This is a genomic window from Novosphingobium sp. FKTRR1 (genome assembly GCF_020404405.1).
In the GTDB taxonomy this organism is placed as follows: domain Bacteria; phylum Pseudomonadota; class Alphaproteobacteria; order Sphingomonadales; family Sphingomonadaceae; genus Novosphingobium.
Window position 1 is genome coordinate 57,672 of sequence record NZ_JAIZDA010000003.1, and the last position, 230,686, is coordinate 288,357.

General features: G+C 64.0%; 202 protein-coding genes, 1 tRNA gene and 2 pseudogenes (2 of these 205 only partly in view). 111 read left to right on the forward strand and 94 right to left on the reverse strand.

The window, feature by feature from the left end; all coding sequences use genetic code 11:
- Nucleotides 1-1,480: the 3' portion of an NAD(P)/FAD-dependent oxidoreductase gene (locus tag LDN95_RS03980; RefSeq protein WP_226016347.1), read on the forward strand. It extends 137 nt beyond the left edge of the window; the window shows 1,480 of its 1,617 coding nt (coding positions 138-1,617); its start codon lies beyond the left edge, outside the window; its stop codon occupies nt 1,478-1,480.
- Nucleotides 1,481-1,522: 42 nt separating this feature from the next.
- Here LDN95_RS03980 and LDN95_RS03985 read toward each other — a convergent pair.
- Both LDN95_RS03985 and LDN95_RS03990 read right to left on the reverse strand, forming a co-directional pair.
- Nucleotides 1,523-1,597 (reverse strand) — tRNA-Gln (locus LDN95_RS03985).
- A 70-nt stretch (nt 1,598-1,667) separates the two neighbouring features.
- The gene (locus LDN95_RS03990; protein ID WP_226016348.1) at nt 1,668-2,354 is read right to left on the reverse strand and encodes an HAD-IA family hydrolase; all 687 of its coding nucleotides are present in this window, start codon (nt 2,352-2,354) and stop codon (nt 1,668-1,670) included.
- A gap of 61 nt (nt 2,355-2,415) precedes the next feature.
- Here LDN95_RS03990 and glmU point away from each other — a divergent pair, with 61 nt between their 5' ends.
- The 7 genes from glmU to LDN95_RS04025 are packed head-to-tail and all read left to right on the forward strand — an operon-like array spanning nt 2,416 to nt 7,742.
- Nucleotides 2,416-3,789 (forward strand): bifunctional UDP-N-acetylglucosamine diphosphorylase/glucosamine-1-phosphate N-acetyltransferase GlmU, encoded by a 1,374-nt coding sequence (glmU, locus tag LDN95_RS03995; RefSeq protein ID WP_226016349.1) that lies wholly within the window; start codon nt 2,416-2,418, stop codon nt 3,787-3,789.
- On the forward strand, nt 3,786-4,229 hold the full coding sequence (gene aac(6'), locus LDN95_RS04000; RefSeq protein WP_226016350.1) for an aminoglycoside 6'-N-acetyltransferase: 444 nt from the start codon (nt 3,786-3,788) through the stop codon (nt 4,227-4,229). The genes glmU and aac(6') overlap by 4 nt, the downstream gene beginning before the upstream one ends.
- Before the next feature lie 45 nt (nt 4,230-4,274).
- Nucleotides 4,275-4,721, forward strand: coding sequence for a DUF3291 domain-containing protein (locus LDN95_RS04005; protein WP_226016351.1), 447 nt, complete (start codon nt 4,275-4,277; stop codon nt 4,719-4,721).
- 50 nt (nt 4,722-4,771) lie between these two features.
- Nucleotides 4,772-5,026 (forward strand): CopG family transcriptional regulator, encoded by a 255-nt coding sequence (locus tag LDN95_RS04010; RefSeq protein WP_226016352.1) that lies wholly within the window; start codon nt 4,772-4,774, stop codon nt 5,024-5,026.
- Between the two features lie 3 nt (nt 5,027-5,029).
- Nucleotides 5,030-5,395 (forward strand): type II toxin-antitoxin system VapC family toxin, encoded by a 366-nt coding sequence (locus LDN95_RS04015; protein WP_226016353.1) that lies wholly within the window; start codon nt 5,030-5,032, stop codon nt 5,393-5,395.
- A gap of 35 nt (nt 5,396-5,430) precedes the next feature.
- Complete coding sequence (glmS, locus tag LDN95_RS04020; protein ID WP_226016354.1) at nt 5,431-7,254, forward strand: glutamine--fructose-6-phosphate transaminase (isomerizing); 1,824 nt, start codon at nt 5,431-5,433, stop codon at nt 7,252-7,254.
- On the forward strand, nt 7,251-7,742 hold the full coding sequence (locus tag LDN95_RS04025; protein ID WP_226016355.1) for a GNAT family N-acetyltransferase: 492 nt from the start codon (nt 7,251-7,253) through the stop codon (nt 7,740-7,742). The genes glmS and LDN95_RS04025 overlap by 4 nt, the downstream gene beginning before the upstream one ends.
- Before the next feature lie 55 nt (nt 7,743-7,797).
- On the opposite strand, the gene LDN95_RS04030 is transcribed toward LDN95_RS04025, so the two are convergent.
- The 9 genes from LDN95_RS04030 to LDN95_RS04070 form a co-directional block, all read right to left on the reverse strand.
- A complete protein-coding gene (locus tag LDN95_RS04030) occupies nt 7,798-9,018 on the reverse strand; it encodes a cytochrome P450 (protein ID WP_226016356.1) in 1,221 nt (406 codons plus the stop codon).
- Between the two features lie 33 nt (nt 9,019-9,051).
- Nucleotides 9,052-9,585 carry a VOC family protein gene (locus LDN95_RS04035; protein ID WP_226016357.1) on the reverse strand — a complete coding sequence of 178 codons (534 nt, stop codon included), beginning with the start codon at nt 9,583-9,585 and terminating at the stop codon, nt 9,052-9,054.
- Nucleotides 9,582-11,048, reverse strand: a complete 1,467-nt coding sequence (locus tag LDN95_RS04040) for a 2-oxo acid dehydrogenase subunit E2 (protein ID WP_226016358.1) — start codon at nt 11,046-11,048, stop codon at nt 9,582-9,584. The genes LDN95_RS04035 and LDN95_RS04040 overlap by 4 nt, the downstream gene beginning before the upstream one ends.
- A 13-nt stretch (nt 11,049-11,061) precedes the next feature.
- The gene (locus tag LDN95_RS04045; RefSeq protein ID WP_226016359.1) at nt 11,062-12,075 is read right to left on the reverse strand and encodes an alpha-ketoacid dehydrogenase subunit beta; all 1,014 of its coding nucleotides are present in this window, start codon (nt 12,073-12,075) and stop codon (nt 11,062-11,064) included.
- A gap of 14 nt (nt 12,076-12,089) precedes the next feature.
- Nucleotides 12,090-13,064: a thiamine pyrophosphate-dependent dehydrogenase E1 component subunit alpha gene (locus LDN95_RS04050; RefSeq protein ID WP_226016360.1), complete on the reverse strand. Its 975-nt coding sequence runs from the start codon at nt 13,062-13,064 to the stop codon at nt 12,090-12,092.
- A gap of 37 nt (nt 13,065-13,101) precedes the next feature.
- Nucleotides 13,102-14,316, reverse strand: a complete 1,215-nt coding sequence (locus LDN95_RS04055; RefSeq protein WP_226016361.1) for an acyl-CoA dehydrogenase family protein — start codon at nt 14,314-14,316, stop codon at nt 13,102-13,104.
- A gap of 12 nt (nt 14,317-14,328) precedes the next feature.
- Nucleotides 14,329-15,480: a thiolase family protein gene (locus LDN95_RS04060; protein WP_226016362.1), complete on the reverse strand. Its 1,152-nt coding sequence runs from the start codon at nt 15,478-15,480 to the stop codon at nt 14,329-14,331.
- Nucleotides 15,477-15,881, reverse strand: a complete 405-nt coding sequence (locus tag LDN95_RS04065) for a Zn-ribbon domain-containing OB-fold protein (RefSeq protein ID WP_226016363.1) — start codon at nt 15,879-15,881, stop codon at nt 15,477-15,479. Before LDN95_RS04065 ends, LDN95_RS04060 begins: the two co-directional genes overlap by 4 nt.
- Before the next feature lie 214 nt (nt 15,882-16,095).
- On the reverse strand, nt 16,096-16,911 hold the full coding sequence (locus tag LDN95_RS04070) for a LuxR C-terminal-related transcriptional regulator (protein ID WP_226016364.1): 816 nt from the start codon (nt 16,909-16,911) through the stop codon (nt 16,096-16,098).
- A 169-nt stretch (nt 16,912-17,080) separates the two neighbouring features.
- Between LDN95_RS04070 and LDN95_RS04075 the strand changes: the two genes are divergently transcribed.
- Nucleotides 17,081-18,187, forward strand: coding sequence for an acyl-CoA dehydrogenase family protein (locus LDN95_RS04075; RefSeq protein WP_226016365.1), 1,107 nt, complete (start codon nt 17,081-17,083; stop codon nt 18,185-18,187).
- 99 nt (nt 18,188-18,286) lie between these two features.
- Here the strand turns inward: LDN95_RS04075 and LDN95_RS04080 are convergent, their stop codons facing one another.
- Together LDN95_RS04080 and LDN95_RS04085 are read right to left on the reverse strand one after the other, a co-directional pair.
- The gene (locus LDN95_RS04080; protein ID WP_226016366.1) at nt 18,287-19,066 is read right to left on the reverse strand and encodes a ThuA domain-containing protein; all 780 of its coding nucleotides are present in this window, start codon (nt 19,064-19,066) and stop codon (nt 18,287-18,289) included.
- Complete coding sequence (locus LDN95_RS04085; RefSeq protein ID WP_226016367.1) at nt 19,063-20,508, reverse strand: SRPBCC family protein; 1,446 nt, start codon at nt 20,506-20,508, stop codon at nt 19,063-19,065. The genes LDN95_RS04080 and LDN95_RS04085 overlap by 4 nt, the downstream gene beginning before the upstream one ends.
- Before the next feature lie 147 nt (nt 20,509-20,655).
- Here LDN95_RS04085 and LDN95_RS04090 point away from each other — a divergent pair, with 147 nt between their 5' ends.
- The 4 genes from LDN95_RS04090 to LDN95_RS04105 all read left to right on the forward strand — a co-directional run bounded on the left by LDN95_RS04090 (nt 20,656) and on the right by LDN95_RS04105 (nt 23,755).
- A complete protein-coding gene (locus LDN95_RS04090; RefSeq protein ID WP_226016368.1) occupies nt 20,656-21,435 on the forward strand; it encodes an SDR family NAD(P)-dependent oxidoreductase in 780 nt (259 codons plus the stop codon).
- On the forward strand, nt 21,432-22,250 hold the full coding sequence (locus tag LDN95_RS04095) for an SDR family NAD(P)-dependent oxidoreductase (RefSeq protein ID WP_226016369.1): 819 nt from the start codon (nt 21,432-21,434) through the stop codon (nt 22,248-22,250). Before LDN95_RS04090 ends, LDN95_RS04095 begins: the two co-directional genes overlap by 4 nt.
- Nucleotides 22,247-23,026, forward strand: a complete 780-nt coding sequence (locus LDN95_RS04100; RefSeq protein ID WP_226016370.1) for an SDR family NAD(P)-dependent oxidoreductase — start codon at nt 22,247-22,249, stop codon at nt 23,024-23,026. Before LDN95_RS04095 ends, LDN95_RS04100 begins: the two co-directional genes overlap by 4 nt.
- 75 nt (nt 23,027-23,101) lie before the next feature.
- Nucleotides 23,102-23,755 (forward strand): glutathione S-transferase family protein, encoded by a 654-nt coding sequence (locus tag LDN95_RS04105; protein WP_226016371.1) that lies wholly within the window; start codon nt 23,102-23,104, stop codon nt 23,753-23,755.
- On the opposite strand, the gene LDN95_RS04110 is transcribed toward LDN95_RS04105, so the two are convergent.
- The 3 genes from LDN95_RS04110 to LDN95_RS04120 are packed head-to-tail and all read right to left on the reverse strand — an operon-like array spanning nt 23,745 to nt 26,329.
- Nucleotides 23,745-24,533: an SDR family NAD(P)-dependent oxidoreductase gene (locus LDN95_RS04110; RefSeq protein WP_226016372.1), complete on the reverse strand. Its 789-nt coding sequence runs from the start codon at nt 24,531-24,533 to the stop codon at nt 23,745-23,747. The two genes, LDN95_RS04105 and LDN95_RS04110, sit on opposite strands and share 11 nt — an antisense overlap.
- Before the next feature lie 24 nt (nt 24,534-24,557).
- A complete protein-coding gene (locus tag LDN95_RS04115) occupies nt 24,558-24,998 on the reverse strand; it encodes a nuclear transport factor 2 family protein (protein ID WP_226016373.1) in 441 nt (146 codons plus the stop codon).
- Nucleotides 24,995-26,329 (reverse strand): SRPBCC family protein, encoded by a 1,335-nt coding sequence (locus LDN95_RS04120; protein WP_226016374.1) that lies wholly within the window; start codon nt 26,327-26,329, stop codon nt 24,995-24,997. The genes LDN95_RS04115 and LDN95_RS04120 overlap by 4 nt, the downstream gene beginning before the upstream one ends.
- A 245-nt stretch (nt 26,330-26,574) precedes the next feature.
- Here LDN95_RS04120 and LDN95_RS04125 point away from each other — a divergent pair, with 245 nt between their 5' ends.
- From LDN95_RS04125 to LDN95_RS04140, 4 genes are all read left to right on the forward strand, one after another.
- Nucleotides 26,575-27,249 (forward strand): TetR/AcrR family transcriptional regulator, encoded by a 675-nt coding sequence (locus LDN95_RS04125; RefSeq protein WP_226016375.1) that lies wholly within the window; start codon nt 26,575-26,577, stop codon nt 27,247-27,249.
- 71 nt (nt 27,250-27,320) lie between these two features.
- Nucleotides 27,321-28,001, forward strand: a complete 681-nt coding sequence (locus tag LDN95_RS04130; protein ID WP_226016376.1) for an SDR family NAD(P)-dependent oxidoreductase — start codon at nt 27,321-27,323, stop codon at nt 27,999-28,001.
- A gap of 299 nt (nt 28,002-28,300) precedes the next feature.
- A complete protein-coding gene (locus tag LDN95_RS04135) occupies nt 28,301-28,507 on the forward strand; it encodes a cold-shock protein (protein ID WP_226016377.1) in 207 nt (68 codons plus the stop codon).
- 76 nt (nt 28,508-28,583) lie between these two features.
- Entirely contained in the window at nt 28,584-28,844 is a 261-nt protein-coding gene (locus LDN95_RS04140) for a hypothetical protein (protein WP_226016378.1), read from the forward strand.
- 109 nt (nt 28,845-28,953) lie between these two features.
- Here LDN95_RS04140 and LDN95_RS04145 read toward each other — a convergent pair whose 3' ends face one another.
- The 4 genes from LDN95_RS04145 to LDN95_RS04160 form a co-directional block, all read right to left on the reverse strand.
- Nucleotides 28,954-29,121 (reverse strand): hypothetical protein, encoded by a 168-nt coding sequence (locus LDN95_RS04145; protein WP_226016379.1) that lies wholly within the window; start codon nt 29,119-29,121, stop codon nt 28,954-28,956.
- A 49-nt stretch (nt 29,122-29,170) separates the two neighbouring features.
- Nucleotides 29,171-29,440 (reverse strand): translation initiation factor IF-1, encoded by a 270-nt coding sequence (gene infA / locus LDN95_RS04150; protein WP_226016380.1) that lies wholly within the window; start codon nt 29,438-29,440, stop codon nt 29,171-29,173.
- Nucleotides 29,441-29,641: 201 nt separating this feature from the next.
- Nucleotides 29,642-30,040 carry an EthD domain-containing protein gene (locus LDN95_RS04155; protein WP_226016381.1) on the reverse strand — a complete coding sequence of 133 codons (399 nt, stop codon included), beginning with the start codon at nt 30,038-30,040 and terminating at the stop codon, nt 29,642-29,644.
- 17 nt (nt 30,041-30,057) lie between these two features.
- Nucleotides 30,058-31,236 carry an aromatic ring-hydroxylating dioxygenase subunit alpha gene (locus LDN95_RS04160; protein ID WP_226016382.1) on the reverse strand — a complete coding sequence of 393 codons (1,179 nt, stop codon included), beginning with the start codon at nt 31,234-31,236 and terminating at the stop codon, nt 30,058-30,060.
- Nucleotides 31,237-31,408: 172 nt separating this feature from the next.
- Between LDN95_RS04160 and LDN95_RS04165 the strand changes: the two genes are divergently transcribed.
- The 3 genes from LDN95_RS04165 to LDN95_RS04175 all read left to right on the forward strand — a co-directional run bounded on the left by LDN95_RS04165 (nt 31,409) and on the right by LDN95_RS04175 (nt 34,282).
- On the forward strand, nt 31,409-33,043 hold the full coding sequence (locus LDN95_RS04165; RefSeq protein WP_226016383.1) for an AMP-binding protein: 1,635 nt from the start codon (nt 31,409-31,411) through the stop codon (nt 33,041-33,043).
- Nucleotides 33,044-33,242: 199 nt separating this feature from the next.
- Complete coding sequence (locus tag LDN95_RS04170; RefSeq protein WP_226016384.1) at nt 33,243-33,467, forward strand: hypothetical protein; 225 nt, start codon at nt 33,243-33,245, stop codon at nt 33,465-33,467.
- A 155-nt stretch (nt 33,468-33,622) separates the two neighbouring features.
- Nucleotides 33,623-34,282: a hypothetical protein gene (locus LDN95_RS04175; RefSeq protein ID WP_226016385.1), complete on the forward strand. Its 660-nt coding sequence runs from the start codon at nt 33,623-33,625 to the stop codon at nt 34,280-34,282.
- Nucleotides 34,283-34,292: 10 nt separating this feature from the next.
- Here the strand turns inward: LDN95_RS04175 and LDN95_RS04180 are convergent, their stop codons facing one another.
- The 3 genes from LDN95_RS04180 to LDN95_RS04190 form a co-directional block, all read right to left on the reverse strand.
- Entirely contained in the window at nt 34,293-35,198 is a 906-nt protein-coding gene (locus LDN95_RS04180; protein ID WP_226016386.1) for a homocysteine S-methyltransferase family protein, read from the reverse strand.
- A gap of 4 nt (nt 35,199-35,202) precedes the next feature.
- Nucleotides 35,203-36,975: a gamma-glutamyltransferase gene (gene ggt, locus LDN95_RS04185; RefSeq protein WP_226016387.1), complete on the reverse strand. Its 1,773-nt coding sequence runs from the start codon at nt 36,973-36,975 to the stop codon at nt 35,203-35,205.
- 98 nt (nt 36,976-37,073) lie between these two features.
- Complete coding sequence (locus tag LDN95_RS04190; protein ID WP_226016388.1) at nt 37,074-37,877, reverse strand: SDR family oxidoreductase; 804 nt, start codon at nt 37,875-37,877, stop codon at nt 37,074-37,076.
- Nucleotides 37,878-38,029: 152 nt separating this feature from the next.
- On the opposite strand from LDN95_RS04190, the gene LDN95_RS04195 reads away from it, so the two are divergent.
- Together LDN95_RS04195 and LDN95_RS04200 are read left to right on the forward strand one after the other, a co-directional pair.
- The gene (locus tag LDN95_RS04195) at nt 38,030-38,791 is read left to right on the forward strand and encodes an SDR family NAD(P)-dependent oxidoreductase (protein WP_226016389.1); all 762 of its coding nucleotides are present in this window, start codon (nt 38,030-38,032) and stop codon (nt 38,789-38,791) included.
- A gap of 33 nt (nt 38,792-38,824) precedes the next feature.
- Nucleotides 38,825-39,352, forward strand: a complete 528-nt coding sequence (locus LDN95_RS04200) for a VOC family protein (RefSeq protein ID WP_226016390.1) — start codon at nt 38,825-38,827, stop codon at nt 39,350-39,352.
- 39 nt (nt 39,353-39,391) lie between these two features.
- On the opposite strand, the gene LDN95_RS04205 is transcribed toward LDN95_RS04200, so the two are convergent.
- Both LDN95_RS04205 and LDN95_RS04210 read right to left on the reverse strand, forming a co-directional pair.
- Entirely contained in the window at nt 39,392-40,120 is a 729-nt protein-coding gene (locus tag LDN95_RS04205) for an SDR family NAD(P)-dependent oxidoreductase (RefSeq protein WP_226016391.1), read from the reverse strand.
- On the reverse strand, nt 40,110-41,132 hold the full coding sequence (locus LDN95_RS04210; protein WP_226016392.1) for an NADP-dependent oxidoreductase: 1,023 nt from the start codon (nt 41,130-41,132) through the stop codon (nt 40,110-40,112). Before LDN95_RS04210 ends, LDN95_RS04205 begins: the two co-directional genes overlap by 11 nt.
- Nucleotides 41,133-41,288: 156 nt before the next feature.
- Between LDN95_RS04210 and LDN95_RS04215 the strand changes: the two genes are divergently transcribed.
- Nucleotides 41,289-43,619 (forward strand): TonB-dependent receptor, encoded by a 2,331-nt coding sequence (locus LDN95_RS04215; RefSeq protein WP_226016393.1) that lies wholly within the window; start codon nt 41,289-41,291, stop codon nt 43,617-43,619.
- An 83-nt stretch (nt 43,620-43,702) separates the two neighbouring features.
- Nucleotides 43,703-44,467, forward strand: a complete 765-nt coding sequence (locus LDN95_RS04220) for an SDR family NAD(P)-dependent oxidoreductase (RefSeq protein WP_226016394.1) — start codon at nt 43,703-43,705, stop codon at nt 44,465-44,467.
- Nucleotides 44,468-44,525: 58 nt separating this feature from the next.
- Here LDN95_RS04220 and LDN95_RS04225 read toward each other — a convergent pair whose 3' ends face one another.
- The 7 genes from LDN95_RS04225 to LDN95_RS04255 form a co-directional block, all read right to left on the reverse strand.
- Nucleotides 44,526-45,332, reverse strand: a complete 807-nt coding sequence (locus LDN95_RS04225; RefSeq protein WP_226016395.1) for a ThuA domain-containing protein — start codon at nt 45,330-45,332, stop codon at nt 44,526-44,528.
- Between the two features lies 1 nt (nt 45,333).
- A complete protein-coding gene (locus LDN95_RS04230; protein WP_226016396.1) occupies nt 45,334-46,347 on the reverse strand; it encodes an NADP-dependent oxidoreductase in 1,014 nt (337 codons plus the stop codon).
- A 7-nt stretch (nt 46,348-46,354) separates the two neighbouring features.
- The gene (locus tag LDN95_RS04235; protein ID WP_226016397.1) at nt 46,355-46,783 is read right to left on the reverse strand and encodes a nuclear transport factor 2 family protein; all 429 of its coding nucleotides are present in this window, start codon (nt 46,781-46,783) and stop codon (nt 46,355-46,357) included.
- A gap of 79 nt (nt 46,784-46,862) precedes the next feature.
- Entirely contained in the window at nt 46,863-47,216 is a 354-nt protein-coding gene (locus LDN95_RS04240; protein ID WP_226016398.1) for a Rieske (2Fe-2S) protein, read from the reverse strand.
- 13 nt (nt 47,217-47,229) lie between these two features.
- Nucleotides 47,230-47,772, reverse strand: a complete 543-nt coding sequence (locus LDN95_RS04245; RefSeq protein WP_226016399.1) for a VOC family protein — start codon at nt 47,770-47,772, stop codon at nt 47,230-47,232.
- Nucleotides 47,772-48,515: a glucose 1-dehydrogenase gene (locus LDN95_RS04250; protein ID WP_226016400.1), complete on the reverse strand. Its 744-nt coding sequence runs from the start codon at nt 48,513-48,515 to the stop codon at nt 47,772-47,774. Before LDN95_RS04250 ends, LDN95_RS04245 begins: the two co-directional genes overlap by 1 nt.
- A gap of 21 nt (nt 48,516-48,536) precedes the next feature.
- Entirely contained in the window at nt 48,537-49,544 is a 1,008-nt protein-coding gene (locus LDN95_RS04255; protein ID WP_226016401.1) for an NADP-dependent oxidoreductase, read from the reverse strand.
- A 114-nt stretch (nt 49,545-49,658) separates the two neighbouring features.
- Between LDN95_RS04255 and LDN95_RS04260 the strand changes: the two genes are divergently transcribed.
- Together LDN95_RS04260 and LDN95_RS04265 are read left to right on the forward strand one after the other, a co-directional pair.
- Entirely contained in the window at nt 49,659-50,066 is a 408-nt protein-coding gene (locus LDN95_RS04260; protein WP_226016402.1) for a nuclear transport factor 2 family protein, read from the forward strand.
- A 209-nt stretch (nt 50,067-50,275) separates the two neighbouring features.
- A complete protein-coding gene (locus LDN95_RS04265; protein WP_226016639.1) occupies nt 50,276-52,636 on the forward strand; it encodes an EAL domain-containing protein in 2,361 nt (786 codons plus the stop codon).
- Between the two features lie 40 nt (nt 52,637-52,676).
- On the opposite strand, the gene purQ is transcribed toward LDN95_RS04265, so the two are convergent.
- Entirely contained in the window at nt 52,677-53,372 is a 696-nt protein-coding gene (gene purQ, locus LDN95_RS04270; protein ID WP_226016403.1) for a phosphoribosylformylglycinamidine synthase subunit PurQ, read from the reverse strand.
- Complete coding sequence (gene purS, locus LDN95_RS04275) at nt 53,372-53,608, reverse strand: phosphoribosylformylglycinamidine synthase subunit PurS (RefSeq protein WP_226016404.1); 237 nt, start codon at nt 53,606-53,608, stop codon at nt 53,372-53,374. Before purS ends, purQ begins: the two co-directional genes overlap by 1 nt.
- Before the next feature lie 127 nt (nt 53,609-53,735).
- On the opposite strand from purS, the gene LDN95_RS04280 reads away from it, so the two are divergent.
- Genes LDN95_RS04280 through LDN95_RS04295 form a run of 4 tightly spaced genes read left to right on the forward strand, consistent with a single transcriptional unit; the run spans nt 53,736 to nt 57,479 of the window.
- Nucleotides 53,736-54,392: a TetR/AcrR family transcriptional regulator gene (locus LDN95_RS04280; protein WP_226016405.1), complete on the forward strand. Its 657-nt coding sequence runs from the start codon at nt 53,736-53,738 to the stop codon at nt 54,390-54,392.
- Between the two features lie 2 nt (nt 54,393-54,394).
- Complete coding sequence (locus tag LDN95_RS04285; RefSeq protein WP_226016406.1) at nt 54,395-55,360, forward strand: HlyD family secretion protein; 966 nt, start codon at nt 54,395-54,397, stop codon at nt 55,358-55,360.
- Entirely contained in the window at nt 55,360-56,334 is a 975-nt protein-coding gene (locus LDN95_RS04290; protein WP_226016407.1) for an ABC transporter ATP-binding protein, read from the forward strand. The genes LDN95_RS04285 and LDN95_RS04290 overlap by 1 nt, the downstream gene beginning before the upstream one ends.
- Complete coding sequence (locus LDN95_RS04295; RefSeq protein ID WP_226016408.1) at nt 56,331-57,479, forward strand: ABC transporter permease; 1,149 nt, start codon at nt 56,331-56,333, stop codon at nt 57,477-57,479. The genes LDN95_RS04290 and LDN95_RS04295 overlap by 4 nt, the downstream gene beginning before the upstream one ends.
- A gap of 5 nt (nt 57,480-57,484) precedes the next feature.
- Here LDN95_RS04295 and LDN95_RS04300 read toward each other — a convergent pair whose 3' ends face one another.
- The 3 genes from LDN95_RS04300 to LDN95_RS04310 all read right to left on the reverse strand — a co-directional run bounded on the left by LDN95_RS04300 (nt 57,485) and on the right by LDN95_RS04310 (nt 62,808).
- Complete coding sequence (locus LDN95_RS04300; protein ID WP_226016409.1) at nt 57,485-60,352, reverse strand: pitrilysin family protein; 2,868 nt, start codon at nt 60,350-60,352, stop codon at nt 57,485-57,487.
- Between the two features lie 88 nt (nt 60,353-60,440).
- Entirely contained in the window at nt 60,441-62,354 is a 1,914-nt protein-coding gene (locus LDN95_RS04305; RefSeq protein ID WP_370631647.1) for a CocE/NonD family hydrolase, read from the reverse strand.
- A 157-nt stretch (nt 62,355-62,511) separates the two neighbouring features.
- Nucleotides 62,512-62,808, reverse strand: a complete 297-nt coding sequence (locus LDN95_RS04310) for a hypothetical protein (protein ID WP_226016411.1) — start codon at nt 62,806-62,808, stop codon at nt 62,512-62,514.
- 132 nt (nt 62,809-62,940) lie between these two features.
- Between LDN95_RS04310 and LDN95_RS04315 the strand changes: the two genes are divergently transcribed.
- Nucleotides 62,941-63,726: a YtjB family periplasmic protein gene (locus LDN95_RS04315; RefSeq protein ID WP_226016412.1), complete on the forward strand. Its 786-nt coding sequence runs from the start codon at nt 62,941-62,943 to the stop codon at nt 63,724-63,726.
- Between the two features lie 68 nt (nt 63,727-63,794).
- Here the strand turns inward: LDN95_RS04315 and purC are convergent, their stop codons facing one another.
- A complete protein-coding gene (gene purC / locus LDN95_RS04320; RefSeq protein WP_226016413.1) occupies nt 63,795-64,580 on the reverse strand; it encodes a phosphoribosylaminoimidazolesuccinocarboxamide synthase in 786 nt (261 codons plus the stop codon).
- 338 nt (nt 64,581-64,918) lie between these two features.
- Between purC and wrbA the strand changes: the two genes are divergently transcribed.
- Together wrbA and LDN95_RS04330 are read left to right on the forward strand one after the other, a co-directional pair.
- Nucleotides 64,919-65,518 (forward strand): NAD(P)H:quinone oxidoreductase, encoded by a 600-nt coding sequence (gene wrbA / locus LDN95_RS04325; RefSeq protein WP_226016414.1) that lies wholly within the window; start codon nt 64,919-64,921, stop codon nt 65,516-65,518.
- Between the two features lie 659 nt (nt 65,519-66,177).
- A complete protein-coding gene (locus LDN95_RS04330) occupies nt 66,178-66,486 on the forward strand; it encodes a hypothetical protein (protein ID WP_226016415.1) in 309 nt (102 codons plus the stop codon).
- A gap of 18 nt (nt 66,487-66,504) precedes the next feature.
- Here LDN95_RS04330 and LDN95_RS04335 read toward each other — a convergent pair.
- Nucleotides 66,505-66,584 (reverse strand): annotated as a pseudogene (locus tag LDN95_RS04335).
- Between the two features lie 171 nt (nt 66,585-66,755).
- Complete coding sequence (locus LDN95_RS04340; RefSeq protein WP_226016416.1) at nt 66,756-68,708, reverse strand: prolyl oligopeptidase family serine peptidase; 1,953 nt, start codon at nt 68,706-68,708, stop codon at nt 66,756-66,758.
- A gap of 197 nt (nt 68,709-68,905) precedes the next feature.
- On the opposite strand from LDN95_RS04340, the gene LDN95_RS04345 reads away from it, so the two are divergent.
- From LDN95_RS04345 to LDN95_RS04365, 5 genes are read left to right on the forward strand one after another with little or no spacing between them, the layout of a single operon-like run.
- A complete protein-coding gene (locus LDN95_RS04345) occupies nt 68,906-69,316 on the forward strand; it encodes a ketosteroid isomerase-related protein (protein WP_226016417.1) in 411 nt (136 codons plus the stop codon).
- Nucleotides 69,316-69,915 (forward strand): GNAT family N-acetyltransferase, encoded by a 600-nt coding sequence (locus LDN95_RS04350; protein WP_226016418.1) that lies wholly within the window; start codon nt 69,316-69,318, stop codon nt 69,913-69,915. Before LDN95_RS04345 ends, LDN95_RS04350 begins: the two co-directional genes overlap by 1 nt.
- Nucleotides 69,912-70,808, forward strand: a complete 897-nt coding sequence (locus LDN95_RS04355; RefSeq protein WP_226016419.1) for a carbon-nitrogen hydrolase family protein — start codon at nt 69,912-69,914, stop codon at nt 70,806-70,808. The genes LDN95_RS04350 and LDN95_RS04355 overlap by 4 nt, the downstream gene beginning before the upstream one ends.
- A complete protein-coding gene (locus tag LDN95_RS04360; RefSeq protein ID WP_226016420.1) occupies nt 70,805-71,752 on the forward strand; it encodes a bile acid:sodium symporter family protein in 948 nt (315 codons plus the stop codon). The genes LDN95_RS04355 and LDN95_RS04360 overlap by 4 nt, the downstream gene beginning before the upstream one ends.
- A gap of 28 nt (nt 71,753-71,780) precedes the next feature.
- Entirely contained in the window at nt 71,781-72,896 is a 1,116-nt protein-coding gene (locus LDN95_RS04365; protein ID WP_226016421.1) for a glycerophosphodiester phosphodiesterase, read from the forward strand.
- Nucleotides 72,897-72,996: 100 nt separating this feature from the next.
- On the opposite strand, the gene LDN95_RS04370 is transcribed toward LDN95_RS04365, so the two are convergent.
- A complete protein-coding gene (locus tag LDN95_RS04370; protein ID WP_226016422.1) occupies nt 72,997-73,413 on the reverse strand; it encodes an SRPBCC family protein in 417 nt (138 codons plus the stop codon).
- A 192-nt stretch (nt 73,414-73,605) separates the two neighbouring features.
- On the opposite strand from LDN95_RS04370, the gene LDN95_RS04375 reads away from it, so the two are divergent.
- Genes LDN95_RS04375 through LDN95_RS04385 form a run of 3 tightly spaced genes read left to right on the forward strand, consistent with a single transcriptional unit; the run spans nt 73,606 to nt 77,295 of the window.
- The gene (locus LDN95_RS04375) at nt 73,606-75,825 is read left to right on the forward strand and encodes an alpha-ketoacid dehydrogenase subunit alpha/beta (RefSeq protein WP_226016423.1); all 2,220 of its coding nucleotides are present in this window, start codon (nt 73,606-73,608) and stop codon (nt 75,823-75,825) included.
- On the forward strand, nt 75,818-76,834 hold the full coding sequence (locus tag LDN95_RS04380; RefSeq protein WP_226016424.1) for an ACP S-malonyltransferase: 1,017 nt from the start codon (nt 75,818-75,820) through the stop codon (nt 76,832-76,834). Before LDN95_RS04375 ends, LDN95_RS04380 begins: the two co-directional genes overlap by 8 nt.
- Nucleotides 76,831-77,295 (forward strand): low molecular weight protein-tyrosine-phosphatase, encoded by a 465-nt coding sequence (locus LDN95_RS04385; protein ID WP_226016425.1) that lies wholly within the window; start codon nt 76,831-76,833, stop codon nt 77,293-77,295. The genes LDN95_RS04380 and LDN95_RS04385 overlap by 4 nt, the downstream gene beginning before the upstream one ends.
- A gap of 6 nt (nt 77,296-77,301) precedes the next feature.
- Here LDN95_RS04385 and LDN95_RS04390 read toward each other — a convergent pair whose 3' ends face one another.
- Nucleotides 77,302-77,928, reverse strand: coding sequence for a TetR/AcrR family transcriptional regulator (locus tag LDN95_RS04390; RefSeq protein WP_226016426.1), 627 nt, complete (start codon nt 77,926-77,928; stop codon nt 77,302-77,304).
- A 94-nt stretch (nt 77,929-78,022) separates the two neighbouring features.
- Here LDN95_RS04390 and LDN95_RS04395 point away from each other — a divergent pair, with 94 nt between their 5' ends.
- From LDN95_RS04395 to LDN95_RS04415, 5 genes are all read left to right on the forward strand, one after another.
- Nucleotides 78,023-78,787 carry an SDR family NAD(P)-dependent oxidoreductase gene (locus LDN95_RS04395; RefSeq protein WP_226016427.1) on the forward strand — a complete coding sequence of 255 codons (765 nt, stop codon included), beginning with the start codon at nt 78,023-78,025 and terminating at the stop codon, nt 78,785-78,787.
- Between the two features lie 14 nt (nt 78,788-78,801).
- Entirely contained in the window at nt 78,802-79,989 is a 1,188-nt protein-coding gene (locus LDN95_RS04400) for an acyl-CoA dehydrogenase family protein (protein WP_370631648.1), read from the forward strand.
- Nucleotides 79,979-81,055 carry a phosphotransferase family protein gene (locus LDN95_RS04405; protein ID WP_226016429.1) on the forward strand — a complete coding sequence of 359 codons (1,077 nt, stop codon included), beginning with the start codon at nt 79,979-79,981 and terminating at the stop codon, nt 81,053-81,055. Before LDN95_RS04400 ends, LDN95_RS04405 begins: the two co-directional genes overlap by 11 nt.
- Entirely contained in the window at nt 81,052-81,834 is a 783-nt protein-coding gene (locus LDN95_RS04410; protein WP_226016430.1) for an enoyl-CoA hydratase/isomerase family protein, read from the forward strand. The genes LDN95_RS04405 and LDN95_RS04410 overlap by 4 nt, the downstream gene beginning before the upstream one ends.
- Before the next feature lie 102 nt (nt 81,835-81,936).
- Complete coding sequence (locus LDN95_RS04415) at nt 81,937-82,917, forward strand: nitronate monooxygenase family protein (RefSeq protein WP_226016431.1); 981 nt, start codon at nt 81,937-81,939, stop codon at nt 82,915-82,917.
- A gap of 24 nt (nt 82,918-82,941) precedes the next feature.
- Here LDN95_RS04415 and LDN95_RS04420 read toward each other — a convergent pair whose 3' ends face one another.
- Nucleotides 82,942-83,991 (reverse strand): AraC family transcriptional regulator ligand-binding domain-containing protein, encoded by a 1,050-nt coding sequence (locus LDN95_RS04420; protein WP_226016432.1) that lies wholly within the window; start codon nt 83,989-83,991, stop codon nt 82,942-82,944.
- 152 nt (nt 83,992-84,143) lie between these two features.
- Here LDN95_RS04420 and LDN95_RS04425 point away from each other — a divergent pair, with 152 nt between their 5' ends.
- Nucleotides 84,144-86,522, forward strand: coding sequence for a TonB-dependent receptor (locus LDN95_RS04425; RefSeq protein WP_226016433.1), 2,379 nt, complete (start codon nt 84,144-84,146; stop codon nt 86,520-86,522).
- A 122-nt stretch (nt 86,523-86,644) separates the two neighbouring features.
- Here LDN95_RS04425 and LDN95_RS04430 read toward each other — a convergent pair whose 3' ends face one another.
- Nucleotides 86,645-87,673 (reverse strand): substrate-binding domain-containing protein, encoded by a 1,029-nt coding sequence (locus tag LDN95_RS04430; RefSeq protein WP_226016434.1) that lies wholly within the window; start codon nt 87,671-87,673, stop codon nt 86,645-86,647.
- Between the two features lie 484 nt (nt 87,674-88,157).
- On the opposite strand from LDN95_RS04430, the gene LDN95_RS04435 reads away from it, so the two are divergent.
- From LDN95_RS04435 to LDN95_RS04465, 7 genes are all read left to right on the forward strand, one after another.
- Entirely contained in the window at nt 88,158-91,745 is a 3,588-nt protein-coding gene (locus LDN95_RS04435) for a hydantoinase B/oxoprolinase family protein (RefSeq protein WP_226016435.1), read from the forward strand.
- 95 nt (nt 91,746-91,840) lie between these two features.
- Nucleotides 91,841-92,161, forward strand: a complete 321-nt coding sequence (locus LDN95_RS04440; protein WP_226016436.1) for a hypothetical protein — start codon at nt 91,841-91,843, stop codon at nt 92,159-92,161.
- Between the two features lie 151 nt (nt 92,162-92,312).
- A complete protein-coding gene (locus LDN95_RS04445; protein ID WP_226016437.1) occupies nt 92,313-93,047 on the forward strand; it encodes a response regulator in 735 nt (244 codons plus the stop codon).
- On the forward strand, nt 93,044-94,396 hold the full coding sequence (locus tag LDN95_RS04450) for an ATP-binding protein (RefSeq protein ID WP_226016438.1): 1,353 nt from the start codon (nt 93,044-93,046) through the stop codon (nt 94,394-94,396). The genes LDN95_RS04445 and LDN95_RS04450 overlap by 4 nt, the downstream gene beginning before the upstream one ends.
- Nucleotides 94,397-94,525: 129 nt before the next feature.
- Entirely contained in the window at nt 94,526-95,215 is a 690-nt protein-coding gene (locus LDN95_RS04455; RefSeq protein ID WP_226016439.1) for a carbonic anhydrase, read from the forward strand.
- Nucleotides 95,212-96,774, forward strand: coding sequence for a SulP family inorganic anion transporter (locus LDN95_RS04460; RefSeq protein WP_226016440.1), 1,563 nt, complete (start codon nt 95,212-95,214; stop codon nt 96,772-96,774). Before LDN95_RS04455 ends, LDN95_RS04460 begins: the two co-directional genes overlap by 4 nt.
- A 309-nt stretch (nt 96,775-97,083) precedes the next feature.
- The gene (locus LDN95_RS04465; RefSeq protein WP_226016441.1) at nt 97,084-97,950 is read left to right on the forward strand and encodes a TorF family putative porin; all 867 of its coding nucleotides are present in this window, start codon (nt 97,084-97,086) and stop codon (nt 97,948-97,950) included.
- A gap of 58 nt (nt 97,951-98,008) precedes the next feature.
- Here LDN95_RS04465 and LDN95_RS04470 read toward each other — a convergent pair whose 3' ends face one another.
- Genes LDN95_RS04470 through LDN95_RS04485 form a run of 4 tightly spaced genes read right to left on the reverse strand, consistent with a single transcriptional unit; the run spans nt 98,009 to nt 105,038 of the window.
- On the reverse strand, nt 98,009-99,238 hold the full coding sequence (locus tag LDN95_RS04470) for a glycoside hydrolase family 27 protein (RefSeq protein WP_226016442.1): 1,230 nt from the start codon (nt 99,236-99,238) through the stop codon (nt 98,009-98,011).
- 33 nt (nt 99,239-99,271) lie between these two features.
- A complete protein-coding gene (locus LDN95_RS04475) occupies nt 99,272-100,054 on the reverse strand; it encodes a GDSL-type esterase/lipase family protein (RefSeq protein WP_226016443.1) in 783 nt (260 codons plus the stop codon).
- A complete protein-coding gene (locus LDN95_RS04480; RefSeq protein WP_226016444.1) occupies nt 100,051-101,562 on the reverse strand; it encodes a carboxylesterase/lipase family protein in 1,512 nt (503 codons plus the stop codon). Before LDN95_RS04480 ends, LDN95_RS04475 begins: the two co-directional genes overlap by 4 nt.
- On the reverse strand, nt 101,559-105,038 hold the full coding sequence (locus tag LDN95_RS04485; protein ID WP_226016445.1) for a LamG-like jellyroll fold domain-containing protein: 3,480 nt from the start codon (nt 105,036-105,038) through the stop codon (nt 101,559-101,561). Before LDN95_RS04485 ends, LDN95_RS04480 begins: the two co-directional genes overlap by 4 nt.
- Nucleotides 105,039-105,167: 129 nt before the next feature.
- Between LDN95_RS04485 and LDN95_RS04490 the strand changes: the two genes are divergently transcribed.
- A complete protein-coding gene (locus tag LDN95_RS04490; RefSeq protein ID WP_226016446.1) occupies nt 105,168-106,502 on the forward strand; it encodes a sugar porter family MFS transporter in 1,335 nt (444 codons plus the stop codon).
- A gap of 5 nt (nt 106,503-106,507) precedes the next feature.
- Here the strand turns inward: LDN95_RS04490 and LDN95_RS04495 are convergent, their stop codons facing one another.
- A complete protein-coding gene (locus tag LDN95_RS04495; protein WP_226016447.1) occupies nt 106,508-109,015 on the reverse strand; it encodes an exo 1,3/1,4-beta-D-glucan glucohydrolase in 2,508 nt (835 codons plus the stop codon).
- Between the two features lie 176 nt (nt 109,016-109,191).
- On the opposite strand from LDN95_RS04495, the gene LDN95_RS04500 reads away from it, so the two are divergent.
- Complete coding sequence (locus LDN95_RS04500) at nt 109,192-110,367, forward strand: ROK family transcriptional regulator (protein ID WP_226016448.1); 1,176 nt, start codon at nt 109,192-109,194, stop codon at nt 110,365-110,367.
- A gap of 16 nt (nt 110,368-110,383) precedes the next feature.
- Here the strand turns inward: LDN95_RS04500 and LDN95_RS04505 are convergent, their stop codons facing one another.
- From LDN95_RS04505 to LDN95_RS04525, 5 genes are all read right to left on the reverse strand, one after another.
- A complete protein-coding gene (locus LDN95_RS04505) occupies nt 110,384-111,286 on the reverse strand; it encodes an ROK family protein (RefSeq protein WP_226016449.1) in 903 nt (300 codons plus the stop codon).
- Between the two features lie 27 nt (nt 111,287-111,313).
- Complete coding sequence (locus tag LDN95_RS04510) at nt 111,314-112,867, reverse strand: tryptophan halogenase family protein (protein ID WP_226016450.1); 1,554 nt, start codon at nt 112,865-112,867, stop codon at nt 111,314-111,316.
- A 99-nt stretch (nt 112,868-112,966) separates the two neighbouring features.
- The gene (locus LDN95_RS04515) at nt 112,967-115,987 is read right to left on the reverse strand and encodes a TonB-dependent receptor (protein WP_226016451.1); all 3,021 of its coding nucleotides are present in this window, start codon (nt 115,985-115,987) and stop codon (nt 112,967-112,969) included.
- Between the two features lie 362 nt (nt 115,988-116,349).
- On the reverse strand, nt 116,350-117,927 hold the full coding sequence (rfaE2, locus tag LDN95_RS04520) for a D-glycero-beta-D-manno-heptose 1-phosphate adenylyltransferase (protein WP_226016452.1): 1,578 nt from the start codon (nt 117,925-117,927) through the stop codon (nt 116,350-116,352).
- Complete coding sequence (locus tag LDN95_RS04525; RefSeq protein WP_226016453.1) at nt 117,924-118,805, reverse strand: hypothetical protein; 882 nt, start codon at nt 118,803-118,805, stop codon at nt 117,924-117,926. The genes rfaE2 and LDN95_RS04525 overlap by 4 nt, the downstream gene beginning before the upstream one ends.
- A 20-nt stretch (nt 118,806-118,825) precedes the next feature.
- On the opposite strand from LDN95_RS04525, the gene LDN95_RS04530 reads away from it, so the two are divergent.
- The 4 genes and pseudogenes from LDN95_RS04530 to LDN95_RS04545 form a co-directional block, all read left to right on the forward strand.
- Entirely contained in the window at nt 118,826-119,452 is a 627-nt protein-coding gene (locus LDN95_RS04530; RefSeq protein ID WP_226016454.1) for an HAD-IIIA family hydrolase, read from the forward strand.
- Nucleotides 119,449-120,564 carry an AGE family epimerase/isomerase gene (locus tag LDN95_RS04535; RefSeq protein ID WP_226016455.1) on the forward strand — a complete coding sequence of 372 codons (1,116 nt, stop codon included), beginning with the start codon at nt 119,449-119,451 and terminating at the stop codon, nt 120,562-120,564. The genes LDN95_RS04530 and LDN95_RS04535 overlap by 4 nt, the downstream gene beginning before the upstream one ends.
- A gap of 447 nt (nt 120,565-121,011) precedes the next feature.
- Nucleotides 121,012-128,211: a hypothetical protein gene (locus LDN95_RS04540; RefSeq protein ID WP_226016456.1), complete on the forward strand. Its 7,200-nt coding sequence runs from the start codon at nt 121,012-121,014 to the stop codon at nt 128,209-128,211.
- 378 nt (nt 128,212-128,589) lie between these two features.
- A pseudogene (locus LDN95_RS04545) lies at nt 128,590-130,491 on the forward strand (sulfotransferase); the annotation flags it as partial.
- Nucleotides 130,492-130,508: 17 nt separating this feature from the next.
- On the opposite strand, the gene LDN95_RS23290 reads toward LDN95_RS04545, so the two are convergent.
- Nucleotides 130,509-130,604: a hypothetical protein gene (locus tag LDN95_RS23290; protein ID WP_226016640.1), complete on the reverse strand. Its 96-nt coding sequence runs from the start codon at nt 130,602-130,604 to the stop codon at nt 130,509-130,511.
- Nucleotides 130,605-130,817: 213 nt separating this feature from the next.
- Between LDN95_RS23290 and LDN95_RS04555 the strand changes: the two genes are divergently transcribed.
- A complete protein-coding gene (locus tag LDN95_RS04555; RefSeq protein ID WP_226016457.1) occupies nt 130,818-132,005 on the forward strand; it encodes a glycosyl transferase family 8 in 1,188 nt (395 codons plus the stop codon).
- A gap of 255 nt (nt 132,006-132,260) precedes the next feature.
- Here LDN95_RS04555 and LDN95_RS04560 read toward each other — a convergent pair whose 3' ends face one another.
- Together LDN95_RS04560 and LDN95_RS04565 are read right to left on the reverse strand one after the other, a co-directional pair.
- A complete protein-coding gene (locus tag LDN95_RS04560) occupies nt 132,261-132,980 on the reverse strand; it encodes a DUF4287 domain-containing protein (RefSeq protein ID WP_226016458.1) in 720 nt (239 codons plus the stop codon).
- Nucleotides 132,981-133,079: 99 nt separating this feature from the next.
- Entirely contained in the window at nt 133,080-133,928 is an 849-nt protein-coding gene (locus tag LDN95_RS04565; protein WP_226016459.1) for an SDR family oxidoreductase, read from the reverse strand.
- Between the two features lie 461 nt (nt 133,929-134,389).
- Between LDN95_RS04565 and LDN95_RS04570 the strand changes: the two genes are divergently transcribed.
- Both LDN95_RS04570 and LDN95_RS04575 read left to right on the forward strand, forming a co-directional pair.
- Nucleotides 134,390-135,379, forward strand: a complete 990-nt coding sequence (locus tag LDN95_RS04570) for an aldo/keto reductase (RefSeq protein WP_226016460.1) — start codon at nt 134,390-134,392, stop codon at nt 135,377-135,379.
- Nucleotides 135,380-135,411: 32 nt separating this feature from the next.
- Complete coding sequence (locus tag LDN95_RS04575; RefSeq protein WP_226016461.1) at nt 135,412-136,248, forward strand: SDR family oxidoreductase; 837 nt, start codon at nt 135,412-135,414, stop codon at nt 136,246-136,248.
- 52 nt (nt 136,249-136,300) lie between these two features.
- Here LDN95_RS04575 and LDN95_RS04580 read toward each other — a convergent pair whose 3' ends face one another.
- From LDN95_RS04580 to LDN95_RS04590, 3 genes are read right to left on the reverse strand one after another with little or no spacing between them, the layout of a single operon-like run.
- Nucleotides 136,301-137,881, reverse strand: a complete 1,581-nt coding sequence (locus LDN95_RS04580) for an AMP-binding protein (RefSeq protein WP_226016462.1) — start codon at nt 137,879-137,881, stop codon at nt 136,301-136,303.
- Nucleotides 137,878-138,030, reverse strand: a complete 153-nt coding sequence (locus LDN95_RS04585; RefSeq protein WP_226016463.1) for a hypothetical protein — start codon at nt 138,028-138,030, stop codon at nt 137,878-137,880. The genes LDN95_RS04580 and LDN95_RS04585 overlap by 4 nt, the downstream gene beginning before the upstream one ends.
- A gap of 39 nt (nt 138,031-138,069) precedes the next feature.
- Entirely contained in the window at nt 138,070-138,726 is a 657-nt protein-coding gene (locus LDN95_RS04590; RefSeq protein WP_226016464.1) for a TetR/AcrR family transcriptional regulator, read from the reverse strand.
- Between the two features lie 153 nt (nt 138,727-138,879).
- On the opposite strand from LDN95_RS04590, the gene LDN95_RS04595 reads away from it, so the two are divergent.
- The 4 genes from LDN95_RS04595 to LDN95_RS04610 are packed head-to-tail and all read left to right on the forward strand — an operon-like array spanning nt 138,880 to nt 142,625.
- The gene (locus LDN95_RS04595; protein WP_226016465.1) at nt 138,880-139,899 is read left to right on the forward strand and encodes a VOC family protein; all 1,020 of its coding nucleotides are present in this window, start codon (nt 138,880-138,882) and stop codon (nt 139,897-139,899) included.
- Nucleotides 139,896-140,735 carry a fumarylacetoacetate hydrolase family protein gene (locus LDN95_RS04600; protein ID WP_226016466.1) on the forward strand — a complete coding sequence of 280 codons (840 nt, stop codon included), beginning with the start codon at nt 139,896-139,898 and terminating at the stop codon, nt 140,733-140,735. The genes LDN95_RS04595 and LDN95_RS04600 overlap by 4 nt, the downstream gene beginning before the upstream one ends.
- Before the next feature lie 13 nt (nt 140,736-140,748).
- Entirely contained in the window at nt 140,749-142,236 is a 1,488-nt protein-coding gene (locus LDN95_RS04605) for a bifunctional 3-(3-hydroxy-phenyl)propionate/3-hydroxycinnamic acid hydroxylase (RefSeq protein ID WP_226016467.1), read from the forward strand.
- Nucleotides 142,236-142,625, forward strand: a complete 390-nt coding sequence (locus tag LDN95_RS04610; protein WP_226016468.1) for a hypothetical protein — start codon at nt 142,236-142,238, stop codon at nt 142,623-142,625. The genes LDN95_RS04605 and LDN95_RS04610 overlap by 1 nt, the downstream gene beginning before the upstream one ends.
- On the opposite strand, the gene LDN95_RS04615 is transcribed toward LDN95_RS04610, so the two are convergent.
- Together LDN95_RS04615 and LDN95_RS04620 are read right to left on the reverse strand one after the other, a co-directional pair.
- The gene (locus LDN95_RS04615; RefSeq protein ID WP_226016469.1) at nt 142,508-145,063 is read right to left on the reverse strand and encodes a DUF2309 domain-containing protein; all 2,556 of its coding nucleotides are present in this window, start codon (nt 145,061-145,063) and stop codon (nt 142,508-142,510) included. The two genes, LDN95_RS04610 and LDN95_RS04615, sit on opposite strands and share 118 nt — an antisense overlap.
- A gap of 36 nt (nt 145,064-145,099) precedes the next feature.
- Nucleotides 145,100-146,479 carry a proton-conducting transporter membrane subunit gene (locus LDN95_RS04620; RefSeq protein WP_226016470.1) on the reverse strand — a complete coding sequence of 460 codons (1,380 nt, stop codon included), beginning with the start codon at nt 146,477-146,479 and terminating at the stop codon, nt 145,100-145,102.
- 131 nt (nt 146,480-146,610) lie between these two features.
- On the opposite strand from LDN95_RS04620, the gene LDN95_RS04625 reads away from it, so the two are divergent.
- Nucleotides 146,611-147,477, forward strand: a complete 867-nt coding sequence (locus LDN95_RS04625; protein ID WP_226016471.1) for a LysR substrate-binding domain-containing protein — start codon at nt 146,611-146,613, stop codon at nt 147,475-147,477.
- A gap of 26 nt (nt 147,478-147,503) precedes the next feature.
- Here LDN95_RS04625 and LDN95_RS04630 read toward each other — a convergent pair whose 3' ends face one another.
- The 4 genes from LDN95_RS04630 to LDN95_RS04645 form a co-directional block, all read right to left on the reverse strand.
- Nucleotides 147,504-148,934: a TolC family protein gene (locus LDN95_RS04630; RefSeq protein WP_226016472.1), complete on the reverse strand. Its 1,431-nt coding sequence runs from the start codon at nt 148,932-148,934 to the stop codon at nt 147,504-147,506.
- Entirely contained in the window at nt 148,931-150,043 is a 1,113-nt protein-coding gene (locus tag LDN95_RS04635) for an HlyD family secretion protein (RefSeq protein ID WP_226016473.1), read from the reverse strand. The genes LDN95_RS04630 and LDN95_RS04635 overlap by 4 nt, the downstream gene beginning before the upstream one ends.
- Nucleotides 150,040-151,722: an ABC transporter ATP-binding protein gene (locus LDN95_RS04640; protein ID WP_226016474.1), complete on the reverse strand. Its 1,683-nt coding sequence runs from the start codon at nt 151,720-151,722 to the stop codon at nt 150,040-150,042. Before LDN95_RS04640 ends, LDN95_RS04635 begins: the two co-directional genes overlap by 4 nt.
- Nucleotides 151,723-152,152: 430 nt before the next feature.
- Nucleotides 152,153-152,914, reverse strand: coding sequence for a cytochrome b (locus LDN95_RS04645; protein WP_226016475.1), 762 nt, complete (start codon nt 152,912-152,914; stop codon nt 152,153-152,155).
- A gap of 249 nt (nt 152,915-153,163) precedes the next feature.
- Here LDN95_RS04645 and LDN95_RS04650 point away from each other — a divergent pair, with 249 nt between their 5' ends.
- The 6 genes from LDN95_RS04650 (at nt 153,164) to LDN95_RS04675 (ending at nt 160,111) form a co-directional block, all read left to right on the forward strand.
- Nucleotides 153,164-154,018 carry a fumarylacetoacetate hydrolase family protein gene (locus tag LDN95_RS04650; RefSeq protein ID WP_226016476.1) on the forward strand — a complete coding sequence of 285 codons (855 nt, stop codon included), beginning with the start codon at nt 153,164-153,166 and terminating at the stop codon, nt 154,016-154,018.
- Nucleotides 154,019-154,121: 103 nt separating this feature from the next.
- A complete protein-coding gene (locus LDN95_RS04655) occupies nt 154,122-155,537 on the forward strand; it encodes an aldehyde dehydrogenase (protein ID WP_226016477.1) in 1,416 nt (471 codons plus the stop codon).
- 131 nt (nt 155,538-155,668) lie between these two features.
- Entirely contained in the window at nt 155,669-156,655 is a 987-nt protein-coding gene (locus LDN95_RS04660; protein ID WP_226016478.1) for a fumarylacetoacetate hydrolase family protein, read from the forward strand.
- 62 nt (nt 156,656-156,717) lie between these two features.
- Nucleotides 156,718-158,043 (forward strand): histidinol dehydrogenase, encoded by a 1,326-nt coding sequence (gene hisD, locus LDN95_RS04665; RefSeq protein ID WP_226016479.1) that lies wholly within the window; start codon nt 156,718-156,720, stop codon nt 158,041-158,043.
- Nucleotides 158,040-158,804 (forward strand): SDR family oxidoreductase, encoded by a 765-nt coding sequence (locus LDN95_RS04670; protein WP_226016480.1) that lies wholly within the window; start codon nt 158,040-158,042, stop codon nt 158,802-158,804. The genes hisD and LDN95_RS04670 overlap by 4 nt, the downstream gene beginning before the upstream one ends.
- 104 nt (nt 158,805-158,908) lie before the next feature.
- A complete protein-coding gene (locus LDN95_RS04675) occupies nt 158,909-160,111 on the forward strand; it encodes an MFS transporter (protein WP_226016481.1) in 1,203 nt (400 codons plus the stop codon).
- Nucleotides 160,112-160,149: 38 nt separating this feature from the next.
- Here the strand turns inward: LDN95_RS04675 and LDN95_RS04680 are convergent, their stop codons facing one another.
- From LDN95_RS04680 to LDN95_RS04695, 4 genes are all read right to left on the reverse strand, one after another.
- On the reverse strand, nt 160,150-160,656 hold the full coding sequence (locus LDN95_RS04680; RefSeq protein WP_226016482.1) for a hypothetical protein: 507 nt from the start codon (nt 160,654-160,656) through the stop codon (nt 160,150-160,152).
- A gap of 10 nt (nt 160,657-160,666) precedes the next feature.
- Entirely contained in the window at nt 160,667-161,491 is an 825-nt protein-coding gene (locus LDN95_RS04685; protein WP_226016483.1) for an SDR family oxidoreductase, read from the reverse strand.
- Between the two features lie 69 nt (nt 161,492-161,560).
- A complete protein-coding gene (locus LDN95_RS04690; protein WP_226016484.1) occupies nt 161,561-162,511 on the reverse strand; it encodes a VOC family protein in 951 nt (316 codons plus the stop codon).
- A gap of 156 nt (nt 162,512-162,667) precedes the next feature.
- Nucleotides 162,668-163,471, reverse strand: coding sequence for a fumarylacetoacetate hydrolase family protein (locus LDN95_RS04695; protein ID WP_226016485.1), 804 nt, complete (start codon nt 163,469-163,471; stop codon nt 162,668-162,670).
- Here LDN95_RS04695 and LDN95_RS04700 point away from each other — a divergent pair, their 5' ends adjacent.
- From LDN95_RS04700 to LDN95_RS04735, 8 genes are all read left to right on the forward strand, one after another.
- Nucleotides 163,472-164,245: a DUF6152 family protein gene (locus LDN95_RS04700; RefSeq protein ID WP_226016486.1), complete on the forward strand. Its 774-nt coding sequence runs from the start codon at nt 163,472-163,474 to the stop codon at nt 164,243-164,245. It begins immediately after the preceding gene.
- Between the two features lie 14 nt (nt 164,246-164,259).
- Nucleotides 164,260-165,102 carry a hypothetical protein gene (locus LDN95_RS04705; protein WP_226016487.1) on the forward strand — a complete coding sequence of 281 codons (843 nt, stop codon included), beginning with the start codon at nt 164,260-164,262 and terminating at the stop codon, nt 165,100-165,102.
- A gap of 55 nt (nt 165,103-165,157) precedes the next feature.
- Nucleotides 165,158-165,772: a nuclear transport factor 2 family protein gene (locus LDN95_RS04710; RefSeq protein WP_226016488.1), complete on the forward strand. Its 615-nt coding sequence runs from the start codon at nt 165,158-165,160 to the stop codon at nt 165,770-165,772.
- A gap of 137 nt (nt 165,773-165,909) precedes the next feature.
- Nucleotides 165,910-166,242: a cytochrome c gene (locus LDN95_RS04715; RefSeq protein ID WP_226016641.1), complete on the forward strand. Its 333-nt coding sequence runs from the start codon at nt 165,910-165,912 to the stop codon at nt 166,240-166,242.
- Nucleotides 166,239-166,790, forward strand: coding sequence for a hypothetical protein (locus LDN95_RS04720; RefSeq protein ID WP_226016489.1), 552 nt, complete (start codon nt 166,239-166,241; stop codon nt 166,788-166,790). The genes LDN95_RS04715 and LDN95_RS04720 overlap by 4 nt, the downstream gene beginning before the upstream one ends.
- Nucleotides 166,787-168,475, forward strand: a complete 1,689-nt coding sequence (locus LDN95_RS04725) for an FAD-binding oxidoreductase (RefSeq protein WP_226016490.1) — start codon at nt 166,787-166,789, stop codon at nt 168,473-168,475. The genes LDN95_RS04720 and LDN95_RS04725 overlap by 4 nt, the downstream gene beginning before the upstream one ends.
- Nucleotides 168,472-168,939 (forward strand): DUF6152 family protein, encoded by a 468-nt coding sequence (locus tag LDN95_RS04730; protein WP_226016491.1) that lies wholly within the window; start codon nt 168,472-168,474, stop codon nt 168,937-168,939. The genes LDN95_RS04725 and LDN95_RS04730 overlap by 4 nt, the downstream gene beginning before the upstream one ends.
- Nucleotides 168,936-169,808, forward strand: coding sequence for a hypothetical protein (locus tag LDN95_RS04735; protein WP_226016492.1), 873 nt, complete (start codon nt 168,936-168,938; stop codon nt 169,806-169,808). The genes LDN95_RS04730 and LDN95_RS04735 overlap by 4 nt, the downstream gene beginning before the upstream one ends.
- 333 nt (nt 169,809-170,141) lie before the next feature.
- Here LDN95_RS04735 and LDN95_RS04740 read toward each other — a convergent pair whose 3' ends face one another.
- Complete coding sequence (locus LDN95_RS04740; protein WP_226016493.1) at nt 170,142-172,370, reverse strand: TonB-dependent receptor; 2,229 nt, start codon at nt 172,368-172,370, stop codon at nt 170,142-170,144.
- 452 nt (nt 172,371-172,822) lie between these two features.
- Here LDN95_RS04740 and LDN95_RS04745 point away from each other — a divergent pair, with 452 nt between their 5' ends.
- From LDN95_RS04745 to LDN95_RS04800, 12 genes are all read left to right on the forward strand, one after another.
- A complete protein-coding gene (locus tag LDN95_RS04745) occupies nt 172,823-174,304 on the forward strand; it encodes a bifunctional 3-(3-hydroxy-phenyl)propionate/3-hydroxycinnamic acid hydroxylase (RefSeq protein ID WP_226016494.1) in 1,482 nt (493 codons plus the stop codon).
- A 90-nt stretch (nt 174,305-174,394) separates the two neighbouring features.
- Nucleotides 174,395-175,288 carry an acetoacetate decarboxylase family protein gene (locus tag LDN95_RS04750; RefSeq protein ID WP_226016495.1) on the forward strand — a complete coding sequence of 298 codons (894 nt, stop codon included), beginning with the start codon at nt 174,395-174,397 and terminating at the stop codon, nt 175,286-175,288.
- 347 nt (nt 175,289-175,635) lie between these two features.
- On the forward strand, nt 175,636-176,301 hold the full coding sequence (locus LDN95_RS04755; RefSeq protein WP_226016496.1) for a YceI family protein: 666 nt from the start codon (nt 175,636-175,638) through the stop codon (nt 176,299-176,301).
- Nucleotides 176,302-176,348: 47 nt separating this feature from the next.
- Complete coding sequence (locus tag LDN95_RS04760; protein ID WP_226016497.1) at nt 176,349-177,707, forward strand: hypothetical protein; 1,359 nt, start codon at nt 176,349-176,351, stop codon at nt 177,705-177,707.
- A gap of 133 nt (nt 177,708-177,840) precedes the next feature.
- Complete coding sequence (locus tag LDN95_RS04765) at nt 177,841-178,248, forward strand: DUF6152 family protein (protein ID WP_226016498.1); 408 nt, start codon at nt 177,841-177,843, stop codon at nt 178,246-178,248.
- Between the two features lie 10 nt (nt 178,249-178,258).
- Nucleotides 178,259-178,987, forward strand: a complete 729-nt coding sequence (locus tag LDN95_RS04770; protein WP_226016499.1) for a hypothetical protein — start codon at nt 178,259-178,261, stop codon at nt 178,985-178,987.
- 32 nt (nt 178,988-179,019) lie between these two features.
- Nucleotides 179,020-180,027 carry a hypothetical protein gene (locus tag LDN95_RS04775; RefSeq protein ID WP_226016500.1) on the forward strand — a complete coding sequence of 336 codons (1,008 nt, stop codon included), beginning with the start codon at nt 179,020-179,022 and terminating at the stop codon, nt 180,025-180,027.
- 27 nt (nt 180,028-180,054) lie between these two features.
- Nucleotides 180,055-180,618 carry a nuclear transport factor 2 family protein gene (locus LDN95_RS04780; protein ID WP_226016501.1) on the forward strand — a complete coding sequence of 188 codons (564 nt, stop codon included), beginning with the start codon at nt 180,055-180,057 and terminating at the stop codon, nt 180,616-180,618.
- 165 nt (nt 180,619-180,783) lie between these two features.
- Nucleotides 180,784-181,272: a DUF6644 family protein gene (locus LDN95_RS04785; RefSeq protein WP_226016502.1), complete on the forward strand. Its 489-nt coding sequence runs from the start codon at nt 180,784-180,786 to the stop codon at nt 181,270-181,272.
- A gap of 63 nt (nt 181,273-181,335) precedes the next feature.
- Nucleotides 181,336-181,812, forward strand: a complete 477-nt coding sequence (locus tag LDN95_RS04790; RefSeq protein ID WP_226016503.1) for a DUF6644 family protein — start codon at nt 181,336-181,338, stop codon at nt 181,810-181,812.
- Nucleotides 181,813-182,151: 339 nt separating this feature from the next.
- Nucleotides 182,152-184,212 carry a TonB-dependent receptor gene (locus tag LDN95_RS04795; protein ID WP_370631653.1) on the forward strand — a complete coding sequence of 687 codons (2,061 nt, stop codon included), beginning with the start codon at nt 182,152-182,154 and terminating at the stop codon, nt 184,210-184,212.
- Between the two features lie 118 nt (nt 184,213-184,330).
- Nucleotides 184,331-185,035, forward strand: coding sequence for a TetR/AcrR family transcriptional regulator (locus LDN95_RS04800; RefSeq protein ID WP_226016504.1), 705 nt, complete (start codon nt 184,331-184,333; stop codon nt 185,033-185,035).
- 85 nt (nt 185,036-185,120) lie between these two features.
- On the opposite strand, the gene LDN95_RS04805 is transcribed toward LDN95_RS04800, so the two are convergent.
- From LDN95_RS04805 to LDN95_RS04815, 3 genes are read right to left on the reverse strand one after another with little or no spacing between them, the layout of a single operon-like run.
- Nucleotides 185,121-186,338, reverse strand: coding sequence for a HupE/UreJ family protein (locus tag LDN95_RS04805; RefSeq protein ID WP_226016505.1), 1,218 nt, complete (start codon nt 186,336-186,338; stop codon nt 185,121-185,123).
- Nucleotides 186,335-187,234 (reverse strand): peptidyl-prolyl cis-trans isomerase, encoded by a 900-nt coding sequence (locus tag LDN95_RS04810; RefSeq protein ID WP_226016506.1) that lies wholly within the window; start codon nt 187,232-187,234, stop codon nt 186,335-186,337. The genes LDN95_RS04805 and LDN95_RS04810 overlap by 4 nt, the downstream gene beginning before the upstream one ends.
- Nucleotides 187,231-187,986 carry a c-type cytochrome gene (locus LDN95_RS04815; protein ID WP_226016507.1) on the reverse strand — a complete coding sequence of 252 codons (756 nt, stop codon included), beginning with the start codon at nt 187,984-187,986 and terminating at the stop codon, nt 187,231-187,233. The genes LDN95_RS04810 and LDN95_RS04815 overlap by 4 nt, the downstream gene beginning before the upstream one ends.
- 193 nt (nt 187,987-188,179) lie before the next feature.
- Here LDN95_RS04815 and LDN95_RS04820 point away from each other — a divergent pair, with 193 nt between their 5' ends.
- From LDN95_RS04820 to LDN95_RS04835, 4 genes are all read left to right on the forward strand, one after another.
- Nucleotides 188,180-189,463 carry a helix-turn-helix domain-containing protein gene (locus LDN95_RS04820; RefSeq protein WP_226016508.1) on the forward strand — a complete coding sequence of 428 codons (1,284 nt, stop codon included), beginning with the start codon at nt 188,180-188,182 and terminating at the stop codon, nt 189,461-189,463.
- 400 nt (nt 189,464-189,863) lie between these two features.
- Nucleotides 189,864-191,570 (forward strand): class I adenylate-forming enzyme family protein, encoded by a 1,707-nt coding sequence (locus LDN95_RS04825; protein ID WP_226016509.1) that lies wholly within the window; start codon nt 189,864-189,866, stop codon nt 191,568-191,570.
- A gap of 1 nt (nt 191,571) precedes the next feature.
- On the forward strand, nt 191,572-192,441 hold the full coding sequence (locus LDN95_RS04830; RefSeq protein ID WP_226016510.1) for an amidohydrolase family protein: 870 nt from the start codon (nt 191,572-191,574) through the stop codon (nt 192,439-192,441).
- Nucleotides 192,442-192,463: 22 nt separating this feature from the next.
- Nucleotides 192,464-193,531 carry a Rieske 2Fe-2S domain-containing protein gene (locus LDN95_RS04835; protein ID WP_226016511.1) on the forward strand — a complete coding sequence of 356 codons (1,068 nt, stop codon included), beginning with the start codon at nt 192,464-192,466 and terminating at the stop codon, nt 193,529-193,531.
- A 42-nt stretch (nt 193,532-193,573) separates the two neighbouring features.
- Here LDN95_RS04835 and LDN95_RS04840 read toward each other — a convergent pair whose 3' ends face one another.
- Genes LDN95_RS04840 through LDN95_RS04850 form a run of 3 tightly spaced genes read right to left on the reverse strand, consistent with a single transcriptional unit; the run spans nt 193,574 to nt 195,726 of the window.
- Nucleotides 193,574-194,659 carry an NADH:flavin oxidoreductase gene (locus LDN95_RS04840; RefSeq protein WP_226016512.1) on the reverse strand — a complete coding sequence of 362 codons (1,086 nt, stop codon included), beginning with the start codon at nt 194,657-194,659 and terminating at the stop codon, nt 193,574-193,576.
- A gap of 48 nt (nt 194,660-194,707) precedes the next feature.
- Nucleotides 194,708-195,235 carry an Lrp/AsnC family transcriptional regulator gene (locus LDN95_RS04845; protein WP_226016513.1) on the reverse strand — a complete coding sequence of 176 codons (528 nt, stop codon included), beginning with the start codon at nt 195,233-195,235 and terminating at the stop codon, nt 194,708-194,710.
- The gene (locus LDN95_RS04850) at nt 195,232-195,726 is read right to left on the reverse strand and encodes an Lrp/AsnC family transcriptional regulator (RefSeq protein ID WP_226016514.1); all 495 of its coding nucleotides are present in this window, start codon (nt 195,724-195,726) and stop codon (nt 195,232-195,234) included. Before LDN95_RS04850 ends, LDN95_RS04845 begins: the two co-directional genes overlap by 4 nt.
- A gap of 284 nt (nt 195,727-196,010) precedes the next feature.
- Here LDN95_RS04850 and LDN95_RS04855 point away from each other — a divergent pair, with 284 nt between their 5' ends.
- A complete protein-coding gene (locus LDN95_RS04855) occupies nt 196,011-197,123 on the forward strand; it encodes a flavin-dependent monooxygenase (RefSeq protein WP_226016515.1) in 1,113 nt (370 codons plus the stop codon).
- A 24-nt stretch (nt 197,124-197,147) separates the two neighbouring features.
- Here the strand turns inward: LDN95_RS04855 and LDN95_RS04860 are convergent, their stop codons facing one another.
- The 5 genes from LDN95_RS04860 to LDN95_RS04880 form a co-directional block, all read right to left on the reverse strand.
- Nucleotides 197,148-197,987, reverse strand: a complete 840-nt coding sequence (locus LDN95_RS04860; protein ID WP_226016516.1) for an SDR family NAD(P)-dependent oxidoreductase — start codon at nt 197,985-197,987, stop codon at nt 197,148-197,150.
- A gap of 5 nt (nt 197,988-197,992) precedes the next feature.
- Nucleotides 197,993-198,784, reverse strand: a complete 792-nt coding sequence (locus tag LDN95_RS04865; RefSeq protein WP_226016517.1) for an SDR family NAD(P)-dependent oxidoreductase — start codon at nt 198,782-198,784, stop codon at nt 197,993-197,995.
- 142 nt (nt 198,785-198,926) lie between these two features.
- Nucleotides 198,927-199,418 carry an Lrp/AsnC family transcriptional regulator gene (locus LDN95_RS04870; RefSeq protein ID WP_226016518.1) on the reverse strand — a complete coding sequence of 164 codons (492 nt, stop codon included), beginning with the start codon at nt 199,416-199,418 and terminating at the stop codon, nt 198,927-198,929.
- Between the two features lie 5 nt (nt 199,419-199,423).
- Nucleotides 199,424-199,912, reverse strand: coding sequence for an Lrp/AsnC family transcriptional regulator (locus LDN95_RS04875; RefSeq protein WP_226016519.1), 489 nt, complete (start codon nt 199,910-199,912; stop codon nt 199,424-199,426).
- A 190-nt stretch (nt 199,913-200,102) separates the two neighbouring features.
- The gene (locus LDN95_RS04880) at nt 200,103-202,241 is read right to left on the reverse strand and encodes an NAD(P)/FAD-dependent oxidoreductase (RefSeq protein ID WP_226016520.1); all 2,139 of its coding nucleotides are present in this window, start codon (nt 202,239-202,241) and stop codon (nt 200,103-200,105) included.
- Nucleotides 202,242-202,460: 219 nt separating this feature from the next.
- Here LDN95_RS04880 and LDN95_RS04885 point away from each other — a divergent pair, with 219 nt between their 5' ends.
- Nucleotides 202,461-203,240 carry an SDR family NAD(P)-dependent oxidoreductase gene (locus LDN95_RS04885; protein ID WP_226016521.1) on the forward strand — a complete coding sequence of 260 codons (780 nt, stop codon included), beginning with the start codon at nt 202,461-202,463 and terminating at the stop codon, nt 203,238-203,240.
- 128 nt (nt 203,241-203,368) lie between these two features.
- Nucleotides 203,369-204,850, forward strand: coding sequence for an NAD(P)/FAD-dependent oxidoreductase (locus tag LDN95_RS04890; protein WP_226016522.1), 1,482 nt, complete (start codon nt 203,369-203,371; stop codon nt 204,848-204,850).
- Nucleotides 204,851-204,896: 46 nt separating this feature from the next.
- Here the strand turns inward: LDN95_RS04890 and LDN95_RS04895 are convergent, their stop codons facing one another.
- From LDN95_RS04895 to LDN95_RS04905, 3 genes are all read right to left on the reverse strand, one after another.
- Nucleotides 204,897-205,556 carry a TetR/AcrR family transcriptional regulator gene (locus LDN95_RS04895; RefSeq protein WP_226016523.1) on the reverse strand — a complete coding sequence of 220 codons (660 nt, stop codon included), beginning with the start codon at nt 205,554-205,556 and terminating at the stop codon, nt 204,897-204,899.
- A gap of 161 nt (nt 205,557-205,717) precedes the next feature.
- Complete coding sequence (locus LDN95_RS04900; protein ID WP_226016524.1) at nt 205,718-206,824, reverse strand: helix-turn-helix transcriptional regulator; 1,107 nt, start codon at nt 206,822-206,824, stop codon at nt 205,718-205,720.
- 50 nt (nt 206,825-206,874) lie between these two features.
- Nucleotides 206,875-208,041 (reverse strand): LLM class flavin-dependent oxidoreductase, encoded by a 1,167-nt coding sequence (locus tag LDN95_RS04905; protein ID WP_226016525.1) that lies wholly within the window; start codon nt 208,039-208,041, stop codon nt 206,875-206,877.
- A gap of 349 nt (nt 208,042-208,390) precedes the next feature.
- Between LDN95_RS04905 and LDN95_RS04910 the strand changes: the two genes are divergently transcribed.
- A complete protein-coding gene (locus LDN95_RS04910) occupies nt 208,391-209,341 on the forward strand; it encodes an alpha/beta hydrolase fold domain-containing protein (protein WP_226016526.1) in 951 nt (316 codons plus the stop codon).
- 21 nt (nt 209,342-209,362) lie between these two features.
- Complete coding sequence (locus LDN95_RS04915; protein WP_226016527.1) at nt 209,363-210,229, forward strand: SDR family NAD(P)-dependent oxidoreductase; 867 nt, start codon at nt 209,363-209,365, stop codon at nt 210,227-210,229.
- A 519-nt stretch (nt 210,230-210,748) separates the two neighbouring features.
- Here LDN95_RS04915 and LDN95_RS04920 read toward each other — a convergent pair.
- Genes LDN95_RS04920 through LDN95_RS04935 form a run of 4 tightly spaced genes read right to left on the reverse strand, consistent with a single transcriptional unit; the run spans nt 210,749 to nt 215,161 of the window.
- Nucleotides 210,749-211,645, reverse strand: a complete 897-nt coding sequence (locus tag LDN95_RS04920) for an NAD(P)-dependent oxidoreductase (RefSeq protein ID WP_255630610.1) — start codon at nt 211,643-211,645, stop codon at nt 210,749-210,751.
- A gap of 14 nt (nt 211,646-211,659) precedes the next feature.
- The gene (locus tag LDN95_RS04925; RefSeq protein WP_226016528.1) at nt 211,660-213,111 is read right to left on the reverse strand and encodes an aldehyde dehydrogenase family protein; all 1,452 of its coding nucleotides are present in this window, start codon (nt 213,109-213,111) and stop codon (nt 211,660-211,662) included.
- The gene (locus tag LDN95_RS04930) at nt 213,111-214,358 is read right to left on the reverse strand and encodes a CaiB/BaiF CoA-transferase family protein (protein WP_226016529.1); all 1,248 of its coding nucleotides are present in this window, start codon (nt 214,356-214,358) and stop codon (nt 213,111-213,113) included. The genes LDN95_RS04925 and LDN95_RS04930 overlap by 1 nt, the downstream gene beginning before the upstream one ends.
- Entirely contained in the window at nt 214,355-215,161 is an 807-nt protein-coding gene (locus LDN95_RS04935) for a crotonase/enoyl-CoA hydratase family protein (RefSeq protein WP_226016530.1), read from the reverse strand. Before LDN95_RS04935 ends, LDN95_RS04930 begins: the two co-directional genes overlap by 4 nt.
- A gap of 102 nt (nt 215,162-215,263) precedes the next feature.
- Here LDN95_RS04935 and LDN95_RS04940 point away from each other — a divergent pair, with 102 nt between their 5' ends.
- The 3 genes from LDN95_RS04940 (at nt 215,264) to LDN95_RS04950 (ending at nt 218,388) form a co-directional block, all read left to right on the forward strand.
- Nucleotides 215,264-216,166 carry a LysR family transcriptional regulator gene (locus LDN95_RS04940; RefSeq protein ID WP_226016531.1) on the forward strand — a complete coding sequence of 301 codons (903 nt, stop codon included), beginning with the start codon at nt 215,264-215,266 and terminating at the stop codon, nt 216,164-216,166.
- Between the two features lie 79 nt (nt 216,167-216,245).
- Complete coding sequence (locus LDN95_RS04945; RefSeq protein WP_226016532.1) at nt 216,246-217,394, forward strand: acyl-CoA dehydrogenase family protein; 1,149 nt, start codon at nt 216,246-216,248, stop codon at nt 217,392-217,394.
- Between the two features lie 22 nt (nt 217,395-217,416).
- Nucleotides 217,417-218,388, forward strand: a complete 972-nt coding sequence (locus LDN95_RS04950) for an acyl-CoA dehydrogenase (protein ID WP_226016533.1) — start codon at nt 217,417-217,419, stop codon at nt 218,386-218,388.
- Between the two features lie 67 nt (nt 218,389-218,455).
- On the opposite strand, the gene LDN95_RS04955 is transcribed toward LDN95_RS04950, so the two are convergent.
- Nucleotides 218,456-221,584 carry an alpha-L-rhamnosidase gene (locus LDN95_RS04955; protein ID WP_226016534.1) on the reverse strand — a complete coding sequence of 1,043 codons (3,129 nt, stop codon included), beginning with the start codon at nt 221,582-221,584 and terminating at the stop codon, nt 218,456-218,458.
- Nucleotides 221,585-221,638: 54 nt separating this feature from the next.
- A complete protein-coding gene (locus LDN95_RS04960; RefSeq protein ID WP_226016535.1) occupies nt 221,639-223,864 on the reverse strand; it encodes a beta-glucosidase in 2,226 nt (741 codons plus the stop codon).
- Between the two features lie 266 nt (nt 223,865-224,130).
- Here LDN95_RS04960 and LDN95_RS04965 point away from each other — a divergent pair, with 266 nt between their 5' ends.
- The 5 genes from LDN95_RS04965 to LDN95_RS04985 all read left to right on the forward strand — a co-directional run bounded on the left by LDN95_RS04965 (nt 224,131) and on the right by LDN95_RS04985 (nt 227,523).
- Nucleotides 224,131-224,688 carry a TetR/AcrR family transcriptional regulator gene (locus LDN95_RS04965; RefSeq protein WP_370631649.1) on the forward strand — a complete coding sequence of 186 codons (558 nt, stop codon included), beginning with the start codon at nt 224,131-224,133 and terminating at the stop codon, nt 224,686-224,688.
- Between the two features lie 74 nt (nt 224,689-224,762).
- The gene (locus LDN95_RS04970) at nt 224,763-225,116 is read left to right on the forward strand and encodes a hypothetical protein (protein ID WP_226016537.1); all 354 of its coding nucleotides are present in this window, start codon (nt 224,763-224,765) and stop codon (nt 225,114-225,116) included.
- A gap of 176 nt (nt 225,117-225,292) precedes the next feature.
- On the forward strand, nt 225,293-226,192 hold the full coding sequence (locus LDN95_RS04975) for an SDR family NAD(P)-dependent oxidoreductase (RefSeq protein ID WP_226016538.1): 900 nt from the start codon (nt 225,293-225,295) through the stop codon (nt 226,190-226,192).
- A gap of 65 nt (nt 226,193-226,257) precedes the next feature.
- Entirely contained in the window at nt 226,258-226,905 is a 648-nt protein-coding gene (locus LDN95_RS04980; RefSeq protein ID WP_226016539.1) for a nuclear transport factor 2 family protein, read from the forward strand.
- Nucleotides 226,906-227,016: 111 nt separating this feature from the next.
- Nucleotides 227,017-227,523, forward strand: coding sequence for a nuclear transport factor 2 family protein (locus LDN95_RS04985; RefSeq protein WP_226016540.1), 507 nt, complete (start codon nt 227,017-227,019; stop codon nt 227,521-227,523).
- Between the two features lie 59 nt (nt 227,524-227,582).
- On the opposite strand, the gene LDN95_RS04990 is transcribed toward LDN95_RS04985, so the two are convergent.
- From LDN95_RS04990 to LDN95_RS05000, 3 genes are all read right to left on the reverse strand, one after another.
- The gene (locus LDN95_RS04990) at nt 227,583-229,325 is read right to left on the reverse strand and encodes an amidohydrolase family protein (protein ID WP_226016541.1); all 1,743 of its coding nucleotides are present in this window, start codon (nt 229,323-229,325) and stop codon (nt 227,583-227,585) included.
- A complete protein-coding gene (locus LDN95_RS04995; protein WP_226016542.1) occupies nt 229,322-230,176 on the reverse strand; it encodes a Coq4 family protein in 855 nt (284 codons plus the stop codon). The genes LDN95_RS04990 and LDN95_RS04995 overlap by 4 nt, the downstream gene beginning before the upstream one ends.
- Before the next feature lie 98 nt (nt 230,177-230,274).
- Nucleotides 230,275-230,686 carry the final stretch of an alkene reductase gene (locus tag LDN95_RS05000; protein WP_226016543.1) on the reverse strand. 653 nt of this gene lie beyond the right edge of the window, so the window shows 412 of its 1,065 coding nt (coding positions 654-1,065); the start codon falls outside the window, past its right edge; its stop codon occupies nt 230,275-230,277.

Consider the following 230,686-nt stretch of genomic DNA (forward strand, 5'->3'; position numbering starts at 1 on the left):
GGAGTTTCACCCCGGTTTCCGCAACTCGACCGCCAGCTATACGGTCAGCCTGCTGCGCCCCAAGGTGATCGCCGACATGAAGCTGCATGAGCGCGGCTTTCGCATCATCGAGCGCACGATCAGCAACTTCTTCCCCTTCCCGGATACTTACCTCAAGCTGGGCGGAGGTGCAGAACGCACGCAAGAGCAGTTCGCGCGCTTTTCGCAAAAGGATGCAGCGACGTATCCCAAGTACGATGCGGCGCTTGAGAAAGTGGCGCAAGTGCTGCGCGACATCGCGTTGCAGACCCCGCCCAACGTCGGCGGCGGCGTCCGCTCGTTGCTGGCCGCTGCGCAGCAGGGCTGGCCATTGGCGAAGATGAGCGTCGAGACGCAGCGCGACTTGCTCGACATCTTCACCAAGTCGGCGCGCGACTTCCTTGATGGCTGGTTCGAAGATGATCACGTCAAGTCGGCCTTCGCGTTCGATGCGGTGGTCGGCAACTTTGCCGGAGTTTCGACGCCGGGTAGCGCTTATGTGCTGCTGCACCACGTGTTTGGCGAGGTTAACGGCAAGCTGGGCGCGTGGGGCCACTCGGTCGGCGGCATGGGCGCGATCGCCCAGGCGATGGCGGCGGCCTGCACCGAATACGGCGTCGAGATCAGTCTTGAAGCTCCGGTGGCCAAAGTGCTGGTCAACAATGGCAAGGCGCAAGGGGTTAAGCTGGAAAGCGGCGAGGAGCTTTATGCACCGATCATCGCCGCCAACGTTGGGCCTGCGCTGCTCTATCGCCAACTGGTCGATTCGAGCGATCTGGACGAGGACTTCAACCGCCGGATCAAGGGCTACAAGACTGGATCGGGCACGTTCCGCATGAACGTGGCGCTGTCTGAACTGCCCGATTTCACGGTGCTTCCGGGCAAGGACAAGGCCGAACACCACACTGCCGGAATCATCATCGCGCCGGGTCTGGACTACATGGATCAGGCCTTCATCGATGCCCAGCAGACCGGCTGGTCGAAGAAGCCGATCGTCGAGATCAAGATACCCAGCACCGTGGATGACAGCCTTGCCCCTCCCGGTGGACACGTCGCCAGCCTGTTCTGCCAGCAGTTCGCGCCCGAACTGCCCGACGGCAAGAGCTGGGACGACGCGCGCGAGGAAGTGGCCGACCTGATCATCGACACGATCACCGACCACGCCCCCAATTTCAAGAACGCGGTCATCGCCCGCCAGATCCACTCGCCGCTCGATCTTGAGCGCAAGTTCGGGTTGATCGGCGGCGACATTTTCCACGGCAACATGGGGCTGGACCAGTTGTGGGCGGCGCGGCCGGTGCTGGGCCACGGCGATTACCGGGCGCCGATCAAGGGACTCTACATGTGCGGATCGGGCACCCATCCGGGCGGCGGCGTTACCGGTGCGCCAGGCCACAATGCCGCGCACGAGATCATTCGCGACCGCTCGATCGTGTGGAAGGCGCTGCATCGCGCGCGGTGATCGGCGCAGAGGAGGCTGATACCAGCCAGTCGGAAGAACGACTGGCTGGGGCGGGAGGATTCGAACCTCCGAATGCCGGTACCAAAAACCGGTGCCTTACCACTTGGCGACGCCCCAGCGGGAAGTGGCGCGTATAGCGTCCACGGCGCGAAAGGAAAGGGGGGATCAACACCCCTTTCGGGAGTTTTCAGCCGGTAATCCCCAGCCGCGCGAGCACGGGCAGCAATTCGTCGAAGTGATCGATCACCGCATCGGCGCCCAGCTCGTCGGCGGGGCGGTCGTTGAACCCAAAGCGCACGACCACCACCGGCAGCCCCGCGGCGCGCGCCGCGCCGACATCGAAAGTGGTGTCGCCGACAAAAGCGGTGCGCCCGCCGGTCGCTCTGGCACGGGCGATCATTTCGTGCAGCATGTCTGGCTTCGGCTTGGCGCGGCCATCGCCCAGCGTGTCGCCGCCGATGATTGCGGCAAAGCGGTCTTGCACGCCCAGATCAGACAGTAGTTTGCGGGCCAGAGCCTCGCGCTTGTTGGTGGCGATCGCGGCTTTGACCCCGCGCGCGGCAAGGGCATCGAGCATTGCCTCGGCGCCCGGATAGAAGCGGGTGTGGCGGGCGATGTTCTCGGCATAGAACGCCACCAACTGCTCGTTGAGTGCGGGCAGGGCGGCTTCGTCCACCGGACCGTTGCGCGCGATTGCCTTGCGCAACATTTGCGCGCTGCCGCCGCCGACCAGCGCGGGCACCTCGGCAAGCGGAATGGTCGGCCGTCCATCCAGTTCCAGCGCGTGGTTGAGCGCATGGCCAAGGTCGAGCGCGGTGTCGAACAAGGTGCCATCGAGGTCGAATCCGACCAGCGAAAATGGAAAATCGGTCATGTTTGTGGCGAGTGCCCGGCTGTTCTGGAAACTGCAAGGAAATGCTGGCAAAGACCCTGTCATGACCCAGCACCCCCCCGCTTCCGCCGCCCCGCTTGCCGTGATCGTCCTTGCCGCGGGCAAGGGCACCCGCATGAAAAGCGACCGCCACAAGGTGTTGCATGCCATCGCCGGGCGACCGATGCTCGATCACCTGCTCGCCAGCGTCGCGCAACTTGCTCCCGAACGGCAGGTCGTCGTCGCCGGGCACGGCCGCGATCAGCTGGAAAAGGCGCTGGCCGGGCGCGCAGCCATTGCCTTGCAGGAACCGCAGCTTGGCACCGGTCATGCCGTGCAGCAGGCTGAGGCAGCGCTGGAGGGCTTTGCGGGCGATGTACTGGTGCTTTACGGCGATGTGCCCTTCGTGAAGCCGGACACCATGCGTGCGCTGCTGGAGCGGCTCCACGGCGATGATCAGCCCGCGGTGGTCGTGCTGGGCTTCGAACCGGCCGACCCGCTGCAATATGGCCGGATCGTCGCGGTTGACGGCGTGATCGCCAGGATGGTCGAATACAAGGACGCGACCGCGGCCGAGCGCGCCAGCCCGTTGTGCAATTCTGGCCTGCTGGCGGCGCGCTGCGATGACTTGTTCGCGTTACTGGCGCGAGTCGACAACGCCAATGCGCAGGGCGAGTACTACCTTCCCGATATCGTCAACATCGCCATCGCCGATGGACGCGGTGCCGCCGTAATCGTGACCGAGGATGCCGACGAAGTGGCCGGGATCAACAGTCGCGCCGAACTGGCCGAGGCCGATGCGCGCTGGCAGCACAAGCGGCGGTTGCAGGCGATGGCCGATGGCGCCACGCTGCGCGCTCCTGAAACGGTGTGGTTTGCGTGGGACACGGTGCTGGGTCGCGACGTGACGATCGAGCAGAACGTCATCTTCGGTCCAGGCGTGACCATTGCCGACAACGTCGAAATCCGCGCCTTCTGCCACATCGAGGGTGCGCGGATCGAAAGCGGGGTCACCGTTGGCCCGTTTGCCCGATTGCGCCCCGGTGCGGTGCTTGAGGAAAAGAGCCGCATCGGCAACTTCGTCGAAGTGAAGAACGCCACGCTGCACAAGGGCGCCAAGGCCAACCATCTGACGTATCTTGGCGACGCCGACATCGGTGCGGACGCCAACATCGGCGCAGGCACCATCACCTGCAACTATGACGGCTATTTCAAGTATCGCACTGTCATCGGCGAGCGGGCCTTCATCGGATCGAACTCGGCGCTGATCGCTCCGGTGCGGATCGGCGCGGATGCCATCGTCGCCGCAGGCAGCGCGGTCAGCCGCGACGTGTCGGACGGCGAGCTGCGACTGGTGCGCGGCGAGCAACTGGTCAAGCCCGGCTGGGCCGACAGCTTCCACGATGCGATGAAAAAGAAGAAGGCGGAACGCAAATGATCACGATCGCCCAGGCAACGCAGGCCCATCTTGATGGCTGGGCGGCATTGCGCGGGCAATTGTGGGACGAGGAGCCGGTTGCGGCTCATCGCGAGGAAGCTGCGGCGCAACTGGCCGACCCTGAACGCTTCCTCAATCTGGTGGCGCTGGCCGATGCGCAGGTTGTCGGCTTTGCCGAAGCGTCGATCCGGCACGAGTATGTCAACGGCTGCGATACGTCGCCGGTGGTGTTCCTTGAAGGCATTCTGGTTGCCGAGGGCTGGCGCAGGCAGGGACTTGCCAAGCGGCTGTGCGCGGCTATCGCCGACTGGGGCCGGAGCAAGGGTTGCAGCGAATTTGCTTCCGACGCATGGCACGATGACGTTGAAAGCCATGCGTTCCACACCGCTGTCGGCTTTGCCGAGACTGAGCGCGTGGTCTATTTTCGCAGCCAATTGTAACGATCGCGGCGAACCCTTCGGGCATCCCAGCAAAGGCCATCCCCCATGCCCATCGCCCAAATCAACATCGCGCGGTTTCATGGAGCGAAGGACGATCCGGCCAACGCACCCTTCTTCAATGCCATCGATCATGTGAATGCGCAGGCAGAGGCGGCCGACGGCTTCGTCTGGCGGTTGGTGGGCGAGGGCAACAACGCCACCGATATCGAGATCGTGCAGGGAGATCCCGATCTGATCGTCAACATGTCGGTATGGCGCGACGTCGAATCGCTTGAAGCCTTTGCCTATCGCCATGCCGATCACCGCGCGGTACTCGCACGGCGCAAAGAGTGGTTTCAGGACATAACCCCCTCTTTGGTGCTGTGGCCGGTGCCCGAAGGGCATGAACCGACAGTGGCGGAAGGCATGGCCAAACTTGCCGAACTCGCCGCCAATGGCCCCGGCAAGGCCGTGTTCACGTTTCGCTGGTACAGGGAAAACCGGTCGGGCTGATGGGGCGCGGCCCTTGACATGATATCATGATATGATATCAGAATATCATCATGACCAGAATTCTTGCCGATCTGCCCGATGATGACATCAAATGGCTCGATACCCGCGCTGCCGAGCAGGGGCGATCACGAGCGTCTGTGCTGCGTGATGCGGTGGCGGCTTACAAGGCGCAAGCGGTGTCATCGGGAAACAAGGACTGGATCCTGCGCGGGGCCGGGTACTGGAAAGATCGTGCCGACATTGGCGACGGGGTGGAATACCAGCAGGGCATCCGCGAGGATCGTCGCCCCTACGAAGATATCTGAGCCGTGTCCGACCCGTTCTTTGACACCAACATCCTGATCGATTGGTTGAAGGATCGTCCGCAAGCGACGGCGGAACTGTCGCGCTATAACGGGCATCGGGTCAGCCGTATCGCCTGGGCAGAAGTGCTTGCAGGAGAGCCGCTTGAAACGCGTGACCGGGTCCGTGATCTGATAGCGCCGTTCGAGGTAGTCGAGATAGATGGCCGCATCGCGGCAACCGCCGCAGACATCCGTCATCGCACCCGAATGAAGCTGCTCGATGCGTTGATTCTGGCGACCGCGCAAGTCAATGGCGCCATACTGGTAACCCGCAATACCCGCGATTATCCGGTGAACATGCCGGGCATACGCGTACCCTATACCCTGTGAACCCCAACTCCCTCTGACCAAAGGCACCCTCTCCCATGTGCGGAATCATCGGTATTGTCGGCAAGGAATCCGTGGCGGAGCGGCTGGTCGATGGCCTGCGGCGGATGGAATATCGCGGCTATGACAGCGCCGGGGTGTGCACGGTGGAAGGCGGCGAACTCGTGCGCCGTCGTGCCGAGGGCAAGCTCAACAACCTGGTCATCGAACTGGCGCGCAATCCCGCGCCGGGCAACGTCGGCATCGCGCATACCCGCTGGGCCACGCATGGCGCTCCGACGACCAACAACGCGCACCCGCACGCCACCGAGCAGGTCGCGCTGGTCCATAACGGCATCATCGAGAACTTCCGCCCCTTGCGCGAAGCGCTGACCAGGCGCGGCCGCGTGTTCGAAAGCGAGACCGACACCGAAGTCGTCGCCCATCTGGTATCCGAATATATAGAAAATGGCGAAAGCCCTGAAAATGCGGTGAAAGCCGTGTTGCCGCAACTGCGCGGTGCCTTTGCGCTGGCCATCGCGTTTCGCGAACACCCCGAATTGCTGATCGGCGCGCGACTGGGTTCGCCACTGGTTGTCGGTTATGGCGATGGTGAGACGTTCCTTGGCTCCGACGCGCTGGCACTGGCGCCGCTGACCCAGCGCGTGACTTATCTGGAAGAAGGCGACTGGGTGATCATCACCCGCGATGGCGCGCAGATATTCGACGTGGCCAACAATCCGGTCAAGCGGCCCATCGTGGCTTCGGGCGCGACGGCGGCGGCGATCGAGAAGGGCAATTACCGCCACTTCATGCTCAAGGAAATCTACGAGCAGCCGATCGTGGTGGCACAGACGCTGCGTTCGTACTTGCGCCGCTATGAACAGGTCGTCTCGTTGCCGCAGATCGATTTCGATCTTGCCAGCATCACGCGCGTGACCATCGTGGCTTGTGGTACCAGCTACTATGCCGGGATGGTGGCGAAGTACTGGTTCGAACGTTTTGCCCGCCTGCCGGTGGACATCGATGTGGCCAGCGAGTTCCGTTATCGCGATCCGGTGCTGGAAAAGGGCGGCCTAGCGCTGTTCATCTCGCAAAGCGGCGAAACCGCCGACACGCTGGCCGCGCTGCGCCACTGCAAGGCCGCTGGACAGACCATCGCTGTCGTCGTCAACGTGCCGACCAGCACGATGGCGCGCGAGGCCGACTTGCTCTTGCCGACCCACGCCGGGCCGGAAATCGGCGTCGCCTCGACCAAGGCGTTCACCTGCCAGCTTGCCGTGCTGGCGGCACTCGCCGCGCATCTGGCCGACAAGCGCGGGCTGCTGACCCGCGCCGAAGAAGCCGAGATCGTCGACCATCTGGTCGAGGCACCCGCCGCGCTCAACGCCGCGCTGGCGCATGACGACGAGATTGCCGCCATCGCTCCGCTGATCGCGCCGGCGCGCGACGTGCTGTATCTCGGGCGCGGGCCGGACTATCCGCTCGCACTGGAAGGCGCGCTGAAACTCAAGGAAATCAGCTATATCCATGCCGAGGGCTATGCCAGCGGCGAGATGAAGCACGGCCCCATCGCGCTGATCGATGAATCCGTACCGGTGATCGTGCTGGCACCGCGCGGGCCGCTGTTCGAAAAGACCGTGTCGAACATGCAGGAAGTGCGCGCACGCGGCGGCAAGGTCGTGCTGATTTCCGACGCCGAGGGCATTGCCGAAGCGGGGGAGGGGTGCCTCGCCACGATCGAAATGCCCAAGGTTCACCCGCTGATTGCGCCGCTGGTCTATGCCGTTCCGGTGCAGTTGCTCGCCTATCACGTCGCGGTTGCCAAGGGCACCGACGTCGATCAGCCGCGCAACCTTGCCAAATCGGTGACGGTCGAATGAGCGTGGCACCCGCCATCAATCTGGTCGGCATGCTGGCGCTCAACCAGGCGCATGTCTTGGAAACGTCCTCGCTCGATTACGCCGCGCTGGAAAACCTGATCGAGCAGGCGTTCCACGTTGGCACTTGCGATTCAGGCGGCATGGATGCGTTCCTGATCGCGGTCGATCAGGACGCCGATTACGATAGCCCCAATTTTCTGTGGTTTCGTCAGCGCTTTACCCGTTTCGTTTATATCGATCGGGTGATCGTGGCGGAAAGCCAGCGCCAGCGCGGCTGGGGACGCCGGTTCTACGCCGACTTGTTTGCGGCCGCCGAAGCGGCAGGACACGATGTGGTGTGCTGTGAAGTCAATCAGGTGCCGCCAAACCCCGGCTCGGACGCGTTTCACCGCGCACTGGGCTTCGAACCCGTCGGTACGGCGACATTGGCTGGCGGGGTCAAGACGGTCAGCTATCTGGTGCGCAAACTGGCCCAGTCGGACGTCTGATCTTACCCCACGACGGATTGGGACGTTCGGTCCCGCACCGTCTGCCCGCGTGTTCTCAAACGTCCCACACCAGCGGCAGGCTGGTGCATGCCCCGACATTGCCGCCGCGCATCGTTACCGGACGGGCGGGATCGAGCCGGACTTCGGGCATGTTTGCCAGCCATTCGCGCAGGAACGCGATGACTTCCAGCCGGGCCAGCCCCGCGCCGACGCAACGGTGTGCGCCTGCGCCCAGTGTCGTATGGCGGATCGGGGTCAGACCGCGCGCGAAGTCGACGGTCAGCGGGTCGGAAAAGCTGGCCGGATCAAGGTTGTGCAACACGCTCGGCAGGTAAACGATGTCGTCGGTACGGATGGTCACGCCATCGACCGCGATGTCCTCCACCGCATTGCGGCTGACGCTGACGGTGGGATAGCGGCGCATCAGTTCGTCCGCCGCCGCCGGGATCAGTTCAGGCTGGGCACGCAGGAGCGCCTGATCGTGCGGATTGCGCGCCAGGTGCAGCGCGACCATGCCGACCATCGCCACCACCGTGTCGAGCCCGCCGAACAGCAGGTTGCGACACATCCGCCGTGCTTCATCGAGCGTCCACGGTCGGTCGCCCACCGGCTCGGCCAGAATGCGGCTGAACAAGTCGGTCCCCGGATTGGCCAGCCGGGCCTCGACATAGGGCGCAAGATAGGCGTCCGCTGCATCGCGCAGTTGTTCGACGGTCATCGACCCGTCGGGGCGGGTCAATTGTGCGCCCAGCGGACGCAGCTTGGCGCGGTCCTCCACCGGTACGTCGATCAGCGTCAGGAAGATGTGCAGCGGCAGGATCTCGGCAAAATCCTGCATGAACTCGCACGATCCGCGCGGCCGCAAGGCAGCGGTCAGGTCGCGCGCCACAGCGGTGATCAGCGGGTCGAGCGCGATGATGTGTCGCGCGCCGAAGCCCTTCATGATGGCGTTGCGCGTGGCGTGGTGTTCGCGCCCATCCTGTTGCAGCGGGATGAAATCCATCACTTCGCCAAGGCCGGGTGTCACCGCCAGAACCTTGTTCGAAAGACGCGCGCTGTCGGCCCACAGCGAGCGGATCAATTCGCCCGAGGTAGCGATCCAGTGGCCGTGGTTGGCGGTGGTCCACACCAGCGCCGGTCGGCCCGTGTCGGCCCCGCCGCGCAAGGCCTCCCAGGCGGCGAAATAATCGTTTTCGACGCCGGGCAGGGCAAAGATGTCGAAATCGACGACCCGGTCAGCCGGAACATGATCCGGAATGTGAAGAACGCTGGCCATGTTTCTGTTTTTCCTCTCCCGCGCTGCTGGTGTTCAGCCCAGCTTGCGCAACGGCTCGGTGCCGTCCCAGTCTTTCGCGGCGTCCTTGATCATCTGGAAGATCGCATCGGCGCCGGTCATGTTCTGCAGCAGTTCGATCACCCCGCCCGGACCAGCGCCGGCGTCGACATAGATCACCGCGCCATCGGCCCCGACGGTGCCTTCGACCAGAATCTCTGCGCCGACAGCGGCCACCGCGGCCCGTGCTTCGGCGATGGAATCGACGAAGATGCAGACATGGTGCAACTGGTCGGTGACCGCGTATTCGCCGGTATAGATCGACGGTTCACGGTTTTCCGGGCGGATCAGTTCGATCTGCACGTCGCCCCAATAGGCGATGGCGATGCTGAAGATCGCGCCGGTGGGCACGCCCTTGTACCTGGCATCGCCCAGTGCGACGTTCTCCATCAGGTAGAACGGGCCGACACCCATCGTTTGCGTCCAGTACGTCACCGCCGCGTCGAAATCCTGCGGCAGAAAGGCGAGCTGGCCGATGGGGCCAAGGTCTTTGATCGCTTTGACGGTCACTGGAACAGTCCTTCGGGCGCTTCGATCAGGCCCTTCAAGGTTTGCAGGAAGGTGGCGCCCGCCGCGCCGTCGATGGCGCGGTGGTCGACCGACAGGGTCAGTCCGATGCGGCTTTCGAAGGCGATGTCGCCATTATCACGTTCCACCGCGACCTTGTTCACCCCGCCGACGGCAAGGATCGCGCCTTGTGGCGGGTTGATGATCGCGTCGAACTGCTCGATCCCGAACATGCCGAGGTTCGAGACGCTGAAGGTGCCGCCATCCATGTCGTCGTAGCTCAGTTTGCCGGCCTGTGCCTTGTCGATCAGCGCGCGGGTGGTGCTGGCGATCTGGGCGATATGCAGGCGGTCGGCCTGCCGCACGATCGGCGTGACCAGTCCCTTGGGGCTGGCGACGGCGATGGCCACGTCAGCGTGGGGGAAGCTATGCACCGCATCGCCATGGACCTGCACATTGACATCAGGATGCCGCACCAGTGCCAGCGCCACCGCCTTGACCAGATAGTCGTTGATCGAGGCCCCCTTGCCGCCAATAACTCCCCCAAGCACGATATTGGCGGTCTTGCGCAGCGCGATCAGTTCATCGACCCGTGCCGAGACGCGCAAGTAGAAGTGCGGGATGGTCTGCTTGGCCTCGGTCAGGCGGCGGGCCACGACCTTGCGCACTTTGTCGAAGGGCTGGACTACCGGATCGTTGGCTACTGGAACGAAGGGAGCGCCGAACACCACCGTACCCGCCTGGGCTGCGGGAGCGGGGACCAGCGCCAGCACGTCCTTCTTCGAAATGCGCCCGCGCGGTCCGGTGCCGGTCAAGCCGGTCAGGTCGATATCATGCAGCGCGGCCAGTCGCCGGGCCAGAGGCGAGGCGAAGATTGCCGCGATCTCGGCGGGCAGGGGCGCTGCACCCTTGTAGCTGGCAGCGCGGTCGGGCTGGAGCGCCTGAAACACATCCTGATAGGTGATGCGACCGCCGCGTCCCGAGCCCGAGATCGGCTCGATATCGATGCCTTCGGCTTCGGCCAGCTTCAGCGCTTCGGGGCTGATCGGGCGGTTGGTGACGATCTTCTTCGGTGCGCGAGCAGGCGTTGCCGGTGCGGCCGGGGCGGCAGCCACTGGCGCAGCGGCAGGGGCTGGCGCCGAACCCGCCTTGGCCGCTACCGACGTTTCAGCCGGTTTGAACGCGGCGATGAAGGCATCGATTTCGGCATCGGTGGCGGCCGCTTCGGCAAATACCGCCAGCAGCGCACCCACCGGATGCGCATCCTCGCCAGCGGGTACGAGCAGCCGCTTGAGCACGGCATCGTATTCCGCTTCGACCTCGTTGGTGATCTTGGCGGTTTCGATCAGGCACAGCGTTTGCCCACGAGTGAAGGCATCGCCTTCCTTGACCATCCATTCGGCGATGGTGCCCTCGGTCATTTCGATGCCCCACTTGGGCATGCAGAACGGGCGGATATCGGCCATGGCGCGCAGTTCCTTAGCGGTAGGACAGGACTTTGCGCACCGCCGCTTCGATCTTGTCGATCGAGGGGAGGTACGCCGTCTCCAGTTCGCGCGCGAACGGGATCGGGGTGTGCGGCGGATTGACGCCGAGCGGCGGCGCCTTGAGGCTGGCAAAGGCCTTTTCCGAAACCAGCGCGCAGATATCGCTGGCAAGGCTGCAACGCGGCGGCGCTTCGTCGACCACGATGAGGCGACCGGTTACTTCGACAGAATCGAGGATCGCTTCCTCGTCCAGCGGGCTCGTGGTGCGCAAGTCGATCACGTCGCAGCCGATGCCTTCGGCCGCCAACCTGTCGGCCACCGCCTCGCAGAAACCGAGCAGCAACCCGGTCGAGACGATCGTCACGTCCTGCCCTGCGCGGCTGAGGCGGGCATGGCCGAACGGGATCATGAAGTCCGGGTCGTCGGGCACTTCGCCGCTGACACCGTAGAGCGCCTTGTGCTCAAGGAAGATAACCGGGTCATCGTCGCGGATGGCGGTGCGCAAAAGGCCCTTAACGTCGGCGGGCGTCGTCGGCATCACCACCTTGAGGCCGGGCATGCCGGTCAGGATCTGGTGGACCGCCTGGCTATGCTGGGCCGCCGCATTGTAGCCCGCGCCATAGGCCATGCGGATCACTGCCGGGCAGCGGGTCTTGCCGCCGAACATGTAGCGAAACTTGGCCAGCTGGTTCCAGATCTGGTCGAGCGATACGCCGATGAAGTCGGCGAACATCAGTTCGGCCACCGGCCGCTTGCCCGACAGCGCCAGTCCTGCCGCAGCGCCGATGATGGCGCTTTCCGAGATCGGCGTGTCGATCACCCGGTCGGCGCCGAACTTCCCGAACAGGCCGGTCGAGGTCGACCAGATCCCGCCGATGGCTTCGGGGCCACCGGGGGTGCCCATGCCGCCGACCACGTCTTCACCCAGCACGACCACATTGGGGTCGCGCGCCATTTCTTCTGCGATCGTCGAGACGACGGCGTCGCGATACATCATCTTGGCCATTGTTCGCTCCCGCCTCAGTACGAAATATAGACGTCGGTCAGGACGTCCTCGGCGGTTGGCCGGGCCGCCGCCTTGGCCTTGGCCGTGGCATTCTCGATCGCGGCCAGCACCTCGGCATCGACCGCATCGATATCCTCGTGGCTCAACAGCCCGGCACCGGTCACGCTGGCGCGGAACTTCTTGATGCAGTCACGCGTCTCGCGGATGCGATCGAGTTCGCCCGGACCGCGATAGCGCTGCGGATCGCCCTCGAAGTGGCCGAAGAAGCGCTCGGTGTCGAATTCCACCGCCGCCGGCCCGTTGCCCGGCACGCGGACATAATCGAGCACTTCGCGCATGGTTTCGAAAACCGAGAAGAAATCGGTGCCATCGCCGCGCCACACCTTCATGCCGAATGCTTCGGCGCGGCTGGCGATGTCCAGTTGCGTGCCGACCGCGTAATCGAACCCGGTGTGTTCGGAGTAGTGGTTGTTCTCGAACACGAAAATGCATGATGCCTTGGTCACCACCGCCATGTTCATCGCTTCGAACGTGGTGCCCTGGTTGCAGGCGCCATCGCCCGAGAAGGTGATGGCGACGTGACCCTTGCCGTCGATCTTGCAGGCAATCCCTGCGCCGACCGCGATCGGTGCGCCCGCGCCGACGATGCCGTTGGCGCCCAGCATGCCCTGATCGAAGTCGGCAATATGCATCGAGCCGCCCTTGCCCTTGCACAGGCCTTCGCGGCTGCCCCAGATTTCGGCCATCATGCCATCGACATCGCAGCCCTTGGCAAGGCAATGGCCGTGGCCGCGATGGGTCGAGACGATCTTGTCCTCGACCGACAGATGCTCGCACACCCCTACCGCGACAGCTTCCTGCCCGCAGTACAAGTGCGTGAACCCGGCGATCTCGCCGGTCTGGATATCGACGTGCAACCGTTCCTCGAACTCGCGGATCAGTTTCATCTGGCGATAGGCGCGCAAGAGCGCCTCACGGCTCAACTGCATCCTTCATCCCACCTTGTTGTTGTTGAAAGTCATGTGTTCAAAGTCCCAGTACGGTCTTGGCGATGATCGAGGACTGCACTTCGTTGGTGCCGCCAAAGATCGTCCACGCCCGACTGTTGAGGTAGCGCGCGGTGGCCACTTGTGCGGCGCGCGAATGGACCGGCGGTGGCGCGTTGTCGCCATAGAGCGGCCGCGCCGGATCAAGCTGCAACCCGGCGGTGCCCAGCGCGTCCACTGCCAGAAGGTCGATGTCCTGCCGCAAGTTCGAGGCGAGCAGCTTGGTCAGCGAGGTTTGCGGCCCCGGCGGGCGGCCTTTGGCGACATCGGCCAGAATTTTCAGTTCGATCATTTCCAGCGCCTGCACCGACAGCTTTGCCCGTGCCACGCGGCGCTTCCAGTCGGTATCGTCGGCCAGTCTGCCGCCGCGCCCGTCCGCTTCTTCGGCGGCCAGCAGTTCGACTTGTTCCAGATCGTAGCTGAGCTTGGGCGCGTGGCACGATCCGCCGCGCTCGTTTTCAAGCAGGAACTTTGCCAGTTTCCAGCCGTCGCCCTCCTCGGCCACGCGGTCGGCGACGGGTACGACCACGTCCTCAAGGAACACCTGATTGACTTCGTGATCGCCTGCCAGTGTCAGGATCGGGCGCACCGACACGCCGGGGGCCGCCATGTCGATCAGCAGGAAGGTGATGCCCGCCTGCTTTTTCACCTCGGGATCGGTGCGCACCAGCGTGAACATGCGGTTGGCCCAGTGGGCATGCGTGGTCCAGATCTTCGAGCCGTTGACAACGTAGTGGCTGCCGTCGGCCGACAGCACCGCGCGCGTCTGCAAGCTGGCAAGGTCCGATCCGCTGCCCGGCTCGGAAAAGCCCTGACACCAATAATCCTCACCCGACAGGATGCGCGGCAGATAGCGCTGCTTCTGGTCGGGGGTGCCGAAGGTGTAGATCACCGGCGCGACCAGCTTCAGCCCCAGCACCGTCAGATTGGGGGCGCCGGCCAGCGCGCATTCCTTTTCGAAGATATAGCGCTGCACCGGGCTCCAGCCGGTGCCGCCAACTTCCTTGGGCCATTGATAGCCCAGCCAGCCGCGCGCGTTGAGCACCGCGTTCCAGTGCTGGCCGATATCGGGTTCGACGAACACCGTCGGGGACGCGGCGGCGCCGTCCTTGACCGCCTGCGGCAGGTTTTCGGCAAGGAACGCGCGCACTTCGTCGCGAAAGGCGATGTCCTGCGGGGAGAGGTCGATATCCATGGCGTATGCTGCTTATCGTTCGAGGATGGTCACGGCTGAGACGCCGGGCGCGCCGTAGACGTGGCTGTAAGCGGTCCTGGGCGCACCGGGAACTTGGCGGCTGCCCCCGTCGCCGCGTAACTGGACCACGTTTTCATAGACTTGGCGCAAGCCGGACGCGCCGATGGGTTCGCCACAGGCAAGGCATCCGCCATCGGTGTTGACCGGCAGCGTGCCGCCGATCTCGGTGCGGCCTTCGGCCAGCCAGGCTTCCTGTTCGCCGTCGGCACAAAAGCCGTTTTCGGCCATGTGCATGATTTCGGCCCCGGCTTCGGTGTCCTGCAACTGCGCCAGCGCAATGTCCTCCGGCCCGATTCCGGCCATGCGGAATGCGTCGGCAGAGGCGATGCGCGTGGCCGTGGCGGTACCGCCGCCGATATCGATCGAAGGGGCGAACACTTCGAAGCTTTTGGTCGGGCGCGTGCGCATCGTCGCCGCCTTCAGCCGGACCAGCGGTTTGCCGAGTTCGCGCGCCTTCTTCTCGCTGGCCAGGATCAGCGCGACCCCGCCTTCGGCTGGTGAGCAGAACATGAACTTGCTGTAGGGGTCCGACACCAAGGCCCCGTTCAGGATATCGTCCAGCGCAACAGGTTCGCGGCGCCACGCATGGGGGGCATGCACGGCGTTGCGGAACGCCTTTTCCGCCACGCGGCCAAGCGTGGTGCGGCTGATCCCGTGCAGGTGCATGTAGCGGGTGATCTTGGCCGCGAAGAATTGCGTGGTGATCATGAACCCGGCATCGCCGTACCAGTCGGGCAAGTTGTACTCGGCGGGCAGAGCGTTGAATGCGCCGCGCGGGTGTTTGTCGAACCCGACCGCAAGGCCGATGTCGAATTCGCCCGACTTGATCGCCATTTGCGCCGAAAACAGCGCCGATCCGCCCGCAGCGCAGCCATTGCGCACGTTGATGAACTGGACGCCGGTCAGCCCAAGCCGGTCGACCATCGTATCGGGATTGCCCGCAGCGTCCGAACTGCCATAGGCGAACTGGATATCGGGCCAGGCGATCCCGGCGTCGCCCAGCGCCTGCTGGACGGCGAACACGCCTTGCTCAAGACCGGACAGCCCATCGGTACGACCGAACGGGTGGATTCCTACGCCAACGATGCAGACGTCGCCGCTCATGCTGCCGCTCCTGTGGTTGCTGCGGGGCGGAAGGCGGGGATCTGCGCCGATGCGGCGTTGTCGGGATCGAGCGGCACAGAAGTGAGTTCCAGCGCCATTCCGATGCTGATCTGGTCGAAGGCCACGTCGGTCAACCGCGCCTCGACGATCACTTCGCCGGGCAGTTCGACATAGGCCACAGGCCAGGGGCGGAATGTGTCAGGCCCGGCATAAGGCGGGCTTTTGGGGCGATAGCGCTGGATCGTCCAACTCCACAGCCTGCCGGTTCGCGACAGCGCGACGGGTTCGTAAGCTGCGCCGGGCGGGCAGGGGAACACGATGCGCCCGCTCGTCCGTTCGCGACCGCCGATCAGACGTGGCGGCGCTTCATCGGTAAACAGCCCTTCGGCAATCGCGTGCATCTCGGCTCCCGTTTGCGGACATTCGAATTTGGATGTTTTCGAATCCCTTGCCTGCCCTTCAGGCCACAGCCGCGCCCGCTTGCCGACTCTGCAAAACGCTAGGGTTGCACGAATAATGCGCGAAAATGGCAGGAAACCGTCTGAAACGCGCACGCACCTGTCCAATCGGGCAGGGGTAGCCCCGCGCCGCCTAGCGCTGCCATGGCATGCATCGTCAGGTGTTGAGCGAGATGTAACCCAGTTGCGCTGCCTTGAACACGGTCTGGCTGCGGTTGACCGCGTTCAGCTTGGTTGAGGCGTTATGGATATGGAACCGCACCGTTGCGCGGCTGCGGCTCATGATCATGCTGATTTCCAGGTCGGTCTTGCCGATTGCCGCCCAGCGCAGGCACTCGACCTCACGCTTGGACAGGCGCGAGCCGGGCGGCAGCGCCTGCACCGAGCCCATCGCATGGACATAGCTGGCGATGAACGTGCGCGCATAGATGCCAAAGGCATCGCCGTGCTGCAGGAAGGCTGCTTCCAGATCGGTGACCGTCGGGTCGAGCGGGTTGAAACTGACCGCGCCGATCTGCCCGAACGGCAGGTGCACGGGCACCACGATCGCGGCGCGTGTCATGGCGCGGTTGTCGAAATTGGTCAGGTCGATGGCGGCCAGATAATGGTTGGGCTGGCGGGTGCGGAACCCTTGCGCATTGACCCAGAACGGCTCGCTTTCAAAACGGCACGCCGAAGTCAGCGGCGAATCGAGCGCGATCCGTGAATTGCGCCACCACACCTTTTCATCATTCCAGCCGAACACGTCACGCGCCAGAATGTTGCCATCGGCATCCACCGGGGTGCGCTTGTCGGCGATGTCGTGCGCCGGAGCGGCGCGCATGCCGAATGCCAGCGCCTGCTTGTGCAAGGCTTCTGCCGCGCGGCGAACGTCCGCCGGACAGCCGATTCGCACTTTGTCGATGGATTCGGCCGAAAGAGGGTTTGCATCCTGCACCTTCGGGTTCTCCAGCACATCCAGACCGTAAGCCATAGTGGCCTCCCATGAAGTCCGGCATCTTTCGCGCGCCGTAACGTAAGACCGGACAATACCGGCAGTCGTGCCGGGAAACAATCACCTGTATCTCTGTACAGCCTAGTCTTTTGCGCAGCGTGGAGCCTGCCGCGACGGTGATAGGGATTTACGCCAAGGGAGAGCTTGCGTGAATTTCGACCTCACCGAGGATGAGGAACTGCTCAAGGCGCTGGCCGAGCGGTTCATCGATGACCGATACGATATTGACCGTCGCCGCGCCTATCTGGCGGCTGACGAGGGTTTTTCGCGCGAAAACTGGCTGCTGCTGGGTGAATTGGGATTGCTGGCGGCGCCTCTGGCCGAGGAATACGGCGGCCTCGGGATCGATGCCACGGCCGTTGCCACGGTTTTCGAGGCATTGGGACGCGGCCTCGTGGTCGAACCGCTGATCGAGGCGACGCTGGTCGCCGCGCGCCTGTTTGCCACCACTGCGCCTGCGGCACTGGCCGATTCGTGGCTGCCAGGCCTGCTCGATGGCAGCCGCCGTGTTGCGCTGGCGCATGCCGAAGCTGGCAGCAGGGGCGGCCATCTGTGGGTGCAGACCAGCGTCACCGGCAACGGCGATGAGGTTGTAATCACCGGCCACAAGCCGCACGTCATTGCAGGTTTCGGGGCGGACGGGTTTGTCGTCAGCGCGCGCAGCACCGGCGCGCCGGGCGATCCGTCCGGGCTGGGCCTCTACTTCGTGAAAGCCGCTGCTCCGGGGCTGACGACGGCAAGTTGGCGGCTGGCCGATGGCTCGGTCGCGGCCGCGCTGACGCTCGATGCCGTGCCCGCAGTGGCGCTTGATGGCGGGTTTGGCGCGCTGACCGAGAACGAGGCGCTGGCCTCGCTCGCGCGTTCGGCCGAAGCGCTGGGCGTGATGCAGCGACTGTTCGACGATACGCTTGAATATCTGCGCACCCGCAAGCAGTTTGGCGCGGCACTCGGCACGTTTCAGGCGATCCAGCATCGCATGGCGGCGCAGTACGGTGCGCTCGAACAAGGCCGCGCCTTGCTGAACCTTGCCATCGTCAATCAGGGCAGTGCCGCGTTCGCCAAGGCGGTGCAGGGCCTGCGCGCCTTCGTCGCCCCTGCCAGCGTGGAACTGGGGCACGAGATGATCCAGTTCCACGGCGGGATGGGCGTAACTGACGAACTGCTGATCGGCCACGGCCACAAGCGCCTGCTGGTGCTGTCGCGCTGGCCAGAAGCACCCGAAGTGGCACTGGACCGCTTCGCCGGAGTGGTTTGAGCGCGATCGGGCCGCTGTCGTCGACCGAAACAGAAAGGGCCGGGGCGTGATCCCCGGCCCTTCCGTTTGGCCTGCTTGGTATTCTTGTCAGATGGCCGATCAGTCGACGGTCGGCCGTTGTTTGAGCCAGCCGATACCCCGACGCAGCAGCTCGTGGAAAACCGGCAAGTCCCAGGCGCAGCGGTCCAAGGTTGGCCACCAGTCGAGCATCGGTTGCAGGTCATAGTGCCCGCGGCAATGGCCCAGCGTGTTGTAGAGCACCGCGCCCTTGCCATGGTCCTTGATGTACAGCACCGGGTGCGTGCCGGGGGCGTCGGCAGCTTCGACGAAGCCGGTACCTTCCTCGACGCATTCGGTTTCCAGCAGCACGTGCAACTGGCCGTGGCATTCGAGATGGTACAACTCGTCGGTCGTCTCGAACGGTTCGATGCCTTGTGTCAGCGGGTGGTCGGGATCGGCCACGGTGACGGTGTAGGGCGCGATCGGGGGATGGCTGATGAACTGGCTGCCGAGCAGGTCCATCATCAACGGCGCCCAGCGCGGCGCCTCCCACAGGCCCGCGTTGGGACCATCGGCCAGCAGGCGCAGTACCGAGTTGGTGCCATGCAGCGCGTACCAGCGTCCACCCCGCTCCAGCCACGCCCGCAGCGCCTCCTGCGCCTTCAGCGAGGGCGTGACGTCGCATGTATAGGTGACGATGATGTCGGCGGCCTCGATCGCGGCGATGTTCTCGTAATCCTCGAACACACGGGTGCGGATCGCGGGATCTTCTGCCAGCAGCTTGAGCAGTTCGAGCCGGGCGAAGTCGATGTCGTGCCAAACCCCGCCACACACGAACACGCAGTTCACGCGCGGCGGATGCGTCTCCGCTTCGCTCATGCTTTGGCTCCCAGTTCGCCCGACAGGTACTTGTCGAGCGTCTGGTGGAACTGGCGGATGCGGATTTCCTGATAGTCGCCCAGATTGACCTGGCCGGTCTTGGACGCGTGCAGACCCTGCTGCACATAAGGCAGGTTTTCCATGTCCTGTTCGAACACGTGGCCCAGCACGCCGATTTCGGGAGCATCGGTCCACTTCTGGTCGTTGCCCAGCAGCTTCATCGGCACGCCGCGCGGGATCGGCTCGCCCTTCTTGACGCGGGCAAGGATGCGCACTTCCATCAGGCAGGTGTCGGGCGTCTTGCCGGGGCGCCAGCGGTAGACGATGTTGGGCATGAAACCGCCCCACGGCGCAAAGTTGGGGAACACGTTGTAGACCAGCCCATCGAGCAGTTCGGCGTCGGTGGCGTGATCGTGGTCGTACCCGGTCTGCGCGGTGTACCCGGCGCGCATGGCGGCACCAAGGGCTTCGCGCGCGGTCAGCCCTTCGGGCACGGTGACGGCAAAGGGATCGCTGGCTTCGTAGTTGTCGCCCGAACGGCCATTGTACTTGACGAACTCGTCGACAATCCATTGCTGGGTCTTGCCGTCGGGGTCGATGTGCGGGCTCATGATCCCGAACGGGACCAGATTGACATTCACGTTGTCGCCCCAGGTCCAGTAGGCGCTGTTGGCGTCGCCGGTGAAGGGCAGCAGTTGCGGGTGCGTGACGATGGTGTGCCAGGCCTCCATGAAGGCTTCGGCGGTGACTTTCCAGTTGGCGGGCACTTCCTTCGCCACCCAGATCACCGTGGTGCACTCTTCATGGCGCCAGCGTTTGAAGAATTCGGGGATGGGGGCGAGGTATTCCTCAAGGCTCGGCCCGCCAGCCTCTTCGCGCAGGAAGATGTAGCCGCCCCAGCGACCGACTTCGGCCTGCGGCAGGGTCATCTTGTCCTTGGTCAGGTGCTTGAAGTCCCACGCGCAGGGCATTCCGACAAAGCTGCCGTCCTTGTTCCACGAAAAGCCATGGAACGGGCAGGTGAAGGTGTCGGCGGTACCATCATGGTCACGCAGCTTGCGGCCACGATGCAGGCAGACGTTGTGCATCGCCTTGACCGAGCCGTCTTCCTGACGGCTGATCAGCCACGACCGGCCGGCCATCTCGAACACGGTGTAATCGCCCGGCTCGGGAATGTCCTCGTCGCGCGCGGCGAACTGCCAGACGTGCGGCCACATCTTTTCGCGCTCGGAGCGGGCGAAGTCCTCGCTGGTGTAGCGGCTGGCGGCGATCGGGTCCGATCCGCGATACTGATAGCTTTCCTCGGTCAGCATGGCAGGAGCAGGGCGCGAATCCTGCGCCAGCAGATCGGGCCAGCTGATGCCGTTGCTACGGGCCAGACCGCCTGAGATCTGCCCGCCGGAATTCGTGAGTCCGCCGTCGGTTGCGTCGAAGTCAGCCATTTGTTTTTCCTCGCCCGGATTCTAATCACTCCTGCCGGTTTTGCGCCATCGGCGCCAGTCCGTCACCTTGCGAAAAAGCATAGGTTGCGCGTCGGGGCCGACCACTTCACCACACCGTCGGGCGCCATGGCGCAGGAGAGGACATCGATGGCACGACTCGAAGGCAAAGTGGCGCTGGTCACTGGCGGAACCACCGGCATTGGCGCGGCAACCGTGCGCAGGCTGACGGCTGAGGGCGCAAAGGTGTTCTTCACCGGATCGAAGGAAGAACCTGCCGCTGCTCTGTGCGCCGAAACCGGCGCGCAGTTCCGCAAGCACCGCGTGCAGGACGCTGCCAGTTGGCCCGCGCTGATCGACGACGTGATCGCGACGTACGGTCGGCTCGACATCGCTTTCGCCAATGCCGGCACCGAAAGCGGCGATGCCAGCATCGAGGATGTCGGCATTGCGGGCTGGGACAACGTTGTCGCCATCAACCAGACCGGCGTGATGCTGACGGTGCAGAACGCCATTGCGGGCATGAAGCGCAACCCCGAAGGGCCAACCGGTTCGATCATCGTCAATTCGTCGATGAACGCCACCCGGCCCTTGGGCAACTACGTGGCCTATTCGGTGACCAAGGCGGCCGTGTGCGCGCTGGCCAAATCGGCGGCGGTCCATTGCGGACAAAAGGGTTACAAGATTCGCGTCAATGCGATCCTGCCCGGCGTGGTCGAAACCCCGCTGATCCAGCAGATCATGAACGCGCAGCCTGATCCGGTGGCTGCGCGCTCGATCTACGAAGGCATGGCTCCGCTCGGGCGCATGGCGCAGTTGGACGAGATTTCGGGGCTGGTCGCGTACCTCGCATCGGACGAGTCCGGGTTCATTTCGGGTGCCGAGATCGCGATCGACGGCGCCACTACCGCAGGGATGATGGGTGTATGAGCGATCTGGGTTCAAAGCGGCTGCAGGGCCGCGTGGCCTTCATCTCGGGCGGTTTGCGCGGCATCGGGCTCGCCTGCGCCGAGCGGTTCCTGGCCGAAGGCGCCGAAGTCGTGCTGTCCGACCTCGATGCCGCTGACAGCGAAGTGGCCAGCACGACGCTGGCCCGGCTGGGTCAGGCGGCGAGCTACATCAGCGCAAACGTGGCAAAGGAAGAGGACTGGGAACGCGCGGTCGCCACGGTCAAGGAGCGCCACGGCGCGGCGCACGTGCTGATCAACAACGCCGGGATCGACCTTACCGGCGCGGTCGAGACGTTGAGCCTTGAAGGCTGGCGGCGGATCATGTCGATCAACGTCGACGGCGTGTTCCTTGGCACCAAGCATTTCGTGCCGCTGCTGGCGGCCAGCGGCGCCGACGTAAAGGGTGGGGCCTCGATCATCAACGTCAGCTCGATCATGGGGCTGGTCGGTTACAACGAGGTGTCGGCCTACAACGCCAGCAAAGGGGCGGTGCGCCTGTTCACCAAGGGCATCGCCATCGAGTTCGCGCAGAAGAAGATGCCGATCCGCGCCAATTCGCTGCACCCCGGTTTCGTGCTGACCCCGTTGCTCAACGCCGGATTCCAGCGCTGGGTCGATGCCGGGTTTGCCGAAAAGCCGCAGGATCTGGTCGACACGATGGCCGCAACCACGCCGATCGGACGGCTGGCCGATCCGAGCGAGCTGGCTTCGGCAGCGTTCTTCCTGGCGAGCTCGGACAGCAGCTACATGACCGGTGCAGAACTGGTCATCGACGGGGGATGGACCGCACAATGACAATTGCACTCGACAACGTGGTCGCCGTTGTGACCGGCGCTGCCGGCGGCATCGGCCGCGAACTGGTCAAGGCGCTCAAGGCCGCGCACGCCACCGTCATCGCCACCGACATGGCGCCCGACGCCCAGATCGAAGGCGCGGACCTGTATTTGCAGCATGACGTGACCAGCGAAGCCGACTGGGAAGCGCTCGCCGGGATCATCCACCGCGATTACGGGCGGCTCGATGCGCTGGTCAACAATGCCGGCATCTCGATCGTCACCAAGTTCGATGAAACGCCGCTGAGCGAGTTCCATCGGGTCAACGCGGTCAATGTCGATTCGATCATCATCGGCACGCAAGTCTTGCTGCCGCTGTTGCGCGCAGGGGGGCAGGCGCGCGGTGGCGGTGCCTCGATCGTCAACTTCTCCAGCGTTGGCGGCTTGCGCGGTGCGGCCTTCAACGCGGCATATTGCACCAGCAAGGCGGCGGTGAAGATGCTGTCGAAGTGCCTTGGCGCCGAATTTGCGGCGCTGGGCTATAACATCCGCGTCAATTCGGTGCATCCGGGCGGGATCAACACCGGGATGCTGTCCTCGATCATGGACCGCTATGTCGAACTGGGCGCGGTGCCATCGCGCGAAGTGGCGATGCAGGGCATCGTCGCCAACCACCCGATCGGCCGGATGGGCCGCCCTGACGAAATGAGCGGCGGCGTGGTCTATCTGTGTAGTGACGCGGCCAGCTTCGTCACTTGCAGCGAATTCGTGATGGACGGCGGTTTCAGCCAGGTGTGATCGCGGGCAGGCAGGGCCTCTTGCCATTTGCGTGCGCGTCATTGCAGACTTCCGCCGACCAGACGGAGGGCTGCAATGACGATCACGATCACCGGCTTTGCCAGTTCGCCCGACCGAGGCAGGGGCCTTGCCCGCGACATGCGGGTGCGTTGGGCGCTGGAGGAAGTGGGTCAGGCATACGCCATGCGCCTCTTGTCCTTTGCCGAGCTGAAGCAGCCCGCGCACATCGCCCACCATCCCTTCGGGCAGATCCCGACTTACGAAGATGGGCAGGGCCTTGTGCTGTTCGAGGCGGGGGCCATCGTCCTGCACATCGCCGAAAACCACGTTGGCCTGCTGCCGGTCGATCCGCAGGCGCGCTCACGGGCAATCATGTGGATGTTCGCGGCGCTCAACACGATCGAACCGGTGCTGCTGGAGCGGGAAACCGCCATGCTGATCGAGCGCGAACGGGACTGGCACCACGAGCGCCTGCCCTTGGTCGAACAGCGTATCCGGGTGCGGCTGGGCCAGTTATCGGACCGGTTGGGGGATGCCGAATGGCTCGATGTTGAATTCAGCGCTGGCGACCTGATGATGGCCTCGGTGTTGATCCGCACGAAGTCATCGGGCCTGATGGACGCGCATGCCAACCTTGTCGCCTACGTCGCGCGGGCCGAAGCACGACCGGCCTATCAACGTGCCTTTTCCGCGCAACTGGCGATCTACGAAGCCTCGCTCAACGCGTGAGATAACCCGCTTCCACCGCAAGCGCATGGCCGGTGACATAGCTGGCGGCATCCGAACATAGCCATGCGCTGGCCTCGGCGACCTCTTCCGGCCTGCCGAAGCGCCCAAACAGGCTGAGCGCCGGGGCGAAGTCGGCCTCGCTGAACCCGGTTTCATCGAGCGCGGCGCGCAGCATCGGCGTGTCGATGGCGCCGGGCATCACTGCGTTCACCCGGATCCCTTGCGGCGCGCCTTCGATGCTGGCGGTCTTGGTCAAGCCGATCACGCCATGCTTGGCCGCGACATAGGCTGCACTGTTGGGCTGCGGGCGGACCGAACTGACCGAGCCGATGTTGACGATCGCGCCTCGGATGCCATTGGTCTGGGCCTGCGCCAGCATCTGGGCGATCTCGTACTTCATGCACAACATGACACTGCGCAAGTTGACGCTGACCACCCGGTCGAAGATGGCCATGTCCGCCTGATGGATCGGCAGGTTGTCGGGCGCGATGGCGGCGTTGTTGACCGCGCAATCAAGCTTGCCGAACGCAACGACCGTGGCGGCCACGAGTGCAGCGACTTGTGCTTCATCCGCTACGTTGCAGGTGGTTGCCTGCGCAGTACCGCCCGCGCTGCGAATGGCTTCGGCCGTTGCGGCGGCGGTATCGGCGTTAATGTCGGCAACCATCACGCTCGCCCCGCGCGCCGCCAGCAGGCGGGCGGTGGCAGCGCCCATGCCGACACCAGCGCCGGTGACAAGCGCGACTTTGCCTGAAAGGCTGACCAATCCTGCGTCCAACGTGCTTTCCTTGCGTGTTCTGCGTTACTTCACGTTGTCGAGCGAGCCAGCCAGCGGCAACAGGAAGTCCATTGTGTAGCGCGTCGCCTTCCAGCCTTCCGGCGTGCGCACCACATCGAAGTAATAGCGGCCGTTCACGGTCACGCTGTTGCCATCCTTGCCGATGCCAATGCCCTGAACATAAGCGCGGATCGAGGCAGTATCACCGCCATAGGCAGTGATCGCGAAGTTGCTGAGATAGTGTGCGTGATGCACGTTGTTGGCAAAGACGGTGGCATAAAACGCGGCAATCGCGTCGTGACCATGCAGGGGGGCAAGCCCGATGCCCGACAGGTCGAACACGGCATCGGCGGTGAACACGGCAAGGATTCCGTCGATATCGCCGATCGTGTCGACCGCGTGGGCGTAGGCGATCAGCAAGTCCTGAATCGCCAGCCGGTCCTCGACCGGGCAGGGTGCGCTCATCGGTCGGCTCCCGGCGCAACCGCGCCGACATAATCGTTGAGCAGTTCATGGAAGCGCTGCACGCGCTTTTCCTGACCGGGCAACAGGCAGCCCTTGAACCCGCGTGAATTCAGACCTTGTTGCTGGGTGGTGCCAATCGACAAGTCCTGATCGGCGACATAGCCGACCGACACGCCGTCGCCATAGACCGAATGGCGCTGGATGGCATCGAGCCGGAACGGGGCGGGGCCGACCGGGGTCTCGATCTGGTCCATGCCCTTGACCGGCGGGTAGAGGCACCAGTGCTGGAACACGCACTTTTCGGGGTCGGTCGGGTGCGGTTCGGTGCGCAGGATCTGGCACTGCTCGGGCGACATCGTCAGCGTCAGGTTGGGGAACAGCGTGCAATGGAAATAGTCGACCAGTTGCTGGTCGGTCATGTCGCTGTAGTCATAGCCACGCGCTGCGCCGTGTTCGCGCTTGGCCTTGATCACCGCTTCGCGGATGTCACCTGTCCGACCACGGTATTCGGTGGGATCAATCCCCCAGCTTTGCGCTGCTTCGTACAAGCCGGGCGGCACGTCACCGCTGACATAGTCCTTGCGCGTGGTGGCCTGATGGCCAACCATCCACATCGCGTTGTGCCCGGTGGGATACATCTCGAACAGCGTCGTCGGCAGGCCATCGTTGATGAAGGTCGCCAGCTCGGGGTGGATCGTGGGCAGGTGATAGCTCTCGTTGAAGTTGTCGCGGATGATCTTCCAGTTGAAGTTGCAGTCCGCTGACACGTTGAGCACGCGCACCCAGTTTTCCAGCTTGTAGCCGGCCAGCCGCTCGGGAAAGGGTGCCAGCCAGTCGCGCAAGGGGGCGACGTCATCGTCCATGCACCAGAACACGAACGGCCCCCAGGTGTCGCAGCGCAGCTCGGCCAACTTGACCTTGCCGCACGGATTGCCCCCGGCGAAGTCGTCGGGATCCTGCACGTGCACCAGCGTGCCGTCCGGGTCGAATTGCCATCCGTGATAGCCGCAAGTGATGCGCGGGGCCGAACCGACATCGCCCAACACCAGTCGGTTACCGCGGTGCGGACAGGTGTTGTAGAACGCCTTTACGGAGCCGTCCTGCTGACGGACCATGATCACCGATTCCTTGCCGAAGTTGTGGCGGATGAAGTCGCCTTCCTCCTCCAGTTCGGCCAGCACGCCGCCCAGATGCCAGACCTTGGGCCACAGGTGCTTGTTTTCCAGATCCATCCATTCGCGCGTGATGTAGCGGTCGGCGGTGATGGTATCGCCGCGCACCGCCATATCGAATGCGGGCGAATAGCGGGAAATCGGTTGTTCGACGGTCATTGCGGCACTCTCCCGGGACGGTGCGGCGTGGATTGCCGGACGGGCTTGTCCGTGCGATTCTTGTCGGCCATAAAACAGGCAGTAATGCTGGTTTTATTGCGGGAAGGCGGTGTCGCACTCAACCTGTCCTATTCGATAGGGGGGACTTCCGCGCCATCGTGCGCTGGTGGACGGAACAATCACCCTTTCGACCACTGGCCCTTTGAACAGGGGCAATTTTGTGCTGTCTTGACGATTGTGGGGGAATGTCAGTGACCGGCTCGACCATGCAGAAGCGGATGCTAGCGGCGATGCGCCCGGCTGACCTTGCCGCGCAACCGGCGCGCTGGCAGCAGCAAAAAAGCGCACGCACGCGGGCACGGTTGGTCGATGCGGCGATCGACTGCCTCGTAGAAGGTGGCTATCCGGGGCTCACGACACAGCAAGTGGCCGAGCGGACCGGCGTTTCTCGCGGGGCGATGCACCATCACTTCCCCACCCGGTTCGATCTGGTGGCGGCGGTAATCGAGCATGTGTTCTATCAGCGCATGCGCCTGTTCCTCGACGATTATCTCGCAGGTCTCGCAGGCGCCGAGGAAAGCGAACTGGTTGCCCTGGCCACAGCCGCGCACTGGCGCAGCGTACAGGGGCGCGAATATGCCGCCTATTTGGAACTGGCCGTGGCGGCGCGCACCAATGCCGAGCTGGATGGCGTGTTCGCGCCCGCCGCGCGCCGATACGATGAAGTGTGGATTTCGGAGATGATCGAATCGTTTCCTTACTGGCGTGAAAGGTGGGAAACGATGAAGCGCGCGCACGATTTCGTGATCGCGGCGCACATGGGCATCTTGTTGCAACGCCCGGTGGTTGGCGAAGAGCGTACTGCGCAGATGACCGACCTGATCGCGCACTTTGCCCAATCGCTTTATGCAATTCCCTGAAACCTTGCAGGCGGGCGCCTTGTTCTGCGCGCCCGCCTGTCGGACAAACCTGACGAGAGGAGAGCCGGAACATGGCAATCGTGGCAATCACCGGAGCAGCGCGCGGTATCGGGCTGGAACTGGCACGGCAACATGTCGCTGCGGGCGATCGGGTGTTGGCGTTGGCGCGCAAGGCCGGTCCTGCGCTGGACGAACTGGCAACCGCATCGAACGGCCTGCTGACGATCCACCTTGCCGACGTCAGCGATGACGCTTCTGTGCGCAGCGGCGTTGCCACGACGGGCGATGGGCCGGTCGACATCGTCTACAATGTCGCCGGGGTCAGCGGACCGACCGCTCCCGAGCTTGAGAGTGCCGACTGGGCCGCGTGGAACGATGTCTTTGGCGTGATGGTGCAGGGCCCCTTGCGCGTGTTGCAAGCATTCCTGCCAAGACTTGGCGCGGGCGCCAAGGTGATCAACATCTCAAGCCAGCTGGGTGCCTCGACCTGGCCGTATGGCGGGCATTATGCTTACGCGGCGGCCAAGGCGGCGCTCAACCGCCTGATGCGCTCGGTCGCCATCGACGTAAAGGATCGCGGGCTGATCATCGGGCTGGTCCATCCCGGCTGGGTGCAGACCGACATGGGTGGCGCGGCCGCTGATATAACGCCGGTTGAAAGCGCCACTGGCATCCGTCAGGTTGCGGCGGACTGGACGCTGGCGACCTCGGGCGAGTTCCTCAACTGGAACGGAAAGCCGCACGCCTGGTAAGCGGTGCGGACTTCGATCCGGCATGGGTGGAGGGGCTTCACGCCCCCGCGGTTGGTGTGCGCCTGCGAATACATTAGGCGGATGCCGCGCGCCGTGCTATTCAATCATCGCTGACGTTGGATTTCAGACGGGTATCGGCGCATTATTCTTCTCTTTTCCGGCACGATCTGGCCTGTCCAGACACTGCCTGGAAAGTGTTGCCTGACGACGACCAATTCCTTTCACTTGACGACATGAAGCGCATACCCGTGCCGCAATTTCGCGGTGCGGCTCCACTTGTTTCTTGAAAGGAAACGCGCATGCCCGTTGGAACCGTAAAGTTTTTCAATACCGACAAGGGTTATGGCTTCATTCACCCCGATGACGGTGGCCAGGACAGCTTTGTCCACATCTCGACCGTGCAAGCGGCCGGCTGGAACACCCTGAACAAGGACCAGCGCCTGTCGTATGAAATCGAAACCGGCCGCAATGGCAAGGCTTCGGCTGTCAACCTGGTTGCTGCCTGAACCGGTTGCCGGGGCAGACGCGTAAGCGCTTCTGCCCCGGCGCCACCCTCATCCCCGCTCCGCGAAAGGCGCGCTCATGGTCCTGTCATTCGAATTCTGTGAACGGCGGGCCGATGAAGCCGCAACAGCCGCTGCTGGATCGGCGCTGAGCAACGTCAAGGACCGCGAACTGCGCTCCGAAGCGGCATGGCGCGCGCTGGCCTACCAGATCATCGCGATTCGCAAGGCGCGCGAGGCCATCGAGGAACGCAAGGCACTCGAAGTGGCAGGTCTGATTGTGCAGGCCGACGCCGATGCGGACGACGACGGCGATGATGATGAGCCCGTTATCGATTGATGTGCGGCTGATCGTCCCGAACCGCTGACAACTTCCTTGGCAGAAACCATGAACCCCGGAAATCTCGCGATTTCCGGGGTTCGGTTTTGTCAGGACGACGGACGGATCGTCAGTCGACCATGGCGGCCACAAGGTGCCGCAGTTCCTGAGTGGAAAGACCGGCATGGCGCCGGGTCATCGGCCGCGCCCCAACCGGGGTTGCGCAGACCGTCAAAGTGCCGGCATCGGGCCAGCGAAACAAATGGCGCGTCTTTGCGCCAACATCATGCAAATTCATTCAAATCCTTCATGGCCGACACAAGGTGTGTCGGCCTCATTTCAAGTGTTCAGCGCCTGAAGCCGCCGCGCTTGCGAGGAGCGCCCGGACCTGCGCCAGGGGTGCGTTCGCGAAACACGATGCGGCCCTTGGTCAGATCATATGGGGTCATTTCGACCTGCACGCGGTCGCCCACAACGCTGCGGATGCGGAAACGCCGCATCTTGCCAGCAGTATAGGCGATAATCCGGTGACCGTTTTCGAGCATGACGCCAAAACGCCCGTCGGGGTAGATTTCATCAATCTGGCCGTCGACGGCAAGCAACTCTTCTTTGGCCAACGCGGGGCGCCTTCCTGCAATGCAAATGTCCCGCAGCGCGGGAATTCGCGCGGCAGGGCCAGGAAGCATGGGGAGGAAAGTCCAGCGAGAATGGCTGAGTAGTTCCGTCGCAGGCGACGTCAGGCAAAAGCTACATAGGTCATGCCTGCACAAATTGCAATGACCGCTTCATTGCCACGAGGCGATCGGCGAACAATCGCGTCAGCTGTCAAGCTTCGCCTGAGGACGGCTCGGAACCTGGCTGGCGGGCGGGGTTCTTGCCAGCGGCATGTTCGAACCACGCTTTTTGGCGACATAGATGCGCATCTTGCTGCGATCATAAAGCTGTTCTTCGCCGACGATGATCTCATCAAGCAGGCCCGAATCACCCATTGCCGAAAAGCAGCCTTCAGCGGAATCCTGATCGGGAAAATCGACTTCGACGATGAGATCAAAGTCGTGATCCATCGTCGCGCCATCGATCGGCTCAAGGAAATAGCGCTCGTACCGAACGGCAAAGTCGGTGAGCACGCGCTCGACGTTAGGGCGGTGGGTCGTTTCATAGTAGGCCATGAAATCGGACCGGCTCAACCCGGCCCGACGCTTCAGGAGAATGACCACGGTGAACCCCACCGGAGTTACATCTCCGGTTTGGGCAGCGTCTTGTCGTCCTGAAGATACCAGTTCAACCATTCGTGAAAATACTGATTGCCACGCTCATTGCGACCGAACACGAGATCATCATGGGCTCCGCTTTCCAGGCCCTGCTGGATTTCCAATCCGATCAGATAGTCCTCTGTGTAAGTCACGTCACGGAAAAAATTGATCGCGGTTTCCACATTGGCACGATCTTCCTCGTCCCGAATCGGATCGCGCCGCAAATAATTCAATACTGTACGGTTCTTGTCGGGCGTGGGTCCGGGGAAAAGCTGCGCAACTTGGGTGATTTCGGGCGCGATGAAAGCCGAGACATTAGGAAACATTATGCGCACAAAATCGAAGCCGTTATTCTCCTGATTGCCCCAGTCCTCACGGGGCACATCGTCGAGCGCTTCGGCAATGCGGTGATGTGGAAAGCCGATCCGTTGGTGCGGGCCGAAGCCTTCGTAATGCATGCAGTTTGATGGCGTGCGCGGAAAAATCGTTTCAGGGTGCAACGAAGCGAAGTGATAGCCCTCAAGGTAGCCGTCGTAAGCGATCTTCCAGTTGGCACCTTCGATCACCCGACTGCCAAGGTAGGTCCACGAACCGAAGTCGAGCGCTTCGAAGTCCTCAAGAAAGCCACGGAAATAGTCGTCAAGGTCGATCGGCGCATTGGGGGTGAGGACAACGAAGATCATGCCCGCCCGTTCTTGCGCAGGCAGTTCGCGCAGGCCCATGCCCGGCTTGTCGACATCGCCGAACTTGCTCGCCTCGGAAATGCCGATCAGCTTGCCGTCCTGACCGTAAGTCCAGCCATGGTATTTGCAGGTGAAGCGCGGGCAGTTGCCGTGGCCCTCGCTCGCGACCGGAGCGCCGCGGTGCGAACACACGTTCAGGAACGCGCGTACCTTTCCCGATTTGTCGCGATTGATCAGAACCGGCAGGCCGACCGCCTCCATCGCCTTGTAATCGCCGGGATTGGGCAGTTCGGCAGTGAATGCCAGCATCAACGGCACTCGCTTGAACACCAGCTCGATCTCGGCCTTCCACTGGTCGCTGTCGGTATAGCTGCGGGTCGGCACGCTCAGCGTCTTGTCGGTCAGGAAGGTTTGCTTGTTGGCGACGTAATCGCGCATGATTGCAGCGACTTCGCCAATGCGCTCGATACGGTTCATGGGTTCGGTGCCTCTCCGTGGCGGATTGTTGGGGCGGGGGCAGTCGCCCCATCCTTCGTGCAGGCGCGTATCATGCCCGCGCGCGGCGGGGCGCGGTAGCTGGCAAGTTTGGCAGGTACCTGCTTCTTTGACCAATTGGCGCAACGTCCCCGGTGTGGGCAAGGAAGCCGCCATGACACAGGCGATTGCAGCACCGTGGGACTGGGTGGAAAAACCCGCAGCGCACCAGCGCGGCTTTGCTGAAGCCTGGGCGGCAGCAGGCGCTCTCCAGACGATTGGTGCGCTGGCCGAGCAGCGGGCGGCCACCGATCCCGATTTCGTCGCGTGGATCGACGGCACCGGCCAGCTTACTTTCGCGCAGGCACTGGTGCAGGCGCGGGCACTTGCCGCCTCGCTCGCAGCGCGCGGGCTGGTCGCGGGCGATGTGATCGCGTTTCAGGTGCCCAACTGGCGCGAGGCGGCGGTGATCAACCTGGCCGCTGCGATCGGCGGGCTGGTCGTCAATCCGATAGTGCCGATCTATCGTGATGCCGAAGTCACCCAGATGCTGGGGGATTGCCGCGCGCGGGCGATCTTTGTGCCGCAGGTGTTCCGCAAGATCGACTACGCCGCCATGGCCCGCCGCGCGCAGCAGCGTTTGCCACACCTCAAGCATGTATTCACTGTGCGCGGCGAGGGGGAAGACGACTTTGCCGCACTGGTTGAGCAAGGACAGGCTCTGTCGTTCTCTCCCCCGACCGTCGATCCGCTGGCGGTCAAGCTGGTGCTCTACACCTCAGGGACCACCGGGTTGCCCAAGGGCGTGCTGCACAGTCATGTGACGTTGCAGCACATTGTTGCCCGCAGCGGTGAGCATTGGCGGCTGCGCGCGGGTGAGGCGACGCTGATGCCCTCGCCGGTGACTCACGTGTCGGGCTATGCCAACGGGCTTGAAGCGCCGCTGGTGTGCGGCGTGCGCAGCGTGCTGATGGAAAGCTGGAATGCCGACGAAGCGCTTGCCCTGATCGAGCAGCACCAATTGGTCGGAACGGTCGCGGCCACGCCGTTTTTGGTCGAACTGGCTGCTGCCGCACGCGCTTCGGGCAAGACACTGCCCAGCTTGCGTTTCTTCGCCTGTGGTGGCGCAGCGGTTCCGGCGGATCTTATTCCGGCGGCGAGCGCGGCCTTCGCCAATTGTCAGCCGTTCCGGGTGTTCGGTGCGTCCGAGGTGCCGTTGGTGACGTTTGGCTGGCCCGATGACCCGTTGCTTGCCGCCACCACCGACGGTGAAGTGATCGACTATCAGGTGCGCATCGTCGATGGCGATGATCGGGAGGTAGCTTCGGGGCAAGAAGGCGAGATACTGGCGCGCGGCCCGGCGATGATGTTGGGCTATGCCGACGCCGCGCAGACCGATGCCGCGCTTACCGATGATGGCTTTTTCCGCACGGGCGATCTGGGCGTGCTCGACGCGGCGGGCGCGTTGACCATTACCGGCCGCAAGAAGGATCTAATCATCCGGGGCGGCGAGAACATCTCGGCCAAGGAGATCGAGGACGTGTTGCACGGCCATCCGGCGGTGAGCGAGGCGGCAGTGGTGGCGATGCCGCACGACCGGTTGGGCGAGGGTGTCTGCGCGTTCGTCATTCTGTCGGAACCGGCAGATGCCGCGGCGCTTGCCGCGCATGTCGGAGCCAGCGGGCTGGCGCGGCAAAAGATCCCCGAGCGCTTTGAGTTTACCGATGATTTTCCCCGTACAGCGAGCGGCAAGGTCCGCAAGGACGTGCTGCGTGCTCAAGTGGCAGAGATTGTACGGCAGGCTACCTGAAACGCTTCAGCAGCTGGTCGAATACTGCGCTCTTCCGACCGTTTTGCCAAGTCTGCCAGCATGATCATTGTTTAGCCAAAGTTCTGGCGCGCTCGATACAGACCTTGCATTGAAACGGGTTGTCGCTTGATTGTTGTCAGGCGCTCAGGCATCCTTGCGAACAGCGTTCGTCGGTCGGCGATGGCTGGGGGGAAGTCGGATGGACATCAAGAGCTTTTCGCCGCTCTCGCTTCTGGCCGGGCTTGGCTTTGCGGTTATTGTCCTGTTGGTGTTGTCACCGGTTCCCGATGATGTGTTTGCGCCGGTTGCGGTCGGCTCCTTCCTCGCCGGGGCGGGAGTGTGGGAACTGATCCGTCGCATTCGCCAGAAGCCGGCAGCCGGGTCTCAAGTGGTCGAGAGTCAAGCCGGAAAGGGCGGCGAATGATGCGCCGATCACTGTCTATGGTGATTGCGGCCATGTTGCTGACCACCGGTTCGCTTACGCTTGAGGGTTGCGGACAGGCGCTAATGCCAGCGGCGGCACCTCCACCTCCACCTCCACCTCCGCCGCCACCTCCGCCGCCGCCGCCTCCTCCACCAATGCCCATTCCCACGCCTTCACCAGTCGTGGCCGAGCCTATGGTCGAGGAAGTGGTGCAGGGCTATGTCCTATCGCCCGATGATACCTGGCCCAAGGATACGGCGGGATACGGTGTGCCCATTTTCACCACGGTGCAGCAGGCGCGCGACTTTTGTCCGGCGTTCATCGATCACGTCCGCATCGTCGGGCCTTTGAGCGGTGCCATCAAGCTGCGCGTGACCGTAAGCGGCATTCCCACGCGGATCATCCCGTTCATCTGGCCGGTCCAGTCGTGGGGCCGGGGGGATCGGGTGGACTGCGGCACGCTGGTGGCGCGCTACAACTTCACCGCTGCGCGTGCCTTCTTCGCACAGGCGCAGCGCACCATCGTCCGGCTTGGTGGTCATCCCCCAGACAAGCTGGCGGGTGGTCCATTCATTCTGGCGCGACGACTGGACACCGACCGGATAACGGTGTTCGACCTTACGCGCATTCCCCAGATCGATCAGGCGCGCTGGATCGACATCGCGCTCGACGCCATGACGCGACAGCGCAAGGCAGCCGCACAAGTCGTTCGCCCGCCATGGCGCGACCAGATGCGCGCCTATGTGTTCAGGTCAGCGCCGAGCTGGAACCGGATCATCGCGATGCTCCTGCCCGCCTACAAGGCCAAAGGCTAGGCGGCGTGGCTCAGGTGGTGGCGACGGCCCGCAACAGGGCCAGAGCGGCAATGTGTTCCGGCCCGATCCCGCAGCAGCCGCCAAGGATCGTGGCGCCTTCGTCGGCCCATGCCCTGGCAAATGCAGCATAGCCTGTGGGCGTCAGGTCGGCGCGGATAGGGCTGAGGCCGGAATTGGCTTCGGCATCTTCGGCCATCGGCGGAAAGGCGTTGGCATAGACGCCGATGCGGATCGGACTCGCTTCGCCCAGTTCTGCGCTTGCTGCACGGACGGCGACCTGCATTGCTTCTGGCTGGCTGCAGTTGAACAACAGCGCTTCGGCGCCCAGTGCGCTTGCCAGCCGGGCCGCCGCGACAACGCTCTCGCCCGAGCGCAGCGCGGGTTCGGTCAAGGGCGCTTCATCGTGCAGCGTGAAACTGAGCCATAGGGGCTTACCCTTATCGCGCACCAGATCGGCGACAAGTTCGGCCTCGGCCAGCGCCGACAGGGTTTCAGCCTGCCAATGATCGACATACGGCGCGAGCCCTGCCACCAGTACTTCAAGCACCGGGCGCGCGCGGGCAAGGTCAACCAGGTCTGGACGGTACGATCCGCCGACCGGAGGCAGCGAGCCGGCCACACGGACCTTGCGCGGTGCCGCATCGGCCACCTCGCGCGCCAGACGCCCGGCCAGATCGGCCAGTTCGCGCCCTTGCGCGGCAAAGCGATCCTCGCCGATATGGAACGGCACCACGGCATAGCTGTTGGTGGTGATCACGTCCGCGCCCGCGTTCACGTAGCGGCGGTGCACCTCGCTGACGAACTGCGGCCCCTCGATCAGCGCGAGTGCCGACCATTCGGGCTGGCGGAACGGTGCGCCACTGCGGGCGAGTTCGCGACCTGTCCCGCCGTCGAGCAGAATGAGTGTGTCGGTCATGGTCTCAATACCCGTCCACCGCGCCCATCGGCAAGCGCGGATCGATCGCGCCGAACAGCGGCGCGGGCGGGATCGGTACCCCTTCGTCGTCCTCCTGCTCGGGCGGGGTGCCGATGATCTTGGCCCCGCCGGTCAGGATTGCGGCGATGTGGTTGCCGTGTCGGCGTTCCTGCAGGTTCTGACCTTTGGCCTTCAGCGCGGCGATGGTGTCTGCCGACAGGCCAAAGCGCTCGTAATAGGTCACGTCGGGCAGCCATTGCTGGTGCAGGCGCGGCGCATCGACCGCTTCTTGAAGGTTCATGCGGTAATCGATCAGGTTGATGAGCACTTGCAGCACGCCAGTCGGGATGCGGCTGCCGCCCGGCGTTCCCAGCACCGCGGCCAGCTTGCCCTGATACGTCACGATTGTCGGGGTCATCGACGACAGCGGCCGCTTGCCCGGAGCGATGGCGTTATTGGGGCCCTCGACCAGCCCGTACATGTTCTTTTCGCCCGGCTTGGCGGTGAAATCATCCATTTCATCGTTCAGCAGGATGCCGGTGCCCGGCACCGTCACCCGCGCGCCGAACCAGTCGTTGAGCGTGTAGGTCACCGACACCGCGTTGCCCGCCGCATCGACGATGGAATAATGGGTGGTGTTCTGGCCTTCGTGTCCACCGCCGACACCGCCAAGGCTTGCCGATGGAGTGGCCTTGTCCGGGTCAATCCCGGCACGCAAGGTTGCGGCATAGTCGGCGGAGATCAGCTTGGTGATATCGGCCTTGACGAAATCGGGGTCGCCCAGCGCCACGTTGCGATCATGGTAGGCGCGGCGCAGCGCCTCGATCAGGTAGTGGCTGGCTTGCGCCGAATGGAACCCGAGCTTGTCCATCGGATAGCCCGACAGCACGTTCAGCGTCTCGCAGATGACCACCCCGCCCGAGCTGGGAGGCGGTGCCGAAATGACATGATAGCCGCGATAATCGCACTCCACCGGCTTGAGATCGCGCACTTTGTAGCGCGCGAAGTCGGCCGCGCTGAAGATGCCGCCGTGCTGACGGCTGGCCTGCACCATCGTGCGCGCAATCGCGCCGGTATAGAACGCTTCGGTTCCGCCTTGGGCGATCGCGGTCAACGAACGGCCAAGATCGGCTTGAACCAGTCGCGCGCCCGGCGCCCACGGCTTGCCATGGTCAAGGAAGATCGCAGCGCTAGCGGGGTCTTTGGCAAAGTCCTCGGCCCCGGTGGCGAGCATCGCCGCATCGCCTCGGTCGAGCACGAAGCCGTGGCTTGCCAGCGCTATGGCGGGAGCCAGCAGTTCGGCGCGCGGGCGGGTGCCCCAGGTGGCGCGGGCCTGTTCTAGGCCTGCCACGGTGCCCGGAATCCCGGCCGAGAGATAGCCCCGCGTCGACAGTTCGGGCACCGGCTTGCCATCGGGCCCCAGATACATGTTGGCGCGCGACAGGCCCGGCGCGGTTTCGCGGAAGTCGAGGAAGTGAACCGAGCCGTCGGCCAGCCGCACCGTCATGAAGCCGCCGCCGCCAAGGTTTCCGGCCTCGGGAAAAGTAACCGCCAAGGCATAGCCGACCGCGACCGCCGCATCGATGGCGTTGCCGCCCTTCTTGAGCACCTCGACTCCGACTTCGCTGGCGAGGCGGTGCGCGGTCACCACCATGCCATGGTCGGCCGCTACGGGCACGCGGGACGCTGCAACGACCGGGGTGGGTACGGCCGCAAGGGTGATTGCGCCTGCGACAAAGCACGACATCGAGGCACGCAGCAGGTTCTTGAGCTTCATCGCAAATCCCATGGGCTTGGTCGGTCCGGCGCGGCACGGACCTTGACCTGCGGTATGGAATGGGCGGTGCGCGAGTGCAAGACCTCGCGCCCACGCGATCAACCGCTGGCGGCGCCGATGGCGGCGGCCATTTCCTCTCGTGTGGGGTTGCGGCGCAACGTCAGCCCGCCGTTCACCTGCAGGTTTTCGCCGGTCATGAAGCATTCGTCACTTGCAAGGAACACGGCGGCGGCGGCGATGTCATCGGACGTGCCCCATCGGCCAAGCGGATAGGAAGCGCGGAAGCTTTCAAACAGGCCGGGCACTTTCTTGGCTTCCTCGTTCATCGGGGTGTCGGTCAGGCCGGGCGAGATCGAGTTGGCGCGGATGCCCTCAACGCCGAATTCGTGTGCGATGCAGCGGATGACGTGGTCGGTTCCCGCTTTGGTGCCCATATAGGCCGCGTGGTCGTTGAGCATGATCGTGGCGGTGGCCGAACTGATCGTGATGATCGACCCGCCGCGCCCGCCTGCCGACCGCGCCATCTTGCGGATCATCGCCTGAAAGAACTGGTAGGGGCCGATGAACTGCAACGCGACCATCGCTTCCAGATCGGCGCGGCTGGTGTCGAGGAACGGCTGCAGCAGTCCCCAGCCGGTGGCATTGATGGCGATGTCGATCCCGCCGAGTGCTGTGGCGGCAGTATCGGCCAGTGCGGCCACGCTCGCTTCGTCGGTGAGGTCGCAGGCTGCCCAAAGACTGCCGGTTTCGGCGGCAAAGGCTTCCAGCACATCGGCCTTGCGACCTGAAACCAGCACCGTGGCGCCCTCGGCCTGAAAACGCCGGGCGATCACCTGACCCATGTTGCCGGGGCTGCTTGCGCCCATGATCAGGGCCGTTTTGCCTGCCAGACGTCCGGTCATTGTTCTGCTCTCCCGCTATTGCGACGAACAGCTATCATGCGTCGGCTGCGGCTTTTCCTGTTCAAAAGGGTAGTGCCCGCGCAAGCCGGGGCAGGGCAAGGTCGCAACAAAGGGTCGGTGCGATCACCGGTCGGGATCGAGGAGGTTGAAACATGGATCTTGGACTCAAGGGCAAGAAGGTCATCCTGACCGGCGGTAGCCGCGGGATCGGTCGCGCGACGGTGGAATTGCTGGCTGCAGAAGGAGCCGACGTTGCGTTCTGCTCGCGCAATGCCGAACAAGTGGCGCAAACTGCCGCCGTGCTGGAAAAGGCCGGTGTTCGGGTGTTCGGGTCGGCGTTCGATCTGGATCAGGGGCCCGACGCCTATCGCGCCTGGCTGACCGATGCCGCTGAAAAGCTGGGCGGCGTCGATATCTTTATCCCGATGATCTCCACGTCGGGTTCGGGAGCCACCGGCGACTGGCAGAAGGGTCTGGACCACGATATCATGGGTTCGGTCATCGGGGTCGAAGTGCTTGAACCCTATCTCGAAAAGTCGGACGCAGCTTCGGTCGTGATCCTTGCATCGACGGCGGGTCTGGAGACCTTCATCGTGCCGCAAGGTTACAACGCGCTGAAGGGCGCGCTGATCGTCTATTCAGGCCAGCTCAGCCAGGCCCTCGGTCCCAAGGGTATTCGCGTCAATGCCGTGTCTCCGGGGCCGATCAAGTTCACCGGCGGCAACTGGGATGTTATCGAAACCGCTGCGCCCGACTTGTACAAGGCGGTCGAAGCCGGCTTCGCGCTTGGCCGGTTCGGCGATGCCGAAGAAGTCGCCAAGGCGGTCGTATTCCTTGCCAGCCCGGCGTCATCCTACACCACCGGCACCAACCTTGTGGTCGATGGCGGCTATACCAAGCGCGTGCAGTTCTGAACGACAAGGCGGTCGGACCATGAGTATCATGCCATGACAATCGGGGCACGGGGTATCCACCATATCGGAGTCTCCGTGCCCGATCTCGCGTTGGCGCGGCGGTTTTATCTCGACCTGCTTGGCGGCACAGAGGTCGGGCCGCCGCTGGAATGGCAGGACAACTCGTTCATCGACGCAGTGGTCGGCTTGCCCGGCAGCGCCGCGCGCCAGTTCATGTGCCGGTTCGGCAACGCCTATATCGAAGTGTTCGAATACCTTGCGCCCCGATCCGATCCTCAAGACCCAGATCGGGGTGTGAACATCTACGGCTACACCCACATCGCCTTGCAGGTGGAGGACGTGCTGGCTTGCCATGAACGGTTGGTGGCGGCGGGAATACGGGTCCATACCCCACCCGCGATGGGCGGCATCACCGTTCTGCCCGATGGCAGCAAGACCGGTTATGCCGCCACCTATTGCCGTGACTGGTTCGGCAATGTCTTCGAAATCATGGAAATCTATGACGACCCGCAAATCCGCCCGGTCTGGCGCGCTGACACGGGCATAATTGCGGCGTCCTGACCCTTCCCACATGCAGTCGATGAGCGGTCCCCCGCCCGATCAATGCCTTACCATCGCCCCGCCATCGACCCATACGCCGTGACCCGACATGAACCGCGCGTCGTCGCTGCACAGGAACGCGACGACGTCGGCGATGTCCTGCGGCTGGCCAAGGCGGCGCAAGGGCGCCTTGCCTTCCCAGAACGTGCGGTATTCGGGCATCTGGGTAAAGGCGGGCGCGGTCATCGGCGTGTCGATCGCGCCAGGCTGCACGCAATTGGCCGTCACGCCGAACGGCCCCAGTTCGGCGGCAACCGATTTGGTGAACCCCAGCACCGCGTGCTTTGACGCGGCATAGGCGCACAGCCCTTCATCGCCGAAGCTCGATGTGGTCGAACCGATGGTGACAATGCGCCCCGCGCCGTGGGCCTTGAGCAGCGGCGCGGCATCGCGGACAAGGCGGAACACGGCGATCAGGTTCACTTCTAGCACCCGCCGGAAATAGGCATCCTCATGCCCTTCGAGCGGCTGAAACGCGCTGATCCCGGCGCAAGGCACCAGCGTGTCCAATCCGCCCATCCGGTCGAGAGCCAAGGCGACGAGCTCCGCATTGGCAGTCTCGCCGGTCAGGTCGGCGACGTAATCGACGTCGCCGTGCACGTCGGCGGTGACGACCTGCGCGCCGTCTGCCTTCAAGCGGGCCACCACCGCCGCACCGATCCCCGATGCGGCACCGGTGACGATGGCCCTGCGCCCGTCAAGGCGACCGCCCAGACGCTCAGAGACCATCGGCGATCTTCAGCACGAGCTTGCCGGTATTGGCGCCGCTGAACAGCCGCATGAACACGTCGTAGGCGTTCTCGAGGCCCTCCTGCACGTCCTCGTCGATGCGCAGGCGCCCTTCGGCCATCCACCCGGCCATCACCGCGCCACCTTCGGCAAAGCGTTCGACATAGTCCATGATCAGGTAACCATGGATCGTCGACCGGGTGGTGAGCACGCGCCACAAGTTGCGAATGCCGATCTTTTCAGGCGCATTGTACTCGCTGATCAGCCCGCACAGCACCACACGCGCACGCATCGCCAGATTGAGCAGCGCGGCGTCCATCACGTCGCCGCCGACGTTCTCGAAGATCACATCGACACCGGCAGGCGCCGCCGCGGCGATCTCGGCAGCGAGTTCGTCGACCGACTTGCCCTTGTAGTCGATGGCGACGTCGAAGCCGTAATCATCGATCAGACGCTGGCACTTGGCGGCGCCTCCGGCGATGCCGATCACCCGCGCGCCCAGAATCTTGCCAATCTGGCCGACTGCCGAGCCGACCGCACCGGCCGCGCCCGAAACCAGCAGCGTTTCGCCCGGTTGCGGCTTGGCGATATCGATCAGCCCGAAATAGGCGGTAAGGCCGACTGCGCCGAGCGCGGAGAGGTACTTGGACGGCGAATCGACGATCGAGACGTCGATCTTCATTGTGAAGCCACCGGCCTGGTTTACCGAGTAGTCCTCAAGCCCGTTCAGCCCCATGACCCAGTCGCCCACCGCGAAATCGGGGGAATCGGTGGCCGATACCTGACCGATCGTGGTCGCCCGCACCGGATCGCCCAGCGGGATCGGCGGCATGTAGCTGGGGGCATCGTCCATCCATCCACGCTGCGCCGGATCGAGCGAGGCATAAGCGTTGCGCACGACAAAACCGCCCGGCGGCGCGCTTGGTACGGCTTGTTCGACAAGCTGGAAGTCGTCGGGCACGGGGGTTCCGTGCGGACGGCGGGCAAGCAGGAATCGGCGGTTGGTGGCCATTGTCGTCTCTCCCATTTGGTACTGCATGCCTTGCATCCGACATGTCAGAGGGCACCTGTAACAAGTTGCAGTACGCCAAACGAGCGCATCCTGTCAGGATACTACTCGTTGGTCAGCCCCCAAACGTGCGCGGCCATTTCAATGGGAGGATTCCTGATGCGTACCGCATTTGCGCGGGCCGCCGTATTTACGGCGCTTGCCACAAGTTCATGCCTTGCTCTTTCTTCGCAAGCTTTTGCCGCTGACGAACCGCAGGCGCAGGCCGTCGATGCCACCGCCGGTTCAAGCGAGGGCGATACCGGCGCGATCATCGTTACCGCGCGTCGCCGTTCGGAAACCTTGCAGACCACCCCGGTCGCGATCACCGCGATCAACACGGCGATGCTGGAAAACAAGGCTTCGGTGAACATCGGCGATCTGCAGGGTGCAGCGCCGGGCTTGCTGATCACCCAGCAGAACTCTGGCGCGCAGGCGGCCAACATCTCGATCCGCGGCCTGACTTATGCCGACATCGAAAAGTCGCAGACGCCGACCGTTGGCGTGGTCGTTGATGGCGTGACCATCGGCACCAACACCGGCCAGTTGCAGGATGCGTTCGACGTGGCGCAGATCGAAGTGCTGCGCGGTCCGCAGGGCACGCTGTTCGGCGCCAATACCATCGGCGGCGTCATCAACATCACCCGTTCCAAGCCGACCATGCAGCCCGGCTTCAAGGGCGAAGTCAGCTATGGCCGCTGGAACACCTGGTCGGCCAAGGGCATCGCCAACTATGGCGACGGCAGCACCTGGGGCGTCAAGCTGTGGTACTTCCACAACCAGACCGACGGCTTCTACCACAACGAAACGCGCAATACGTCGGACGGCTGGAGCAAGGGCGACAGCTTCGGCGGCAGCTTGCTGTTCAAGCCCGCAGGTTCGGGTTTCGACGCCCAGCTCTCGGTCGAGCAGGTGGTGCAGTCGTTCGCCCCGGTGGTGAGCAACATCGCCAAGACCGGCGAAGTGTTCTGCGCCTTCGAGCCCGCCAAGGAATGCAACCGCAACACCACCACCGACCTGTACACCACGTTCGGCCAGGCTGCGGACAGCCATTACCACGCGCCTGACGCCACGCTGCAGATGAACTACGATCTGGGCGGCGTGAAGCTGTCGTCGATCACCGGCTGGCGCCACAGCCGCGAAGAGCAAACGCAGGACTTCGACGGTTCGTCGACCGATTTGTACTATGTCGACCGTCGCCAGCACTACACGCAGTGGAGCCAGGAACTGCGCGCTGCCGGTAAGGTCTTTGACGGCTTTGACTACGTGGTTGGCGGCTACTTCTTCTCCTCCAACTACGACCTGACCCAGTGGTCGCGCGTGTTCGGTTTCGCGCCCACCGTGGTGCCGACCGTGTTCGACAAGAACGCCCAGCACGTTGAGGGCAAGACCAAGAGCTACGCGCTGTTCGGCGACTTCAACTGGGCCTTTGCCGACAAGTGGCGTCTGTCGTTCGGCGGCCGCTGGAGCCACGACAACAAGAAGCTGAACAACGGCTTTGCCGGTGGCAAGCTGATCGATCCGAACAACGTCACGCTCAGCCAGTTCGTGCCGGTCGGTTCGGGCGATGCCAGCTTCAGCAAGTTCACGCCGAAGGTCGGCATCGACTATCGTCCCAACAGCGACACGATGATCTATGCCAGCTGGTCGCGCGGCTATCGCTCGGGCGGGTTCAGCCCGCGCGCGGCAACCGCCGACACCGCCAGCACGCCTTTCCGCCCCGAAACCGTGGATTCTTGGGAACTCGGCGCCAAGCTTGCTGCGTTTGACCGCAAGCTGGAAGTCAACATCGCCGGCTACGTGTCCGACTACAAGAACATGCAGCAGAACCTGACGGTTCCGGGCGGTCCGACCGGCAACCAGACGGTCACCGGCAACGTCGCTGGTGGTGCGCTGATCAAGGGTGTGGAAGTCGATGGCACGCTGCGCGTTACGCCTGATTTCAAGATCACCGCGTCGGCTGCATACATGGAATCGCATTTCCGCAACTTCGTGGCCAACGGCGTCTATGGCACCGCGATCGTGCCCTTCAACTATTCGGCCAACAACCTGATCTACGCGCCCAAGTTCACCGGTTCGATGAGCGCGGAATACACCGTGCCGACCAGCTTCGGCAAGGTGATCTCCAGCGTGAGCTGGCGCCATATCAGCCCCTACGACGAACAGCTTTCACAGGCTTCGCTGACGCCGATCCTGTCGGGCACCACGGTGACCGGCGTGATCGTCAACGGCAACGATGCCCGTGTGCGCACGGTAACGCAGAACCTGGTCGATGCCAGCCTGACCGTGAACTTCAAGCTCAGCAACACCGACGCCTATGTCCGCGTGTTCGGCCGCAATCTGGCCGATACCCGTACGACTACCCACGCCTTCACGGTGGCCGGGCTGTGGTCGTTCGGCATGGCGGTGGAGCCGCGCACTTATGGCGCGACCATCGGCGTGAAGTTCTGATCGTCCGATCGCATGATTGACCCTACCGGGGGGCAGGGTGTTTGCCCTGTCCCCCTTTTTTTACCTGATCGTGGAGAGCATGAATGGCACGGCTTGAAGGCAAGATCGCACTGGTGACCGGCGGCGCTTCGGTGCCGGGGCTTGGCAGCGCGACCGCGCACCGCTTTGCGCAGGAAGGTGCGAAAGTGTGGCTGACCGACCGCGACGCCGCCGGGGCCGAGGCTGTGGCGCAAGCAATCCGCGATGCGGGCGGGCAGGCTGTCGCGCTGGCCCATGACGTGACCAGCGAGGCCGATTGGGACGCGGTGTTCGCCGCAATCGAAGCCACCGATGGCCATCTCGACATTCTGGTGAACAATGCGGGGATCGCCGTGTTGCGCCCGATCGGCGAGATGACGACCGCCGATTGGCTGCTGCAGAACAACGTCAACCTGAACAGCGTGTTCTTCGGCACCAAGCGTGCGGTCGTTTCGATGCGCAAGACCGGCACCAAGGGTTCGATCATCAACATTTCGTCGACGGCGGGCCTTGTCGGCGTTCCGGCCTGCAGCGCCTATGCGGCGGCCAAGGGCGGGGTACGGCTGTTCTCCAAGACGGTGGCCATCGAGACAGCGCGCGAGGGTATCCGCGTCAATTCGGTACATCCCGGCATGATCCTCACCAACATCCAGGGCGTGGCGCAGGAAGATAACGCGGCAAACTATGACGCGGTGCTGGGTGCGGTACCGATGGGTTGCATGGGCGAGCCAGACGACATCGCCAACGTGAACCTGTTCCTCGCTTCGGACGAAGCCAAGTACGTAACCGGCGCCGAATTCGTGGTCGACGGCGGCATGACGGCAGTTTGAGCCACGGCAGGAGGGGCATGGATTTCCCTCGATCCATGCCCCTCATCTGTGCCCCCATTCACGCCGTCCGCACCTTCGTCACCCAGCGGATCGCGTTTTCTACCAGTCGCCGGTAGTTTGGATCGGCGTAAGTCGATGGCCCGTCACCCGGTTGAAGATAGACCAGACGGCTGTTCAGCGCCTGCTTGGTCCAGCCGATCAGGTTCGATCCGGCCGGATGGTCCCACCCTTCGCGGTCGTGCATCCGCCCCCGCACCGCCAGATCGGCCGACCAGAAGTGGTCGCGGGTGAACGCTGCGGACGAGCGCAGAAGCGGGGTAACGTCGGCCTCAAACACTTGCGCCAGATACAACTCGTCGGTCAGCGTGAAGCGTTCGGGCAACCCGGCGGTCACCGGGTGATCGGCCAACACGGACACCTCGTGCGTCACGTCGTGGGCATAACCGCTGTCGAGCACGGGTGCCCCGCGCACCTCGCCGGGGTGGTAGAGGAATTGCCCGCCCAGCCAGTCGTGATATTCGCGCCATGTCGGCCAACCGGCCAGCGCATGGTGGAGCGCGACCACACCGGTCCCCTGTTCCAAAAGGGCGCGGAAACCTTCGCGCAACGCCGGGTCGGGCTCGCGATAGTGGGGCGCGCCTTCGGGTGCTTCGAAATCGAGCCCGGGCATGTCGTACAGCACCAGCGCATCGAAGCCGCGCATCCCGTCGGGGTTCATCAACCGTGCAGCGGCGGGCTGGTCGACCATGGTTGCGGCGATCCCGTCCATCTGCTGGAACACTGCGTCGAACGCGGTCCGGTCGAACGGGTGGCCGCGCACGGCGACCAGCACTTGCAGGGCTGCGCGGTGGCGAATGATCGGCATGTCAGGACACCTTCACGATGACTTTGCCGATCGCGCCGCCGCTCAACATCCGGGCATAGGCGGTCAGCACGTTTTCAAGCCCAGCGGTTTCGTCAAAGCGCAATTGCAGGCGGCCCTCGTCCAGCCAACGGCGCAGCGTCGGCAGGAACTCGGCTCCGCGATGGAGGAAGTCCGGGATGAAGAAGCCCTCGATGCGCAAGCGCCGCATCAGTACCTGATCGAAGCGCGCCGGGCCGGGCAGGGGGGTGTCGCTGTCATAGGCGGCAACCATGCCGCATACCGCGACGCGTCCGTAATGCGCCATGTTGGGCAGCACCGCATCGAGCAGCGGGCCGCCGACATTGTCGAAATAGGCGTTCAACCCGCCCGGCACTTCACCCGCCAGCCGCGCCGCCACGTCATCGGCCTTGTAGTCGATGGCGATATCGACGCCGAGGTCATCGGTCAGGTAGCGACACTTCGCCGCACCCCCGGCAATGCCGACGACCTTTGCGCCCAGATTGCGCGCCACCTGACAGGCAAGGCTTCCGGTCGCGCCGGCCGCGGCTGAAACCGCGATCCATTCGCCCGGCTGGACGCGCGCCACTTCCTGCACGCCGACCAGCGCGGTCCACGCGTTCATGCCCAGCGCGCCGAAATGTTCGCGCAAGTCGGCCAGCGCCGGATCGACTGCTTCGAGTCCGGCCAGCGCGGGCGTGACCACGCTGAAGTCGGCCCACTGTCCGAAGCCGCGCACCAGCGTGCCGTCGGTAAACGCCGGATCACGGCTTTCGCAGACGGTGCCCAGTACCAGACCGTTCATGCGTGCGCCCAGCGGCAGCGGCGGCTGGTAGCCGTCGGTGCGCGGGCTCATCCACATCCGCGTACCAGCGTCCATGCTGAGCCAGCGCGTGGCGATGCGGACTTGCCCTTGTTCAAGTGGCTGCACGGCCTCCTCGCGCAGCGAAAGCGCGCTAGCGAAGTCGGATCCCTGTGGCCGTGCGTCGAGTTGCCAGAAGCGGTTAGCGACGGACATCGCGCGATCAGGCACCCTTGGGCTGGATCTGGCGGTGGATGTTGCGGAAACTGCGCGAGCGGAACAGCCAGCGGCCGTCGATCTTCACCAGAGTATCGTCGTACTGGCCCCGGTCGCGGTGGGTCTGGCCGTTCTGGTCATAGACTTCGGCGGTATAGCTGCGCACCACGGCGGTATCGCCGGTTACCTCGATCGCGCCGGGCCATGCCTCGAACATGATGCCGGGATAGCCCTTCATCGCCTCGACCCACATCGCGCGGATCGCTGGACGGCCATGGGTTGTGCCAAGCTCCGGGTAATCGGGCAGCGACCATTCGGCATCTTCTGCCCAGGTCGCGATCCAGGCATCGGCGTCGAGGCGGGTCACCGCATCGGCATAGGTTTCCAGCAATTCGCGTATGGCAAGCCGGTCTTCGGCGGGGCCGGTGAAGGACATGGCGCAACTCTCCCGTTTGATTTGCGACAGAGCCTAACCCGCCAAGCCCGGCTGCGAACCTGTGGGATTGATGAGGCCCCTATCCGGTGATGACCGGCGTTTCATCCATGCCGGGCGGATTGTCAGGGACGCAGACCTCAATCGTCCCGTCACTCACCCGCAAGCCGAAGCTGCGCAGATCGCGGTAGGCGCCGCCGATGCACTTGCCGCCCGCCATCTCGAAGCGCGCACCGTGCAGCGGGCACATCACCGCACCGCGCCGGATGCGCCCGGCCGAAAGCAACGCGGCCTGATGGGTGCAGCGATCGTTTACCGCGAACAGGCCGTCGTCGGTCTTGGCCACAAGCACGTGCCAGCCAGCCACTTTGGTGGCCAGCTTGCCGTCACTCGGGAACTCTGCTTCGGGGATCAGGGCGTGCCAGCTATCGCTCAACGGGTCTGTTCCTTCAGGTCATCGCGATGGTGGTGATCAGGTCTTGCCCTTTGGCAAAGCCGTTGCGCGCGGCGTCTGCCACCATCGCATAGAAATCGGTCAGCACCGCAACCGGCGCGTAAAGCTCGGTCATGTGGCCCAGCGTAGCGCTGGTATCGGCAAAGGCAAAGACGAAGCCGTCATTCATCTGCGCCCGCAGTGCGCAAGGTGCGCCCATCGCGGCAAATTCGGCCAGCGCCGTGTCGACATCGTCGACGAACACCGCGACATGATGCAGGCCAAAGCGGCCAGAGCCTTCGGGATAGAGGTCGTGAAAGGGGGAGGGGCCGGGATTGTTCTGTGCCACGAACTCGATCATCACGTCGCCCCACTGGCCATAGGCCGACGTGTGGTCAAGCACGCGTTCGGTGCCGCGATGAACGGCGCGGGCGAGCGGAATGTTGTCGGCAACGAAATAGGGCCCCGACCCGAACGCCGCATGGTGCGCGCGGGCGGCTTCGCGCACGTCGGCACAGAAATAGGCGACCTGACGGATCGGACGGGCAGTCGCGGACATCAGATCGATGCGCCGCCATCGATGCGGAACTCGGCCCCGGTGGCAAAGGCCGAATCGTCGCTGGCGAGATAGAGCGCGATTGCGGCGATCTCTTCGGGACGGCCCAGCCGCTTGACCGGGTGTACATCGACAAAGCTTTGATACAGCGCGGCAGGATCGTCGGACTGGGCAAGCACTTTGTCGATGATCGGGGTGTGGATCGCGCCCGGATGGATCGAGTTGCAGCGGATGGCATAGCCGCGTTCGGCAAAGTGCAGCGCGCAGGATTTCGTCATCAGCGTGACCGCCGCCTTGGCCGCGTTGTAGGCCACCAGATTGGCCGACGCGCGCACGCCCGACAGCGAGGACATGTTGATGATCGATCCGCCATGCGCCTTCATCAGCGGGATCGCCGCCTGCGTGCCAAGGAACACCCCCATCACGTCGACGTCGAACTCATGACGGAACTGTTCGGGGGTGACCTCCTCGATCGAGCCCAGCGTGGTGATTCCGGCATTGTTGACCAACACATCAAGCTGCTCGATGCCGCCAAGCGCCGCCTGCCAGCTTGCGGGTTGCGACACGTCAAGCGGGACGAACCGCGCCGCGCCGCCCAGCGATGCCGCCATGGCCGCGCCTTGGGTGGCATCAAGGTCGGCGATGATCACCTCAGCCCCTTCGGCGGCAAAGACCTCGGCGATGGCCGCGCCAAGTCCCGATGCGCCGCCGGTGATCAGCGCGGTCTTTCCAGTCAGTCGGCCCATTGCTCTGCCCTTTGCGTTCGTTCAGATCATCACCAGCGTCTTGCCGGTGGTGCGCCCGCTCATCAGGTCGATGAAGGCTTCGGGCAGCGTGGCAAAGCCCGAGCGCACGTTTTCGAGCGGGCGCAGCGCGCCGCTGGCGAACAGCGCGTCAAGCTCGGTCTGCGCCTGCTCCAGCACGTCCATGTGGTCGTAAGTGATGAAGCCGCGCATCGTCAGCCGGTTGACCACCACCTGCCACAGGTTCTTGAGGCCCGGCGGGTTGTCGGCATCGTTGTACTGGCTGACCATGCCGCACACCGGAATGCGTCCGTGCAACCGCATCAACGGCAGCAATGCATCGAGCGTCTCACCGCCGACATTGTCGAAATAGACGTCGATACCATCTGGCGCAGCGGCGCGAACGGCGGCGGCAAGTTCCGGCCGCGCGCGATAGTCGATGGCAACATCGGCGCCCAGATCGCGTACGACTTGCGCTTTTTGCGGGCCGCCCGCCAGTCCGATCACGCGGCAGCCGCGCGCCTTGGCCAGTTGCACCACGGTGCTGCCGGTCGCCCCGGCCGCAGCGCTGACCACCACCGTCTCACCCGACTTGGCCTGTCCGATCGTGACAAGCCCGACCCACGCGGTCAGGCCGACCGGCCCCAGTGCACCCATGTAGTGCTGCAACGGCACGCCGGGGGCGGCATCGACCCGTTCAAGCCCCAGCGCGTCGCCGCGAATCACATAGTATTCCGACCACGTGGCAAAGGCGCGCAGCAGCGTGCCCACCGGCCAGGCCGGATCGTTCGATTCGACCACTTCGCCCAGCGACATGCCGTTGATCGGCGCGCCGATGGCGACTGGCGGAAGGTAGCTTGGCCGGTCGTCAAGAAAGCCCCGGATCGCCGGATCGCACGATCCCACGCGCATCCGCACCAGGATTTCTCCCGGTCCGATCTGCGGCATGGCGCCATGCACCAAGGCGAAGTCATCAGGCACCGGCACGCCTTGCGGGCGGCGGGTGAGCACGATCTGGCTTATGTCTCCCATGACGCGCAGTACTAACCGCATTGCCGTACGCCGGTCGCTCTCCATTTCGCTAGGTAGGCCTTGGCTGTGCGGTGGGAGAGAGTGGCGCAAACCGAACGAGAGAGGAATCGCCGCATGACCCCTGATGAGATGATCCGCGCCGTTGACGACCTCTATGGCGCGACCGGCGTTGGCGACTGGGATCGGGCGGCCGCGATGCTCACCGATGATTTTTTCATCACCGAGGCTGATCCCCTGCCCATGGCCGGGATATATCGCGGCAAGAGCGCGCTGCGCGACCTGTTCATCAAGGTGATGGGGATGATGGACGTAGCCGGGCTTGACCGGGTGGAAACCACGGCGGGCAAGGATCATGCGATCACGATCCTGTCCTTCCGCTTCGCCGACCCGGCGCTTGCGCCTGCGCACCTGCTCGAACTGTTCCACTTTCGCGACGGGTTGATCAGCGAGATCAGGCCGTACTATTTCGATCCGGCCACGGTTGTGGCTGCTTGCGCCGCCAAGCAGGCGGCCACTGCCTGATCATCGCGCGCTGAATTCCGCGCCAAGACACTTGTCCAATACTGGCCAGTGAAAGCGAACGCCGCGTCGAGCGCAAGCGTTTGCTCTGGCGCGCTTTCTGCTGCTGAAATGGTAAATATCGGGATTGAAGGCGTTTTTTCTGCCAAGACCCCGCCAATCTGGTTGCATTGATTACCTTTGCGCAAGGTTTGGCCCTTACGCTTTGGATCGTGCAATTGAACCGTTCACCTGGCACCAGTTTGCCGCGGCATTTTCCCGCTTTGGCCGTGCTTGGCCTGATCGAGCCCGACAGCGGCGACTGGGGCTATCTGCGGGGACTGCAATACGGCAGCGTTGCGCGGCGTATCGGCGTTCGCATGATCGGCAATCTGGCTTGCATGGCGTTGGTCGGCATGAGCCTGATTGGCGTGGTGGACCCGCTGCAATTTGCAGTATGGGCGCTGACGATGGTCAGCGTGCTAATCTATGGTGCGCGCCATGACCGCAGCCTGAGCGATGCCGACCGGCGGGTTCTGGATCGCTTCGAAATGGTGCACCAGGCTATCCCAGCGGGGTTGATGGCCTTGCTTTGGGCGGTGGCCTTGTGCGGCTTTGCCCCGCAGGGCGGGCCTCAGGTCCAGTTGCAGGTCTGGAGCATCGTGGCCATCGTGCTGGTCGGAACCGCAGCCGTCTATGCGATCGTGCCGCTTGGCACCGTACTTTTCAGCGCCATTCTGGGGGCTGCCGGGATGATCGGGTTCGCCATCAACGGGATGGGAATGGCCGCCGTGATCGCCGGTGCTTTCGCGGTGGTCGTGTGCGTCGGCATCCTGCAGTCGGCGCGCGTCATTCTGGCGGGCAAAGTGGCTGAGGCCGGCCTTGCCGAAAAGAGCGAAGTCGTCTCGCTGTTGCTGCGCGAACATCAGGAAGGCGATGCCGACTGGCTATGGCAGGTCGATGCCGGTCGCCGGGTGCGCACCGCAAGCCCGCGCTTTGCCTATGCTCTGGGCGAGGATGTCAACGATATCGAGGGCAAGCCGCTGATCCAGTTGATCGCCGGAGACAGTTGGGAAAGCGGGCATTTCCATTCCTCGCTGCACGATCTTGCCGAACGCATGAAGCGCCGTGAAAGCTTTTCGGGCTTGCTGGTGCGGGTCAACTTGCGCGGACAAGTCCGCTGGTGGGAACTTGCCGCATCGCCGATTCTTGATGACAGCGGGGCTTTCACCGGGTTTCGCGGGGTCGGCTCAGACGTTACAGAACAGCGCGAAAGCTCTGAAAAAATCGCGTTTCTGGCGCACTATGACACCCTTACCGGTTTGCCCAACCGCGCGCTGTTGACGCACACGCTGGGCGAATCGATGCGCGGCATCGAACAGCGCCGCAATCATTGCGCGTTCCTGATGATTGATCTGGACCGGTTCAAGGCGGTCAACGACACGTTGGGCCATCAGGTCGGCGATCGCCTGCTGGCGCGTGTGTCGGAGCGGCTCAAGACACTGATGACGCGCAACGAACTGTGCGGCCGGCTGGGGGGTGACGAGTTTGCCATCGTGATCCGCGATGGCGCCGACGCTGATCGGGTGGAACAGGTGGCGCAAGCCGTCATCGCTTCGCTGTCACAACCCTACCAGGTCGACAACCACGAGCTTTATGTCGGCGCCAGCGTCGGTTCGGCGATCGGACCGCGCGATGGTTCGACCGTGGAAACCTTGATGCGCAATGCCGATCTGGCGCTTTACCGTGCCAAAGACGAAGGTGGTTCGGCGCATTGCACCTATGAACCCGCGCTCCATGCCCATGCTGAAGAGCGTCGGCGGCTGGAATTCTCGTTGCGCCACGCGATCGAGCGCGGCGAAATGAGCCTTGTGTTCCAGCCCGTGGTCGATGCCGCCAGCGAAGTGGTACTGGGATTTGAGGCTTTGCTGCGCTGGGACAGTGCCGACCATGGTACCGTCAGCCCGGTCAAGTTCATCCCGGTGGCCGAAGAAACCCGGCTGATCGTCCCGATCGGCGAATGGGTACTGCGCAACGCTTGTCAGGAAGCGGCCAACTGGCCCCCGCATGTCAAGCTTGCAATCAACGTTTCGGGTGAGCAGTTGCTCGACAGCCACTTTGCCGAGACGGTGGTCCATGCGCTGGCGCAAAGCGGTCTGGCACCGCACCGGCTGGAGATCGAAGTTACCGAAAGCGTGTTCGTGCGTGATGGCACGACCGCCCAGCACACGCTCAACCAGATCATGGCGCTGGGCTGTGCGGTGGCGCTCGATGATTTCGGTACCGGCTATTCATCGCTCGGCTATCTGCGCACGATGCGCTTTTCGACGATCAAGATCGACCGCAGCTTCGTGCAGGGCGCCGCGCGCGGCACCGCTGAAAGCCTTGCGATCGTGCGCGCCGTCGTCGCCATGGCCGAGAGCCTGGAAATGGCAACCACTGCCGAAGGGGTTGAGACGGTCGAGGAATTCGCGGCAGTGCGGCGTTTGGGCTGCCGCAAGGTGCAGGGCTATCTGTTCGGCCGTCCGATGCTGGCGACCGAAGCGCGCCGGGTGATGCAGATGACCGACGCACCGCGGGGCCGGGTAGCCTGAACGCGGTTCGCGACGCTTACGTCGTGACCGCGCGATTGCCTCAGGCGGCGACGTTCAGTCCATGCAGGATCGATTCGAACAACCGCGCACCGTCGGTTCCGCCCTGTGCGGCCTCGATCATGCGTTCGGGATGCGGCATCATGCCCAGCACGTTGCGCGCACCGTTGAGCACACCGGCGATATCGCGCTGCGAACCGTTGACCGGCTCGGCATAGCGGAACGCTATGCGGTCTTCGGCTTCAAGCTGATCGAGCGTCGCGGCATCGGCAAAGTAGTTGCCATCGTGGTGCGCCACCGGGATCGAGATGCGCTGGCCGCGCAGATAGCCCGAGGTGAACTGCGATTGCGTAGTGCCAACCGTCAGCGCCACTTCGCGGCAGACGAAACGGATGCCGGCATTGCGCACCAGCGCACCGGGCAGCAGCCCCGCTTCGGTCAGTACCTGAAAGCCGTTGCACACGCCCAGCACGGGCACGCCGCGCCCGGCCGCCGCGATCACGTCCTGCATGATCGGCGAGCGGGCCGCCATTGCGCCCGAGCGCAAATAGTCACCATAGGAAAAGCCGCCGGGCAGCGCGATCAGGTCAAGGCCTTCGGGCAGGCTGGCATCGCCGTGCCACACGCGGTGGACCGTGCCGCCGCAGATCTGCTCGATCGCAACCGCCATGTCGCGGTCGCAGTTCGATCCGGGAAAGGTGATGACGGCGGCTGCAAAGCCGTTGCCGGGGCCGCCCATCAGGCCGCCACCTTCTCGATCCGGTAGTTCTCGATCACCTGGTTGGCCAGCAGCTTGCGGCACATGTCATCGAGCGCTTCATCGGAGGTGTCATCGGCCACGTCGAGTTCGATCAGGCGCCCGGCGCGCACATCGTTGATGCCGGCAAAGCCCAGCCCCTCGAGGGCGTGATGGATGGCGCGGCCCTGCGGATCGAGCACGCCGTTCTTGAGGCTGACGTGGACGCGGACTTTCATCGCTGGCGGGCCTTTCGCGAAGGAACGGGGTTTGAGACTCGAGCGCGCCTATGCCTCCAAGCGCGGCCGAGGGCAAGGTTTGCGCTTGACCCATTTTCATAACGCACGTGTCTGTTATTATCAGAGCATGGCCCGAGTCACCCCATCCGATCGCCGTGAGCGCATTCTGGCGGCCGCGCGCGACGAATTTGCCGAGCGCGGCTTTGCTGCGGCGCGCATGGCAGACATAGCGCGTCGCGTTGGCGTCAGCCGTTCGGCGCTGTACCAGATGTTCGATGACAAGGAGGCGCTGTTCCGAGCGCTGGTGGCTGACCTGGTCGGCTCGATGCTGCCAGTGCTCGATGTGCCCGATCCGGTTGCGCAGCCGGTCGGCCCCTTGCTGCAGGCGTTCATCCACGCGGCGCTGCAACGGATGGCGCGTGGCGATGCCGCGTTCCTGCCACGCCTGATCGTTGGGGAGGGTGCGCTGTTCCCCGATCTTGTCCGCCATTATCACGATCATGGCATCGCGCTGGTGCTGGCGGCGGTCGAGCGGCTGATCGCGCACGGCGTGGCGCGGGGCGAGTTCGCGCCGGTCGATCCCGCGCTGGCCGCGCGTAGCGTCGCGGGTGGCATCCTGCTCACGGCCCTGTGGAAGATCGTGTTCGAACCGGCCGGGGCGCCGTTACTGGATATCAATGCGATGGCCAGCGCGCATGCCGATCTCGTGCTTCATGGACTGATGCAGCGTAACGCCAGCGACGACAACCCAAGTGACAACACCCCAAGCAGCAAGGTGCTATGACCATGGCCATACCCCGTCGGTTGATCGCTTTGGCCGGACTTGTGGTCATCGGCGCCGGGGCATGGACCTTGTGGCCGGCGCCTGCGACCGAACCATGGCTCGGTTATGTCGAGGGGGAGACGCTGTACTTTGCCGCGCCGGTCGCGGGCACGCTGGCGCGCCGCGATGTCGAGCGTGGGGCGGAGGTGCATCCGGGACAAAGCCTGTTCACGCTCGATCCGCGCAGCGTCGATGCGGCGGTTGCTGCGTCGGCAGCGCAAGTCGCCAACGCCAGTGCGCAGGCCGCCGACCTGACCGACCCGCGCCAGCGTGCGCCCGAGATCGATCAGGCGCGTGCGGCCGAAGCTTCTGCGCGCGCCCAACTCGCACGTGCCGAGGCCGACTTTGAGCGCTTTTCCGCGCTGGCAGCGAAGGGCTTTGCCAGTCGGACGCAGCTTGATGCCGCGCGTGAGGCGCGTGACGTAGCCGCCGCCGCGATCCGGCAGGCGCAGGCGCAGCAAAGCGCTGGCAGAATGACCGCCGGGCGGATCGAGCAGCAGCGCGCGGCGCAGGCAGGCGTTGCGGGCGCACAGGCCAGCTTGCGGGCTCAGCAGCGCCAGCGGCAGGAAATCGCGCCTGTCTCGCCCGTGGCGGGGCAAGTGGAGCAGGTCTATTACAATCCAGGTGAATGGGTTGCCGCCAACCAGCCGGTCGTTTCGGTGATCCCCGCCGACCGGCGCAAGATCCGCTTTTTCGTGGGGCAGGATCGCGTGGCCGCGCTGCATCCGGGAAATCCGGTGACCTTTACTTGCGATGGTTGCAGCCAGCCGCGCACTGCGACGATCCGCTACATCGCGCCGCGCGCCGAGTTCACGCCGCCAGTGATCTACAGCGAGCACGCCCGCGCCAAGCTGGTGTTCATGGTCGAGGCGGCCTTGCCGGCGGATCAACCGCTGCCGCTGGGCCTGCCGGTGGCGGTGCAGCCGTGATGAACGCGCCAGCCCCTGCACAACCGGCCCAGCCGCAAGCGGACCTGAGCCAGCCGGTGATCGACGTGCACGGTCTGACCAAGCGCTTTGGCGGGCGGACGGTCGTTGATGCGGTCGATCTGGTGGTCGGACGCGGGCGCATCTGCGGCTTTCTGGGTCCGAACGGATCGGGCAAGACCACGACCTTGCGGATGATCTGCGGACTTTTGATCCCCGACGCGGGCGAGGGACAAGTGCTGGGCTTCGACTTGCGGCGCCAGCGTGGCGCGATCAAGCGCCGCGTCGGCTACATGACGCAAAAATTCGGCCTGTTTTCCGATCTGACGATTGCCGAGAACCTGGAGTTCTTTGCGCGAGTGCACGGCCTTGATCGGCGCAAGGAGCGTGTGGCGCAGGCGCTGGAGCAACTGGGCCTGGCCTCGCGCGCGGACCAGTTGGCGGGAAAGCTTTCGGGGGGCTGGAAGCAGCGGCTGGCGCTGGCTGCCTGCGTGCTCCACGACCCCGAGATCCTGTTGCTGGACGAGCCGACGGCTGGCGTCGATCCGCAGGCCCGGCGCGAGTTCTGGGACCAGATCCACACGCTTTCGGCCAATGGCATGACGGTGCTGGTTTCCACCCACTACATGGACGAGGCCGAGCGGTGCCACGAGATTGCCTATATCGCCTATGGCCGGATGCTGGCGCGTGGCAGCATCGCCGACGTTGTCGATGGGTCGGGACTTGTCGCGCTGGTGGGCGAGGGGCCGGGGGCGGACCGGCTTGCCAGCGCCATCGAGCAGCGCCCGGGCGTGGCGATGGCCGCGCCGTTCGGCACTGCGTTGCATGTGTGCGGACCCGATCTGGCGGCTTTGCAAGCAGCCGTGGCGCCTTGGGCGGATCAGATTGCCTTTCGGGTCGGCCGACCCAGCCTTGAGGACGTGTTCATCCACCTGATGCGCGGGGCGGAGGACGCCTCGGTGGTGGTGCGGGCATGAGCCTGACCAGCGGTATCGCGGGCGCCTGGCAACGCATCGGCGCGATGATCTTCAAGGAAGTACGCCAGATGCTGCGCGACCGGGGCACCATCGGAATGATGCTGGCTATGCCGCTGGCGCAGTTGATGATCTTCGGTTTTGCCATCAACAACGATCCGCATCGGTTGCCCATGGCGCTTGAGGTCAACGACCGCTCGAACTTTGCGCGCGCGATCGATGCGGCCTTGCGCAACACCGACTATTTCCGCGTGGTTGCGGTGGTTTCCGCACCGGGCGAGGGTGAGCGGTTGCTGCAGCGCGGGGCGGTGCAGTTCGTGGTGACGATACCGCCCGATTTCGCGCGTGATCTGGTCAAGGGACGGCGTCCGCAACTGCTGGTCACCGCCGATGCCACCGATCCTGCTGCCACCGGCAACGCGCTGGCCGCCATCGGCGACGCGGTTGCGAGTGCGCTGGCGCATGACCTGATCGGCCCGCTTGCGGCGCGAGCGGGCGGCAGTTCGCCGGTCGATGTCGTCCTCCACCGGAGCTACAATCCCGAGGGCATCACCAGCCACAACACTGTGCCGGGTCTGCTGGCTATCGTGCTGTCGATGACGATGGTCATGCTCACCGCGCTGTCGGTCACGCGCGAGGTGGAACAGGGCACGATGGAGAACCTGCTGGCCACGCCTTTGCGTCCGTTCGAGGTGATGGTCGGCAAGATCGTGCCTTATCTGATCATCGGGTTGGTGCAGGTGATGGTGATCCTGCTGGCCGCCGCGTTTGTCTTCCAAGTGCCCTTCAGCGGTCCGCTGCCGTTGATGCTGGGCGCCACTTTGCTGTTCATGATCACCAGCCTTGCGCTGGGCTTTACTTTGTCGACGATCGCGCAAAGCCAGTTGCAGGCGATGCAGATGAGCTTTTTCTACCTGCTGCCCTCGATCCTGCTGTCGGGCTTTGCCTTTCCGTTCCGCGGCATGCCACAATGGGCGCAGATCGGGGCGGAGGCGCTGCCGACCACGCACTTTATCCGGCTGGTGCGCGGCATCATGCTGAAAGGCTGGACCATCGCCGATGCCGCGACCGATCTTGGCGTGCTGGCGCTGATGCTGGCAATCCTTGGGACCGTGGCGGTACGCCGCTATCAGGATACGGTGGCTTAGGCGGCTCAGCCCGGCTTGGCCCCCTCGGGCAGGACCAGCACCTCCACCGCCGCATCGGGTGCCAGAAAGCGGCGGGCGCCAGCTTGGATGTCAGCGGCGGTGAGCGTCTCCAGCCTTGCGCGGGCAGAGCGAAAGCGGGTCAGCCGTTCGGGGTGGCTTTGCGCGCGTTCGGCCAGGCCCATCCAGCCGCCGTTGGTGTTCAGGGTGTTGTCGATGCCTTCGAGCATCGGTGCACGGGCGCGGGCGAGCACATCGGCATCGACGGGATGATCGCGCAGTGCCTTGACCACCTGCAGCAAGGCGGCGCGGGTGGCGGCGACTTCGGACACGGCGACCTGTGCCTGCAACGAAAAGGTGCCCCAGCCTCTCCAGATGCGCGATTGCGACGAGTCGGCGCCGGGGGAGTAGGCCTTGCCCAGCGCCTCGCGCACGCTGTCGAGCACCTCGATCCCGGCGACTTCCTGCAGCAGTTCGAGCGTGGCGGAAAGCACCGGGTCGCTGTCATCGGCTGTGGGCCAAACCAGCCGGAGCGTCGCCTGATCGGCCTCGCCTTTGTGGCGCACCACGATCTGGCCACGCCGGGCGGTGAATGCGCGCTGGCGCTCGGCGGCATAGGCGCGGAAGTCGGCCTCGCGCACTGGCAGCGCCCCAAACGTACGGGCGACAGAAGCGATGGCCGCGTCCTCGTCCAGATCGCCGACCAGCGTGATCTCCAACGCGCCGTGCGCCAGACGATCGGCAATTGCTGCCTTGAGCTTGGCGAACGACAGGGACTGATAGGCGCCTTCGGGCTGAACGGAAAAGCGCGGGTCGCCGTCCGACAGGATGCGGCCCAGCGCATTGTTGAGCGCCAACCCCGGCGTGGCATCGATCCGCTTGAAAAAGTTGCTGACGTTCTGGCGATAGAGCGCCTCGGCCTCGGGCCGGTAGCCGGGATCGCTGATCAGTGCGGCCAAGACCTGCAGTTGCAACGCCAGATCGCGCGGTGTCGTCGTCATGCCGCCTGCGAACACATCGCCCACCGTGCCGAAACCGAGTGAGACAGAGCGCCCGGCCAAAAGCGTCTGCAGATCGTCCTGGCTGTGCTTTCCGAGCCCCCCTGCGGCCAGCGAGCCTGCCAGTTCGACGGCCAGCGGGTTCGCTTTGCTCGACAGAAGTTCCCCGCCATCAAGCGCGAAACGCACCGCGATCCGGTCCTTTTCGAGCGCGGTACGCTTCAGATTGAGCCGAACGCCATTGGCAAAGCGCACCGTGCGAATGGCAAACAGCGGCTCGCGCGTGTCGGCAGCGACGGTTCCCGGAAGGCCGAAGTCGGTGTAGGCGAACGGGCCCTTGACCGGCTCATAGGTGAACGCAGCGGTGCCACCGCCCGCACCATCCCACGCTTTGCGGATCGCCTTGGCACCGCCTGCTGGCGTGGTGCGGCCCTGAAAGCGCAGCAGCGGTTCGGCAAGCGGAAGCGCTTCCTGCTTCAGCGCCGCCAGTACGCTGGCAGGCGTGATCGACGGGGCGAAGGCATTGAAGCGCGCCAGCCCGGCCACCGGGCCCGTCGGCACCTGATCGTCGTGTAGCAGTGCCAGTGCGGCGCTGACCAAAGCGCCGTTGCCGCGCGTGTCAGCCCCGGCGGCGGCATTTTCCAGCGACGTGCGGATATTGGCGACCTGTTCGGCCAGTTCCTCGGTCGTGAAGCCATGGGCAAGTGCCTGATCGAGCATCGCACGGGCTGCCGTTAGCCCGCGTTGCCAGCCACCGTCCTGCACATCCACGACAAGGTTGGTGGTGCGGCCGATGCGGAAAACGTCGCCGGTGCCATAGCCCGCGCCCCGGAACGGCGGATCGACCGCGCGCGTTACCCGCAGGAACCGGCGGTTGATCACGCCATAGCCGATTTGCCTCAGCAGCGCGGTGCGGCGGTTGGCGATGGTGTCGGGCTCATCCTGCCAAGGGCCATGGCGCGAGGCGGTGATGCGCTCGGACAGGGCGGGATCGAGCCAGATGTCGGTGCGCCCGCGCAGCTTGCGTTCGACTTTGCCCTGGTCGGGGCGTGGAGCGGGGCGAGCAGGCTGCCAGTCGGCAAAGCGGGCGCGTATGGCGCTTTCAACCGCTGCCGGATCGAAATCGCCCACCACGATCACCGTCGCCTTTTCAGGCACATATTGCCGGGCCCAAAAGCCGCGCAGGCCATCGGGCGTGGCCGCCTCGAGCGATGCCACCGTGCCGATCGGCAGGCGCTGCGGATAAGTCGCGCGCGGATAGAGGAACGCGATCTGGTCCTTCAGGTTGGCCAGCTGATAGCCCTGATTGTCGCGCAGTTCGGACAGGACCACCCCACGTTCCCGCCCGACCGCTGCCGGGGTGATCGTCAGTTCGCTGGCGGTTTCGCGCATCAGCATCAGTGCGGTGTCGAGCAACTTGCCATCGGCGCGCGGCAAGTCAAGCTTGTAGGTGGTCTGTTCGAAGCTCGTCTGGGCATTGGTATCAGCGCCAAACGCCAGCCCGTCGCGCTCCAGCAGCTTGACCATCTCGCCCTCGGGCACGTGGGTGCTGCCATTGAAGGCCATGTGTTCGACAAAGTGGGCATAGCCGCGCTCGGCCTTGCGTTCATCCAGCGATCCGGCATCGATATCAAGCCGCACCAGCGCGGTACCGGGCGGCGTCGCATTGCGGCGGATGATGAAGCGCATGCCGTTGGGCAACGTGCCGAACCGCCATGCCGGTTCGGGGGCAAGGTCGCTTTTCGCGAATGCCCACGCTGGTTTGAGGGCGGAGGCGACATGGCCCTGCGGTGCGGCGCAACCCGAAAGTAACAGCGTCGGGGCAAGCAACACGCATAGACGACGAACAAGCCCGGACGGGCCACGACGGACTGACATGGCTGCAAACTGCCGTGTCAGGCGAGAGTGCGCAATGGTTCGGCGGTGCACCAACACCACGCCGCCTGCCCTGTACTTGCCCTCGGCGTCATGGGACAACCGGCAGCGCGATGTAGCTGCCGTTCGTCCCTCCGACGCTGATCTTCTGCGTCGCCTTCACATAGTCGGCCGATTTGGCATCGATGATCGAGGGCACGAACGTCTGCGGATTGCGATCATACAGTGGGAACCAGCTGGACTGGACCTGCACCATGATGCGGTGCCCGGCACGGAACACGTGGTTGGCAGGGGGCAGGTCGAAGGTGAATTCCAGCGGCGTGCCGGGCGTGATCGGCTTGGCCACGCTCAGGCTTTCGCGATAGCGGCCGCGGAAGATGTCCATCCCCACCGCCAACTGATAGCCACCCATTGCGCGGTCGCCGGGCACCTCGTCGGGGTAGACGTCGATCAGCTTGACCACCCAGTCGCTGTCGGTGCCGCTGGTGGCGGCGGTCAGGTGGACGATCGGGGTTCCAGCGATGGTCACCGGCTTGTCGAGCACCGGGCCGGTGAAAGTCAGCACGTCAGGGCGGCCCGAAACCGGGCGCTGGTCGTCGGTCAGCCAGGTCGGCCAGGGGTTTTCCTCGTAGCCCACCAGCTTGTTCGGGCGCGGCTCGTAGGTCACCGGTTTGGCCGGATCGGACACGTAATCTACCGTGCCTTCCTTGGCCGAAGGATCGAAGCCCAGCGTCTCATCAGCGTGCAGGAACAGCTTGGCGGTCGCCGGCGCAGTCGGCCAGCCCGGCAGCGTCTGCCAACGGTTGGTACCGCTCTGGAACGCGGTGACGGTGCCCACATCCATCGGCTTGTCGTAAAGATAGTGCGCAAGGAACGGGGCGAGTACGTGCGCGCGCCACCACTTGCCGGTGTCGGCATCCCACCGCACCGCGCCCAGCGTGTCGGCGCGCTCGATTTCCTGCCCATGGAACCACGGGCCCATCGTGAGGAACAGGTTGCCCGCCTTGTCCTGCGGTTTCAGCGCCTTCCACACGGCGGGCGCGCCATAGATATCCTCCTGATCCCACAGCGAGTGGACCAGTAGCGTCGGTACGGTCAGCGGCGCCTTGGCGAGGATCTTGTCCATCGCCTGTTCCTGCCAGAAGCTGTCCCACGCCGGGTGTGCCTTCAACTTCTGCCAGAAGCCGATCTGGTCGAGCCCATGCGCGCTCGCCGCCGCACCCGCCGAGCCATAGCGCATGAAGTGGGTGTAGGCGTCGGCCTCGGTCACTTCGTATTTGTTCGAGTTGTCGCGGGTGCCGACCTGTTCCCAGATATAGCTGAGGTTGTACTGACGGAACGCGCCGTTGTGGAACCAGTCGTCCCCGCGCCAGCCATCGACCATCGGGTTCATCGGCACCGCGACCTTCAACGCAGGGTGCGGATTGACCAGCGCAGCCAAGGCAGTGAAGCCGTCGTAGCTGATGCCCAGAATACCAACCCGACCGTTGCTTTCAGGCACGTGGTGCACCAGCCATTCGATCGTGTCGTAAGTATCGGTAGCGTGATCGACTTTGGTCGGGTTGAGCGATGTCCCTACGAACGGGCGGTTCATCACATACGTCCCTTCGGACCCGTACTTGCCGCGCACGTCCTGCACCACGCGGATGTAGCCGCCTTCGGCCACCACTTCGGGCGCGCTGTCATAGCCATCGAGCGAGATCGCCATGCGGCCAGAGGCATGCTGGCTGGTCATCTCCTCGGCATTGTAGGGCGTGCGGGTAAGCAGCATGGCCGCGCCCCCCTTTGGCATTGGTGCGCCCTTGGGGACCAGAATGACAGTGTGCAGCTTCACCCCGTCGCGCATCGGGATGTCGACGCTGCGCCGTTCGTAATCGCGGTATGCAGTGGGTTGTTCCAGCTTTGCAGGGCGTTCGTCATAGCTCGCGGCGGCGGGAGTTCCTGCCATGACGGGCAGGGCGGTTGTCCCAAGCATTGCCGCTGCCAGACTTGTCCATGCCGCCATTCGTCGCATCGCATCCGCCCCAACCTGTTGATCAAGCGCGCACGGTAGCGGGCCTTTGCGCCGGGCAAAAGTCCCCTGTTCGCTGAAAGGCTCGGTTTGGATCGGAGCGGCCGGACCAAGGACTTGCCGCACCATTTCTGGTCTCCTGTGGTGTGGCCTAAGCCTCGTGGAATTTGTCTACGCCGCCTAAAACAAGCCGCAATTTTAATGTGGAGAAATGGCGGTTCGTTGATATCCTTTTGTCGAACTGGCGGGGGGAATCGGCATGTTCGGCTCGGCAATTCTTGACGTCGGCATTGGTCTTGTTCTGGTTTTCCTTCTGGTAAGTCTGATCCTTACTGCCGTTCGGGAGGTTGTTGAAACGTGGATGCGCAGTCGATCGGGCGATCTGGTGCGTGGCCTGTACGAATTGCTTCAACGTGATCAGGATACCTTGAAGCTCGTATTCAATCATCCACTGGTGTTCGCGCTGCACAAGGCGACGGATGGCGGAGACGAGGCCTTACGCGCGCTGGGACTTGGAAAACCCGGTGAAAGTCTGCGTAATGCTCGCCAGAAACTCCCTTCCTACATTCCGACCGACATCATGACTGCCGTGCTTTGCGAGGTTTACAACCAGTCCAAGCAGCCGATCGCCAGCGCACCAAAGTTTGCAGCCGAACTTCAGAAGCTGTTCCTGACGCTTGAAAATTCGGCGATTTCCGGCGCCGTCGATCTGGAAGCCAACGTGGCCCATCTGTACGACAGCGTGATGGAACGGGCGACCGGCTGGTACAAGCGGCGCACGCAGACGATCCTGTTCTGCCTTGGTCTTGCCGCCGCGCTGGTTTTCAACATCAATGCGGTGATCGTGGGCAACTACCTTGCCACCAGCCCGCAGGCGCGCGAGGCGGCAAGCGGCTATGCCACGCAGTTCGTGGCGGCCGAACAGGAACGGCGGCGCAAGGGCGAGCAACCGGTGGCCATGCCAACCGCAGAGCCAGCGGATACCGCGACGACTGCTTCACCGGCGGACGATGGTTCAGCCTTACCGAGCGATGCTGCGACGGGCGAAGCGGTGCAGAACGACGCTCCGCCAGCACCCCAAGTGCCGATCGACCAGTTGTTCGGCGATCTTCAGGATACGATAGGGTTGCCGATCGGCTGGTCGGGTGCGACCGTCCAGCGCATTCAGGCGGTGTTTCCGCATGGGCCGACCGCGCAAAGCGGGTCATGCTTGGGCTATATTGGACCGATCCTGCTGCTTCTGGCGGGTTATCTGATCACGGCGTTTGCGGCGACGCTGGGCGCGCCGTTCTGGTTCGACGTGCTCAATCGCTTCGTCTCGGTCCGCAGTGTGATGAAGCCCAAGGCGAAGGACGATGCCGCCTAGCCAGTGCGGGCCGGGGGAATTAAGCAGCCGCGCCGCTGGACCAGGTCCGGCGGCGCGGTGATCACGGCTTACTTCTTGGTACGCAGCTTGCGGTGGGCGCCCAGGTCGAACACTTCGCTGGGGCCGTTGTCGGATTCGAGAAGGCCGAGGCGGCGCGCGACTTCCTGATAGGCTTCTTCTTCGCCACCAAGATCGCGGCGGAAGCGGTCCTTGTCGAGCTTTTCGCCGGTGGTCATGTCCCACAGGCGGCAGCCGTCGGGGCTGATCTCGTCGGCCAGAATCACGCGGGCATAGTCGCCGTCCCAGATGCGGCCGAATTCAAGCTTGAAGTCGACGAGCCGGATGTTGATCGCGGCGAACATGCCCACAAGGAAGTCGTTCACGCGGATCGCCATCGAGGACATGTCTTGCATCTCCTCGTTGTTGGCCCAGCCGAAGCAGGCAATGTGCTCTTCGGCGACCATCGGATCGCCCAGCGCATCGTCCTTGTAGTAATACTCGATCAGCGTGTGCGGCAGCGGTTCGCCCTCGGCGATGCCAAGCCGCTTGCTGATCGAACCGGCGGCGACGTTGCGCACAACGACTTCGAGCGGGATGATCTCGACCTGACGCACCAGTTGCTCGCGCATGTTCAGGCGGCGGATGAAGTGCGTGGGGATGCCGATGTGCGACAACCGCGTGAACACATACTCGCTGATGCGGTTGTTGATCACGCCCTTGCCGTTGATCGTGCCGCGCTTCTGCGCGTTGAAAGCCGTGGCATCATCCTTGAAATACTGGATCAGGGTGCCGGGTTCGGGGCCTTCGTAAAGGATCTTGGCCTTGCCTTCGTAGATCTGGCGGCGACGGGACATGGGCGATTCTTCCTGTGCGTCGTGAGCGCGCGCGGGCACTCTAGGCCCTTCGCGGCAAATCAAAAACCCCGGCAGACGAAGCTGTCACCAGCGAAGTGACATCATCGCAAGGCCGGGGCTGCGATCCGCGCCCATAGGCGAAAACGCCGCGCGGTGCAATTCCGGGTTGCATTTCGAAAAACTTGAACAACTCATGCTATCTTATCTGTCTGAACTGAATGATGGCTGAAGCGTATAAGCACGGCATACCCTTTGCGGGCCGTGCCGCTCGATCCCCCCGCTCCCCCAAAGGCGCGGTGCGGCCCGCATCCTGCCCTCACGTCAAAAGGATGATCCCCATGAGCAAGGTTCTGGTTCTCTACTACTCCAGCTATGGCCACATCGAAACTCTGGCCAACGCCATCGCCGAAGGCGCTCGCGCCACCGGGGCGCACGTCGATGTCAAGCGCGTGCCCGAGACGGTTCCGCTCGAGATCGCGCAGGGTGCGCATTTCAAGCTCGATCAGGCGGCGCCGGTCGCCACCGTGGCCGAACTGGAGCATTACGACGCGATCATCGTCGGCACCGGCACACGCTTTGGCCGGATCAGCAGCCAACTGGCCGCGTTCCTCGATGCTGCAGGCGGCCTGTGGGCGCGCGGTGCGCTCAACGGCAAGGTCGGTGCGGCGTTTACCAGCACCGCCAGCCAGCACGGTGGGCAGGAAACCACGCTGTTCTCGATCATCACCAACCTGCTGCACTTCGGCATGACCATCGTCGGGCTCGACTATGGCTTCCAGGGCCAGTTGGGCGTGGACGAAGTAGTCGGTGGTTCGCCTTATGGTGCCACCACCATCGCGGCGGGTGACGGCAGCCGCCAGCCGAGCGCGGCCGAACTCGACGGCGCCCGCTATCTGGGCAAGCGCGTGGCCGACACCGCCAACAAGCTGTTCGGCTGAACTTGGGCGCGGGGAGCGGCACCGTCTGGCGCCGCCCCCCGCGCACAGCCCGAGTGGTGCCTAAGGCGTGTGGACAAGTTCGGGCGTGCCAGAAGCGTCAGCTATCCGCCATTTTTCCCTGGCAACGAACTTTCCGGATACGACGCCATTGCGGACGTGAACGCCACCAAAACACAACACCTTCGTCGCCCCGTGCTTGACACGGGGCTTGGCTACATTTCCGCGCCGCCCCAGGGCGAGTTCGCCATGATATAGACCCAACCGCCCCTTTCGATCGGGCAGTCATGCCAAACGCGAGGCCGCAAGGAAAGCCAAGCCCCGTGTCAAGCACGGGGCGACGGTGGTTTGGAGGAGGAAATGACCGCTCCCCACGACTTTTCTGCCATAGCGAAGCCGAGCCGACAGGATTGTCAACCGCTCTTGGCTCAGGTCGGTCCGAAGAGTCGCCTTCGCCCAGTTGCGGACATTTGATGCGGCGGTAATGTCTCTCAATGCTGCATTGGTTCTCTGCCGTTCTCGCCCTCGGTGCTGTTCAGTCCACTCCAGTGGCTTCTCTCCGCGTGGACGCTGATCGAGCCACCTTCCTCGCAATTATAGAGGAAGATCGTGTCCACGGTTACAAGATCCAGATTAAGTGCGTGGCTAAATGCTCTCATTCAATGAGCTACAGCGAACCCGTCGGCGACAGCCCCTTGGGCTTATTCTATGGCGAAAACGGCCTGCTTTACTCCAAGTGGGCTGGAGGTTCGGCGTATCGTGTCCGAGTTTGGCGCGTCACCGACAAGGGCGTGGAGAAAGTTGGCGAATTCGCAAGCTGGCACCGGGAGCCAGACTTCACGAGTGACAAGCTCGGCCGACCCGCGATACGGGTTTATGAGGGAGGGTTCGACTTCGCGCTGACCTTGCGCCCAGTGCTTTGGACATACATTCATGGACGCTTTTTGCGCGAGACGCGGAACGGCAACTGACCGCCCAGTTTAAGCTATTGCCAGCGGCGGGGATCGAACCCGCACCCCGTTGCCGAGGATCGCTGTAGCGACACGTCTACCAATTCTGTCACGCTGGCAGGAACGACATAGCACGTGAGCCAGAACACAGGAACGGCAGCTCCCCACGCCTTTCCCGCCGTTTGATCCGCTATCGGCGATCCTCAATAGCGGTCATCCCTTCATGGTGGCCATTGTCCACGCTGCTTAGGGGGGCTGCGCCTCGCGATGCCGCCTTGCGGGCCGATGGCCTAACGCTCGCCCAGCAGGTTCTGTTTCCAGAAGGCGACTTCGGTCCAGAACTGGTAATCCTGATTGGCCTTTTTGGCATAACCATGGCCTTCGTCGAGGGCGATCAGGTGCCAGGCGGTGCGGCCTTGGGCGCGTACTGCCTTGACCATCTGTTCCGCCTCGCTGCGCGGCACCCGCGGATCGTTGCCGCCGGTGGTGACCATCAGCGGGATTGCCAGCCGGTCGGCGTGGGTCAGGGGCGAGATGGCGAGCAGTTGAGCGCGCTGTACAGGGTTGCGCTCGTCGCCATATTCCACCCGGCGCAAGTCGCGGCGATAGCCCTGAGTATTCTGCAGGAACGTGACGAAATTGCTGATTGCCACGGCGCAGGCCGCTGCTTTCAGTCGCGCGCCATAGCGGATCGCGCTGGCATAGCACATATACCCCCCGTACGACCCACCCGTGACGGCCATCGCTGCGCCGTCGATCTGCGGGTCGGCGGCCAGCCGGTCGAGCAGCGGTTCGATATCGCGCACCGAATCCTCGCGCTTGAACGGCCCGTTGTCGAGCGCGACGAAGCGTTTGCCGAAGCCGGTCGAACCGCGCACGTTGGGCAGCAGTACCGCGATGCCCAATTCGTTGACCAGATAGTTGGTCCGCCCGCGAAAACCGGGACGCGACTGGCCTTCGGGGCCGCCGTGGATGTCGACGATGACGGGGCGTTTGCCCGGAAACTTTGCCGGATCTGGACGATAGAGGTACCCGCTGACCGGCTCACCATCGAAGCTTTTCACCTCGACCAGTTCGGCGGCAGCGTTGCGTGCCGGGTCGAGCCCACCGGTCTCGCTGGCGGTCCAGCGGGTGACCGCAAGCGAGATCGGATCGACGCTGAAGGCATCGGCCGGGAACTTCGCCGATTCGAGCGAGAGCCCGATCGTGCCCCATGGCGCCACTTTCATTGCGCCGATCACGCCAGCGGGCAGCTTGGCCACGTCGCGCATCGTCCCCGAAGCGGGCACGAACAGCCGCAGCTTCGATTCGCCCGCAATGTTGACGGTATAGGCGATGAAACGTCCGTCCGGAGCGATGTCGAAATCCTCGACATCACCGCGCGGTTCGGGCGAGCGCGCGGTGAAGCGTCCGCTGGCAAGGTCCACCGTGCCCAGCCGCAGGAAATCCGAGCCGGCGTCGCTGGTTGCCCACAACTTGCCATCGGGCGCGAAGGCGACTTTGCCGAACGCGGCCGGGGCCAGCTTGGCTTTGGGGCCGCCGAGCGGGGTAAGCGTTCCTTTGGACAGATCCAGCCGGTACAGATTGGTGCGCGCGACCGAGACATATTCGGTGACCAGTGCCGTCTTGCCATCAGGGGCGAAATCCCCGATCTGCCAGCCGCCGCCGGTCACTTGCGCCACCAAGCGGTTGGTTTCGGGATGGCGTGGGTCGATCACGTAAAGATCGGCATCCACACCGTTGCGGCGGGTCGAACGATAGCCCAGCCAATGCCCGTCGTGGCTGACCGCGCCCACTTCGTTGCGGCTCTTGCCGTCGGTCAACAGCGTCAGGCGCCCGTCCTTGAGTGTGTAGAACTGGAAGAACTCGTCGCCGCCCTTGTCCTTGATCACCACTTGCGTACCGTCACCGGGCATCAGCAGGCCGCTGACGGGTTCGGATTCAAAGCTGATCTGGTGGCGGTCCATCAAGGGGCCGGTGAGGGTGTGCAATTGGCGCGTGTTGGCAAAGCGCGTGGCGATCAGCATGGTCCGGTCGATCGGGTTCCACCCTTGAAAGCGCACGCTGCGGAACTCCAGATATGGCCTCGTCGCCTCGGCAATCGCCAACGGCACGGGCGGCGCACCGTCCACCTCGATTGCGGCGGGCTTTGGCGCGAGTGGAGCGGCGGCGGTCTGGGCCGCACCCGGTGTCGCCAGAGTGAGCAGGCACAGAGCGGAGGCAAGAGCGGGGAGGCGCTGCATCGAGGGTTCTCTCCATACCGGACAGGCCATGCAATGTGTTGCCCATACGCGGGACTTGGCAATGACCTTTTGCGATGGTGCGCCAACATTTTTCATGATGACCCGGACTGGATGCACCTTATTGGCCGCGTGATCTGGCGCGCCCGCAGCCGATTGGCTAGGACCGGCGCGCGTATGGAGATGGAGCCCGCAAACCGATGAGCCAGGATGCCACGCTTGCCCTGCTGAACCGCTACTATTCCGCCTTCAATGCCGGTGACTGGCAAGGCATGCTCGATTGTCTGAGCGATGACGTGGCGCATGACATCAACCAGGGCACCCGCCAGACCGGCAAGGACGTGTTCGCCACGTTCCTCCAGCACATGGAACGCTGCTACAAGGAGCGGCTCGAGGATATCGTGCTGATGGTCAACGCCGATGGCAGCCGCGCGGCCGCCGAGTTCGTGGTTCACGGTGCTTACCTTGCCACCGATGAGGGCCTGCCCGAAGCGGCAGGGCAGACTTATGTCCTACCTGCAGGCGCCTTCATCGGCATCGAAGGCGCCAAGATCGCCCGGCTGACGATGTATTACAACCTTGCCGACTGGACGGCGCAGGTGGTCGGTTGATGGCGATTGCCGTTCGGGCGTTGACCGGGGACGAGATCGCCGCCGCGCTCGACGATCTGGCAGCGTTGCGGATAGAGGTCTTTGCCGCCTATCCCTACCTCTATGACGGGGACCGGGCGTATGAGGCGCAGTACCTCAGCGAATATGCGCAGGCCGAAGATGCCGTGCTGGTGGCGGCATTTGACGGTGAACGCATCGTCGGCGCGGCCACGGCGGCGCCGATGCGTCACCAGAAGGCCGAATTCCGCAGCCCCTTCGAACACCGCGGGCTAGATGCCACGCGGCTGTTCTATTTTGGCGAAAGTGTGCTGCTGCCGGCCTATCGCGGACACGGCATCGGCCATTCGTTTTTCGACGCGCGCGAGGCGCAGGCCCGCGCTTGCGGTGCCAATGCGGCATGCTTTGCGGCCGTCATCCGCCCGGACGATCATCCCGCGCGACCCGCTGATTACACCCCGCTCGATGCATTCTGGCAGCGGCGCGGTTATGCGTTGATCCCCGGACTTGTCACCGAACTTGCGTGGAAAGAGCATGGCGAGGCGCACGAAAGCCCCAAGTCGATGCAATACTGGCTGCGCGAATGGAAGAACGCCGCATGACCCGCTTCACCATCGCCGCCGCGCAATACCCGATCGACTTGCTTGATGGCTGGGATGCCTATGTCGCCAAGTTGACTACCTGGGTCGAACAAGCGGCTGCGGGCGGGGCAGGCCTTGCCGTGTTTCCCGAATATGGCGCGATGGAATTGGCCAGCCTTGACCCCGTCACGATGGGCGATCTGGCCGGTTCGATCGAGACGGTATCGGCGCTGCTGCCACGGGTCGATGCGCTGCATGCCGAACTGGCCACGCGCCATGGTCTGCACATCCTTGCCGCCAGCGCCCCGCGCAAGGACGCGGACCGCCGCTTTCGCAACGCCGCGCGCCTGTTCGCTCCCAACGGCCGCAGCGTGACGCAGGACAAGCTGGTGATGACCCGGTTCGAGCGGGAACAGTGGGGCATCGTCGGGGGCACGGCGATCAAGCTTATCGACACCGCCTTGGGCAAGCTGGCGATCCTGATCTGTTACGATAGCGAGTTCCCGTTGCTCGCGCGCGCGGCGGTGGAGGCCGGAGCGCAAGTGCTGCTGGTGCCCAGTTGCACTGACAGCCTGCACGGATACTGGCGCGTCCGGCTGGGGGCGCAGGCGCGGGCACTTGAAGGTCAGTGCTATGCCGTGCAGGCGCCGACGGTGGGCGACGCCGAATGGTCCCCTGCGGTCGACGTCAACCGTGGGGCGGCGGCAATCTATGGACCGCCCGATCGCGGCATGCCCGAGGACGGCGTGCTGGCCATCGGCATCGAAGGCGCGGCTCAATGGGTCTTTGCCGAAGTGGATACCGCCCTTGTGGCCGATTTGCGCGCCGATGGCGGCGTGCTCAACGCCTTGCACTGGGCCGAACAACCGGGCGCGGCGCCGCTCCCCCAACTTGAAGTGGTCAGCCTTTCGTGAAGATCGATCCGTTCATCCTGATCATCCTGGCGACGGTCGCGCTGGCCAGCCTGTTTCCCGCGAGCGGGGTTGGCGCGCAGATCGTCGATGTGGTGACGACCGTGGCGATCTCGCTGCTGTTCTTTCTGCACGGAGTGCGGCTGAAGCGTGAAACGCTGGTCAGCGCGGTGTCAGACTGGAAGGTCCACGTGCTGATCCTGTCGCTGACATTTGTGCTGTTCCCGCTGATCGGCGTGGGGCTGCATCTGGCGATCCCGCGCGCGCTGACGCCAGAGTTGTGGATGGGTATCCTGTTCCTGTGCGCACTGCCGTCCACTGTGCAATCGGCCATTGCCTTCACCTCGATCGCGCGCGGCAACGTGGCTGTGGCGGTCTGCGCGGCGGCGTTTTCGAACCTGTTCGGCGTGGTCGTCACGCCGCTGCTGGCCGGATTGTTGCTGGGCACGCAGGCGGGCATCTCGCTCGATCAGGTGGGGCGGATCGCGGTGCAACTGCTGTTGCCGTTTGTCGCAGGACACCTGCTGCGTCCGCTGCTGGGCGGGTGGGCCGAACGCAACCGCAAGCTGCTGACCTTCACCGACAGGGGCACGATCGTGCTGGCGGTGTTCTCATCCTTCTCGGCCGCGATCGTCGAAGGGCTGTGGCAGAAGGTGCCGCTGGTGCAACTGGCGGTGGTGCTGGCACTGGCGCTGCTGATCCTGGCGCTGGTGCTGCTCGGCTCTGCATGGCTCGCCCGCGCGCTGGGTTACAGCAAGGCTGACGAGATCGCGATCGTGTTCGTCGGTTCGAAGAAGTCGCTGGCAAGCGGCGTGCCGATGGCCAAGATCCTGTTCACCCCGGCGGTGGCGGGTGCAGTGATCCTGCCGATCATGATCTTCCATCAGGCGCAGTTGATGGCTTGCGCCACGATCGCGCGCCGTTATGCCGCTCGTGACGGGGAATAGTCGGCGGGCGCAGGATGGAGAAGGCGTTGTGAACGTGTCACGCAGGACGATGATCGCCGGTTCGCTGGCCGCAGGCGCACTGGCCGCAGCCGGAGCCGCGCGCGCTGCCGTGCGCCCGGCCAAGCCGTTGGTGCTCGGCCATCGCGGGTGCAGCGCGCTGCGCCCCGAACACACGCTGGGGTCTTATGCCCGCGCGATTGCCGACGGCGCCGACTTCATCGAACCCGATCTGGTCGGCACCAAGGATGGCAAGCTGGTGGCGCGGCACGAAAACAACATCGCCGAAACCACCGACGTTGCCACCCACCCCGAATTCGCCGACCGCAAGGCGACCAAAGTGATCGACGGGATCGAGCAGACCGGCTGGTTCACCGAGGATTTCACCTTCGACGAGCTGCGCACCCTGCGCGCGCGCGAACGGCTGACGGGCGATGGCATGCGCACCGAAAGCCATGGTTATGACGGCATGTTCCGCATCGTCAGCTTTGCCGAGATCATCGACTTCGCCGCAGCGGAATCGGCGGCGCGCGGGCGCACCATCGGGCTGATCCCCGAGATCAAGCATTCGACCTATTTCGCCGGGATCGGCCTTCCGTCAGAGGACCGCTTCGTCAAGGAAGTGGCCGCCAGCCGCTACCTCGACAAGGCGCCGCTGATCGTCCAGTCGTTCGAGATCGCCAACCTTAAGGCGCTGCGCGGCGTGCTGGGCGACCGGCCCAACGTGCAGTTCATGCAGTTGATCGATTCCGATGACCAGCGCCCCGGTGACGTGATCAAGGCCATGGGCACGCTGACTTATGCCCAAATGCTCACGCCTGAAGGGCTTGCGGACATTGCCAAGTATGCCGACTGGGTCGCGCCGTGGACGCGCCAGTTGATCCCGCTGGACGCAGACGGCAAGCTTGGCGCATCGACCAATGTGGTGGCAGAGGCGCACCGGGTGGGCCTGCTGGTCGGCTGCTACACCTTCCGCCCCGAAAACCAGTTCCTTGCCGCTGATTACCGCACCGAAGGGGCAGCCCCCGCCGCGCGCAACGTGGAGGGCAGCGTGGCCGAAATCCGACGCTACTTGTCCGAAGGGCTGGACGGCTTCTTCACCGACGACCCCGCGCTGGGGCGGCGCGCGGTGGATGGGGATGGGTGAGGAAGCAGGCGCGTACCCCCTTTCCTATCCATCACCCGTGGTTTGTCATTGCTAGGGTGCGTGGACGAAGCAATCCGGTGCAGGAGGATCGCTAGGTTTATCAGTGGGCCTTGTGTTTGGCCGCAACGTAACTTGCAAATCTGTCGAGGATCGCCTGCCAGCCAGCCGCTTGCTGCTCGACGGGGTTTTGATCCTCGGCGTCAAAGGTTGATCGAACTGTCACGCCCTGCGCACCGTCGATGAACTCCACCAGCCCATTGCGCTCGCCGAAGGTGTAGCTGATCGATTGATGGGGTTTGATCGAGGTATAGGTTCCGGCAAAATCAAAGCCGAAACTTCCGTCTTTTGCCTCCATGCGCGAGCTGAATTCGCCGCCGTCACGAAGGTCGACGGTCGAGCTGGTCGTATGCCAATCGTCCGACGCTGCATTCCACTGCACGATATCTTCAGGGGTGACATAGGCGTCCCAAACCTCGGCCAACGGAGCGGCGACAAGCGTTTCTACGGTGATCTTCATGAAGCACTCCCTTTCCCAAAAATCGGTTCCTTCTGGTCATAGCTGGTTGCGCGATCATGGCATTTCCTTGGAAAAGCCCGTTGCAATTCTATTTCCCGGTTTGCGCCAACTGTCGCGCCGCTAGGTGTGGCACTTGGTCTTTCGCTGCGCTAGAGCCCGAAGCATGATCTTAATTGCAATCGGATCGCGCTGATGGATGCCGCCGAGCAGGTTCACCTGCAGTTTCTTGCCGCACTTGATCGCGGCACTTTGCGTCGCCGGTCGAACCTTGGGCTGGCAGAGGCGGGGTTGGCGCCCGATCGGGCCGCAGCGCTGGTGCACAGCCAGATGCTCAGCCGTCAGTTGGACCGATTGAGTCGCAAGCTGCAGGCGCGGGGGGAAGGGTTCTATACGATCGGATCGTCGGGGCATGAAGGCAACGCCGCGCTGGCCGAGGCGCTGCGGACTGATGACATCGCGTTCCTGCATTACCGCGATGCCGCGTTCCAGATCCACCGCGCAGGCCGCGTGGCCGGCGAGACCCCGGCATGGGACATGCTGCTCTCGTTCACCGCCAGCGCCGACGATCCGATCTCGGGCGGACGGCACAAGGTGCTGGGATCGAAGCGGCTGATGATCCCGCCGCAAACCTCGACCATCGCCAGCCACTTGCCCAAGGCGGTGGGCGCGGCGTTCAGCATCGGCATCGCCCGGCGCATGGGCTGGACCGACACCGTGCTGGCGCAAGATGGCGTGGTGCTGTGCTCGTTCGGCGATGCATCGGCCAACCATTCCACCGCCGTCGGCGCACTCAACACCGCCGCTTGGGCCGCTTACCAGAACACGCCGATGCCCATCGTGTTCCTGTGCGAGGACAACGGCATCGGCATTTCCACCCGCACCCCGCCGGGCTGGATCGAGGCGAACTGGCAGAACCGCGCGGGCCTGCGTTACATCGACTGCGACGGCAGCGACCTGATCGACAGCTGGCGCGCGGCGAAGGAGGCGGTGGACTTCGCCCGCCGCCAGCGCAAGCCGGTGTTCCTGCACATGAAGACGGTGCGCCTCTATGGCCACGCGGGCAACGACGTGCAGGGTACTTACCTGTCGAAGGAACACATCCGTGCCGACGAGGCGCGCGACCCGCTGCTGGCCAGCGCCGCGCTGTTGATCGAGGAAGGCGTGATGACCGCCGCCGAATTGCGCGCGCAGTACGATGCCATAGAGGCGACATTGGCGCGGCAGGTGGAACTGGCGATCAAGCGCCCCAAGTTGCCCGATGCCGCCGCCGTGATGGCCAGCATCGTCCCGCCAAAGCGTGAAGGCGTTGCGCGCCCGCTTGCCTCCGTCGAAGCCCGTGCCGCGCTGTTCGCCGACGATGCCGCGGCGATGGAAAAGCCGCAGCACATGGCCAAGCTGCTGAGCTGGGCGCTGGCCGATCTGCTGCTGCAATACCCCAACGCTGTGGTCTGCGGCGAGGACGTGGGGCCCAAGGGCGGGGTCTATGCAGTCACCCAAAAGCTGCACCAGCGCTTCGGTTCGGCGCGGGTGATCAACACGCTGCTGGACGAGCAGGCGATCCTGGGCCTTGCCATCGGTGCGGCGCACAACGGCCTGTTGCCGCTGCCCGAAGTGCAGTTCCTTGCCTATGTCCACAATGCCGAGGATCAGATCCGGGGCGAGGCGGCGACGCTATCGTTCTTTTCGGACGGGCAATTCACCAACCCGATGGTCCTGCGCATCGCCGGGCTGCCGTACCAGAAGGGCTTCGGCGGGCACTTCCACAACGACAACTCGCTGGCCGTGTTCCGTGATATTCCGGGTGTGGTGCTGGCGGTGCCGAGTTGCGGGCGCGATGCGGTGGCGATGCTGCGCGAATGCGTCCGTCTGGCGCATGAAGAGCAGCGCGTGGTCGTGTTCGTCGAACCGATTGCGCTCTACATGACCCGCGACTTGCACGCCGAGGGCGACGGGTTGTGGACCAGCCTGTACCAGCCGCCGGGCGAGCCGGGCAGCGCGATCGGCTTTGGCGAGATCGGTCAGTGGGGGCAGGGAACCGACCTTGCCATCGTGACGTACGGCAATGGGGTGTACTTGTCGCGGCAGGCGGAGAAACTGCTGGCCGAGCAGGGCGTTGCTGCACGGATCATCGACTTGCGCTGGCTGGGGCCGGTCAACGATGAAGCGGTGCTGGCGGCCTGCGCGCCGTGCCGGAACGTGCTGGTGGTCGATGAATGCCGGATCACCGGATCGCACAGCGAGGCGCTGCTTGCGCTCTTTGCCGAGCGGATGAACGACCGCCCGGTGGCGCGGCTGACCGCGACCGACAGCTTCATCCCGCTGGCGCGCGCCGCCACGCATACTTTGCCCAGCCGCGACATGATCGTGACGAAGGGGCTGGCGATGGTGCGCGGGGAGACGGTCCTTGGCTAAGCCGACCGCAGTCGTCGTGTGTCCGGGGCGCGGCACCTACAACGCGCCCGAACTGGGCTATCTGGCGCGCCATCATGGCGGCAATCCGTGGCTCGCCCGGTTTGATGCCTTGCGGGCAGAGGTGGGCAAACCCGCGCTTACGGCTTTGGACGGGGCGGCGAAGTTCGATCCTGCCGTGCATTTGCGCGGCGATGTGGCCGCGCCACTGATCCATGCCTGCGCCTACCTCGACTATCTGGCCATCGCGCGCGACAAGTTCGACATCGTGGCGGTGACCGGCAATTCGATGGGCTGGTACACTGCGCTTGCCTGCGCCGGGGCGGTCAGCGGCGAACACGGTTTTGCCATCGCCGATGCAATGGGCGTCAATTCGCAGAACCACGCGCCCGGCGGGCAAAGCGTGCTGGTATTGGCGGGGGACGACTGGACGGTCGATCCCGCACTCGAGACGGCCGTGCTCGCCGCCATGGCGCGGCATGATGTGCTTATGTCGATCCGTTTGGGGGGCATGCTGGTGGTGGCAGGCGCGCCTGAGGCGCTCGCGGCGCTGGAAGCTGACCTGCCGCCGCTGCCGCGCCCGCCGTTGCGGCTGGCCGGGCATGGGCCGTTCCACACACCGCTGATGGCGGCCAGCGCAAGCGCGGCACGCTCGCAACTGCCGGTGGAATGGTTTGGCGCGCCACAGATCCCGTTGATCGACGGGCGCGGTGCGATCTGGCGCGGGCCCGAGACGGTACCCCGCGCCTTGTGGGACTACACTTTCGGGCATCAAATCCTGCAATCCTATGACTTCACCGCCGCGATCACCGTCGCTTTGCGCGAGTTTGCGCCCGATCACCTGATCCTGCTGGGCCCCGGCGAGACCTTGGGCGGGGCCATCGGGCAGGTGCTGGTCGCGCGCAAATGGCTGGACATTTCGTCGCGTAACGGGTTTGTTGCATTGCAAGGAGAGGATGCGTTTCTGATCGGCATGGGAAGGCCCGGTCAAAGGGAACACGCAATCCAATGAGCCAAAAGTCGGTTCTGTTCGTATGCCTCGGAAACATTTGCCGTTCTCCGATGGCTGAGGCTGCTCTGCGCGCCGAGGCGGTAGCGCAAGGCATTGCCGTGTCCATCGATTCGGCAGGCACCGGTGCAATGCATGTCGGCGATGCGCCCGACCCGCGCGCGCAAGCCGAAACGCTGCGCCATGGCATCGACATCTCCAGCTATCGCGCCCGGCAACTGACCGAAGCCGATTTTCGCAAGTTCGGGCACATCTACGTGATGGACCAGAACAACTTGCGCGATCTGCACGCTGTCGCGCCTTGGCGGCCGCTGGCCAAGATCGGGTTGCTGATGGATGTGGTGCCCGGTCGTCATGGCACGGCGGTGCTCGACCCCTATTACGGCGGCGAGGATGACTTTGCCGAAGTATGGGAGGACGTGACCGTCGCGGCCAAGCACATCGTCGCCAGGCTGGCCAAGTAAGTCAGCTCAGCGCGGCGAAAAACCCGCGCACAGGGCATCGACCAAGGCGCGCGCGGCGTCTTGTGCTGAAAGCGGCCCTTGCGGATCGAACCACCGTGCTGGCCAGTTGAGCGCGCCAGCCAGCGCCATGGCCAGCATCTTGGGGTCGTTGGCGGCCACGGAGCCGTCGGCGATTGCTTCTGTAACCAGCGTGCGCAAGGCGTTGTCGATTCCGCGCTTCAGGTCGCGGAACCGGCGGGCGCTTTCGGGTGAGAGCGATTCATCGCCGGTGCGGATCACGCAGCGCCCGAAATCGTCCATGTTGACGCAGGCATAGCTGATCAGAAAGCTGCGCAGCCGGTCGATCCCGCGACCTGGCACGGCGCGCGCCGCCTCAGCCGCGCCCAGCAATTGCGCAAGCCCGATCGAAACGCACTCCAGCAACACCTGATCCTTGTTGCCAAGGTAGTGGTAGATCGTCGGCTTCGATACGCCGAGACTGGTCGCCACATCGTCGAGCGATGTCGCGTGAAAGCCCCGTTCGTTGAACATCCGCACGGCCGCGCGCAGCAGTGCCTGCCGCTTGGCCTCGCGCGCAGCCTGTCGTTGGGCCGCGTCAGGAAATGGGGAAGGCGTGGTCGGCTTGTCGTCCATGGTCACTGGTAATTGACCGCATACCTGCGAGAATGCAATATACTCATGAGTAGAATACCGACTCATTCGTATTCCTGGCTAAGTGGAGACAGACATGCAGATCGAAGGTGTGGCCGCGATCGTCACGGGCGGAGCGTCCGGGCTTGGCGGTGCAACGGCAGCCCGGCTGGCCCGCGCTGGGGCAAAGGTTGCGATCTTCGACCTCAACGCCGAACTGGGGGCAAGCCATGCCGCCGCAATCGGCGCGTCGTTCTTTCCGGTCAACGTCACCGACGAGGCGGCGGTCGACAACGCGATCGCCGAGGCTGAGGCGGTCAACGGCAAGGCGCGCATTCTGGTGAACTGTGCCGGCGTCGGCCCTCCAGCCAAGGTCATCGGTCGCGACGGCAAGGCCATTCCGCTGGCCGATTTCAGCAAGATCATCACGATCAACCTGTTGGGCACGTTCAACGTGCTGTCCAAGTTTGCCGCGCGCATCTTTGATGCCGATCCCGTCGGCCCCGAAGAGCGCGGGGTGATCATCAACACCGCCTCGGTAGCGGCCTTCGACGGCCAGATCGGGCAGGCCGCCTATGCCGCGTCGAAAGGCGGTGTGGTGGGTATGGCCCTGCCGATCGCACGCGAATTTGCCCGCTATGGCATCCGCGTGAACACGATCGCGCCGGGCATCTTCTGGACCCCGCTGCTGGCCAGCCTGCCGCAGGATGCGCAGGATTCGCTGGGCAAGCAGGTGCCGTTTCCCAACCGCCTCGGCCAACCCGACGAATACGCGCAACTGGTGCAGAGCATAGTGGAAAACCCGATGCTCAACGCCGAGACTATCCGTCTGGATGGCGCCATCCGCATGGCCCCTCGCTGAACAAGGATCACATGATGACCATCAGCCCTCAAGCGCTGGAAATTGCCGACAAGGTCGAAGCTTTCGTGCGGCAAGTCGTGTTCCCGTACGAGAACGATCCGCGCCGGGATCATCACGGCGCGCCGACCGACGAACTCGTTCAGGAGCTGCGCGATCTGGCGCGTGAGGCTGGCGTGCTGACCCCGCACATCCGCGCCGATGGCAGCCACTTCAACCAGCGCGAAACTGCGGTCATCCTGATCAAGTCCGGGCTTTCGCCGCTGGGTATGCTGGCGTGCAACACGCAGGCTCCCGACGAAGGAAACATGTACCTGCTTGGCCATGTCGGTAGCCCCGACCTGAAGGAGCGCTTCCTCAAGCCGTTGATCTCGGGTCGGGCGCGGTCGGCCTTCTTCATGACCGAACCGGCCGATCTGCAAGGCGCGGGTGCCGACCCGTCGATGATGATCACCACCTGTCGGCGCGATGGCAACCATTGGGTGATCGATGGCAAGAAGGCGTTCATCACCGGGGCCGAAGGGGCCAAAGTCGGCATCGTCATGGCCAAGTCGGATGATCCCGACAGCAAGGGCGGGGCGTGCATGTTCCTGGTCGATCTGCCCGATCCGGCGATCACCATCACCCATGTGCCCAACACTATCGACAGTTCGATGCCGGGCAGCCACGCCGAAGTCACCATCGACGGCTTGCGCGTACCGGCCGACCAGATGTTGGGCGATGCGGGCGAAGGCTTCAAGTACGCACAGATCCGGCTGAGTCCGGCCCGCCTGTCGCACTGCATGCGCTGGCTTGGCGGGTGCATCCGTGCGCAGGAAATCGCCACCGACTATGTCAATCGCCGCAAAGCCTTCGGCAAGCAATTGATCGACCACGAAGGGGTCGGCTTCCAACTGGCCGAGAACCTGATCGACATCAAGCAGAGCGAACTGATGATCGACTGGTGCGCAGGGGTGCTCGACACCGGCGTGCTGGGCACGGTCGAAAGCAGCATGACCAAGGTGGCCGTGTCCGAAGCGCTTATGCGCATTGCCGACAAGTGCGTGCAGGTGATGGGTGGCACCGGGGTGACCGACAAGACCATTGTTGAGCAGATCTTCCGCGAAGTGCGCGCCTTCCGCATCTATGACGGCCCGACCGAGGTCCACAAGTGGAGCCTGGCCAAGAAGATCAAGCGCGACTGGAACCACGCCCATGCCCACTGACGCGGCGTCGGCCGACATTGCCGCGGCCAACACCGGCGTCGGGGACTTGCGCGTCGCGCTGGACGTGGCGGCGCTGGAGGGCTGGCTGGCGGCGAACGTCGCGGGTTTTTCCGGGCCGCTCACGGTCGCGCAGTTCAACGGTGGCCAATCGAACCCGACCTTCCGGCTGACCACGCCGGGCGGGGCTTATGTGCTGCGGCGCAAGCCACCGGGGCCGCTGTTGAAGGGCGCCCACGACGTGCTGCGTGAGGCGCGCGTGCTCAAGGCGCTGGGCGCGACGCCCGTGCCGGTCCCCACGATCCACGGTGTTTGCGACGATGACGCCGTGCTGGGCAGCGCATTTTACGTGATGGGCATGGTCGAAGGGCGGATCTTCTGGGACGCGGGGTTCGGCGACGTGCCGCACGGTGAGCGTGCCGCGTACTTTGATGCGATGAATGCGACCATCGCCGCGCTGCACGCGGTCGATATCGAAGCGGTCGGGCTGGGCGATTTCGGACGGCCGGGCAATTACTTCGCGCGGCAGATCGGACGATGGTCGAAGCAATACCTTGAAGACGAACTGGCCGGGCGCAATCCGGATATGGACGCGCTGGTCGCATGGTTGCCGACCGCGATTCCCGCAGGCGATGAAACCAGCATCGTCCACGGTGATTTCCGCTGCGACAACATGATCTTCCACCCGACCGAGCCGCGCGTTCTGGCGGTGCTTGACTGGGAACTGTCGACGCTGGGGCACCCGCTTGCCGACTTTGCCTATCACGCCATGATGTACCGGATGCCAGGCGATATCGTTGCGGGCCTTGGCGGAGCCGATCCGGTGGCGCTGGGGCTGCCGACCGAGGCGGACTACATCGCCGCCTACTGCGCGCGCACCGGGCGCAGCGGCATCGACAACTGGGATTTCTATCTGGCGTTCAATTTTTTCCGCCTTGCTGCGATTTTCCATGGCATCAAGGGGCGGACGCTGCGAGGCACGGCGTCCAACACCCAGTCGCGCCAACGGGCAGAGGCCTTTCCCAGGCTGGCCCTGCTGGCGCGTGAAGCAATGGAGTCCTGTCGATGAGTGCGGTATTGTTGGAAAAGACGGCCGATGGTGTGGCCCGGCTGACGCTGAACCGCCCCGAACAGGGCAATGCGATCGATTTTGCACTGGCCGAAGCCTTGCGCGACGGTGCGCGCGACGCGGCCGCCGATCCTGCGGTGCGCGTGGTCGTGTTGACAGGCGCAGGGCGGATGTTCTGTGTCGGTGGAGACATCGGCTTGATGGCGGGCGCCGCTGACTCGCCAGGGCCGGTGCTGCGGCAGTTGGCCGAGACCCTGCACGATGCGGTTTCGACGCTGGCAGACATGGCCAAGCCTTTGGTGGTGCTGGTCAACGGCCCGGCCGCTGGCGCCGGGTTGAGCCTTGCCGCACTGGGCGATATCGTGCTGGCTGTGCCCGGTGCGCACTTCACCGCTGCCTATTCGGCCATCGGCTTGACGCCCGACGGGGGGATGAGCTGGCTGTTGCCGCGTCTGGTCGGCTTGCGTGTGGCGCAAGAGATGGTGCTGACCAATCGGCGAGTAAAGGCTGAAGAAGCGGTGTCGCTGGGCCTGATCACCCGGGTGGTCGAGGCTGAAGCGCTGGAGAGCGAAGGCGCGGCGCTGCTGGCCAAGCTGGCCGACGGTCCGACCCAGGCATTGGGCAAGGCGCGCTGGTTGCTGGCCGAAGCGCACACAAATGGCCTTGCCGTGCATCTTGACCTTGAAGCCCAGTCGATCGCCAGCGCGGCCGCCGGTGCCGAAGGGCTGGAAGGCGTGGCAGCGTTTCTGGCCAAGCGGAAGCCGGATTTTCGCGGCTGACGACGTTCGGCAGCGCGCGATGCAGCTTGCCAAGCGCCGGAAGTTGATTTAATCGATCGATTAAACGGAGCGTATGAGCGCTCGACGTCAGGAGAGGCGGACATGGCATTCAAGACCCGGATCACCGAACTTCTCGAAATCGAACACCCCATCGTGCAGGGCGGCATGATGAATGTCGGTTATGCCGAGCTGGCGTCGGCGGTGTCGAACGCGGGCGGGCTTGGCATCATCACCGCGCTGACTCAGCCGACGCCGGAAAAGCTGCGTGAAGAAATCGAGCGCACCCGCAGCATGACCGACAAGCCGTTCGGCGTGAACATGACGATCTTCCCGACGATCAACGCGCCCGATTACAAGGCCTACGCGCAGGCCATCATCGATGGCGGGGTCAAAGTGGTCGAAACCGCCGGAACGCCCGCTGTGCGCGAGATCTGGGAGATGCTCCAGCCCCACGGCATCAAGATCCTGCACAAGTGCACCGCCGTGCGCCATGCGCTGTCGGCTGAGCGCGCGGGCTGTGACGTGATTTCGATCGATGGCTTCGAATGCGCCGGGCACCCCGGTGAGGACGATATTCCAGGGCTCATCCTGATCCCGGCCGCCGCAGACAAGGTCAAGATCCCGATGCTGGCTAGCGGCGGATTCGGCGACGGTCGCGGGCTGGTGGCTGCGCTGTCACTGGGCGCTGAGGGCATCAACATGGGCACGCGGTTCTGCGCTACCAAGGAAGCGCCGATCCACGACAACGTCAAGCAGGCCTATATCGACAACGATGAACGCGGCAGCTTCCTGATCTTCCGCAGCTTCAAGAACACCGCGCGCGTCGGGCGCAGCCCGGTGTCCGAAGAAGTGGCGCGCCGTCTGGCCAAACCCGACGCGGTGTTCGAGGACGTGCGCGAACTGGTGGCGGGCGTGGCAGGCAAGGAACTGCTTCAGACCGGCGACCTGTCGAAGGGGGTGTTCTGGGCCGGCATGGTGCAGGGCCTGATCCATGATATTCCCACCTGCCGGGAACTGATCGACCGCATCATCGCCGACGCGCAAGCGATCGTGCGGGACCGGCTCGACCGCTTCGTCGCCTGAACTGGCAAAGGCGGCTTGCAGCGGTCAGGCGGTGGTGTCGGTGCTGCCGCCTGCCGATGACCGCTGCTGGTGCGCGCGCCGGGCAAGCGGGCGCGCCCCGGTCCGCATATGCGCGCGCAGAAAGCGGCTGGCGGCACTCGCCTCGGTATAACCCAGACGATAGGCAAGCTCGGCAAGGTTGGGCTTGCTTTGCGTGGCGAAGTACTCCTCGGCCAGGCGGCGGCGTTCGGCCGCAAGCACGCTGGCAAAGCTTTGGCCGCAGTCGGCCAAGCGGCGCTGCAGGCTGCGCGGACTGACCGACAGTAGCTGGGCCGTGCGCTCCAGCGTTATGGCCCCTCCGGCAAGATTGGCCGCGATGATTTGGTGCACAGTCTGCGCTGCATCGCGCCGCTGGTTGCGGCCGGTCCGTTCAAGCTGCTGTTCAAGGAACGCCAGCAAATGTGCGTTGCCGTTGGGGGTGCGGCGGCCCAGCTCGGATCTGTGCAGCACCAGTGCAGTGCGATCCGCGCCATAGACCAGCGGGCACCGAAACAGGCCACGATGTACGGTCATGCGCGGCGGCGGCGGATGGGCAAACTCGATCCGCAGCGGATGCCAGTCATCGCCCATGATCAATTGCAACACGCGCATCTGCAGCGTCATCGTGCATTCCAGAAACTGGCTGCCGCCATAGCGCGCCGGGATCATCATGAACTGCTGAAGCACGATGTCGTCGCCTTCTTCGGCCAGCCGCGAGCCGATCGCCTCTGTCTCAAGATGGAGGAAGCGGCCACTGACGCGGATCGAATCCGCAACGGTCGGGCAGTGGTCCCACAGCAGGCTGAGCGGGCCATAGCCGCGCAGATTGCACCACGAGGCGAACGCCGCACCAAGATCGGGCCTCTCCGCCACGATCGCGCACAGTTGCAAGGTCTCGACCATCGCATAGGCCGGCACAAATTCCACGTTCTCGCTGTCGGTCAGGATCGCCAGCAATTCGGGGTACAGCACCCGTTCCAGATCGATCCCGGTAACGCGGGCATAGCGCAGGAACTGCTGCATCGAGGCAGGATGGGCGATCGGGTCGTGGTCCATGGGGCTATGGCGTAATCGGTCATGATGATGGCGTAAAGTGTCAAGATTTAATCAAGGAATTGAAGCAGGCTAAAAGCGCAGTCCAGGGCATCCCCAAAGTCCTGTTCTGCCCCAGTGGGCGCCGTAGAGCGCTGAAACAGAGAGGATTTGCCATGAAGGGTTTCTGGCGCACCGGCACTGCCGGAGCGATTGTCGCGTGCGTGTTGAGCGTTCCTGCCTTTGCCCAATCCGCAGGCAGTGCAACTGCCGCACAAGGTGCCGAAGAACCGGCCGGGCTTCAGGAAATCGTCGTGACGGCGCAGCGCCGCAGCGAAAACCTGCAAAACGTGCCGATCGCCATCACCGCCGCCAATGCTGATACGCTGGCAACGGCGCGCGTGGTCAACGTGTCGAACATTCAGGCGATCAGCCCCAGCATCACCTTCCGCGTTTCGAACATCGCGACGTCGAGTGCCAACCTGATCATCCGCGGCCTTGGCACCACCGGCAACAGCCGTTCGTTCGAAGGTTCGGTCGGCGTGTTCATCGACGGTGTCTATCGCACCCGCGCCGGTGCGGCGCTGCAGAACTTCCTCGACATCGACAATCTGCAGGTACTGCGCGGCCCGCAGGGTACGCTGTTCGGCAAGAACACCACCGCCGGGGCATTGCTGCTGGCATCGGCCAAGCCTTCGACCACCCGCTTGATGGGCAATTTCGACGCCAACTACGGCAACTACAACACCGTGCTGGTGCGTGGTGCGGTCAACGTACCCCTGTCGGACAAGGCGGCATTCCGCATTGCGGCAATGGCTTCTGGCAGCGACGGGGTCTATACCAACCCGACCGATGGCAAGCATTTGAACGGGGACAAGGGCTATGCGGTCAAGGGCCAGTTGCTGCTCGAACCCACCGCTGACCTGACGGTGCGGCTTATCGCCGACTATTCGCACAGCCAGGGCAACTGCTGCTACGCCACCACCAATCTGCACAACGGCCCGACCCAGCCGCTTATCGACCTGTTGACCACGCTCGGCGGTGGCAAAGTGCCCTCGACCGATCTGTCCAAGCGCGAGCAGACGCTCAACGGCAATGGCAAGCAGGTGATCGAGGATGTGGGCGCCGCCTTGCACATCGACCTGAACCTTGGTGCTGGCACGCTGAAGTCGGTCAGCGCCTATCGCGAATTCAAGGTCGACCAGCAGGACATGGACCCCGATTTCACCGGGGCCGACATCTTCCGCTATTACGAAAGCTTCAAGAGCCGCTTCATCTCGCAGGAACTGACCTACAACACCAAGATCGAGGCGCTCAACGCCGATGCCGTGTTCGGGGCGTTCGTGTCTGACGAAAAGCTTACGATGGGCCGCACTCTGCCATGGGCCAGCCAGGCACAGGCCTATTGGAATGCGGTGTTGGGCGCGGCAGGTCTGCCGGCCAACACGGCTTATGCCGCGCCGGGCACCTGGGCGGTCGAGGACATGCGCGGCAAGGCGCGCTCCTATGCCGGATTTGCGCACGTCGATTTCGCGGTGAACCCGAAGTTCAACGTGATCGCGGGCTTGCGTTACTCGGTCGAAAAGAAGCAGGGTTCGTTCGCCAACACGTATTATCGCACCGTGGCGCCGACCGAACTTTTCACGCTGCTCGGCGTCGGTCCCAGCCCGAACTATGACGCTCGCCACACCGACAAGGCACTGTCGGGCACATTGGCTCTGCAGTACCGCCCGGTCGATGACGTGATGATCTACGGTAACTACAACCGCGGCTTCAAGGCCGGCGGCGTCAACATCGACGCCAACGGCGCGGGTACCGTGTTCAACAACGCGGCTTTCTTCAACAAGCTGCCGGCTAAAGTGCAGTACCTGATCGGCCTGCTCAACCCCGGCGCCAAGGTGGCAGCGCCGCTTGACCCCAGCTATCGCCCGGAAAAGGTCAATGCGTTCGAATTGGGGGCCAAGGTTCAGTACCTGAACCGTCGCGCGCGGACGAACGTCGCGTTCTTCTATTACGATATCAAGGACTTGCAGGTTGCCCAGTTCAAGGGTCTGCAGTTCACCGTGCTCAATGCCAAGGCGGCCAAGGACTATGGGCTCGAAATCGAGAACCTGTTTGAGCTGACCAGGGGCGTGACGCTGAGCGCGGATGCAACCTGGGTGATGCAGGCCAAATATGATGTCGACCCGAACATCGATCCGGTGCTGTCGGGCACGCGCTTCCGTTACGCCCCGAAGTTTACCGCAAACGCCGCGGTCAACGTCGATCTGCCGGTAAACGACAACGTGAATGTCACTGGTCGGGTGCAGTACCAATACACCGGCAGCCAGTTGATCAACACCGCCGGGCTTGACGAGCAAGGCGCAGTCAGTCTGGTCAATGCCAACCTCGGCGTGAAGCTGAAGGCAGGCATCGCGGTCGAAGGGTATGTTCAGAACCTCTTCGACAAGACGTACTTCACCTATGGCTTCAACACGCCGCTGCAGACCGGCGACACCAACGGCTATCTGGGTGCCCCGCGCACGTATGGTATCCGCGTTCGCGCCAGCTTCTGATCGGCAGGACGGGGCAATCCGCACAGGGTTGCCCCAAGCCCCGCGTCAAAACAACAAAGCCCGCAGTCTGCTAAGGCGCTGCGGGCTTTGCTTTGCTGCTATGGGAGCGCGGCGTCGGGCGTTCAGGTGCTTTCGCGAACGACGAGTGCCGGGCTGGCGCAGTGCGATTCAACCTGTTCGCCCGCCAGCTTGCGCATCAGGCTGTCGACCAGCCGGTGCGCGCCGCCCTCGATATCCTGCCGCACGGTCGTGAGCGGTGGCGAGGCAATGCGCGACAGCAGAATGTCATCGAAGCCGACCACGGCGAGATCCTGCGGCACCTTGATCCCGGCATCGGCCGCGGCTGACAGCACGCTCATGGCAATTACGTCCGAAGCACAGAATATGCCATCGGGACGGTTGCCCAGCGCGAAGAACTGGCTGGCGACGGCAAAGCTGGCTTCCGGGGTAAAGGGGATCGGCACGATCTTGGTCCGGCTGCGAATGTCATCGGGCAAAGTGTCGAGAAAGCCCTGCTGCCGCGCGGTGAATTCAGGCGCGGTAGAGGCACCGAAAAAGGCGAGATTCTGGCGTCCGCGCGCCATCAGATGGCGGGCCGCGATGGCCCCGCCGGTAACGTTGTCGCTACCGATGGTCACATAGCCATTTGCTGGGTTGGGATTGCCCCACACCACCAGACGATCGTAGTGCGTCGCGGTCTGGCTCAACACCGCACCCTGATCGGATTGCCCGATCACGATCGCGCCATCGGCTCGGCCGGATCGGACGAACACGTCAAGCCAGTCGGGCCGGTCGGGCAGAACGCGCGACAGCAGCAGATCATAACCGTGACCGGTCAATGCGTCGGCGATGTGGCCCAGCATCGAGCTGAAGAACGGATCGGACAGTTGCTGGCCGCGTTCATGGCCCAGCGGCAACAGCACCGCGATTGCGCCGGTGCGGCCTAGCCGAAGGTTCTGCGCCGAAACATTGAGTTGGAAGCCATGTTCATCGGCCAGCGCGCGGATGCGATCCCGGGTCGCCTGGTTGAGCGAACCCTTGCCGGTAAGCGCGCGCGAAACGGTCGAAATCGACACGTTGGCGATCACCGCCAGTTCGGCAATGCTGCGCACTGTCTTGGGCCGCGCGGCCGAGGCTGGGTCTTTGCTCACTGGTACTCCCCCATCTTCGTCCGACCCGTCTTGTTCTGGCCCATCGGCTCTCGCAAGCCACGTTCCGGTCGGTAACTCCCCGTGCTGCCCACAACGCCTTGGCTTGGCAATAACTGTATGTTCACCCAACCATCGCCCCAAAACCGTGGCCGAATTCCATCCGAAATGGAAGCTAACTCGCTCTGCTTACGAAAATAATTGGACTTTTTTCGAGAGTGATAACCTTTGCCGAGCCTCAACTTGGGCGATCGCACGGTCGCCAAGCTGGTCCTTCGCCCGTGCGTGACCGCTCTTGGTGGCGGACGGTGTGAGAAAAGATCGCATTCACCCCGTTGAGCGAACGAATCTGTTGCTGGGGATCGAACCGGTCAAGATGGGCTATTTCCCCGCCAAGGCGCCCGTGCTTTAGCGCTTCCGGGTGGCGCTCCAGTGCTCGAAAGCTATGGCAGCGCCTTTCGCAACGGGTGATTGGTCAGGGGATGCGATGACCGGAGTGGCAGCAGGCTGGCGTTTCTGGATCGACCGGGGCGGCACGTTCACAGACATCGTCGCGCGCGCACCCGATGGCGCGTTGCACACGGCCAAGCTGTTGAGCGAAAACCCTGACGCCTATCGCGATGCCGCCACGGAGGGCATTCGCCGCCTGCTGGGTTTGTCTGCGGGTGATGCGATCCCGCCCAGCGCCATCGCCGAAGTGAAGATGGGCACCACGGTCGCCACCAACGCCTTGCTTGAGCGGAAGGGCGAACCGGTATTGTTGCTGGTAACCAAAGGGTTCGCCGATCTGCTCGCCATGGGCCATCTGACGCGCCCGGCGCTGTTCGATCTGGCGGTAACCTTGCCCGGACCCTTGCACGCAGCGGTCGAGGAAGTGGGCGGCCGGGTCGGTGCAGACGGCACCGTACTGTCAGAACTCGATGAGGTGGCGGTTCGCGCTGCCTTGCGCTGTCGTCGTGCAGAAGGCTTTGCCGCCTGCGCTGTCGCGCTGATCCATGGCTGGCGCTATCCCGAAATGGAAACGCGCATCGCCGAAATCGCGCGCGAGGAAGGCTTTGCGCAAGTCAGCGCCAGCCATCGGGTCAGCCCTTCGCTGGGGCTGGTGGCACGCGGGCGTACGGCGGTGGTCGATGCCTATCTCTCACCGGTACTGCGCCGCTATGTCGCCCAGGTGGAGGCCGAGCTCGGCGGCGCGCCGCTCTTCTTTCTGCGTTCCGATGGCGGTCTGGCGACGGCAGCGGACTTTTGCGGGCGCGATGCGATCCTGTCAGGACCGGCGGGCGGCATCGTCGGCGCAGCGCGTACGGCGCAGGCGGCGGGGTTCGACCGGGTGATCGCCTTTGACATGGGCGGCACCTCGACCGACATCGCGTTGTATGCAGGGGCTTTCGAGCGCACCTTTCAGGCAGAGATCGCCGGGGTCGACATTCGCGTGCCGATGCTGGCGATCGACACGATCGCGGCGGGCGGCGGGTCGGTGCTGCATCATGACGGCGCGCGCTTCAAGGTCGGGCCGGACAGCGCCGGGGCCGATCCCGGACCGGCGTGTTACCGCCGCGGTGGCCCGCTGACGATGACCGATGCCAATGTGCTGTGTGGCAAGATCCAGCCCGCGCATTTCCCGGCGATCTTTGGCCCGGATGGCGATCTGCCGATCGATGTCGAGGCTGTCGATGCGGGCTTTTCCGCGCTGGCGGCAACGATCGGCGATGGCCGCGACCCACGCGATGTGGCCGAGGGATTCCTGCACATCGGCGCGGCAGCGATGGCGGCGGCGATCAAGCGTCTGGTTCGCGCGCGCGGGGCCGATGTGCGCGACTTTGCCTTGCAGGCGTTCGGTGGTGCGGCTGGGCAACACGCCTGTCTGGTGGCCGATGAGCTGGGCCTTGAGCGCGTGCTGCTGCACCCGCTGGCGGGCGTGCTGTCGGCCTATGGCATGGGGCTGGCCGAGCGTACCGCGACTCGCAGCGCGGCGGTGGAGGCGACGCTTGGTCCCGACTTGCTTGCCCGGCTGGACGCGCTTGCCGCCGAGCTTGAGACGTCGGCGCGTGCAGAACTTGCGGACGGCGAGGCCGGACCTTTGGTCGTGACAACCACCCTGCGGTTGCGCGCCAGTGGCACCGACACGGCACTGGGTGTTCCGTTTGGCAGCCTTGAAGCGATGCGCGAGGCCTTTGCCATCGCCCACCGCGCCCGTTTCGGCTTTGCCGAACCGGATCGAGCGCTGATCGTGGCCGAACTGGTGGTCGAAGCGGTGCAACCGGCGCAACCTGTCGAGCGTCTGCCATTGCCGCCAGCAGGCGCGGCTGTGCCGCTCGAAGTCGTCGCGCTCTACACGCAAGGCGCTGAACACGCTGCTCCGGTGTATGACCGTGCCGTGCTTGGCGCGGGCACTACGCTCGCGGGACCGGCGCTACTACGCGAGGGGCTGGCGACGACGGTGATCGAACCGGGTTGGCAGGCGCAAGTGCGACCGGGCGGCGAACTGGTGCTGGTGCGCGCCATTCCGGCAGCGCGCGCAGAGCCGGACGCCGATCAAGTCGATCCGGTGCTGCTCGGACTTTTTTCAGCGCAGTTCATGGCGCTGGCTGAGCAGATGGGCGCTGTGCTGCAAAGCACCTCCACCAGCGTCAACATGAAGGAACGGCTCGATTTTTCCTGTGCGCTGTTCGATGCTAAAGGACAGCTCATCGCCAACGCTCCGCATGTGCCGGTGCATTTGGGCGCGATGGGCGAGAGCGTGCGTACGGTCCTGCGCGAACGGCATGATGACTTGCAGCCGGGCGATGCTTTCGTGCTCAACAACCCCTATAACGGCGGGACGCATCTGCCCGATGTGACCGTGATCAGTCCGCTGTTCGACGATGCGGGCTTGGAATTGCGCGGCTTTGTTGCCAATCGCGGGCACCACGCCGATATCGGGGGCACCACGCCGGGGTCTACCCCGCCATCCTCGACCACGCTGGAGGAAGAAGGCGTGGTACTCGACAACCTGCTGTTGGTGCGCGGCGGGGTCTTGCACGAAGCGGAACTACGCAAGGTACTGGCGCAAGCGCGCTATCCGGCGCGCAACCCCACCGCCAATCTGGCCGATCTGCGTGCCCAAGTGGCCGCCAACGCGGCTGGCGCGCGCGAGTTTTCCGAACTGATCGTCCGCTATGGCTGGAATGCGGTGCGCGGCTACATGGGCCACGTGCTTGACCATGGCGAAGCGCGCGTGCGGGTGATGTTGCGGTCCTTGCGCGACGGGCGCTTTGCGACAAGGCTCGACGATGGCCGGGCGCTGTGCGTGGCGGTGACGGTGGACCGCGAAGGTGGCACTGCGCGCTTCGACTTCACTGGCACCGGGCCGCAGGATTCCGGCAACTTCAATGCGCCGTCGGCGGTGACCCGCGCGGTGGTTCTGTACGTGCTGCGCTGTCTGGTAGGCGAGGACATACCGCTCAATGATGGCTGTTTGCGCCCGGTCGAGCTGGTCATCCCACAGGGCTGCTTTCTGGCGCCTTTGCCCGGTGCAGCGGTGGTGGCGGGCAATACCGAGATCAGCCAGCAATTGTGCAATGCGTTGCTGGCCGCGCTGGGGGCGAGCGCGGCGGCGCAGGGCACGATGAACAACTTCCTGTTCGGTAATGCCACGCACCAATACTATGAGACGATCGGCGGCGGCACCGGCGCAGGGCCGGGGTTTGGCGGTACCGGCCCGGTGCAAAGCCACATGACCAACACCCGCATCACCGATCCCGATGTGCTGGAATGGCGGTTGCCGGTGCGGCTGGAGCGGTTCGGCGTCCGTCATGGCTCGGGCGGGGCAGGGGCCTGGCGCGGCGGCGACGGCGCGGTGCGCGCGGTGCGGGCGCTTGAGCCGATGGTGGCCACGCTGGTGTCGTCTTCGCGCGATCAGGCGCCATTCGGGCTTGGCGGCGGGCTGGCAGGGGCGGCAGGGCGGCAATGGGTCGAGCGCGCCGATGGCCAGGTCGAGCGCCTGTCGGGCCGCGCCGAGGTCGCGCTTGAGGCGGGCGATCTGTTCGTGATCGAGACACCGGGCGGCGGCGGCTTTGGCCTGCCGGAAGTTTGAGCAACAGGGCAACATTTCGTTACAGACCGGAAGTGTTTGCGCAAACCACGCTCCTTAGTTCCGGTTGAGACACAACCTGTTACCGGAGATTGCTCATGCCTGTCCTGACCCTTTTCGCCGCGCTTGCCCAATCGTTTGCGGTGGTGCCCGCCCCTGAACTGCCGGTGCTGCACGATGCGCCGGTGCGCGCGGCGACCATCGCCTGCAATCCCGATCCCAGCAAGAACAAGGGCTGCTTCCGCGAAGCCGATCCAGCGGCCCGTCGTGCTGCTGTGGCATCCAAGCCCAAGGCATCGAGCGTGATGGTTGCCTGCCATCCCGATCCCAGCAAGAACCGGGGCTGCCTGCGCCCGTCCTACGATCGCCAGCCTGCCGAGGCTTTGGCCCTGACCGAAACGGATCTGCGCGCTCGCTGATTGCGCTATCCGTGCCTGACATCGCCCCGCAGCACCCTATCGGGTGTTCTGCGGGCTGGCGGTGCGCCCCCGATCACGGCTATGCCTTGTCGCCCGGACGCGACGTTGAAAGGCCAGCCCATTGCCGGAAAACGATTTTGAAGTTGATTCCATGACCAGTCCTTCGATCCTGTTGGTCGAGGATGATGGTGCTTTGCGCACCCTCACCGCTCGCGCCCTGCGCGAAAACGGCTATCGCGTCCGCACTGCCGCCACTGGAGCGGAGATGTGGGTGGCGCTCGAGCACGATCCGGTCGATCTGATCGTGCTCGACATCATGCTGCCCGGCACCAGCGGAATCGACTTGTTCCGCCGGCTGCGACGGCAAAGCGACGTACCGATCATCTTCCTGAGCGCGCGCGGCAGCGAGGAGGACCGTGTGCTCGGGCTGGAACTGGGCGCCGACGATTATCTGCCCAAACCGTTCAGCACGCGCGAACTGGTCGCGCGGATCGGTGCCGTGCTGCGCCGCCATGCCAAGGCTGGCGGCGTGGGTGGTGCCGAAGGCGGCGGCGTCCACGCGCGTGGAGCCAGTACCGTACGGTTCGATGGCTGGAGCGTGTCGCTGGCCCGGCGCGAACTGCACGCTCCGGATGGCTCGCTGGTCGATCTGACCGGAGCGGAGTTCGACTTGCTGGCCACCTTTCTGGCCCACCCCCAGCGCGTGCTGGGGCGCGAACGGCTGATCGAGCTGTCGCGCGCGCGGCTGGGCGATAGCTCGGATCGCAGCATCGACGTGCTGGTCAGCCGCTTGCGCCGCAAGCTTGGGTCGGCCGGTGGCCCCGCACCAATCACCACCGTGCGCGGAACGGGCTACATGTTGCGGGCAGAGGTCAGCGCGGCTTGACCCGTTGGCGACCCTTCCGTCGCTTCGGTCTGCCCGAACGGCTGCTGGCGATACTGCTGCTGGTCACTGCGGTCGATTTCACCGCCAACACGCTGGTGTTCGATCAGGCAGGCACGTTCGCCTTGCATCAGGATGACGCCGCGCGGATCGCCGAGCATCTGACGCTGGCGTCACGCGCCATTGAGCAGACGCCCGTGGCTGAGCGGGCAAAGGCTGCGCAACACCTGAGTTCGCCACACTTCGTCCTTGGCTGGAAACCGGCGGGCGAGCGCCAGACCGCAAGCGTTCCCGAACACCTTGACGCTTTGCGGACGCCCGTTGTCCAGATCGCCCCGGAACTTGCCCAGCATGGACTGCGGCTGACCATGGATACCCGCAAGTCCGGGGAAAATGTCGATGGCGCGCTGGTACTGGCGGACCGTTCGGTGCTGGAATTCCGCACCCACGCCAGCAAAGCCTGGGGCTTGAGCGCCGGGCGGTTGAGCTTGTTGCTGTTGCCGACGCTGATGCTCGTGCTGCTGGCGTGGGCGCTGTTTCGGGTGACACTGCGTCCGCTGGCTTTGCTGATCGACGGTACCCGCCGGGTCGGCACCGCCTCCCCGCGCGAGATACCCGAGCGTGGAACCGAAGAGATCCGCCTGCTGATCCGCGCCTTCAACCGGATGCAGCAGCGAGTCTACCGTACGATGCAGCAGCGTACCCAGTCGATGCTGGCGATCGGGCACGATCTGCGCACCCCGTTAGCGCGGTTGCGTCTGCGGTTGGAGGGCGCAGGTCTGCCCGATGACCAGCGCGATGCATTGACCGGTGATATCGAGGAGATGCAGAGCCTGCTCGAATCGCTGCAAGCCTATGTCGATGCCGGGGCGGATGCCTTGCCAGCCGAACGGGTCGACCTTGCCGCAATGGCGGCGACGCTGGTGGACAACGCCGCCGATCATGGTGGCGACGCCACGTATGCCGGTGCCGATGCCCTGCCGGTGATGGCGAGACCCGCCTCGATCCGTCGCGCCATTGCCAACCTGGTGGAAAACGCGCTGCACTATGGCGGAAATGCGCAAGTAAGTGTGGTGCGCGATGGGGCTGATGCGGTTGTCACTGTGGCCGATGATGGCCCGGGTATTCCCGAAAAGCGCATGGACGATGTCCTGCAACCGTTCGTCCGGCTCGACACTGCGCGTGGGCGCGACACGCCGGGGATGGGGCTGGGACTGGCCATCGTGCGGCGCGCGGTAAAGCTGGAGGGTGGCCAACTGACGCTGGCCAACCGGCCCGAGGGCGGCCTGATCGTCACCATTCGCCTGCCAAGCGCGGCATTGGCCGACGGCAACAACAGGGCTTCGCGCTGAAACTTCTGCAGTGCAGCAACATTTCCTTACGCACACGCAAAAAACAGGCAAAACCAGCTTCCTAACTTGGAAATAACAGGCAGGCACGGCGTTCGGCCGCGCTGCCAGATACTACCAAGGAGAAGCTTCATGAACGACCTGATCGGCCGCGTCTTCGGCTTCGAGCAGTCGGTGTTTCCCGCCAGTCGCGAGCTGTTTTCGAAGCTTTCGGTAGAGGGGCAGGAGCCCAAAGCGCTGATGATTTCCTGCGCGGACTCGCGCATCGTGCCCGAGCATATCATGCAGGCGCAACCGGGCGAGCTGTTCGTCTGCCGCAATGCGGGCAACATGGTGCCGCCTTATGCGACAATGAACGGCGGGGTGTCGTCGACCGTCGAATATGCCGTGGTGGCGCTGGGTGTGCGCGACATCATCGTCTGTGGCCATTCCGATTGCGGCGCGATGAAGGCGCTGGCGGCGCCCGAGGTGCCCGAGGGCATGCCCAACGTGGTGGCGTGGCTGCGCCATGGTGCGGCGGCCGAGCATGTGGTGTCGAGTTGCAGCCCGCATCTGCATGGCAACGCACGGGCGCGCGCCGTGGCTTTGGAAAACGTGATCGCCCAGATCGCGCATCTGCGGACCCACCCATCGGTCGCGGCGGCCATCGCGCGCGGCGAAATGGCGCTGCATGGCTGGTTTGTCGATATCGGCGCGGGTCAGGTGCTTGGCCTTGACGGCGAGACCGGACAGTTCGTCCCGCTGCGTGAGGATCGCCCGCTTCCCGTCGCGCAACCGGCCGCGCATCGCTATGCCCTTGCCACGCTGGAGGCCGCAGAATGAGCGCCGCCACGCCAGCACTGGATGCTGAGGTTGCCAGGGAGGCCGGTCCGCCGGGCCGCTTTGGTTTCCTTGCCCGCGATTTCACCGCCTCGATCGTCGTTTTTCTGGTGGCGATGCCGCTGTGCATGGGCATTGCCATCGCGTCGGGGGTGCCGCCGGAAAAGGGACTGGTGACCGGAATCATCGGTGGCCTTGTCGTCGGGCTGTTCGCGGGATCGCCGCTGCAGGTAAGCGGCCCGGCGGCGGGCCTTGCCGTGATCGTGTTCGAGTTCGTGCGCGATCATGGCCTGTCCGCGCTGGGGCCAGTCCTGGTTCTGGCCGGATTGATCCAGTTGGTCGCCGGTGTGCTGCGGCTTGGCGGCTTGTTCCGCGCGATCTCGCCCGCGGTGGTCCATGGTATGCTCGCCGGGATCGGCGCGCTGATCGTGGTCGGCCAGTTCCACACCCTGTTCGATGCCAAACCATTGTCTAGTGGTCTGGCCAACCTTGCCGCCATGCCCGGACGCTTGTTGGGACTGACCCCGCTCGACATGCGCGCGACCGAACTCGCGCTGCTACTGGGTCTGGTCACAATTGCCACGATGATCGGCTGGGAAAAGCTGCGGCCGAAGTCGCTCGTGCTGGTGCCGGGTGCGCTGCTCGGCGTGGCGGCGGCAACGCTGCTGGCGTGGGGCCTTGGCCTTGGGGTCGCGCGCGTGGCTGTGCCGGATTCGCTGGCGAGCGCCTTTGCGCTACCCACCAGTGGCGGCGATTGGCTCGCCTCGCTGGCGCAACCGGCGCTGCTGGTTTCGGCGCTTGCGATCGCCTTCATTGCCAGTGCGGAAACCCTGCTTTCGGCTGCTGCGGTCGATCGCATGCACGACGGCGTACGCACCGATTACAACAAGGAGCTGCGGGCGCAAGGCATCGGCAACCTGCTGTGCGGTGTGGTCAACGCCTTGCCGATGACCGGCGTGATCGTACGGAGTTCGGCCAACGTGCAGGCCGGGGCGACGACGCGGACATCGACCATTTTGCACGGCGCATGGATTCTCGGCTTCGTCGCTCTTTTGCCGTGGCTGCTGCGCGAAGTGCCGATGGCGGCACTGGGCGGCGTGCTGGTGGTGACCGGATGGAAGCTGGTCAGCCTGAAACATCCGCAGCACTTGTTCCAGCGCTATGGCCTGCTGCCGGCTGTGACCTGGGCGGTGACGTTCGGTCTGGTCGTTGCCACCGACCTGTTGACCGGGGTCATTGCTGGCATCGCGCTGTCGCTGGTCGAGCTGCTGCCGCACGGTCGGCACTTGCTGCTCAAGGTTGACCGTCGGGCCGAAGGCGATGGCGAGCGGGTCTCGCTCGACGGAGCGGCCACTTTCGTCGGGATGCCGCGTCTGCTTGGCGTGCTCGAAGCCTTGCCTGCCGGCGTGCGCGTCCATCTTGACCTCGGCAAAGTGCGGGCGATCGACCACACCACTTCCGAAACGCTGGGCGAGTGGTTGTCGCGGCGCCGTCAGGGTGGTGCCGAAGTCCACGTCACCGGGCAGGAGCCGATCTTGCGAAACCTTCCCATCCCGGCCTGAATGCCAGGATCGAAGCTGGCCTGAACCTGTCCCCAAGCCCCAATTCAGGCCGGTCCCTCAAGCGGGTCGGAACCGTGCGCCCACCCCCCTCGGGTGCCATGTGTTCCGGCCCGTTTCTTTGTGCCCTGCCAGCGCCGCTCCGCCCGATCTGCGTGGCAACACTTTGTCGCGAAATGGCAATCAGCGAGACATGCGTGGTCGGTAGCCGGAGAGTCCCGGCGCGATGTCGGCCCCGTCCGATCGGGCGAGAGGCAACACGCGGCGGGCGCAGGTGGGAACCCCAACCTTTCCCAGGGAGGACGTTCCATAATGAAAAAGTCTTTTGCACCCTCCGCTCTCCGTTTTGCCACGGCGGCTGCGGCGTTTCTTTGCTTGCCGGTTGCCGTCCATGCCGAAGAGGCCACCGAGGCGCCCAAGGCGGTGACGGTATCGGGGACAGTCGGGCTGGTGTCCGACTATCGATTCCGCGGTGTTTCGCAGTCCGATCGTTCGGTGGCGATTCAGGGCGGCTTCACCGTAAGCCATCAAAGCGGCCTGTACGGTAGCGTCTGGGCCTCGAACCTGTCGGGCTGGGGCACGTTCGGCGGGTCGAACACCGAACTTGACCTTGTCGGCGGTTTCAAGCGCGAGATTGGCGCGGGCGTAGCGGTCGATGTCGGCCTGACCTGGTACATGTATCCGGCAGGCGCGGCCAAGACCGACTTCGGCGAACCCTATGTCAAGGTTTCGAGCACCGTCGGGCCTGCCAGCGTCCTTGTCGGGGTCGCCTATGCGCCCAAGCAGCAGGCGTTGGGCAAGTGGTACAATTCGGGTGCAAGCTATGCCACCGGCACACCCGACAAGCCGTTTGCCAAAGAGGACAACCTCTATCTGTGGGGCGATGTCAGCGGCGGCGTGCCCAATACGCCGGTCACGCTGAAGGCGCACCTTGGCTATAGCAAGGGCAACAGCGGGCTTGGCCCCAATGGCACCAGCGTTGCGCCGACCGGCAAGTACTTCGACTGGATGCTGGGCACCGACTTCGCGCTGGGGCCGGTGACGCTGGGCATTGCCTATGTCGATACCGACATATCCGAAAAGAAGGCGCAGTACCTGCAGCCCAACTTCGGTCGCGTCCGCGATGGCGCCTCGATTTCAAAGGCGACGGTGGTTTTTTCGCTGTCGGCTTCGTTCTGAACGCATGACCTGTCCTCCCCGGGCGCTCCTTGCGCTCTGGGAGGACTTTTTTGCGAGATCAGGCGGCGGGCTCGAGGATGAACACCGCCGTATCGCGCGGCGCCAGACTGACTTTCAGCGGGGTCGCGGTATCTCCGGTCGCCTTGCCGGTCCAGCCATCGACCAGCTTGAACCGGCGCTTGCCCAGATCGGCGGACTTTTGCGAAACATTGTCGCTCAACGGTTCGCCCGACCAGTCGATGACGTGCGTCTGCGGCTGGGCAGAACGGTTCAGGACCGCCACCGCCCAACGCTCACCCGCCAGTGGACGCGCCCAGACCTCGACATCGCCTGAACGCAGCCAAGCAAAGCCTTGAATGCCCAATGCATCCTGATCGATCGCAATCAGGTGCGGATTGGTTAGTATCCGGGTGATTTCCGGCTTCATCCCGACCACATCGGTGCCTACGATCAACGGTGCCGCGAGCATGGCCCACAGCGCGAAGTGCGAACGGTTGGCGTTGAGGTCAGGAAGGTTGCCGACCTCCAGCATGTCGGGGTCGTTCCAGTGGCCGGGCCCGGCAAAGCTCCGCAAGCCGTCCTGCTTGTCGAGTATTTGCAGGACGCCCAGGCTGCTCCAACCGCCATGGCCAAGGTGGCAATCCCAGCAGTTGCCGATGTCGCCGGTGGTGCGCCAGAGTTGGCCGATCGCCTGTGCCCACTCCCAGGGCTTGCTGTCGCCCCATTCGCAAATCGAGAACACGATCGGTCGCCCGGCCTTGTCGAGTGCATCGCGCATCGTGGCATAGGCCTCGCGCGGGTTGCGCTGCGCTGCGCCCGTGCCGGTGTTGCACCAGTCGTACTTCAGGTAATCGACGCCCCAGCGCGCATATTGCCGGGCGTCCTGATACTCGTGGCCCTGACTGCCCGCACGGCCGCCGCAAGTCTTTGACCCGGCGTCGGAATAGATGCCAAGCTTCAACCCGCGCGTATGGACATAATCCGCCAATGCCCTGATCCCCGACGGAAACCGCTGGGCATCTGCCTGAATGTAGCCGTCCGGATCGCGCTCGCCTTGCCAGCAATCGTCGATGTTGACGAAAGTGTAGCCGGCATCGCGCATGCCGTTGGCGACCATCGCATCGGCCACGCCCCGGATCAGTTTTTCATCGATGCCGCAGCCATAGCGGTTCCAGCTGTTCCACCCCATCGGCGGTGTCGCGGCCAGTACCGGAAGCGGTTGCGCCGCCAGCGGCATGGCCCAGCTCGCTGCCAAAGCCATCATTGCTGCAAGAACGTGCCGAAACATGGAGTTTCTCCAGAGACTTTGGCGCGATGGCGATCAGGCCACCCGCAGCTTTTGCAGGATCGGCAGCAGCACCGCGTTCATCGCGGCATAGCCATCGAGCGTGGGGTGGACTCCGTCGACCGCAAAGCCGGGGCGCATGCCGCCATCGGGCCCGGCCAGCGCTGGGTGATAGTCGACCCAGACATGACCATTGGCTGCGGCATAGTCGCGCAGCCAGACGTTATGTGCGGCAATCGGGCTCATCGTGTCGAGCCCCGGTCGCCACGGATAGTTGGCTGCCGGAGGGATGGAAGCGAGCAGCACCGTGATTCCGTTGGCCTTGGCCAGAGTGGCCATCGCGGCCAGATTGTCGCGCGTCATCTGTGCGGTCATCGGCCCGGTGTTGCTCGCGATATCGTTGGTTCCGGCCATGATGTGCACCGCGCGCGGGCGCAGAGCGATGACGTCGGCCATCATGCGCAGCAGCATTTGCGGGGTCGTTTGTCCGCCTATTCCCCGGTTGATCCGGCCCTCAGGGAAGAAGTCCGGATCCTTGTCACGCCACCCTTGCGTGATGCTGTCGCCCATGAACACGATCCGTACCGGTACGCCTGAGGCCAGCAGCATGCGGTTGTCGTCGACATAGCGTGACAGCCAGGCAAAGTCGGTATGCGCACGCGCAGTGTCAGGCGTTTCGACCGGGCAGGGCGGTGCGGGCGGCGTGGCGGTTCCAGTCGCCGATTGGGCGAAAGCAGGCGCAGCCGCGCAAGCAGGCGCCACAACGGCCAGCGCCTTGAGCAGGTTGCGCCGATTGGGCATGAGAGAGGCAGAAATCATGGCGTGACCATCCAATCACACGGGGTTGTGGGCGAGGTCTGAGGATGGACACCCGCCTCATCGAACAGGACTTGGGCTTTGGCCTTGTCGTCAAAACTGGGCCAGTGTGGTCGCGAACCGCCGTTGGGGTCGCCAGTCGCGGCAAAGCTCAACCAGTAGTCCGCCAGCGATAGCGATTGCGGGCCAAAGCGTTGGCCACCGGTCACATAAGCCATGTCCGAGCCGTGGAACGAAAGTCCGCCACCGGGCGCAAGGTCGAGCTCATAGCGCCAGACCCGCCCCCCTGCGGCGCTCAGCACACCGGCCCATTGACCGGCGGGGCAGCGGAACAGGATGTCCGTCGCAATCCGCAAGTCCCTTGTGCCAAGGCGCGGATCGGCGGGCGGGTCGGGCTGGTCGAGGCGGTAGAAGCTGCGGGCGCGTGCGGCTTGCGGGCCAAAGGCGGCATCAACGCCCGCGTCGCGATGGGGGCGGCCCCCCGGCAGGCCGAACTCGGCGCGGTTCGACCCGATGATCGCAGGGCGGGGCATGGCCTGCGCAAGGAGCCTTGCTGGCGTATCGGGCAGGACCGCGCCGTCGATCGTGGTGCGCAGCCACATAAAGTCGTCGTGCTGCAAGGCCGGGTCATGCAGCGCCTTGTCGGCTTCAAGCAGGGCATGGGCCGAAGCGCTGCGCAAGGGTGGCAGGCTGCCATCGGTGCCCAGCACAGCGTCCAACTGGTCGCCCAGCCGCAGCGCCTCGGTCAACGGCCGCCACGACAGCCCGAACGATGGCGTGCCGCTTTGCAGGATGGCGCGAGCGAACAGGCCGCGAGTCATGGGTGAGGCCAGCAGCAGGCCGACATCCTGCCCGCCAGCGGATTCGCCAAAGATGGTGACTTTGGCCGGATCACCGCCAAACCGGGCGATGTTGGCCTGTATCCAGCGCAGCGCGGCGATCTGGTCCATCAGGCCATAGTTGCCTGCCTTACCGCCTTGTTCTTCGGCAAGCGCGCGGTGCGGCAGGTTGCCGAACAGGCCCAGCCGATACTGGATCGCCACCAGCACCACGCCGCGCCGGGCGAGAGGCGAACGGATCGTCTCGCCCGCCGAACCGGCGCGATTGCTGCCACCGTGGATCCACACCATTACCGGACGTTTGCCGGACAAAGCCTGCGTGGCGATGTCCAACGTCAGGCAATCCTCGCTGGCACGGACATAGTCGGCATGGTTCCAGCCATAATCGTTCTGCAGGCACGACGGCGCGGCGCGAGTGGCGTCGCGCGTTCCCGTCCATGGCACGACGGATGCGGGCGCGCGCCAGCGCAAATCGGCCAGTGGCGGTGCGGCAAAGGGGATGGCACGAAACACCAGCGTGCCGTCAGCGTCGGTCGCGCCCCGGATCGTGCCGCCCGTCACTGCGACGTTCGCTGGCTCTGGCGCTGGCACTGGCTCTGGCGCTGGTGGCGGCGCAGCCTGAACGCCCACGGCCCATAGCGCGGCGGCAGCCAGCATGGCACGACGTATCATGGAACGCGCGCCTCGGCCTGCACAACGTTCCAGCCGCGTAGCGCAACATGCGGTGCGGGGCCGGGTCGTGCCGGGTAGCGGATCGTTACCGTCTGGCTCTCGCCTCCCAGCAGCGACACGTAGTTGTCGCTGTAATAGGCCGGAAGAATCCGCTCGCCCTTGGCATCGAGCAACGTCAGCTTGGCCGCCAGCGCGGGCGTGGTCGCAGGATTGGCCAGGGTGACGCGTAGTTCCTGTTCTTCGCCGACAGCGCTCGGGTTATCGAGCTTTGCCGTTAGCGCGACTGGTGCCAGATCGCCAAGCGCGCGGTAGCTGGCTTCATCGCGCCCGCGCCAATAGAAGTTGGACGAGATCGTCCGCCTGGCGCTGTCGGTCAGGCTTTGCGTGACCAGCACCATGGGGTGCTTTGCCAAAACGTCAGCCAGCGGCACTGCGGCAAGCGTAGTGTCGGCATTGGCCGCCGAATTCAGGCGGTCGGCCCGCGCGAACAGTTCCTTGCCGTCCAGCCCGAGGATGCGTGTGGTCGCGGTCAAGCCGGGCGCCGGATCGCGCGTGGTATTGACCACCACGACCTCGTTACCCGGCAGATTCAACTGCACGTGGATCGGTTCGGAGGCCTTGGCGATGCCATAGAACGCGGCGTGCGTATCGTAGTCCGAGCTGTAGATCTGCCAGGCGTTCGACGTCCACGAAGGGTGGGTCATCCACAGCAGGCGGCCTGAATTGCGCGTCCACAAGTGACCGAGAAAGCCCTCGAACATGGCCTTGTGGCCTTCAAGGTTGATCATTTGCGCCTTGCGCTCGAAGTCGTCGAAGCTGGTCGCCTCGCCAAAGCGGCGGGCAAGGCTGGCCATGAAGGTCTTGGTGTCGCCATTCCCCGAGAAGTGCCAGTCGTGATAGGCCAGCGTATCGCTGAGCGGCCACAGGTCGGCCTTGGGGACATAGGCCGCGACCGCTTCGCGCGTGGCCAGCGACGGGGTGCCGGTCTCGACCGAAAAGCCGGTGGCAAGGTCGGTGAAGTACCCTTCCGGCTGGCGATAGTTGTAGGGGCCCGAGCCCTGCAAGTTGACCGTGTTCGAACTGCCGGTGAACCAGCGCGTGCCGTCCAGCCGGAACAGCAGATCATCAAGCCCTTCGTTCAACATGGGATAGGGCACGCCTTCGTTGCGGCCGAACCAGACGACGATCGAGGGGTGGTTGCGATAGCGCTTCACCGTGTCGGCAGCATTGGCGAGGAACAGCGCCGGGTCTTGCGGCTCGACCTGGAAATTCTGGGTCGATTGCCAGAAATCGTTGAGCACCATCATGCCGTACTCGTCGGCCAGATCGTAAAACTCGGGCTCTGAGTTGTTGCCCATCCAGTTGCGGATGATGTTGAGGTTGGCCTGCTTGTGCAGCCGGAAATAGGGCTCCAGCCGCGCGCGTTCGTGATGCTTGAGCGCGTCGTCCATGCCCCAACTGCCGCCGCGTGCAGCGATTTTCACGCCGTTGACGCGCAAGGTCAGGTGCGGTTCGGGCAGGGTATCCTCGGGCCCGAGATCGCGCACGGCGGTCGAGCTTTCACCCGCCGCAGTCAGCGATTCAACCCAGCCCTTGGGACTCAGCTTGATCGCCTCATGCCGGACGTCGATCAGCTTGACCCCATCCCTGCGGCCATCGGTGGTCTGCACATTGACGCGTCGCAAGTGGCCCGCCTTGTCCATCAGCGACAGGTCGTACGACACCTCGCGGATACCGAAGCGGGTGGTGGCGGTGTCCGCGGTCTGGCCCGCAACGCTGGCATCCAGCTTGAGCGTGTGCAGCACCGGATCGCCATAGCCGTTGGGCCACCACAGACGCGGATTGCCGACATGCAGCGCAGCAAACTCAGCAGGCGTGAAGCGTACCTCGGTTTCGCCGGGTGCGGCGGTGATCGTGCGGCTGACGCGCACATCGTCGAAGCTGGCGGTGACGGTTACCGACTGCGCCGCCCCGCTGTCGTTCACTACCGGCACGACGATGGTGATATCGGCGCTGTCGGTGCGGGGCAGCGGTAGGTCGGTGATGACCTGCGGGTCGCCCAGCCGCACGGCGCCGTTAGCCTCAAGCTGGACGTCCTGCCACAGGCCAGTGTTGCGGTCGCGGATGCCGGGGATCCAGTCCCAGCCCTCGGTCGCCACGAAAGTCGGTCCATCGATGGCAAGCTGGCCGCCGTTTTCGCCTACCCCGGCGCTGATCGATTGTTCGTGCGGGATGCCCGGATGCGGCGGGGGGGAAACCTTGATCGCGATGACATTTTCGCCAGCAACCGCGTCAAAGGCAAAGCGGCCGCGCGCAAATGCGCCCTTGGTGCCACCCAGATGCGCGCCGTTGATGAACACCTCGCTGGTGTAGTTGACCCCATTGAGCACGATCGACAGGCGCTTGCCCCGCGCCTCGGGCGGCAGCGTGAAGCTGGTGCGATACCAATAGTCCTGCCGCGCGAGGCTTTCGGGAATCTTCAGGTTGTTCAGCCCGAAATAGGGATCGGGATAGACGCCGCGATCGATCAGCGTGGTCAGCACGGTGCCGGGCACGGTCGCGGTCCGCCACGTTCCACCCGGCTTGCCGGGGCGCGACAGCAGCGCACCATCTTGTGCAACTTCGGGCGCGGCAGCCAATTGCCAGCCGTTGATCCGCCACCGCCCTGCGGACAGGCCTTCCAGCGCCGGTTGCGCCACGACCGGTTTTGCCTTGGGCGCGGTCGTTTCGCCTCTGGCTTGCGGCAAGGTCCAAGGGTCTTGCTGGCGCCAATAGCCGGTGTTGGCGGTCTTTTGCCATTCCCAGCCGACGCCGACCTGCCAGGTCTGAATCAGCGCGAAATCGGGGCGAGCCTTGGCTGCGGCAAGAATGGCGGCGGGAGCGATGATGCCCGGGGTAACTTGCGCGGCCGCCAGACTGCCATTGAAGTGGGGCTGGCCATCGATCACCGCCGCGATATGGATCTGGGCGGCAACTGCTGGCGTCGGCAAGGCTTGCGCAGCCACCAATTGCCCGTTCACGTAAATCCGCGCCCCTTGGGGACCGAGGACGGCGGCAAGGTGTGTCCATTGTCCTGCGACCAGCGGCTTGGGAGCGACCAAGCGCTGGTCATCGGCACCGGTGATAAGGGCGGGCGCACCGGCGACCAGTGCCAGACTGCGGATCGGGCCGCCAAGCGCGCCCAGAGAGATCAGGGCAACTGTGCCCTTGCTCAATTCGCTGGGGGCAACCCACGTCGAAAAGGTCTGGCTGGCATCGGCCGCGAACAAGTCGGGTGCGACCACGTCCCGATCGATCCCCACGCCTCCGGCCAGAAATGCTGCGTTGTAGGGGCCAAACCCTGCGGGAATCGCGGGCGCTTCCGCCTTTGCTGATTGTGCTGCCACTGTTGCAGGGGAGATCATCGCCACCGTCAGCGCAAGCGCCGAGGCAACCATCCCATCGGCCTTGAGCCGACCCGAAATGCGCGAACTCATATTCCTCTCCCATGCCTCCGCGCTGAACGCAGCGATCGCAAACCGACCTTTCCAGATCGGCTGAACCCTTGCAACGTAGGGCAATTTTATTAATAAGTAAAATTGAAATAAGAATGAGGAGGCCCTGAAATGTACCGATCTCAAACACCGGATGCGCGCTTTCTGCCATCTGTCGGCATGCGTAGCGCGGTTTTGGCCAGTCTGGCAGGGCTGCTGTTCGGCATCGACACCGCGGTGATTTCCGGCGTCACGCAGGCTTTGCAACAGACGTTCGCGCTGACGCCGCAGGGGCTGGGTCTGGCGGTTTCCGCTGCGCTGTGGGGCACGTTGGCGGGCGCCGCTCTGGCCGGGCGGCTGGGCGATGCGCTGGGCAGCCGGCGGGTGCTGGTGTGGCTGGGCTGGCTCTACGTGATCGCGGCTGTCGGCACCGCCATGGCGCAAGGTCTGGTCAGTTTCTGCCTGTTCCGGCTGGCTTGCGGACTGGCCATCGGTGCGTCCTCGGTGGTGGCGCCGGTCTATATCTCAGAGATCAGCGAGCCTGCCCAGCGCGGGCGCCGCGTCGGTCTGTTTCAGCTTGCCATCGTTTCGGGAATTTTGCTCGCCTATCTGTCGAACGCGCTGGTCGCGCGCGCAGGATTGGGCGCGATCGAATGGCGGGTTAAGCTGGCGATGGCCGGAGTGCCCGCGCTGGTCTTTGCGGTGCTGACACCTTGGTTGCCGCAAAGTCCGTCGTGGCTGCAGGCGCGAGGGCTGTTGACGGCGGCGCAAAGTGCGGCAGAGCGTCTGGGGCTTGCGCTGGGAGCTTCCGCATCAGGAACCGAGGCTGAGGGACGGCTGTCGTGGCGCCTTCACCGCACCCCGATCCTGCTGGCGCTGGCGATCGGCGCCTTCAACCAGTTGTCGGGCATCAACGCCATTCTCTATTACCTGAACGACATTTTCTCGGCTGCCGGATTTTCGGGTCTGTCGGCAGACAAGCAGGCAGTGGCGGTCGGCCTTGCCAACCTGTTGGCAACGGCGACCGGCATGGCCATGATCGACCGGGCAGGGCGACGGCCGTTGCTGCTGGCGGGCGCGGTCGGGACGTGTCTAGCCCTTGTCGGCGTAACGGCGATCTTTGCCAGCGGTCAGGGGCGCGAGTGGTTGCTGCCTTTGCTGGTGATGTTCATCGCGTTCTTTGCGCTCTCGCAGGGCGCGGTGATCTGGGTCTACCTGAGCGAGTTGTTCCCCACGGCGGTCCGCGCGCGGGGCCAGGCGCTGGGTAGCAGCACGCATTGGGTATTCAACGCGGCGATCAGCTTCGCGTTTCCGGTAATGGCGGCACATGGGCCAGCGCTGCCGTTTGCCGGGTTCGCGCTGGCCATGGCGGTGCAAGTTTTCGTCGTCTGGCGCTGGTTTCCCGAAACCCGTGGCGCCTCGCTCGACGATCTGGCGAGGCGCCTTTCGGGCAATGCGCGGGACTGAGGCTGTCAGCCTCCCTTCGCGCAATTCAGGGTAACGTCAGCCTCCATCCCCAGCCTGACTTCGGACAGGCTGAGGCTGCCGGGACCGGCGAACTCTATGGCGAAGGGCATGTCGACTTTGGCCATGTCCGCGCCAGCTGTGCGGAAGCACTTCAGCGGCACGGCCACGCGCCGCCACTGCCCGACCGGCAGGGCATCCATCTGACCCACATCAAGCCGCGCCGTGGCAGCGCCCGAGCCGAGCGAGAAATGGAGCGGGGCGGCCGGTTGCTGGTCGATGCGCAAGGTGGCGACCAGCAGCATCTCGCCATTGGTCTGGCGCGAAAGGTCAGCCGCGGCATGGCTGGTGATCGCGACCGACGCGGTGCCCGAGCCCGACACCGTGAAACGCCGCGCGCCTTCCTGTACGACATGATCGGTCGCGGTCACGGCCACGCGTCCACCGGCCGATACGGCGGGCACCGTCGTGATGCGCGTGCTGCCCCCTTCGTCTCTTGCTTCCAGCGACCAGCCCGGTCCGGCAACGCCTTTGGCAAGGTAGAGGTCGGCGCTGGCAGCGACTTCGGCAACGCCAGGTTCCTCGCTGAGCGGCGCCAATGCGCCCGGCACCTTGCTGGTCAGGCCGTAGCCCAGCGGAAACAGGACCGGACCGTCCGGCCGCGCGGTCGCAGGCCAGGCGAAAGACAGGCGTCCGTTGAACTCGGGCGCTTTGCCTTGCGCCGGGCTTAGCAGCATGTCGGCAACTCCTGCACCTTCAGAGCCGGGCAGCCATGCCACGACGAAGGCATCGGCCGCGTTCAGTTCGGGGTTGGTCCACAGCGGCCTGCCGGTCAGCATTACTGCCACCACCGGGATTCCTTGTGCCTTCAGCTTGCGCATCGTTTCGAGCGGGCCGCGTTGCTCGGGCTTTAGCCGCAGCGTGGTCAGATCGCCCTGAAACTCGGCATATTGCGTTTCGCCAAACACCACGATCGCGGCGTCGGGACGCTGACCGGAAAAGCTGCCATCGGGCGACAGCGTTGCTGCCCCGCCTGCGCTGGCGGCCGCGCTGCGGATGCCCTGCCACAGGCTGGTCGCGCCGGGGAACATGGCGGGGGTAACGCCGGTGCCCTGCCAAGACAGGGTCCAGCCGCCCGATTGCCGCGCGACATCGTCGGCTCCATCGCCCGCTACCAGTATGCGCGAGCCAGCGCGCAGCGGCAGCAGCCCACCCTGATTTTTCAGGAGAACCAGCGACTTGCGGACAGCTTCGCGGGCGATCCGGCGATGTTCTGCTGCGCCCAGCAGGTCAAACTTCCCGGCATAGGGCCGCGCCGAGGGGCGACCGGCCTCGAACAGCCCTGCGCGCAGTTTCACCCGCAAGACGCTCGCCACAGCCTCGTCCAGCCGGGCCTTTGACACAGTGCCATCGCGCACTTGCGCGTTCAGGCTGGTGTAGAGCGCTTTCCAGCTATCGGGCGCCATGTACATGTCGATCCCGGCGTTGACCGCGCGCGGACAACTGGCGTTGGTGCAGCCTGCGACTTGCCCGTGGGCGTTCCAGTCGCTGACAACCAGCCCGCCAAAGCCCATGCGATGCTTCAGCACATCGGTCAGCATGCTGCGATTGCCGGTCATCTTTTCGCCGTTCCAGCTTGAAAAGCTGGCCATGACCGACAGGACACCCGCGTTGATCGCCGCGACATAGGGCGGGGCGTGCACATCGCGCAGAGTCTTTTCGCTGATTTGGGCATCGCCCTGATCGCGCCCTTGCGCGGTGCCACCGTCGGCCAGAAAGTGCTTGGCCGTGGCGATCACGTGCGGTCCTGCCAGAACCGCGCCGGTGTTCGGCTTGCCCTGCAGACCTTCGATGAACGGACCGGCATAGCTGGTCACCAGCTTGGGGTCCGACGAATAGCCTTCGTAGGCGCGGCCCCAGCGCGTATCCTGCGGAACGGTGATCGTGGGCGCAAATGTCCAGTCGATCCCGGTCGTGCGCACCTCGATGGCGGTGGCGGCCGCAATCTGGCGGATGAGCGCGGGGTCACGCATCGCCCCAAGGCCGGAATTGTGCGGGAACAGCGTTGCTCCGATGATGTTGGAATGGCCGTGGACGGCGTCGGTGCCCCACATCACCGGGATGCCATGGCCACCAGCGGAGCGATCCATCGAGGCATCGTAGAACGCATCGGCCAGCTTCAGCCACTGCTCGGCAGGCGCATAGTCATCCCCGCCCGGACCGGCGTTGCCACCATTCAGCACCGACCCCAAGTGGTAGCGGCGCACCTCTTCGGGCGTGACGCTGGCGATATCGGCCTGCAGGATCTGCCCGACCTTTTCCTCGACGCTCATCGCGGCCAGCAGATGCTTGATGCGGGCCTCGATCTTGCGATCGGTGCGCCAGGGCCAATGCGCGACCGGCCATTGCGCGGCGTGCGCGGTTGCCGCAGGCGACAACTCAGGCTCTGCCGACCAGGCGGTTTGAGGAACGATGGCGGCAAAGCCGAGCATAAGGCCGAGTTTCAATCTGGACATGGCAGACCTCATATAAATAAAATGGTTTAAATTAAGATTTGGTCCGCGGCTTGCGCCTGTGGCACAGACGGTGCCAGCACAAGGCAGCGCAGGATGACGAAGGCCGGGGTCGCTTTGAAAGGATGCTTGATGATGGCTTGCCAGCCCCGCGACCCGATGATCGCGAACGGTGCACGATGAAGGATGGCTCGCTGCGCCTTTCGGGTACGAATCTTGAACGTGCCGCCGACCACAACCAGCGCGTCACGCTCCATGCCATCCGGGTCAACGGTCCGATCACGCGCGTCGATCTGGCGCGGATCACCGGGCTTACGCCCCCATCCATCGCCAATATCACCAAGCGCCTTGCCGCCGAGGGTCTGATCGTCGAGGCCGGGCAACAGCGCGGTGGGCGCGGCCAGCCAGCGACCAAGCTGGTGGTCAACAAGGACGCCTGCCACGCGCTTGGCGTCAATATCGACCGCGACCACATCACCGTCGTGCTGGTCAACTTCGCTGGAGAGGTGCTGGCGCAGGCCACCCGCGACATCGGCTTTCCGGCGCCCGAGGACGTGCAGGAACATTACCGCGCTTCTGCCGAAGGGCTGGTCGCGCAAGCCGGGATCGATCCGGACTTGCTGGTGGGGGTTGGGGTGGCGATGCCCGACGACTTCGGTCTGGTCGACCTGCCGGGGCGTCCGACCGATTATGAGCGCTGGGAAAGTGCCGACATTGCCGCGCTGCTGGCCGAACCGTTCCGCCTGCCGGTCTTTGTCGAGAATGATGCGGCGGCAGCCGCGATGGGCGAGCAGCAACTGGGCCATGGTTTGCGTGCTGCCAGCTTCTTCTATCTGCTGGTATCGTCGGGCCTTGGTGGCGGTCTGGTCATCGATGGAAACTATTTTCGCGGTGCCAACGGACGCAGCGGAGAGATCGGTTTCCTGCTGGCCAAGGGCGGGCCGGAACAAGTGCAGAGCCTGGTTTCGCTGTCGGGTGTCTATCGTATGATGGCCGATGAAGGGCTGACGCAACAGCAACTGCATAGCGATGCGCCCCAGCTTGATCAGGTGCGCAAGCGCTGGATCGAGGCGGCCAGCGACCAGTTGGTCGATCCGTTGGTGTCGATCAATTGCCTGATCAATCCCGGTGCGGTCATCATTGGCGGCCGCCTGCCTGCTGGCTGGATCGACGATTTGTCCCATGCGCTCAACGCCAAACTGGCGGCCCACCGGCATCATGTGCCGGTACTGGCGCCAGTGCTGAAGGCGCGTCTGGCGACCGAAGCGCCTGCGGTCGGGGCTGCGATCTTGCCGTTCAGCCACTTTCTGCTGCCCAAATCGACCGCTTTGTGGACCAATCTGACCGACGGATAAGTCAGGCTGCGCGTGGTCACTCCGCATGGATGCGGTGCGCATCCAGCGCGTCGAGGCCCAGTGCGATCGGGCCGAGCGGCCCCGCCTGATCGCCAAGGCCCGGTGGAACGATGAACGTGTCGACCGGCAGCGGAATATAGCCAGCGACACTCTCGCGCACCATGCTCTCTACCATCGGCAGCAGATGCGACTGGCCATTGGCCACGCCGCCGCCGATCAGGATGCGGCGCGGACCAGCAGTCATCAGCATGGCATGGCACATCTGCGCCAAAGCATGGGCAACTCCGATCCACACGTCGCTATCTGCCGCGATGGCGTGGATATGATCGCGCCCCAACCGTGCCTTTATCGCCGGGCCAGCCGCCAAACCTTCGACACAATCGCCATGGTAGGGGCAGTTGCCGCCCCAATCGTCTCCGGCAAGGCGGGGCACGCGGATATGGCCCAGTTCGCAATGGCCCAACCCGCGGGTGGGTTGTCCGTTGACGATCAGCCCGACGCCCACTCCGGTGCCTACGGTAACATAAGCAAAGTCATTCAGCCCTTGGGCCGCGCCCCAGCGCCGCTCGGCCAGCGCGGCGGCGTTGACATCGGTGTCGAACGAGCACGGAGCCGCATGACCCGCACTCAGCGTGCGCAGGACATCGGTATCGCGCCAGCCTGGCTTGGCGGTGGCGGTGATGTGTCCGAAGTCGGGGGTGCCATGGGTCAGGCCGACCGGCCCGAACGAGCCAACCCCGAGTGCCGCAAAAGGAGCTTCGTCAGCCCAGCGCGCCAGTATGGCGGAAAGGGCTGGCAGGGTCGTGCCGGGAAGGGTGGTGGGCACGGTGAATTGCTGGATAACGCGACCCTCGACATCGCCGAGTGTGGCGACGCATTTGGTGCCGCCAAGTTCAATGCCGGCAATGCGAACGTTCATCAAATAAGTCTCCGTTTTGGGCGGGGGTCAGGCGGCGCGGACCGGCGCTGCGGCACCGCTCAGGCGGGCCACGAAGTCACGGGCCGGGCGGGCGTGGCCCGCTGCGGCCACGATCGCTTCACGCATGTGATCGAGCGCCTGTTCGACTTGCGCCTGGGTGAAATGGTCGGCCAGCGGGTCATGCCGGGCGGGCAGCATGTCGAACCCGGCGTACATGCTCAGCCAGCTGGGATCGAGGAAGGCTTCCCATTCATAGCGGACGAGCTTTCCGCGTGCCCGCCACAGCGCCACTTTGTGCGCCAGCTTGTCGGGCAGCGGGGCTGCGCGCATGGCATCCCAAAGGGGCTGTCCATGGCGGCGGTTGGCGTGATAGTGCAGGATGATGAAGTCGCGGATACGCTCGTATTCCAGCGTCGTGGCGCGGTTGAACTCGGCAGCCAATGCCGGATCGCAGTGCCGGTCGGGGAACAGATCGACCAGCTTTTCCAGCGCCGTCTGGATCAGCGTGATTGCGGTGGATTCGAGCGGTTCAAGGAAGCCCGCTGCCAGCCCGACGCCTATGCAGTTGCCAACCCAGAACGATTGCCGATGGCCCGCGCCAAAGCGGATGAAGTTGGGGTCGGCCAGCGGCGCGCCTTCAAGGCTGCCGCGCAGAACCGCCGCCGCCTCGTCATCGCCGAGTTGGCTCGATGCATAGACATAGCCATTGCCGACGCGATGTTGCAGCGGAATGCGCCATTGCCAACCGGCCTCGCGCGCGGTGCTGGTCGTGTAGGGCCGATCGAAGGCAGTCGCCGCAGCGCAGGGCATCGCGACCGCGCGGTCGCATGGCAAAAGCCCCGTCCAGTCGACCCACTTGCTGTCCAGTGTTTCGCCCAGCAACATCGAGCGAAAGCCGGTGCAGTCGATGAACAAGTCGCCGGTGACCGACAGGCCGGCTTTGGTTTCCAACTGCGCGATATGGCCGGTCTGGCCATCCAACACGGCGTGGGTGATGACATCGTCGATCAGCTGGATTCCGCGCTGTTGACCGACTTCGCGCAGCAGTGCGGCGAAACGCGCGGCATCGAAATGCACGGCCCAGTCGAATACCGCCAGTTCATTGACCGGGTTATCGACGGGCAGCATGAAAGTTCCCTGCCGCGCCATTTCGGTGCACAAGCTATAGTCGGCCAGATCGCGCCGCCGGCCCGCGTGCGCCAGCTTCAACCAGTACTGGTGGAAGGGCACGCCGCGCGATGACAGGCCGTAGAGGCCGAACGGGTGAAAGAAGCGGGTGTTTTCGCCAGCCCAACCGGCGAAGTCGATCCCCAGCTTGGGCGTGCCGTTGCTGGCGCGCAGCACGTCGAAATCGTGCAGGCCGATGGCCTTGAAGAAGTCGCGGATGGCCGGAACCGTCGCCTCGCCGACACCGACCGTACCGATGGCGCTCGATTCAATGACCGTGATCTTGACGCCCTGACCTTCCAGCCGCGCGGCGAGATAGGTTGCAGCCATCCAGCCCGCCGTGCCGCCACCGGCCACGACCACCGAGCGAATGGCATCGGCACCATCTGGCTTAGGATCGCTGTTGGCTTGCATGGGGCAGGGGCCTGTCCTGAAAAAGGCGGGCGGCCTTTGGGTGCTGATCGCAGCGCCCTGGGGCCGCCCTGAGGTTGAGGGAGAGGATGGTGTAAGTGATCAGAACCGGGCGCGGGCACCTACCAGGAACCGGCGCTCGTACAGGTTGTTGAACGCCTTCTGGTCGGGCCAGACCAGATAGTAGTGCTCGGATTCACCGGTCAGGTTCGAACCTTGGGCAAAGATCGTGACCTGCTTGTTCAAGTCATATGCGATGGAGGCGTCGATGTACTTGGTCGGCGCCTGATAGAGCGTCAGCCCCGTGATGCCCGCAAAGTCCGACTGTTCAGCGCGCTTCGAGCGATAGTTGAAGGCAACGCGCGCCTGCAGGCCATACTTTTCATACCACACGGCAGCGTTGATCTGATGCTTGGAGTTGTCGTGGAACGGCTCCTTCGCACCCGACAGATCGTGGTTGCCCGAGGTCGAGTCCGAGTAGGTGTAGTTTGCATCCACACCGAAGCCACCCAGCCAGCCCGACAGGAAGTCGAAGCCATACTTGCCGCCGAGTTCGACGCCCTGCAGCGTGCCGCCCTTGCCCTGAACGTTCGCGGTGATCGGCACCGTCGAGCGCACGACCCCGTCAAGATCGGGAATGTCCTTGCGGATGATGGTCGCGCTCTGGATGAAGCTCTTCACATCGACCCGGAACAACGCCGCGCTGATCACGCTGGTACGGCCCAGGTAATATTCCACCGACAAGTCATAGTTGGTCGAACGCCATGGATCGAGCTGCGGGTTGCCGTTCGAGCTGCCCCCAGCGACGTGGAACACCGGCGGATTGGTGGTGGTGTCGATAGCGTAGTTGAGGTTGAGACCGCCACCCCACTGGTCGAGGTTGAGCAGCGTCATGTTCTTCGAGAACGCCGCGCGCACCTTGAGCTTGCTGGTCACGTCAAGCGCAGCGTTGAACGCGGGCAGGAAGTCGGTGAACGAGCGATCCGTTGTCAGAGTGCCGATGTCGGCGTTGGGCAGGCCATAAGGCTGGCCCGCACCCGAACGGTGCTGGATGACATGCAGCTTGGTGTTGATGATGCGCAGGCCCGCATTGGCGTGGAAGCCCATCGAACCGATTTCGCCTGCGTAGTTCAACTGGCCAAAACCGGACCATTGCTTCAGGCCGACCGAGAACGTCTGGCCGGGCTGGATGAACTCCTTGTTGCCCGGATAGAAGCTGTTCTGGAACGACAGGGGATCCTTCATCGCCATCGGATCGATGGTGTAGATCGCGCCGACACCGCTAACCGGCAAGGTCGACTTGGTCAGGATACCGGCCAGCGAAGGGTCGGTGGCCAGACGCGTCAGCCCAGCGGTCAGGAATTGCCCTGCGGCATTGCTGGCCGAGCACGAAGGCGCGTTCATCTGAACGTCGAACGCCTTCCACTTGACGAAGCAACCGGCCGGGTCGGAGGCGCCATTGCCTGCATAGAGCGGGGCGGCACGGTCGAACACGGTCTGGTCGGTGCTGCGATCGCCATAGCGGGCGCCAAATTCGACGTTGAAATTGCTGTCGAATTCATAGCTGCCGTCAAGCCGCAGAACCTTCATGTCCGCGCTGGAACGCTGGTTGTTTTCCGACGAGACGGTCTTGAGCGCATAGGCGCTCTTGTTGCTCAGCTCGCTGCTCAACTGGCTGGGCAGCGTGAAGGCGACATTCGATCCCGAATAGTCGATGACTGCCGGAAGCGTGTTGTAGCGATAACCCAGCGGGTTGAAAGTGCGGTTGCCGCCCAGCGACGCCGGGTAGGTGCCGACGCCGTTGAACCACTGATTGCCGTCCGACAGCGAGAACTGGGCGTAGCTGTTGTCGAGCTTGTAGTCCGCCTTGCCGTACAGGCCGCGCAGCGTCAGCTTGAGCTTTTCGCCCTTGTAGCGCAGTTCGGCGTTGAGGTTGGTCGACTTCGAGATCGCGCGGTTGAGTTCGGAATAGCTGTCAAAGTTCTGCAGCGTGTAGTTGTACTTCTGCGTCGTGTTGAAGTGGAAGCCGTTGATGGTCGAACCCGTGTCGCGGCTGAGGCCGGGCACGAAGTCGGCAGCCTGCCAGTTTACGCCCTGCGCCTGGAAACCCGAGGTGCCGGTGTACTGGTTCTGCTTGGTATAGAAGCCATCAGCCACCAGTTCGAGCGTGTCGGACAAGTGCGCCTGGAACGAGGCGTTGACGCCGATGCGCTGGCGCTCGGTCACGCGGTTCCAGCCGGTGTGTGCCTGGGGCGAGAAGAACGTGTCGGTGGCCGTGCCGTTACCGTTCACGTCGATACCGCCCGGAACATTGGTGCCGCGCGTGGGATCGTCAAAGCGGAAACCGCCGTAACCAGTGGCGTTGGCCAGCGATTCATCGGCGAGACGGCCACCGAAATCGCGCTGGATGCCCGAATACGAGTTGCCCAGATGGTCCTTGGAATAGACGCCCGAGATGAGCAGGCCAACGTCGTCATTGCGCCACGACAGCAAGCCGTTGACGTGCGGATCGAACTTCTTGGTGTTCGAGCCGGTGCCGGCATCGACCGAAAGCGCGCCGTGCACGCCGGTCTTGAGATCGAACGGACGCCGCGTCTTGAGGTCGATGGTGCCCGAGATACCCGATGCGATCAGCGAACCCGTGGCCGACTTGATGACGCTTGCGCCCGACAGCAACTGCGAGGGAACGTCGGTGAAGTTGGGCTGCACCGAGCTGATCGAACCAGCGCCGAGGAAGGCTTCGCCGTTCATCAGGGTGACGACCTGGGGCAAGCCACGCACGTTGACTGTGCTGCCTTCGCCCGCGTCACGGCGGATCTGCACGCCCGGGATGCGCTGGAGTGAATCCGAAATGGTTGCGTCGGGCAGCTTGCCGATGTCTTCGGCCGAAATCGCGTCGACAACGCTGACCGCGTTACGCTTGACGCTGACCGCGCGTTCGATCGAAGCGCGGATGCCGGTGACGACAATGGCCGGGGCGGCATCATCCGCCGGGGTGCTGGTGTCTGCTGCAGCTTCCGCAGCGGCAGCGGACGCTGCAACCGGGGTAAGCAAGGGCAACGCGATGGCGAGCACCGAAACGGCACACGACAACACGCTAGACCTGATGGCCTTTGAACGCATCGGCATTCCTCTCCTGATGTGAGCCTCCGAGAGACTCATTAAAGAAAATTGTTTTATCTATGTGCCAAGCCAGCGCGGTTTCGTCAAACAAATTTTGTTATTTACTAAAATATTGATTTTATTTGATATAATGGAATTTGAGGAGGACTTCGGGATTGGGTTAGCATGAACACACGCTGAAGCTGACTATGCTAACAGCTGTTCTGGGCGAAACGCTGCGGCGCAGTTGGTCCATGCTCTGTGCAGGGTCGGCTGCGGTGCGTTGCGCAATCAGCCCCGACGGTGGCCCGAAGTAGCCGGGTTGGATCGCAGGCGAGCGAGAAACGAAGTGAAAGTGGGCATGCGCGCCCGTTGCGGCAACATTAGCCGCAGAGCAGGTTGCGATCGGTGTCGGGACCACTGCACCGAACCATTGCAGGCCCGAAGCAGTTTGCACAGCGGCAACCGTTTATGGCACTCATGCCCATGCGTTCCTGCTGATCGGGCAGTCCAACTTTACCTGGCTTGCCGTTCAGAGCGCCGAGAATTGCCGTAGTCGAACGCCCGGCCAGTAGCGGCGCGATCACGACGACGCCTCCGCCATCGCGCACGAAGTCGGCGCCCACGATGGTATCCGCGGTGTAGTCTCCACCTTTTACCAGCACGTCCGGCTCAATCGCTATAATAAGGTCCAGCGGCGTTTCTGCTTCAAACATGACGATATGATCGACACTGGCAAGGCCGCTGAGCACTTCAGCGCGATCGTCCAGACTGTTGACCGGGCGATGATGCCCTTTCAGTCGCTGAACTGAACCGTCGGAATTCAGGCCGACGACCAATACGTCACCCTGCCGTTTGGCCAGATCGAGCAAACGAACGTGTCCGGCATGAAGGACATCGAAGCAACCGTTGGTGAACACCACGCGCTTGCCATTTTCGCGGGCGTCGCGCAGCTTGCGTCGGAGCACAGGCAAGGGGACCAGCTTGCTCGATGCGTGATCGCCACGGTCAAGTCGTTCATCAAGATCTTGGCGGGTAACGACACATGTGCCCGGCCGTGAGACCGCAATGCCAGCGGCAAGGTTGGCCTGACCAATGGCCGCCGCCATTGGCAGTCCCTGCGCAAGACCGACCACAAGTGCCGCGATGATGGTATCGCCAGCCCCGGTCACGTCGAAGACTTCCACGGCTGCGGTCGGGTGATCGACAATCTCGCCGTCGCGCGACACCATCAGGATGCCTTTGGCGCCGCGCGTTATCACGATGGTATCGAGGCCAAGCGCCTCCAACGCCAGTCGCGCGCGGACGGGCAACTGGTCCTCGTTGCACTCGCCGAAAAGGGCATGAAACTCGCGCGCATTGGGCTTCAACAGTGACGCTCCGGCATAGCGCGCTGCATCGCTGCCTTTGGGATCGACGAATGTGGGCACTCCACGCTGTCGGGCCAGAGCGAGCAGCGCGGGCAATTCCGCCAGCACCCCCTTGTCGTAATCGGAAAAGATGACCGCGCTGACCCCATCGAGACTTTCCGCAAAGCGCTTGGCCAACACGCTTCTTGCCATAGCGCTGGTTGAGCCATCATGGTCGATGCGGGCGATTTGCTGTGTGCCAGAGATCAGCCGGGTCTTCTGGGTGGTGTGTTGGCCGTGGTCGATTACGCGGTCCAGTGTGACCCCTTGCGCCCTCATCAGTCCGGCCAGATCGTCGCCAGCCTCATCATCGCCGGAGACTGTCAGCAGCGTGCACGCAACGCCCAGTGCTTGCACGTTTGCGGCGACGTTGGCGGCACCACCCGCGCGCACTTCCTCGCGGCTGGCCCGCACGATGGGAACCGGAGCCTCGGGCGAGATGCGCGTGGTCTCGCCAATGATGTAGCGATCGATCATCGCATCCCCGACGACGAGGATGTGTTGGGGTTCAGCGTTGCAAGCGGCTGCGCTGCCGGAATCGTCGCGTCTCATCGCCAGCCCTCCATGCGGACAAGCTCGGCGCGGGTTGCAAGCGCAGGCCATCGCACTGCCCAACCGCTTCCATGATCCTGTCCGGGCACGACAATGATCGTCACGGGTGGCTCGCCGGACATGTGCGCGACAAACGCGCTGGCGATCCGGTCATCGACTACCCGGTCATCGGCGCCAACGAAGTGGACCTGGGGCAATCGTGAAAGACTGATCGCGTCAGTGGCCGGATCGATCGACTGCGTGAGCGGGGTCAGGTCATGGGTCGTGACCCACGCGCCAAGGTCCAGATTGGCTGCGACCGTCACCAACCCTGCGATATCATGCCGACGCTCTGCCAGTAGCGCCGCCAAAGCGCCGCCACCGGAATAACCGACGAGGATCAGCCGCGTTGCGCCAGCGGTGTCGTCCTTCAGGCGATCCAGCGCTGCACTGGCGCTGTCGATCACTTCGGGCGCGTAGCGCGCGATGCTCCAGTAATCGCTTCGGCAATTGCGGCTTCGCGCGCCATATTGGCAGGGTCGTGCCAGCCAGGCGACCGCCCCATCACCTGGATGCTGAAGCGCGAGCCGCAGCGCGAGCGGATCGATCGGGGTGGGGTCCATCGCTCGCTGGGCGGGCGCCGCGTAAGCCAGGCCGTCGCCCTCAATGTACACGACCAGTGCGCCGCTTCCGCTGCTGCCCGTTCGGCGCGCTGTCGCCAGATCGAACCTGCCCGACGCGATGACCGCCCATTGCCAGCCAGCCTTGCGCACAAGATCCACCGCGGATGTGCGCGCAATGCCTTGGTTGCCCAAGGCCAGCAGCAGCGCTGCCGCAAGGATCGCGCAAATCGACGGGGGCCGGCGGAAAAGCGGCGGGAATGACAATCGCTCGAACATCGATCCATCCCTCGTTTGTGATGGCGCTGCCGTTGCCTAACCACGGCGCGACCGACCCTCCAAGCGAACCAACCCCGGAAATGAATGTAAAACCGGCCTTCGCAGAGCATCACGGCGCGCTGGAACCCGACGGCGAAGCGGGACGTCCGGTGCGGGCGGCGTTTTTCGATCGCGATGGCGTGCTGATCGTCGACACCGGATATCTGTCCGATCCAGATCAAATCCAGTGGATCGAGGGTGCGCAAATGGCACTGGCCAGACTGGCCACCATGGGTTTCATGCTGTTCGTGGTGACCAACCAGTCCGGGGTGGCGCGCGGGCTGTTCGAAGAAGACGCGATCGCCAGGGTTCATGCCGCCATGCAGACCGATCTTGGCGATGCCGCCCGGATCGCGGAGTTCGCCTATTGCCCGCACCATCCTGAAGGCAGTGTCGCCCGGTATGCGTTGACATGCGAATGCCGCAAGCCTGCGCCCGGTATGCTCGACCGGTTGATTGAGCGCCATGGCATCGAGCGGGGCGGCAGCTTCCTGATCGGCGACAAGGCGACTGATCTTGAGGCGGCGGCCCGGGCTGGTATCGCGGGTTTCCTGTATACCGGCGGCAGTCTCGACCGGTTCGTACTTGGTGCGCTGGATCGCCTGTGAACGCAGACGAACCGGGGTTCTGGATCGACTGGCTTTGCCAGCAGGCGCTCCCATTGTGGAGCAGCGCCGGGTTTGATCGGCAGTCCAACAGCGGACGCGGCAGCTTCGTCGAGCGTTTGGGGCTGGATGGCGCGCCGCAACACGAAGTTCCGCGTCGCGTGATGGTGCAGGCCCGGCAGGTCCATGTCTATGCCACTGCTGCGCGCAATGGCTGGTTCGGAGACGGCGCCGAATTGGCCTTGCGGGCGGGCGAGACGATGATCGCCCATTATGCGGTCGACGACGGAAAGCAGGGCTGGGCCTTCTCCTGCACCGCGCAAGGTGTCGTCATCGACCTCCGCCGGGATCTCTACGCCCATGCCTTTGTCTTGCTGGCGCTGGCTGATCTGATCCGTCTCGATCCCAACCCCCGCTATGTCGCGCTGGTGTGCAACACGCTGGCCTTTCTGGAGCGGGAAATGGCCCATCCGGCCGGCGGTTTTCTGGAGCAATGGCCGGTGCCGGTGCTGCCGCGTCGGCAGAATCCGCACATGCATTTGCTCGAAGCCTTCCTTGCCCTGCACGAATGCGGTGCGGTTGGCGATTTCGCTCGGCAGATTGAGGCAATGATTGCGCTGTTCGATCGGTGGTTCATGGCCTCCCCTGACGCGGTGCTGCCCGAATTCTTCGACGATCACTGGACCCCGGTTGACGGGGGGCGGACGTTCGAGCCGGGGCACCATTTCGAATGGGTCTGGCTGCTGACGCGCTGCACCGTCGTCTGCGGCATTCCTGCCGGCGACAGGATCGATCGCTTGATGCGTCAGGCGCTGCGCGGAGTGGACGCGCAAGGCGGGGTCGTCGATCAGGTTGGGCCTGCCGGTCCATTGGCTCGCACCTATCGCCTGTGGCCCGCCATGGAAGCGGCCAAGGCATTTGCCATTCCGACGGGTCACGCGGCTCGCCCAAACGGCGTGGGTGAGGTACTGGGCAGCGCCAGGCATAGATTTCTTGCGCCTGCGGTGCCGGGGGGCTGGATCGATCGGACAGACCGGCATGGCCTAAGCCTTGTCGACCACATGCCCGCAAGTTCGCTTTACCACATCTGCACCGCACTCGATTTTCTGCGGTGAACCTACCGGCATAGCCCGTCGGTCGGCTGGGGTGGGGTGCGGAGTTCCAGCATCGGAATTGCTCGGTTTCGGTGGCATCGTCGGGGCGAGCCATGGGGCCATTTGTCGCCAATTCCGATGCATGATCCTGGGCCTGCCTTCCCGGCAACGCATGATCCAGCCGACCAAGACCGGCCGACCAGACCGGCCGACCAAGACCGGCGGCCCACCTGTCCGGCCCCGCAGTTCGGCCCGGTCGTGAAAGTAGATGCCAATACAAAGATCCCTAAGCAAAATTACTCATTGCTCCTATAAATAACGGATCAATTTTGGTTCGAATTGATCCAAATTCGATACGGCATTTGTACTAGTGCGCCCTAAATTGATCCACAACCACACATCTCTAGCTGGTGTTAGGGTTCGCTCATGTCCTCGAGCGGCGCGGTTGGTAGAAAATCTTGGGGGGGAATGCCGGTGGTCTTGAAGAGCAACACGTCTGCGAAGCTGAATCGCAAGGCTCAATACCATCTGGCAGGTGTTTCGGCGCTGGCCTTCGGGGCCAGTCTGGTCATGCCCCAACCGCTGCATGCAACCGACACCACGATTTCCAACACGATCGTTTCCGTGCCCCAGACCGTCAGCGGCAGCATCGGTCAATTCTCGATCACAAGCTCCGGCACGATCAGCACCGCGTCTGAAGGTCTCGTGGTCGACGGGACGGGCGATGTCGCTTCGTTGAGCAACGATGGTACGCTGTTTGGCGCAACAGCCGGCGCCCATATCCTATCCGGAGGGCATATCGGCACCATCACCAATACCGGAATGATTGGTGGAGGTGACTCGGGGCCATCTATTGGCGGCATCGCCAATGAAGGTAGCATTGATACTATCTTTAACAATGGAACCGTTGTCAGCAGCAAAAGCAGCGGTATTGGTAACCTGTCGAATGCATCGATCGGTCGGATCATCAATAACGGGTTGATCAGCGGCGTCTCCGGGGGCATATTTAACAACGGTACAATTGGGCAGATAGCCAATACCGGGACGATCATTGGCGCACAGGCAGGCATCGGTGAAAATTACGGCACAATTGGTACGCTCGACAATAGTGGCACGATAAGTAGCGATGTCGGGGGCATGTACATTGGCAATGGCGTCGACAGCGTTCTTTTGGGCACGCTGCTGAACAGCGGGACGATCACTGCCCCCACTGCCTTGTTGATTTCACCAAGCGCTTCGCTCGGCGGCATCAGCGACACCGGGCTGATCGCGGGCCAAATCACGAACCTCAGCTCGAACGACCTGATCATCGACGGTGGTATTGGCGCGGTGGTGGGGACTCTGACCGGCTACTGGGGTCATGGCCTGATCAGCAATGCAGCCAGCGATCTTGTGTTTTCTACCGGTAATCTGCTGCTTGACGATGACATCGACGCAACCGGCCACACGGTTATCAATTCGGGCGCAAACCTTGCGCTCAACTCGCAAGTCAATGTCACCGGTGACGTCAGCCAGATCAACGGCACGTTAGCGATCGATCCGGTACAGGGAGGGCTGATTGCAAGCGGTGCCGTGGTCATCAGCGGCGGAACGGTACAATCGGACTTTGTGAGTACCGGCAATTATACGCAGGGCACTTACACGCTGGTTAGTGGATCGAGCCTGAACACCAGCGGCTCGACGATTTTGGTCGGAAGCCTTGCCGGGCTGTCCAGATCGTTGAACACGACCAGCACCGCAGTGCTGCTATCGATCGCCAACGATTACGTCGGCGGCACTCTGGCGACTTTGGACAACAGCGCGGCGATCACGGCTGCCAGCACTGGCCTGTATGTCGCCGCAACTGGCAGCATCGGCGCGGTGACCAACAGCGGTACGCTTGGCGGAAGCCAGTTCGGCGTGAACAACCTTGGGCAGATCGGCACTTTCAGCAATTCAGGCCGCATTACCAACACCAACTTCACTGCGCTTTGGAACCAAGGCAGCATCGGCCAACTGGTGAATACCGGTACGATCACCAACAGCAGTTGGGCGATCCTGAACACCGGCACGATCGGCACGATTACCAATAGCGGCGTCATCGCCGGGGCGGGCAACGCCATCCAGAACTACACCGTGGTCGAACTTGTCAGCAACAGTGGCACCATGTCGGGCGGCAGCAATGCGATTGCCGGCAATTTCGCCACAATCGCCAACAGCGGCACCATTCTCGGCAATATCAACGGCAATGGCGGGACGATCGGGACGATCGTCGGCGGTGGTGACGGGACGATCGGAACGTTCACTGGCTTTGACGGCACCTCGCAAGGCACGATCGGCGCCAGCGCAAACCTGACTTTCGCATCGGGCGCGCTGCTGCTGAACGACACGATCCTGGCCAAGTCTATCCCGGCAAGCAGTCTGACAATCAGCAACGTCGGCGCTGACATCGCTTTGGCCCACACGGTCACCATCGACGCCAACTATCAGCAGAGCGCCGGTTCGCTGAACCTTGGCAGCACGGGCAAACTTGTCGTCACGCAGGCGGCATCCTTCACCGGCGGCACGATCGTGGCGGATCTTAGTGCGGTGTCGACAACCGGCAATTATCTGGTTGGCGACATCGTTGGCGGCACTTTGGTGGCGGGTGGAACCGGGTCGAACTATTCCGGAGTCAGTCTTTTGGCGACGGGTAGTTTGTCCGGTTTGGCCGTGGCGGCGACCACCAGCGGCAACAACCTGCTGATGGCAGCTGACAATGACTACATCGACGGTACCCTGACGAACCTGACGATCGGCAATACGATAGTCGGGCCGGCGGTTGCGTTCTTGGTCGCGGATACTGGCGTCGTCGGCAGCCTGACCAATAACGGAACGCTGCATGGCGCGGCCCGCGGCCTGCGCAATCTGGGCGTGATGGATACGGTCGTCAATTACGGCCTGATCGAGGGTCCGGTCGGGTTAGAAAATGATTCCACGATCAGTGCCTTGGGGAATGCCGGGACATTGCTCGGTGTTGGCGGCGCCAGTGCCCTGGGCCTTTATAACGGCGCGACCATCGGGCTTTTCGTCAATGCCGGGCTGATCGGGGCCACCGCCACTGAGGGCGGTTTTGGCTTCTTGAACAGCGATGTGATCGGCACGTTGGTCAATCTGGATGCTGGGATCATCAGTGCTCAGGCCAGTAGTGCCACCGGGTTGGCGAACTACGGCACGATCGGTGCCCTTGCGAACGCCGGCACCATCGTCGGCAGCAGCGCGGGCGTCAGCAATTACGGCGCGATCGGACTGATTGAGAACACCGGAACGATCAAATCCGCCAATGACGCGATGATGACCGGATTGTACAACGCCGGCAGCATCGGCACGTTGAGCAACAGTGGACTGATCGGCAACAACGTCGGATTGTTCAATACGGGCGGGACGATCGATGTATTGGAGAACGCCGAAGGTGGCACCATCGGTGGCGAAATCGGCATTTTCAACTCAGGTTCCATCGGTTCGCTGACCAACGGTGGTCTGATCACCGGCGCCAGTGTGGGGCTCTATCTTGCAGACAGCCTCGGGACGCTCGTGAATGCCGGAACGATTGCCAGCAGTGCAGGGTATGCCGTCCACATCGGTGCTTCAGGAGCGCTTGGCGGTATCTCCAACAGTGGGTTGATCAGCGGCACCATTCTTAACGAGAGCGCCAACAACCTGACTATCGACGGTGGCGGCGGCGCGGCGGTCGGCACCCTGACCGGCAGCAATGGACATGGTCTGATCAGTAACACGGCCAGCGATCTGGTGTTTGCGTCGGGCAATCTGCTGCTTGATGACAACATCGACGCAACCGGACACACGGTCGTGAACTCGGGCGCGAACCTGAAGCTCAACACGCTTACCACCATCACCGGTGACTACAGCCAGACCGGCGGAGCGCTCGGCATCGATGCCCAGCATGGCGGCCTTCTTGTCAGCAATGGAGCGACGATCAGCGGCGGTCTGATCGTGCCCATCCTTTCCAGCACCGGCAACTACCTGCACGGCAGTTCCACGCTGATCAGCGCGGCAAGTCTGGATCTGACCGGCTCGAATGTTTCGATCAACGCTCCCATCGAGGTTGACGCGTCGACACATTTGGACGGTAGCCAACTGCTTCTGACCATTGCGAATGATTATGTCGGTGGAACTTTGGCGACGCTGAACAACGGCGATGCGATAAACGGTGCGGGATTTGGCCTCTTCATTGCTTCGACCGGCAGTGTCGAAACGATTGTGAACAACGGTTCCTATGCCGGTGGGTACACAGGTGTGGTCAACCGTGGCAGCGTAGGAACCTTGTCCAACCATGGTCAGATCACCACAACCAGCTTCACTGCATTGTGGAACGCGGGTTCCATCGGTCAACTGACCAATACCGGAACGATAAGCGGTGCTTTCGCGGTCAATAATAGCGGTACGATCGACATGATCGCCAACAGCGGCGTCATTGAAGGTGGCGCGACAGGCATAGGGAGCGAAGGCTCGATCGAACTGGTCAACAACAGCGGGACCATGTCGGGCGGGTCCGATGTGCTAATCGGCGATTTCGGCACGATTGCCAACAGCGGAACGATCCTTGGCAACATCAACACGTCCGGCGGCACGATCGGCACGATCCTTGGCGGGGCCAATGGGGCTGTAGGCACTTTCACAGGCATCGAAGGGTCGCAAGGCACATTCGGCGCCAGCGCAAACCTGACTTTCGCGTCGGGCGCGCTGCTGCTTGACGACACGATCGTTGCGGTGGGCACTGCTTCATCCAGCCTGACGGTCAGCAACGTGGGTGCGGACATTGGCCTGTCTCGGACGGTCACCATCGACGCCAACTATCAGCAGACTGCCGGTTCGCTGAACCTTGGCAGCGCGGGCAGGCTGGTTGTCACCCAGGCCGCCACCTTCACCGGCGGCACGATCGCGACCGACCTCAGCGGACTTTCGTCTGCGAGCAATTATCTGGCTGGCGATACGCTTGGCGAAGCGCTGGTGTTTGGCGGAGAAGGCTCAAGCTACGCTGGCGTCAGCATCGTGTCGACGGGCGGGCTCACAGGGTTGGAGGCAACCAGCGGCGTCAGCGGCACCAATCTGGTGGCGCGCGCGCTCAACGACTACATCGGCGGCAGCCTTGGCAGCTTGTCGAACACAGGGAACCTGTCGGCGGCGACGGCGGTCTATGTCGCGGCGAGCGGCAGCCTCGGCAGTCTGACCAACAGCGGCACGCTGAGCGGATCGAACGCCGCGATCCACAATGCGGGCGCGTTGGGTCCGATCACCAACACCGGCGTGATCGCGGGCAACATCGACAACCTGTCGGCGCAGGCCTTGCAGATCAGCGGCGGCACGCTGACCGGCTATGCCGCCAATACGCAAGGCACGATCACCAACACCCTCGGCAACGTCGTCTTGACCGGCGCGATTGCGCTCAATGACGCGATCAACGTCGGCGACCACACCGTGGTCAACGATGGCGGGTCGCTGTCGCTGGCGAACACGGTCAACGTCACCGGCGGCTTCAGCCAGAGCAGCGGCGCACTGACGCTTGCCAGCGGTGCGCAATTGGTGGTCAGCGGCGCTGCCAGCTTCACCGGCGGCACGATCGCGACGAGCGTATCGGGAACTGCCAACTACTTGGCCGGATCGGCTGCTGGCACCTTGATTCAGGGCGGAACCGGGTCGGGTTATGACGGGGTGACGGTCCAGACGGGGTCGGTAACCGGCCTTGCCCTGCAGGCCCAAACCAGCGGCACCAATCTGGTGGCGCGCGCGCTCAATGACTACATCGGGGGCAGCCTTGGCAGCTTGTCGAACACAGGGAACCTGTCGGCGGCGACGGCGGTCTATGTCGCGGCGAGCGGCAGCCTCGGCAGTCTGACCAACAGCGGCACGCTGACCGGATCGAACGCCGCGATCCACAATGCGGGCGCGCTGGGTCCGATCACCAACACCGGCGTGATCGCGGGCAATGTCACGAACGAGGCGGCCGCCGATCTGGCGATTGCCGGGGGCAGCGACGGCAGCTTCGGTACGCTTACCGGCTATGCCGATGGCAGCCAGGGTACGATCACCAATACGGGCGGCAATCTCGTGCTGACCGGCAACATCATGTTCAACGATGCGGTCAACGTCGGCAGCCACGGCGTCGTGGTCAACGGTGGTACGCTGTCGGTGAACAAGCCGGTCGCCATTACCGGCAATTACAATCAGACCGGTGGCAAGTTGCTGATCGGGGTCACATCCACCGCGGCCTATGGGCAGTTGCAGGTGAGCGGATCGGCCAGCCTTACCGGTACGAATGTAACACTGGTTAAGCTGGGAACCGGGACAATCGCTTCGGGTCAGTCTTATGCGGTGGTCAAAGCCAGCGGTAGCCTGTCCTACAGCAACCTGACGGCATCTGTGGCGGGTCTGGACGGAGCATTCTCGACCGCTTCGAGTGGCGGCGCGTCCGAATTGGTCCTTACATTGAGCGATATTGCCGGAACCATCTCGCCGCCACCGCCGGTCGAACCGACCCGGTTCGCCCCGACCGGCGTTCTGGCGGGAGGCCCCGGCGTCGGGACAGGTGCGGCGCTCGATTTGATCGCCGACTCGGGCGGTTCCGCTGCCATCCCGGTCATCACCGATATCCTTCTGCCGCTGGCGGTTTTGCCGGGACCAGAGCAGGAGCGGGGGATCATCCAGCTTGCGCCATCGCAGCTGGCTCCCCAGGTAATCGCGGTTGCGGTTTCGCCTGCGGTCAATGCGATCGTGCAGCATCAGGATATCCTTGCCGCAAACGCGACCGGGCGGCAGGAACGCGGGCTATCGGCCGGATCGCAAGGCCGCAGAGGCGCTATCTGGGGCCAGTTCCTCGTCAGTGGCGCAAGGCGCTCCAACTCGCCTGAAGCGTCCGCGTACAAGGCCAGCAATTACGGCGTCATGGCGGGAGCCGATCTTGCCAGCACATCCTCGCTGGTTGCGGGCGCCGCGATCAGTTGGGTTAATAGCAGCGCCTATGGGCGGGGTCAGATTGCTGGCAGCAGGGTGACGCTCGACAGTTTTCAGGCGACGGCGTATTTCTCGCTTCATTCCGGCGGCCTTGGCGAAACCGGGCTGGTGTTTGATGGTCAGTTCGGGTTCGGTTTCAATCATTACAGCCAGCGGCGGCAGATCGATTTCCTTCAAGCCACGGCGCAAGCCTCGTACAATGGTCAGCAGTACCTGGGCAATTTGCGAGCGAGCTACACAATCCCGCTTGCCAAGTTCGCGTCGGTCACCCCGTATGCCAGCATACGTGAGGTTCACCTCCATAATGCGGGATATGCCGAGACCGGCGGAGGGGCAGCGAACCTGAAAGTCCATAAGCTTGACGTCGATGTGTTCGGTCACGAACTGGGTGTTCAGGCGGCCAGCATTTTCGAAACCGCTTCCGGCCAAATTGCGCCGAACGTCAAGCTGGCCTGGGCGCACAACTACTCCAATGGCGCAATACCGATCGAAGCGGTGCTTGGTGGGGTGACGTTCTCCAGCGAATCGGCCCGCACGGCACGCAATGGCGCTGTCTTGGGGGCAGGGCTTTCGTTCAAGGCCTCTGACCGGTTCATGATCAGCGCGCAGTATGATGGTGAGCTGCGTCGCGATTTCAAGAGCCATTCCGGAACGGTCAAGCTGACGGTAAACTTCTAGGCAGCGTGGATATTCCACGTGGCCAAGGTTGCCCTGTAAAGGGCCCCCGCGGGGCGCAAAGCTGCAGGAAGAGTGGCCCTCTTTCCAGGCTGAACAACGCTGCTGGGGCCCTTTAAGGGGCTACCCCGCAGGGGCTGGAGTCAAAAGCCGTGGCCACGTGGAATTTGGCCACGCCGCCTAGGCGTCCTCAGGAGCGGCTCTCAGCAGGGTTGGGAATGCCCTGTTGCAGCAGCACACTGCAGCCTTGAACAATGTCTGTCTCGACGCCGCGGGCATCAGTCTTGGTTGGTGTGGGTGTGGCCATTGCACCGTTTCGAACCCAACTCCGCGTCGCTTTTCGTTTTGTCGAGGTATGCAAAGCGCATGAGCACGAACGGAATGACGATCGAACAGGCGTTGGCTAAGGCCCATGCCCATTGGAACGCGGGACAGGCCGATCAGGCCGAAGTGCTGTGCCAGCATGTACTGGCCCAGTGGCCCGGGCAGTCGGACGCGCTGCATCTGATGGGACTGATGGCGCACGCATTCGGGAATCTCGATATCGCGATCGATCATTTGCGCCGGGCTTGTCAGGCACCGCGCGTACAGGCGGTTTATCTCAGCAATCTGGGCGAAATGTGCCGCCAGAGAGGCTTGTTGGCAGAGGCGGAGGAGGCGGCGCGACGTGCCGTGAAGATGGACAACACGCTGGTTGCCGCGTGGAACAATCTGGGCATCATCCTGCAGGAAGCGGGCAAATTGGACGACAGCCTCGCCTGTCTCGAGCGCGTCCTTGCCCTGCAGCCGGCTTATCCCGAAGCTCATAACAATCTGGGCAATACGCTCAAGCGACTGGGGCGTCTGGAGCAGGCGCGCCAGAACTATGAAAAAGCGCTCGAAATTGCGCCCAATTATGCCGAAGCGTTGAGTAACTTGTCCAACCTGCTCAACGATCTTGGCCAACCGGGCGACGCATTGAAACTGGCGCGCAAGGCGATTGCGGTGAACCCGCGCCTGTCCGACGCCTATATCAATGCAGCAGCGGTTGAAGTCGGCCGCAACAATCACGGCGAAGCGCTGCGCTGGATGGATGCGCTGTTGGCTTATGCGCCGCTTCATGTCGGCGGCTTGGGGGTCAGGGCGACCGCGCTGCGCCATCTGGGGCGGTTGGACGAAGCGCTTGCCGACGCGCGGCGGGCGGTGGCAACCGCGCCAGAAGATGGTGAGGCGCAGAACGTCCTTGGCGAAATCCTGCAAGCGCAGAACAACACCGCCGATGCACTGGCAGCGTTTGAGCGTGCGGCAAGATCGATCGGATTTGCGTCGGAAAAGGCGATGGTCAATCGCGGCATAGCGTTGATGGAGTGCGGCGAGAGTGATGCGGCCGAGGCCGCTTTCGAACAGGTGCTGGCGCAGTATCCGCGGTCTGCAGCAGCCTGGTTCAACTTGTCCGACATGCGGCGGTGCAAGCCTGATGATCCGGCCATCGCTGCGATGGAAGCGCTGGTTGCCTCCGATGGCCTGCATAGCAAGGCTGACCGCACCGCCCTGCACTTCGCGCTGGGCAAAGCTTGGCTTGATGCGGGGGACGCGGATCGGGGCTTTGCCCATCTGCACGAAGGCAATCGTCTGAAGCGCGCCACGTTCACTTACGATCCGGTTGCGACCGATCGTTGGCTGTCCGAAATCATTTCGGCCTTTCCGGCCGAACGCATTCAGGCACCGACCGTTGCCGTTGGGGGAAGCGAGCAGGCGGTCTTTGTCATAGGGGTGCCTCGATCGGGAACCACGCTGATCGAACAGATCATGGCATCGCACCCGTCGGTTTGCGGGGCCGGTGAGTTGTCGATTCTGCAGACTCTGGTGAACGAGGCGGGGCCCTATCCGGCAATTGCTGCTAAGCTGGACGCAGCGCAACAAGCCGTGCTGGGTCAACGCTACCTTGAAAAGATCGTACCATTGGCAGGGCGGCACAATCGGCTCATCGACAAGATGCCGTCCAACTTTTTGTTTGCCGGCCTGATCAACCGGATATTGCCTGATGCCCGGATCATCCACGTTCGTCGCGATCCGGTCGATACGTGTTTATCGTGCTATACCAAGCTGTTCACGCGCGAGCAGTTGTTCAGTTACGATCTGATCGAACTTGGCCTGTTCTATCGCAGCTATGAACGTCTGATGGAGCATTGGCGCAAGGTGCTTCCGCCAGACCGCTTCATCGAGGTGCGGTACGAAGATGTTGTTCATGATATTGAGGCTGAAAGTAAGCGCCTGATCGCGTTTTGCGGTCTCGACTGGGATGCAAACTGCCTCGATTTTCATCGAACGGCCCGCATTGTCCGCACTGCAAGCATCAACCAGGTGCGACAACCGCTGCATGACAACAGCGTCGGCCGTTGGCGGAAGTATGCCAATCATCTGGCGCCCTTGTTGGCAGCGCTGGGTGTTGAAGGTGACAGTGCCATTGCGAATGGTGCGGTTCGAACGGCGCAGGCTTTGGGGCCAGTCCCCCTTTCGGCTTCTGGCCTGGCTTCTGGCCCGGTCCCTGTCGCTGATCCGGTTGTGCATGCTTCACGCAAGGCGCGGGCCAAGCCTACCGCCAAGCGGGGCGCGATGGCGTCCCTCATTTGAGCAGTGCCACCATGGATGTGCAGGCGGTTGAGGCGCAGATCCGCCCTTTGCTGATCGCAGGACGCGGCAGGGAAGCGGAAGCCTTGCTTCGGCCCATGCTTGCCAGCGGTACGGGCCCGGTGACCTTGTGGGCGTTGCTAGCGCAGGCTTTGCGGGTTCAGGGCAGACTGCAGGAGGCCCGCCCGATCCAGCAGATGCTTGTCGATGCCTTGCCCGGGCATCTCCCCAGCCGTTTCGACCTTTCCGAAACGCTGCTGCTTTTGGGTGCGTTCGATGCCGGCTGGCGCGAATACAGCCATCGCTACAGCTTGGCGCATACCTCGCGGATCGAGCGCAAGGTTCAGCGACCGCGGTGGGATGGCCGCCCGATTCCGGGGCAGACCCTGCTGATCCATGACGAGCAAGGTTACGGCGACACGTTCCAGTTCATGCGCATGGTGGCGTGGGCAAAGGAACGCAGCCAGGCAACCGTGGTGCTTGAGATCAACCATGAGACGGCGAGCCTCGCACGGCGCATGGGCGGGTTCGATGCCATCACGCTTCGCGGGGAACTCCCCCCCCATTTTGACGTGCATTGCGAGATGATGAGCCTGCCCATGGCAATGGGACTGCAATTGCGCGATCTTCCCGGCGAACCGATGCCATACTTGTCAGCCTTGCCCGATCGGCGTGCGCAATGGGCGGAAAGGCTCGGTGCGTATCAGGGCGCGCAGCCGGGATTGAAGGTGGCATTTCTGTGGGCCGGGCGGCCGACCCATTTCAACGACGCCAATCGCTCGATGACCCTCGGTCAACTGGCCCCATTGGCGCAAGACGGTGTCACGTTCTTTTCGATCCAGAAGGGGCCAACCGAGGGGCAGGCGTTGACTCCTCCAAAGAACATGAATGTCGTGAGCCTCAGCCCGGACATTCGCGATTTCGAGGATACGGCGGCGATATTATCCGAGGTCGATCTGCTGATCTCCATCGATAGTTCGCCGGTGCATCTGGCGGGTGCGCTCGGCTGCCCGGCTTGGGTCATGCTGCCCTTGCTGCCGGATTGGCGCTGGCTGCTGGAGCGCGAGGACACACCGTGGTATCCTTCGGTGCGCTTGTTCCGGCAGCGCGAATGGGGGCGGTGGGATCAAGTGATCGAAAGCGTCGCACAGGCATTGGCCGAGCGTGTCCGGCAAAAGTTTGCCTGATGCCGCGCTGACATTGCGGCTTCGGCAACCCCGCTGGGCCCAGCCGACAGTCGCCGGGTGCAGAAGGCGGGCATGCCAGCGTCAGTTTGCGTTGCGCTGATGGCGAAGGACTGGATTTCTTCTTCTCGGACGCAGGGTTCGAGACCTCAGGTCTGACGCCCGCGAAACCGTCGAAGCTGCCGCTTACACATGGTGTATCCCACGCGAACCGACATGAATTCGAGCCATTCGCGGTAGCGCATAAGACGAACTGCTTCAGGCGTGCTTCTCTGCAAGGGTATGTGCAACGATGGCATTGGCATGGCCGTGGCCCAGGCCATGCTGATCCTTCAACATGGCGACAAGCTCCATGTGCCGCGCCGGGAGCGCCGCAAGAACCAGTTCCTTCCAGTGGGAAATCGGGCGGCCGTATTTCTTCTCGATCGAAGGAAAGTAGGCTGCCGGACCTGTGATCTTGCCATCGCTCATAGCTGTGAATTGATCCAGAGATCGCCCGCATTTGTCAACGAGGTCGAGCGAAAGTTCCGATCGATTGCCAAGGTTTGCCGGGCTGGTCCAGTTGCTCGGATCGATGGTCTGTGCGCCTTCGACCACGCCGCCTCGCAGGCAAAGCATGGTGATCGATGAAGCACCCGGCCAGATGTTTTGCTGGTTCCCGCGAAAGTTGGCGGCGGAAAACAGCCGTGGCAGATGCCAGAACAGGCAATAGTCGTGATCGGCAATGCGCGAGATGACGTTTTGCTGATTGGCGGCGCGGACGTTCTCGACATAGATGATCGGCCTGCAGCGATCGATCTTGTCAGCCGCGCCGCGCAGAACGGCAGATTCAATACCCTCGACATCGATTTTGAGCAGGCCGCATGACGCCAGATTCAGCGCGTCAAGCGGGCGAACACGGACAATTTTGCCCTTGCCGCTGCGGTTCAGCGAGACGCTGCCGCAATTGCCCGAAGCGGCATAGTCGATCGGCAGCACGGTCGCTTCGCCTTCGACTTCGCCGCAGATCGGACTGCCCGCAGATCATCAGGCGGATGACTGTGCCTCGCGACGGCCTGCCGGCGCTGCCTGCCAGGTTCAACCGGGGGTGGGAAGTTTGCCTGCGCGCATCGCGGCAATGACGCCGCCGTCGATCAACAAGTCGCTGCCGGTGATGAAGCCCGCGTCGGGCCCCAAAAGAAAGGCCGCTGCGGCAGCGACTTCTTCGGGGGGCGCCATGCGTCTGGATGGCGATGCTGCCACCATCGCTTCATACATCCCGCCGATTTCGGATTCCAGTTCGTGGCGGGCCAGTGGAGTCACGATGATGCCGGGGCTGATGGAGTTGACCCGAGCACCGCGCTCCCCCCAGTTCATCGCTTCGGCCTGGACGCGCAGCATGTTGCCGCGTTTGGCCAGCATGTAGGCAACCAGCGTGTTCGGCACGGCGTCGCCGTTGAGGAACGGCAATGCCAGCAGTTCGTCAGCCGGGGTATGGGCCAGCGCTTTGTCCTGTCCGGGCGGCAGCGCAGGCATCATGTGCCCGGCCATGCTGGAAATGATGAGGCCTGATCCACCATGTGCGATCACGTTGCCAAATTCCTCGAACACCAGCGCGGCGCCATAGAGGTCGACGGCGAGCACCCGGTCGACCGGCGCCATGTTGGGTGAAAGCCCTGCGGTATTGATGACCTGCATCACCCTACCCAGCGAGGCGGCCGTTTCGGCCAGCGCCTTGACCGATTGGCGCGAGGTCACGTCTACCACTTGCGCTTCGACGCGATAGCTGGCGCTACGCAAGTCGGTGGCGGCAGCCTCAAGTTGTGGCGCATTGATATCGGCCAGCAACAGCGTCTTGCCGATGGCCTGACGGCGCGCAATGGCCAAGCCGATCCCGCCTGCACCGATGACGACGATCACTTCTGCAACGGGGAAATTCTTGCTCACGACGGTTCTCCTCCGGGCGGGTCGAAGCAGGGATGCGACCAACTGGAGGGGCAACCATACGGCAGGGTGATTGCGGTGATTAGAGGTATGGTTCCGCAAGAAGTCATATCACAGGATAATAAATGCGCCGCGAAGACCTTGCCGGCCACCGCTGCATCAATGTCAGGTTGCCAACCGAGGGCGGGCTCAATGTCCGGGAATTCGCCCACGCCGGGCGCCCATTCAATTACCCTGATCGGCACCAGCCTTCATCGGCGTTCCGCCTCGTTGGCGAAGCGGAGTGCTTTCGCGGGTGAGCCATGCTGCCCACAACATATCGCCCACAAGGCGTTCATGAGCGGCATTCATAAGCCATAGTGTGTTCAGCTATCTAATCCTTGGGTCCGGGGCGTCCTATATCGACGTCATCGCAGCAATCCGCCGGAGTGCGTGCGGTTGCTCTGCTCCCGCAGGAGAATGACATGAAAACGCGTTTTCTCGGCTCGCTGGCCGTGTCGGAAATCGGCTTTGGCACGATGAGCTTTGCCTCGACCTATGGCGCGGCTCCTGAAAAGGCCGAGGCCATCCGGGTTATCCGGGGTGCCCACGACCTCGGCGTGACGCTGTTCGATACGGCGGAAGCCTATGGTCCATGGACCAATGAGGAACTTGTCGGCGAGGCTCTGCGCCCGATCCGCGACAAGGTGGTGATCGCCACCAAGTTCGGCTTCGACATCGACCCAGTCACCGGCAAGCGCGGCGCGGGGCTCAACAGCCGTCCCGAACACATCCGGGACGTGGTCGATGCCAGCCTCAAACGCTTTGGGATCGAGGCGATCGACCTGCTGTATCAGCACCGCGTCGATCCGGCGGTGCCGATCGAGGATGTGGCCGGAACCGTGCGGGACTTGATCTCCGCGGGCAAAGTGCATCATTTCGGCCTGTCGGAAGCGAGCGCGCAAACCATCCGCAAGGCCCATGCGGTGCAGCCGCTTACCGCGGTGCAAAGCGAATACTCGCTGTGGACGCGCGATCCCGAGCCGGAAGTCCTGCCGACCTGCGAGGAACTGGGGATCGGCTTCGTACCGTGGTCACCGCTGGGCGCTGGTTTTCTGACCGGCAAGATTGCCGCTGACGCAACTTTTGCTCCCGGCGACTTCCGCGCGAACTCGCCGCGCTTCTCCCCCGAGGCGCTGGCCGCCAACCAGCAGATTGCCGATCTGGTCGGTGCGCTGGCGGCGGAGAAGGGCGCCACGTCAGCACAAGTCGCGCTGGCCTGGTTGCTCGCTCGCAAGCCGTTCATCGTGCCCATTTTCGGCACCCGGCGGCTCGACCGTGTGGCGGAAAACCTTGGGGCCGGTGCAGTCGCGCTGTCGGCTGAGGACATGGGCAGGATCGAGCAGGCCTTTGCCGCCGTGGCTGTTACCGGTTCGCGCCTGCCCGAGGCTGTGCTCGCCATGTCTTACCGCTGATCCGCTCAGCCTCCAACGCAGGAGTATTTGCCATGAATGAGGTGGTTGTTCTTATCGGTGCCGGCTCCATCGGCTTGGCCATTACGCGCCGCGTCAGCGCGGGTCGCAAGGTGCTGATCGCGGATCTGCGGCAGGAAAGCGTAGACGCTGCCGCTCTGGTGTTGCGCGATGCCGGATTCGCGGTCGAAACCGCCTTGGTCGACATCACATCCCGAACAGCGGTCGAAGCGCTGGCGCAGCGGGCATCGGCGATGGGCGCGGTGATGGCGCTGGTCCATGCGGCCGGGGTATCGCCATCGCAGGCACCGGTTGCCACCATCCTTGCGGTCGATCTGTATGGCACAGCGCTGGTTCTGGAAGCTTTTGGCGCGATCATGGCGCCCGGCGGGGCCGGTGTGGTGATCTCCTCGCAATCAGGGTACCGCATGCCCGCGCTGACCATCGAGGAAGATCGTCTGCTGGCCACCACTCCGGCAGAAGATCTGCTGGCCTTGCCAATATTGGCCTCCGAGCGGATCACCGACACGCTGCACGCCTATCAGATGTCCAAGCGGGCCAATGGCCTGCGAGTCAAGGCCGAAGCAGTCCGCTGGGCCGAGCGCAGCGCGCGCGTCAACGCGATCTCGCCCGGCATCGTCATCACGCCGCTGGCCAACGATGAACTCAACGGGCCGCGCGGTGCCGGGTATCGTCAGATGCTGGAGCGCTCTCCTGCGGGGCGTGCGGGAACGCCCGATGAAATCGGCGCGCTCGCCGCGTTCGTGCTGGGGCGCGAAGGTGCTTTCATCACCGGCAGTGACATCCTGATCGACGGAGGCGTCACGGCCTCGTGGTACTATGGTCCTTTGGCGCCGGAAAAGAACGCATAAGCCTGGGCTGTTGCTCGCGCAGGTCGAGCCGGATGACAGTACGAAGGCCCGATCAGGTGGCAGATGCCGGCTCCTGCGCCAGTTGCGCGCGCAGCGCCGCTTTCGCCACCTTTTCGAGCGTGGAGCGGGGCAGGCTGTCGACCAGCCGGATGGCGCGCGGTTGCTTGAAGCCGGCCAGTTGTTGCGTACAGGCGGCCTGAATGCGACCGACCAGTTGCGCATCATCGGCATCGGCCGGGATGACGAAGGCTACCGGCACTTCATCGAGCATGGGATGCGATTGTCCCACCACTGCCACTTCGGTAACGCCGGGGACCAACTGGATCACGCGTTCGATCTCGGACGCGGCGACGTTCTCTCCGCCGACCTTGAGCATGTCCTTGTCGCGGTCGGCAAAGTACAGGAAGCCATCGGCCCCGCGCGTCACGCGGTCCCCGGTGATGAACAGGCCATCGTCGCGGAAGGCGGCGGCGCTCGCCTCGGGGTTGTCGGCGTATTCAAGGAACAGCGACACGCCGCGCCGTCCGCGCACCAGCAGATTACCGGTTTCGCCGGGGCCGACCGGATTGCCCTGATCGTCCAGCACGTGGATTTCATAGCCGGGCGAGGGCCGTCCCATCGCCATCGGGGCATTGGCGTGATGGGTGGTGCCCACGGTGCCGTGGGTGATCGTCTCGGTCATGCCCCACCAGCCGATGGTGGTCACTCCGAAGTGTGCATCCCACGGTGCATCGCAGATGGCATTGCCCCAGAAGCGGTAATGGTGCTTGTCCGGCAGGGGCTGGTCGAGCAGCGCCTTGGCGCAGAACGGGACCATCGAAGTCCACGTCACCCGGTGCCGCAGCGAGATCGGCCAGAACCGCGATGCCGAGAACCGGGGCACCAGTACCACGCTGGCCCCCGCCCACAGCGCCGCAAGCACCGAATAGACCTGCGCATTGGTGTGAAACAGCGGCAGGTGCACCAGATGCACGTCCTCGGGTCGCAGATCCTCGTGGCTGGCGCTCATCCGCGCGCCCCACAGGGCATTGGCATGAGTCCACAGCACGGCCTTGGGGCGCGAGGTCGTGCCAGAGGTGTACTGGATGCCGAAGTGTGCCCACGGATCATGGGGCCGCGCGGGCAAAGTCGCGGGATTGCCGTCGATCGCGGCAAATGGTTCAAACCCCGACGTGTCGGACGTCGCGGGCTCGCCGTTGTCATCGGGCGTGACCGTACGCCAGCCGATGCCCGGCGTCGCGGCGGCGACCAGCGCGGCAAAGCGGGGCTGGGTAATGGCGCCCACCGCCCGGCTATGCGCGGCGAAATAGGCCAGTTCGTCGGCCGCGGAACGGGCGTTGGTGGTGACCGGCACGGCACCTGAATAAGCGCATCCAAGCCAGGCGATCAGCATCTCGGGGCAGTTGTCGAGGTGGATCAGTACCCGCTCGCCAGGCGCGACACCGCGTGCGGCAATCCCTGCAGCAAAGCGCCGGACCTGATCGACAAACTCGGTATAGCTCCATTGCGCGCCTGCGCCGTTAAGCGGCTCCCAGATCAGGAACGGATGATCGCCGCGCACGTGCGCTTGCCGATCGAGCAGCGAGCGAATGTCCATGCCGTCGAACGGGGTCAGCGGACGGGGCATGGTCATGCTCTCCTTTGGTCGATCACGAGGTTGGCCTGTGCGCCCAGATCGGGCACGGTCGAAGGCTTGCGGATCGTGGCACCGATCCGTTCATCGATCCGTTTGGCCAGGCGCGGGCCGTCATTCGTGTCGTGGCGCAGGGATATGCGGGCCATCAAGCTTCCTCTGTTCTGGTTCTCGCCGGTTTACGCGATTTATGAGCTTACGACGTAATCGGCAGTGGACAGCGCCCGGTCAAGCCGTGCCGCCAGCGTCGCTGGTGCGGTAAGGCTGGCGATGGCCTCCGGAGCCGCGCCAAGTCCACGCAGCGCCTGACGCATCATGTCGGCCAGAACGCGAAGGCTAACGCTAACGCGAAGGCTGGCGGGGCCGTCATCGGGCATCGTCACCAGCGCGCTCATCACGGTGTGGCAACAACCCAGCCAGAACAGCACGCCCGATGCCTCATTGGCCGGGGCGATGAGGCCCTGTTTCCACGATGCGCGCAAATCGGCGATGACCCCGCGATTGAGCGGGTGGTCCTGCATCGTCTGGCTGCTGGCGTTGCGCGCCATGATCGTCGTGCGGCGCGGCTCGCCCAGCGCAAAGGCTGCAGCCACGATCATTCCTCCGCTCAGCCGCACAAGCGCCGCTTCCTCCCCCGCGTTGAAGCGTTCGACGCGGGCTTCCAGTTCCGCGCGAATGTCTTCGGCAATGGCGGCGGCAAAGGCGTGCTTGTCGGCAAAGTGGTTGAAGAACGACCCCTTCGCCACGCCCGCTGCACCGACCAGTTCGTCAACCGCGATGGCATCGACCGGCCGCTCTGCCAGCAAGTGCAGGCCGGCATCCAGCAAGGCCGTGCGTGTGCGCAAGGCCCGGCTGGACGGTACGGAGGTGGGGCGCGCAATGTCATTTTCTCTCGACTTGACCATTTGGTCACATTGGCATAAATGACCAAATAGTCAAGAGAGAATCGGTGACGGCACATTGCCGGGAAACGCCGATGGCGCCGGAGAGAATCGCCGATGAGCCTGATCCGCATCGAGGATATTGCCCACGTGCGCTTTGCGGCGCCGGACCTCGCCGCGATGCGCGCGTTTCTTGTCGACTTCGGCCTTGAACCCTTCGAGCAGGCCGGGCGGCTCTTTGGTCGCGGCAGCGATGGCAGGCCATTCGTCCACGCCACGCAACCCGGCAAGGCAGGCTTCATCGCGCTCGGTTTGCGGGCAGGATCGATTGCCGATCTCGAACGACTGGCACAGGCCGAAGGCGTTAGCGTCGAACCGTTCGATGCGCCGGGTGCAGGATTTGTGGTGCGGCTGCATGACCCTGACGGCTTTCTGGTCGAGGTCATCGCCGGGCAGGACGTCGAAGAACCGCGCCCCGGCGGCGTTTCGTCGATGCGCAACACCGTTGTGGCGCGCGTGCGGCAACGCGATCTGGTGCGGCTGGAATCCGGACCGGCGCATGTCTTTCGCATCGGCCATTGCGTGCTCAAAGTGTCGGATTTCCGCCGTTCCGAACGATGGTACAAGCAGCGCTTCGGCTTTCTTACGTCGGACGAGATCGAGGCCGCGCCGCAGCTTGCCATCGGTGCGTTCTTGCGGTGCGACCGGGGCGATGTGCCATCGGATCATCACACGCTGTTTCTTGCGCAACTGCCGGGCAAGCCGGGGTTCATGCACGCCGCCTTCGAAGTGCTCGATCTGGATGACCTGATGCTGGGGCACCAGCACCTCAAGGCTGGCCAGCGCAAGGCGGCATGGGGCGTCGGGCGGCACATCATGGGCAGCCAGATCTTCGATTACTGGAAAGATCCCTGGGGGCACGAGCTGGAACACTGGACCGATGGCGACCTGCTGACCGCGCACGATCCGCCGCAGACCAGAACACTGATCGATCTGCTGGCAGTGCAATGGGGTGCGCCCAACCCGCTGTTCACCCGCAAGCTGGCGCCTTCGCCGCGTCTGGCGGCCTCGCTGGTCGCCACACTCACCCGCCTGCGCAACCGTTTTGCCTCCCGATCAAAGGATATTTCCGCATGAAGCTGGTGACTTACACGCACAACGGACAGACCGGCTCCGGTCTTGTCATCGCCGATACCGTCGTGCCCACCGGCGTTGCCGGAACGATGATCGACCTGATCACGCAGTGGGACGTCTTGCGTCCAGAGCTTGAGGCAAAGGCGCTGGCCGGTGGCGGCGTTGCGCTGGCGGACGTTCATCTCCATGCGCCGGTGCTGCGGCCGGGCAAGATCTGGGCGATCGGGCTGAACTATGCCGATCACGTCGCCGAATCCGGCATGACCGTGCCCGAACGGCAGGTATGGTTCACCAAGGCGCAGACCTCGGTCAACGGACCGTTCGATCCGATCCAGATCGCTCGCGGCACCGCGACCGCCGATTATGAAGTCGAACTCGTCGCGGTCATCGGCAGGCGCGGCAAGCATATCCCGGTCGAGCAGGCGCTTGACCATGTGTTCGGCTATTGCGTCGGCAACGATGTGACCGAGCGGCTGTGGCAGCACAGCAGCCCGCAGTGGTCGCTGGGCAAGAGCTTCGACACCCACGCGCCGTTTGGCCCATGGCTGACCAGCGCCGACGAGCTTGGCGATCCGCACGATCTGGGCATCCGCTGCTTCGTCAATGGCGAGAAGCGGCAGGATTCGAACACCCGCCACCTGGTGTTCGATCTGCGCCAGCAGATTGCCCATCTGTCGCAGGCGATGACGCTGGAGCCGGGCGACCTGCTGTTTACCGGCACTCCCGGTGGCGTCGGCGCGGCGATGGAACCGCGCTGTTTCCTCAAAGCAGGCGACGTGGTGCGCTGCGAGATCGACCGGCTTGGCGCGATCGAAGGCGTGATGGCGGACGAAGTCTGAAAGGCCGGGCAAGATGGCGGATTTTGACCATGACGTGATCGTCGCGGGCGGTGGCCCAACCGGTGTGACGCTGGCGGCACTGCTCGCACAACAGGGCCTGTCCGTGCTGGTGGTGGAAAAGGAGCAGACGATCTATCCCCTGCCGCGCGCGGCCCACGTCGATCATGAGACGATGCGGGTGTTTCAGGACATCGGTGTCGCCGACCGGATCATGGCGACCTCGCGCAGCGCCTCGGGCTATGAATTCCGCAACGCCAAAGGCACTGTGCTGCTGCGCTTCGAGACGCCGGCCGCGATGGGTGAGGGTGGCTGGCCGACCGCCAATATGGTGCACCAGCCCTCGATCGAGGAGGCCTTGCGCAGCCGGTTGGCGCAATTGCCTCTGGCTACCTTGCAAGTTTCTACCGCCTTGGTTCGCTGGCAGGAGACAGACGACGCCGTGGTGGCAACGCTGGCTGATGCCGAACGCGAGCGTGCGGTGCGAGCGCGTTTTCTGATCGGGGCGGACGGCGCGCGCAGTCCGGTGCGCAAAGCCGCGGGGATCGGTTTTGACGATCTGGGTTTCGAGGAACCCTGGCTGGTGGTCGACGCGTTGGTGCACGATCCATCGCGGCTGCCGACGACGAATCTGCAGATCTGTGACCCAGCGCGGCCGACAACTTGCGTGTTGATGGGCAATGGTCGCCATCGCTGGGAATTCATGATCAAGCCGGGCGAATCCCCCGAAGACATCAGCAGCGATGCCGCGATTGCGCGGCTGCTGGAGCCATGGCAGGTCGACGGCGCGGTGACGCTGGAGCGCAAGGCAGTCTATACCTTCCGTGCGCGGGTGGCGCAGCGCTGGCGCAAGGGGCGCGTCCTGCTTGCGGGCGACGCCGCGCACCAGACCCCGCCTTTTGCGGGACAGGGTCTATGCGCGGGCATTCGCGATGCGGCAAACCTTGCATGGAAGTTGACTGCGGTCGTGCGCGATGGTGCGCGCGACAGCGTGCTCGATGCCTATCAGCTTGAGCGCGAGCCCCACGTGCGGGCAACCATCAAGATGGCGATCAGCATGGGGCGCACGGTCTGTATCACCAATCGCAGGGCAGCCCTTGCGCGCGATTGGGGGTTTCGGATTGCGCGTGCGCTTGGCAAGTTGCCCGACGGTCCGCCGGACTATCCCCCCATCGGCGGCGGTCTTATCCTTGCCGGGGAGCCCGCTGCCGGCGCCTATTTCCCTCAGGTCTGCGTCAATGCCGGGGCAATAGCCCGGTCGGACGATGGGCTTGGCCCGGGGGCGTGGCTGATCGCGCGGCACCCTGCCAGCGCCGACGTTCCGGGCGTTCAGATCGTGGCGCTCGATGATCCCTGCCTCGCGCCCTTTCGCGCGCCGGTCGAGCGGTGGCTGGTCGAACATGGCGTGGACGCCGTGCTCGTGCGCCCCGACCGCTATATCTTCGCGGGCGGTGACGCGAACCAGTTGGCAGCGCGATGGCAACAAGCGCTCGGGACCGCGTGATGCAACGCAGGCTGTGTCATGGCCATGGCGGCAATGGTGATAATCAGGTTGCAGTCGAGAAGCCGTTGGCCGCCAGTCTGGAGATCGGCATTCCGGATGAACGGATGGGCGCGATCGGCAAGGTCTTCGTCGTGTTGCGTCCGGGTGCGAGCGCGACCGAGACCGAACTTGCCGACTGGGCGCGGGCGCACATGGCCAATACCAAGGTGCCGCGCGGCCTAGCCACTCCCGGATCGATGCCGCGCATCGCGTGGCGCGCGGGCCATGCCTTTCAGCATGGCCGCGCCACCCATTCGCCGCGCACCCAATTGTGCGCCTTGTGCTTCCACGGATCGATCACCACCAGGTTGACCCAGCCGTTCTCGACAAGGCGGCCGACCGCATCGTGACGCAGGACGATGTCTTCGACGCGCTGCAACGGAGCCTCGACGATCACCACAAGGCGGCGCGGCGTGTGGTAGAGTGATCCGTCGTCGCGGAACAGGGATTGCCGGGGCAGGCCGATACACAAGTCGCCTCCGCTGCCCTGAACCACGCCGAAACCGCCGACCACGTTCTGCGTCACTTTGTCGCCAGCGCCGAAAACGGCGTTGTCGATGGACGAGAACAGGTACTGGCAGTTGATCCACTGCGCCACGATCATCGGTGCGGTCATGATCCCGGTGAGCGCGCTGCCGTCGCCGTCCTGCTTCCAGTCATAGCTGTGCAGGAACGCATTGCCGCTAAGATCCATGGTGCGGGTCAGCGTGCGCGGGCCGACGATGAAGGCGGCATTGCCGGACAGTCCCCATTCGGGCCGCACTTCGCCCCAGTGCGCCGCGCCGGTCAGCAGGTCGTCGGCGGTGCGCCCAAGCCGCGCGGCACGTTCCTCGCGGCACTGCGCCCCGGCAAGGCCGAGCGCCTGTTCGAACCGCGCAAGGTCATCGGCGTGGCTGGCGGGAACCAGCTGACGGTCGAAGATCTGCACGTCATCCTGCGTGGTATCGTGCTGTGCCGCGATGAACCAGGTGTCGTCGGGCAGGGCGATGCCCTGAACCGCCAGCCCCTCGCGCACTTGCGGGTCGTTTAGTATCGCCGCCATCAGCCTTGCGTTCGGCCCACCCGGATGACCCCCGCAAGCCCCGCAGTCGAGGCTGGCGGCATAGGCATTGTTCGTGGTGCAGCCGCCATGGCCGACCAGCGCCACAAGCCGCGCGGTCGTTGGCGCAAGGCTGGTCAGCGTGAACATGCCGCGCGCATAAGCGACCCGCTGCTCCAGCCCGATTGCATCGCCGGAAAGATGGTCGGCGTGATCGTGATCGTTGCTTGCCACCGGGGTCAGAACGTGGCCGCGTTCTCCTATCAGGCGCTTGCGCAGACCTGCGGTAAGGCGCGGAGCCAGCGTGCGTGCGAGCATGGCGACGGCTGCCACGGGACCGGTCGCCTCTGCGGTGGCAAAGCCGGTTGCGCCGCTTTTGGTGGTGTCGAGCATGGCCTGCGCATCATCCAGCGCGGCGTGCCGGGCCAGCAGCGCCCCGGCCTCGGCCTCGCGACCCTGCGTGGCTTGTTCGGGCACGACATGGGCGGGCGAGAGCAGCACCGGCAACTGGTTGCGTGTCGGCGCGGCACAGGCGGGGTTGAGCGCGATCGGCAGTCCGAAGAACCCGGCATAGCCCAACGTCTCAAACTGCCCTTGCGCTTCCAGCGCGCGCCGCATCGGCTCTGAACGAACATCGATGCAGAACACGGCCTGCGCGTCAGGCCGCAAGCTGGCTTGCGGTGCGGTCAGGCGGGCCGAGGCTGCCTCAAGTTGGGGGGCGAGCGAGGCAAGATAGCTTGCCTCGGCGGCTTCCTGGAAGATCAGTCCAAGTTGCGCGAAGCTCAGCTCGGCGACCCTCGTAAACCGTGCATTTGCCGTTTCGGAGAAATGCGCCGCCGTGCCTGCATCAAGGCCGAAGTGCGCAAGCAGCGCCGCTTTGACCGTGTCGCTTGCCGGTTTGTCGGCCACGGCCTGCGGAGCGCGGCGCGCCGTCCCTTGAACAAGCGCGACGAGTGCCATCAGGTCCACCATTGTCGCAGGCGCGCCAGAGCTTGCCAGCGGCCCGGCATGTTCGCTGCGCCAGCGCAAGTGTGACGCCCAACCCGGCAGAGCCACAACCAACGTGCGCAGCCACGCCAACCGCCGCTCGGGCGCAATCCCGTCACGCTGGGCGGCAAGCAGCAGCATGTCGACAGGGTCCGCCGGTGCCAGTGCCAGCCAGCTCGCGCCGCTTGCATCGCTGGCCCGGCGCAAGGCAGGATCATGCCGCAGCGCGCTGGCAAGGCAGGCATAAAGCCCACGCTCGCGGTGGGGAAGCCGCGATCCTGCCGTGCGATCGAGGAACGCCGCCAGCCAGCGCGCCAGCACCGCCAGTGTGGGCGGAAGCGTGCGCCGCACCGATGGCGTATCGTCCGCATCCAGCTCGGTCAGCCGCGCCATCAGCATGTTGTAGGCATTGAGATCAGGGCCGAGCGGTGCAAAGGCCTCGTCCAGCCCACCCAGCGCACGCACCACCACCTTGCGCAACATGACGGGATCGATCCGTCCATCGGCCAGCATCTGCCGCCATTCGGTCAAGGACAGCGTGGGACGCGCACCGAACAGCGCCGCCGCTTCGACCACGGCGGTTTCGAACGGCTGATCTTCGAAGCCCGAAAGCGGGTTCACCGCAATCGCGCTGTCGAGCGGCCACAGCGGGGCGACGGTCTGCGTGGCGATCGAGGCGAGAGCGAGCAATTGTTCGCGTTCCGTAGGGGTGCAGATCGCGGGCGAGGGGGTTTTCACGAGGCTTCCGGTCGCGAGGTTCATGGCGGGAGTCCTTCTGGTGAGTCAGGATGGGGAACTTCAGGCAGCCGGGGTTCCGGCGTGGATCAGCCGGGCGTAAAGGGCAGGGGGCAGGCTTCGCGCACCACTGGCCAGCGATTGCTGGAGCACGCCGCCCGCAAGAAACAGCGATAACAGGCCGAACTGGGCATAGGGGGACAGCAGCGGCATGCCCGCATCGGGTTGCAAGGCCGCCATCGCGCCGAGCGCTCCGGCATTCAGCGCGATCAGCATTACCGGAACGGACACCGTGACCGCGCTCAGCCGGCTGCGCCCGGCCGCGCCAAGGCCCACGGCAAAGGCGCTGAGCAGGGCCGCGCAAGCGAGCCCCAGCGGCAGCAGCGGCAAGTCCGAGCGCGCTTGCAGAATTGCCAGAGCGCCGGTCAGGGTCGTCAGCGCGATCACTGCCGGGATTGGCTGCGGCAGGGCCTTGGCGCGGCTCGAAGCGCTTGAGATGGTGCCCGCAGAGCCGAGGAAAAGCCAGGCCTTGAACAAGCCGTGGGCCACCATGTGCCACAAGGCCGCGGCATAGGCGCCCAGCGCCACGGTCAGCAGCATGAAACCCATCTGCGCGATCGTCGAGGCGGCGAGCGAGCCCTTCACATCGCTGCGCACCAGCATGATGGCGCTGCCGAACACCGCTGCCGCGATGCCCACTGCAAACAGCGTGAACCGGGCCGATGGGGCCGCTTCCAGCACCGGGGCGAGCCGGATCAGCAGGAACCCGCCTGCGTTGACGAAGCCTGCGTGCATCAGCGCCGAAACCGGGGTCGGAGCGGCGAGCGAGGACATCAACCACGATGAGAACGGCGGCAGGGCGCAGCGCGCCAGAGCGGCGATCACCAGCAGGAACGCGGCCGGTGCGATCACGGTTTGGGTCATCGACGGGACCGCTGAAAGGATCGTTGCAAGATCGCTCGAACCGGCGCCCAGCACCAGCAGCAAAGCCGCACCGACCAGCGCCAGATCGCTTGCGGCAAAGGCAAGGCTGGCACGGCGCGCAGCGGCGCGGGCTTCGGCCCAGTCATCGGCATGACCGATCATTCCGGCCATCAGCCGCCCGCTCGCGATCCATCCCGCCACCAGCAGCAGCACGTTACCAGCCAGACCGGTCAGCACGGTGGCAATCACCAGTCCGACCGCCATACGCGCGAATGACGCCGCGCGCGGATCGGCCCGAAGCTGCCTGCGCGCAAAGGAAAGGACGACGAGCGTGACCAGCACGCTCAGGCAGCCAAGCGCCATGCCTGCGGTGTTCGGTGTCGCCAGGCCAAGCGCCAGCGCGGTGACGACCACCGCGCCCAGCGCGATGACCGGCAGGTCGGCGGCGCGCGGCGCAAGGCGATACAGCGCGGTATTGCTCCATTGCCGCGAACTTGCTGTCAACGTGGTCTGGTTCATGTGCTGCTCCTGTCAGCCGCCGCTCCGGCGATGGCCCTGTCCTGACCGTGCAGGTGCAGCATGGATCAAGATTTTGGAAACGAATTTCAGAAATCTTGAAGATTGGTGATTGAAATGATAGAGTCGCGGTCATGGCGTTGCGCAATCTCGATATCGACCTGCTCCGGTGCTTTGTGACGATAGCCGATCTGGGCAGTTTCACCCGTGCCGGTGAACGGCTTGGCCGCACCCAGTCTGCGATCTCCCTCCAGCTCAAACGGCTTGAGGAGCAGCTTGGCCGCACGCTGTTCCTGCGCAGCCCGCGCAGTCAGGCGATCACGCCCGATGGAGAGCGTCTGATCGGCCCCGCGCGCCAGATCCTGCGGCTGCACGATGCGACAGTGGCCGAGATGTTCGAGCCCGATATCACGGGTTCGGTGCGCATCGGCGTGCCCGAGGACTTTGCCACCGCGCATCTGCCGGCGGTCCTTGCCGCCTTTACCGGGGCGCATCCGCTGGTCGAGCTGGAAGTGACCTGCGATCTGACGCTCAATCTGCTCGAGCGCTTTCACGCCGGGCATTTCGATCTCGTTCTGGTCAAGCGCCAACCGACGCAAGAGCGGCAGGACGGGGTGCGCGTCTGGCGTGAGCCGCTGGTCTGGGTGGCGCGCGACAGGCAGTCCGTAGCCGACTTCGCGCGCGTTCCGCTGGTCGTCTCGCCCGAACCCTGCGTCTATCGCAAACGGGCCACGCAAGCGCTCGATGCGATCGGTCGAAACTGGCGGATAGCCTATACGTCGACCAGTCTGGCGGGCAGTCTTTCCGCCGTTCGTGCCGGGCTCGGTATCACGGTGCTGCCGCTGGAGATGATGCCTGCCAGCCTTGTTGCGGTGGGCGAAGATGCGGGGCTGCCGCCGCTTTACGATACCGAGATCGCGCTGATCGAAGCGCCGGGGCTTTCGGGCACCGCGCACCGTCTTGCCCAGCACATCATTGCGGCGCTCGAGCGGGGCGCTTAGTCGGTTCCGCAGCGCGTCGGGGCGCGCTATTCCAGTCCCAATTGCTCCCGGTCCACCAGCGAGGCGACCAGTTCCGCCCGCGATGCCGACACCCGATATTCCGCTTCGACCTGACGTAACCGTGCGTCCGCAGCGGCTTCTTCGCGCAAGTTGACCAACAGGAAATCGCTGGCACCAAGGCTGAAACGCCGCCGTTCGGCCTCGGCCATGCGCGCGGCGAGGCCAGCCTCGTCCAGAACCAGATGCGCCAGCTTGTCGGAGCCGGTCACTTGCGCTTTCAGATTGGCGATCTCCACCGTCAATTGCTGCTCGAGCAACCGGCGGCGGTGGACCAACGCGTCGGTTTCGGCCGTGGCCTCGGCGATCTTGCCGCGCGCCTGGCGCTGCTCCAGTGGCACGGAAAAGCGCACCCCGACGATCGCCTCGAGCGGTTGGCGAACATAGCCAAGCGGGCCGCCGTCCCCGAAATCCTTCGACCCTTCGACCCGCAGATCGAGGCGCGGGCGAAGCTCGTTCTGCGCCAATGCACTGCGCGTCGAGGCCTGCTGCAACCGGGTCATCAGCATCTGCACATCGGGTCGCGCCTTGATCGCGTCGTCCTCATGCGTTGCCGTGGGCATCGCGAGGCGCGGCAGGGCAGCGGGCAAATCTTCCGACTTCGGCACCAGCGGCTGCCCCGTCTCATCGCGCAGGAACAGCGATAGCGCGTTTGCCTGAACTTCGAGATCCTGTTCGGCGCGCACCAGCAAGGCCTGTCGGCGGACGATGTTCTGCCGATTTTCGACCGCCAGCATGGCTGGTCGTGCGCCCGCGCCAACCTGCTTTTCGATCGAGGTCTGCCGTGCAGCGGCAAGGTCGAGCAGGTCGCGATAGATGCGCAGCCGCTGCCCCGCCGCAACCCATTGCTGATAGGCCTCGATCGCGCGCCGCTGCACGCCGACCGCCACCATCTCGCGCTCAAGTTCGGCCAGCTCGGTGTCGAGCCCGGCAATCGCCATCCGCCCGCGCCGATCGTCGATCAGCCGGTCGCGCAGCAGGGCAAAGACCGCGCCGACTTTCACCTCGCCCAGTCCATTGGTGATCGATTTGCCATCGTACGAGGCGAACGGTCCCATCGACAGGCGATAGCCTGCGTACGTGGCGCCGCCATTGCCGGTCATCGGGCGGGTGGCCCTGAACTCTGCGCTGGCGTTGTCATAGTAGCCGAGCGCGCGCCATTGCGCATCGCCCTCGAACACGAGGTCATACAGACCTTGCGTCGAGAGCAGGCGCGCATCGGCCTGTTTCTGGCGCGCGACGGCCTCGAGAATTTGCGGCGCATGCGCGGCCGACGACCGCAACACCTGCTGCAAGCTCAACTCTGCCGCACTGGCGGTCGGCGCGGCAGGGGCGAGCGGAGCGGCAAGGGCGAGCAGCGCGGCAGGGGCGAGCGCGATGCCCGCCAACTGGCGGATCACTTGCCCTCCTCCTCATAATCGGCCTTAGTCTTGGCTTTGTCCTTGGTTTTCTCGCCCTTGTCGGACAGCGCCTTGCCCAGTCCCTTGCGCGGACCGGGGTTTTCCGGCGGTGTCATTTCCAGCGGGAAGTCGTTGAGTTGACGCCACAGTTCGTAGCCGACGCTGACGGTTTCCATCTGGATCCAGCCGCGCACTTTCGATCCCAACCGCACAAAGGCGCTGTCCGGCCATGGGCGCGCGCCCGGCAGCGGTTCGACGAGCACACGGAACAGACCATTGTTCAGCGCGGACGGGTCGATCGACCGAACCTGTCCGTCGAACATGCCCTGCGCCACCGATGGCCAGCCGCTGAACTGGATGGCCGGCCAGCCTTCGAAGTTCAGTCGTACCCGCTGGCCACGTCGCACCATCGCCACATCGCGTCCGTCAATTCGCAGTTCGACCACGCGCTGCGAATGTTCGGGCGCCAGTGTCGCCAGCCAGTCGCCCGCGCTGACCACTGCCGCGCTGACGCTGGTGTTGATCGCCTGGATCCGTCCATCGCGCGGCGCGCGCACCACTTGCGCGGACTGGCGGTTGAGCGCGATGTCGACCCGGCTGAGCTTGGCCTTTGCCTCAGCGAGCTTGGCGGCATGGTCGGCTACCTTGATCTGGGCCGTTTCAAAGTCTCGCCGCGATGCGAGGCCATCGGCAAGCAGCGCGCGGGTGCGGTCGACGTCCAGTCGGGCGACCGCCATGGCTTGCGCGACCGAATCGATCTGGGCCAGAACCTGGTTGCGCTCTGCTGCCATGCGGATCAGCACGTCCGGGTCATTGTCGACGATGCGCGCGATCGGTTGGCCGGCCTTGAGCGCCTGCCCGTCGCTGACATACCATCGCTCGACCCGGCCCGGCACCATGGCGGTGACCTGCTGCACCCGGTCATGCGGGTCCAGCGCGGTTACCGCGCCGCGTCCGGGAGCCGTCTGGACCCACGGCACGAAGATCAGGAAGGCGGCGATGCCCGGAATGGTCAGCGCAATCATCCACGCCATCGCCCGCATGACGCGGGGCGGATGCATCGCGCGCAGTGTGGTGAAGCGTTCGAAGCGGTGTGCGGACCGGTTCATGCCCGAGCCTCCGCAGAAAAACCGGCGACAAGGCGGATGTCATCCAGTTGCCCGGCGCGGATCTGCTCGCGGTTGCCCAGCCAGAGCCAGCCATCGCGTTGCAGGCCCTCGGGCCTTCCGGTGAATTGCAGGACGCTGGTGCCGGTCTGGCGCAGATTGCCCAGCACTTTGTCCAGCCTGTGCGGTGGCAGTAGGTCATACAGCGCAGAGAGCACCAGCACCTTCGGCCGCGCGAGCAAGGCGCCGGCCAGCTTGAGCGCCATCGTCTCGCCCACCGCCAGCGGCCAGCCGAGTGGCGAGAGCATCGTGTCCATCCCTTGGGGCAACTGGCCCACACGATCGGCCAGCCCGACCAGATCGAGCGCCGCGATCATCGCATCATGGCGATCGCCGCTGGCCAGAAGAAGATAGTCGCGCAAAGACAGGTCGACGATCGTGGGGCGATCGAGCACCACCACATCCGAGCGCAAACGCAACATGTCGTACGTGCCGATGTCCGCACCGCCTACGGTAACGAGGCCGCGCGCGGGCGTATCCAGCCGTTTGAGCAACACCGATACGGCGCGGTCGACGCCGGGCGCTGCCAGAATGGCCAGTTGCTCGCCGCTGCCGACCGAAAAGTTCAGGTGGTAATCGCCATATTCCACGTCGCGAAAGGCGATCGCACCGTCAGGCAATGCGGGGGCATCGGGCTTGGGCGGGCTTTCTTGCGGAACGTCCCAGAACAGCGACAATTCCTCAAGCCCGCCGACCAGATCGTAAAAGACGTCCAGATAGCTGCCCAGTTGCGCGATGCCATAGAACACCCCCGAAAGGATCAGTTCGGCCGCCACCAATTGCCCGATCGACAGTTCCCCGGCGATGATCAGCAGGCCGCCCATCGTCAGCAACCCGGCGCTGGCGCAGGCGTACAGCAACAGCAGGCAGATGGTCTGCGTGAAGGTATAGCGGAAATGGGCGCGGTGCTTTGCCACATAGTCGGCGGTCAGCGCTTCGGACCGGTCGATGGCGAAATGCATGTGCCGGCTGGACTTGTAGAAACCGTTCGAGCCACCCACCCCGTGCAACCAATGCGCTGCAGTGTGCTTCGAATGGCTGACGGCGATCGCGGTGGTAAAGGCACTGCGCGCCCAGACCATCAGGATCAGCGCGATCAGCGTGACCAGCACCACGTTGAAGGCCAGAAAGAAGGGGTGGTAGAAACTGGTGACGACCAGCCCGACAACGCCTTGCAGCACGATGGCAAAGCCTCCGACGAGCAGGCTGGTCAGCGCCTTTTGCACGGTGGCCATGTCGAAAAAGCGGTTGAACAGATCGCCGCGCCGCGCATCGTGGAAGAATGGATTGCGGGCATGGACCGCGCGCAACGTGATTTCCGCGATCATCCGCGCGAAAAATCGCCGCTCGAACAGCGCCATCATCTGGACACGCAAAGCGCTGAGCAAGCCTGCCAGCAACAACAGCGTGAACAAGATCGCCGACAGCGTGAAAAGCGGTGCGGGCATGGCGATATTGGCCACCGCATTGATCAGCAGTTGCACCGAAATGGGTGTAGCCAGCGACAGCAGCGAGATCGCCGCTCCGTAAAGCAGCGCCAACCGCAGATAGGGGCCATCCGGACCAAGGATCAGCGCAATCCACCGCCCGACCTGTCGCATCCCCACATTCTGCCGCGCCACGCACCATCCTTTCGCAATTGCAGCGGCCAGATAGCGACGTTCTTTTGCCCTTCAAGCAGAGCAATACCCGGACACAAAATGTAATGTTCCGGAAACTTAAGAAACAGATTTTAGATATTCTAATTTATTCAACACAATAATACGTTGTTATTGAAAACATTTGAGGATTTTCAATAATGCATTATCAAATGTTGGAGAATTTCCTTATCCATAGAGATGGTTTCGTTTTGCTTGATTGCCTTTTATCTCGCCTCGGCAGGGCCGGGCAGGGGCGGAGCGAGAAGTTGGGGCAAGCATCCAGAATACAAAGGAAAAATCCATAGGCGGCAAGATGGCGCTCCCAAGATTGACCTCGAGAGCGCCTTCCCGTCGTTAGCTGGCTTGTTAGGCCAGACTGAAGCGTGCGAAGTCTTGCGACGGTCGCAGCTGCTTAGCGGCGCGATTTCGATTTGCGCCAGCCCATCCGTTGCAGTTCGGGTTGGCGATCAAGGATCTGGTGCTTCAAGGCTCCCGCCACATGCAGCGCGAACAGCGCGAGCATCAGATAAGCACCGATCTCATGCCATTCCACAAGGTCTTCATGCAGCTTGTGTTGTGGCGCCACGCCGCCCGGTTCGCGGCCGATATCGGCGATAGGCGCAATCGTCGGCAATGGAATGATCCACCAGATTCCCGGCGGCTGCATCTTGCGCCCGCCGGGTGACGGCGTTGCCGGAGCCGATTGTGCCGACGCCATGGGACCGGAGGCCATGGGTGACGGCGCGACCAGCGCGCCGGGCGAGCCGGCGGGGGGATGCGCCGACAGGATGGCCCAGCCGGTCAGCGGCATGAGCGCCATGCCGGCATAAAGCAGGAAATGCGCGAAGTGGGCCGCATGGCGTTCCCATGGCCGCATATCCGGTGCATGCGCCGGGGGTTCGTGCATCAAACGCCACGCGATGCGGACCACCGTCAGCGCAAGAACGGTCATTCCCGAAGACAGATGCAACGTGATGCCGATACCATAAAGCGGACGATTGGCCTTGAAGAAGTCGCGCGCAAGATCCCAGATCAGGAACCCGCTCAGCAAGTTCCACAGGATCAACGTGGCGATGATCCAGTGCAGGTAGATGGCCACGCGGGTGTAGCGTTCGTCGCCGCTGCCCGGCGTGCGCGATGTGCTCAGATCGTTTTCGGCCGCGATCACGGTCATATCTCCTCCTTGGCTTTGCGCCCTGATTGCTCGGCCCGCACCGCACTCTTGCGACAAGCCCATCGGCGCAATGGCGTCGCCTTAGCGCAAAAATATTGAACTAGACAGTCAGCTTTGAACTAATTAGTCAGACTGAAAGATCGCTCGCGTTGATCGGGATCGGGAATGGCGAAGGTGTCCTTGGCAGGACTATGCCTCCCGGCGCTGCGCGGGAGGCCCGAGATGATGCTCTGAAAAGGATCGAGATCGATGAAGCTTGCCCGGTTTACCGTTGATGGCCACACCCGCCTTGGCAAAGTGAAGGGCGACCAGATCGTCGATATCAGCGCCGCCGTGCCCGAGATCGGCAACTCGATGCGGCTGCTGCTTGAGCAACTGGACACGGTTCGCGATGCCATCGAGGCCATCGCTGCGCCTTCCTGGCCGCTGTCCTCGGTCACGCTCGACGCGCCGATTGCCGATCCGCGCAAGTTCCTTGCCATCGGCATGAACTACCAGTCCCACGTGGACGAGGCCGCCGCCGCCGGGGTGACCGCGCCGCAAACCCAGATCTGGTTCAACAAACAGGTCACCTGCATCAATGGTCCGTTTGGCGATGTGGACGTGCCCAAGGCCGGACCCGACAGGGTCGACTATGAGGCCGAGATGGGCGTCGTGATCGGCAAGCGCTGCCGACACGTGTCGCGTGAAGATGCGCGTTCGGTCATCGCCGGTTACGTCGTGTGCAACGACGTGACGGCGCGCGACTGGCAGTTCCGCTCGCCCACGTTTACGCTCGGCAAGTCGTTCGACACCCATGGGCCGATCGGTCCGTGGATCACCACGGACGACGAAATCGCCGACCCCCATGCGTTGACGATTACGTTGGAACTCAATGGTGAGGAGCGCCAGCGGGCCAGCACCGGGGAAATGATCTACGATATCTACGATCAGATCGCCTACCTCTCGCAAGTCATGACGCTCGAACCCGGCGATCTGATCGCCACCGGCACGCCAGCGGGCGTGGGCATCGCGGGCGACCGCTTCATGAAGGCCGGCGACGTCGTGCGCGTGGCCGTCGAAGGCCTTGGTGCGATCGAGAACCGGTTCGTCAACGAAGCCTGAAGGACAGTGGCGATCGGGCTAGGCCTGATCGCCGCCAACCGCTGCGCTGTGGTTGGCCGTGCAGCCGTCATGAGTTTGCGCATCACGAGTTTGGGAGAGCACCATGCCGCAGACCGGCACCAGAACCTTTGAACGTCGCAATCCGGTTACGGGCGAAGTGGCAACGACAGCACCGGCGGCGACCGTTGCCGATGTCCATGCGGCCTGTGCGGCGGCGCAAGCCGCGTTTCCGGTCTGGTCGGGCATGGGCCCCAACGCGCGCCGTGCACTGTTGATGAAGGCGGCCGACGAGCTGGAATTGCGCGCGCCTCAGTTCATCGCGGCGATGATGGGCGAGATCGGTGCTACGCAAGGCTGGGCCGGGTTCAACCTTGCGCTGGCAGCGGGCATCGTGCGCGAAGCGGCGGCGATGACCACGCAGATCGGCGGCGAGGTGATCCCGTCGGACAAGCCGGGTTGCGTCGCCATGGCCTTGCGTGAGCCGGTCGGCGTGATGCTGGGGATCGCGCCGTGGAATGCGCCGATCATTCTGGGCGTTCGGGCGATTGCGATGCCGCTGGCCTGCGGCAACACCGTGGTGCTCAAGGCCAGCGAGCAATGCCCGCGCACGCATGCCTTGATTGTAGAGGCTTTTGCGGCAGCGGGCCTGCCCGAAGGAGCGGTGCAATCGATCAGCAACGCGCCCGAGGATGCCGTCGAAATCGTTGCGGCTCTGATCGACCATCCGGCAGTCCGCCGTATCAATTTCACCGGGTCGACCCACGTCGGCAAGATTATCGCGCAGCGCGCGGCGGGCCATCTCAAGCCCGTATTGCTGGAACTGGGAGGCAAGGCTCCGCTTATCGTGCTGGACGATGCAGATCTGGACGAAGCGGTAAAGGCGGCGGCCTTCGGAGCGTTCATGAACTCTGGCCAGATCTGCATGTCGACCGAGCGGATCATTGTGGTCGAGGCCGTGGCCGATGCGTTTGCCGAGAAGTTCGAGGCAAAGGTGCGCACGTTGCCCTGCGGTGATCCGCGCGAAGGCCAGACGCCTCTGGGTGCGGTGGTGGACCTGAAAACCGTCGGTACCGTGATGGCGCTGATCGACGATGCGTTGGCGCAAGGCGCGCAAGCGCTGGTGTCGGGCGATGCAAAAGGCGTGCTGATGCCCGCGCACGTGATCGACAAAGTAACGCCGGCCATGAAGCTGTTCCGCGATGAAAGCTTCGGGCCGGTCGTCGCGATCGTCCGCGCACGCGATGAAGCCCATGCGATCGAACTTGCCAACGATACCGACTACGGCCTTTCGGCCGCGGTGTTCACGCGGGATATCGCGCGCGGGATGCGCGTTGCCCGGCAAGTGCAATCAGGCATTTGCCACATCAACGGGCCAACCGTGCATGATGAGGCGCAGATGCCGTTCGGCGGAACCAAGGCTTCGGGCCATGGCCGGTTCGGCGGCAAGGCGGGCGTCGATGCCTTTACCGAACTGCGCTGGATCACTTTTGAGACGCTGCCCGGACACTATCCGATCTGATCGCGTGTCCGCCGGGATTGGGGCTGCGCGCAGATGAATCCCGGCACCTAACTTCGGCGGGTCAGTCATCGTAAGCAAATCGCCGACCGGCCCAATGCGTGTCCGGGCCTTGGCCATGAAGGCGATCGTTTATGAAACTTGCAACTCTCAAGGATGGTACACCCGATGGCGTGCTGCATGTCGTCTCGCGCGATCTCAGCCGCTCGGTGCCAGCCCACGGCATTGCACCGACGCTGCAGGCGGCAATCGAGGACTGGGATCGGGCCGCCCCGTTGCTGATGCACGTGTATGAGGCGCTCAATGCGGATGAAGGCGCGCAATCGGACTCGTTCGATCCGTTGCGCGCCGCCGCACCCTTGCCTCGGGCATGGCAGTGGCTTGATGCATCGGCGTTCCATTCGCACGGCGATCTGATGGAGACGGTGTTCGGTCTCGACCCGCCGACTGACAAGCACACCGTGCCGCTGATGTACCAGGGGGCCGGCGACGAACTGCTTGGCGCCTGTGACGATCTGCGACTGCCCAGCGCCGACGATGGCATGGACTTCGAAGCAGAGTTGGTCGCCATTCTGGGCCGCGTGCCGATGGGCACCAAGGCCGTCGCGGCCGACCCCCACATCCGTCTGTTGATGCTTGCCAACGATACCAGCCTGCGCGCGATCGCGGGCAAGGAGATAAAGACCGGGTTCGGCTTTCTGCAATCGAAAGCCGCGACCAGCTTCGGTCCCGTGGCGGTGACCCCTGACGAACTGGGTGATGCCTGGCGGGATGGGCGGGTGCATCTGCCGATGCATATCCACTGGAACGGTGCGCAATTCGGCCGCCCGGACTGCGGTGCAATGGGCTTTTCCTTCGGTGAGCTGGTCCAGCATGCCGCAAGGACGCGCAATCTGGCGGCCGGTACGCTGATCGGTACGGGCACGATCTCCAACGCAAACTATCGGGAGGTCGGCTCTGCCTGCATCGCCGAGCGCCGCGCCATTGAAATGATCGACCATGGCCACCCGGTCACACCTTACATGCACTTTGGCGACCGTGTTCGCATCGAGATGTTCGATGTCGATGGACGGTCAATCTTTGGCGCGATCGATCAGGCTTACGTTCAGGCAGACCTCTGACGAGGGCGGCAGGCTGCGCCCGGGTCGGAGGTTTTCATAGTTAGGCACAAGGGAAAAAGCGGATGGCACGCTATTTGAAGCGCGGGGCGACGGTTGAGGCGAAGGCGACTGCAAACCGGCAGGTGCGCGAGACCGTTGAAGGCATCCTTGGCGACATCGAGGCGCGTGGCGATGCTGCCGTGCGCGAACTTTCGATCCGGTTCGATCAGTGGGATAGGGAGAGCTACCGGCTTTCGGCGGACGAGGTGCAGGCGTGCATCGACACACTTTCGCCGCAAGACCTGAAGGATATCGAGTTCGCGCAGGCTCAGGTGCGCAATTTCGCGCAGATCCAGCGGGCAAGCATCCACGATGTCGAGGTGGAAACCCTGCCCGGCGTGGTGCTTGGCCACAAGAACCTGCCGGTCAGCGCCGCCGGGTGTTACGTCCCGGGCGGCAAATATCCGCTGCTCGCATCCGCTCATATGTCGGTGATCACAGCCAAAGTCGCGGGCGTTCCGCGCGTCGTTACGTGCGCGCCACCGTTCGGCGGGAAGCCGGCTCCCGCGATCGTCGCCGCGCAGGCGCTCGCCGGGGCGGACGAGATCTATTGTCTGGGCGGGATTCAGGCCGTGGCCGCGATGGGGCTGGGCACCCAGTCGATCGCCCCGGTCGACATTCTGGTCGGTCCCGGCAATGCTTACGTTGCCGAAGCCAAACGGCAGTTGTTCGGCCGGGTCGGCATCGACCTGTTTGCCGGGCCGACCGAAACACTCGTGATTGCCGACGAGATCGGCTGCGATGGCGAACTGGCGGCGACCGACCTGCTCGGTCAGGCCGAGCATGGGCCCGACAGCCCCGCCGTGCTGCTCACCACGTCCGAAAAGCTGGCGCACGAGACGATGGCGTGGATCGCCCGGCTGCTCGAAATTCTGCCGACGGCCGATATCGCGCGCCGCGCGTGGGAAAACTTCGGTGAGGTGATCGTCGCCGAGGATGATGCCGAGATGGTCCGCATTGCCGATGAGATCGCTTCCGAGCACGTCCAGGTGATGACCGCTGACCCGAACTATTTCCTTGAGAAAATGACCAATTACGGCGCGCTGTTTCTGGGGGCACGGACCAACGTCAGCTTTGGCGACAAGGTCATCGGCACCAACCACACGCTGCCGACGCGCAAGGCGGCGCGCTATACCGGCGGCCTGTGGGTGGGCAAGTTCATCAAGACCTGCACGTACCAGCGCGTGCTTACCGATGAAGCGTCGGCGATGATCGGCGAATATTGCAGTCGGCTTTGCGCGCTTGAGGGCTTCGCCGGGCACGGCGAGCAGGCCAACATCCGGGTCCGCCGCTACGGCCATGTCAACGTGCCCTACGCTGGCAAGGCTGCCCCGCGCGAGGCGCTGTGACCCTGCCGGTCACCCCCAGCTTCCGGCTTGATGGTCGCCGCGCCGTAGTGACCGGCGCGGGGCGCGGCATCGGGCTTGCCTGTGCAGCGGCGCTGGCCGAGGCGGGGGCCCATGTCACGCTGGTCGCGCGCAGTCTGGGCGAGGTCGAGGCGGCGGCGTCGAACATTGCCGCGGCGGGCGGCCGTGCCGAGGCCGCGCGGCTCGACGTTTCCGATCTCGCTGCCGTTGCCGCGTTCTTCGCGCAACGGCCGGGCTTTGACGTGCTGATCAACAACGCCGGCACCAACCGGCCCAAGCCGATGACGCAGGTCAGCGAAGCCGACTACGATGCGGTGATCGATCTGAATGTCAAAGCCGCGTTCTTCGTCGCGCAGGCGGCAGCGCAGCGCATGATCGATGAAGGCATTGCCGGTTCACTGATCCACATGGGCTCGCAGATGGGGCACGTCGGCGGTATCAACCGTTCGCTTTACTGTGCCTCGAAATGGGCGCTGGAAGGGTTGAGCAAGGCCATCGCGCTCGATCTTGCCCCCCACCGAATCCGCTCTAACACGATCGCGCCGACGTTCATCGAAACGCCGCTGACCCGGCCGTTTTTCGAGGACGCCGCCTTCACGGCCAGCGTTCTGGCCAAGATCAAGCTGGGGCGGGTGGGGCAGGTGGAGGACATCATGGGGGCCGTGCTGTTCCTTGCGTCCGATGCCTCGGCCCTGATGACAGGCAGCAGCCTTGTGGTCGATGGCGGCTGGACCGCTGATTGACACGGCGGCTGCAAGCAGTCCGGCTGCGCTGAATCTATGCACCTAACTCGGGCTGCGTTGCCGCAATAGGCTGTCCACGACGATCGCATCGAGGAACCGGGCCTATGCCAATATCAGTCTCAGAACGCCAAGCCGGCACATTGCAGGGCATCTTGTTGCTGCTGCCGATCACGATGGCGGTGATGGGACTGATCATCCTGGTGCCGGTCCTGCCGGGCATGATGGCGCATTACAAGGATGTGCCGGGGGTTGAATATCTCGTGCCGCTGATGCTGACCCTGCCAGCGCTGTGCGTCGCTTTGCTGTCGCCGGTTGCCGGAGTTGTGGTCGATTTCTTCGGACGACGCACCACCTGCATCGCCGCGCTGGTGATCTATGCGTTTGTCGGCATCATGCCGATCTTTCTGGAAAGCCTGATTTCGATCATCATCAGTCGCGCGGTTCTGGGCGCGATGGAAGCGCTGGTGGTCATAGCGAGCACGACCCTGATCGGCGATTATTTCCACGGCCGGGAGCGGGAAAAGTGGCTGGCAAACCAGACGGCCGTGGCCTCGCTGGCCTCGATTGTGCTGGCTTTGCTGGGCGGCGCTCTGGGCATTTTCGGCTGGCGTGCGGCCTTTGCTGCATACGGCGTCAGCATCCTGTTCGCGGGAGCTTTGGCCATCTGGACGTGGGAGCCGAGCAAGCGCGACGAGCTGAGCGAGCAAGCCGCGAGTGCGGACGGGCGCTTTCCTTGGCGCGCGATCATGCCGATTGCCATGCTGGCGGTGTTTGGTGGCACCATGTTCTTCACCATGCAAATCCAGGTGAGCAACGTGCTCAACGACTATTACGGTATCAGCAGCCCAAGCGCGCTGGGGTTCTTCAGCAGCCTTGCCGGGTTGTCGGTGGCTGGCGGAACGCTGCTTTACCGGCAGTTCACGGCACGGCTGGTTGTTCCTGCGCAATTGCTGTGCGCATTCGGTCTGCTGGGCCTGTCCTATGTGCTGATGAACCATGCGCCGACGGTGGGACAATTCACAGGGTGGCTCGTCATCAACCAGATCGGATCGGGCATGCTTCTGCCGGCTCTTGTGGTGTGGGCGATGGGGCGGCTGCCATTCGAGGTGCGGGGCCGGGGAACGGGTCTGTTCATGAGCGGATGGTGGCTCGGGCAGCCGTTGAGCAGCCAGGCGGTTGCCTACATGCGTCATCAGAACGATGGCAACCTTCCCGCAACGCTGCAGACATTGGGCATCCTGTGCCTTGCGGCTGCAGCGTTCGCCCTGTTGGGGCGGCTTCGCGGATCGGCTGGGAAGGCGGTTTAGGTTTGGGCTGGGGCTGGGGCTGGGGCTGGGGCTTCGGCTTAAGGCCGCCAGTCCTGCAGTACCTCGGGCGGAGGCCCCTTGATCTCGCGGATCAACCCTGCGTCGTTCAGCAGATAGATCAGGAAACCGTGCGTGCGCATGGTCTCGCCAGCCCTGAGCGGTCGACCGAACACCGAAGTGTCGTTGCAGTCGCGAATGCAGCGCAGCGTGCTGTGCACTTCTGCCGCGGCGCCCGTGCTGTCGGAACAGAAGAACAGGACTTCCAGCGACTCTGTCACGAACGGCCGGTGGCGAGCGTAGAACTGCGCCACCGCAGACTTGCCCGTGATGTTCATCACGAACTTGATGTCATCGGCGTAAAAATCGACGACGCGCGGGTCGCTGGCATTCATCAACTGCACATACCGATCATACGTGGCCCGATCGAACCGCGCGCGGGGCAGGGTTGCGGCTATGGCCGGTCGCGCGCCAAGCGCCGCCGCACCGGACAACGCCCCTGTCAGGAAAGCGCGCCGATGCGACAGGTTCGACTGGGGGATGACCATCGCGTTCGGTTCAGGCCTGACCGGTCAGATGCAGGCCGATCTTTTCCATCGGCGCCACCGCTTGCAGGATCGGCTGCAGGATGTGCACGACTTCCGTGCCCGCAGGGTAGCGCAATTGTGGCTCTGGGTCCGTCGCCGCGGCAAGGGCGGCCGCGACCACCGGACTGATGTCATCCGGGGCGCGGGCTTCAAGCCCGTCGAAATTGGTATTGAACTGCGCCGCGGCCGCAGCGTAGGGCGCGCTGGCCTCGCGATCGAGCGACTTTTGCGGCAACGCCGTCTTGAACGGCCCGGGCATGACACTGACAACCCGGACCCCGAAGCTGCGAGTTTCGATGTTGAGCGCCGCAGTCGCCGCATCGAGCGCATGCTTGCTGGCGCAATATGCGCTCATGAACGGGGTTTTCATGAAGGCGGCGACGGACGTCACATTGATGATGCGGCCGGTCCCACGCGCACGCATGTGTGGAAGCGCCAGCCGGATCAGGTCGAGCGGTCCGAACAGGTTTGTCTCGAACATCGTGCGAAACTGGCTTTCGGGAATATCCTCGAACGCACCGCGCGCGCCGACACCGGCATTGTTGATCAGGACATCGATCTGCCCGAAGCGCGCCAGCGTCTGCTCGATGATGGCGTTGCGCATGGCCGCGTCGGTCACGTCCAGCGCCGCCAGCACGATGGCATCAGGTCTGGCTGCTGCCAGGTTCCTGAGGCTGTCGGGAGCGGCTTCGGGGCGGCGCATCGTGGCGACGACCCGATAGCCGCGATCGGCAAACGCAAGCGCCATCGCTTCGCCAAAGCCCGAACTGCACCCAGTGATCAATGCGACCGCCATGCGGAAACGCTCCCTTGCCAAATCAGATTCTTGGTGAGCAGCCTTGCAGGCCGCTCACGCGGTCGCACGCTACTTCACGAATTCCGCGAGTACCGGGTTGGGTGGTCCCCATTGGCCACCAAGCAGTTCGCGGAAACCGACGATGCCGCCGCCGTCGGCGGCCTTGAGTTGATCGCCATCGGTCCAGTGCTCGATTTCGTGGCCAAACGGGTCGTTCCAGTAATCGAAGACCTGGCTGCCGAGGATGTGGCGCCCAACGCCCCAGTGGGCATGCCAGCCCGCTTCGCGCAAATGGTCGTGCCCGGCCATCAGGTCATCGATATCGGCGACCTCGAAGGCGGAGTGCATGAACTGGGCCGGCGCGCCGGGGCGCTCGAACAGAAAGATCGTGTGATGATCGCACGGTTCGTCACCCCGGTCGGCGCGCAGGAACGCACCGATGGCGATGCCCGGCTCGGGCTGGATCTCGTCGGAGGTGACGAACCCGAAGCGCTCCTTGTACCATTGCTCCGAGCGGCGAAAATTGGTCACTCCGAACACGCAGTGGCCCAGCCGCTGAACGTGTGAGGGGCCCTGCTTGACACGGCGAAAGCGGGCGACGCGCGGATAGGTGCCCCCATGGTTCCACACGTCGGGAAAGGGCAAGGTCCGCTCGTTGGCAGGCAAGGGCCGCTGCTCGGCGATAGCCTCGATCACGAAACCGTCGGGATCGCTCAACCGCACGACGAAACCGCCGCCGGGTGCATCGAAGGTTTCCACCGGTACCCCGTCATGCGCCGCAAGCCGTTCAAGGTCTGCCAGATCGCGAACCCAGATGCCCAGCGCGGCAAAGCCCGGCTCGCCCTGCTCGGTCGAATGCAGGAACGGCGCGCGCCCGGTGCCACGCATGAACAGTTGCCCTTTCGGCTGCTCGGGCACCGAGTCCACCATCCCGAAATCGAGCAGAAACGCCCGCATCTTCGCAAGGTCGGGCGCACGAAAGCGCACGTGCGCGACATCATAAGCTTTTGCGATACTCACCGCAGAGACCCTCCAAGGTTGTCCGGGCCAGGTTCATTCCGGCCAAAATGGGCGTGCGCCGTGCGACGTGCATCCATTTTATTGAACGATATAGTCATTTATATACATATCGGTCAATATCTGTGCCGACACAGTGCGGTGCGACGCGATGGGCCATCATTCCGGCGTGCAGATTGCTTCGATATGTCCGATGCCCTCGATCTCGCAACGGCAGGTGTCGCCCGGTTGCAGCAGCAGACGCGGCTGGCGGGCCCAGCCGATGCCGCCCGGCGTACCGGTGAAGATCAGGTCGCCGGGCTCCAGGGTCATGGCCTGAGACAGGTATTCGATCTGCGCCCAGACATCGAACACAAGGTTGGCGGTGTTCGAATTCTGGCGGACGTCGCCATTGACCGAGCAGCGGATTGTGTGTCCGTGGGGGTCGGGCATCTCGTCGCTCAGCGTGATCCACGGTCCGATCGGCGAATGGGTGTCGAACGACTTGGCGATCGACCACTGCGGCGAATGGCCCTGCCAATCGCGCACGCTGACATCGTTGCCGACGCAATAGCCGAACACCGCGTGCGGCGCCTCCTCGCGCGTGATGTGCCGACCGCCCTTGCCGATCACCGCGACCAGTTCGACTTCATAGTCGACGCTGTCGGGCGAGGCCTTGGGCAACTGGATCGGATCATTGGGTCCAGCGATCGAACTCGACGCCTTGAGGAACCACATCTGCTGCTGTGGTGTCTCCCGGCCGGACTCGGCGATATGGTCGGCATAGTTCAGCCCGATCGCGAGGATCTTGCCGGGCCGTTTGACGGGGCTGCACAGTTTGACCGCATCGAGCGCGAGCCAGCCTTCGGATGACGCCTCAAGGCTGCGCAGCGCGGCCTCATGGGCCGCAAAATCGGCCATGATCCCGGTCATGTCGGCCAGGCCGGGCACCGGCTGGACCATGCCGTCCTTGACGATACCCACTTGCTCGACGCCTTCGTGTTGAAAGATTGCGAGTTTCACGCGGCTTTGCCCTTTCCCAGAACCAACGGGCAGGCGGCGAATCGGTCGCTGCCCGCCCTGCCAGCTCACGCGATACCGCCGCCGGGCAAGGCGATGTTAGCTGCCACAATACTGATCCCATGCGTCTTGCAGCCACCACCGCGGGCCGCGAGCAGCAACGAATTGTGGCACCTAACTTCCCGACCGATTTGGGCGGATGACACTGGTCTGTTCAATGGCGGCAGGCTGATCGGCGGCTTGCCCGATAGCGGCTTGGCCAAGACATTCGAAAGGCAGAACGCGGTGAAAATGCAAGGTTCAAACCGGATAACCAGTATTCTGGCAATGCTGCTGGTTGCGTCATCGGTGGCGCCCGCATCGGCGCATCACTCCGCTGCGCCGTTCGACATGACCAAGAACGTCGTGGTGACCGGGACAGTTGAAAAGTGGGTGTGGTCCAATCCGCACTCCTGGCTCTACATCCGTGTCGCAAAGCCGGGCGGTGCGCAGGAAATCTGGGGTTTTGAAGGCGGCAGCGCCGGGATGCTTTCGCGCAGTGGCTGGAACTCGGGCGATATGAAGCCCGGCGACAAGGTCACCGTCACCGGCAAGCCAAGCCGCGACGGGCGGCCGGTTGCGCTGATCAGCGAAGTCAAACTGGCCAGTGGCAAAGTGCTGGGGTCCGGGTTCGGCGCGCCGCCGCCGGGCTTTCCGCCGCCTCCCGGCTTCGGTCCGCCCCCGGCACCTCACAAGTAACGAAGGCGACATCGATGATCATGCGCAAATCCCTGTTCGCTGCTGCCCTGAGTTCGGCGATGTGCTCGGCAATGCTTGGGCTTCCGTCCGCCGTCCACGCTGAGCCGCTGGGGTCCAGTTGGGCCGATGTGACCAAGGTGCCCGACTTCTTCTCGGGCAACTGGCAGAGCATCACCTCGTTTCTGGACCGCGAGCCGCACACGCCGCTGACGCCGCAGGCGAAGGCCTATGCCGACAAGTTCAAGCCGATCGAGGACATCCCCTTCGCCGGCGCAGGGTGCAAGACGCCCGGTATGCCGACCATCCAGCGCCTCGGGTCACCCCTGAAGTTCTTCTACGAACCGGGCCTGATCGCGATCTACATCGAAAACAGCAGCATGACCCGCTTCATCAAGGTGAACGGCAAGCATGCCGAGCGTCCCAACCCGACCTATCTGGGCGATTCCATCGGCCACTTCGAGGGCGACACGCTCGTGGTCGAAAGCACCAGCTTTGCAGACGATATCCTGTTCCAATACGCCAATTTCCCCGGTCAGGGTACGGGACACTTCGTTCTGCCGCCCGAGGCCATCTTCGGGCCGCATGGGCCGAACCTGCGCATGGTCGAGCGGATGAAGCTGCTTGATCCCGATACCCTCGAAATCTCGCTCACGATCTACGACGATACCGTCTGGACCGAGCCCTATGTCGCGAACACGCAGACCTTCAAGCGGAACCGTGGCGATGCCGGGCTGCCCGCCGAATGGGTTTGCGGAGGGAGCGGCGAGCCTCTGGAATTCGATCCGGCGACCAACCGATCGATCCTGCAGGATCCGGCCGAAGTCCTGAAAAAGCTGAAAGAAAAAGACGCGCACTGACGGCTGCAACGCGGCTCTCGACAAGGTGAACGGGAAGATGAAACATTGGGTGAAAATGGGGGCGTCCCTGGTCGGAGCAGCTTTGCTCGTGACCGGCGTGGCGGCAACCGCGCAAACGCCTGCAAGTGGCGCTGCCGGCTCGGCCTATGCGCCGACGGTGGACGATTGGGTCGGGGTGAACGCGGCGGTCGACAATTATTCGCTGGGTCTCGATCTCCACGACATGGCGCGGTTCGACAAGGCGTTCTGGCCGGAAGCGAAGATCATTGCCCAGCCCGAGCCAGGCTTGAGCTTTGCCATGCCCTACCGCATGGCGGCTGAAGGCCCCAAGGGGCCCCCGCCGGGCGGAATTCCGGGCGGTCCTCCTCCGGGCGGTCCTCCTCCGGGTGCTGCTCCGGGGGGCCCGCCGCCCGGCGCTCCTTCGGGCCCGCCTCCGGGTGGCAACGCCATCGGTAGCAACATCGCGCCGTGGCATCTGTCGCTAAGCCATCATTTCGAGTTCCAGAGTGCCACGCACGCCACGCACTATGGCTTGTTCATCAGTGTCTACCCGGATTTGAAGACCAAGGTGACCACCGTCGGTCTTCCGGGCCACTACGAGGACATTCTTGAAAAGCGCAAAGGCGAATGGCGCATTCTTGAACGCAAGACTGTGATCGGCGCGAAGTGATCCGGGTGAGGCCGGGCATTCGGCTCGGCCCCGCCAAATATCCGGCGTCGAGCAATGGTTCGGCACCGATGGTTCAACCAAGTGTGGGACATGATGTGAGCCCGAGAACGAAGCGTCTTTTGGGATCTTGCGTGGCCATGCTGGCTTTGGTCGGCGCGGCACCCGCGCCAAGGGTGTCCGCTGCGCGCGAGGCTGGCGGCAAGACTTATGCGAAATGGTGCGGTGATTGCCACAGCACGCCCACCGGGCCGGGCAGCCTGTCGCTACAGCGCAAGTACAATGGCGCGCTGCCTGCCATACTTGACCAACGCACCGATCTCAGCCCCGCATTGATCGCATACGCGGTGCGGCATGGCGCCTCGTTCATGCCATCGTTTCGCAAGACTGAGATAAGCGACGCCCAAGTAGCTGAAATCGGAGCGTACCTCACAAGTCCGCACCGGAAGCTGACGGACCGGAACGGCCGATGATCACGCGCAGAGCCTTGCTTGGCAACGCGCTGGTCGCAGCGTCGACGATCGGTCCGGCCGGTGCAGCGATTGCGGGCGTGCTTCCGCCCGGCGTGCAAACGCATCGCGCGATCTCGGCATTGCTGATCGACCGGACGGTCCGGCAGCCGCGCGAATTGTCGGCACTGATTGAAGTAAGCAGGCGAAGCATGCCCGTTGTCGACCTCACGCTCGATGCCGTCGCGCACAACACGCTGCAGCAATGCCTGCGTGACAGCGAGGCGCTGGTGGGGATCAGTTCGGGCGCAACGCTGTTCTGCCTCGAACGGCTGGCCTGGGATCATGGCCATCGCCTGACGGTTCGCGCCGAAGCGAACGGCACCGATTGCAGCTCTTTGCGCAAGGCCGCTGCTGCATTCCTGAGCGGAGCTCGGCCTGCTGCCGCGCCCGGCCTGTCGCCTCCCGGTGCTTACGCACCGTCGCGGGCGGATGGTGTGGTGCATGTCTGGATCATCGAAAGGAAGTCGTCGGTGCCATCGGGTCAAACGGGCGCAGCGCAGTGGTCATGAAATTGCCGCCCAACGTTTCGCAAGAGGACTTCACCGCTGCTTTGGCGCAGTTTGCCAAAGTGGTCGGGCAGGAGTGGGTGTTCACCTCCGACGAGGATCTCGAACTCTATCGCGATTCCTATTCGGTGAACTGGGGCGAAACCGACGAACGAACCGCTTCGGCAGCGCTCGCGCCCGACACGGCCGAGCAAGTGGTCGAGCTGGTCAAGATCGCCAACCGCTATCGCATTGCGATCTATCCGATCTCCACCGGCAAGAATTTGGGATATGGTGGCGCGGCGCCCGCGCTTGCGGGCAGTGTGGTGCTCGATCTGAAACGGATGAACCGGATCGTCGAGATCGACGAGCGCAACGGTTACGTCGTGGTCGAACCGGGGGTCAGTTATTTCGACCTCTACCAGCATATTCAGGACAAGGGTCTGAAGCTGTGGATCGATTGCCCAAGTCCGGGCTGGGGCAGCGTTTTGGGCAATGCGCTGGACGGTGGGGTCGGCGTGACGCTTGCCCCCTATCGCAGCCATTTTGACGCACAATGCGGCATCGAGGTCGTGCTTCCGAACGGCCGGATGATGCGCACCGGCATGGGCGCGATGCCCGGTGCCAAGACCTGGCAACAATTCAAGCCGGGTTTCGGGCCGCGCATCGACGGGCTGTTCAAGCAGTCCAACTATGGCGTGGTCACCAAGATGGGCTTCTGGCTCATGCCGCCGCCCGAAAACATTGCCACCGGCATCGTTACGGTGCCGAACTACCGGGACATCATCGCGCTGGTCGACACGATCGGCCGACTTGAACAGAGCAAGATCGTTCAGGGCTTGTGGACGCTGTCGAGCCCGACGCTGGGGACGCGTGGCGATGCGGCGCATGAAGCGGGGCCACCCAAGCCGGCCGATCCAGCCATCTTCGCCATCCTCAGCGATCCTGCCGGTGTCGACATGGCCAAGCTCGAGAGCGCGGCCAGCGCTTCGGGCACGCCGTTCTGGTCCGCCGAATTCAACCTCTATGGCCCCAGGCGGCTGATCGAGGCACAGTGGGATTGCATCTGCGAGGCGCTGGGCAAGATTCCGGGCGCACGGTGCAAACTCAACCCGGTACGGCCCTTGCCGCTCCCGGCAGAGGAGCTGGCTGGCTTGTTCGACACCGGCCCCCTTGGTATCCCGTCGTTGCGGACATTCAGCCTCGGCCCGATGGTCTCCTATGACGGAGAGGATGTTGTCGGGCACGTTTTCTTCTCGCCGGTGATCCCGCGTACCGGCGAAGCCGCGATCGAGGCGATGGAAGTGTTTGCCGCGATCACCCGCAAGTACCGACTGCCGGGTCCACCGCTGCAGTTTCCGTCGGCGATTTTCGAGCGCGCCTTCCTGTTCGCCGTCGGCCTGCCGGTGACACGCTCCGCCACCGTCAACGCGAAGATCCGAGGGATCATCCGCGAACTGGTCGAAATCTCAACGGCGCGCGGATGGGGCGAATATCGCACTGCGCCGGCTTTCTTCGACCTGATCATGGGCACCTATTCCTACAACGACCATGCGCTGCGGGACTTTCTCGAAACGATCAAGGACGCGGTCGATCCGAACGGGATCATGTCCCCGGGACGCTACGCGATCCGTTCGGGTCATTCGCGTGGCGGATCGGGTTACCCCGCAGGCACCACCGATCAAATTCAAAAAGCGAGCATGCAATGACTCATCACGCGCAAAGCAGAATAGGCAAATGGAAGCTGGCGGTCGCCGCTGTGGCGACACTGTGGGGCCCGACAGCGCAGGCGCACCATTCGTTCGGCAAGTTCGACATGGCCAGACTTGTGACCGTGCAGGGCACCGTCCGTGAATGGACCTGGGCCAATCCGCACACCTGGCTGATCGTGGTGGTCCGCCGGGCCAACGGCACGACCGAGCAATGGTCGCTGGTCGGGTCGAGCCCTAACATGATGAGCCGGTGGGGCTGGAACGCGGCGGACATCAAGCCCGGTGACAAGCTGACCATCGACATCCACCCCGGACGCGACGGCCAGACCATCGGGGCGATGCAGACCATCTTTCTGGCGAACGGCAAAGTGCTGGCCGATCCTGCCGGTTCGACCGGGCAGGCCCTCGCCGGTGGCCCCAGCCGACTGCCCACCAAGCCACAGGGACAACCCTACAAATGATCGAGCTCACACGATCCACCGGCCGGACGGTTGCGATCCGTACCGTTTCGGGCAGCCTCTGCTCGTTTGCCGCACTGATGCTGGTCCCGCAGGCAGCGCAAGCGCAGGACGCAGCGGTGCCGCGGACGGCCGAACAGCAAGCCGCGACCTGGCAGGAAATCGCCCGTCAGCCCGACTTCTGGCAAGGCACCTGGCAATCGATCAGCCCGATCGCGGACGATTTCTCCAAGACCCCGGACTACACGCCTGCAGCGCTCGAGTACATCAAGCGATACAAGCCGGCCGAGGACAGCCCGTTCACGAACTGCAAACCGCTGGGAATGCCGTTCGTGCAGAACATCGGCGGGATGCCGATGAAGTTTTTCCAGTCCCCTGGCATGATTGCGGTCTACATCGAATCCTCAGGGATGACGCGCTTCATCCACACCGACGGGCGTAAGCATAGCGAGCAGCCCAATCCCAGCTATCTGGGCGAGTCCATCGGCCACTGGGAGGGCGACACGCTGGTTGTCGATACTACCGGCCTTGCGGCAGACACGATCTTCCAGATGGGAACACTTCCCGCCAGCCAGCTGCGTGACGGTGACCATTCGCCGCTCGCCAGCGTCATCTTCGGGAAGCACGGGCCCAACCTTCGGTTGGTCGAACGGCTGCGGTTGATCGACTTCAACACGCTCGAACTGCAACTGACGATCTACGACGATACGATCTTCAAGCAGCCCTACAGTCCCGTCCCGCGCCGGTTTTTGCGCGGGATCGAGCAGCGCAACGAGCCGCAGGAATGGGCCTGCACCGATAACCGCGACTATTTCGACGAGGCCACGGGCAAACTTGAAATCAACGTGAAGGACAAGGCCCAGGGTCGCTGACACGTCGCGATCGTTCAGCAACCGCCAGAAGAAAGGGCTTGTCGCGATCGTCGCGGCAGGCCCTTTTCGTTTGTGGCGCAAACTCATGAGGCAGGCGTTCGAGGTTCGAAGCAAAACGGCCCAGTGCAAGGCGGTGAGGGAACTTGCCGGCCCGCCTATGGACCCTCCTGACATCCCCCAGCCCTGACACCCCCCCAGCCCATTCCAGCCAAAGCGCCGAGGCTCTGATCAGGCCGTCCCTCCCCCCGAAGGGACGGACCTGTCGAAGCCTCGGCGCTGGTGCTGTCCATTGCCGGGCAGCGAGGCGGGTCACCTCACAACCCGGCACGGACCTCAATATCGGGCGGTGACGATGATCCCGAACGTCCGCGGATCGCTCAGCGTGTTGGACGAAACTGCCACGATTGGCGGATTGCCGGGGAAGACATTGGCGATGTTCCAGTTGTCAGGCAGGTACCGCTCGTTGAAAAGATTGCGGACGTAGCCGGTGATCGTGAGGTGTGATCCAAGTTCCAGCCTCGCGTTCAGGTCGGCAAGCGCCTTGGCGGGAACGCGAACGTAGGGTGCGCCGCCAAAATCCGCCATCTGCACGGTGATCCGCGAACTGTCGTGTTCCGAAACGTAGCGGACAGCACCACGCAGCACGAGCGTTGCCGTGTCGCTGATGTTCACACGGTGGTCGTAAGAACCGGTGATCTGTACCGGAGGTGCCGGCGAGATGGTGTGGGTGGAGAAGAACTGCGCAAATGCGCCGAAATCGCCATAGCGCGCGTGGGTGTAGGAACCGTTCAGGCCGAACGTGCCGTTTGCCCAGGGGCGGGCCTGCACTTCCAGTTCGGCGCCGTAGGTCTTTACCGGAACCGTGATCGTCTGGAAGATACGGATCGGTCCCGGCGGTGCGATGTTGATGCCAGCGGTCTGATAGCCGCCGTACACGTTGTAGAACCCCGACGCGTTGATCTGCAGGCGATTGTTCAGGAACCGGTTCTTTGTGCCGATTTCGTAGGTCGTCAGCGTCTGATCCTTGAGGATCTGCGTGGTGGGTGTGCCCAGCGCATTCTGGGTCAAGGACTTGTCGCCCGGCGAGAAGCCGGTGGCAATCGACGCATAAATCAGGTTCTGCGCCGACAGGTCATGTTCGAGACGCGCCTTGTAGGTCACGTTGTTGAACGTGGCGAGGCGGTCGGTTCCGGCCAGCGATTGGGTGATCCCGATGACGCTGGTATAATCCTGATCGATTTCGATCTTGGTGTGATCGTACCGGATACCGGCGGTCAGTCGCGTCGAAGGCGTGAACGCATACGTTCCTTCGGCAAACACGCCGGCGGCGGTGGTGACCTTGTGGGTGTTCGACTTGAACACATAAGCACCAGCCGGCGGAATGTCATAGCTGAACAGATTGTTGATTTCGCTCAAGGAATTCCGATAATACAGGAAGCCAGCCTGCCACCGGAACTTTGCATCCGCATCGCTGTTCCGCAGCCGCACTTCATGAGTCATGAAGTTGTCCTTGGGGGTCGAAACGAAGTTGTCGATGTTGGGGCCGCCGGGCGAAACGCGGGCGACCGCCGTCGTGTACTGATACCAGGTGCGGTAAGCCGGAATGTAGGTCAGCGTCACCGGGCCGAGGTCGACGTTGAAGTTGGCCCAATACTGCCGGAAATGGTTCTTGCCGGTGCCCACGGCTTGCGGCTGGAACACGAAATCGGTCGGGGAGTTGCGTTGCGAGATCGCGACGCCACCCGATTGGGTGTCATTGAATTCCTGAGCATAGCCGAGCAGGGCGGAGAAATTGTCGGTCGGCGTCCACAGCAGCTTGGCCCGGAAGCTCGTGCTTTTGCGGGCATCGCCTTGCGTGGCGTAATACCCGTCGCGCTCGAAATGGTTTCCGGAAACGCGCAAGGCCAGCTTGCCCTCGACGATCGGCAGGTTCGCGCTGCCGGTGAAGTGGCGCAAGTTGTAGTTGCCGAGTTCTGCTGAAACTTCGGCGCCGATGTCCTTCAGGTTCGGATCGTTGGTGTGGATGGCAACGACACCGGCGGTGGCGCTGCGTCCGTAAAGCGTACCCTGAGGTCCGCGCAGTGCTTCCACCCGACTGATGTCGTATCCGCCGCCTACGCCGTTGTAGACGTCATCCACGTAAATCGCAGCGGCTGCCGAAGTCGAGGTGGCGCTGCCGCCAACGCCGGAGTTGGACTGAATGCCGCGAATGACCAGACCGGTCGACGGATTGTCCGTACCGCCTGCTTGCGAGGTGTTGGTGCTGGCCGATGCGCCGCCCGAGATTCCGGGAACGTCTTCGAGGATGTTCTTCAACTCGTAGCGGCCCTGCGTGAGCAGGTCGTTGCCCGAACGCACGCTGATGGCGGCTGCGGTTCGCTGCGCGGTGTTGAACCTGCGCTCGGCGGTGACGATGATGTCCTGGATGGCGGCGGTCGGGCCGACTTGCGCGGCGGATGAAGTCGCGTCCGCAGCGGGCGCCGTGCTTTGGGCAACGGCGGTCTGCGATGTGGCTGCACAGGCAAGCAGCGAAGTCGTCAAAAGGAATTGCGCGCGGTTCATGGATATCCCCCCTTGGCCTGGCCTTCATCGGGCCAGTACGTTCTGATCGTGGCCGAACCGGCCGTCGAGCCCATCAGAGCCCCGGCATGGTCCGCCCGGTGTGTTTGCCCCCGCCACCACAGGTGACGAAAGCGTCCGCATCTGACCACGTTAGCAACCGCCTTGGCGCAAGCTAGGTGCATCAATTTCGCTCGCTGCTGGCAACCACGGCAGTGCCCGAGAAGGCACCGGGGCCGCTTTTTTGCTGACAGCCGGACATGAGTTGACTACATCGGACAATTATGACTGTCTAGTTCAAATAAGCGAAGGGTTGGGATGAGGGCCGAGGATATCAATCCAAAGCGGTTGCCGCTCCGTGGGCCCGGGGTGCTGCCGGAAGCCGTGTTCGCCCGCCAACCCAAAGCGGCCGGACCGATGTTTCCGACATTCAATTCCGAAGGAAAAGCTCTGAAATGAAACATGATTTTGACTGTGACCTGCTGGTCGTCGGGCTTGGCCCGGTGGGCGATGCTCTGGCCGCACTTGCCACCATTCAGGGGCTCAAGGTGATCGCGATCGACCGGTCGTCCACGATTTTCCCCTTGCCGCGCGCAGCGGTGTTCGATCACGAAATCATGCGCATCTTTCAGGCCATCGGCGTGGCAGAGCGAATCGCTCCGTTGTGCCGCATTCCCGATCGCTATCAGTTTCTTACCGCCGATCGGCAGGTTCTGCTCGACTTTCCGGTTGCTCCCGTTGGCGCATTTGGCTGGGCTGAAACTTACGCCCTGCACCAGCCAGCCGTGGAGCAGGTTCTGCGCGATCGGCTGACCGAACTCGATGTGCAGGTCGAACTCGGGGTGGCCTTCGAGCGCATGGCGCAGGATGAGGCCGGTGTCACCGTCGATGTGACGGCCGGAGCCGAACCGCGCCAGATCCGTGCGCGCTATGTGGTCGGCTGTGATGGTTCGTGGAGCCCGGTACGCGAAGCGCTGGGCATCAAGCTGGACGACTACAACTTCGATGAGCCTTGGCTCGTGCTGGACACCATCATCGAAGAGCCGGGCGATTTGCCGATCGTGTGCCAGCAGCTCTGCGACCCGGAGCGTCCGGTCACGCACATGGCGATGAGCGGCAAGCGGTTTCGCTGGGAGTTCATGCTGAAGCCGGGTGAAAGCCCCGAGGAGATGCTCGACGATGCGCGAATCCGCGCCCTTCTTGAGCCGTGGGACTGCGTCGAGCGCATCGCGATCGAGCGCAAGGCGGTGTACCGCTTCCACGCGCTGGTCGCTGAAAAGTGGCGCGTCGGTCGCATTCTGATCGCGGGCGATGCCGCGCACCAGATGCCGCCGTTTGCGGGGCAAGGCATGTGCTCGGGCATTCGTGACGCGGCCAACCTTGCGTGGAAGCTGGGCGCGGTGATCCGGGCGGAGGCGGACGAGGCAATCCTCGACACCTACCAGCAGGAGCGTGAACCCCACGTTCGCGCGATCATCGCCACAGCGATCGCGATGGGCCAGATCGTGTGTCTGCTCGATCCGGCGGCGGCCGAAGGGCGCAACCAGGCGATGCTGGCGCGCAAGGCTTCGGGAGCGCAGGACGTGTCGGTGGCGTATCCGGACCTTGTGGACGGGTTCCTGACGCGCACCCCCCATGCCGGTGCGTTGTTCCCCCAGCCACGGGCTGCAGACGGCGAACTGCTCGATGCGGTTTGCGGGAACGGGCCCGTGCTCGTGACCCGCTCGGACGCGCAAGTTCGGGATCGATCGGTTCGAGCCATCAGCCTTGACGCCCCTGAGATCGCGAAGTTCGCCGCGCCGCTTGGCCAATGGCTTGCGGCCGCGGCGGCTGATGCCGTGCTGATCCGGCCTGACCGCCATGTTTTCGGCACGGGCAATCCGGACGAACTGCAGGACGCCTGGCGCGCCATGGCCGGAAAGACCGCCGTCGGCTGAACGTCCATCCTGCTTACCCGGCAAGTGTCAGGATCCGCCCGATGCGCCGGACTTCATTTCTGTTCCCAACGACCAAACTGGAGTTGTCAGATGACCTTCATTCCCAACCCTGAATCGCGCTATCGTATGCCGATCATGTTCGGCCCCGCTCCGGGTCCGCGTCAGCACCGTGAGGGACGGATGTGGACGCTGGAAGAGGGCGGTTCGATGAACGCCCAATGGATGAAAGTGGGCTACCGCACCGATCCGGCGAAACTTGAAAAGCTTCTGCCGGCAGGGTTCAGCCTGCGCGGCGAACCGATCGTCTCGGTGAGCTGCGCCTGGTTCAAGAACCTCTACTGGCTGGCTGGGCGCGGCTACGGCATCTTGTCGGTCGATTTCCCGGTGACCTATCAAGGCAAGTCCGAGCGGTTGGACGGTGCACTCTGCCCGATCATCTGGGAAGGCTCGCCCGACGCAATCCTGACCGGCCGTGAAGAGCTTGGCTTTCCCAAGCTGTTCGCCAACTTTACCGATATCGACTGGAACGAGGGCGCCGGCACCGCATCGTGCGAGGCATCGTGGTATGATCACACCTTCTTCGATATCGCGCTGACCGATCTGGTCGAAGAAGCGAACCCCTTGCGCCAGCTTCCGGGTTCGAACGGTGGCGCGCAGATGTATTACAAGTACATGCCGCGCACCAGCGTCGGTGGGCGCGAAGGCGCTGATCTGGCTTATGTCACCACCTCGGCAGCGTTGCCCGGCAGCGGCGGTGCTGTCGCAAACATCAACTTCGACGAGTTCGAGTTTCGCCGCTGGACGGGTGCGGGCGCGCTGAACTGGCACCGCGCCACGTTCGAGCAGCTTCCGCTGTCCTCGCACATCGTCAACGGCATCGCCGACCTTGATATCCTTGAATACACCGATGCGGAGATGGTCCAGTTCACCGGGCCGGGTATTGCCGTGGCCATGAACAGCCATCGCGTGGTCGAGCCTGCCTGAGCCGGAGAGCCTGATTTCGGGCCGCCCTGCGCAGCTGCATCCAGTCAGTTTGCGTGGGGCGGACCGGCCGCGAACGGTCGGCTGTTCCGGTGTTTCGTACGATAACCAGCAGCTTGTAACGGTTGAACTGTAACGTTTCCGAACCGTGGATCACTTGCGGCGCGTGGCGCGTGCATGGTCAAGGTGACCGCAAGCAGGGCGATGCCCTCAGCCGGTCGCCATCCCAACGCAGCACGTTCTGGCCCTCATCCGGCCAGAGCCGGGCCAGAACCCCAGCCTGAAATCCGGATGGCGACAACAGTGGCGAACACGTCGGCCAAACCGGCGGTTTCTTGGGAGAATGCATTATGAACAACGGTACTCGTTGGCCAAAACCGTGGATCGCCGCTGCGTCTCTGACGCTTGTTGTGGCCGGTGTGGTCCAAGCGCAGGGCACACCGCCCGGAACCGCCCCGGCAGGCGTCCCGGCCGCGATGATGGCACCGGCAACCAAGGATCCTGCGGCCGCGCCGGAAGGCACGTATCGCATCGACCTCGAACATTCCTCTGTCGTTGCGCGGGTCTCACACCGCGGGATGTCCTACAATGTCGTGCGCTTCGGCGTGCGGGAAGGGACCATGCACTGGAACCCGGCAGATCCTGCGGCGATCGCGCTCGATGTGACGGTGGACGCCAAGCCCTACTATGCTCCGATCGTCTACAAGATTCCCCCGGAAAGCGCGCAGTCGCTCAACGTGGCGAAGTTTCCCGAGGCCCGCTTCGTCTCGACGGCTGTTCATGTGAGGGATGGCGGCCGCGCCACGATCGATGGCCAACTGACCTTGATGGGTGTGACCAAGCCGGTGGCGATCGAAGCCGAACTCGTCGGCATAGGCCGGTCGATGGAGGGCGCGCCTACGGCGGGTTTCACCGGGACCATGGCGATCAACTGGGGCGATTTCACCGCCCAGCCGATGGCCCGCATGATCGGCAAGGTCACTGTGGTGCTCGACGCAGAATTCATCCGCAACTGATCAGCGCGCAACTCGATTTTCGAGAGGTGAGAGGGCTTTGAGCTATGTTGAATGTCGCTGATCGATTGGGTTCGGGCATCGCCGAGATGCACCTCCTCGGTGCACGGATGATTGGTGCCGTTACCCCTGCCAGTCTTGCGCATGAAGCCGTTCTCTACATGGAAATGGATTTGCTGAGACAGGGCTGGCCGGTGGGCCAGTCGCTTGGTGCCTTGCCGCAGTTGCAGAAGCGTCTTGGTCTTGGCCGGCCGGCGTCGCGCGAAGCGGTGACCATTCTTGAGGCACGCGGCCTGCTGGATGTGCGTCGCGGCCCGGGCGGCGGCCTGTTCGTTGCGGCACCTGCGCTTGAAGATGTCGCGGGGGCGGCGCTGATGTATCTGGCGCTGAACGGCGGAACACACGCCTGCATCGTCGAGTTTCGTCTGCTGGTCTGGCGGATGGTGGTGACCGCAGCCGTCCAGCGCCGCGCCGCGCCGCCAGCCTGGCACGGGGCGATCAGCGAATGGGGACTGGCGGTCGAGCTTGCCGAGCGGGCGGGCAACCGGACCATGGGTCATCTGGCCCAGCTCGCCGAGATCCTTGTACGGATTTCGAGCAGTGGCGCGGTGCCGCCGCGCAGCAAGCCGCTCGAAACCGCGATCGGCCAAGGCAATCTTTCCGATGCGTTGAAGCACCTTGACGCGCTGCTGGGGCCGGTCAGCGAGGACGCGCCGGTCGTTGCATTGGGTGTGCCTGAACGCGGCTTCTCGTTGGCCGGGCGCAAGTCGGCCATGGCGCTGGCGGCCAGGCTGGCGCGCGAACTGGGCGCTCACACGGGCACGCAGGAAGCCGAATGGGAGACTGCCGACCGCTTGGGCTATACCGACGCCGCCGTTCGTCAGGCCCGGCGCATTCTTCAGGACTTCGGGATCGTGCGCTGCCGCAGGGGGCGCAAGGGCACCGAGCTGGCTCCGCCCGCGCCACCGACCGGTGTGATCCGCCTGCTGGCAGCGTGTCTGGTCGCCAGCGCCGGCTCGCCGAAGGATTTGCGTGAGGCGATACATGCCCTGATCAGCAGCGCACCCGCATTGGCGGCGCGGCGGGTCAAGGCTACGGGCTTGCCTCCATCGGTGCCGTCCAGCCCGGCAACCGGCCCTGATGCTTTCGAATTGCTGACGCTGGAAAACCGGCTGCTCGATCTTACCGGCAACCCCTTGCTCGCGATCATCGTGCGCTCGCTCGGGCTTGCCAACATCTTTGTCGAACGGGAACCGCCGACACCGCTGCACCTCAGCGATGTGATGGGGCTCAATCGCCGCATTCTGCGCGCCATCGAAAGCGGCGACGTTACCACTGCGGACATCCTGGCCACAGCCAAGCTGCAACTCATGCAACGCTCGGACGGGGAGTATCAAGGCGCCGCCTAGGCGGCGGCCGTTGCTGAAATGAATCATCTAACTCCGCACCTGCGCCACCGATAACGGTGAAACCAGATCTCGTGTCACGATCGTCCGATCCGCATCAAGCGCCTGACGCGACGGCCTGATTTGGAGTTTTATGATGGGTTTCCTGAAGAATTCGGTGACTGTCGGGCTGTCCGTTGCGGCCTGCTTCGGCCTTTCGGTTGCGCCTGCGCACGCCCATCATTCGTTCGCGGCCTATGACATGGGCAAGACCAGTACCGCCGAAGGGACGCTGAAGGAATTTCGCTGGGGCGCGCCGCATTCCTCGCTGGTCCTGATCTATCTTGAACGGGGCGTGCCCAAGCAGATGTCGATCATCAGCGGCAGCCCGTTGATGTTTGCACGGCAGGGCCTGAGCCCGCGCGACTTCAAGCGCGGCGACAAGATCAAGATCACCTACCACCCCAACAGCAGTGGTCAGCCCGGTGGTGCGCTGGCGAGCTTGTCCTTGCCGGGTGGCAAGTCGTTTTCCGATACCGAAGCTGCCCGCGCTGGCGGAAACTGAAGGACGCGACATGGTCATCGAACACACGCTTCGCCGGACGGTCGTGCGCGTTGCTGCGGCCGCTGCGGCTCTGGCTCTTGCCAGCGCAGCCCCGGCACTGGCCGCCACGCCGGATATTGAAGGCGTCTGGCAGATCGCTGCGCCGACAACCGTGCTCAAGCCGGTCACCGGCGAGGTGCCCTTCACCGCCGAGGGGCGCAAGGCCTATGCCGCCAACAAGGCGCTACGGGCAAAGGGGCGGTTCGACGATTACGACATAACGCTCTCGCGCTGTTCGAACCCCGGCGTTCCGCGGCTGGCACTGACGCCAAAGCGGTTCAAGATCTGGTATCGGCAGAACGTGGTCACGTTCGATTACGAATGGAACCGCGCGCTGCGCCAGATCAACGTCGGCGTGCCGCCCCAGCCCGATTTCATGGGCATGGCGCTCGTACCCACGGCCACCGGAAAATCCAACGGCCACTGGGAAGGGGATACGCTCGTCTCGGTCATGGAAGGGGCCTCGGACCGCACCTTGATCGATGATCTTGTGCCCCATGGCTATGACCTGAAGGTCACCGAACGCTACCGTCTGGTCGATCATGATACGCTGGAGGACCGGATCATGATCGAGGATCCGGCAACGTTCAGCAGGCCGTGGGAGGCCGTGGTCACGTACAAGCGCCAGCCCGATGCGATCTTCGCCGAGGACGTCTGCCTCGATCGTCTCGTCGCCAAACAGCCAGTCTTTCCGAAGTGAAGCGGCCACAATCTGATCTGGAGCATGCCGTCATGAGGAACCACGCCCTGTTCACCGCCTGCGCAAACGGTGGCTTGCTGGCCGGGGCGATGGCCTTGGCGCTGATCGCCGGAGCCGCGTCGGCGCAAGGCCTGCCGGACCCGGCGGGACCACCACTCGGCGGTCCACCATCAGGCCCGACGTCGGGTCCGCCGCCCGGCGCTGGCCAGCTCAGGTTGCCACCCGGCGCAGCGGCCGGGCCACCTCCGGGCGTCCCGCCGGGCCCCGTGCTGACGCCTGCGCAAAAGATTGCGGCGAGCCTGCCACCGCCCGGCCCCGGCGGGCTGCCGCCCAGACCGCCGCTCCCGGCCGATGCGCCGATGCCGCCGTCCGATCCGCATGACCTTCAGGGCACGTGGATCCACAGCCAGCCGCTGGAGTTTCGCGCGCAGAAGGACATGTACGGAATGGCGGTTCCCTTCACGATGGAGGGCGTCAAGGTTCTGTCACGCCGCGTCCAGTCGTTGAAGGACGGCAAGCCGTTCATCAACGCATCGGCAACCTGCCGTCCGCCCGGTCCGCAGTGGCAACGCGATCTGAACTTCCCCTTCCAGATCGTCCAGGCAAAGGACCACCTCGAGTTCATCTTCGAGGAATACCACGGCAGGTGGAACGTCCTGCTCGAACCGGCCAACGTGGCAGCGGCTGACGCCAAGCTGTATATGGGGCGCTCGGTCGGTCATTGGGACGGCAGCACGCTGGTGGTCGAGACCAAGGATTTCCGGCAGGCGATCTGGCTCGATGTCGATGGCACGCCGCTTTCGGCAAACGGCAAGCTGATCCAGCGCATCCGCAAGGTCAACGATGGCGGCCACGTGCCCTATCTCGAAATCATCACGACGATCGTCGACCCGACCTATTACACCAAGCCCTGGTCGATCGCCCGGACGTTCGGTTGGGAGCCGTATCAGGCGGTTTTCGCCGAATACAACTGTGAGGAGCAGGTCGGCGATCCGAGCGTGAGCGCCGACGCCGGGCTGGTGCCCGAGCCGCAGGACTGACCCATCCTCTCGCCGACAGGAGGCCTCATGCCACCGACAACCCATGTTCCACAGCGCTCAAGCCTGTGTCTGCGGCTGATGCTGATCCCGGCAGTGCTGGCTTGTGCGCCATCGCCGGCTTTGGCGCACGAAACGCGCGGTGAAGCGCGCAACAAGCAGGTCGTGGTCGATTTCTACGCGGCCTTGAACGCGGCGGATGCGGCAGGCACCACCGCCCAGCGCATCGCTCCGATTGCCGCCAAGTACATCGACCCGGCCTATGTCCAGCACGGAGAGGCGTTCGCCAACCTGCCCGGACCCGGTAGCGCGCGTGACAAGCTTGTGCGCATGTTCCAGCACATGCCGCCAATGCCGCCACGCGCCGCCCCCAAAACGCTGGCCGTCATGGCGCAGGGCGATCTTGTGACGATGGTGACGAGCCGCGAAATGCCCGATCCGGCAACCGGCAAGATCAAGCAGCTAGTCATTTTCAACATGTTCCGGCTCGCGAAGGGCCGCTTGATCGAACATTGGGACAGCCTGCCACCGATGGGGCCGGGCGGCTCAGGTCCGCCACCTGGGGCGGCCGAAGTGCCAGCCGCTCCCAAGTAGCGATGCCGGTGTAACGGTACGCAACCGCCCTGAAAACCGTTCTCTACAAGCGTTTCTGCAGCCGATGCGAGATCAGGGATACGGATGTTCTGACATTATCCTCGATTGCGATTCAGGCTCGATTTTTCGGGATGAGATCGCACGAATACTGGGGAGATTTTAAGTATGGCGATCGATGAGTTCATTCGTGCGGTCTACGGGTCTGCGATCAGTACGGGAATTCGCGAGACTTCGTGGATCATCCCGGCGGTGCAAAGCGTTCACATCCTTGGTATCGCGGTGGTGATCGGCTCCGCGATTGTCATGGATCTGCGCCTTGCGGGCGTGCTTGCCACCGATGAGTCCCCGCAGGCCGTGGTCCGGCGACACCTTCCGTGGATGTGGTCGGCGCTGGCCCTGCTGCTTGGCACCGGCTTCGTGCTTGGCTTGGGCGAGCCGGACCGCGTGGTCGGCAATGTGGTGTTCTGGGCCAAGATGGGCTTGGTGCTTTGCGCGTTCATCCTGACCCTGCTGTTTCGCTATCCGATCCTGCATCCGGACTACCGGATCGAGCACGCGCGCATGGCGAAGCTGATCAAGCCGCTGGCCTGGGTATCGCTGGCCATCTGGGTCGCCGTGATCTTTTGCGGCCGCTGGATCGCATACGCCCAATAACCGAGAATTCGTGCGGAGAATGACGTTATGGAACCTGATGTGCCGGTAAACGGTCTCATGCAGATGCTGTATGATTCAGCGGTCGGGGCGGCGATCCGCGAAAGCGATACGCTGTTTCCCATGTTGGAGAGCGTTCATGTTTTGATGATCGCTGTGGTTGTCGGAACGATCGCCATCGTCGATCTGCGATTGCTGGGCGTCGCATCGCATCGCCGTGGCGCGCGCCAACTGACCATCGACATGCTGCCCTTCACCTGGGTGGCGTTCGTCGTCGCGCTGATTACGGGAAGCCTGCTGTTCGTGTCCAACGCCACGGGCTATTACGAAAGCCTGCCGTTCCGGTTCAAGCTGCTGACCATTCTGCTGGCCGGGATCAACATGGCGGTCTTTCATGTGACCGCCTATCGCAAGGTCGGCGAATGGGACGATCAGGTGCGAACGCCAAGAGCGGCGCGGATTGCCGGTTTCGCGTCGTTGACCTTGTGGATGCTCATCGTCTTTCTGGGGCGCTGGATCGGCTATTCCTATCCGCTTGCATGAGCCGGGCGCAGCGCTGACCAATGCCGGGGGGCCGCACGTTGTGTCGGCCCCCTGTTCTTTTGCAGGCGCAGTCGCGATCACCGGACGTGCGCTGGGACGCGCTCCGCAAAATGTTGATTTTGCGACGTTACAGAACGAATTTTGAGACTGTAACGCACTAGCGTTCGATGTCGGGCAACCGCAATCCGGTATGCGCGACGGCGTTCGTGCCACCCACGGTTCGGCAACCGGGACGGCGCCTGTCAGCAGTATTCAGATCGATCGGGAGAGGTCCACCGCATGAAAACATGCATCCGCCAAGGCTCCAGCGTAGTTCTGGCCGCCGTTCTGTGTCAGTCGGTGCCACTTCGCGCGCAGGCACCGCTTCCACCCGGCGATGTCACCAGCGATGCGCCAGCGGCAGCCCCAGCCACCGGACAAACCGGCACCGGACAAACCGGCACCGGACAAACCGGCACCGGACAAACTTCCACCGGACAAACCGGCACCCAGATCGTTGTTTTTGGACGGGCCGAGGCCAAGATCGGGATCGCTCATGCCGCCAGCGAGGGGACCATCAGCGGTCTGGATCTGCTCGTTCGCCCGTTGTTGCGGACGGCCGAATTGCTCGAAGCGGTGCCGGGCATGATCGCCGCGCAGCATTCGGGCAGCGGCAAGGCCAACCAGTATTTCCTGCGTGGCTTCAACCTCGATCATGGCTCGGACTTCAGCACTTACATCGACGGCGTGCAGATGAATTTCCGCACGCATGGGCACGGTCAGGGCTATCTCGACCTTAACGGGCTGATCCCGGAAATCATCGCGCGGGAGGATTTCCGCAAGGGCCCCTACCGCGCCGATGGCGGCGATTTCGCCATGGCTGGCGCGGCCTACATGTCGACCATCGACCGTTTCGATCGTCCCTGGCTGTCGGTGGAGGGCGGCTCTTATGGTCACCGCCGGTTTGCCGTGGGTGGGACGGCCAAGGGCGTTGCGGGGGGCGACCTTACCGCTGTCGGCGAATTCCGCGTCTATGACGGCCCATGGCAGCAGCCCGAACATTTGCGCCACTATGCCGGGTTCCTGAAGTTCGCCAGGCCGACAGGACACGGGGAGCTGGAACTGACGCTGCACGGCTATCGTGGCACATGGCAGCCGACCGAGCAGATCCCCGAGCGGATCATCGGCTCTGCGCTCTGCGCCGATGCGTTCTGCTCGCCCGACCCGACCGCAACCGGCCAAACCACCCGATTGATCGCCAATGCCAAGCTTTCGGGCAAGGACTGGCGCGCGAATGTCTATGCCCAGTATTACGATTGGGACATGTTCTCGAACCCGGAATACCACGATGCGAGCGGGGCCAGCGCCCAGATTCACCAGATCGATCGTCGTGCGGTCTATGGCCTGACCGCCCAGAAGGACTGGACGTTCTCGGACAAGTTCGAGCTTGCCCTGGGAACCGAGAACCGGCTCGATGCGATCCAGCGGGTTGGCGTGCAGCGCACCGCCGCCCGTCAACTGGTGAGTTCGCTGGGGCTTTACCGGGTCAATGAGGCTTCGGCATCGCTGCATGCTTCGGCGACATGGCGGCCACTTGCGGGACTGCGCCTGATGGGCGGGCTGCGCGGCGATTACTATCACTATACGGTGCGCGCGCTCGATGCCGAAGCTGCGGCGCTGGGTCAGGGCTCAGGCTCGGACGGCGTGCTCTCGCCCAAGGCGCAGGCGGCCTATCAGGTCAGCGATCATCTGGAACTCTATGCCAACTGGGGCAGGGGCTTTCATTCGAACGATGTGCGCGGTGCGGTCACGACGCCGCCGGTACCGGTGCTGGTTGCAGGCACCGGCAAGGAACTGGGGCTGCGCTTTCAGCAGCACGGTTTCACGCTGACTGCGACCTACTGGTGGCTCGATCTTGGCAGCGAGCTGAAGTTCGTGGGCGATTCGAACGCTGTCGAGCCAACCAGCGCCAGCCGTCGCCGCGGTTACGAGATCGTCGCGTTCTGGCGTCCTGCGCCGTGGCTTGCGATCGATGCCAATTACACGGCAAGCCATGCCCGCTATGACAACGGCGACTACATCCCCAACGCCTTCGAAAATGCGGCGTCGGCCGGGGTTTCGTTCGTGCAGGGCCCGTGGCAGGCCAGCATCCGCTTGCGCCACCTTGGGCCCTATCCGCTGATCGAGGACAATTCCCAGCGCGACAAGGGCAGCAATGTGGTCAATCTGCGCGGCGCCAGAACGCTTGGGGCCTTCGAGATCTATGCCGAAGCGCTGAACCTTTTCGACAGCCACGACAAGGACATCGCCTATTGGTATTCGTCCTATATCCCCGGCTTCGATGCGGCTCCGACAGAGGGGCGTCTGAGCCGCGTGGTCGAGCCGCGAACCATCCGGGCGGGCGTGAAGTTCCACTTCTGAGCTTGCGAATTGCCCATTTGTGAGGATTTTAGTTGAACCGAACGGTCAGTTTGGGTGAAGGGGAAAGCAGCGCGGCGGTGGCCGTCGCCACACGATGTGGATATAGAGGAAATCGGGTATGGCCGTTCGGCCTCGGCTCACCGAAGGTTCAAAGCCTTCACAGTCGCTTCTTGGCCAACTGGATACGGCCCGCAGCGCGACCGACAAAGGTGACCGGCGCAGCACGCGTACGCGCCTCGCCCTGCTTGAGGCGGCCCAGCAGCTTTTTGCGGCCCGCTCGATCGATGGTGTCAGCATTGACGACATCGCGCGTGAGGCCGACGTTGCCAAGGGCAGCCTCTACAACCATTTCGAAAGCAAGGAGGCGCTTGCTGACGAGCTGTTCCGCATGGTGCGCGGGCATGTCGCCCACTTGCTGGACTCGGCCATCGACGCTGCCACCCCGCCGCCGGAGCGACTGGTGCGCGGCTCGTTCGTCATCTTGCGCTTCGCCATCGACCACCCCGAAAGTGTCGCCGCGCTGATCAAGCTTTCGCCGCAGTTGCTGGACGAGAAGGCACCGCTAAACGTCAAGGCGCGCGAGATCATCGTCGAGGGCCTCGAGACAGGGCACTTCAAGGGAATCCCGCCCGATTCCGCGACTTTGCTGGTCGTTGGGGCGATGCTGGTCATGCTGCAGGATTCGATTGACCGGAAGAAGTCCGTCAAGCGCCTGATCGCCCGGATCACGCCACTCATGGCCGGTGTGCTGAAGGCTCTGGGGGTCGATGCGGAAACGGCATCCGCAGCGGCCAAATCGGCGGCCCGCGCCAATCTGGAGTAGCGCGGTACCGACGGCAGGGGTTTACAGGCAGGGGTTTACGGGCAGGGGTTTACGGGCAGGGGTTTACGGGCAGGGGTTTACGGGGTCAGGCGAAGTTGAAACTGCGGCTGACGAACCAGTACACCCCTTCCAGCACAAGTCCCGCCGCGCACAGGTCGACCACGATCGGCCGTGGCAGCGTCAGCTTGAAATGCCGCAGCAGGCCGACCGCTCCGACAAGGATGGACACCACCGCAAGCTGGCCCAGTTCGACACCAAGGTTGAAACCGACCAGCAGTTCGGCAAGCTTGGCGGGGGGTATCGCTTCGTTGAGCAAGTCGGCGGCAAAGCCGAAGCCATGGATAAGGCCAAATATCAGCGTCACGACAAGGCGCAGCCGCCCGGCGTCGCGCACATGTCCGGCAACCAGCAGGTAATTGGACGCGAACAAGCCCGCGCCGAACAGCAGGGTGAAGGGCAGCAGACCGATCCCGAACAGCTTCAGCAGCGCCATCGCGAACAGGCCGATGGCCGTCCAGATCGCGAACAGGCGTGGCCGGTGCACTTGCACCGCAAGGTTCTCGATCCCGATCAGCGCGATGGTCAGCGCGACGAGGGCATCGATGAATTCGGCATGCGGGCGAATGATCCCGGTCACGGCCAGCGCGAGTGTCAGACTGTGCCCCAGGGTAAAGCCGCTGATCACGAAAATCAGATCCCTGAACCGCCGCGAGATAAGGACCAGCCCGAGCAAAAAGCTCATGTGATCGAGCCCGGTGAAGATGTGCATGAGGCCCATCTTGATGAATGTCAGGAAGCCGGCCCCTTCGATCTCGCCACCCTGCGCCCGGCTCATGTCGATGGTTTGGCTGTCACTGGTCAGCACATCCTCGACGAAGTCCCCCTTGGCCGTCTGGATCTGCGCCATGTTGACATGGGTCGGCACCAGTTCGAAGAACGCCGCATCGCGCAGCACGATTTCTTCGGCGGACGGGCAATCGTACAGGAATTCGATCCGGCGATAGCCTGTTGCAGCGGCTACCGGGCGCGGTTTGCCGGCCAGAGAGCACGGCCGCCCTTCGGCGGTGGCCCCCACTCTGGGCGACAGATAGGCGATCAATTGCGGTGCATTGGGTGGGCGACCGTCAGACGTCAGGCGCCGTGCTTCAAGGTCTGTAACCGAGAAGGTCAGATGGACCGAGCTGCCATCGACCAGCCAGGTCGAATGCGATTCGGACCGGGTGTGCGCATGGGCCGATGCACTGAAGCAAAGGACCGTGGCTGCCAGCGCAAGGAGCAGGCGTTCCAGACCGCGCATGATCATTTCAGATCCGACGCGATCTTGATGTCCGCCCGCTTCTTCAGGAAGCGCTGGTTGCCCGCTTGCAGGCGCGCCACCTTGTCGGCGAGAAAGTCGGCCAGAACCTGATCGCGGGCTTGCGCATAAGGCGTGGTGACCGGCCGCTTGTTGCGGATCATCTGCAGGATGTGGAGCCCATCGGGCATGGGAATGGGGGCGGACACCGTTCCGTCCTCCATCTTGCGGGCGATGGCAAAGAGCGGCTCGCCAAGATGCTGTTCCGCCGCGAAATAGAATTCCTCGCCGTCATCCACCCGGCCGGTGGTTTTCAATCCGAGCGATGCTGGCGCGGCACCCTTGCGCAAAGCCGCCACCGCCTGCTGGCCATCGCTGCCGCGTGGGACAAGCCATTCGTGCAGCGTGACCAGGCCTTCGCTGGCATACTTTTCCATGTGGCTGCCGTACCAGGTCGCCAGTTCGTCCTCGGCAGGCTTCGAGGTCATCGCGTCCTGCGCGATCTGCCCTTCGGTCGCCTGAACCAGAGCCTGCCGCACATCGATATCGTCGTTGGACAGCCCCATCTCGATCCCGCGCTGCACATAGAGTTCCTCACGGATCATGTCCTCCAGCACCTTCTGCCGCTGGGCGAGGGTCGTCTGGGCGAGCGGCACACTGTAAAGCGCCGTGATCTGCGCGATCAGATCCGCGCGCAGGATCGGCACATTGTTGACCAGCGCGGCGTCTTCGGCCGGGACCGCAGCGGTGCGCGTGCCTTGTGCGGTGAACAATCCGTACCCGGCAATGGCCAGACCGATCAGCGATGCAGCGGCTGCCAACAGCATCGAGCGGCGGCCGACGGGCTGATGGATGTCCCAGATCGCGACTTGCGGGTCGCTGGCAAGGGGAGGTTGCTTGCTCATTTCGTTTCCTGCCCTGGGTGGGCCAGCGAGGCGGTGTAGACGGCGACATTGCGCAGTTCCGCAGCGGTCAGAACTCTGGCGAACGCTGGGCTCTTGCCCGCGCGTCCGCGTTGCAGGGTGCGGCGGATATCCTCGGGACGCCCGCCATACAGCCAGACAGCGTCTGTCAGGTTCGGCGCGCCAATCGCCGGATCACCGCCAAGGTCGCGGCCGTGGCAATCCCAGCAGCCTGCCTTGGTATAAGCCGTTATGCCGCGCTTCATCGCCGAGACGTCGGTCGTGCGGCCGGTGAAGGAGAGGAGGTACTGCGTCAGGTCTTCGATCTGCGCCGGAGATTGCGGAGGCAAGGCTTCGGCGGCGTCGGGCACCTTGCTGGCATAGGCTGGCATCACGGCCAGGTTCCAGCCGTGCTTGTTGCCCGCGCGGATGCCGTATCGCGCGATCTCCTCGATCTGGGCGACCGAACCTGTGCCGTACAAGGTGTCGCTGTCGGTCAGATCGGATGCGCCCAAGGTTATGTCGCCGCGACCATCGGGGCCGTGGCAGGCCGCGCAATGTTTGTCGAAAACGCGCTTCCCGTTGGTGAGTGCCACGCTGCGAAGCCGGGGATCGCGCAGGATCGCATCCGGGTCGGCGCGCAGAACGTCTGCCTGCGCGCTGGCTCGCCACCAGCTCAGGCCAGCCGTGGTGCCAGCGATCGCCAGCACGACCGCCGCCCACACCGCGCTGCGGGTCTTCAAACGGACAGCCATGCCGGGCCAGCGATGTGCGGGATGTCAGGGAGGTGTGCCATGGGCGGAGCGTTGGCCAACCCCGTTCGACCCGTCCAGCAGCGAACGGTAACGTACATGTTGCAGCCCCTGTTACCGCGTTACCCGAGCGGTACACGTATAGAGCTGTCCCGATTGCGCTTGTTTGGAAACCGAAGCCTGATAGCTACCGGGCATGACCCAAAAGGACATGGAATTCAGGGACAGTCTGGCAAAGGAGGCCGCCCGGGTACGCGAAAGCGGCGATCTCGGGCGGTCCGAGCCGCTGGTGAAGCTGTTTGATTTCCTGCTGCAATGTTCGCTGGCGGGGCGCGTGCCCAAGGGGATCGAGGTCGCGCAGGAGGTGTTTGGCAAGACCTCCGATTTCGACGAGATGCTCGACGCGTCGGTGCGGGTCTATATTCACCGGCTGCGGCGCAAACTGGGTGAGCATTACGCGCGCCTGCCTCACCACGATTGCCGCATTTCGATCCCGCTGGGGGAGTATCGGCTCGTTCTGGCGGCAGCGGGCGCGACGGGTGATGAGGCTGTCGAGCCTGCTGCGGCCGATGAGCCTGCTGCCGTCACCCCGCCGCTGGTCGGTGCCAGGACAAGCTGGCCCATCCGGCCACTATGGCTCGCCCTGATCGGCCTTGCACTGATCAACGCCTTGGGCTGGTATTACTATGCGCAGCGGCAAATGCCCGATTCTGGCGTTATCGGAACCGCGTTCTGGAGGCCGATCGTCGATAACCGGCGCCCGACGCTGCTCGTTCTGGGTGACTATTACATTTTCGGCGAGACGACGGACAACGTCACCATATCGCGGCTGACTCGTGATTTCGCCGTCAATTCGCGCGAAGATCTCGAACATTATGTGGTCCTGCACCCTGACAGGGCGCGGGTCTATCGGGACGTGAACCTGCACTATCTGCCGATCGGCACGGGCCGGGCGCTGCGCAGTCTGCTGCCGACCGTCAACGCCGCGGCGCGTGGCAGCGGGGTGAGGCCGGGTGTCGAGAACATGTCCGAAGTGAAGCCGGAAATCCTCAAGGAAGCCAACATCGTCTATGTCGGGTTCTTCAGCGGTCTGGGCGCGCTGCAAGATCCTCTGTTCCGCGCATCGGGCTTCAAGATCGGTGATTCCTTCGATGAACTGGTGGACAAGACCACCAGCCGCCGCTTCAAATCGGACTGGAACGTGGTTGCCGAAGGCAAAGTTCCGCAGCGCGACTATGGCTATATCGCCAGTCTGCGAGGCCCGACCGGCAATCGCATCCTGATCATTGCCGGTACGCGCGACCCCGGCATCGTGCAGATGTCGGAAGTTGCCGCCGATCAGGCGCAGCTCGATGCGATTGCCGCGAAGGTCGGCGACAATGCTTTCGAGGCCTTGTTCGAGGTGCGCACGCTCGGCAATCTCAATCTTGGCAGCTCACTGGTCACGGTCCGGCCGATGCGGGCCCAGAGCATCTGGTAACTGGTCCAGCTGCCAGTGATCGGTTCTGCTGCCAATGATTGGTTCTACTGCCAGTGCAAGGCGCGCAACGGGCAGGCCAAAGGCGTGTCGGCCTCGCGCCCGGCTCTTCCTGCTCCTTCCGTTTTCAAGATCCGCTGCCGTTCGAACGCGGCGCAGGGCAGCACGTCGTTCCTGACCCCTCGATCTGATCGAACACGCCCGGAAATCTGCATACCATAAAATATCGGCCGATCATCCCGCATCAATGCGTAAAATTGTCTTGTCCAAAATATGCATATGCGCCAAATTGGCGAAGATAAGAAATTTCACAGATCGAGTCGGGAGAGCGACGGATGGTCCTGAGGGCGCTGCAAAAGCAGGCGGGAAGACGCCCGCTTCATACTTTGCCGATGATCAGCGCATGACTGAGGCGGTGCAGAAAGCCGGGTCGCAATTTGCGCTGGGCCTGGTCGATCCGGTGCTGGCGGAAATCGCCAAGCAGGGGTCCATCTTTGAAATGGGCGTGATCGACGGGATGCGTCAGTTCGTGCGCGCGCCTGCCAACCTTCATCAGATGATCGAGGGAGCGAGGCGGTTTGGGGATCAGACCTGTGTGGTCGATTTCGACGGGGATCGAACCGAACGGCGTCTGACCTTCGCTCAGGTCTTTGCGCGACGTGACCAGCTGGCGGCACACTTGCGGATTGCACCGGGCGAACGCGTGGCGATCTGCATGCGCAACCGCGCCGAGTGGCTGATCGGCTACCTCGCGGTGATCGCGGCGGGCGGTGTTGCGGTGCTGCTCAACAGCCGCGCCGCCGGGCCTGAGCTGCTGGCCATGCTTGAAGATGCCGACCCTGCCATTGCACTCGTCGATGGGCCAGCGGCGCAGGCTCTGGACGCGGCAGGATATTCCGGGCGTACGCTCGATCTGACAGCGGCGTCCGATCCGGGCGACGCGGCGCCTGCCAGTGCAGCCACTGCATCAGGCGGGGCCGCAGCGCGGGCTGACGATCCGTGCAGCATCCTGTTCACCTCAGGCACCACCGGCCGTGCCAAAGGCGCGGTTCTGGGGCATCGCAACCTGATCACCGGGCTGATGAGCACGCAGCTTGCAGGCGCGATGGTGCTGCACAACATGGCGAGCCAGTACGGCATGACCGCCGAGGCGCTGCTCGCCGGAATGCCGCAGCAGGCCGCGTTGCTCGTGTTTCCGCTGTTTCATGTTTCGGGCTTGGGTTCGGGATTTCTGTCCCCGTTCCTCGCCGGGTCGAAGATCGTGATCATGCGCCGGTGGGACGCCACCGAAGCGGTGCGGCTGATCGCGGAGGAAGGCGTGACGATGTTCAGCGGCGTCCCGACGATGCTGTGGGACATCGTGCATCGCGCCAAACTGGTGGCCGGCGATCTGGCGAACTTGCGCAACATCGGCTGCGGTGGACAGGCCTTGCCGGTCAACCTGATCGACGCGATCCATGCGGCCTGCCCGCAGGCTCAGATCGGCACCGGCTATGGCATGACCGAGTGCTCGGGCGCGATCGCGCAGGCCGTCGGCCCCGATTTCCTGCGCCGACCGGCTTCGGCCGGGCGTGTCTTGCCGCTGGTCGACGTGCGGATCATCGCTGCGGATGGCGAAAACCAGCCCGTCGGCGGGGTTGGCGAGATCGTCGTGCGCGGCCCGCAAGTGATGCAGGGTTACTGGAACCGGCCCGAGGACACGGCGGCGGTGCTGTCTCCCGACGGCTGGCTGCGCACCGGCGATGTCGGGATGGTCGATGCCGACGGCTATGTCTTCATCGTCGACCGCAAGAAGGACATGGTGATCTCGGGCGGCGAGAACATCTATTGCGCCGAGGTCGAGCGGGTGATCGGCGAGATCGCGGGCGTGCACGAATGCGCCGCGTTCGGCTTGCCCGATGACCGGCTGGGTGAACGGCTGGTGGCGGTGGTCGTGGCCGATGGCCTGCACGAAGCGGCGATCGTCGATCACGTGGCCGAACGACTGGCGCGCTACAAGGCGCCGCATCGGGTGGCGATAAGCCGCCAAACCTTGCCTCGCAACGCCTTGGGCAAGGCCGACAAGATCGCGCTGCGACAGGCGTGGAACAGCCTTTTGGGAGAACAATGACATGGCCATGCCCCAGGATATCGGCATCATCGACTGCATGTTGGGCATTCCCGATGCCGAGGACCGCTCCGAATGGTTCGCGGCGTTCCGCCCGCTGATCAAGGACGCGCAGACCTTGCAGCAGTTCGCGATGCCCGCGCAGTACATGTTCAAGGATATTCCCCAGTCAGGCCAGCAGGATGATTACCTGCGCTGGGTGGTGGAACAGATGGACAAGCACGGCATCGCGCGCGCGCTCGTCGGCTGGAACGACAACGACAGCTCGCGACGGGCCAAGGCGCAGTACGCCAACCGCTTCTTTTTCGACCTGCCGGTCGATCCCAACAAGGGCATGGAGGAAGTGCGGCGGATCAAGCGCATCCATGCCGAAGTCGGCTTGTCGGCGGTCAGTTGCTTTCCGGCCGGAACGCTGCCGCAAGTGGCGATCAACCACAAGTACATGTTCCCGATCTATGCCGCCTGCGAGGAACTCGGACTGCCGATCCTGCTCAACGTCGGCATCCCCGGACCCCGCATCCCGATGGAAACGCAGAAGGTCGAACACCTTGACGAGGTGTGCTGGTTCTTCCCCGAATTGAAGGTCGTGATGCGCCACGGGGCCGAGCCGTGGGAGGCGCTGGCGGTCAAGCTGATGCTCAAGTGGCCGAACCTGTATTACTCTACCAGCGCCTTTGCCCCGCGCCACTATCCCAAGGCGATCATCGATTATGCCAACACGCGTGGCGCCGACAAAGTGCTCTACGCCGGGTATTTTCCGATGGGGCTGAGCCTCGACCGGATCATGGGCGACATGCCGCAAGTTCCGTTCAAGGACGAGGTTTGGCCCAAGTTCCTGCGCGACAACGCGATCCGGGTTTTCAATCTAGCGTGATTTTCAGGTGGAGTGCTCCGTTATGTCCAATGCTGCGACCGATGCCCGCACCCCTCCGGTGGCGGTGTGGCAGATCCTCGGCAACCTGAAAGGACAGGATCTGCGCGACTGGCGGCTTGCCGAGACCAAGGGGCGCGCTTCGGTGCAGGAGCGCAACCTCGATATCGGGTTTCCGTTCGGCTGGTATCCGCTGATCCTGTCGGCCGACCTCGCTGTGGGTGAGGTCAAGCCCTTGCGCTATTTCGCGCAGGATCTGGCGATCTGGCGGGGGGAGGATGGCACGGTGCGGATGCTCGATGCCTATTGCAAGCACCTTGGCGCGCATATGGGCCATGGCGGCAAAGTGCATGGCAACCTGCTGGAGTGTCCGTTCCATGCCTGGCGCTATGATGGCGAGGCCGGGAACGTCACCGACATTCCCTATGCCAAGGCCATTCCCCCGCAAGTGAAGCGCAAGTGCACGCGGACCTGGCATGTGGTCGAAGCCAATCGCTGGATCTGGGCATGGTACCACCCGCAGGATGAGGCTCCGCTGTGGGAAGTGGTGCATCTGCCCGAATGCTCGGATCCCGCATGGACCGATTTTGAGGTTCACGAATGGAATGTGTGGGGCTCGCTTCAGAACATGGCCGAAAACGGCGTCGATGTGGCGCATTTCCGCTATATTCACGGCACCGCGAATGTGCCGCTGGGCGAATTGCGCTGGGGCGACTGGGGGCGCGGTGCCGATGTCCGCGCCAAGATGGGCACGCCGTGGGGCGAGGTGGATGGCTGCATCAGCTATGACACCGTCGGCCCCGGCCAAAGCTGGACCCGCTTTACCGGGATATCCGAGACGCTACTGGTGGCCTGCATCACGCCGGTGGAACTCGATCACGTCCACGCGCGGTTCTGCTTCACCCAGCCGCGCGCGCAGGCCGAAGGCGAACGTGCGGGTGTGGCGCGCGCCATCATCCGCGATATCTGCAAGCAGTTCGATCAGGACAAGGTCGTTTGGGACCGGCAGAAGTACGAACCGAACCCGATCATCTGCGACGGCGACGGCCCGATTCCGCAGTTCCGCAAATTCTATTCGCGTTACTATGCATGACCCGGCGGGCGGTGGCTTGATCCAAGCCACCGCCCGGAGCGATCAGGCCACCGGTTCTTCCGCGACGAAGCCCGGCCATCCGGCCATGTAGGCGATGAACGGCGGGTGCAGCCCTTCGTCGGCAAGGTGCTGGCGGCTGACGGGCAGGGCCGGGGATTGATAATCCGCGTCGCGCCTGACCCGCTCGGGAAAGTCGTGGCGCAGGATCGCGGCGCGGCCGATGCTGACAAAGTCGCAACCTGCGTCCAGCACCGCGCGCGCGGCCTGACCGCTCATCACTTTGCCAGCAGCGCCAAGGCGCACCGTGCCGCGCGGCAGTTCGGTGAAGAAGCTCATCAGCGTGCGCCCCTTGCGCGCTTCGTTTGCCGGTTCCTTGGCATAGTCCCACAAGGACATGTCGAGGTAGTCGATCACGCCTTCGCGCATGACGTTTGCCGCGACGGCGATCACCTCATCCAGATCCTGGCCAAAGCGTTCCGGTGACAGCCGCAAGCCGATCTGGAAGTCCGACTTGCAGGTCGCGCGGATGCCGTCGATGATCTCGAACACCAGACGGGCGCGGTTTTCGGGGCTGCCGCCATAGCGGTCCTGCCGCTGGTTGCTGACCGGCGAGAGGAACGCGGCAAGGATGTAGCCGTGCGCGCCGTGGACCTGCACGCCGTCGAACCCTGCCTTGTCGGCGCGCCGCGCCGCCGCGATGAAATCGTCGCGCAGCCGCTCGACCTCATCAAGCGTCAGCGCGCGGGTGCCGGTAGCGGCATCGTCCGATGGGCCGACGGGCGTGCCCACCAGATTTGCCGGTGAACGATAGCCAGCGTGGTGCAATTGCACCGATGACAGCGCGCCCCGCTTCGCAATCTCGGCGGCCAGTCGGGTAAGCCCATCGAGATGCTGGTCGCCGAATATGCCGATCTGACCGGGAAAGCCTTGCCCGACCGCCTGAACATGCGCCGCAGCCGTCATCACCAGACCAAAGCCGCCGCTTGCGCGTCTGGTCAGCCAGTCGAACTCGCCGTCGGACAGCGTGCCGTCGGCGTTGCTCTGCTGGTTGGTCAGCGGAGCCAGCATCAGGCGATTCTTCATCGCCGCGCCGTGCGAAAAAGTCAGCGGTGCGAACAGGTCGGTCATCGGCAACGGCTCTCTCATTTCGGGTTCAATTTGGGCCTTATCGCCTGATCATCGGCTTTCGGCGTCAAGGCCGCGCAGATCGTTCACGGTGGCGATGGGGCCGATGGCGGCATTGTACTTGATCGACTGCAACACGAATTCGGTCTCGACCTCGCGAATGCCGTCAAGGGCCAGCACTTTGTCGGTCACGGCCGCGCCATCAGCAAGGCTGGGCAGAATGCACACCGCGACCAGCCGCAAGGCGGCATTGGCATCGTAAAGCGCGCTGACTTGCGGCAGGCCGAGCAGCCCATCGCGCACCTGATCGAGCTTGCCGCTGGCGCATTTGACGGTGATGAACATCATGTGCTGGCCGTTGTCGCCCGGCTCGTTGATCCGCGCGATGTCGATGATCGGCATCAGCTTGAGCAGGCCGGCATTCTGCAGCCGCCGCACCCGTCCGCGCACGGTGCCTTCGGTCACGCCCAGATCGGCCGCGATCTTGCGAAAGCTCAGCCGTGCATCGCCCGCCAGCATCGTGGCGATCTCCCGGTCAAGCTGGTCGGTCGACGGATAGGATGGAGTTTCGGGCATCATCGCGGTTCGAGCGGTCCGACGGTGGGGTTGTAGCGATAGACCGAGTTGATCAGTTCGACGTCGACATCCTCGACCCCGGCGATGCCCGCCGACACATCGCGCGCCGCCTCGATCATGTCGCGGGCATTGCGAAAGGCGTGAAGGCAACTGACCGGATAGCGGCCCGAGGTGATATGGACAGACAGCACATCGTCGCGCGCGGCCAGTTCGTGCGCCACGTCGCTTGCCGGACGGCCGCTGATCCGCAGGCGGATGCGCGCCAGCAGCCGGTAGCCATGGATCCGGAAATCGGCGAGCGCGACCACGCGCATCGCGCCTGCGGCATCCATCGCCCGGATGCGGTTTGCCACCACGTTGCCCGACAGGCCGAGCTCCTCGCCGATGGCGGTGCTTTGCGCGCGGCCATCGCGGGTCAGTGCCGCGATGATGCGGTGATCGGTCTCATCAAGTGTGGCAGCGCGCTGGCGTCGTGCCGGCAGTTCTTCGCTCAACGTCTTCCCCACAAGATCGCGGCCCGTGCATCAGCGTTAGGGTATCGGACGGTGCCGGGCAAGGACCGCCCTTGCGCAAACGGCGGCAATCCTGCGCAAAAATGGCTTCACCCGACGATCCCGGCAAAGCCTCTCCAGAATGAGGCTTTTCCCACTGTCTTTTTGGGCAATGCGTTCTTATTCTGATTACAAGAGACGCAAATTCAGCTTACGAAAAAATAAATGCATCGCTTGCGCAGTGATTGATTCCAACATTTGCGCATGGGCCGAACGGGAGAATGTTTATGGCGATTTCCGCAGCCACGCTCGATCTGGTGGCGGCGCGTGGCGATGAAGGGCGCAAGGCTCGGCGTCTCGCCGATGATGTGGTCAAGGCGCTGATCGCGGACGGCTTTTTCCGCCATTTCACGCCCGCGGCCTATGGCGGCAGCGAGGGGCGCCCGCAGGACTTCTTCCTCGACCAGATCGCCATTGCCGAACGTGACATGAGCACGGCCTGGGCGCTCGGCATCGTGGCAGTCCACAATTACCAGATTGCGATGATGGACCCGCGCACGCAGGCCGAAGTCTTTGCCGATGGGCCCGATGCGCTGATCTCCAGTTCGTACAATCCGGTCGGCGCCAAGGCCGAAAAGGTCGATGGCGGGGTCATGTTGTCGGGTCGGTGGGGTTGGTCGAGCGGGTCGCTGCATTGCAACTGGGTGCTGCTGGGCGGCGTGATCCCCGAGGAAGGCTATCGCACTTTTCTGGTTCCGCAAAAGGACTACCGGATCGAGGATACCTGGTACACGATGGGGCTTCAGGGCACCGGATCGAACGATATCGTGATCGATGAGCCGGTGTTCGTGCCAGATCATCATACCCACCGCCAGATGGACGGCTTCAACGGCGTGCATCATCAGGGGCCGGGCATCTACGATCTGCCGTGGGCGCAAGTGTTCATCCGCGTGGTCAATACCAGCGCGATCGGTGCCGTCCGCCATGCGATCACCCTGATGCGCGAGCGGGTGGGGCTTGGCAGCACCGACATGACCAAAAGCGCCACCGATCCCGACGTGCTCGACCGGATCGCGCGCGCCTCGATCCTTGCCGAAGAAGCGGCGGCGGTGATGGTCCGCGCCTATGACGAGATGGAAGCGGTGGGATGGAAGCCGTCACTGCTCGACCGCGCGCGCTATCGCTATCAGGCCAGTCTGGTGGGTGATCGCTGCATCGAAGCAATGGACTTGCTGATGGATATCGCGGGCGGCCGGTCGGTCTATGCGGGCAACGCCTTTCAGGACTTGTGGCATGATGTGCGCATGGCGCGCGCGCACGTGGCCAACAACCCGGTGGGCTTTGCGCGCAACTATGCCAACATGCTGATGGGCGGCGAAAACAAGGACTTGTTCCTGTAAACGGAGCAAGTCCCCGATCGCCGCCTAGGAGAAATAGGCGCCGCCGTTGACGGTCACGGTGCTGCCGGTGGCATAGCTGGCGTCATCGCTGGCAAGGAATGCCACCGCGCCGGCCACTTCATCGGGCGTGGCAAGGCGCTTGAGCAGGCTGTCGGCGGCAACCTTGTCCTTTATCTCCTGCGGCAAGGGGGCATAGATCGGGGTCTCGGTCGCGCCCGGATTCACCGCATTCACGCGGATGCCGCGCGGGGCAAGTTCCACCGCCTGCGCGCGGGTCATGCCCAGAACCGCAGCCTTGGCGGTGCAATAGGGGATCGGCCCGTTGCCGGCCAGCGCAGCGGTCGAGCCGATGTTGATGATCGAACCGCCGATGCCTTGCTCTGCCATCAATCGCACCGCCGCGCGGGTGCAGCGGAAGGCGCCGTTCAGGGTGACGTCGAGCACGCGCGCCCAGCCTTGATCCTCGCAATGGATGGTCTGGTCCACGGGGGTGGCCGGATCGTTCGCCTGTGCGGCTTGCGCGGCGTAGTATTTGTCCATGCCATCGCCCGGTGCGCTGCCGATCCCGGCGTTGTTGACCAGAATGTCGACCCCGCCGATGGCGCTGGCGACTCGCGCGAAGGCTGTATCGACCGAGGCCGTGCTGGAAACATTGCAGGCAATGCCGACATGCGGCGCGCCGAGCACGGCGCCAGCGCGCTCCGCATCCAGATCGAGCAGTGCGACGACAGCCCCTTCGGCGGCAAGGCGTCGGGCGATGGCCGCGCCGATACCCTGCGCGCCCCCTGTGACGACGGCCCGCTTGCCATCAAGTCGCCTGCCTTCGGGATGCCTGCCTTCGGGGCGTTGGGAATGGTTGGTCATGCCGATCAGTCCTCAACCTCGGGCCGCCAGGCCACGCCGTTGATGTGCCCGCCGCCATCGACGTAGAGCGTGTTTCCGGTCATGTAGCTGCTGCCTGCGCTGGCGAGGAACACGGCCACCGGCCCCACATCCTGCGTCGCGTCGCCAAAGCGCCCGACCGGAACCTGCGACAGGATCGCGGCGGCCATTTCGGGGTTGGTATCGAAATAGTCCTTGGCCTGCGGGCTCAGCGCCGAGGGGCAGATGACGTTGCAGGTGATGCCGAACGGCCCCCATTCGACCGCCGCCGTGCGGGTGAGCGCGCGGAGCGCCTCCTTGCTGGCGTTATAGGCGACGGTGAACATGTGCGCGTTGACACCGTTGAGCGAACCGATGTTGATGATCCGGCCGTGCTTTTGCGCCTTCATCACCGGAAAGGCGGCGCGCATCGCCCAGAACGCCGACCAGTAATTCAGGTCCAACGATCCGGCCATGTCGGCGTCGGTGTGGTTTTCCAGCCGTTTGGGGAAGCTGCCGCCGGCGTTGTTGACAAGAATGTCGAGCCGACCGAGCTGCTCGACCGTCGCGGTCACCAGCGCATCGACGGCGGCCGCATCGGTCACGTCGACGCCATGCGCGAAGGCACGCACCCCGTGGGTTTCGCGCAGATAGGCGGCTTCGCGCTCGGCTTCCTCGATCCGGCGTTGCGCCAGCACGATATCGGCCCCGGCTGCGGCAAGGGCGCGGGCGATGCCCTGACCCACACCCTGACCCGCGCCGGTCACGAGCGCGGCACGGCCACTAAGCTGGCGATCCATTCGGTCTGTCCTTCCTTGCGTCCGCGATTCTGACGGACGGTTGCCATTTGCGTTATTATCTAGATATGAAAATACGCAAACACAACAAGGAAGGGGGCTTTTAGGCTGAAGTGGTCAATCTCTGGCGGTGATTGTTGCTCATTCAGTCCTGATCGGCGGGTATCGCCTGCAGCGAGGTGATCTTGGCCATCTTGGCATTGTACTTCATCGTCTTGACCGCGATCGAGGTTTCGACGTGGTGGACGCCCTGAATGACAAGAATCTGGTCGGATGCGATCTCGACCAGCGCGTCGAGTTCCTCGATCAGGCACATGGCGGTGATGTTGAACTGACCCATCGTGATCAGGACGGCATTGATCTGCGGCAGCTCGCTGATCGCGCGGGCGACGTCGCGCACTTTGTCGACGTCGGCCTGAACGTTGATGAAGGCCAGTCGCGATTTGCGCGCCATTTCAAAGCCGGTGACCGCGGTAAAGGCGATCAGCCCGTCCTGCTGCAACCGCTTGATGCGGCCGCGCACGGTGCCTTCGGTCACGCCCAGTTCGGCGGCGATCTTGCGGTTCGACACGCGCGCATCCCGCGACAGCAGGTCGATCAGCTGGTGGTCGAGTGTATCGAGTACGGGAGTTGGCACGGCGATCAGTCCCTGTCTTCGATCGGAGCGACTTCGAATTGATACTTGATGATGTCCACTACGATCGCGGGCGTCAGCGAGCGGATGCCGCGAACCGTCGACAACTTGTCGAGCAGCAGCGTCGACAGATCGTCGAAGTCGTGAAGGGCGACCAGCATGTCGATATCGTACCGCCCGGTGACGATGTGCGCGGCGAATACCTGCGGCAGATCGGCCAATTCCTGCGCCACTTCGGACGCCGGGCGCCCGTCAACCTCCACCGCGATGCGCAGCAGGAAGTTGAACCCGTGCGCGCCGAAGTCCGACACCGCCACCACGCGCAACTGGTTGGCATCCTCCATCCGCTTGATGCGGGTGGACACGGTGGTTGCGGTCAAGCCCAGCTTTTCAGCGATTTGCTGGTTGTTCGCCCGGCCATCCAGACGCAATTGCGCAACGATGTTCACGTCGGTCGCATCGAAGTTGAAGGTTGATGTCATATCGCTCGCTGGCATGGGTTTCGAATACCTTCGGGATTTGCGCATGCTGGGCGCGGGCGTCAACCTCATTGTTCCAGTGAAGCGGCGGTGAAGCGCCGGGTCGAAGCCTCGGCGATCACTTTGGGTTCGACCTTGCGGTCCTTGATCGTGTAGCGGCCCATTCTTGATGCATCCCCGCGCTTATTGGTTGTTCTGGTCGCGCAGATCAGGCGGGGACCGGGGTTGCGATCATGCGGACCGCTTCGGCAGCGCCCCGGATCGCCCCTTCGATGTAGCCGACGCCGTTGGCATCGCCGATGGTGTGCACGTCGAACCCTGAGGCCTGCAGCGTTTCGGCGAGCGCAAGATCGCCCTGCGCGCCGCGCGCCACGATGACGCTTGCCGCCGGGACCGATTGGTGCGTCCCGTCGGCGGCGGTGAAGGTGACGACATCCTTGCCGATGGCGATGTCGGATACGCCCGCGTGCAGGCCCAGGCCGTGCTCTGCCAGTTCGGCAAGCAGGCGCATGCGGCGCACCAGCGTCAGCCCCCGGCCAAGGCGCGGCGCGTCATCGATGACACTGACCGTGCGCCCGCGTTCGGCGAGGAATTCGGCCAGCTCCAGCCCGACAAGTTCGCCGCCGATCACGGCGATCGTGTCGCCAAGCGGCATCCATGCATGGGTGGCCTTGCGCACCAGCGCCAGATTGGCCGTGGCGCCGGTAGCCGCGCCGACTTTGGTGGCAAGGCGCGTGAACAGGCCGGTCTTGCGCTTCAGATCGTCCGAGCTTTCGCCCAGCATCATGCGGCGCATGTCGTCTCCGGAAAAGACGTGATCCTGATCGTTGCCCGGGATTGGCGGCATGCCCCGCACCGCGCCGGTCGCGACGATCACGCTATCCACCTTCAGGCTGCGCAAGAGTTCCGGCGTTGCCGTTGTGGACAGGCGCACGTCGATGTCGGCCAGCCTTACCTCGCGCCGCAGCCAGTTGAGCAGGCGCTCGTTGGGTTCATAGGCAAGGCTGGCAAAGCGCAGCGTGCCGCCAAGCCGGTCGGACTTTTCGAGCAACGTGACTTTGTGGCCGAGCGCGGCAAGGCGGCGCGCCGATTCCATCCCGCCCGGACCGCCGCCGATGACCGCGATGTGCCGGGGCTTGCCATCGGCGCTGGGCGGCGTGCCCTGAAACTCGAAACTGAGCGAGGCATTGACCGCGCAGCGCGAGGGCTGGCCCATGTAGATCGCGCTGACGCACGTGTAGCAATAGACGCAAGGCCTTACGGATTCGGGTTCGCCCGCCCTCAGTTTGGCGGGCAGGTAAGGGTCGGCCAGCAGCTTGCGGCCCATGGCGATGAAGTCCACCTCACCCTTGCCGATGGCGCTGTCTCCGGCGTCGGCTTCGACGCGCCCCGATCCGATGACCGGGATGGACACCGCCGCGCGGATCTGCGCCGTGGCCGGCAGGTTGAAGCTTTCAAGGTGCGGAATGTTCGATTCCGAATGCAGCTTGCCAATGCCGGTATCGTGATAGGCGGTCACGGTGATGGCATCGACCCCGGCGGCTTCGACCAGTTTCGCGTTGGCGATGGCATCGTCGATCGTGATCCCGCCGGGCTTGCCGACTTCGCGCGAATCCAGCTTGATCCACACGGGGTAGTCGGGGCCGACCGCCTTGCGGACCGCGGCGATCACTTCCAGCGTCAGCCGCAGACGGTTCTCCCGGCTGCCGCCATAACCGTCGGTGCGGGTGTTGGTATAGGGTGAGGTGAACGACGACAGCAGATAGCCGTGGCCGCCGTGGATTTCGATCCCGTCGAACCCGGCTTCCTTGGCACGGCGCGCGCCTTCACCGAACTGCTGCACCGCCAGATCGATATCGGCTTGCTCCAGAACCTTGATCTCGGGCATTTCCATCCCCGCCAGCGGCGCCAGTTCCTCCATCAGGAAATAGTCGGTGAAGTTGCCTTTGGCCGGTGGCGGAACGGCCGGCCCCCACAGCGGATGCCCCCAGCGCCCATGCGAATAGCCCGCGACGAAGCCGCCATGGTGCAACTGGACCGCGATCTTTGCACCATGCGCATGCGCCCGGTCGGTCATCGCCTTCAGGCCGGGAATGAACGTGTCGTCCGAGATCGCGGTCTGCCGCATGGCCACCGCGCCGACCGGCCAAGCCACCCCGGCAACCCCCGAGATGATCAGAGCGGCACCGCCCTTGGCCTGTTCCTCATGATAGGCGATCAACTGTTCGCCGACCGTGCCGTCATCCTCCGACAGACTGACGCCCATCGCGGTCACGGCGATGCGGTTCTTCAACTCCATCGTGCCGATGCGACCGGGAGAGAGCAGGTGCGGATAGAGATTCGACATGGGCAACGTGTCCTGTGCTTGAAGGCGGTCAGCGGTGGCTCGCTTGCTCAGGCAGGCGTGGGCGTAGGGGTCCGGAAAACCGCATTTATCCTCTCAGATCGGCTTTTGATCTTGTCATTGCGTAACGAATGCCTGACTAGGTTACGCTAATGATGGGCGTAAAGCCAAGCCCCTTTTCCTGACGAAGCGGCAGGGGGCGCAAGCAACAAGGATTTTGCGATGGGGATGCAGAAGGCGCGTCTGGCTGGCAAGGCGCTGATCGTGGTTGGTGCGGGCACGGGGATCGGTGCGGCCACGGTGGAGCGCTTGTGCGGGGAAGGCGCGCGGGTCTGTGTGGCGGACATCGATCTGGCGGCGGCACAGGCCGTGGCCGCGCGGATGGCCGACGCCGGGTATCAGGCCTTTGCCGTGCCGGTCGACATTGCCGACGAGGCATCGGTCAATGGCGCCTTTGCCGCTGCGGTCGAGAGGTTGGGTCGGCTGGATGGCGCGCACATCAACGCCGCCGACATGCGCACGATCTTTGCCGACAGCGATGCGCTGGGCATTGATCTTGCGGTGTTCGATCGGACGATTGCGGTAAACTTGCGCGGCCATCTGCTGTGCACCCGCGCGGCCTTGCCGCATCTGCTGGCAGCCGGTGGTGGCGCGCTGGTCTATACATCATCGGCGGCGGGCGATGCCGGCGAGCCCGAGCGGCCTGCCTATGCGATGGCGAAAAGCGGGCTCAACGCGCTGATGCGCCATGTCGCCAGCCGCTGGGGCAAGGAGGGCATCACCGCCAATGCCGTGGCGCCGGGCTTCGTGATGACGCCCGAATTGATCGCCGGTGGTCAGGTGCCGCCCGACTGGATCGCGCAGTGCATCGCGCAGACGCGCAGCACGCGGCTTGGCAAAGTCGAGGATATCGCGGGCGTCGTCGCCATGCTGCTGTCCGAGGACGGGCGCTGGATCAACGGACAGGTGCTCCACATCAACGGCGGCACGCTGATGCATTGAAGGCGCCATGCGGAGCGCGCGCAAGTCAGCACGATTTGGCCAGCCATAACCCCAGCGGGTGATGTGTGCGCCTTTGGGCCGGGCCAAGACGCGATCCGACAACAAGATTTACCGGATGGGGATCGACAATGAGTGACAAGACCTCCGCGCCTGCTGGCGGGCTCAAGACCGTGATCGTCGGGGCCGGGATGGCCGGCATTCTGGCCGCGATCAAACTGAAGCAGCGCGGTGAGGACTTCGTGGTGCTGGAAAAGGCGGCGCGGATCGGCGGCACCTGGCGGGAAAACCGCTATCCCGGCCTGACCTGCGACGTTCCGGCGCACGCCTATACGTACTCGTTCGAGCCTTATGCGGAGTGGCCCGCCTATTACGCCAAAGGCCCCGAAATCCAGGCCTATTTCGAGATGGTGACCGACAAGTACGGCATCCGGCCGCACATCCGGTTCAACGCCGAAGTGACCGCGCTCGATTGGGACGAGGCGGCGAGCCAGTGGACCGTGCGCGTGGCCGGTGGCGATGCGATCGTGGCCGATGTGGTGGTCGCCGCGTCGGGCGTGTTGCACCACCCCAAGCTGCCCGACATTGCGGGGCTGGACAGCTTTGCCGGAACCAAGGTCCATTCGGCGCAATGGCGCGAGGATACGCCGATCGATGGCAAGCGCGTCGGCCTGATCGGCAACGGGTCCACGGGCGTGCAGATCCTGACCGCGATCAACAAGCGGGTGGACAAGCTGGTCCATTTCCAGCGCAGCCCGCAGTGGATCATGCCGGTGCCCTACTTCACCTACAGCGACGAAGAGCGCGCCGCCTTCCGCGCCGACCCCAGCCTGATCGACGCGATCCGCTACAACGACGAATACCTCGGCGCGATCAAGCGCTTCACCGACGGGATCACCGACATCGACGGTCCGCAGATGGCCGAGATCGAGGAGTACTGCCGTCTCAACCTTGAAAATTCGGTGCGCGATCCGGCCTTGCGCGAAAAGCTGCGGCCGAATTATCGCGCGGCGTGCAAGCGGCTGATCTACTCGTGGTGCTATTACGAGGAAGTGCAGCATCCGGCGGTGTTCGTCGAAACCGGGCGGATCGAACGGATCGAGCCTGCGGGGGTGCGGATGGTCGATGGCACCTTCCACGAACTCGACACGCTGATCCTTGCCACCGGTTTCCATGCCGACCGCTTCATTCGCCCGGCTGGCGTGACCGGAACCGGCGGGCAGACGCTGGATGCGGCGTGGGCAGTGCGGCCAACCGCCTATTACGCGGTCACCGTGCCCGGCTTTCCCAACTTCATCATGCTCAACGGTCCGACCGGGCCGGTCGGCAACTTCTCGCTGATCGACATCGCCGAAATGCAGTGGGCCTATGCCGAGCAACTGCTCGACCTGCTGCGCCAGCGCAAGGCGCGCGCGTTCGCCCCGACGGCAGAGGCGCACGCGCATTATGAGGAACGGCGGATTGCTGCGGCCAAGAAGACGATCTTCGGTTCGGGCTGCACCAGTTGGTATCTGGACGCCACCGGCGTTCCGGCAAGCTGGCCGTGGAGCTATGACGCGTTCGTCGATGCGATGAAGGCGCCGGTGCTCGAAGACTACGCGCTGTCGGCCTGAACCGGGCTGTCGGGGCCCGCGCCGGATTGTCGATCGGCGCGGGCGATCAACCCTCGCCCAGTTGGTGGGCGATGACCGCGTCGCTCATTCCCAGGCCACGACAGCAGAACCACGTGGCCTGCCGCGCCAGTTCCTCGTCGCTGACGCCATAGGGGCGTGAGGCGGGGGGCAGGGCGCTGATCGCCCCGATCATCGTGCCGACGTGTTCGGCGAACATCGATGTCGTGTTGACGTCCAACGGTTCGCCGGTGATCTCGCCCGCCGCTCGCGCCTCGACATTGGCCTGCTGCACGGTCTGCTGGTTGCGGCGCAGCGAGCGGCGATAGATCAGCGCGGCATAGCTGCCGTCACCCGCCAGACTGGCCAGCGTCATGCGGTGGCGGTCGATCGATTCAAGCTTGTCGCCTTCAAGCGCACAGGCGCGGAAAAATCCGTTCAGCGCCTTGACGATGCCGGCCGCGCCATGATCGCGAATGCCGACCTGTTCCCAGTTCTGGTCCTGCTCGACGAACACCTGTCGCAAGACCGCGCGATAGAGCGCCAGCTTCGACGGAAAGTGCCGATAGACCAAGGCTTCGGACACATTGGCTTCGCGGGCGATCTGGAGTGTCTTGGCGCCATCATAGCCATTGCGCGAGAACACCCGGCGGGCGGCGGCTACGATCTGGGTCCGGCGTTCGCTGCCGGGCAAGCGCTTCCTTGTCATGGGCACTTACTTACTTTTTCGGCCAATGCTGTCAACCGCACAAACCGTGGGGATGGCCAGTCCCGGGCGGTGGCGGCGACACTTACTAGCCAAATCCGGGCCAGCCAAATCCGGGCCAGCCAAATCCGGGCCAGCCGAATCCGGGGCGCTCGTCGGTCGGCTCAGTTGGCCAGAGTCGCCAGCATCGCGATAAGCTGCGCCTGACGATGAACCCCGGTCTTGGCAAAGACCGAGCGCAACTGCACTTTGGCGGTGTTGTGGGCGATGCCAAGCTGCCGCGCGGCCTCGACCAGCGTCAGTCCGGCGTTGAGCACGCAGGCCAGCCGCGCCTCGGCCATGGTCAGCCCCAGCACGTCGCGCAGCACTTGCGGATCAAGCCGCATATCGCTGGCCGGCCTTGCGAGGAACAGCGCCAGCGCGCCGGTGCCCGAATGGATCGCCGGAAGCGCCAGGGGCCGCGCGGTCGCCACCAGATCGCCGTGAACCGGGCGGTTGATGCGGAACCGCGTGACCCCGGCGCCGGCCGCGCCGTCCAGCGGCGAGAGCAGGGCATCGATCGTCTTGCGATCGGCCGTGGCGGCAAAGGCGATCTCGTCGCCCCTGCGCGAAACGCCTTCGCCTTCGCCCAGAAAGCGCTCGGCCAAGGCGTTGGTGCTGACGATCCGCCGCGCGCGGTCGAGCACGACCAGCGCCAGCCCCAGCCCTTGCGCCGCGGCATGGAACACGCCGCGCTGCGCCCCGGCAAACTGCAGCTTCTCGAACAAGTCGACCGCGATCCGCAAATGCGGGACAAGGCTTTGCAGCCGGACCCTGTCGTTGGCGGTGAAATCGGGCAGGCTCGCATCGCGGCTGACCCGCAGGCGCGCCTCGAACCGGCCGGGTTTGTCGCTACCGAACCGCAAGTCGAGGCCGAGCACTTGTTCGCCGCCTGCCAGTTGCAGATATTCGCGATAGGCCGGAAACAGCGCATCGGGGTGCGTGGCGGCAAATTGCGCCAGCGAGGTCACTTGCCCCTCGGGCAGATCGCGGAACGGATCGTCGGCAAAGAAGCTCGAGATGTAATCCTCGCTGAACTGCGGGTCGGCGCCGGGTGTGACGATGGTGCCCGGCTGGCGCTGGCCCGGAGTGGTCAGGATCACCGTGGCATAAGTCGACGCCATCCACCGCGCGAGCGCTTCAAGAAAGCTTTGCCACGGCGCCTCGCTGGCAATTCCGGCATAGAGCCGGGCCAGAAGATCGGAGCTTTCGGGATCGATCGGATCGCCCATGCCGACATGCGTATCCGCCAATGTCGGCATAGGCAAACCCGCAAGGTTCATCAGGCGGGGACGAATTCCTCCGCCTTGCGCGCTTCGGTCTGTTGCGCGCGGAAGTGCGGAATCACCTTTTCCCCGATGTTGCGGATGGTTTCCATGATGGTTGCGTGCGGAATGCCGCCCATCTGGAACATGAACAGGATTTCGTCCGCCCCGGCATCGATCAGCCGCTGGACATAGCGGATGCAATCGTCCGGCGTGCCATAGGCATCTTGCGCAATGGTATAGTTCGACACGTGTTCGTCGCCCACCGGAATGGCTTCCTCCGACAAGTAGGCGACGGTCGCCTGCTTGCCCTGCTCCAGCACTTTGGCGTGATCTTCGGCGCTCAGGTTTTCGTCCACCGTCGGCTTGGGGCCGCCCTGATACCAATAGGCGATGGATTCGGCGAAGAAGCGCTGGCCGCGCAACCCGATCCGGCGCGCTTCCTCGCGGTCCTCCAGAACCGTGGCGGCGCACAGGGCGGCAAGGTGCTCGGTCGGGCGGAAGCCGACCTGGTCCTCGGCCTTGCGGGTGCGGAAGGCCTCGCGATAGATCGCGTTCTTCTTGGCGATCTCGTCAGGGCCGGAAAAGCCCAGCACCAGCGCGCCGATGCCGCGCGATCCGGCCATGGTCAGCGTCGCTTCGCGGGTGCAGGCCATGTACATCGGCGGGTGCGGATCCTGATAGGGCTTGGGATGGATCGGCCGCTTGGGGATGGTGATGTATTCGCCATCATGCTCGATCTCGTCCTGCACCATGATCTTGGGGATCAGGTACATCGCCTCGTCGATCATCGGTTGCAGCGTCGACAGGTCATAGCCGAACGTACCCGATTCCTGCTGCGTGCCGCCCTTGCCGACGCCGAAATGCAGCCGTCCCTTGGACAGGATGTCGAGCGTGGCGATCCGCTCGGCCACCTTGACCGGGTGGTTCATGCCCGGCGGCAGGCAGACGACGCCATGGCCGACATGGATGCGGCTGGTCGCCCCGGCGATGAAGGCCAGCACGGTCTCGGGCGCCGACATGTGGGCATATTGCGTCAGCGCGGTATGCTCGACGCACCAGATGCAATCGAAGCCCATCGTTTCGGCGTACTTCGCCTGCTCGACGATCTGGAGGAACACGGCCTGCTCGTTGGCCCGGCTGGTGTCCACCATCTGCGCTTCATAGATGATCGAGAATTTCATCGCTTCACTCTCCCGTATCGACCCTTGCCCGCTGCGATCGGAAGTCCGGCGACGCCCGATCGACTATGGTCATTTGCCCGAAAGGGTAATGCGCGCGGTGGACGGCGCATGACCCGAACGGGTTATGCCGCCGCCGGTCGATTCAGGCAGTCGCTTCAGGCAGTCGCTTCAGGCGCTCGCTTCAGGCGATTGACTCGGGTCGGTAGGTTTCTATAAAGTAAGTGAATACTCAATATCTGGTCCCGCAAGGCATCAGAAAACAAATCGTGTCGGGAAGGATCGGTGGCTGTGACCTTGGCTTCAAACGCAGGGCTCCGTTGGTTTCACGGACATGAAGGGGAGCCGGATCATGCCAATTGACCCTCAGATTGTCGCAATGCTTGCCGCAATGCCCGAATGGCCGGGGGTCCGTCATGTGCCCCTCGATATCTTGCGACAGTCCGTGCGGGACAGCTCGATCGCGATCCCCGCAGCACAAGATGCGGTTGTGGCGCATACCGAAGATCGCACGATTTCGGGGCCCGGAGGGTCCGCTGATGAAGCCACCTTGCCGATCCGCATCTACACGCCGCTTGGTGAGGCACCGTTTCCGGTGGTCGTTTACATGCATGGCGGCGGCTTCGTCGTCGGCGATCTGGATACGCAGGACATGATTGCCCGCGCATTGTGTGCCTGGAGCGAGAGCATCGTCATCTCGGTGGATTACCGGCTCGCGCCAGAACACAAATTCCCCGCCGGAGTGGATGACAGCTTTGCCGCATTGCAATGGGCCGCCAGCAATGCCGCCACCATCGGTGGCGATCCGGCCCGGCTTGGGCTTGCAGGCGACAGCGCCGGGGCCAACATCGCCTGCGCCGCCGCCCTGATCGCCCGCGACGCTGGTGGACCGGTCGTGCGGGCTGTCGTGAACATCTATGGTTCCTGCAATTATCCCGGCACTGCAACACCGTCGGCAGCCGAATTTGCCGATGGTCCGATCCTCAGGGCTGACGATGTCTTGTGGTTCTGGGAACAGTACCTGAGCGACCCGTCGCAGCAGGACGATCAGCGTGCTTCGCCGTTGCGGGCAACCAGCCATGCCGGTCTGCCGCCGCATTTCGTCGGGACGGCCGAATGCGATCCCACCCGAGACGATGCCGAGGTCTTTGCCGGCAAGCTGGTCGAAGCAGGCGTGGTTACGCAGCTCAAGCGCTACCCGGGCATGGTCCATGGTTTCGCATCATGGGTAGGATTTTTGCCCGGAGCGCGCGCGGTGCTTCAGGATGCCAGCGCGTTTCTCAAAACACACTTGTCCGACTAACATCATCAATGGGGTTTTCTGATGGCGCATGACGCAAAGGTATTTGGCGACGGGGTCGCCGTGATCACGGGTGCCGGTTCGGGCATTGGCGCAGGTCTGGCGCGCCGGGCCGGTGCGCTCGGCATGGTTGTCATGGTTGCCGACATTGACGAAACTGCCGCGCAGGGCACGGTTGATCAGATCGTTGCGGCTGGCGGAAAGGCGGAACCGGTACGGGTCGACGTTTCGCGACCGGAAGAACTCGACCGACTGGCCGAGCTTGTCTTTGACCGCCATGGCGAAGTACGGTTGCTGATCAACAACGCCGGGATCGAGACGGTCGGCTACACCTGGGAAGTGCCGACGGCGCGCTGGGAAGCGACGCTCAACATCAATCTGCACGGCGTGATCCATGGCGTGCGCGCTTTCGTTCCGCGCATCATCGCGACCGGCAAGGAAGCGTGGATCGGCAACCTGTCGTCGGTCGGCGCGTTCGGCATGATGCCCGCCCAGACCGCCTACACCGTGACCAAGCACGCGGTGCAATCGTTCAGCGAATGCCTCTATCTCGAGATGGAGCTGAAGGCACCGCAAATCCACGTGTCCTCGATCATTCCGGGCATGATGAAGACCAACATCTTCAATGCCGGCGCGGGCAGCGACGTTGCGGGCGATGAGCCGGACAACGCACGCGGCCACCGCCAGCGCATGTTCGAGATGATGCGCGATCACGGCATGGATCTGGACGAAGGATGCCGCCTGTTCCTTGAGCAAATGGCCGAAAACAAGTTCTGGGTCCACAGCCAGCCCGAAATGAGCAGGGACATCATCGCCGGGCGCATCGCCTTTTTTCAGGAACAGAAAGCGCCGGTACTGGCCGAAATGGTTCGCCACATCGTCGCCGATTGAAGCGGACGGGCCCAGCCTTGCCTGCCATCCGCCCACAAAAAAGCCCTCCCCCGCTCGGGGGAGGGTTGGGTGGGGGTAACCGCCCTCTCCGGACACAAAAAACCCGCACGCGGAATTCGCGCACGGGTCTGGGCCGGGTGGCGAGTCCGGTTAACGCCGCTGGCAGGTGGGGAAGGCGCGGACGGGTGCGGTCGGCGCTGGTTTGGGTTCTCGACGCGGGTTTGTGCGAATGGCGAAAGTGGCGCGTAGAGGGACCAAATTCGCTCGACCCTGACGGGCACGCAGGCACCGGGGCGGGCTCGCGCTCTTGCCGGACTACCTTGCGGGCTTGGGGCCCGATCCCACGGCGGAAGTTAGCGGTTCCGCCGTTCGTGCCGCGAATGCGGACGCCTCCGTCCTGGGGAAAGCGCCGACCGCGCGCCGGGTCGCAAAGGCGAAGCGCTCACGCCCCAGCTCCCGTCACGGCGGGGCATATAACCCATATGGTTCGTTTTGTCAAGGGTCGAGTTGCTCGGGCTGTCAGGTGCGCGGCGTTGCGATCGCTGCATTGGCGCACGCGTATTCCAGCAGGGCCGAATAATCCCTTGTCGCATAGTCGGTGGCGCGCGCCCCGCCATAGACGGCGTGGGCTGCTGCCCCGACAGGCAGGCCCATCCGCAATTCGGCAGCCGCGGTCATTGCCAGGGTCATGTCCTTGAAGGCCAGGTCAATGGTGAAACCGGGGGTGACATCGCCTTTGAGCACCTTGTTGACCATCAGCGTGTGCAACTGGCCGTTCTGGGCAGTAGTACCGCCAGTGACCTGCAGGATGGTGTCGATGTCGAGACCGAGCTTGGTGCCAAGTGCCACAGCCTCGGCACTGACTTGCGCGATGGTAAGAAGGAGGAAGTTGTTCACCAGCTTCATCCTGCTTCCCATTCCGCGCCCGCCACAGCGGTTGATATCCTTGCCCATGGCCCGCAGCAAAGGCTCGACCCGCGCAAAGTCGGCGTCGGTCGCGCCCACCATGAACAGCGATTCCCCGCGCTCTGCATGCAGCACCAGCCGGCCGATCGGGCTGTCGACAAAGCCGATGCCCTTGGCCTGACAGGCAGCAGCGACTCTGTCGGTTCCCCCGGCATCGATGGTCGACATTTCCAGCAGGAGCGCGCCGTCATCGATGTTGGCAAGCACCCCGTCAGCGCTCAGCACGACCGCCTCGACATGAGGTGTGGCCGGCAAACAGGTGATGACGATTTGCGCACCCTTCGAAGCATCGGCGACGCAGGACGCCCTGGTGCCGCCGAGCGCGACGATCTCGTCAGCCCGTGCTTCGCAGATATCATAGGCATGGACAGAAAAGCCCTTGCGTTGCAGGTTCTTGGCCAGCGGCAAACCCATGGCGCCAAGGCCGATAAAGCCGACTTTCGTGGTCATGAAACGATCCTCGCTCAGTTGACGCCGTGGTTGATGTACGACGTCTTGGATTCGGTGAAGAATTCGGCCGATGACGCGCCGCTTTCGCGCGGGCCGAAGCCGGAAGGCGAACGCCCACCCAGCGGCACATGATATTCGAGGCCTGCGGTCGGGGTGTTGACCATGACCATGCCAGCCTTGGATTCGCGGCGGAACTTTTCGGCGCTGTGCAGGCTGGTGGTGGCGATGCCCGACGACAGAGCAAGCTCGGTACCATTGGCCACGTCAATCGCCTGATCCAGATCGTCGACGGCAATGACCGACAGGATCGGACCAAACGATTCATGGTGGTTGATGTGCATGGCCTCGGTGCTGCGAGCGAACAGCGCCGGGGTCATGTAATAGCCGCGGGTTCTGCGCTCCACAGCGACACCACCGGCCACCAGCTCGGCGCCTTCGCGCAGGCCGGTTTCAACAAAGGCAAGGTTTTCAGCGAATTGCTTTTCGTTGGCCACCGGGCCGATCTGCGTATCGGCGTCCAGAGCATGGCCAATCCGATAGCCCTGCGCCTTGGCGGCGAGCCGCTCGACGACCTGATCATGGACACCACGCGTCACGATCAGCCGCTCGGTTGCGGTGCAGCGCTGTCCCGTCTGGACCCATGCGGCGTTGGCGGCGGTCTCGATGGCCAGATCGAGGTCGGCGTCATCAAGGATCACGAAAGCATTCTTGCCGCCAAGTTCGAGCTGAGCCTTGGTCATGGTTTCGGCCGCCTTGCGCAGTACCGCGCGTCCGGTCTCGGTGCCGCCGGTAAAGGTAACCGCCTGGGCGCGATCGATCATCACGTCGCCGGTTGCCCGACCATCGCCGATCACCAGATTGAATACGCCTTGCGGAAGGCCCACGTCTTCAAGGATGCGGGCCAGCAGCACCGCGCATCCGGGCACGAAGCTGGATGGCTTGAGGACGACCGTATTGCCGAACGCCAGCGCGCCTGCAACCTTCCACGCCGGCAACGCAATCGGGAAGTTCCAGGGCGTTATCGCTGCAACCACACCGACCGGCTCACGCGTGACGATGACATTGTGACCATCGCGCATGGAATTGTACCATTCGCCCTGCGCGCGAACCACTTCGGCAGCGAAGTAGTGAAAGCACTGCCCGGCGCGGTTTGCTTCGCCAATTCCCTCGGGCAAAGTCTTGCCTTCTTCGCGGCTGAGCAGGGCGCCGATCTCGATTGCGCGTGCCATCAGCAAGTCGCCGGCCTTGCGCAAGAGGTCGGCGCGGGCCTGCATGTTGAAGCTGCGCCAGCCCGGCAGGGCCCGCGTCGCGGCAGCCATGGCTTCGTCGACCTCAGCCGCGCCAACTTTCGAATAGGCGCCGACGACTTCATCGAGGTCCGAAGGGTTGCGCGTTTCGAAGCCGACCGCGCCGGTCCGCCAGCCGCCGTCGATGAAATTCTGTCCCTGCAAGATTGTGCCTGTCATTACAGCTTCTCCGCAATCACGCCGGCCTTGATGAGCCGCTCGATTTCCTTGTTAGTAAGTTCAAACTTATCTTCCAAGATGGCAATCGTGTCTTCCCCCGAACGGGGAGGCGCGTGGCGATAATCGGCCGGGCTGGCGGAGAGTTTTGCGGGAAACCCGAGAAAACGTACCGGTGTGCCGTCGGACCGCCGGATTTCGTGGACCAGTCCACGCGCCCTGATCTGGGGATGGTCGAGAATTTCGGGGATCTCGTTGACCTTGCCGCCAGGCAATCCGGCCTTTTCCATGGCTGCAATCAGGTCTGCGGCTTTCCATTGCGCAATCGCCGCGCTCATCTGCAAGATCAGGTCGGCGCGATTGACGCTGCGAGAGGCGCTGTTTGAAAATCGCGGGTCATCGGCAAGGTCGGCCACACCGATCATCGCGGTGAACGCGCGGAACTGGCGGTCGTTGCCCAGCGCCACCAGCACGTCGCCATCGGCGCAGGAGAAGTCCTGATAGGGCACCGTATTGGGATGCTGGTTGCCCAGCCGCCGCGGCTCCATGCCGCCGTTCATCCAGTTTGAAGCCTGATTGGCCAGCAGCGAAACCTGCGTGTCCAGCAGTGCAAGGTCGATATGCTGGCCCTCGCCAGTACGGTTCCGGTGATGGAGCGCGGCAAGGATCGACACTGCGGCGTAAAGCCCGGTCGACAGGTCGCTGAACGGGATGCCCACTTTCATCGGCCCGCCACCCGGCTGGTCATCGGGCCTGCCGGTGACGCTCATCAAGCCGCTCAACCCCTGAATCAGGAAATCGTAGCCACCGACATCCTTGTACGGCCCGTCCTGGCCGAACCCCGTGATCGAGCAATGGATCACGTCCGGCTTGATCGCCTTGAGCGAGGGGTAATCCAGCCCGTATTTGGCCAGTCCGCCGACGCGGAAGTTCTCGATCACAATGTCGGCTTCGGCGGCAAAGCGCCGGATCAGGGCGGCGCCCCGGGGATCGGCCATATTGATGGCCACCGACCGCTTGTTGCGGTTGGCGCACAGGTAATAGGCCGAATCGCGACTGCCATCGTCAAGGAACGGCGGACCCCAGCGCCGGGTGTCATCGCCTTGTCCGGGCTGCTCGATCTTGATCACCTCTGCCCCAAGATCCCCCAGGATCTGGGAGCACCAGGGTCCGGCCAGAACGCGCGACAGATCGAGCACCCTGATCCCGGCCAGCGGGCCGGTGCTGGTGCGGTCCGATGGGCCGGTCATTGGTCGGTGAACGCCGGCGGGCGCTTTTCCAGGAAAGCGGCGACCGCTTCGGCATGGTCGCAGGTGTGGTGGGCAAGTGCCTGATAGGCCGCCGAAAGTTCAAGCAACGGCGCAAGCTTCATGTCCTGCCCTTCGCGCAGCAATCGCTTGGCCATGCGGGTGGCATGTCCGGGATTGGCAGCAATGGCCCTTGCCACCGCAAGCGCCCGCTCCAGCACCTGCTCGGGCGCCACCACCTCGGCGACAAGGCCGTACTCCAGCGCCTTGGCGGCATCGATTGTCTCACCGGTCAGCGTCAGCAGGCTGGCGCGCGCCATGCCGATGATGCGCGGCAACAGCCAGGCACCGCCATCACCCGGCACGATACCCAGTTTTACGAAGCTTTCCGCAAACAGCGCCCGGTTCGATGCGATCCGCACATCGCACATGCACGCCAGATCGAGCCCGGCACCGATTGCCGGGCCATTGATGGCCGCAACCACGGGCACTTCAAGATCGTACAGCGCGGTCGGAATGAGCTGGATGCCGGTGCGATAGCTGTTGCGCAACGCAAACGGGGCCCCGCCGAACATGGCGGTCTTGTCGCGCATGTTCTTGACATTGCCGCCTGCACAGAACGCTTTTCCCGCACCGGTGAGGACAATGGCGCGAACGCTCGTGTCGCGGGTCATGGCGGCACAGAACCCGGCGATTTCCGCGCTGTGCGCAGCCGTCGAAATGGCGTTCCGTTCGTCAGGACGGTTGAGGGTGGCGATGACCACCGGGCCATCACGCTCGATCTGCAGGAAGGGGATTTCGTCCATGACGCTGGTTCTCCCGAAAGGGTCAGGTGCGACTTGTCGCTATGCCTGCCTGCACGGGTCCGCTAATATTAATTGTCACCTGAACGATAGTGGATCGGTATCATGGACTTGCGGCAGCTGCGCTATTTCACGGTTCTGGCGGAGACGCTGAACTTCCATCGCGCCGCCGAGCGCTTGCATATGTCGCAGCCGCCCCTGACCGTTGCGATCCGCAAGCTTGAAGAAGAACTCGGCACACCCCTGTTCGAACGCGATCCGCGAGGGGTTCGCCTTACGGCGGCCGGTCTTGCGGCGTTGCTTCCGGCACGTGCAGCGCTTGCGCAAGCAGAACTGGTGCGCGACGCGGTGAGGCAAGGGGCCGCCGGGCTGCGCGGGCGGCTGGTCATCGCCTTCATCGGGTCGGCAATCGCGAACCTGCTTCCGCGCCTTGTCTCGCCATTTCGCGAGGCCTTTCCGAATGTCGAGCTTGTGCTCGAGGAAATGAACAGCGTCGAGATCGTCCGTGCCATCGTCGGGCGGAAGGTCGATGTGGGTCTGGTCCGCTTGCCGGTGATGGATGCCAGTCCCGTGGTGATCGACGTGATCGAGCGCGACCAGCTGATCGCGGCGTTACCCGCCCGGCTCGATCGGCCGCGCCAGTCCGTGGGCGTTGCGTTGAGCGATCTCGCCGAACTGCCATTCATCATTTACAGTCCGGTCAGCGTTCTGCACGCGACCATTCGTCTGGCCTGCCAAAGAGCGGGGTTCGCGCCGCGCGTGACGCAGGAGGCAACGCAAGTTCAGACGATTCTGAGCCTTGTCCAGGCGGGGCTGGGGGTGGCGCTGGTTCCGGCGCGCGCTATCCGTTTTGCGCCCGAAGGGGTGCGATTGCTACAGCTTGCCGATCCGATTCCGATCGAGATGGGTATTGCGCGTGCGCGCGACGCCGGTCCGCTGGCCAGCAACTTCGTCGCCGCGTCGCTGGCCACAGACGATACTCATCCACTATCGAGTTTGAGAAAATAAATATTTGATTGCGGCGTTGCGCTACCGCATCGCGGGTGTCGCCCGGCGCTTTCCGCCGCGTCGTGACAGGATTTCCCCGGTGTTCGATACGCTCACGCTTGCTTCGCTGCCTGCCGATGATGCCGGTTTGCGCACGTCCATCCGCGCGTTAATCGCGCGCCACATCGCGGCTGTTCCGCTTGAACGGCGTGCCCGGTCCTGGCAAGGATTTGACGCCGGCTTCAGTCGCGCGTTGGGTGAGGCCGGTTTTCTGGGGCTGACGCTGCCGACCGCGTATGGCGGGGGCGGGCGCGGTGCATTCGAACGTTTCGTGGTTGTCGAAGAACTGCTCAGCGCTGGCGCGCCGGTGGCGGCGCATTGGATCGCCGACCGCCAGAGCGCGCCGCTGATCCTCAACTTCGGTACGGAAGAACAGCGCCAGACGTATATCCCGCGCATCTGTCGGGGGGAGGCCCTGTTCTGCATCGGGATGAGCGAGCCGGGGTCGGGTTCGGACCTTGCCAGTGTGCGCACCCGCGCCGACCGCACCGCTGACGGCGGCTGGGTGGTCAATGGCCAGAAGATCTGGACCACCAATGCCATGCATTCCGATTACATGATCGCCTTGCTGCGCACGTCGGGTACGGCGGCGGACCGCAATGCCGGTCTGTCGCAACTGATCATCGACCTCAAGGCGCCTGGCGTGAGCGTGCGACCGATCGTGGACCTGACGGGTGATGCGCATTTTGCCGAAGTGTTCTTCGAGAACGTGCAACTTGGCGCAGATGCCTTGATCGGGATCGAGGGGCAGGGCTGGGCGCAGGTTGTCGCCGAACTGGCGTTCGAGCGTTCAGGGCCGGAACGGATTTATTCCAGTGTGGTGCTGCTGGATGCCTGGGTCCGGCACCTTCAGGAAGTGGGCCGCAGCGATGCCGCACCGCTGGTCGGGCGGTTGACGGCTGAACTGGCAACGCTGCGCGCGATGTCGATTGCCTGCACCGCACGGCTTGTCGCGGGGGATAGCCCGGTCGTGGAAGCAAGCATCGTGAAGGATCGCGGAACGACCTTCGAACAGGACTTGCCCGAAGCCATTGCCGACGATCTGGCGGCGCACCCGGATGAAGCGATCAGCGACACGCTGTACCGCACGTTGCTTTACGTGACGCACATCGCACCAAGCTTCAGCCTGCGCGGCGGAACGCGGGAGATCCTGCGCGGGATTATCGCGCGCGGCATGGGCTTGCGGTAACGAAACGGGAAGGATCACGATAATGAACGAGCTTCTCGAACCATTTGACCGGATGCTGGAAGCGCTGGTCACGCCCGCCGCCGTGCGCGCTGTCGAGGGCGGCGCGTCGGCGGTCGCGATGTGGCGGGAACTGGCCGCTTCCGGCTTTCTGGATGCACTGGTCGATGAACAACACGGCGGGGCAGGTCTGTCGCTTGCCGATGTGCAGCCCTTGATCGCCGCAGTGGGGGCAAGGGCAGTACCGCTCCCGGTTGGCGAGACAATGGTGGCGCGTGCGCTGCTTGCCCGGGCTGGCGTGCCAATTCCGCAGGGGCCGATCGTGCTGGCGACCTCTGCGGTATCCGGCCAGATCGTGCCTTGCGCGCAAGTGGCCGAACACGTGCTGGTCGATACCGGTTCCGGTTTGGTACTGACGGGCATCGGCGACCTGTCACCGGTGGCAACAGGGGTGTATCATGCTCTGGCTGCGCGGCTTGTCTGGACGGGCCCGATCGTCGGGCTGGCGCTGCCACGTCCGGCAAAGGGTTTGCGCCCTATCGCAGCGGTCTTGCGTGCAGCCCTGATCAGCGGTGCCGCGGCAAGGCTGACCGACATGGCAGCAAGGTATGCCAATGAACGGGTGCAGTTCGGCAAGCCGATCGGCAGGCAGCAGGCCCTGCAGCAGTCGCTGGCGGTGATGGCTGAAGACATGATCGCCGTGCGGATCGCCTCGCAGCTCGGATGCGCCGGTGGACTGGACGTGGGTGCGACCGTGGCTGCCGTGGCCAAGTCAACGGCTTCAGCGATAGCGGCGCGCGTGGCCAATACGGCTCATGCCGTGCACGGGGCGATCGGCATCAGCGAGGAATATGACCTCCAGCTTCTGACCCGGCGCATGCATGAATGGCGCGCCGCCGATGGGTCAGAAGGGTACTGGAACACGGTGCTTGGTGGCGCCCGTCTTGCTGACGCTGCCGGTACGGTGGACTGGGTGCGCGCGCAGGTTCCTGTGTGAACCCTGCCTGATCGAAGGTCGCAAGGGCGGGCAATCCCACGGCGCCTTCGCTCTCGCCCTTGCGCGATCAGGGCAACGTGCCTGAAAAGCGGTTCATGCCCGGAACGGCCCGCGTCTTGCGCCCGCCGGGCAACGCCACATCACCCGCGACGCCAGCGGGCAGGTCCACCTCCAGCTTGAACCTGCCATCCTTTGCGACCCAGTTGCTGCGTATGACGCCGCGCACACTGTGATAGGTGGCCCCGCCACTCTTCAGCCGGGGGTCCATGATCGGGGCAATCGACAGGTGCGCAAAGCCCGGCTCGGCAGCATCGATGCCGGCCACTCTGCGGAACAGGAACGAGCCGATCGCGCCGAAGGCATAGTGATTGCGACTGTTCATCCCGGCATCGCCCGCATCGCTGTTCCAGCGCTCCCACATCGAGGTGGCGCCTTTTTCGACCATATAGCCCCACGACGGATAGCTGCTCTGCAACAGCAGGCCAATGGCGGTGGCTTCCTGCCCGGCAATGGCAAGGGCATCGAGGATATGCGGCGTGCCGAGAAAGCCGGTGGACAAGTGATTGCCGCGCCGGGCTATGTCTGCGGCCAGACGCCGTCCGGATTCGGCAACCGCCGGGGGTGTCAGCAACCCGAAGCGGATGGCCAATACGTGGCTGGTCTGGCTGTTGTTGCCGACGCTGCCATCTGCCTTGACGAACGCGGCGTTGAACGCCGTCCGGATGTCCTTGAACAGTGTGCGGTAACGGTCGGCAGCCACATCGTTACCGGTTGCGGCTGCCATTCTGGCCATCATGTCGGCGTTAGCCGCCCAGAATGCCGTGCCAATCAGATCCTTCGGCGTGGTGGCATCGCCCGGATTGGCCGGATTGGCATCGACCGACAGCCAGTCGCCATAGTCGGCGCCACGCCCGTTCTGCCACAGCATTGCTGGATTGGCAGCAGCAATCCAGTCCATGTAGGATTCCATCGCGGACCAGTTTGCCGCTATGATCCCGGTACTGCCACTCTGCCGCCAGACGGTGAAGGGCAGGACTATGCCGGCATCTGCCCACCCCGGTGACGACAGGTTCATCGTCGGCACGAATGGCGGAATGCAATCGGGGAACGCGCCCTTGGCCGACTGCCCGTGGCGCATGTCCTCCATGATACGTGCGGTGAAGGCCTGCACGTCCATGGCATAGGCGGCGGCTGGCCAGAACACTTCTGCATCGCCCATCCAGCCCAGTCGTTCATCGCGCTGCGGGCAATCGGTAGGCAGGCCGAAGAAGTTGGCCTTCTGGCTCCATACCGCGTTGTGCCAGAATTTTTGCACGACCGGATCGCCCACGCGCAGGTCACCGGTAAGCGCCAGATCCTGATGGCCAACCCTGCCTTCCAGATGCCACGCGGATCGCGAATCCGGAACGCCGCTCAGTTCGACATAGCGAAAGCCGTGATAGGTAAAGCGGGGTTCCCATGTCTCATGCCCCGTTCCTGCGGCAACATAGACATCGCGCGCCCATGCCGTGCGCAAGTTGGCCTGATCTATCGTGCCATCCGCCTTCAGTATTTCGGCAAAGCGCATGCTGACGCGGGTTCCGGCAGGCGCGGTGAGCGACAGGCGCGGCCACCCCGCGAAATTCTGCCCGAAATCGACAAGGTATCGGCCAGCAGCAAGTCGTGTCACGGCGGCGGGCTGCAACGTTTCGAGCGCGCGGATCGGCGGGCAGCGCTGCGGCTCCATGGCGACGTGGGGCGCGGGCACGGACTCCGCCGTTCGCCAACCGATCGACGATGCACCCGCGCGCGCCCAGTCGGTCTGGTCAAGCCGGGCGTCGAACACCTCGCCGTCATACAGGCTGGCTTCGCGCACCGGGCTGTCGCCGATCTGCCAGCCGGGACCGGTGGCGATCACATCGCGCGCGCCGTCGCGGTAGGTGATCTCAAGCTGCGCCAACAACCGGCACGGCGCGGAGCCGAACGCAAATCGACCGCTGGTACTGAACTTGCCGCCATACCAACCGTCGGCGACCTCGAAGCCCAGCACGTTTGCGGCCTGCATGATCCGGTCCGATACGTCATAGGTCTGGAAGAGCACGCGCTTTGAAGGGTCGGTGAACTCGGGCGCCAGCTTGCGGTCATCGACGACCTGTCCGTTCAGCGATGCCTCGTAGACACCCAGTGCGGTTGCATGCAGGCGCGCCGACGCAACAGGGCGCGTCACGACGAAGGGTTTGCGCAGGCGGCTGGCTGGCGTTGTCGGCCAGGGTTCGCCGATCGGAAGCGTGCCGGTGGCGGAGATGGCATCTGGCCAGGCCGCATCGTCCAGCGTTGGTTCGTGCCAGCCATCGCTTGCGCCGACGTTGACCTTCCAGCCCCGGCTGGCCGTGGTCAGGCGCGCTGTCAGACCCGCACCATGGCGCAAGAGGGCGGCCAGCACTGGCGGCGCCACGCCGAAGCCGACGCGGCGGGTAACCGACACGGCGATGACGTTGCGCCCCTTGGCCAATTGCAGGGGGTAGACAGCCATCTGCGTCCAGCGCACCGGACCATCCTGAGGGGCGGAAACCGGCACGCCATTCAGCCACACGCCAGTCGTTTCGTTGGCTGACAGGCACAATTCGGCAGGCGCTGCGGCCTCGCTTGCAAAGGTCCAGCGGAACTGACGCGCCTGCCCGGCCTTGACCGGGGCGCTGCCTGCAATCCAGTGCAGGCCAGCCAGCCGATCTGCCCTGGCGACGTCGGTTTCGCTGGCGAGCCAGTCACCCTGCCAATCGCTTGGTGCCAAGCCGGTTTCCCACACGGCTGGTGCGCTGGTTATTGGTGCCTTGCTGCGGTTGGTCCAGACCTGCACCTGCCAGTGCGCCTGCGCGCGCGAAGGCAAGGAGGGGCCCTGATAGGCAATATCGACCGTCCGGTCCGAGGCGACGCGGCCGCTGTCCCACAACAGGTTGGTGTCCGCAGCAAGGTCAGCGGCGTTACGGGCAACAAGAACGCGAAAGGCAGTCTGCCGCATGGCGGGATCTGCAAACGCCAGTTGCCAGGAAAAGCGGGGCGGAAGGTCACCCAGTGCCAGCGGTGTATCAAGACCGCACACTTGCAGCGCCAGCACTTGCGCGGACGGCGCCGCCCCGGCCCAGCCGGGCAGGGGCATAGCGGCCATTGTGCCGCCAGCCAGCCCGATCCCGATCGCTTCGCGTCTGTTGATCTGCATTTTCACTCTCCCTGCCACCGCGTGTGACGTCGGTGTCAATCTTCCTGCCAAAGGTCAGGGCTTGATCGTGCCTTCCGCGATGATGGCGCTACCGGTCAGCACTGGCGCTGTGGCGGAGCGGGCCACTTCGATTCCGACCGGTCCGTGCGCGATACGCCAACGGTGCGCCGTGGAATCGAAAGTGCCCAGCAATCGCCGATCAGCGGTGATGCGCACCACTTTGCTTTCGCCCGGCGCCAGCACGGGTTTGCTCCATCCGATCAGGCGACGTGGCTTGCCGGGCAGCGTGGCGTAGACTTGTGGCACATCGGCGCCAGTCCGCGAGCCGGTGTTGGTGACACGGAAGGCCACGGTTGCAGTCCTGCCGCCGCTTACCCGCAGGCCGTCATAGCGAAAGCTTGCATAGGACAGGCCATGACCGAATGCGAATAGCGGTGCCGCCGCGGTGCGATCGAACCAGCGATAGCCCACGTCGGCGCCTTCGGGATAGCGGATCGTGAATGGCGGGGAGTTGGTGTTCACGCCATATGTCGCGCGATCTTCCTTGCTGGGCGGGGGCAAGCCGGACCCTGGAAGCTGCGGATTGGGCAATTGTTGCGTGCTCGCAGGGAAGGTCACCGGCAACCGGCCCGACGGGTTGACCGAGCCAGCCAGCACGCCGGCAATCGCATCGCCGCCCCGCTGCCCGGAATACCATGCTGCCACGACCGCAGGAGTCTTCGCCAGCCAGGGCATGGCCACGGCGTTGCCCGTTTCCAGTACCACGACGGTGCGCGGATTTGCGCTTGCCACCGCATCGATCAGCGCATCTTGCCTGCCATCGAGCGAGAGGTCGGGCTGATCCATCGCCTCGGTGCTGAACTTCTCGGCAAAGACCACCGCGACATCGGCGTTGCTGGCCGCTGCGGCTGCGGCATCCGGATCGCTTCCGTCGAAAAAGCGCACGTCCGCCGTGGGGAAGGCGCGGCGCAGCGCGTCAAGTGGCGGGGTGCCGCCCCACACCTTGCGCGCAAAGCCCGCCGCAGCGCCATCCTTTACCGTCTCGACTTTGGCAAAGCCTCCGACAGGGGTCACCTGACTTGAACCGCCACCGGCCGGCACGCCAATATCCGCGTGGCCACCCACCACGACAATCCGTTTCACCGTGGCCGGGAACGGGAGCATATCGCCTTCGTTTTTGAGCAGGACGATCGCTTCCTCGGCGGTCCGCAGCGATACCGCGCCGTCGCGCTGATAGTCGATCGGTCCGGTGGCCAGCGGGCGCGCGACCAGCCCGTGAACGAACATGGTCCGCAAGACGCGCCGCGCGGCCGTATCCACCGCAGCGACCGGCAGCGCGCCTGCCTTCACGCCTGCCAGCAATTCGGTCGATAGCCAGCGCTTCTTGTCCAGTTGTTCGCCTTGCTGCTGGTCAAGTCCGGCGAGCAGCGCTTCGGTCGAATGGACCGCGCCCCAGTCCGACATGACGAAGCCGCGATAGCCCCAGTCACGGCGCAGCACATCCGTCAGCAGGAAGCGGTTTTCGCACGCATAGCTGCCACCGATCTTGTTGTAGGCGCACATGACCGCTCCGGGACTGCCGCCTTCGATCCCCAGTTGAAAGGCCAGCAGGTCGCTTTCCCGCATGGCGGTCTCGGCCAATTCGACAGAGGCGTTGGCGCGGCCGGTTTCCTGATTGTTCAGCGCGAAATGCTTGATCGTCGCAATGATCGCGTTGGACTGTATGCCTTCGATCTGGGCGGCGACCAGGGTGCCCGCAAGCAGCGGATCTTCACCCAGGTATTCGAAGTTGCGCCCGGCCCGAGGATCGCGGACCAGATTGACCCCTCCCGCCAGCATCACGTTGAAGCCCTTGGCCCGCGCCTGCGATCCGATCATTCTGCCCGCTTCGCGCACGAGCGAGGGGTTCCAGGTTGCGGCCATTGCCATGCCCGATGGCAGGACCGTGGCGACATCGCCCTTGCGCATGTCCATCAGGTTGGAGACGCCGAGGCTGGCATCGGTGGCGACTTGCGGGGGAATGCCAAGCCCGCCGTTCCCCGCTACGTAGCCCGCGCCTACGGTAATGCCAGCGGGGCGTTGCGCCGGGGCGACGAGCGCGAGAAAGCGCCCGTGGAGCAGCGCGATCTTGTCCTCAAGGCTCATACGGGCGAGCGTTGCGCGGGCCCATGCATCGGCACGGGCATCCTCTCTGGGGGTCGGGACCGAGCCTGTTGCCGGTGCGCGCGCAAGCACGCCTGTCGGTGGCAGCGCCAGAGCCGCCACAGCAGTGATCAGCACAAGTGGTAAGGGAAACTGGCGCTTGTGCATGACGATGCCTCTCTCGGTCCGGACAGTTGGCGTGCGTCCTTGAGGCAGAGCTATGGCGTGAGCGGGGCGCTTGTCAATAAAATGTCCGTCACCGTTCGATTAATTGGGTCGGCCGTTGCCAGTGTCGGCTGCGTGTGGAACAAGCCGCAGTCATGCAGGCAACCGCAAATCCCGTAAGATCCCGTCGCGGCAGGCCGACAGCCGCCCGCGTTTCTGCAATCGACCGCGCGATTGTGGTGACAGCGCGCACAATGTTTCTGGCAGAAGGCTACGATAGCGTGGCCATGGAGCAGGTTGCGGTCCTGGCCGACATCTCCAAAGGTACGCTATACGCCCGTTACCCGTCCAAGGAGGCGCTGTTCACCGCCGTGATCGAAGCCTCGGTCAAGGAATGGTCGGATGAAGCGGCATTGGGCGACGATTTGCTGACCGATGTCATCGGCCAACGTCTGCATCACCATGCACGCACGATCGCCATGGCACTGCAGCGGCCCGATGTTCTGGGTATTCAGCGCCTTGTCCTGTCGGTGCGGACCCGGTTTCCGGCGCTCGCGCGGGCGATGCATGACCGGGGATATGCGTATATCGTTGGCTTGATTGCGGGTGATATCGCTGCTGCGGCGGTGCGCGATGGTGTTCCTGTCCGAAATCCGCAGGCGGTTGCCCAGATGTTGGTCGGCGCGATCACCGGCTTCCAGATCCAGGAGGACGCCGATCCGGCGAACGCACCGAACCTTGAGGCATTCGCCTGCAACCTCGTCGAAGTCCTGTTGGCAGGCCGGGCCGCTTGGTGAGCGCTTGATATTCGTACGCGATCGTACAATATATTTGAAACCATCACGCGAGTCGTGACCAAGGGGAAATCAGGATGCGTCAGGTTCCGAATGCTCTCATCGCCGCCATCGTGCTTGGCGCAGTCGCACTCCCCGCTTCGGTGCTTGCTGCCCCCGCCAACGGAACCCCGGCCGCCGCTTCGACGCCTGCCGCACCACCGGCCAGCGCCCCCAAGTACACGACTGCGGATACCGAGATCGGCACGCTTATCGATGACCCCGCAGCCAAGCTCATTCTCGACAAGATCGTACCGGGAATGACCACGAACCCCCAGATCGATATGGCGCGCTCGATGACGCTCAAGTCGATCCAGCAGTTCGCGGCGGACCAACTGACCGATGCGCGTCTGGCGCAGATCGACGCGGAGTTCGCCAAGCTGCCCAAGTGACGGACATGGCTCTGTCCCGACCGAAAAGGTGGTGAACTGAGCTCTTCGGTGCGCAAATCTTATCAGATCGGCATTTTCTGCCGCCATATGCGAATGCGATGAGTTCTTGAATTTCGCATAGCAATCCCCCACGGTGGCGCGGAAGGCGCAGCGGCGTCGAATCGCGGGGTGAGGGTATGGCGGGTGATGGTGCGGCGGGCGCGCGGGTTGCGCTGGTGACCGGGGCCAGTCGTGGGGCAGGGCGCGGGATCGCGCGCGGCTTTGGCGAACTGGGCTACACCGTCTATGTCACCGGGCGCTCCACCGTGTCGGGTAGTGCCAAAGGCTGGGCCAAAGGCTGGGATGGCTCTGTTCTGCCCGGCACCGTGCAGGAAACGGCGGACGAAGTGACGGCGGCGGGTGGCACGGGCAATGCCGTGTTGTGCGATCATGGCGACGATGCGCAAGTTGCCAGCCTGTTCGAACGGATCGCGCGCGACCACGGGCGGCTTGACGTGCTGGTCAACAACGCGACGTTCATCCACCACCAGTTGATCGAAAAGCGACCTTTCTGGGAGAAGGAACTGGCCGCGGTCGGCATTCTGGATGTCGGGTTGCGCTCGGCCTATGTAGCCAGTTGGCATGCCGCGCGCATGATGGTGGCGCAAGGCTCGGGGATCATCGCGTTCGGATCGTCGTTCGGCGGATCGTGCTACATGCACGGGCCCGCTTATGGCGCGCAGAAGGCGGGGCTGGACAAGTTCGCGCACGATATGGCGCATGACCTGCATGGCACCGGCGTGATCGCGGTGTCGGTGTGGATGGGGCCGCTGGTCACCGAACGCTCGCTGATCGCGCGCCAGACCAATCCTGAGCAGTACGAAGGCTTCCTCGAAACTGCCGAGAATCCGGAATTCACCGCGCATATCATCGACGCCATCGACCGTGCGCCCGATCGTGAGGCGCTTTCGGGGCAGACGCTGATCGGCGCCGAAATCGCGCGCACGCTGGGCGTGACCGATCGCGGGCACGAGCGGCCGTCGTATCGCGCCATGCTGGGCAGCCCGCGGCCGAAGAATCCCGCCGCCGTTTATTGATCGGGCGCTGGTCCCCCGGCTTCGGTCGCGGATGGCCCCATGCACTTGCGCGAAAGGAAATACCCATGACCGACGCCGCCCTGCTCCGCCGGATCGAGCGGCTCGAAGCGCTCGACGCCATCCGCCAATTGCCCGCCAAGTATGCGCTGGCGCTCGATATGCGCGACATGGACGCGATGGTTTCGCTGTTCGAGCCGGAGGTGCGCGTGGGCAAGGGCGCATCGGGGCGGCAGGCGCTGCGGGCCTATATGGACCGCACCTTGCGCGCGCCGTTTACCGGCACATCGCACCATATCGGCGGCCATATCATCGAGTTCGACGCCGAGGATCGCGCGCACGGCATCGTCTATTCCAAGAACGAGCACGAGACGCCGGCGGCGGGCGGGGCGGACGAATGGGTCATCATGCAGATGATGTACGCCGACGATTACGTGCGGGTGGAGGGGCGCTGGTTTTTCGCCCGCCGCCTGCCGCTCTATTGGTATGCCACCGACCTCAACAAGCCGCCGGTCGGCCCCGCCAAGATGCGCTGGCCGGGCACCGAATGGGTCGAAGGCAATTTCCACAAGCTGTTCCCGAGCTTCGCCGAATTCTGGGCGCGCGAAGGGGATTCGGGCGCGCCAGTGGCCGAGCCGGCGCCGCTCGACCGCTTTCTGGAAACGATGCGGCGCGGGCAGGCGGCTCCGAAAGTGCAAGTCCGCGCGACGGAGTAGGATTGGGCGACGCATATCGGCGATTGCTTGGATATTTCCACTTGATATGCGGAAAAAATGCCGGGTAACCTGATGAATGGGGCCGCGCAAAGGCCCGATGGGAGACGTGCCGTGACTGCCAGCCTCGAACAGATTTCCGCACGCCTTGCCGCGCTTGAGGACAAGGAGGAAATTCGCGCGCTCAAGGCCCGGTACTTGCGCGCCTGCGATCTGAAGGATCCTGATACGGTGCGCGATTGCTTTGCGCCGGGGCCGATCCGGATTGCGTACCAGAACTTCCCCGAGTTCACCGATCGCGACGCTTTCGTGGCCGTCTATCGGGAAATGGGGTGCCAGCCGGGCGTCTATGACATCCACCATGCCACCAACTGGGAGATCGCATTGACCGGCGCGGACAGCGCCACCGGCAAGTGGTCGCTCAACTTCCGTACGATCCTGACCGGGCCGCGCCATATCGTGCGGCTCGCGGTCGAGTACGACGATACCTATTGCCGCAAGGATGGCCGCTGGTGGATTGCCGAAACCGTCAGCACGATCACCTCGATGCTGACCGAGGCGATTGCGGAGGACGGTTCAACCAGCGTGCTTGCCTTCGGCGCGGTACCGGTTGCGGCCTGAGGGCAGGTGCCCGAGGATCGGGGCCTGAGGGTCGCCATCCTCGGGCCATGGCGCGCGGTTCACAACGCCGGTTCGGTTGTCTCGACCGGCGCCTGGCGGCATCCGCGCACCACGCGTCCGGGGCTGGCGGCGGTGGCGCGATCCTGGCGGCGGATGACCTGACCGTTGCACAAAGTGGCGACGTAACCGGTCGCCGCCTGATCGAGCCGTCGTCCGCCGCCCGGCAGGTCATTCCGCACGACGGGCGCATGCAGGGTAAGGGCGGTCTGGTCGATGACGTTGATGTCGGCCTTGTATCCGGCCCGCAGCAGGCCGCGATCCTCCAGCCCGACCGCGCGCGCAGGCTTTGCCGAAAGCGCGCGCACCGCCTGCGCCAAGGACAGACGCTCGCCATCGCGGTCGCGCACCCAGTAGGTCAGCAGAAACGTGGGATAGCTGGCGTCGCAGATGGCCGCGTAATGCGCGCCGCCATCGCCCAGCCCCAGCACGGTATCGGGCCGCTGCATCAGCGGCAGCAGCGCATCGAGCCGCCCTTCGTGGAAATTGCCCAACGTGTTGAGGATCATGCCATGGCCATCGCGCGCCATCAGCAGGTCATAGGCGATCGCCTCGGGTGCCAGCCCGGCCGCACGCGCCTGCGCGCCGATGCTCGTTTCGGCGGGAGGCGCGTAGTTGGGTGGGTCGGCGAACGGGAACATCCAGTCCCAGTTGCGGGTCATCATGGCCAGCGGATGGCCGGCTTCCGGGCGCTGTGCGATCAGGCTTGCCCGGACGGCGGGATCGCGCAGGCGCTCCAGTCGGGCAGAAAGCGGCAGATCCGCGATGGCGAGATAGTCCGGGCACAGGCAGAACGCGTGCGTCGACAGTTCCCAGCCCGAGATCAGGCCGATCGGTCGCGGCAGGATCTGCGGCGCGATATGCAACCCGCGCGCGTTGGCGGCATCGACCACGGCCAGCGCCTGCTCCCATGTCGCAGCACCATGGTTCGAGGTGGCAAGCGTGAAAGTCGCCGGGCGGCCACAGCTTTCGGCCACGGCCACCAGATGCGCGACCTCGTCCTGCCAGGATGCGAACGGCGCATCGAGCACCATTTGCAAGATGCCCGTTCCCGCCTCGGTCATGGCCTCGGCAATGGCCTTGAGTTCGGCGGCATCGGCGGCATAGCTGGGGATCTGGTCCCCCGCCTTGGTGCGGTGGATCAACAGGCGCGACGTGGCAAACCCGATGGCGCCCGCGTCGATCGCCTCGCGCGCGATGGCCTTCATCCGGGCCAGATCGTCCGCGCTCGCCGCCTCGCGCGCGACGCCGCGTTCGCCCATGACGTGGACCCGCAAGGGACTGTGCGGCAACAGCGCCGCTACATCGATATCGCGGCGCCGCCGCTCCAGCGCATTCAGGTAGTCGGGGAAAGTCTCCCAGTCCCACGGCAGGCCTTGCGCCATGACCACGCCGGGAATGTCCTCCACCCCTTCCATCACGCGGATCAGGGCGTCATGATCGTCCGGGCGGCAAGGCGCGAACCCGACGCCGCAGTTGCCCAGAATTGCCGTCGTGACGCCGTGCGAGGACGAGGGGGAAAGCGTCTCGGACCAGATCGCCTGCCCGTCATAATGCGTGTGAATGTCGACGAAGCCGGGGGTGACGATCAGCCCGGTCGCATCGATCAGCTCGCTGGCTTCGCCTGCAAACGCCGGGCCGACATAGGCGATCCGGTCCGCGATGACGGCGACGTCGCCGATGAAGGGTTCATCGCCCGTACCATCGACGATCCGGCCGCCCCGGATCAGGAAGTCTGCTTTCATGCCACCGGCTCCAGCGTTTGGGAAAGCGGACCACGCCCGGCCCAGAATGCGCCTTCGCGGTCGGTGTCGACGTCGACCGCGCTGCGCACGCCCAGCGCGGCGCGCGCCTGATCCAGCGGCAGGTGGAAATGGTCTTCCAGCTTGGCAAGGAACAGCGCGTCGCTGGCTTGCCCGACGGTGATGCCGCGCTGGATGCAGTCCACCGCGGTCGGCCACACCTGCGGGTAATGCAGCAGTGTGCGCACGGTATAGCGCAGCGAGCCGAAGATCTGGATCACGCTCAGCTCCGCCGCCAGTTCGGGATTCTTGATGTATTTGAACACGTTGGTCAGCCGGTACCAATAGGGCACGAGTTCGCCCATGAAGTTGAACCCGCCGCCGGTCAGGATATGCTCGAAATCGTGGGTCTGGCCCGAGCGCAGATTGTAGAATTCAAGCTGGGTCTTTGGCGCGGTCCATGGCGTGATCTGGATTTGGTAATCGCCCTGGGTGATCCAGCGATGGAAGATTCCGCCAAGCGTTCCCGGGGCGTAGTCCTTGAAATCCGCGATCGCATATGTCGAATAGAACCCTTCCTTGAACCACGCGTCGAGCAAGGGGTTCACCCGGCGTTCGTCCTCGAACATCTGTTCGATCCGCGCGTGATCGCGCAACGATTCAAGGATCGGCAGGAATTCCCACATCTCGGCCTGTGGCGGCATGTCCGGGCCATTCTTGCGCAACAGGATCGTGGCCAGCCAATCGCGCAGGCGCGGGTTGTTCAGATATTTCGACGAGGACACGAGCACGCTGCTGGGCGTTTCGACCGGCATGACGCCGCGCGCGAGGTAGGCGATTTCACCGTCGACCATCAGCCAGATCCTTCAAGGGCGAGCGAATGCTGCAAGCCGCACGCCGCCATGCTGCAGCAATGCTGCGGCTGGGTAAAGCGTCAAGCCGGAAAGGGCGCTTAGCCGGGCAGGGCGGCATAGTCGGTATAGCCATGTTCCTCGCCGGTATAGAGGTGGGCATAGTCGGGCTTGGTCAGAGGGGCGTCCTTGCGGAAACGCGCGACCAGATCGGGGTTGGCGATGAACGGCCGGCCGAACGATGTCGCATCCGCCGCGCCGGATGCCAGCAGCGCTTCGGCCGTTGCGCGGTTCAGCCCGTTGTTGGCGATGATCGGCCCGGACCATGTGGCGCGCAGGAACCCCAGCGTGTCAAAGTCGGGCAGCGCCAAGTCGGTGACATGCAGGTATGCGCAACGCAGCGGGTCGATGGCGGCAAGAAACGCCCCGAAGGTTTCGGCAGGATCGCTCGGGTCCATCGCGTTGTAGGGGTTGCCGGGCGAGATCCGCACGCCGACGCGATCCGCGCCGATC

Bases quoted from the DNA above. Each gene is read 5' to 3' on its own strand.
- LDN95_RS04745 (WP_226016494.1), top strand. From the start codon at position 172,823: ATGAAACATGATTTTGACTGTGACCTGCTGGTCGTCGGGCTTGGCCCG.
- LDN95_RS04800 (WP_226016504.1), top strand. From the start codon at position 184,331: ATGGCCGTTCGGCCTCGGCTCACCGAAGGTTCAAAGCCTTCACAGTCG.
- LDN95_RS04070 (WP_226016364.1), bottom strand. From the start codon at position 16,911: ATGGCTTACGGTCTGGATGTGCTGGAGAACCCGAAGGTGCAGGATGCA.
- LDN95_RS04385 (WP_226016425.1), top strand. From the start codon at position 76,831: ATGAGCCAAAAGTCGGTTCTGTTCGTATGCCTCGGAAACATTTGCCGT.
- LDN95_RS04715 (WP_226016641.1), top strand. From the start codon at position 165,910: ATGCTGGCTTTGGTCGGCGCGGCACCCGCGCCAAGGGTGTCCGCTGCG.
- LDN95_RS04935 (WP_226016530.1), bottom strand. From the start codon at position 215,161: ATGGACGAAATCCCCTTCCTGCAGATCGAGCGTGATGGCCCGGTGGTC.
- LDN95_RS04205 (WP_226016391.1), bottom strand. From the start codon at position 40,120: ATGGTCTCTGAGCGTCTGGGCGGTCGCCTTGACGGGCGCAGGGCCATC.
- LDN95_RS04440 (WP_226016436.1), top strand. From the start codon at position 91,841: ATGCCTGTCCTGACCCTTTTCGCCGCGCTTGCCCAATCGTTTGCGGTG.
- LDN95_RS04540 (WP_226016456.1), top strand. From the start codon at position 121,012: ATGCCGGTGGTCTTGAAGAGCAACACGTCTGCGAAGCTGAATCGCAAG.
- LDN95_RS04485 (WP_226016445.1), bottom strand. From the start codon at position 105,038: ATGAGTTCGCGCATTTCGGGTCGGCTCAAGGCCGATGGGATGGTTGCC.
- LDN95_RS04725 (WP_226016490.1), top strand. From the start codon at position 166,787: ATGAAATTGCCGCCCAACGTTTCGCAAGAGGACTTCACCGCTGCTTTG.
- LDN95_RS04470 (WP_226016442.1), bottom strand. From the start codon at position 99,238: ATGTTTCGGCACGTTCTTGCAGCAATGATGGCTTTGGCAGCGAGCTGG.
- LDN95_RS04865 (WP_226016517.1), bottom strand. From the start codon at position 198,784: ATGGATCGCCAGCTTAGTGGCCGTGCCGCGCTCGTGACCGGCGCGGGT.
- LDN95_RS04045 (WP_226016359.1), bottom strand. From the start codon at position 12,075: ATGGCCAAGATGATGTATCGCGACGCCGTCGTCTCGACGATCGCAGAA.
- LDN95_RS04160 (WP_226016382.1), bottom strand. From the start codon at position 31,236: ATGAACCGTATCGAGCGCATTGGCGAAGTCGCTGCAATCATGCGCGAT.
- LDN95_RS04900 (WP_226016524.1), bottom strand. From the start codon at position 206,824: ATGGGCGATCCGATCGATCCCGAAAGCTCCGATCTTCTGGCCCGGCTC.
- LDN95_RS04210 (WP_226016392.1), bottom strand. From the start codon at position 41,132: ATGGCCACCAACCGCCGATTCCTGCTTGCCCGCCGTCCGCACGGAACC.
- LDN95_RS04905 (WP_226016525.1), bottom strand. From the start codon at position 208,041: ATGAAATTCTCGATCATCTATGAAGCGCAGATGGTGGACACCAGCCGG.
- LDN95_RS04955 (WP_226016534.1), bottom strand. From the start codon at position 221,584: ATGCAGATCAACAGACGCGAAGCGATCGGGATCGGGCTGGCTGGCGGC.
- LDN95_RS04355 (WP_226016419.1), top strand. From the start codon at position 69,912: ATGACCCGCTTCACCATCGCCGCCGCGCAATACCCGATCGACTTGCTT.
- LDN95_RS04650 (WP_226016476.1), top strand. From the start codon at position 153,164: ATGAAGCTTGCCCGGTTTACCGTTGATGGCCACACCCGCCTTGGCAAA.
- LDN95_RS04390 (WP_226016426.1), bottom strand. From the start codon at position 77,928: ATGGACGACAAGCCGACCACGCCTTCCCCATTTCCTGACGCGGCCCAA.
- LDN95_RS04980 (WP_226016539.1), top strand. From the start codon at position 226,258: ATGACCGACGCCGCCCTGCTCCGCCGGATCGAGCGGCTCGAAGCGCTC.
- LDN95_RS04350 (WP_226016418.1), top strand. From the start codon at position 69,316: ATGGCGATTGCCGTTCGGGCGTTGACCGGGGACGAGATCGCCGCCGCG.
- LDN95_RS04755 (WP_226016496.1), top strand. From the start codon at position 175,636: ATGAACAACGGTACTCGTTGGCCAAAACCGTGGATCGCCGCTGCGTCT.
- LDN95_RS04990 (WP_226016541.1), bottom strand. From the start codon at position 229,325: ATGAAAGCAGACTTCCTGATCCGGGGCGGCCGGATCGTCGATGGTACG.
- LDN95_RS04315 (WP_226016412.1), top strand. From the start codon at position 62,941: ATGACTGCCGTGCTTTGCGAGGTTTACAACCAGTCCAAGCAGCCGATC.
- LDN95_RS04140 (WP_226016378.1), top strand. From the start codon at position 28,584: ATGGTCCTGTCATTCGAATTCTGTGAACGGCGGGCCGATGAAGCCGCA.
- LDN95_RS04785 (WP_226016502.1), top strand. From the start codon at position 180,784: ATGGCGATCGATGAGTTCATTCGTGCGGTCTACGGGTCTGCGATCAGT.
- LDN95_RS04215 (WP_226016393.1), top strand. From the start codon at position 41,289: ATGCGTACCGCATTTGCGCGGGCCGCCGTATTTACGGCGCTTGCCACA.
- LDN95_RS04895 (WP_226016523.1), bottom strand. From the start codon at position 205,556: ATGACAAGGAAGCGCTTGCCCGGCAGCGAACGCCGGACCCAGATCGTA.
- LDN95_RS04890 (WP_226016522.1), top strand. From the start codon at position 203,369: ATGAGTGACAAGACCTCCGCGCCTGCTGGCGGGCTCAAGACCGTGATC.
- LDN95_RS04495 (WP_226016447.1), bottom strand. From the start codon at position 109,015: ATGTCCAGATTGAAACTCGGCCTTATGCTCGGCTTTGCCGCCATCGTT.
- LDN95_RS04225 (WP_226016395.1), bottom strand. From the start codon at position 45,332: ATGCCGATCATTCGCCACCGCGCAGCCCTGCAAGTGCTGGTCGCCGTG.
- LDN95_RS04970 (WP_226016537.1), top strand. From the start codon at position 224,763: ATGCGTCAGGTTCCGAATGCTCTCATCGCCGCCATCGTGCTTGGCGCA.
- LDN95_RS04400 (WP_370631648.1), top strand. From the start codon at position 78,802: ATGACCATCAGCCCTCAAGCGCTGGAAATTGCCGACAAGGTCGAAGCT.
- LDN95_RS04170 (WP_226016384.1), top strand. From the start codon at position 33,243: ATGGACATCAAGAGCTTTTCGCCGCTCTCGCTTCTGGCCGGGCTTGGC.
- LDN95_RS04720 (WP_226016489.1), top strand. From the start codon at position 166,239: ATGATCACGCGCAGAGCCTTGCTTGGCAACGCGCTGGTCGCAGCGTCG.
- LDN95_RS04305 (WP_370631647.1), bottom strand. From the start codon at position 62,354: ATGGCGGCATGGACAAGTCTGGCAGCGGCAATGCTTGGGACAACCGCC.
- LDN95_RS04530 (WP_226016454.1), top strand. From the start codon at position 118,826: ATGGCGCTGCCGTTGCCTAACCACGGCGCGACCGACCCTCCAAGCGAA.
- LDN95_RS04845 (WP_226016513.1), bottom strand. From the start codon at position 195,235: ATGATGCCCGAAACTCCATCCTATCCGTCGACCGACCAGCTTGACCGG.
- LDN95_RS03990 (WP_226016348.1), bottom strand. From the start codon at position 2,354: ATGACCGATTTTCCATTTTCGCTGGTCGGATTCGACCTCGATGGCACC.
- LDN95_RS04490 (WP_226016446.1), top strand. From the start codon at position 105,168: ATGTACCGATCTCAAACACCGGATGCGCGCTTTCTGCCATCTGTCGGC.
- LDN95_RS04525 (WP_226016453.1), bottom strand. From the start codon at position 118,805: ATGTTCGAGCGATTGTCATTCCCGCCGCTTTTCCGCCGGCCCCCGTCG.
- LDN95_RS04680 (WP_226016482.1), bottom strand. From the start codon at position 160,656: ATGGTCATCCCCCAGTCGAACCTGTCGCATCGGCGCGCTTTCCTGACA.
- LDN95_RS04950 (WP_226016533.1), top strand. From the start codon at position 217,417: ATGAACGAGCTTCTCGAACCATTTGACCGGATGCTGGAAGCGCTGGTC.
- LDN95_RS04435 (WP_226016435.1), top strand. From the start codon at position 88,158: ATGACCGGAGTGGCAGCAGGCTGGCGTTTCTGGATCGACCGGGGCGGC.
- LDN95_RS04245 (WP_226016399.1), bottom strand. From the start codon at position 47,772: ATGTCCGCGACTGCCCGTCCGATCCGTCAGGTCGCCTATTTCTGTGCC.
- LDN95_RS04285 (WP_226016406.1), top strand. From the start codon at position 54,395: ATGGCCATACCCCGTCGGTTGATCGCTTTGGCCGGACTTGTGGTCATC.
- LDN95_RS04345 (WP_226016417.1), top strand. From the start codon at position 68,906: ATGAGCCAGGATGCCACGCTTGCCCTGCTGAACCGCTACTATTCCGCC.
- LDN95_RS04655 (WP_226016477.1), top strand. From the start codon at position 154,122: ATGCCGCAGACCGGCACCAGAACCTTTGAACGTCGCAATCCGGTTACG.
- LDN95_RS04790 (WP_226016503.1), top strand. From the start codon at position 181,336: ATGCTGTATGATTCAGCGGTCGGGGCGGCGATCCGCGAAAGCGATACG.
- rfaE2 (WP_226016452.1), bottom strand. From the start codon at position 117,927: ATGAGACGCGACGATTCCGGCAGCGCAGCCGCTTGCAACGCTGAACCC.
- LDN95_RS04740 (WP_226016493.1), bottom strand. From the start codon at position 172,370: ATGAACCGCGCGCAATTCCTTTTGACGACTTCGCTGCTTGCCTGTGCA.
- LDN95_RS04250 (WP_226016400.1), bottom strand. From the start codon at position 48,515: ATGGGCCGACTGACTGGAAAGACCGCGCTGATCACCGGCGGCGCATCG.
- LDN95_RS04615 (WP_226016469.1), bottom strand. From the start codon at position 145,063: ATGAACCTCGCGACCGGAAGCCTCGTGAAAACCCCCTCGCCCGCGATC.
- LDN95_RS04105 (WP_226016371.1), top strand. From the start codon at position 23,102: ATGACGATCACGATCACCGGCTTTGCCAGTTCGCCCGACCGAGGCAGG.
- LDN95_RS04940 (WP_226016531.1), top strand. From the start codon at position 215,264: ATGGACTTGCGGCAGCTGCGCTATTTCACGGTTCTGGCGGAGACGCTG.
- purC (WP_226016413.1), bottom strand. From the start codon at position 64,580: ATGTCCCGTCGCCGCCAGATCTACGAAGGCAAGGCCAAGATCCTTTAC.
- LDN95_RS04100 (WP_226016370.1), top strand. From the start codon at position 22,247: ATGACAATTGCACTCGACAACGTGGTCGCCGTTGTGACCGGCGCTGCC.
- LDN95_RS04570 (WP_226016460.1), top strand. From the start codon at position 134,390: ATGAAAACGCGTTTTCTCGGCTCGCTGGCCGTGTCGGAAATCGGCTTT.
- LDN95_RS04930 (WP_226016529.1), bottom strand. From the start codon at position 214,358: ATGACCGGCCCATCGGACCGCACCAGCACCGGCCCGCTGGCCGGGATC.
- LDN95_RS04375 (WP_226016423.1), top strand. From the start codon at position 73,606: ATGGATGCCGCCGAGCAGGTTCACCTGCAGTTTCTTGCCGCACTTGAT.
- LDN95_RS04340 (WP_226016416.1), bottom strand. From the start codon at position 68,708: ATGCAGCGCCTCCCCGCTCTTGCCTCCGCTCTGTGCCTGCTCACTCTG.
- LDN95_RS04090 (WP_226016368.1), top strand. From the start codon at position 20,656: ATGGCACGACTCGAAGGCAAAGTGGCGCTGGTCACTGGCGGAACCACC.
- glmU (WP_226016349.1), top strand. From the start codon at position 2,416: ATGACCCAGCACCCCCCCGCTTCCGCCGCCCCGCTTGCCGTGATCGTC.
- LDN95_RS04410 (WP_226016430.1), top strand. From the start codon at position 81,052: ATGAGTGCGGTATTGTTGGAAAAGACGGCCGATGGTGTGGCCCGGCTG.
- LDN95_RS04675 (WP_226016481.1), top strand. From the start codon at position 158,909: ATGCCAATATCAGTCTCAGAACGCCAAGCCGGCACATTGCAGGGCATC.
- LDN95_RS04175 (WP_226016385.1), top strand. From the start codon at position 33,623: ATGCCCATTCCCACGCCTTCACCAGTCGTGGCCGAGCCTATGGTCGAG.
- glmS (WP_226016354.1), top strand. From the start codon at position 5,431: ATGTGCGGAATCATCGGTATTGTCGGCAAGGAATCCGTGGCGGAGCGG.
- LDN95_RS04835 (WP_226016511.1), top strand. From the start codon at position 192,464: ATGTCCAATGCTGCGACCGATGCCCGCACCCCTCCGGTGGCGGTGTGG.
- LDN95_RS04415 (WP_226016431.1), top strand. From the start codon at position 81,937: ATGGCATTCAAGACCCGGATCACCGAACTTCTCGAAATCGAACACCCC.
- LDN95_RS04220 (WP_226016394.1), top strand. From the start codon at position 43,703: ATGGCACGGCTTGAAGGCAAGATCGCACTGGTGACCGGCGGCGCTTCG.
- LDN95_RS04445 (WP_226016437.1), top strand. From the start codon at position 92,313: ATGACCAGTCCTTCGATCCTGTTGGTCGAGGATGATGGTGCTTTGCGC.
- LDN95_RS04135 (WP_226016377.1), top strand. From the start codon at position 28,301: ATGCCCGTTGGAACCGTAAAGTTTTTCAATACCGACAAGGGTTATGGC.
- LDN95_RS04925 (WP_226016528.1), bottom strand. From the start codon at position 213,111: ATGACAGGCACAATCTTGCAGGGACAGAATTTCATCGACGGCGGCTGG.
- LDN95_RS04610 (WP_226016468.1), top strand. From the start codon at position 142,236: ATGCAACGCAGGCTGTGTCATGGCCATGGCGGCAATGGTGATAATCAG.
- LDN95_RS04125 (WP_226016375.1), top strand. From the start codon at position 26,575: ATGTCAGTGACCGGCTCGACCATGCAGAAGCGGATGCTAGCGGCGATG.
- LDN95_RS04420 (WP_226016432.1), bottom strand. From the start codon at position 83,991: ATGGACCACGACCCGATCGCCCATCCTGCCTCGATGCAGCAGTTCCTG.
- LDN95_RS04145 (WP_226016379.1), bottom strand. From the start codon at position 29,121: ATGAATTTGCATGATGTTGGCGCAAAGACGCGCCATTTGTTTCGCTGG.
- LDN95_RS04880 (WP_226016520.1), bottom strand. From the start codon at position 202,241: ATGTCGAATCTCTATCCGCACCTGCTCTCTCCCGGTCGCATCGGCACG.
- LDN95_RS04915 (WP_226016527.1), top strand. From the start codon at position 209,363: ATGGCGCATGACGCAAAGGTATTTGGCGACGGGGTCGCCGTGATCACG.
- LDN95_RS04645 (WP_226016475.1), bottom strand. From the start codon at position 152,914: ATGACCGTGATCGCGGCCGAAAACGATCTGAGCACATCGCGCACGCCG.
- LDN95_RS04730 (WP_226016491.1), top strand. From the start codon at position 168,472: ATGACTCATCACGCGCAAAGCAGAATAGGCAAATGGAAGCTGGCGGTC.
- LDN95_RS04860 (WP_226016516.1), bottom strand. From the start codon at position 197,987: ATGACCAACCATTCCCAACGCCCCGAAGGCAGGCATCCCGAAGGCAGG.
- LDN95_RS04080 (WP_226016366.1), bottom strand. From the start codon at position 19,066: ATGAGCGAAGCGGAGACGCATCCGCCGCGCGTGAACTGCGTGTTCGTG.
- LDN95_RS04660 (WP_226016478.1), top strand. From the start codon at position 155,669: ATGAAACTTGCAACTCTCAAGGATGGTACACCCGATGGCGTGCTGCAT.
- LDN95_RS04775 (WP_226016500.1), top strand. From the start codon at position 179,020: ATGAGGAACCACGCCCTGTTCACCGCCTGCGCAAACGGTGGCTTGCTG.
- LDN95_RS04255 (WP_226016401.1), bottom strand. From the start codon at position 49,544: ATGGGAGACATAAGCCAGATCGTGCTCACCCGCCGCCCGCAAGGCGTG.
- LDN95_RS04010 (WP_226016352.1), top strand. From the start codon at position 4,772: ATGACCAGAATTCTTGCCGATCTGCCCGATGATGACATCAAATGGCTC.
- LDN95_RS04830 (WP_226016510.1), top strand. From the start codon at position 191,572: ATGGCCATGCCCCAGGATATCGGCATCATCGACTGCATGTTGGGCATT.
- LDN95_RS04005 (WP_226016351.1), top strand. From the start codon at position 4,275: ATGCCCATCGCCCAAATCAACATCGCGCGGTTTCATGGAGCGAAGGAC.
- LDN95_RS04605 (WP_226016467.1), top strand. From the start codon at position 140,749: ATGGCGGATTTTGACCATGACGTGATCGTCGCGGGCGGTGGCCCAACC.
- LDN95_RS04620 (WP_226016470.1), bottom strand. From the start codon at position 146,479: ATGAACCAGACCACGTTGACAGCAAGTTCGCGGCAATGGAGCAATACC.
- hisD (WP_226016479.1), top strand. From the start codon at position 156,718: ATGGCACGCTATTTGAAGCGCGGGGCGACGGTTGAGGCGAAGGCGACT.
- LDN95_RS04750 (WP_226016495.1), top strand. From the start codon at position 174,395: ATGACCTTCATTCCCAACCCTGAATCGCGCTATCGTATGCCGATCATG.
- LDN95_RS04515 (WP_226016451.1), bottom strand. From the start codon at position 115,987: ATGCGTTCAAAGGCCATCAGGTCTAGCGTGTTGTCGTGTGCCGTTTCG.
- LDN95_RS04710 (WP_226016488.1), top strand. From the start codon at position 165,158: ATGGGGGCGTCCCTGGTCGGAGCAGCTTTGCTCGTGACCGGCGTGGCG.
- LDN95_RS04050 (WP_226016360.1), bottom strand. From the start codon at position 13,064: ATGCAGTTGAGCCGTGAGGCGCTCTTGCGCGCCTATCGCCAGATGAAA.
- LDN95_RS04780 (WP_226016501.1), top strand. From the start codon at position 180,055: ATGCCACCGACAACCCATGTTCCACAGCGCTCAAGCCTGTGTCTGCGG.
- LDN95_RS04885 (WP_226016521.1), top strand. From the start codon at position 202,461: ATGGGGATGCAGAAGGCGCGTCTGGCTGGCAAGGCGCTGATCGTGGTT.
- LDN95_RS04405 (WP_226016429.1), top strand. From the start codon at position 79,979: ATGCCCACTGACGCGGCGTCGGCCGACATTGCCGCGGCCAACACCGGC.
- LDN95_RS04455 (WP_226016439.1), top strand. From the start codon at position 94,526: ATGAACGACCTGATCGGCCGCGTCTTCGGCTTCGAGCAGTCGGTGTTT.
- LDN95_RS04595 (WP_226016465.1), top strand. From the start codon at position 138,880: ATGAGCCTGATCCGCATCGAGGATATTGCCCACGTGCGCTTTGCGGCG.
- LDN95_RS04910 (WP_226016526.1), top strand. From the start codon at position 208,391: ATGCCAATTGACCCTCAGATTGTCGCAATGCTTGCCGCAATGCCCGAA.
- LDN95_RS04920 (WP_255630610.1), bottom strand. From the start codon at position 211,645: ATGACCACGAAAGTCGGCTTTATCGGCCTTGGCGCCATGGGTTTGCCG.
- LDN95_RS04815 (WP_226016507.1), bottom strand. From the start codon at position 187,986: ATGGCTGTCCGTTTGAAGACCCGCAGCGCGGTGTGGGCGGCGGTCGTG.
- LDN95_RS04585 (WP_226016463.1), bottom strand. From the start codon at position 138,030: ATGGCCCGCATATCCCTGCGCCACGACACGAATGACGGCCCGCGCCTG.
- LDN95_RS04480 (WP_226016444.1), bottom strand. From the start codon at position 101,562: ATGATACGTCGTGCCATGCTGGCTGCCGCCGCGCTATGGGCCGTGGGC.
- LDN95_RS04635 (WP_226016473.1), bottom strand. From the start codon at position 150,043: ATGAACCGGTCCGCACACCGCTTCGAACGCTTCACCACACTGCGCGCG.
- LDN95_RS04465 (WP_226016441.1), top strand. From the start codon at position 97,084: ATGAAAAAGTCTTTTGCACCCTCCGCTCTCCGTTTTGCCACGGCGGCT.
- LDN95_RS04055 (WP_226016361.1), bottom strand. From the start codon at position 14,316: ATGGATATCGACCTCTCCCCGCAGGACATCGCCTTTCGCGACGAAGTG.
- LDN95_RS04190 (WP_226016388.1), bottom strand. From the start codon at position 37,877: ATGACCGGACGTCTGGCAGGCAAAACGGCCCTGATCATGGGCGCAAGC.
- LDN95_RS04580 (WP_226016462.1), bottom strand. From the start codon at position 137,881: ATGACCATGCCCCGTCCGCTGACCCCGTTCGACGGCATGGACATTCGC.
- LDN95_RS04425 (WP_226016433.1), top strand. From the start codon at position 84,144: ATGAAGGGTTTCTGGCGCACCGGCACTGCCGGAGCGATTGTCGCGTGC.
- LDN95_RS04165 (WP_226016383.1), top strand. From the start codon at position 31,409: ATGACACAGGCGATTGCAGCACCGTGGGACTGGGTGGAAAAACCCGCA.
- LDN95_RS04260 (WP_226016402.1), top strand. From the start codon at position 49,659: ATGACCCCTGATGAGATGATCCGCGCCGTTGACGACCTCTATGGCGCG.
- LDN95_RS04820 (WP_226016508.1), top strand. From the start codon at position 188,180: ATGACCCAAAAGGACATGGAATTCAGGGACAGTCTGGCAAAGGAGGCC.
- LDN95_RS04030 (WP_226016356.1), bottom strand. From the start codon at position 9,018: ATGGCCAGCGTTCTTCACATTCCGGATCATGTTCCGGCTGACCGGGTC.
- LDN95_RS04395 (WP_226016427.1), top strand. From the start codon at position 78,023: ATGCAGATCGAAGGTGTGGCCGCGATCGTCACGGGCGGAGCGTCCGGG.
- LDN95_RS04310 (WP_226016411.1), bottom strand. From the start codon at position 62,808: ATGATTGAATACGAGCTTCAAGGTATCCTGATCACGTTGAAGCAATTC.
- LDN95_RS04875 (WP_226016519.1), bottom strand. From the start codon at position 199,912: ATGCCAGCGAGCGATATGACATCAACCTTCAACTTCGATGCGACCGAC.
- LDN95_RS04600 (WP_226016466.1), top strand. From the start codon at position 139,896: ATGAAGCTGGTGACTTACACGCACAACGGACAGACCGGCTCCGGTCTT.
- LDN95_RS04330 (WP_226016415.1), top strand. From the start codon at position 66,178: ATGAGCTACAGCGAACCCGTCGGCGACAGCCCCTTGGGCTTATTCTAT.
- LDN95_RS04040 (WP_226016358.1), bottom strand. From the start codon at position 11,048: ATGGCCGATATCCGCCCGTTCTGCATGCCCAAGTGGGGCATCGAAATG.
- LDN95_RS04120 (WP_226016374.1), bottom strand. From the start codon at position 26,329: ATGACCGTCGAACAACCGATTTCCCGCTATTCGCCCGCATTCGATATG.
- LDN95_RS04230 (WP_226016396.1), bottom strand. From the start codon at position 46,347: ATGTCCGTCGCTAACCGCTTCTGGCAACTCGACGCACGGCCACAGGGA.
- LDN95_RS04840 (WP_226016512.1), bottom strand. From the start codon at position 194,659: ATGACCGACCTGTTCGCACCGCTGACTTTTTCGCACGGCGCGGCGATG.
- wrbA (WP_226016414.1), top strand. From the start codon at position 64,919: ATGAGCAAGGTTCTGGTTCTCTACTACTCCAGCTATGGCCACATCGAA.
- LDN95_RS04825 (WP_226016509.1), top strand. From the start codon at position 189,864: ATGACTGAGGCGGTGCAGAAAGCCGGGTCGCAATTTGCGCTGGGCCTG.
- LDN95_RS04735 (WP_226016492.1), top strand. From the start codon at position 168,936: ATGATCGAGCTCACACGATCCACCGGCCGGACGGTTGCGATCCGTACC.
- LDN95_RS04810 (WP_226016506.1), bottom strand. From the start codon at position 187,234: ATGAGCAAGCAACCTCCCCTTGCCAGCGACCCGCAAGTCGCGATCTGG.
- LDN95_RS04295 (WP_226016408.1), top strand. From the start codon at position 56,331: ATGAGCCTGACCAGCGGTATCGCGGGCGCCTGGCAACGCATCGGCGCG.
- LDN95_RS04200 (WP_226016390.1), top strand. From the start codon at position 38,825: ATGACAATCGGGGCACGGGGTATCCACCATATCGGAGTCTCCGTGCCC.
- LDN95_RS04765 (WP_226016498.1), top strand. From the start codon at position 177,841: ATGGGTTTCCTGAAGAATTCGGTGACTGTCGGGCTGTCCGTTGCGGCC.
- LDN95_RS04705 (WP_226016487.1), top strand. From the start codon at position 164,260: ATGATCATGCGCAAATCCCTGTTCGCTGCTGCCCTGAGTTCGGCGATG.
- LDN95_RS04025 (WP_226016355.1), top strand. From the start codon at position 7,251: ATGAGCGTGGCACCCGCCATCAATCTGGTCGGCATGCTGGCGCTCAAC.
- LDN95_RS04500 (WP_226016448.1), top strand. From the start codon at position 109,192: ATGAAGGATGGCTCGCTGCGCCTTTCGGGTACGAATCTTGAACGTGCC.
- LDN95_RS04510 (WP_226016450.1), bottom strand. From the start codon at position 112,867: ATGCAAGCCAACAGCGATCCTAAGCCAGATGGTGCCGATGCCATTCGC.
- LDN95_RS04625 (WP_226016471.1), top strand. From the start codon at position 146,611: ATGGCGTTGCGCAATCTCGATATCGACCTGCTCCGGTGCTTTGTGACG.
- LDN95_RS04115 (WP_226016373.1), bottom strand. From the start codon at position 24,998: ATGAGCGCACCCTGCCCGGTCGAGGACCGGCTGGCGATTCAGGACTTG.
- purS (WP_226016404.1), bottom strand. From the start codon at position 53,608: ATGAAAGTCCGCGTCCACGTCAGCCTCAAGAACGGCGTGCTCGATCCG.
- LDN95_RS04195 (WP_226016389.1), top strand. From the start codon at position 38,030: ATGGATCTTGGACTCAAGGGCAAGAAGGTCATCCTGACCGGCGGTAGC.
- LDN95_RS04505 (WP_226016449.1), bottom strand. From the start codon at position 111,286: ATGAACGTTCGCATTGCCGGCATTGAACTTGGCGGCACCAAATGCGTC.
- ggt (WP_226016387.1), bottom strand. From the start codon at position 36,975: ATGAAGCTCAAGAACCTGCTGCGTGCCTCGATGTCGTGCTTTGTCGCA.
- LDN95_RS04130 (WP_226016376.1), top strand. From the start codon at position 27,321: ATGGCAATCGTGGCAATCACCGGAGCAGCGCGCGGTATCGGGCTGGAA.
- LDN95_RS04460 (WP_226016440.1), top strand. From the start codon at position 95,212: ATGAGCGCCGCCACGCCAGCACTGGATGCTGAGGTTGCCAGGGAGGCC.
- LDN95_RS04300 (WP_226016409.1), bottom strand. From the start codon at position 60,352: ATGTCAGTCCGTCGTGGCCCGTCCGGGCTTGTTCGTCGTCTATGCGTG.
- LDN95_RS04280 (WP_226016405.1), top strand. From the start codon at position 53,736: ATGGCCCGAGTCACCCCATCCGATCGCCGTGAGCGCATTCTGGCGGCC.
- LDN95_RS04685 (WP_226016483.1), bottom strand. From the start codon at position 161,491: ATGGCGGTCGCATTGATCACTGGGTGCAGTTCGGGCTTTGGCGAAGCG.
- LDN95_RS04805 (WP_226016505.1), bottom strand. From the start codon at position 186,338: ATGATCATGCGCGGTCTGGAACGCCTGCTCCTTGCGCTGGCAGCCACG.
- LDN95_RS04180 (WP_226016386.1), bottom strand. From the start codon at position 35,198: ATGACCGACACACTCATTCTGCTCGACGGCGGGACAGGTCGCGAACTC.
- LDN95_RS04065 (WP_226016363.1), bottom strand. From the start codon at position 15,881: ATGCACGCGATTGCCGAAGGGCTGTTTACCGATGAAGCGCCGCCACGT.
- LDN95_RS04085 (WP_226016367.1), bottom strand. From the start codon at position 20,508: ATGGCTGACTTCGACGCAACCGACGGCGGACTCACGAATTCCGGCGGG.
- LDN95_RS04995 (WP_226016542.1), bottom strand. From the start codon at position 230,176: ATGGTCGACGGTGAAATCGCCTACCTCGCGCGCGGCGTCATGCCGGTC.
- LDN95_RS04290 (WP_226016407.1), top strand. From the start codon at position 55,360: ATGAACGCGCCAGCCCCTGCACAACCGGCCCAGCCGCAAGCGGACCTG.
- purQ (WP_226016403.1), bottom strand. From the start codon at position 53,372: ATGGGCGGCCCCGGCAACGGCTTTGCAGCCGCCGTCATCACCTTTCCC.
- LDN95_RS04575 (WP_226016461.1), top strand. From the start codon at position 135,412: ATGAATGAGGTGGTTGTTCTTATCGGTGCCGGCTCCATCGGCTTGGCC.
- LDN95_RS04770 (WP_226016499.1), top strand. From the start codon at position 178,259: ATGGTCATCGAACACACGCTTCGCCGGACGGTCGTGCGCGTTGCTGCG.
- LDN95_RS04855 (WP_226016515.1), top strand. From the start codon at position 196,011: ATGGCGATTTCCGCAGCCACGCTCGATCTGGTGGCGGCGCGTGGCGAT.
- LDN95_RS04060 (WP_226016362.1), bottom strand. From the start codon at position 15,480: ATGAGCGGCGACGTCTGCATCGTTGGCGTAGGAATCCACCCGTTCGGT.
- LDN95_RS04370 (WP_226016422.1), bottom strand. From the start codon at position 73,413: ATGAAGATCACCGTAGAAACGCTTGTCGCCGCTCCGTTGGCCGAGGTT.
- LDN95_RS04235 (WP_226016397.1), bottom strand. From the start codon at position 46,783: ATGTCCTTCACCGGCCCCGCCGAAGACCGGCTTGCCATACGCGAATTG.
- LDN95_RS04475 (WP_226016443.1), bottom strand. From the start codon at position 100,054: ATGATTTCTGCCTCTCTCATGCCCAATCGGCGCAACCTGCTCAAGGCG.
- LDN95_RS04975 (WP_226016538.1), top strand. From the start codon at position 225,293: ATGGCGGGTGATGGTGCGGCGGGCGCGCGGGTTGCGCTGGTGACCGGG.
- LDN95_RS04095 (WP_226016369.1), top strand. From the start codon at position 21,432: ATGAGCGATCTGGGTTCAAAGCGGCTGCAGGGCCGCGTGGCCTTCATC.